Raw genomic sequence first — 194,043 nt, 5'->3', positions numbered from 1 at the left:
GCCCCGGGGGGCGGGGGGGGGGGGGGCGGGGCGGGGGGGCCCCCCCCCCGCCCCCCCGCCCCCCCCCGCCCCGCGTCAGGACGCGGACGACCCGAGCTCGCCGCGTACCGTGCGCGCGGCCGCGACGAGGTTCTCCAGGGACGCGCGCGTCTCGGGCCAGCCGCGGGTCTTCAGACCGCAGTCCGGGTTGACCCACAGGCGCTCGGCCGGGATGGCCTCAAGTCCCTTGCGCAGCAGGGCCGCCGCCTCCTCGGAGCTCGGTACGCGCGGCGAGTGGATGTCGTACACACCGGGTCCGGCCTCGCGCGGGTAGCCGTGGGCGGCGAGCTCGCGGGCCACCTGCATGTGGGAGCGGGCCGCCTCCAGGCTGATGACGTCCGCGTCGAGGTCGTCGATGGCCTGGACGATGTCCCCGAACTCCGCGTAGCACATGTGCGTGTGGATCTGCGTGTCCGGCCGTACGCCGCTGGTGCTGAGGCGGAACGCCTCCGTCGCCCAGGCCAGGTACTCGGGGTGGTCGGCGGCGCGCAGCGGAAGCGTCTCGCGCAGCGCGGGCTCGTCCACCTGGATCACCGAAGTGCCGTTCGCCTCAAGGCCGTCGACCTCGTCGCGCAGGGCGAGCGCCACCTGCCGCGCGGTGTCGGCGAGGGGCTGGTCGTCACGCACGAAGGACCAGGCGAGCATCGTGACAGGACCGGTCAGCATGCCCTTGACGGGACGGTCCGACAGCGACTGGGCGTACGACGTCCAGCGCACCGTCATCGGCTCAGGGCGGGAGATGTCCCCGGCCAGGACCGGCGGCCGGACATAGCGCGTGCCGTACGACTGCACCCAGCCGTGCCGCGTGGCGAGGTAGCCGGAGAGCTGCTCGGCGAAGTACTGGACCATGTCGTTCCGCTCGGCCTCGCCGTGCACGAGGACGTCGATGCCGGTCTTCTCCTGGAAGGAGACGACCTCGCGGATCTCGGACCTGATGCGCTCCTCGTACCCGGCGGTGTCGATCCGCCCGGCCCGCAGGTCCGCGCGTGCCGTGCGCAGTTCGCCGGTCTGCGGGAACGAGCCGATGGTGGTGGTCGGCAGCTGCGGCAGGCCGAGGTGGGCGCGCTGCGCCACGGCCCGCTCGGGGTACGGCTGTGAGCGGCGCGCGTCGCCCTCGGTGACGGCGGCAGCGCGGGCGCGGACCGCCGGGTCGTGGGTCAGCGCCGAATGAGTACGCGACGCCAAGTCGGCCCGGTTGGCGGCGAGTTCGGCGGCGATGGCGCCCGTGCCGAGGGCGAGACCCTTGGCGAGCGTGACGATCTCGCCGGTCTTCTCCTTGGCGAAGGCCAGCCAGCGCAGCACCTGCGGGTCGATGTCCCGCTCCAGGCCGGCGTCGAGCGGCACGTGAAGCAGCGAGCAGGAGGCGGCCACGTCGACCCGGTCGGCGAGGCCGAGCAGGGTGCCGAGGGTCGCGAGGGACTTCTCCAGGTCGTTGATCCAGATGTTGCGCCCGTTGACGACGCCCGCGACCAGGCGCTTCCCGGGCAGCCCGCCGACCGCCGCGAGCCCGTCGAGGTTCAGGGCCCCGGCCCCGGTGAAGTCCAGGGCGAGCCCCTCGACGGGCGCCTTGGCCAGCACCGGCAACGCCTCGCCGAGCCGGTCGAAGTACGAGGCGACCAGGAGCTGCGGCCGGTCGGTGAGAGCGCCCAGGTCGCGGTAGGCGCGCTCGGCGGCGTTCAGCTCGGCCGGGGTGCGGTCCTGCACGAGCGCGGGCTCGTCCAGCTGCACCCACTCGGCGCCCGCCGCGCGCAGGTCGGCCAGGACCTCCGCGTACACCGGCAGGAGCCGGTCGAGCAGCGTGAGCGGGTCGAAGCCGGCGGCGACGCCGGGGGCGGGCTTGGAGAGGAGCAGGTAGGTGACCGGGCCGACCAGGACCGGGCGGGCGGTGAGGCCCAGCGCGAGGGCCTCCTTGAGCTCGGCGACCTGCTTGGTGGCGTCCGCCGTGAAGACGGTGCCGGGGCCCAACTCCGGTACGAGATAGTGGTAGTTGGTGTCGAACCACTTCGTCATCTCCAGCGGCGCCACGTCCTGGGTGCCGCGCGCCATCGCGAAGTAGCCGTCCAGGGCGTCGGCGTCCACGGCGGCGCGGTGCCGCTCGGGGATCGCGCCGACCATGACGCTGGTGTCGAGGACGTGGTCGTAGAACGAGAAGTCGCCGGTGGGGACTTCGGTGAGGCCGGCCGATGCCAGCTCCTGCCAGTTCGAGCGGCGCAGTTCGGCGGAGGTCGCACGCAGCGTGCCGGCGTCGACGCGGCCCTTCCAGTAGCCCTCGACGGCCTTCTTCAGCTCCCGGTTCCGGCCCTGCCGGGGGTAGCCGTACACGGTGGCCCGTGCTGTCGCGGCCGCGGTCCTGCTTGTCTCGGTCCTGCTTGCCTCGGTGCTGCTTGTCTCGTTCCCGCTGGTCACGGAGATCTCCTTCGCGAGATGAATCCCTGAGATCCCGGTGCCGGGACGAGAGCGCGAAGGGGTGACGGACCGGGCGCCGCACACGCGCCCCGAGGCACGGCCGTCCGCCTGGTATGGTCGCCGACCCGCCCTCGAGGTCACCGGGATGTCCGCGCACGCGTCGTACGCACACGGGCAGTTGGCAGGTCTTCGGACTCGCGGGCGCGCCTCGCACCTGTCGTACGAGACTCCTACTGGCCGTCGCTTCCCAGGACCACTTCCTCGGACCCAGTGCTTGTGACGGCGGTCGTTCCCACTCACCGCTGCGGGGCAGTCCCGGATTCCCACCGGGTTCCCTCTTACGACGCCTCCCGCCTGGCGGACGGGGCGAACCAGCTGCGTGGGTCAGCCTACGGGGCGGGTGGGCCGGTCGGGGGGTGAGGTCCGGATCGCGGACGTATCGGGGAGGGCGTCATCGACTTCCTGCCTGCTCTATGTGCGCGACGAACGGACTGGGTTCGCCACTCCATGACACTCGCAGCGCCTCGCGCGCCCGGGTGCAGGCCACGAAGAGCAGGCAGCGCTCGCGGAGCAGATCTGCCTCGTGCTGAAGGGGGTCGACTTCGGCCGGCGTGATCTCGCGTGCGAAGGGGAGGGCGCCTGCTGTGGTGCCGAGGACGGCGACAGCCCGAAATTCAAGGCCCTTCATGGCGTGCATCGTGGACAGCCGCACGCCTGGTTCCGACGCCCGGGCCTGGCCCCTGACCCGCAGCACCGGAATCCCGCTCGACTTGAGCTGCTTCTCCGCTTTGTCGAGCAGCAGATTGAAACGGGCGCAGACACCGATCTCGGAGGCGGACAGACCGCCGTCCACCCAGCTGCGGACCTGTTCCACCAATGCCGCCACCTCGTCCTGCTGGCTTGAATACCCCTGCGCCTCTGGCCGGCCGCCACGCAGCAGCGAACGGTACCCGGCGAGAGTGTCGTGGCCGTCACCGTCCAGGGCATCGACCGTCACTGGAGCCAGCAACTTCGAGGCCCAGGTCAGGATCTCTTCCGTGGAGCGGTAGTTGACCCGCAGGCGGAAGCTGCGGCCCGCGGTGGCGACACCGAGGGAGGTGAGGCTGACCCGGGAGTCGTAGATGCGCTGATGCGGGTCGCCTGTGAGGAAGATGTCGTCGGGGCCGGGAGCGACCACAGCTCGCAGCACGCGCCACTGGGCCGGATGCAGATCCTGTGCCTCGTCCACCACCACGTGCTGATGGGTGGGGCCGTGTTCGGCAAGGAGGTCGGCGGCGCGAGCGCAGATGCCCAGATGTGTGATCTCGCCGCCCTTACGCAATGACTGCTCGAAGAGTTCGACGGCGTCCCAGAGCAGATTGCGGCGGGCCGGTCCCAGCGCGGTGCCGCGCCCCCGCCGTGGGGCGGAGAGGTAGGACACGCGGTCTCGCAGGTTCTGGCCCAGGATCACGTGTCGGTACTCCTGGGCCAGGAACTGTTCCGTGAACGGCAGGTTCAGCCGGCGAACCACGTTCGTCCACAGATGACGCTGCTCGCGGTCGCCGACCGGTTGGGGCGCCCGTGCATCGTGGGCACGGACGACACCAGTCGCGTGGGCGTCGACGGTCGTGATGTCGACGCGTCGGAGCAGCTTCTCGTCGCCGTCGAGCAGCAGGTCCAAGCTGTCGCGCAGTCCGGCCGCGAGGGCGTTGGTGTAGGTGGTGAGGAGGACGCGGGAGCTCTCGTCGCGGCTGAGGAGGTGCTTGACCCGGTGCAGGGCTGCCACCGTCTTGCCCGTACCGGGGCCTCCGGTGACCTGGACCGGGCCGCCGTAGGAGGTGCGGTAGGCGACGCGTCGTTGCGAGGGGTGCAGGAAGACTCGCCAGGCCGCGAAGGGCTGGTCCAGCGCTTCCTGAAGCTCGTCGGGGCCGGCGATCAGACGGATGCGGGCCGGAGTGTTGGCAACCGCCGTGGCCAGGTTGTCCACGTGTTCGGCAGGCGCGTCTGCCGGGCGTCGGTGGGCGACGACGTCCCGGTACACGTCCTCCGGACTGAACTCCTCAGCCAGGTATTGCAGTACTTCGAGCTGGTCCTCGGGGAGCAGTGTGGCGAAGGCCTCCAGTTGAGCCTTGTCAACGATGGAGCGCACGGCGCGCAGCACCTGGTTGTCGACGCCGAGCTCGCGCAGGGCACCGTCCGAGATCTTGGCGAACAGTAGCTGGGGTGCGCTGCGGGCGGCCTGCTCGTAGAGCGGGGTGAGCTGGTCGATGGCGACGGCGTTGCGAACTTCGAGGCCGCGGGTGGCGGAGTTGGTGGAGTAAAGGCGCTTGGCAGCCCAGCCGTACGCATCGTCATGGGGGAGTACGTTGACGAGAAGGAAGATGTCGCTCTCGTCACCGGGGCCAGGGGCAAGCACTACGCCGCGCCAGAAGTCGTTGATGCGGATGGTCCGCATGCGCTGGTCCCGGGCGTTCTCGACCGACTCCAGGTGGAGCCCCTTGTCCGCGTGGAGTTCAGCGACGGTCAGCTGCTGGAACTTGGCCATGGCCTTCTTGACGCCCGCTCGGACGGGCTTCTCGACCTTTTCGTAGCCGTCCCAGAAGCTCTGGGCCAAGGCGAGCTGAGGCAAGGTCTTCCTCCTTGGGTGCTGGGTCAGTTGGGTCGGGTTGTGTGCTGCGGGAAGCCGTGGCTTGCAGTGAGTGTGGCGGCGAGCTGCCGGAACGTGGTGAGTAGTTCGGCGGGTTCGCGGTCCAGGTCGAGGACGTGCCGGTACAGCTGCACACCGGGCAGTCCGGCCGGTGTCGCGACTTCGTGTGCGGTCCTCGTGGTGTCTCCGGCTGCGTAGACGAGGTGCCCCTTGGCGAGGCCGAGCACAGTGCAGTAGGCGAGCATCTGGTACAAGTCCGCATTCGGGTAACCGCCTTGCGCCTTCTGCGTCTTGTACTTCGCGTCGACGACTGCGACGGGGCGTGTGCCGTCGGCGGACCGGACGGTGAGGTCGGGGCGCATGCGGACCAGCTGGGCCGTGTCCAGGTGCAGGGGGTCCTGCAACCGGGCGGTGAAGCCGAGTTCGCGTACCGCCTCCAGCAGTGCGCAGGTCACGAAGTCCTCGAAGAGCACGTTCATGTCCAGCAGGAAGCCGGTGAGCGGTACGTCGCCCGGGTGGTGTTCGGGAGAGGTGCCCCGCAGAACCGCTTCCGCAAGGCGCAGCGCGGGCTGGTAGCGCGCGTTGAGCCGGCTCGGCGTCCACCTCGGCAGGGCCTGTCCTCGGACCAGCGGCGACGCGTCCGCGAGCCGGAGTCGCTGGTGCGCGAGGCGGCGGCGCACGTGACTGGGGATGCCGGGTACGCGCAGCAGGGACTCGACGGCGCCGCGCAGGATTCGGTTCTCGGCCGTGTCCGTGGAGTAGTCGTCGTACGCGATCTCGACGGGCGGTGTGCGGCCGAAGTGGCGCCGGATCTGCTCGGCTTCACGGATGCGGCCGCGGACCACGAGCGCCGACTCCTCGACGCTCCGGTATCCCTGGAGTACGCCTTGACGCAGGGCCAGGTCGATCTGCCGCTCGACCGCATGGGCGAGCGCGGGGACGACGTCGTCATGGGTGCCGGAGTCGATCGGCGGTCCGCCGTCGCGCCAGGCCCGTTCCGGGCTGAGGCTGAAGCCGAGGAGGAAGAAGAGGCGGCGCACTGGAGTCTTCGGCGTGATACGCAGGGTCAGGCCCGGCCCGGGGCGGCCCGGAACAGGTACACGAACCGTCCCCACGGTGCTGCCGGCTCGCAGTGTCCAGTGCCCCGGCCTGAACGGATCTGGGGCGGCGCTCTCCAGGACCCGGGCGGCGGCGATGGCCTTGCCGGTGGCGGTGTCCAGCGGCACCGAGGCGGCCGGGGCGTGTTCGCGCAGGCGGATCTCCTGTACCGGGGCGGCGGCGTCGGGCGACGTGGGCGCCTCGGTCACGACGGAGACTTCCGCAGCGTCGTCAGGCCGTACCGGCGCTCGATGTCCATGCCTTCTCCGTAGTGGTGCTCTTCGAGCAGAGGGAGGATCTTGGTGCGCCAGGTGCGGTCGAGGCCGCCCTCGCGGTGGACGGAGGGCTTCATCAGGTATGAGGGGCCGATGGCGAACTCTTCCCCTCCGATGCGTTCGTTGAGGGTGTCGAGAAGCCGGGCGGGCTCCTGGTCGTGGCCGTGCCGGTGGAGCCAGCGGGACAGCAGGCCACGGGTCGGCTCGGTACGCGGGGAGAGCTCGACGAATGCGAAGCGGCGGCGCATGGCGGTGTCGACGAGGGCGATCGACCGGTCGGCGGTGTTCATGGTGCCGATGATGAACAGGTTGGGCGGGAGCGTGAAGTCGTCGCCGGAGTACGTGAGTCGCACTGACCGCTTGCGGTACTCGAGGAGGAAGTACAGCTCACCGAAGACCTTCGCCAGGTTGGCCCGATTGATCTCGTCGATGATCAGGAAGTGCGGGATGTGCTGGTTCCCCTCGCGCTGGGCGAGGTCGGCGAGCTCCCGCAGAGGCCCGGCCTTGAGCCGGAACGCCACCTCGCCGCTGTCCGGGTCCGCCTCGGGGCGGAAGCCTTCGAAGAAGTCCTCGTAGGCGTAAGAGGGATGGAACTGAACGAGGGTGACCTGCTCGGGGCCGCCGCCGAAGTGCTCGGCGAGCTTCATCGCGAGGTAGGTCTTGCCCGTGCCGGGCGGACCGTAGAACACCAACTGCCGTTCGTCCCAGAGCAGTTCGCGCACGTCGTCCAGCCAGGCCGGATCATGGAGGAGCAGGTCGCCGGCGAGCGCGGCGGTGGTGGGCGGAAGGGTCAGCTCGCGAGGTGCCGTTTCGGTGGGCAGGTCCCCGATGTCGGCCACGGGAGGCGAGGGAGCGAGTTCGGTCAGCGTGTCGGCGACGTTCGTGAGGTCGATGACGTCGTGCTGAAGGGAGAGACGCTGCTGGAGGCCTTCGGGCAGTTCCTCGTAGGCGTGGCCCTTCTGCTGCCAGGTCACGGTGCGTCGCAGGTTGGACAGTGAGCCAGGGGATTCGTTCTGCACAGCCTCGCTGGTGATCTCGCCGATGTAGAGATTGCCGTCGGACAGAGTCGCAACGGTGTCTCCGATACGCATCTGCGTGACGAAGGCGTGCAGTTCATCGACCAGGCCGCGCTTCTGGTGGTATGAAGCGGTGCCTTCGTATCCGCCCTGGACGTAGCGACGCAGCGCGCTTTTCGTGGGATCGGGTTCTTCCAGCTGCGGGAGGTGAGCCCCTGAGAGGGAGACGAACCCTTCGGGAAGCCACAGGCGGCGGACGAGATCCCGCCCCGAGACGTTGGAGCCGCGCACGAGCCAGGACTTGTGCGGTGCGCGCCAGCTGGGCTTCAGGAAGTCGGCAAGCTGGTGGCCGTCCGCGTTGCGCCAGGAGGTCGGCCCGCTGGCGCTGTAGCCGAGGACGATGGAGGCCGCGGCCGATGATGAGTTGCAGTCGACATCGGTGGCGGTCTCCCACTGCCCGGGCCAGCGCGTGGAGTCGACGAGCGTGCCGTCCGCCCGCAGGGCGGCCCGCCGGCGGCGGGCGTACTCCGCAATGCCCTGCCACTCCTTGCCCGACACGGCCGAACCCCGGTTCAGCCGGAACTCGCGCGAGCCGTTGTTCCCGACGGTGTCCAGGACGCGGCCGGTGGCCGTTCCCGTTCCGTCAGGCAGCTGGAGACGGAACTCGGAGCTGTCGGTGAGCGGCATGAGGGTGCCTTCCGTCTGGCGTGTGGGCGACGAGTAAGAGGCAACCCTACATGTTGACAGTGTCAATGGGTCGACATGGTGGATATTCGGCCATGGCCGGATCGAGCCGACTCGATGGTCTGACGTTGCGGGCGGCTGTACGGCGAAACTTGCCGGCAGTCCCGGGTCTTGAGTGTTCAAAAGCGGCATGAGGCGAAAGCGGCTAGCCTGTTGACGATGTAAACAGGCTGGCTCTAGAGTCTCTGACGTCGCCACGGCCCTCAAGGGCTGTCGAGACACCTGGTACGGGAAGGGGGCGGCGTGGACGAGGAGCTTGGCGCTGGAGCGGCGCGGTCGGAGATCGTGACTCAACTCCCCGCTGTCATCAAGCGCTTGAAGCGCAACGCTGCGCGTGGAGGCGCCGTCAGCGAGGTCGCCTTCGCCGCGGAGGCGGACCGCTTGGGGCTCACGACCGACGGGCAGCGCCAGGGCTTGCGCCGTGGTCTCGCTGCCATGGGCATTCGTGTCCAGCTGCCGAGTCAGGGGGTGCCCGGGCAGGCGGCTTCCGGTCTTCGCTCCGCCGTTGCTGCCGACCTCCCCAGCGTCGCCGCGCAGCGACTCGCTGCTGCGCGGCGCATGCTCGCTCGTTACAAGGGTTCCGATGGAGCCGTGAGCAAGCTTGCCCATGCCGGCGTCGTGCGGCTGCATGGACTGGGGGATGCCGACGCGCGGCAGTTGAGCGCTGAGTTCCCGATCACCAAGCCGCTCCCGGCAGCACCCTCGAAGCGCATGGGGTCTGGACGTCCGGCCTCCCAGCCTTCCTCGCAGCGAGGCCGGGGCACGGGAAGGGGCGGGGCGGCCGCGTTCTCCGCCCTGGATCCGTCCCTCGCCCGTGCGGTCGACGCCGCGAGGGCGGTGCTTGAGGAGGACCGGTGGCGGGCCGAGTCCGGACGGTTCCTGCTCAAGGCCGAGGAGGAAGTCGGGCTCGCCGTTCTTCTCCGCGGCGCCACAGGGGACTTGAGCCGCGACGTCCCGGCGGATGAGCTGGCTGCCCTGGCGCGCGACAGCGAGCGGCGGCGGGCCTACGAGTGCCTCGTCCTGCACAACCGGCGCCTCGTGTGGAAGCTTGTCCAGGCCTACCAGGGGCATGGCCTCGATCTGGAAGACATGGAGCAGCACGGGATGCTCGGGCTGATGCGTGCGGCCCGCAAGTTCGATGCGACGAAGGGCTTCAAGTTCTCCACGTACGCCTCCAGTTGGATCAGGCAGAGCATCACGCGTGCCCTTGCCGACGAGGGCACGGTGATCCGGCTGCCTGTGCACATGCATGAGAAGGTGCAGAAGGTCGCGGTGATCGAACGTCGGCTCGCTGTCCAGGGGCGCGCGCGGACTGTCGAGAACGTGGCCTTCCTCGCTGATCTGACCTTCGAGGAGGTCGAGCTGGTGCGGAAGGTCAGCCGTACCACCGACTCGCTGGACCGGATCATCGGCGACGACCTGGCCCTCGGGGATCTGGTGATCGGCCCGAGCCGGCTGCCCGGACCGTATGCCGTGCTGGTCCGCAAAGAGTTCCAGGAGCGGCTCCGTGCAGTCCTGGAGACGTTCGGCGAGCGCGATCGCCACGTCCTCGTACGGCGGTTGGGTCTCGACGGTGACGAGCCGAGCAGACTCGAGGAGATCGGCCGGGTCTTCGGCGTCACGCGTGAGCGCATCCGGCAGGTCGAAGGGAAGGCGAAGATCGTCTTCCGGATCCGCCTTGAACAGGCCCGGCTCATTCCGCCGCCCAGCTCCACCACGTAACGCGGGTGCCGCTCAATCCCAGCGCCCCGCTCTCACCAGACCACCGAAGGACCTGCCGCCCATGGACCCCCGCCAGGAACTCGTCGACTACCTGTACCGTCGCCTCGTCGGCCCGGCCGAAGGGACCGACGAGGTGCTCGACGCGCCACCCGACCGCCAGTACCTGATGGGTACGCTCTACCCGCAACAGGCTGACATACAGGGACACTTGAACCGCGCCGGGGAGGATCCGGAGGCGGACGGCGCGGAACGTGACGCCCCCGACGTGGCACCCGCGGGCAATCCCGTGCCGGAGGCCAACAGCTGGCTGCCCGCCTCACTCGGGCTCAGCTTCTACACCGACGCCACCCGCATCGAGGTGCACTGCGGCGCAGCCCGCTACGAGACCAGGAAGGGCACCCCCGGACGCGGACGGCACTGGCAACGCATCCCTCTGCCGCCGGAGCCGCACACCGCCGAACCCGGCCAGGACACCATCCACGCACTGGACAAGCGCGCCGAGATCACCGTCCACCGCCGTTCCTACGGTGACGGCACCCTGGTCACCGTCGGCCTGGTCAATTCTGCCCGCCACGACAGCACTACGGGCAAGGCGCCGAACTGGGACGACATGCTTTTCCAGTGCGAGCTGACCGTGCGTCCCCTCGACGGCACCGTGCTGCCCTACCCCAGTGTCCGGCTGGCCAGCCGCGACCCCGAGGAGCGCGAGCTGCGCCTCCAGTACCGTCACGTAGTCACGCACGCCGTCGGCCACGGCTGCGCCGTCCGCGAAGACCACGCCGAGGACGGCTCGGTCACCGGGCTCGCCGTCGAGTCCCTGCCCCGCGCCGAAGTACCCGCGATCCGCGCAGGCGGCCCCCTGGACACGCCCGCGCTCGTCCTCTCCCACCTCGCCGACCCGAACGTCCACCGTGACCAACTGCGCGAAGAGCTTGCCGAGTTCGCCGCCGCCTACCACGCCTGGTACGTGGGACAGCGCTCCGTCGAGCTCCCCGCCTGGGGGCAGGAGGCGGCGGACCGCATCCTCGACCGCATCGGCCAGGCCGTTGCCCGCGTCGAGTCCGGCGTACGCACCCTCTGCGACCCTGAGCGTCCCGAACTCCTCGCCGCCTTCCAGGTCGCCCAGCGCGCCATGCTGCTGCAGATGCGCCACTCCGCACCCGACCAGGCCGGAGAGCGGCGCCATCGCTCAGAACCCGCCGCCATCGACCCGCCCGTCGACGCCGACGCCACCTGGCGCCCTTTCCAGCTCGCCTTCTTCCTCCTCGCCCTCGACGGTGTCTGCGACCCCGACCATGCCGACCGCGAGATCACCGACCTGATCTGGTTCCCCACCGGCGGCGGCAAGACGGAGGCGTACCTGCTCCTCGCGGCCTTCACGATCGCACTGCGCCGCATACGTATGGACGGTGGCGGAACGGCCGTCCTGAGCCGCTACACCCTCAGCCTGCTCACCACCCAGCAGTTCCAGCGCGCCGCCACGACCATCTGCGCTCTGGAGAAGCTGCGCCGCACCGAGCCCGCACTCGGCCTCGGCACGGAACCGATCACCATCGGCCTGTGGGTGGGCGACCGGACCACCCCCAACAAGTACGAAGCGGCCAAGACCGCATTCGACGAACAGCGCATCGCCACCCACCCCGGCGACGTCTTCATCCTGGACCGCTGTCCCTGGTGCGGCACCCGCATCATGCCGGAGCGGCGTTCCAGCGTCCGCGCGGACTACGGAGTCCGGGCCGAGGCCGACCGGTTCGCCTTCAACTGCCCCCGCGACGCCTGCGCGTTCCACCGCGAGCTGCCTGTCGCGGTCGTCGATCAGCACCTGTTCGAGAAGCCGCCGACGTTCGTCCTCGGCACGGTCGACAAGTTCGCCCGCCTCGCCTGGGAACCCGACTCCGGCGCTCTCTTCGGCGCAGGCACCGGCAACCCGCCCCCGTCGCTGGTCATCCAGGACGAGCTGCACCTGTTGACCGGACCGCTCGGCAGCACCGTGGGCCTCTACGAGGCCGCCGTTCTGGAACTCTGCACGGACCGCGCAGGCCGCCCGCCGAAGATCGTCGCGGCCACCGCCACCATCCGCCGCTCCGCGGAACAGGTCCGTGCCTTGCACCACCAGAGCGTCCAGCTCTTCCCGCCGTCCGGACTCGACGCCCGCGACAGCTTCTTCGCAGTCCCCGACCACGACCGCCCCGGCCGCCTCTACCTCGGCGTCATGGCCCAGGGCCACACCGCGGGCCGCGGCTCCGTCGCCACCACGGCCGCCATGCTCCAGGGAGCCCACCAGCTGCCCGAAGAACATCGCGACGCCTACTGGACCCTGGTCGCCTACCACCACAGCCTCCGCGAACTCGGTCGCACGGTCACCGCCGCAGGCGACGACATCCCCGCCCAACTGCGGGGCCTCGACGAGGGCCAGGGCATTCGCGCCCTCACCGCGGACGACGTACAGCAGCTGAGCAGCGACCACCCCTCGCGCGCCGAGCAGCCGATCCTCCTCGACCGTCTGGAGAAGCCCTGGACGGACCCGCAGTCCGTCTCCTTCCTGCCCTGTACGAACATGCTCAGCGTCGGCGTCGACGTGCGGCGGCTCGCCTACCTGCTCATGCAGGGCCAGCCCAAGACGACCGCCGAGTACATCCAGGCCACCAGCCGCGTCGGCCGCCACCGCGTTCCCGGCCTGGTCGTCACGTACTTCAACGCGACCCGCCCGCGGGACCGTTCGCACTACGAGACCTTCGGCGAGTACCACCGATCCCTCTACCGCTCCGTGGAACCCGCCAGTGTCACCCCGTGGTCCCTGCCCGCCCGCCGCCGCGCCCTGCACGCGGCGCTCGTGATCCTCGTACGCCACAGGCTCGGCCTTGCCGCCGAGAACCAAGCCGGGCACATCACCGCCCACCGGGCCGAGGCCGAACACCTCGCTGACGCTCTGGCCGCCCGTGCCGCGATCGCCGAGGGCGACACCGTACGGGCTGACGTCCGCAGGGAGCTGGGCGACCTCCTGCACCACTGGTGCTGCCAGTCCGAGGAGGCGCAATCCCGCGGCCAGGACCTCTACTACCGAAGCCAGGGCAAGGGCCGGCACAACCTGCTCAAGGGCTTCGAGCAGCGCTACGGCCTGTGGGAGACCCTCAACTCCATGCGCAGCGTCGACCGCGAATGCCAGATCACCGTGACGGGGGCAGGACAGTGAAGCGAAAGATCCGCGTACGCCAGGCACAGACGGTGCTGCCGTTCGGTGTGGGCGCCGTACTCGACGTCCAGGGAGAGTCGTTCGTCGCAGCGGGCATCGAGGCGTGGCCGCAGAACGGCAAGACACCCATCGCCTCCGACCGGCTAGCCGCCCGCCTCGGCGCCACCGGCTTCTACGCCGCCCCGCACACCCTCAACGACCGCTATGACGACCCCGACCGCCCCGGCGCCCCGTACGTCCGCTTCCCGGGCTGGCTGTTCTGTGGCGCCTGCCGGTCCATGGTCCGTTTCCTGTACGAGCACGAGCGGCCGGGAGAGCCGCCCGTCTGCGTCTCCTGCGCCGCAGCGCCCCGACTCACACCGATGCGGTTCGTGCGGATCTGCCCGGACGGGCACCTTGACGACATCGACTGGTGGTACTGGGCGCACTCCCAACTCGATCCGGAAGAAAGGGACTCGTGCCCGGACGCGGGGAGCGGCTGGAAGGCCAGGCGGCTGCGGTTCCTCGTCGCCGACCGCGCGTCCGGCCTCGAAGCGCTCTCCGTACGCTGCGACGCCACCCACGCCAACGGCGCATCCTGCGGAGCCCAGCGGGACCTGCTCGACGTCCTCGGCCCGCAGAGCGGCCGTTGCGCAGGACGCAACCCCTGGCAGCGTTGGAGCGCGCGCGCCTCCTGCAACCAGCAGGTCCACCATGTGCAGCGCACCGCGGGCAACGTGTACTACCCAGTCGTCCACTCGGCCCTCGACATCCCCGAGACCACCGCGCCTCAGCGCACGGAGGACGACACCGCCGCGGCCGTACGGGCGCACGACTGCTGGGACCTGCTGCTCACCGCCCAGGGCACCCCGCGCGCGGACACCTTCCGCGCGCTCATCCAGGAGGACACGGAAGCGCCCGACGACCTGATCGACTTGCTCGTCGCCGAGGCCACTGGCACCCCGGCGCCGCCCCACGGAGCCACGCCGACGGGGCCGTCTGCTGTCCCACTCGACCTCAGCCGCGACGAATGGGATTCCTTCGCGGCACCCCAATTCCCGTCGGCGTCCGCAGAGTTCGCCGTACGCCGCGGCAGCCTCGGCCTCGACGGTGACTCGGAGCCGCTCTGGGCCACGCTCAACGCCCATTTCGACGGCGTAGTCCTGGTCGACCGGCTGCGCGAGGTCCGTGCGCTGACCGGATTCCGCCGCCACACCCAGGCCGGCACCCTCGTCCCCGCGGACACCAGCGGCCGCCGCCGCTGGCTCCCGGCCACCGAGGTGTACGGCGAGGGCCTGGTCCTCAGCCTCGACGAGCAGCGTCTCAACACCTGGGAGCAGGATCCGCGCGTACGGCGGCACGTTCAGCAGATCGGCGGTGACCTGGCGGGATCATTCCGCCGCGAGCAGCTCGCCGAGACCACCGGCAGCGAGCTCTCGCCCCGCTTCCTTCTGCTGCATACCCTCGCGCACCTGCTGATCCGCCAGCTCTCCTTCGACTCCGGGTACACCACGGCCAGCCTGCGCGAACGCGTCTACGGGCGGCCGGAGTTCGGGCAGCGCGGCCTGCTCGTCTACACCGCCGCAGGGGACGCCGAGGGCACGCTCGGCGGTCTCGTCCGCCTCGGCGAGGCGCCGCATCTGGCAGAGACGCTGGTCCGCATGCTGGAGGCCGCGGCCTGGTGCTCCGCTGACCCGCTGTGCGCCGAGCACACAGGCCAGGGCTTCGGCAACCTCAACCGGGCTGCCTGCCACGCCTGTTGCCTGCTGCCGGAGACGAGCTGCGAGACCAACAACACGCTGCTCGACCGCGCCCTTGTCGTCGGCTCGGCCCGCGTCCCCGGCTTCTTCGCGGACGTCCTCGACGCGGGCCGGGAGTCGGCCGCCGCCATCGCGGCAGAGCTGGGGCGACGCCCATGACCACCGTGCACGCTCCGGTCCTCCACCACGACCTCACACCGGTTCAGCGCGACTGCCTGGAAGCACTCCCACTGTCAGGCCACCATGTGGTCGACGGCCCGCCGGGCAGCGGCAAGAGCCTCCTGGCCGCACACCGCGCCGTCCATCTCGCGCTCACCGGGCACCCCACCGTCCTCCTCACCCGCTCCAACCTGCTCCGCCAGCTCCTGCACCACACTCTGCAAGGCCTCGCGATCCCGGCCGCCCCCGTCGCCGCCTCCACCGCCCACGCCTGGATCCACCGGCGCTTCGGCCGCGCCGCGACGGGCACGGAGGACGGCTGGTTCGACTGGCACGCGCTCGCGCTCCACGGGGTGGAAGCGCCGGGGGCCCCGCCCGTACCCGAGGACCGTCCGCATCTGGTGATCGACGAGGGCCAGGACCTGCCGCCCGGCCTCTATCGCCTTGCCCGGCTGACGGCCGCGTCCGTCACGGTCTTCGCCGACGCATGCCAGCGCCTGACGGAGACGAACTCCACGCTCGACGAGATCGCCAAGGCCCTCGGCCGCCACACCGGACGGGCCGCGATCGGCGGCAACCATCGCAACACCCGCGAGATCGCGGCCCTCGCCGAACGGTTCCGCGTAGACGGCGCACGCCCCGCACTTCCGTCCCTGCGAGGCGAGGCGCCCATACTGCGGGGCTTCACTGGCCTTACACAGATCGCCGATGAGGTAGCCGAGTTGAGCCGATGCTATCCCGGCGACCGCATAGGCGTCATCGTCAACTCCCTGCGCACCGCAGCGGATCTGCTGCGCATCCTGGAGAAGGCCGGTCTCGCCCACGCGCCCCAGCTCTACAGCTCAGCGGCAGCCGCCGGCCGCTACCGCGACCTCGACCTGACCCGACCCGGAATCGTCCTCGTCCACCGCGCGAGCGCCAAGGGCCTGGACTTCGAGACGGTCGTCATCCCCGACACCGAGACGGACGCCGCCACTGACCCCACGGCGGCGGAACTCCGCATGACCTACTACGTCATGGTCACGCGAGCCCGCCGGCGCCTGGTCCTCGGCTGGCAGGGCGAGCGGATGCCGCGCCACCTGGAAGGACTCCGCTCGCACTAACAGCTTCGGCGGTCAGCTGCGCCACGACGGTCTTCCCGCTGGGCGGGTACGGCACGGTCTCCCAGTGATCGCACAGTGCGGCCACGAGAAGCAGTCCGTGCCCGCTGGTACGGGGTGCGGTACCGATGGGCTGCACATCAGGGAGGCGGTCCCCGCGGGCGTCGGTGACCTCGATACGGAGGCGGACGGACGCCGGGTCATAGGCGAGCGCGAGCCGGAAGTCGCGGCCCGGCACCCGCCCGTGCACGACGGCGTTGGCGGCGAGTTCGGCGACGACGAGTTCGGCACGCTCCGTGAGATCGGGAGGCGCACCCCAGGCAGTCAGCTCGGTGCCGGCGAGCCGCCTGGCGAGCCGGGCGCCGCGTGGGGTGGCGGACAGCAGTTGCGAGAACTGCCTTGATACGGAGGTGAGTTGAGGGGTGACCCGGTGGTTCATGGGTTCAGCGTGGCTGCTGATTCCGGGTACGCGCGAGGGGCGCACCCCGTACGCTGAGTCAGCGTACGGGCACTTGGGGTGGACGGTACGACGGGTACGTGGTCACGCTGGGTGGATCGATCGCGGGGAACCGTACGGCGCGCGCGGGCACGACGAGAGGGGCGGCTGATGGGCATCACCGAAGAGGTGGAGGGCGGCGGTGTACCGGACCCGTGCGGCGACCTGTCGGGGGACCGGGAACCCCATCCGTCCGACAGTCTCCGCACGTTCGGCGCGGTAGTCCAGGCCCTGCGCGAGTACGCGGGGCTGAGCCGCGCCGACCTCGCCGACCGGGTCAGGTACTCCAAACACACCGTGGAATCGGTGGAGTTGGGCCGCAGAATGCCCGATGGGACGTTCGTGGAGCGTGCGGAGGGAGCACTCGGCAACACGGGCGCGTTACGGAAGGCCGCCCGCCACCTCACGCGTGGCGAGGTCGGACTGGCCGTGTGGTTCCGCCGGTGGGCGAGGCTGGAGCGGGAGGCGGTGAGCCTGTGCACGTACGAGTGCAGGCTGGTGCCGGGTCTGTTGCAGTCGGCTGCATACGCGCGGGCGGTGTTCGAGGGCACGATCCCGCTCCGCACGGATGCGGAGCTGGAGGCGCAGTTGGCTGCCCGGATGGAGCGCCAGAAGCTCATGCGCGAACGGCCGACGGTGCCGTTCAGCTTCATCGTTGAGGAGCATGTGTTCCGGCGGCGGTTCGGGGGTGTTGAGGTGATGCGGGGGCTGTTTGATCATGTGTTGGAGTTGAGTGCGCCTCGGAATGTGACGTTGCAAGTGGTGCCGTTGGAGGGTTCGTTGCATGCGTGCATGGATGGCCCGGTGCAGGTGCTGGAGACAGCAGATGGCCGACGGCTCGCGTACTCCGAAGGGCAGAAGAACGGCCGTCTGATCTCCGCCCCTAGCGAGGTGAGTGCACTGTGTCAGCGCTATGACACACTGCGGTCGCAGGCCCTCAGTCCCACGGAATCCCGGGCCTTGCTGGAACGACTGCGAGGAGAGCTATGAGCAGCGGTGGCGGTGGCGGTACGGCGGAACTCGCCTGGTTCAAGTCGAGCTACAGCGGCAGTGAGGGCGACAGCTGCGTGGAGATCGCGATCGCTGAACAGGCCGTCCACGTAAGGGATTCGAAGGACGTGAGTCGTCCGGCTTTCGCTGTGGGCCGGGGCGAGTGGGAGCGGTTCGTGCGCTCCGTCGCTTGTAGCTGAGGTGTGTCTTCTGTGTCCCGGGTGGCCGATGTTCCGTCCACCCGGGACATGCTGTTTTTCAGCTGTGGCGGGGGCCCTGGCCGGGGGGCGGGTTGAGGGTCGAGCGGTACGTGCCGTTGGCGGACTCGTCGAGCGGGGTGTCCAGGGTCAGGCCGGCCGCTGCCATGCGGTCGTACTCGGCGAGGATCAGGTCCTTGGTGCGGTACGTGCCGTGGGCCGCCTCGTCCTTGCGCTTCACGATGGGGAAGGTGTCGAGGATGTACGCGGCGTCCTCGCGGGAGATGCCGTAGAGGTGGAAGAACAGGGCGTCGAGTTCGGCTCGGATGATGGCGCGGCGGTCTTCGTCCCAACGGAAGGGGGCGCCTTCGTCACCTAGGTCGCGGGCGAAGGGGGCCATGTCGTGGGCGGTGTAGGTGAGTTCGAGAAGGCGAGGAGTAGTGAATGGGGTGTGTGGACCAAGTTGAGCTGGTGAGACGACCGGGAGCTGGCGCCAAGTAAAGAACTTCATGCTGGTTCCGCCGAGCTTCTGGCGGCTAGCGAAGTCAAAAGCCATTGATGACCGACAAGTCATCAATGCGGCCACGTCCTCTGCCGAGCCCGTCGGGAGCTCAAGGAGGAACTTGTCACCTACCCCCGATCGCGGGACTACGACGGTGATGGCAGTGCGTGAGTCGGTAGATCGGCAGACGTCTCGCCATCCGGGAAGCCATTGGTGGGCCCAACCGCGCTCGGCAAGGCGTGAGGCAACCCCAGGGTCGTGCTGCTCCTTGCCGTGCTTGTCGAACTTACCGTTGGGTACGTCCTGTTCAGGCACCCAGTAGCGGGGCATGACAGTGACTTCTGGATCCTGCTTCTCGGCGGGTACGAAGTCGCGGGTCTCGCTATCGCTGGTGTAAGTCGCCCAGCGATGGTCGTAGTGGTGCAACATCTTCGCCTCGTACAGCGGCAGCAGTCGCTCCTCCCCGCGCACCAGTACATTCCTGTCTAGACGCCAGCCGTCCTCGAGCATTGACTCCAAGGTTTCCCCGTTGGAGGCCGAGGGCCGGAAGAGGTGAGAGTCGTGCGACATGTGGAACATGGCCATGAACGACACGCCCCACGGATTGCCGGTCTCCCTGTCGGACTCCTTGAGGAGGACCGGCACGCGGCGGTAAATGCCGAGCGTGATCTCCGCGTCGCGGCGTGAGCGGAAGACCGGGCAGGTGCCAGTGTTGGGGTTGAGGAGGGTGATCTCCTCCGGGGTGAGGGTGAAGACCTTGTCGGGTGCCTCGACTTCGGCCGGGTCACGGAGGAAGAAGGCGAAGCGGGCGGCCGGTTCACGCAGGCTGCGACCGGCGAGGGACAGGACGCAGAACTTGAACGAGCGATGCACGTCGGGGAACAGTGGCTGTGCGTTCTCGAAGTCGAACAGCGCAGCCAGCGACCCCGCCGATACCAAGTCCTTGAAGAAGTACTGCGTCCGCGCATCCGTTGCGATACCCGTCGGGATGATGACGCCGGTGCGGCCGCGACCGGCCGTCAGGATGCGGTCGGCTTCGGCGAACAGCGCGTACAGGTTGAGGTTGCCCTGGCCGGTGAGGGGATAGCGGCCGGAGATGCGCAGGAAGTGGCTCTCGCCGTACACCCTGCGCTTGGCGGCTTCGTAGTCCTTGTACAGCTGGACGGTGTCCGGGTCGTCCTTGAGCGCGCGGATCTTCTTCTTCCGCGCCGCCGTGTTGTTGGTCGCCGCGATCTCCGGCGCACGTACCCCGAAAAACTCCGTTTCAGGGAAGTTCACACTGTCCCACGGCGGATTCCCCAACACCGCGTCGAATCCCCCGGCCCACCCCGTCGCCGTGTCGACGCCTGCGCCCGATTCCGGGACAGCGAACACCTCCGGGAACTCCAAGTGCCAGTGGAAGAATTGGTATTGCCCGCTCAGGGTGAGGACTTCCGACAGCGTGGCGTCACTGACCGCCGACGTGTCACCCGCGAGCAGGCTCCGCACGACATCCTGCGTCGGAGCTTCAGGCGCCCCCTCCTCCTTCGGCCAGACGAACGCGGCACACCACGCGTCCGCCATCTCACGGTCGCGCGTGTAGGCGGCGGAGTTCACGTAGGCCTCGTACGCGGCCTGCTGGGCGTTGACCTGGCTCAGCTTGTTGGCCGGGGCGTTGGTGATGCGGGCGAGTTCGGTGGCGTAGCGGCTGTTGCTGGGGACGGTGACCTCGACCTCGGCGAACAGGTCGCCCTGGCCGCCGCGTTGTGCCTTGTTGCGCTTCTTCAGCGCGGCCGCGTACTTCTTGTCGTCGCCCTCGATCGCGTCGAACGCCTCGTCGGGCACGCCTTCCGCGAGCAACGCGGGCGTCGTGCCGAGCAGTGCGTTGCCCTGCTTGACGTGCGCGTCGAGGAATCCCAGCGGCTTGCCCGGCTCCAGGGCTTCGAGCCACAGCGACACCTTGGCCAGGTCGACGGCCATCGGGTTGAGGTCGACGCCGTAGATGCAGCGCGCGACCACCTCGTGCAGCGCGTGGCGGACAGCGTCGACGGTGGGCTCGGGGTTGTGTTCGCGTACCGCGGCGACGCGCTTGGCGATGCGGCGGGCCGCTGCGACCAGGAAATGGCCGGAGCCGCATGCCGGGTCGCAGACCGTGAGAGAGAGAAGTTCCGTGACGATGTCGTCGGCCGGGTCCGGGCGGCCTGCTTCGGTGGCGCGCTGTTCGCCGCGCTTGACGGCATCGTCGAGCACGGGGTCGAGCGTCGTGTCGAGGAGACACTCGATCAGTGAGGACGGGGTGTAGTAACTGCCCGTCGTCTTGCGGGTGTTGCCCGCCACCCCGACCAGTTCGAAGCTGCGGTCGGTCGCGGAGTGCTTCGGCTCCAGTTCCAGGAGGGACTCGTAGACCGAGCCGAGTTCCTCGGCGTCCAGGTGGCGGTAGTCGACGGTGCGCCAGCGGCGGGCACCCGGGTCGCGGACCTGGGCCAGGTGACGTACGGCCTTCAGGAGCGACTCGTTGGACAGCTTGAGGCCGTCCAGCGGGGCGTCCGTCTCCGTGCGTGAGAACAGGCCGCCGAGGCCAGGCAGGGCCAGCTCTGGGCGGCCGCCCTCCGCGCCGAGAGCGTCGAGGACGATGCACAGAGCCTCGTACTGGTCGCCGTGCGCCGTGCCCTGGCGGCGGCGGGCCCGTTCACGCAAGCGGGCCGAGGAGAAGTAGCGTTCGTACGCCTGCCGTTGGCGGTCATCGGCCTTCGGCTCCAGGAGAGCGTCGCGGTCCTCGGCCACGAAAATGAACAGCAGGCGGTAGACGAGCCGCAGCAGGGCCTTGCGGAGGGCCTCGGGGTCGACGTTCTCGCGCAGGCGCGTGTTCTCCGGGTGGCGCAGGAAGCCGGTGCCGAGGACCGTCAGGGCGTGCTCCACACCCAGGCGCAGCTGGTCCAGGGCGCGGGCACCGGACGTGACGGCCTCGGCCCGCCACTTCTCCAGCCAGCACCCCGAAGCCGCCGCCCCCTCAGGAACCGCGAACCGCGAAGCGTGCAGTACGTGGTACAGCAGCACGAACTCGCTGAACAGCTCGCCGTCGAAGATCGCTTCGAGGTCGAACTCGACATACGCGGCCGTCGCGAAGGACGAGGAGTCGCGCAACAGGCGCAGCCGGCGGCCGTTGGTGAGGACCGCCCACAGGTGGGCCTCGGTGCGGTTGAGGCAGTCCTGGAGCATCGACTGCGGCGGTACCTGGCCGGGTGCCGGGCGCTTGTCCAACTCCTGGTTCCAGGGCAGGAGATGAAGGAGTGCCGGGCCGTGCCGGTGGCTGACCGGGAAACGCGAGTTCGGGTCGGTGTCGGCGCGCAGACCGTCCGGGCCCACCTCGGTGAGCGTGCCGTAGTCCAGCTTGCGGAAAAGCTGCGCGAGCCAGTCGGTGCTGGCGCGGCCCGTCGGGTCGGCGGCGACCGCGCCCGTCACGGGGTCGGCGGGCAGGGCCGTGCGCAACTCGCGCCAGAGCGGCTTGAGGTACTCCCAGGCCCGCTCGGCCTCGTCGCGTACCGGAACGGACGCGGGCAGGCCGTAGTCGGCAGGCCTGGTGCCCGGCAGGGTCTTCGCCTCGGCGATACGGAGCAGCATGTCGGCGGGAAGCAGCCCGCCGACGGTGGTGACTGCGGTGAAGGCCTGGGTGGTACGGGTGGTCGCGGCGGACATCAGGCTTCGGCTCCAGCGGTCGAGGCGGCGGACACGGCGGCCGGGTTGGCGGGCAGGTAGACGTAGGCACCGAGGATGTCGGCGGGCTGCTGCGGGACGACCTTGAGGCCGCGGACGATCTCGTCACCGGCCTTGCGGACCCGCCGGTGCGAGGCGGCCAGTTCGTCGGCGAGCTGCTGCCCGTACTCCTCCACATGGCCGGTCAGGACGTCCAGTCCGGTGAGGGTGCGGGTGATGTGGTTCCGGGCCAGCTGAGCATTGGTGTTGGCGCTCGCGGAGGCGCCGAGCAGGGCGGCCGCCTCCTCGCCGGCGAGCCAGTGCGCGCGCTGCGGCAGGCCCTCGAAGGCCAGCAACCGGGCGTCCTCGGCCACCAGTTGACGCTGTCCGTGCCGGGACGGCAGCGTCAGATGGAAGCGGTAACGGACCAGGAGCAGCGTGGTGCGCGTCGAGACCGCATCCGTGGTGACGACGCCGCAGCGCCGGGCGGGGCGGGGGCCATGCGCGTTCACGTCGAGCGCCGCGTCCAGGACGTACGCGGCGAGAGCGCCGATCGCCGGATCGGTGCGTACGAGGGCCGCTTCGCCGCGGGCCACGGCCGGATCGCCACGGAAGGGGATCTGCCGGTCCTCCTCGACGACGGCAGAGCCGAGCTCCGCGGCCAGACCGTCGCGCAGCCCCGCCGGTGCGCCGCCGACCTGCGCCGTGAAGTCGCCCGTGCCGTCGCGCGGGTCACGCACCAGAGCGTCCAGGCCGCGCAGGGCGTCGAGAGTGAAGTCCCGTACCTCGTCCGCACCGCCGAGTGCGGCCCGTACGGCGGCGACCTCGCGGGCGACTTCCTCGGGGTGGACAGAGCGCTGGGCGTACTTCGACCGGGACGTCTTCTCACGCTCCGCCGCCGAGTTCCAGTCCCGTTCGATCCGGTCGAATGACTCCTGCACGCCCGGCATGTCGAACAGCGTCTGCTGGGCGCCCTGACGGCCGTGCAGCAGCAGCCATTCGACGAGGGCGTCGGTCACGCCGGAGGCCGTCTCGTCGGGGACGGAGACGGAGATCCCGAGGTCCTTCTGGATCTGCCGGTGCTTCTTGAACAGCACGTCCAGGACCTTGCCGTCGATGCCGTTGTCCTCACCGAACATGGTGATGACGCGCACCTGGTCCCGCTTCTGGCCGTAGCGGTCGACGCGGCCCTCGCGCTGGTCGTGCCGAGTCGGATTCCACGCCAGGTCGTAGTGGACCACCGCGTCGAAGTGATGCTGGAGATTCACACCCTCGGAGAGGCAGTCGGTGGCGACCAGGACCCGGCGGGCCGCCGGATCGTCGGCTCCGGTCGCGCCCAGCTTCTCGATGCGCTCCAGACGCTGCTGCGGCGACAGCGTTCCCGTGACGGCGGCGACATGCACCTTCTTGCCGAGCGCTCCCTTCCGGAGCGGCTTGCCGTCCTCGTCCGTCGTACCGCCCAGCTCGTCGGCGAGGTACTCAGCGGTCGGGATGTAGCGGCAGAACACGATCGGGTTGAAGCCATCGGCGAGCAGCGCCTTGAGGTGCTTGACCAGGGCCTTGAGCTTCGCGTCGGAGTCCCGGCCCGCCAACTCGGCGGCCCGCTGGGAGAGTTCGGCCAAGCGGCCTTCCGCCGCCTCGCTCTCGCTCGCGCCGGGCGCTACGTCGAAGCCCTCAAGCGCGTCGCTGTCCGCCGCGTCGCTGTTGAGCGGGGCGCCGAGCGTGTCCGCTTCCTGGGCGGTACGGGCGGCCGCCGACGCCGACCGCGTCTTCAGCGTCTGCGCCGCGGCACGGGGTGACGACACCATCGACCGGAGCAGGGCGATCACCGACCACCATGCGATGCGTGCCTCGCGCCTGCCCTCCGCCCCTGCGGTCCGGACCCGCTCGGCGGCGTAGGCGATCGCGTCGTCGAGCAGCGCGCGGTACTCCGGCGCCAGCTTGTAGGGCTCGTCCTTGGTCCAGCGGTCCGACGGGAAGGCGGTCCGCTCGGCGAGCGAGTCGTCCGCCAGGCCGTCCTCCTTGGTGAGGTAGTGGCGTACGTCGGCGCGCTTGCGGGCCACGAAGTGCTCGGCGAGCCGCGCCCGCCCGGCCGGGTTCTCCAGGTCGACGTGCGCGAGGTCCGGCACGACCAGGCCGAGCAGGTTGCGGAACGCGGACTCCTTGCCGGAGTGCGGCGTCGCGGTGAGCAGCAGGAGGTGGCGGTCCTGGTCGGCGGAGACGCGCTGCAGCAGCTCGTAACGGAGCTGGTTCGTCCCGGACTTGGAGCCGGAGAGCGCGTCGTCGGCAGAGACGCACGTGTGTGCCTCGTCGACGATCACCAGGTCCGGACAGTGCCGGACGAAGTCCTCGCGGTGCCGGGTCGACTTGATGAAGTCCGTCGAGATGATGGTGTACCGGTACTTGTCGAACAGCGACTGGCCCAGTTCCAGGCCGCGTTCAAGCCGTGACACGGTGGACGAGAGCACCAGCTCCGCGTCGATGTTGAACTTTCCGCGCAGCTCTGCCTGCCACTGTTCCGCGAGCGCCGGGGAGCACAGCACCGTCATCCGGCTCGCCTCACCCTGCGCGAGCAGCTCCGAGGCGATGAGGCCGGCCTCGACGGTCTTGCCGATGCCCACGTCGTCCGAGATCAGCAGCCGCACTGTCCGCTGCCGCAACGCCATCAGAAGCGGCACCAGCTGGTAGGCGCGCGGCTCCACGGCGATCGACGCCAGCGAACGGAACGGGCCCGCGCCGGACCGGAAACCGATCCGCAGGGCCGTACGCAGCAGACCTGCCGCGCGCTGGTCGCCCAGGTCGTCGGCGCTGGGCGCGGCGAACTCGGCGGGCCGCACGTCCTCGAACGTGGGGAAGACGGCCGCGATATCGTCGTCGCTGCCGCCGAGAGGCCGCAGGACGAGCATGTCGGCGGCGCTTTCCGGCAGCACCACCCATTCCCGGCCGCGCGCGGCCACCAGGGAGCCGGCGGAGTACGTGAGGCTCATTCGGTTCGTCAGGTCCTTTGCAGCGTGGTGGACGTTGGTCGGGGTGGTCAACGGAGCTGGAAGTAGCCGGAGTTCGCTGCGACGACGGCGTCCCAGTCCTCTCCGGCGGCGAAGCGTACGACGTCCCATCCAGCGGTGAAGAGCCGGTCTTCAGCCCCTTCGTCCCGCGAGGCATCGGCCGCGACACCGTTCACGTCGACGAACAGAGCTACGTTTGCGTCCGGCAGGCGCAGCACGAAGTCCGGCCTCGCGGCGGCGTCACCGACGAGTGGTTCCTTCTCGTCCGGGAGCCTCAGGCCCTTGGCCCGCAGCCAGGCCAGCAGATCCCCTTCGGCGACCAGAGCAGCGAGGTCCGCCTCCAGGGCCGTAGGCGCGGCGTCATCCGACAGGTGCGCGGAAAGCCGCCTGAACTGCTCCGAGCGGGATTCGCCCCGCTCCTCCTTCACCGTCGTCGCCGACGCCAGGCGCAACAGCAGCGGGCCAGCAGCCTGGCGGCTCAGTTCTTTGTGGTGGCCCTGATTGCCGTAGGTGAGCAGGCACTCGTAGCAACCGCGGGCACACGGCCCACCACCCTCGGGTCCGCCGTGGTCTGCGCCGTCGTCAGGATCGAGGTGGCAGATGGCGAGGGCAGCACGCGCGGCCTTGGCCAGCGCGTCCTTGTCGTGCTGGATCCGGCGGAGCACGCCGGCCCCGCCCTCGGCGGCCTCGGTGAACAGGAAGTAGCGGTGCGGGCCGTCGTCCGGCGGCAGCAGTTCCGCGGTGAGCTCGGAGTCCTCCAGCTCGAACGCCGTCTCGATGCCACGCTCCAGCGCGTACATGAACGACAGTGCCACAGAACGAGGTTGGGGCTCGTCGAGCGTCGCAACCAGGATGTTGCGACGGTCCTCGACGTACGGCAGGACCCGCTTCTTGCGGCGCTTCTCGTTGCCCTGCTCGTCTACCACCGGCAGACCGCTGCCCTCGATGGCCTCGGCCGCCGCCTTGTCATTGAGCCACCGGCCATCTCCGAGATCCAGCCAGTAGCCGTCCGGCTCACCCGCCTTGTCGCGGACCCGGCCCAGGTTGGTGATGCGTACGGTCGCCGAGTCTCCGTAGTCGAGTGTGAGCACTGGCGCCCCGCCGGCGTCCCCGACCTGTGAGGTGAGGCGGCCCTTGCGGTCGCCATGGTCCTGGAAGGCGTACGACGTCTCCAGGCGGAAACCGGCACGGCGCCGCTCCTCCTCGTCGGAGGAGATCCGCTCACGCGGTGTGGTGTACACGGTGTGCAGATGCAGCAGGCCCTTCCGGGACGCGCTCAGCTGCTCGTTGCACATCCGGCACAGGTCAGCGGGGTCCTGGGCATCGTGGTGGTAGCCGCAGGAATCGCAGCGCTTGGCCTCGGCTGTCGCAGGATCGCCGGAGGCGTCCGGCGGCAGCTGGACACGGGTCACCTGGTAGCGGGCGCCCTCGTGGTAGATCAGCGCTCCCGGGCCGAACTCGCGGATTGCCAGGAACCGGGGTCGCTGCAGGTAGTCGCCGTCGGCGTTGCGGCGGTTGCCGGAGCGCGGGATATACGCGGCCAGCGGCAGCCTCGGGAAGCTGTAACCCGGCAGGAAGCCTTCGGACGCCAGATAGCGGTACGGGTTGAAGTCGCTCATCACCGACTTGGCGTCGGTGGACCGGTTGAGGAGCAGCGCGGTCTGCGTCTCCGCCTCACGCCTGCGGGACCGGGCCCGGGCATGCTCGCCCGGGCTCAGCGAGTGATCGACCACACGGCGGTTCTGCTCGTACTGGTCGATGACCGCGGCACGGAACAGCTGCCGCCAGCGGTCGAACGCCGCGTCGAAGTCGGCGGGAGCCGCCTTGACCTGGTCCTCGATCCACTCGTCGTACCACCACGTGGTGTCGCTGAACGCAGGGACCAGCGGGGCGAGTACGGCGTGCGCTGCGGCGACGGCACGCCGCTGCGCCTGCTCGTCCAGGGAGTCGTCCCGCACATCGGCAAGCAGCGGCAGCGGCATGTCCGGATCGGGGCGCTCCTCGTCGTCCGGGTCGTAGGCGACGTCCACGATGTCGGGGATGGCACGGCCGAGTTCCAAGCCCGCCTCCGCGAGCCAGATGCCCCGCAGGTGTGAGCGGACCAGGTCCTCATTGGCGAGATCCAGGCGAGGCGGGGCGACCTGACCGGCCACCATGTCGCGGGAGCGACGGAAGTAGTACTGGTCGTGGCTGTTGCCGGTGGCACAGTACGTGGTGACGAGCGCGGGCTGCCCGGACCGTCCCGCACGGCCGGAACGCTGCGCGTAATTGGCGGGCGTAGGCGGCACGTTGCGCATCATCACCGCGTTCAGCGAGGAGATGTCCACGCCGAGCTCCATCGTCGGCGAGCAGTACAGCAACGGGAGTTTGCCCTTACGGAACTGGGCCTCACGCTGCTGCCGGTCCTCCGGCGGCACCTGCGCGGTGTGTTCACGTGCGTACAGACCGGCCAGCTCCGCGGCGGCCTGCTTGTACAGATCGCGGAAGAACGGGTTGACGCGTGGCCCTTCACCGCTGCTGTATGTGCGCGACAGCGGGTCGAGTGCCCCTGTCTGGCCGTCCCCGGCCCGCCAGATCAGTGCCGCAGCGGAGACCCGGAAGCCAGTGCGGGTCTCGGCCTTCCGGCGCCGGAACGCAGGTCCTGATGGCTCCGGCCCTACCTGCACCTCCTGCACCAGGCCGGCTGTGGTCAGCACGCCGAGCAACTCTTCGATGACAGCCTGGACATCGTCCTGATGAGCCTGACGCAGTGCCGGAATCACCCGCTTCAGATACCGGCCGAACTTGCCCCGCGGTGACAGAAACAGTGCCGAACGCTCCATGCCAGGCTTCGAACCGTACGGATATGCCGTGCCCACGCTCGGCCGGTCGCTGTCGGACAGCACCCACGGGTCGATCAGCCGCTCCTCGCTCGCCCCCTTGAGCGTGTCGAAGTCCTCACGGAAGAACTGCACGTCGATGGCGAGGGACCGGCGCATGTAGTCGAGGAGGTCCCGGCACACCTCGGCCCGCAGGGACGGCTCCGCGTCCCGCAGTGCCTGATGCGTACTGGCCCAGCGGTCCTGACGGCCCGCCAGCCAGTCCAGGTCCTCGTAGTCGATGCGCAGCAGACCGCATTGCTCCAGGTTCGGCATCGTGATCCGCCAGCCGCGCTCCAGATCGCGGTACAGGCGGTAGCCGATGACCTCGCGAAACGTCCGGGTGGCCCGCTTCTCCAGACCTGGCGCCATGTCACCCACGCCTGTGTATTCGTGCGGTGCGAGCCCCATCACTTCCGATACGGCCTCGGTCAGGTCGTCGTGCGAAAGACCCTCCTCCGGAGCTCGCGCCGCGGCCAGGTAGAGCGCGCTGCGCAACTGTGTCACCTGGGCGAAGTCGTTGAAGTGACCGGCCTGCAGGGACGCGTCCTGCCGGTTGTCGACGAACGTGAGGAGCTTGCGCGCCTCCTTGGCGAGCACATCCTCCGGCACCGACCGCAGCGATTTCACGATGGACGCCGAGATGACGGAGGTGGCCGACGACCGGCCCTCCTGGTCGAGCGTTGCCAGCTTCGCGAAGTCCTTGCCGCGGGTCTGCTCGTACGAGATCTGGCAGTGCAGGCAGAACAGAAACGGCGCCGGGATGAAGGCCGCCACCAGGCCCCCGCCGGACTCCACTCCGAGCGGGTCGACGACGACGCGCTTCGGCAGCCGCTCCCGGAACGACTTCTTGACGACGTTCACACCCTGCGCGTCGGGCTCGAGCCACGACTCGGGAAGGCGGCGGTCGTCGACCGCCTTCTGCGGGTCGGCGGGCCATTCGTAATCCTCGCCTGGCGTGCCTACGTACAGATAACCCTCTCCGGAACGGCCACCGGAGGCAGAGGTGTCACGGCGCGGTTCGTAGCGGAACGTCCCGCTGTCGTCGATGCGCCACACCGTCATGTACTCCTGGCCGCACTCACGGCAGAACGCCAGCGGGAACAGCGGCTTGCCGCCACTGCCCGGCTGTTCCAGTTGGTAGGTGCGAGTCAGCGGGCGGCTGAGCGGGTCTTCCAGGGTGGTGTAGACCGTGTCGCCCTTGGAGAGGAACTGGTGCAGCCGGAACGCGAACAGCGGGCGCTCGGTCACCGGGTGGTTCGCCTGCGAACCAGCCTCGAGCGTGGCCTTGATCGCCTCGGCCACGAGCTCTTCGTCCACCCCACTCGCCGCAGCGAGTTCGGCAGCCGCGTCCTCGATGGTGCCGGGGGAGCAACGGCGCAGCCGACCCGAGCCCTCTTCCTCCTCAAGCCCGAACCGGGCCTCCAGCCAGCGTGCAAGGGGGTCCTTGGTGAGCGCGTCGTACGCCCGGGGGGCCGCTGCGGTGCGGAGCCGATCGGCGCTGACGTCGGCCGGTGCCGGGTGCTGTGTCGCGCGCACCAGGGTCTCGCCGATCACGCGGTGCGGATAGACCGTCGTGCCGAAGAGACGGCCCGCGACCTTTGCCACCTCCCGCCGCTGGTCCTCCCAGCTGCCCTCGGTGGACATCGTCGCGGACGTGCCGATGCACTGCAGGCCCGCCGCCGCCCGGCAGGCCTCGCGGACGCGGCGGATCAGGAGCGCGACATCGGCTCCCTGCCGGCCGCGGTAGGTGTGCAGCTCGTCGAAGACCAGGAATTCGAGGCCGCTCGCCATCTTGATCAGGCTCGCCCTGTCCTTGGGGCGGGTGAGCATCAGCTCCAGCATCACGTAGTTGGTGAGCAGGATGTCCGGCGGGTTCTTGCGCAGTTCCTGACGGTCTTCGTCGCTCTCCTGGCCGGTGTAGCGGGCGAACGTCACGGGCTCGCCACCCGCACCGAAGCCGTGCCGCAGGTACTTCTTCAGCTCCTCCAGCTGCGAGTTCGCCAGCGCGTTCATCGGGTAGACGACGATGGCCCGCACACGCGCGGGAGCCCCCGGCCCCTCCTGCTCACGCTGCTTCAGAACCCGGTCGACGATCGGGACGATGTAGGAGAGCGACTTGCCGGAGCCCGTGCCAGTCGTCAGGACATATGAGTCACCGGCCTGGGCGGCCTCGACCGCCTCGTACTGGTGGCGGTGGAACGTGAGCGGCCGCCCGGACGGGCGCGGCGCATCCTCCTTTTTGCCTGCCTGGAAGATCTCCGCGCACTTGGGGTGCAGTACGCCGTCCCGCACGAGGTCGGTGACTTCGCCGCCGGGCTCGAAGAACGGATTCAGCGACAGCCACGGGTCGGGCCACTGTGACTTGTGCGCCAGGTCGTCCTCGAGGAAGCCCGCGATCCTGCCGTCCCGGATCGTCGCCGAACTGCGGGTGAAGTTCTCGTACTCGTGGACCAGGTCCCGGTGGATACCGAAGACGTCCATGGCGTCCGGCACCTGCCGGGCTCTCCGGGGAACGGGCGGCGGCACCGGTGCGGAAGGCGTGGGGATGTCGGCGCGCAGCCGCGCCACCGGGTCCATGGCAGCCCAGTGCGGTGCGAGCAGTTCGACCGCCGGGTCCGGATGCAGCGCGAGCGGCACCAGCGCTTCGCGAACCTGCCCTGCGTTCTCCGGCCGGTTCGCCGCGTCCTTCTCCAGTAGCCGGGCAATGAGGAGCACCAGCGCCTCAGGCAGGTCGGGACGGATCACCGTCAGTGAGGGTGGCGGGTCCTCCAGGTGCTGGCGGGAGAGGTCGAAAGCGGTGTTCCGCGTGAACGGGGGTTTGCCGACGAGCAGTTCGTACAGCACGCAGCCCAGCGCGTACAGGTCGGCGGCTGCAGTCACCTGCTCGGCACGGAACTGCTCCGGCGCCATGTACCGCGCGGTGCCGACCGCGACACCGGTGCTGGTGAGCCGCGCGCTGTCCGGGTCGTCGACGATCCGGCCCATGCCGAAATCGAGGATCTTGACCGTCCCGTCCCGCGTGAGCATCAGGTTGGCGGGCTTCAGGTCGCGGTGCACGATGCCTGCGGCGTGCGCGGAGGCGAGGCCGGCAGCGAGCTGAGCGCCGATGGCCGCGGCCCAGGACACGGGCAACTGGGGCTCCTCACCGATCAAGTCCTTGATCGTGTCCCCGTCCAGGAGCTCCATCGCGAGATAGGGCAGACCGCTCCCACCGTGCTCCGGCGCCCTGTCGACGCCGCCCGCCACCAGATGCGTGAGGTGGGGGTGGTGGGGGGAGAGCCGCCGCATGATGTCGACCTCGCGGCGGAACCGTTCAACTGCCTTGTTGTCCTCGGCCGTGTCGACGGCCACACCGGTGCGGCTGCGCAGGATCGTCTTGAGGGCGACCCGGCGGGAGGTGGAGTGCTCCGGCTCATCAAGGTCGATGGCCTCGTGGACCTCCCCCATGTTGCCGCGTCCGATAGCTCGTGTAATGCGGAACCGTTCGGCAACAGTCTGCAGAGCCACGGGCACTCCTTCGTAAAGCGGTCTGCTGGTGAAGGCACGCCTGTACCCCCTGCGGCATAAGGTACACCTCGACGCGCCACCGGCGGAACAAGTATTGCGTTGACGTTGTCAACGGATGCAGTGATGGAGGTCGTATGCGAGCTAGGGCCTCCCGTACCAGTCGCCGCCATGCGCGCACTGACGACGGGATCCGTCCCCCGTCAGTGCGCCCTGTATTGCCTCCTGGATGTCATCTGGCCCGTGTACGGTGTCAACCATGTCGGACCCTGTTGCTTCCGTCCCGGGCCAGCCCGACGGTCTATCCGCCGCGCTCGTCACCGGTGCTGAGATCGCCCGCCTAGCAGGAGTGACCCGGGCAGCCGTCTCCAACTGGCGCCGTCGGTACGGTGACTTCCCCCCTGCGCAGGGCGGTAGTGCGTCCAGCCCGCTCTTCGCCTGGCCGGAAGTGCGTGACTGGCTGGAACGCCGCAACAAGAGCCAGGAAGTCTCCTTGGAGGTGCAGACCTGGCAGGCGCTTCGAGCCGCCTACGGCGACTCCGCCGCGGCTGGCGTCGCAGCTGTGGCCGCCCACCTGCTGAAGCAGGCAGGCGGAGGAGACGCTGAGGCAGTGGCGCTCACCTATGGCCCACAGGGCGCCGAGGTCGCCGCGGCCTCGCTGCCAGAAGCTGCTGCCTCCGCCGTAGACCGCCTCGCTGCCGAGAGCACGGCCGCTGAGGCGTTGGAAGCTCTCGTCGAAAGATTGACGGACTCGGCCCGTCGGTCCGGATCCGATCAGTTCACAGCCCCGCGAATTCTGCGGGCCGTGGCTCATTTCGCCCCCGACTCGGAACCGGGGCAGTCCGTCCTCGACCCGGCCTGCGGAATCGGCTCGCTCCTCCATGCTGTTCAGTCCGAACGGGACCTGATCCGCGCCGGCCAGGACGTCGACGCGGACTCCATCCGTATCGCCCGTGTCCGCTCCATGCTCTCGGGCGGCTCCGGCGCCACCTTCGTCGAGGGCGACTCCCTGCGTGCTGACGGCTTCCCATCCCTGCAAGCCGACCTAGTGGTCTGCGATCCGCCTGTGGCCGTCACCGACTGGGGGCGCGAGGCACTCCTCATTGATCCCCGCTGGGAGTTCGGTACACCTTCGCGCGCGGAAGGCGAACTCGCCTGGCTTCAGCACGCGTACGCACACACCGCACCGGGCGGTCATGTCCTCATGGTGATGCCTGCCTCCGTCGCCTACCGCAAGGCCGGTCGTCGTATCCGGGCCGAGCTGGTCCGGCGCGGCGCCGTACGCAAGGTCGTCGCCCTGCCCGGCGGGGTCGCCTCCGCGCACTCGTTGCCCGTGCACCTGTGGTTGCTGCACCGGCCGGTCGACGCGACCGAGCGCCCCGCCACCGTCACCTTCGTCGACCTCAGCGGCAATGCCCCCGACGGCAGTCTCGAACCGACCGAGCGGCAGCGCGCTGAAATCCCGCTCATCGATCTGCTCGACGACGACGTCGACCTCACCCCGGCCGCGCGGATGCCCGTCGGGCGTGGCGAGCTAGCCGCTGAGTTCGAGCAGGCCCGAGCTGAACTGGTTTCTTCCCTGCAGGAGTTGGATGTGACCGCCCCGCGGCTGCGCCCCACCGAAGGTGCCGACCTCTGGGGCGGGGCTACGGTGAGCGTCGCGGACTTGGTCCGTGCCGGTCTGGTCGAGCTGGGACCGGAGGGGCCTGCCGTCACCGGTGACCAGATCGATGCCGACTACCTCGAAGGGTTCCTCCAGTCCGGGCCCAACCTTCGTCGAACCACGTCACAGAGCGGCACCTACCGAGCCGATCACAGAGGCTCCCGCATTCCTCAGTTGGACCCCGCCGAACAGCGGCGCTACGGCGAGGCGTTCCGCGCTCTGCGTGAGGCTGAGGCGCAGGCGGAGAGGTTGGCGCTGGCGGCACGGCGCATGGTGGAGATCGCCCGTGAGGGATTGGGGAGCGGGACGCTGGAGCCGTGGGACGACTCCGCGCCCGATCGCCGGACCTGACGTCATGCATCCTGCGGATACCAGCGGAGTTCCACCGTATTGCCCTCCGGGTCCCGCACATAGATCGACTGGGCGTCGCCACGGGCGCCGAAACGGGGGACCGGGCCTTCGAGGACCGTCAACTCGCCCGTGTCGATGACCTCTTGCCAGTCGAGCGGCTCGACGACAAGGCAGATGTGGTCCACGTTGGACTCGCCGCGCGGGCGGGCGAGGAGGTCGATGATCGTGGTCGGGCTGACCCGCACGGAGGGGAACGGCACCTTGCCCGCCCGCCACTCCTCGACCCGCACCGGTTCGAGGCCGAGCGGCCCGCAGTAGAACTCCAGGGCGCGCTCGACGTCCTCGACGTTCAGGACCAGGTGGTCGAAGTCCTTGACTCGCACTCGCATGACACATGCCTCTCGTCTCGAACTCCGTCTGCAGTGGTAAAACTGTAGTACTGCATTCGTAGTTGTGTATTCGTCTTGCGACCTTGTGGGGGAGACCCATGCGACAGAATCCCGCCCGCCGGACCGCGCTGCTCGACGCGGCGATCGAGGTTCTGGCCCAGGAGGGGTCGCGTGGGCTCACCCTGCGCGCCGTCGACAAGGCCGCCGGAGTGCCCACCGGCACCACCACCAACTACTTCGCCAATCGTGCCGAGTTGCTCCGCCAGATCATGGGCCGTACGAAGGAGCGTCTCACCCCGGACCCGGCCGCGATGGCGGAGACCATGAAGGCCGATCCCAGCCGTGAGCTGACGGCGACCCTGCTGCGGCAGCTGGTCGAGCGGATGCGGACCGACCACAGCAGCCACCGGGCCATGCTGGAGCTGCGTCTGGAGTCCACGCGCCGCCCGGAGCTGCAGGAGGACCTGACCCGTACGTTCACGGAGCTGCTCGACGACAACATCAACTGGCACCTCGACGCGGGGCTGCCCGGCGACCGGGACACCGTGCTTCTGCTCTACCTCGCCATGCTCGGCGTGATCGTGGACGACCTGACCGTGCCGGGCCTGCTGGAGCCGCACGGTATCGACCACATCATCGACGTACTCGTGGAGCGGAGCGCGCCGGGGGAGTGAGGGCGGAGGGCCCAACTCCCCCTTCTGAGGGCGGGATTGTCAGTGCCGGGTCGTACGGTCGCTCGTATGACCGACCACGCGTATGCGCCCGTGCCCGAGCTGAACCTGCTGCACGCCTTCAGCGACCCCCTCGCCGACTCTTTCTCGCAGGGCTTCGAACTGGACGAGTTCGGGGCCGTCGGCGGTATCGACACCTGGTCGAGCGATCCGGAGTTCCTCGACCGCTTCCGCTCCTTCGGCCTGGCCAACGGCTCCGGGTCGCTGTACGCGTTGTGGCGCGTGGACGACCGCGCGGATCTGGCCGAGCTGCCGGTCGTCGCGTTCGGTGACGAGGGTGGTGTGCACCTCGTCGCGTCCACGCTGCGCGACCTGCTGCGACTGCTCGCCTGCGACCGGTATGTGTACGTCTTCCCGGACGGGATCTCCTTCTCCGACCCGGAGGAGGACGCGGCGGAGGGCGCCGGCTCCGGTGAGGTGCACGAACTGTATGTGGCCTGGCTGAAGCGGGAGTTCGGCCTGGACCCCGCGGTCGATCCGGACAGAGTCGTGCTCGCGGCGGAGGAGCGGTACGGCCGACGGTTCGTGAGCTGGATGGACCGGTACGTGAAGGGCTTCGCCGAGGAGCACGCCGAGCGCTCCGGCTACGGAGGGTAGGGGGGCGCCAGGTCCCGGGAGTGGCCGGAACCTGCCGTGACGGTGAGCGTGACGATGCTCACGTAAGCCCAGCTATGTCCGCATTTGTGAGGTGCGCCCTACACGGTCAATGCCCGACTATGGGTTACTTGCTCGGTTGTCCCGAGCGCCGCCCGCGCACTGCCGGGACCCTGCCCGACGCCGTCTCCGAGGGAGCTCCATGCAGCAGCGAATACGCCCCGCGTACCTGCACCCCGCCGCGATAGCGGGAGGTGTGCTCGCGGTCGGTGCCGGCGGTCTCTACCTGGCGGGCTCGCTGGTCAACGGTGACGGGATCGACCCCGGCACCCGCATACGCGGCGTGGACGTCGGCGGACTCAGCCGGGCCGAGGCGCAGCAGAAGCTGGAGCGCGAGCTCGTCGCGGGCGAGGGCTCGAAACCCCTGGCCGTGCGCATCGGGGACCGGGAGGACACCGTCGTCCCCGCATCCGCCGGGCTCGGCGTCGACACCGAGGCCACCGTCGACAAGGCGGCCCGCAGCGGCGCCGACCCGTTCACCGTGATCGGCGGACTCTTCCGCTCCGGCGGTGACGTCGAACCCGTCGTGGACGTGGACGAGTCCAAGGCGCGCGCCGCCGTGCAGGACCTGGCCGACCGGCACGAGCAGAAGGTCCGCGACGGCGCCGTCACCTTCAAGAACGGCAAGGCCGAGGCCCGCGAGGCCCGCACCGGCCACACCCTCGACGTCGACGGGGCCGTCACCGCCCTGCGCGCCGCGTACCTCCCCGAGAAGCCCGCCGCCCGGACGGAGCTGCCGACCCACAGGACCGAGCCGAAGGTCTCCGCGAAGGAGACCGACCGCGCCCTGCGCGAGTTCGCCGAGCCCGCCATGTCCGGGCCCGTCACCCTCGACGTCGCCGGCAGCAAGCTCACCATCGGGCAGCACACGCTCGGCAAGTACCTGGACCTCAAGGCCGACGACAAGGGCCAGCTGAAGCCGAGCCTGGACAGCAAGGGCCTGATCAAGGACCCGCAGGTCGCGGAGCGCATCGACGGACTCAACAGCGGCGCCGAGAACGCCGACCTTGCCCTCGAAGGCGACCGCGTGGTGGTCGCGAGCGACGGCAGGGCCGGGCAGGAAATCACCGACAAGGCACTCGGCAAGGCCGTCATGCCGCTGCTCACCAAAACCGGCGCCGCCGCCCGTACGGGCGAGGTCGCCACGAAGACGACGCAGCCGCAGATCAGCCGCGAGAACATCGACGAGCTCGGCCTGACCGAGAAGATGTCGTCGTTCACGGTCGACTTCGAGGCCGCCCCGTACCGCAGCACCAACATCGGCCGCGCCGCCGAGCTGATCAACGGCTCCCTCGTCCTGCCCGGCGAGGAGTGGAGCTTCAACCGGACCGTCGGCGAGCGCACCAAGGCCAACGGCTTCGTGGACGGCACGATCATCCTGAACGACCAGTACGCGAAGGCCGCGGGCGGCGGCGTCTCCGCCGTGGCCACCACGATGTACAACGCCCTGTTCTTCGCCGGTGTGAAGCCCGTCGAACACGGCGCGCACTCCTTCTACATCGAGCGCTACCCCGAGGGCCGCGAGGCCACCGTCGCCTGGGGCAGCCTCGACCTGCGCTTCCTCAACGACTCCGGCAACGCGATCTACATCAAGGCCGAGTCCACCGACACCTCCGTGACCGTCACGTTCCTCGGCACGAAGAAGTACGACGAGGTCCTCGCCACCCAGGGCCCGCGCGAGAACATCAAGCCGCCCGAGGAGCGCACCAGCACCGCCGAGCAGTGCCAGCCGCAGACCCCGCTCGAAGGCTTCGACATCACCGTGGAGCGGATCCTCAAGAATGGCGGCGAGGAAGTGCGGCGCGAGCCGTTCCGCACGCATTACACGCCCCGCGACAAGGTGACGTGCGAGCCGGAGGAATCCTCCAGCCCCTCCGACGAGTGAGGCCCGGGCGGGCCCGGAGCGTGTTCGGCTTGCCCGCCGTCGTGGCTGAGGCTGTGCGCAGTTCCCCGCGCCCCTATCAATAGCCCCTCCGGCGTTTGAGGAGCGGGGTCCCGGGGGTGGAGCCCCCGCAGCGCCGCAGCCACGCGGCGCCAGCCGCAAATCGGACACAGCCGGGAAGGGGCGGGTAGGGGAGAATATCCAGCTCGTCAGGCGATGCCTTAGCGTGTGGGCCGTGACATGGGCGGGGACGAGGGTGGGACGAGAAGCCGGGCCGCGGTGCCTGGGCCTCCGCCTTGCCGTGGGCGCTCTCACCGCCGTCCTCGCAGGCAGCGTCGGCGCCTGGTCGTACGCGCGCACCGGGGCCGACAGCGCCGACATCGTCCGGGACCTCGCGGTCGGCTGGGCGTACGCGGGCGCCGGGCTCGTCGCCTGGTGGCGCAGGCCCGCCAACCGCACCGGCCTGCTGATGCTCGCCGAGGGCATCACCTGGTTCATCGGCAACCTCCAAGGCACCTCCGTACCGGCCCTGTTCGCCCTCGGCGCCTGGTGGGAGGGGCTGAACCTGGCCGTCCTCGTCCACCTCGTCCTGACTTTCCCCGACGGCCGTATCACCGGCGCCCGCACCCGCCGCCTGATCCTCGCCACGTACGCGATCGTCGCCGTCGGAGGCCTCCTTCGCGCGCTCACCTACGATCCGGCCCGCGCCCACCACGCCACCTATCTGGACTGCAGCGGCTGCGGGCCCAACGCGCTGCTCGTGAACGGTGCCACCGGCCTGTTCGAGCCGGTCGACCTGGTCTTTCGCGGGCTCGCCGTGCTGATCTCCGTACTCACCGCCACGGCCGTGGTGCACCGCTGGCGGCGCGCCTCGCACGCCCGCCGACGCGCCCTGCTGCCCGCCTGGGCCGCCATCGGCGCCGCGATGGTCTTCATCCTGTGGGACATCGTGCGGCTCACGGTCCCCGGACTCGACGGCCTCGGCGCGGACCTCGTGCTCCTCCTGTCCGACCTCGCGCAGTGCGCCGTACCGATCGCCTTCCTCGCCGGGCTGCTGCGGATGCGCCTGAAGCAGGCCGAGGTCGGCGGACTGGTCATCGAGGTCGGCGCGGACGCCACCCCGGCCCGGATGCGCGAGGTCCTCGCCCGCGTCCTCGACGACAGCTCGCTGCGGCTCGGCCTGTGGCAGCAGGGGCAGGGCATCCGCGGTGGCTACGCCGACGAGGACGGCACGCCCGTACGCGCCGACGGACCCCGCGCGACGCGCGTCGACTCCGCGCGCGGCACCCCGCTCGCCGTCCTCGACCACGACCCGGCGCTCGCCGAGGACCCCGAACTGCTCGCCGCCGTCGGCGCCGCGCTCCGCCTCGCCCTGGAGAACGCCTGGCTGCGCACCGAGGCCAGACAGGCCGGTACGCGCATGGTGCGCGCCGCCGACGACGAGCGCCGCCGCCTCGAACGCGACCTGCACGACGGCGCGCAGGCCCGCATCGTCTTCGCCCTGATGGCGCTGCGCCGGGTCGGCAAAGGCGTCGCCGACCACCCCGACGCGAAGGTGCGCGACTCCGTCGCCGAGGTCGAGCAGAGCCTGCGCCTCGCCCTGGAGGAGCTGCGCGGACTCGCCCAGGGCATCCACCCCGCCGTACTGACCCGCGAGGGCCTCGCCTCTGCGCTCGCCGAACTCGCGCGGCAGGCCGAACTCCCCGTCGTGGTCGCCGCCGAGCCCGGCCGCTACGACCCGGTCGTGGAGACCACCGCGTACTTCACCGTCTGCGAGACCCTCGCCAACGCCGCCAAGCACGCCCGGGCACGCGCCGTCAGCGTCTCCGCCCGGCGGCAGGGCACCACCCTCGTCGTGGAGACCGTCGACGACGGCATCGGCGGCGCCGACACCGCCCGCGGCTCGGGCCTCGCCGGACTCGCCGACCGGATAGCGGCCGTCGACGGAGTGCTGCGGGTGCACAGCCCCGCGGGCGGCGGCACCCGCGTACGAGTGGAGCTTCCATGCGTGTGATCGTCGCCGAGGACTCGGCGATCCTGCGGCAGGGGCTCGTACGCCTCCTGGCCGACGAGGGCTTCGAGGTGCCCGCGCACTGCGGCGAGCCAGGGCCGCTCCTCGGCCTGGTCGACCGGTACCGGCCCGATGCCGTCCTCGTCGACATCCGGATGCCGCCCACCCACACCGACGAGGGCCTGCGCGCCGCCACCGCGATCCGCGCCCGGCATCCGCACACCGGCATCCTGCTGCTCTCGCAGTACGTGGAGACCACCGCGACGGTGCGCGCGCTCGCCGACGACGGGCGGGGCTTCGGCTACCTCCTCAAGGAGCGCGTCGCCGACGCCGACGAGCTGGCCCGCTCCCTGAAGCAGGTGGCGGCCGGAGAGACCGTCGTCGACCCCGACGTCGTCGCCCACCTCATGGGCGGGGCGCGCGGCGCGAGTGCCCTCGCCGAACTCACCGCCCGCGAGCGGGACGTCCTCGCGCTGATGGCGCAGGGGCGCTCCAATCACGCCATCGCCCAAGCACTGGTCATCGGAGCGAAAACGGTGGAGTCGCACGTACGCAGCATCTTCACGAAGCTGGGCATCGACGCCGACGCACAGGACAACCGACGTGTCCTGGCCGTCCTCACGTACCTCCGCGAGGCCTGACGCCGCACGCCGCACGCCCCCGCACCCGGCTTGCCGCCCCGCGACCGGACGACACGGCTCCGAGCCCCCCGTGACTCGTGACCGTGCCCCCGTTTCCCCGTACCCCGAATGTCCGGTGCGGAGCGGTGCCGGATGACCAAAACTAGGCGGCCCGGCCGGACGGAACATCAGGGAAAGCCCTGAATACCCATGGGTATGCGGGCCTGCTGACCAGGTACGTAGGTATGTGCGTACGTACCTACGCGGGCGGGGGCGAGGAGGATCGGGGCGAGACGCGTTGCCGTGCGGCGGGTCAGGTCGAGACGCGTTGCCGGGCACCCGGCATGCCCGTGGCGAGGTCCTCGGCGAGCAGACGCTTGGCGATCGCGTCCGTGGCGGCCCGCAGCTCGGGTCCGGCCGGGCGGCCGCGGTCCTCCTCCAGGCGGTCGCCGAGCCACTCGCTCCACGCCCGGCTGATCACGTCGGCCTCGCGCGCGCCCGCCCCGGTGTGCGCGAAGAACGCGCCCTCGCGGCTCAGATACCCCTCGTCGACCATCCGGTCGAAGACCGGCACGAGCACCTCCGGCGGCACCTCGCGGCGCGCGGCGATCAGCCCGAGGCTGGCATGCCCGACGAGCCGCGTGAGCAGTTCGACCTGCATCACCGCCCACGCCCCCGCCACATCGAGCCGGGACTGGGAGGCGGCGAGCACCCCGCGCGCCTCGGCCGGACCGGCGGCGCGGACGATCTTGGCGACGGCGAGTTCGAGCAGGTTGGCCGAGTCCCCGGTCGCGGCCGGAGAGGAGAACCCCTCACCCATGTCGGACGAGGTCATGCGCGCGCTGTCCCGCAGCTCGACCTGCTTCAGGAACAGCGCGAAGACGAACCCGAGCACCGCCACCGGCACCGTGAGCAGGAACACCGTCTGCAGGCTGTCCGCGTACGCCGCCACCAGCGGCGCCGCCTGGTCGCCCGGCAGCGCGTGCAGCCCCTGCGGACTCTGCGCCGCCCGCGCGAGCACCGCCGGATCGCCGCCCGCCTGCGCCGCCGCGCCCACGGCCTCCCGCAGGTTGGGCTCCAGTGAGTTGGCGTAGATCGTCCCGAACACCGCGGTGCCGAAGGCGCTGCCGAGCGTACGGAAGAACGTGACCCCGGACGTGGCGGTGCCCAGGTCCGCGTACTCGACGGTGTTCTGCACGGCGATCGTCAGGACCTGCATGCACAGGCCGATCCCGACGCCGAGCACGAACATGTACAACGACTCCAGCCACGCGCCCGTACCGGTGCCCATCAGCGAGAGCAGATACAGACCGAGCGCCATCACGAGCGAGCCGACGATGGGGAAGATCCGGTACGTGCCGGTCTTGCTGACCACGTTGCCGCTGAAGATCGACGCGATCAGGAGTCCCGCCACCATCGGCAGCGTCCGCACCCCGGAGACCGTCGCCGAATCCCCGTCCACGTACTGCAGATACGTCGGCAGGAACGTCATCGCGCCCAGCATCGCGAAGCCCACGACGAAGCTGAGGATCGAGCAGACCGTGAACACCGGGTTGGCGAACAGCCGCATCGGCAGCATCGGCTCGGCCGCCCGCCGCTCCACCAGGCAGAACAACGCGAGCGCCACCGCACCACCGGCGAAGAGCCCGATGATGACGCCCGAGCCCCAGGCGTACTCGTTGCCGCCCCAACTCGTCGCCAGAATCAGGGCACTCGACCCCGCGGCGACCAGCGCGATGCCCAGGTAGTCGATCACCGGGCGGACCACGGACTTCACGCTGGGGATGGTCCGGGCGGCCGCGATCACCACGAGGATCGCGATCGGGACGTTGACGTAGAACGCCCAGCGCCAGGAGAGGTGGTCCGTGAACAGGCCGCCGAGCAGCGGCCCCACCACCGTCGAGACGCCGAAGACCGCACCGATCGCACCCTGGTACTTGCCGCGCTCCCGCAGCGGGATGACGTCCGCGATCAACGCCATCGCCGTCACCATCAGGCCGCCCGCGCCGATCCCCTGCAGCCCGCGCCAGACGATGAGCAGCGTCATGTTGGTGGCGAGCCCGCACAGGAACGAGCCGGTGATGAAGACGACCGCCGAGATCTGGAAGATCACCTTGCGGCCGAAGAGGTCGCCGAACTTGCCGACCAGGACCGTCGCCACGGTCTCGGCGAGCAGATAGGCCGTCACGACCCACGACATATGGGCCCCGCCGCCCAGGTCCGCGACGATGGTGGGCAGCGCGGTGCCGACGATGGTCTGGTCGAGCGCGGCGAGCAGCACGCCCAGCATGATCGTCACGAACACGACCTTGCGGGTACGGGTGTCAAGGACGGGCGGCGCGGGAGCAGGCGCGGGAGGGGGCGCGGCGGCCTCGGCACTGGTGGTCACACGACAACTCTTGTGCGCCGCATCTGCCGCCGCCCGCCGCGCAGGTCCGTACCGGTGACACTGCGGCTCGGTCCGTCACGAGTGGCCGCTCAGAACTTGCGCGCGGCGCCACCCAGCAACTGGGGAGACGCCTCCTCGGCAAGGTCCGAAGGAGACGCCCTACGCCCGGCGCAGGCGGGGCGCGCACTCTGCCGCGTCCACCGTCTCCTCGCCCCGCTCCACCCGCGCCGCCAACTCCTCGGCCCAGGCGCCCAGGCCGGGCGCGTCGATCCCGTACGGCGCGGGCTCGGCCGCGATCACGTCGGCGCCGCGGCGCAGCAGCCGCGCCCCGCCCGTGGTGTTGCCGCGCGCCGCGTGGGTGAGGCCCACCGCCAACTGCGCGAGCCCCCGCCACAGCGCCCGCTCCTCCTCGGGCCCCGACTTCCAGGCGTCCTCGAAGACTTCGTGCGCGTGGAACGGCCTGCCCTGGTCGAGCAGCGCCTGCGCCTCGGCGAGGGTCTCGTCCGGGGTGCGTACGACACCTTCCGGCTGCCGGTCGACGCCCTCCGCTCCGTACGGCAGCGGTCGGCCGAGGCCATCGCGGGGGCGGGCGTTGCGGGCGCGGCCCTCGGCGTCGCGGTCGCGACCCTGGGCGTCTGGGGAGGGGGTGCCCTTCGGGTTGATGTTCACCCTCCGATTGTGGCGGGGCGGGGGTGATCGGCGCAGGTCCGGGGTGAGGTAAGGTACTTACTGCACGGCGCGGGCCACACCCGCGAGCGAGCACCGGGACGTGGCGCAGCTTGGTAGCGCACTTGACTGGGGGTCAAGGGGTCGCAGGTTCAAATCCTGTCGTCCCGACTTTTCGAAGTCGCAGTCCGAGGGGCCGTTTCAGAGACATCTGAAACGGCCCCTCGGTCGTTCCCGGGACCGGTCCGGAACCCATGGGCTTCGACGAGGCGCGGCCCGTCGGGGAGCAACTCACCTGCGGCCGGGACCAGTCGTGCGACGGACGGGTCGGTCCCTCCTCAGCGCGTCATACTCACGGTGCCGTTCGCACGGAGGTGGGCGAGCAGCGCGCTGGTCACGGCTCGGGGCTGCTCCACGGCGAGGTGCCCGGTGGAGACCGTCGTCAAGGTGCCCTCCGGGATTCCGGCGGCGAGTTCCGACGCGTGTTCGAGAGGCGTGGCCACGTCGTAGCAGCCGCCGATGACGAGGGTGGGTGCAGTGATGCGGGCCAGCCCGTGCCTCAGGTCGTAGTCGGCGAGGGCGTCGCAGCAGGCCGCGTAACCGCTGGGATCGGCCTCGGCGAGATTCCGCAGCAGCGCACGCCCGAGAGAGGTTTCGGCGGTGAGCGGGTCGGCGAACCACCGGCTCGGACTGGTCGAGAGCAAGGGTTCCGTTCCCTTGAGCCGGACCAGTTCCGCGCGCTCCCGCCAGGGGCCGGCCGCGCCGAAGTGGGCGGAGGAGCAGACGAGGGCGAGCCTCGCGACCCGGTCGGCGTGGTGGACGGCGAGCCAGGTGCCGACGGCGCCGCCGAGCGAGATCCCCGCGTACGCGAACCGCTCGATACCGAAGGCGTCGGCCAGGTCGAGTACCAGCCCGCCGAGGTCGCCCACCGTGCTCGCGCCGGGCGAGCTGTCCGGCAGCAGGCGGGTGGGCGAGCCGCCGTGACCGGGCAGGTCCCACCGCACGACCCGGTGATGCCGGGCGAGGGCGGGCACCTGCGCGTTCCAGACGGCCATCGAGGTACCCAGGGAGGGCCCCATGAGGAGCGGGGGCGCGGAGTCCGGGCCGTCGACGCGGTGATGGAGCAGACGCGGAGCTGCCGCGGTGTCCTGGGTCATGCACTCTCCTCGTGCTGGGCGTACCGCGGGGGCGCGGCGTCGTACGGTCTCCGTCTGGTCGAAGCGTCCGTCAGCGTTCGAGGACCAGGGCGAGGCCCTGGCCGACGCCGATGCAGAGGGTGGCGACCCCGGTGCCGGATCCGCCCGCCCTGAGCTGGTGGGCGACGGCGCCGACGAGGCGTGCGCCGGAGGCGCCGAGAGGGTGGCCGATGGCGATGGCGCCGCCGCGAGGGTTGAGGATCGACGGGTCGAGCTCGGGCCACTCGGCGACACACCCCAACACCTGGGCGGCGAAGGCCTCGTTCAGCTCCAGCACCGACAGGTCCGCGAAGGTGCGGCCTGCCTTCGCCAGTGCTCGGTTCACCGCTTCCACGGGGCCGAGACCGAAGTAGTGCGGCTCGATGGCGGTGGCGGCGGAGGCGCTGATCCGGGCCAGCGGCTCACGGCCTGTGGCCTTCAACCCCTCCTCGTCCACGAGCAGGAGCGCGGCGGCGCCGTCGTTGAGCGGCGAGGCGTTGCCCGCGGTGACCGAGCCCCCTTCCGTGCGGAAGGACGGCCGGAGCCCGGCCAGCGCCTCCAGGGACGCGTTCTCGCGGACGCACTCGTCCCGGTCGAAGAGGACCGGGTCGCCCTTGCGCTGCGGGACCGGCACCGGCACGACCTCCGCGTCGTACAGCCCGTCCTTCCACGCCGCTGCGGCCTTCTCGTGACTGGCGAGCGCGTAGGCGTCCTGCTGCCGGCGGGTGATGTCGTGCTTCTCGGCGATCAGCTCCGCGCTCTCACCGAGCGGGACGGTCCACCGCGGCTCCAGCCTCGGGTTGACCATGCGCCAGCCGAGGGTGGTGGAGTACAGCTCGGCGTGCCCGGCGGGGAAGGCCCGTTCGGGCTTGGGAAGCACCCAGGGTGCGCGGGACATCGACTCGACGCCGCCGGCCAGGGCGATGGAGACGTCGCCGAGTGCGATGGCCCGCGCGGCTTGGATCACGGCCTCGAGGCCGGACGCGCAGAGGCGGTTGACCGTGACGCCGGGAACAGTGACCGGAAGGCCGGCAAGCAGCACGGCCATGCGGGCCACGTCGCGGTTCTCCTCGCCCGCGCCGTTGGCGTTGCCGAAGAAGACGTCACCGATCCGCGCCGGGTCCAACTGCGGTGTACGCGCGAGGAGTTCGCGTACGACATGGGTGGCGAGGTCGTCCGGGCGCACCGCGGCGAGCCCGCCGGAGTACTTGCCGACCGGTGTGCGGACGGCATCGACGACGTAGACGTCACGCGGTCGGGACATCAGGAGACCCCCTCGGAGATACGGACGTCCGCCGCGGTCCTGTCGGCGATCTCCTCGGCGTCGACACCCGGCGCGGTCTCGATCAGGACCAGACCGTCCTCGGTGACGTCGAGGACGCCGAGGTCGGTGATGATCCGGTTCACGCACCTCCTGCCGGTGAGCGGCAGGGAGCACTCCGCGACGACCTTGGGGCTGCCGTCCTTGGCGGTGTGCGTCATCACGACGACCACCCTGCGGGCGCCGTGCACGAGGTCCATCGCACCGCCGATGCCGGTGATCACCTTGCCGGGTACGGCCCAGTTGGCGAGGTCACCGCGGGCGGAGACCTGCATGGCCCCCAGTACGGCCGCGTCGATGTGACCGCCCCGGATCATCCCGAAGGACAGCGCCGAGTCGAAGAAGGAGGCGCCGGGCAGGACCGTGACGGTCTCCTTGCCTGCGTTGATCAGGTCGGCGTCCACCGCGTCCTCGGTCGGGTACGGGCCGACGCCGAGGAGACCGTTCTCCGACTCCAGGACGACCTCGACGCCCTCGGGGAGGAAGTTGGGGATCAGTGTCGGCAGGCCGATGCCGAGGTTGACGTACTGCCCGTCCTCGAGCTCCTGCGCCGCACGGGCGGCCATCTCATCGCGGGTCCAGGTCATGGCTGCTGCACCGTCCCTCGCGCCGAAGGCGCGGAAATCGTTCGCTTCTCTATCTTCTTGTCGGCGGCCTGCTCCGCGGTGAGCGGGACGACGCGCTGCACGAAGATCCCGGGCAGGTGGACCTGGTCGGGATCTATCTCGCCCGGCTCGACGAGCTCTTCGACCTCGGCGACGGTGATCCGGCCCGCCATGGCCGCCAGCGGATTGAAGTTCCTGGAGGACTTGCTGAACACCAGGTTGCCGTCGCTGTCGCCCCTGGCTGCGCGGACGAGGGCGAAGTCGGTGGTGATGCCGCGCTCCAGGACGTGGTCGGCACCGTCGAACGCCCGCACCTCCTTGGGCGGCGACGCGACGGAGACCGAGCCGTCGCCGTCGTAGCGCCACGGCAGGCCGCCGTCGGCGACCTGGGTGCCGACCCCCGCCGGGGTGTAGAAGGCGGGGATGCCGCAGCCGCCCGCACGCAGCCGCTCGGCCAGCGTGCCCTGCGGGATCAGCTCGACCTCCAGCTCACCGGCGAGGTACTGGCGGGCGAACTCCTTGTTCGCGCCGATGTAGGAGCCGGTCACCCGGGCGATGCGGCCGGCCGAGAGGAGGACGGCGAGTCCGGACTCCATCGCGCCGCAGTTGTTCGAGACGACGGCCAAGTCCGTGACGGCGGTGTCGTACACCGCCTGGATCAGGGTGTTCGGCACCCCGCTCAGACCGAATCCGCCGACCGCGAGGGTCGCGCCGTCGTGGATGTCCGCCACGGACTGAGCGGCCGAAGCGGCCACCTTGCTGCCCATCGGAGTTCCTGCCTTTCGTCCGGGCCGGTCAGGACGCCGCGGCAGCGGCGTCGAGTGCGGACGGGTGTGTCGCCAAGGGAGTGACGGAGACCTTCATGTAGGGGAAGAGCGGGAGGTTCCACAGCAGGGTGTGCAGTTCGTCGTTGTCCGCGACATCGAACACGCTGAGGTTGGCGTACTGCCCGGCGCAGCGCCAGATGTGCACCCATCGGCCTGCCTTCTGCAGGTCCTGGCAGTAGTTCTTCTCACGGCTGAGGAGGTCCTCGCGGACCGCGGCGTCGAGGTCCTGCGGGATCTCGACGTCCATCTTCACTGCGAACAGCATGGTGCTTCCCTGTGGTTGGAGAGTGGGTCGTCCGGTGCGTCCGGCACGTCGGCCGTCCCCGGGGCCACCGCCATCGGCAGCTCCGGGAGGCGAACCGTCACGCCTTGTCGAGTACGAAGTCGTAGGTGACCTCGTTGCCGACGCCGCTCGCCGCGGGAGCCGGGCTCAGGATCAGCTCCGGCTTGACGGCCGAGGCGATGTCGTCCTCGACGTGGCTGCCGCCCCGGAAGTACAGCTGGGTGGTGACGAGTTGGTGGCCGGGGGCGGAGACCTTCAGATGGAGGTGGGCGGGGCGCCAGGCGTGCCAGCCGGCCGCGGCGATCAGCCTGCCGCAGGACCCGTCGGTGGGGATCTGGTACGGGGCCGGCTCCCTCGTGTGGATCCTGAAGTGGCCCTGGGCGTCGGTCGCGACGGTGCCGCGCAGGTTCCACTGGGGCAGTCCGGGGGCGAACTGCGAGTAGAGGCCGTCCGCGTCGGCGTGCCACATCTCGACCTTCGCCTCGGCCAGCGGGGTGCCGTCCACGCCCGTCACCCGCCCCTGGAACAGCAGCGGCGTACCGGGCTCGTCCTCGCGCATCGGCAGCGTCGCCTGGACCGGGAAGGCCGGTGAGTCCGGTACGTAGTACGGGCCCTCGATCGTGCCCTTGCTGCCCTGGCGCTCCTCGTTGGCGACCTCCTCGACGACGTGCTCCACCCACACGTCGAGGAAGAGGGGCCACTCGCCGTCCGCGCCGACCTGGATGAGCCACGCCTTGAGGGCTTCGTACTCGGCGTAGGTGACCTGGTGGCGGCGGATGACGTCGTGCACGGCGGCGAGGACTTCGGAGGCCAGGGTGTCGACGCGCTCACTGGCGGCGGCGACGGTGTCCGCGCGCCGCAGGGTACGGAACTTCTCGGTGGCGGCGGCGCCGGACGCGGCCGCGGTTGCCTGTGCGGCGGGCTGCCGCGTGGTGGTGTCGGTCATGTCCTGTTCCTGTTCCTCGTGCGGTGCGGTGCGGTGCGGTGCGGTGCGGAGTGGATACGTCGGATGGCGGGCACCCCGGGGCCTCAGGCGTCCTGGCGGTACCGGGCGAGCTTGTCGGGGTCGATGTCGATGCCGAGCCCCGCGCCTTCGCGGATGCGCAGGGTGCCGTCCTCGATGGAGAGCGGTTCGGTGAGGAGGTCGTCGGTCATGTCGAGGAAGTTCGACAGTTCGCCGGCCCGCCGCGCGGTCGACCGGTGCGCCCCGCCGAAGGCGACGGCGCACAACGTGCCGATCTGACCGTCGATCTGATTGCCCATCACCATCTCGACGCCCAGTCCCTCGCACTGGTGCAGCACGCGCTGGGAGGCGGTGAAACCGGTCCGGGCGGTCTTGATGCTGATGGCGGTGGCAGACCCGCCGAGGAGCTCGCGGGTGACCTCGGCGGCCTGGGTGGCGCTCTCGTCGGCGATGAAGGGGACGGGGCTCTGCCGGACCAGCCAGCGCCGCCCCAGCACGTCGTCGGCCGGGCAGAGTTCCTCCGCGAAGGTCAGACCGAGGTCGGCCATCTCGCGCAGGGCGCGCGCCGACTCGGACGCGGTCCAGCCGCGGTTGCCGTCGATGTACAGCTCCACCTGCGGGCCGAGGGCCTCGCGCAGCGCGCGGCAGGCGTCGACGTCGTTGGTGTACGGCCGTCGGCCGACCTTGACCTTGAAGGTGCTGATGCCGTGGACGTCCCGGATCCGCTCGGCTTCGGCGACCATCTGTCCGGCGGGCGCGAAGCCCACCATGTGGCTCACCCGCATCCGGTCCGTGTATCCGCCGAGCAGACCGGAGACCGGTACGCCGGCCGCCTGGCCCAGGATGTCCCACAGCGCCATGTCGAGGGCGGCCTTGGCGGTGGGATTGCCGACGGTGCGGTCGAGCCTCGCGTGGACGACTTCCCGCTCCAGCGGCGACAGGCCCAGAATCTGCGGCGCGAAGATCTTGTCGATCACCGCCACGATCGACTCCTGCGTCTCGCCGTAGGTGTAGGGCCGGGGCGGGGCCTCCGCCATGCCGGTCAGCCCGTCGTCGGTGTGCACGCGTACGAGCACATGCTCGGCGGTGTGCACCTCGCCGCTGGCGAACTTCAGTGGCTTCCGATACGGGATCGCAAAAGGGATGGCCTCGATCTTGGCGATATTCATGGCGATTCCCCGGGAATTTCGTGGCCGTCAGGCGGCGCAGGTGCGACGAACATTTCGTTTCTTTCCAAGATTTCCAGCAGATTCTTCAGGAGCGGAGATTCGTCGTCCGCGCGCCAGGCGAGGGCCAGACGGACGGGAAACGCACCCTCAAGGGATGTGCACAGCACTCCCTCCCGGGGTGCCGAGCGGATGGAGTCCGGCAGTACGGCGACGCCGAGTCCCGCGGCGACAAGGGCGAGCGCCGCGGAGGTCTCGGTGACCTCGTAGGCGCAGCGCGGATGGAAGCCGGCGGCGACGCAGCTGCGCACGACCGCTTCGTTGACGACGGAGCTCAGCGGGGCCGCGTACATGATGAAGTTCTCGTCCCGCAGCCGTTCCACGTGCACGGTGTCCGCCTCGCTCAGCCAGTGCTCCTCGGGGAGGGCGAGCACCAGCGGCTCGTCGTCGAGGGCCCGGTGGGTGATTCCTTCCCGGCGGATCGGCGGGCGCAGGACGCCGACGTCGAGGCGCCGCTCGGTCAGCCCCAGCTCCTGGGCGGGCGTCAGCATCTCGGTGTGCACCTCCAGCATCACGTCGGGCAGTTCGCGTTTCACCAGCCGCGCCAGGGCGGGCAGTTGGCGGTACGAGGCGGAGCCCGTGAGGCCGACCCGGAGCACTCCCTCCACCCCTGACGCGAAGCGCCCGACCCGTGCCACCGCCTCTTCGACGGCCTTGAGGATGAACTCCACGTCCGTACGGAACACCTCGCCGGCGCTGGTCAGGGAGACCTGCCGGGTGGTGCGGGTGAACAGCGCCACCCCCAGTTCCGTCTCCAGGCGGCGGATCGCCTGGGAGAGCGGGGGCTGCGCCATGTGCAGGCGCTCCGCGGCCTTGCCGAAATGACGTGTTTCGGCGACGGCGGCGAAATACCTCAAATACCTGAGTTCCATCGGGGCTGCCCTTTCTCTGCAGGGCCCTCGATTACCGCTCAGCCTAGGGAGCGGAGCCCATACCAACAAATATCAAGACGCCAGACTATTGAGACGGCGGCGATATCAATACCCCCCTTGGTCAACCCTGGACAAATGTCCGGGGCCGACTTTTCATCGCGATGTCATGGTGCTGAAAAGCAATCGAAACGAATGGGGCGCCGGCCGGGCGGCTCGAACGATGCGGAGGGACGGACCATGGTCCAAGCACACAGTCGCGTGGGGGCCACCCTGGAGAACGCCCTGGTGGAGGACCCGTCGAACGGCGTGTACCGCGTCCGTCGGAGCGTCTTCACCGATGAGGAACTCTTCGACCTGGAGATGACGCACATCTTCGAGGGCAACTGGGTCTACCTCGCCCACGAGAGCCAGATCCCGAACGTCGGGGACTACTTCACCACGCACATCGGCCGGCAGCCCGTCGTCATCTCCCGTGACAAACAAGGTGAGTTGCACGCCCTCATCAACGCGTGCAGCCACCGCGGTGCGATGCTCTGCCGTCGCAAGACCGACAACCGCACCACGTTCACCTGCCCGTTCCACGGGTGGACCTTCAACAACACGGGCAAGCTGCTCAAGGTCAAGGACCCGCGCGGCGCCGGATACCCCGAGCAGTTCAACACCGACGGCTCGCACGACCTGACCAAGGTCGCCCGATTCGAGAACTACAGGGGCTTCCTCTTCGGCAGCCTCAACGGCGACGTCAAGCCGCTCAACGAGCACTTGGGCGAAGCCGCCAAGGTCATCGACATGATCGTCGACCAGTCCCCGGAAGGCCTTGAGGTGCTGCGGGGCTCGTCCACGTACAGCTACGACGGCAACTGGAAGCTGCAGACCGAGAACGGCGCCGACGGCTACCACGTCTCGGCCACCCACTGGAACTACGCGGCGACCCAGGCGCGCCGCACCGCGGGCGAGTCGACGAACGACACCAGGACGATGGACGCCGGCGGCTGGTCCAAGCAGCAGGGCGGCTTCTACTCCTTCGAGCACGGCCACCTGCTGCTGTGGACGAAATGGCTCGATCCCGCGAACCGGCCGCTGGCGGAACGGCGCGACGAGCTGGTGGCGGAGTTCGGCGAGGACAAGGCCGACTGGATGATCGGCGTCTCCCGCAATCTGTGCCTCTACCCGAACGTCTACCTGATGGACCAGTTCAGCTCCCAGATCCGGCACTTCCGGCCCGTCTCCGTCGACAAGACCGAGGTGACGATCTACTGCATCGCGCCGAAGGGCGAGTCGGCCGAGGCGCGTGCCGCGCGCATCCGGCAGTACGAGGACTTCTTCAACGCCACCGGCATGGCGACCCCGGACGACCTGGAGGAGTTCCGCTCCTGCCAGAAGACGTACCTGGCCGACGCGGCCCCGTGGAACGACCTCAGCCGCGGTGCCGTGCACCAGATCGAAGGGCCGGACGAGGACGCCGAGAAGGTCGGCATCAAGCCGATCGCCAGCGGGGTCCGCACCGAGGACGAGGGGCTCTTCCCCATCCAGCACGCCTACTGGCTGCGGAGCATGCGGCGCGCGCTGGCAGCGGAAGCCGAGACCACGCAGCCCGCGTGACGACGACGCGCATCGAAAGGCAGCGGCAGCACATGACGCGCATCGAAAGGCAGCAGCACATGACGACAGCGACAGCGACAGCGCCGGGCACCGTCACGCTGGAGGCCGTCCGCCGGTTCCTCCACCGGGAGGCACGCCTTCTCGACGACCGCGAGTTCGAGGAGTGGCTGGAGTGCTACCACCCGGACGCCGAGTTCTGGATGCCGGCGTGGGCCGACGACGACGAACTCACCAGGGACCCGCAGAGCGAGATCTCGCTGATCTACTACCCCAACCGCGGCGGACTGCAGGACCGGGTCTTCCGGATCCGCACCGACCGCTCCAGCGCCACGAGCCTGCCCGAGCCGCGCACCGGCCACAACATCACCAACGTGGAGATCACGGGTGAGTCCGGCGGCTCCGTGGACGTGCGGTTCAACTGGTTCACGCTCTACTACCGCTACCAGAGCGTCGACACGTACTTCGGTACGTCGTTCTACCGCGTCGACTTCCAAGGCCCAAGCCCGCTGATCACCGCGAAGAAGGTCGTCCTGAAGAACGACTACGTCCATCACGTGGTCGACATCTACCACGTCTGATCCGGACCGCCCTCCGAGACCCGAGTACCCGAAATGAGCAGCACCATGGCATTCCAGATCGCCCTGAGCTTCGAGGACGGCATCACCCGGTTCATCGACTGCGGACCGGACGAGACCGTCGCCGACGCCTCGTACAAGGCCCGGATCAACATCCCCCTCGACTGCCGCGACGGCGCCTGCGGCACCTGCAAGTCGGTCTGTGAGTCCGGGAGTTACGACGGCGGCGACTACATCGACGAGGCGCTGACCGAGGACGAGGCGGCACGAGGCCTCTGCCTGCCGTGCCAGATGACGCCGCAGAGCGACCTCGTGCTGAGCATCCCCTCGACGTCGGCCGCCGCCAAGACCGCCGCGGGCACCTTCACCGCCACGGTCACGGCGATCGAACGGCACTCGCCGAGCACCGTCGGCCTCACCCTCGAAGTCGAGCGCCGCGAGGCCCTGGACTTCCTTCCCGGCCAGTACGTCAACGTCACCGTCCCCGGCACCGACCAGGCCCGCTCGTACTCCTTCAGCTCGGGTCCGCACCAGCAGCAGGCGTCGTTCCTGGTCCGCATCACCGACGGCGGAGTCATGTCGGGCTACCTGGCGGACCGCGCCCAGGTCGGCGACCTCGTGGAGTTCACGGGCCCGATGGGCACCTTCTACCTCCGCGAACTCGCCCGCCCCGCCCTGCTCCTCGCGGGCGGCACCGGCCTGGCGCCGCTCCTTTCGATGCTGGAACGGCTGGCCCAGACGCCGGTCGCGCACCCGGTCCACCTGATCTACGGCGTGACCACCGACCAGGACCTCGTCCACCTGGACACCCTGGAGGACTACACCGAGGTCATCCCCGGGTTCACCTTCGACCACTGCGTGGCCGACGAGTCCAGCCAGGCGCGGAACAAGGGCTACGTCACCGGCCTGATCGACGAGAAGACCCTGCACGACGGCGACGCGGACGTCTATCTGTGCGGACCTCCCGCCATGGTCGAGGCGGTACGCGGCCACATCGACTCCCTCGGCATCATCCCGGCCGGCTTCCACTACGAGAAGTTCGCCGTGGCGGCCGGAGCGGGCCGGTGACGGGCGCGGCGAACGCGGCGTACGCGACGGGCGCGACGGACGCGACGGCCCTGAAAACGGCACACGTGGGCCGCTTCGCCGGGAAGAAGGCCGTGGTCACCGGTGCGGCCCAGGGCATCGGTCTCGCGGTCGCCCGCCGCCTGGTGGCGGAGTCGGCCGACGTCGTCCTGGTCGACCGCTCCGAGCTCGTCCGCGAGGTCGCCGCCGAACTGGCCAGGGAAGGCGGCGACACTCACGCGATCATCGCCGACCTGGAGCAGTACGACGGAGCCGAGAAGGCGGTCGCCGAGGCGCAGGAGCGGCAGGGCCGGATCGACTGCCTGGTCAACAACGTGGGCGGCACCATCTGGGCCAAGCCCTACGAGCACTACACGCCCGACCAGATCCAGGCGGAGGTCCAGCGCTCCCTGTTCCCGACGCTGTGGACGTGCCGCGCCGTCCTGCCGCACCTCATCGAGCAGCGCTCCGGCACCATCGTCAACGTCTCGTCCGTGGCCACCCGCGGCGTCAACCGCGTCCCCTACGCTGCGGCCAAGGGCGGCGTCAACGCCATCACCGCCTCGCTCGCCCTGGAGGCGGCACCGTACGGCATCCGCGTCGTGGCGACCGCCCCGGGCGGCACCGACGCCCCCGCACGACGCGTAGCGCGGGGGCCCGCGGCCCAAGGCGGCCAGGAGGAGTCCTGGTACCAGCAGATCGTCGACCAGACCGTCGCCTCGTCCCTGATGAAGCGGTACGGCTCCCTGGACGAACAAGCCGCGGCGATCGCCTTCCTCGCCTCCGACGAGGCGTCCTACATCACCGGCACCGTGCTCCCCGTCGCCGGCGGAGACCTCGGGTAGCGCCTCGGTCCCCACCCCCGCACGGCCGCACCCGGCCGAACCCTTCACCGCCCCATGGTCCGCTCACGATCACGAGGTACCGCAGTGAACGCTCACGCGCACAGAAACGTCGACCCACGCCATCGCGACAGCCTGCGCTGGATCGTCGGCATCGCCACCGTGGCCCTCGTCTTCGACGGCTACGACCTGGTGGTCTACGGCACGGTCGTGCCCACCCTCCTCCGAGACCCCGGCCAGCTCGGCGCCCTCACCCCCGGCCAGGCCGGAGCACTCGGCTCCTACGCCCTCATGGGCGTCCTGGTGGGCGCCCTGGTCGCCGGTGCCATCGGCGACCGCGTCGGCCGCCGCCGCATCATGCTGGTCAACATCGCCTGGTTCTCCATCGGCATGGGACTGACCGCGACGACCACCAGCTACACCGCCTTCGGTGTCCTGCGCTTCCTCACCGGCATCGGCGTGGGTGCGCTGGTGGCGACCGTCGGCGCGCTGGTCGCCGAGTTCGCCCCGCCGGACCGGCGCTATTTCTACAACGCGATCGTCTACAGCGGTGTCCCCGCCGGTGGTGTGCTCGCGGCCCTGCTTGCGCTGCTCACCTCCGACAGCATCGGCTGGCGCGGACTGTTCCTCATCGGTGCCCTGCCGATTGTCCTCCTGCTGCCCGCGGCTCTGCTGCGGCTGCCGGAGTCTCCCCAGTGGCTGCTCGCCCGTGGGCACGGGGAGCGGGCACGCCGGGTCGCCGAGCGCACCGGCGTCCCCCTGCCCGAAGCGCTGCCCGCCCAGCCCGGCCGAGCGGCGAAGGAGAAGGTCGGCTTCGCCGCGCTCGCCACCCGGCGCTACGCGCTCGCCACCTTCCTCCTCGGCCTGATGAGCTTTTCCGGCCTGCTGCTCACGTACGGCCTGAACACCTGGCTGCCGGAGATCATGGGCCGCAACGGTTACGGACCGTCGTACTCGCTCAGCTTCCTGCTGACGCTCAACGGCGGCGCCATCGTCGGCGGACTCCTCGCCTCGCGGGGTGCCGACCGGCTCGGCGCGCAGCGCGTGATCGCCGCCACCTTCGGGCTTGCCGCCGTGTCCCTGGGCCTTCTGACCTTCCAGCTCCCGCTCGCCGTGCTCCTTGCTCTCGTCGCCGTCGCCGGGGTGGGGACGCTGGGCACCCAGGTGCTGATCTACGGCTTCGTGTCCCACTACTACGACACCGTGTCCCGCGCCGCCGGCGTCGCCTGGTGCGCCGGGTTCGGCAGGCTCGGCGGCATCGTCGGCCCGGTCGTCGGCGGAGCCCTCGTGGGGGCGGGGGTGCCGCCGACGTACACCTTCTACGTCTTCGCCGGCGTCGGCATCGCCGGACTGCTCGTGACCGGATTCGTCCCGCGCGGGACCCCCGTTCCGGCCGTCGCAGCGCCCGGCACCCGGGCGGACCGCGGTGCTAGCGTGCTGGAACATGAGCGTGCGTCCTGATCTGCGACGGAGCTTGATCGGGCGGGCCGACGAGAGCGCCGCGCTGACCCGTCTGATCAGCGACGCCGGTGCGGGCCACCCCTCGATGGCGCTCGTGGAGGGACCGACGGGCATCGGCAAGACCACCCTCGTCGACCACGTCCTGCGAGCCTGCGCGGGCCGACAGCCTCTGCGCGTAGTGCGCGGTGAAGGGGTGGCCTGGGAGGCGGGCGTGGCACTCTGCGTCGCGGCGCAGCTGGCCCGGGCGTGCGGAGCGGATCTCGACCTTCCGGAGCCCGTGCGGGCCGAAGGGGCGGCGCCGGTCCTGGACGCGGCACAACGGCTGCACCGGATCTGGGCCGGGGCGCAGCAGCGGGAGCCCCTCGTCGTGGTCGTCGACGACGCCCACTGGGCGGATGTGGAGAGCCTGCGTGCGATGCGCTCCGCGGTGCGCACGATGTCGACGGAGCGGGTGCTCGTCCTGCTGATCGCGCGGGACGACCCCTTCGGCCTCGACGCGAGCACGCCGCCCCGGACGCTGGAGTTCCTGGACGGCTCCTGCCGGGACACCCTGCGTCTCGGCCCGCTCGGACCGGAGGACGTCCGGGCACTCGCGTGGGAAGCCGGCGGCGTCGCCCTGACCCTTCCCGCGGCGAGGCATCTGTGCCGGCACACCCGGGGCAATCCCCGCCACGCCACCGACCTGCTGTACGAACTGCCACGCGAGACCTGGCAGGAGTGGCACCCGGTCCTGCCGGCCCCCGCCCGCTTCGCAGCGGCGGTCGGGCACCGGCTCACGCGTTGCGGCGAAGCCACCCGGGCCCTGGTGGAAGCCTGCTCCGTCCTCGACGACGACACCCCCGTGGCGAAGGCCGCAAGCCTGGCCCTGATCGACGACCCGCTCCCCGCGGCGGACGAGGCGCGTGCGGCAGGACTCCTCGCGGCGGCCGTGGACACCGGACGCACGGCGCTGTCCTTCCCCCACCCGCTGATCCGGGCCGCCGTCCTCACCGGCATCGGGCTGACCCGACGCAGCGCGCTGCACCGCCGGGCGGCAGAGATCGCCGAGGACACCGGCCGGCGGCTGACGCACCGCGTCGCCGCCACCATCACGGCGGACGCGGAGCTGGCCGACGAACTCGACCGGTACGCGGCCGAGCGCGCGTCCGCGGGTGAGTGGGCGGCGGTGGCCGACACCCTGGTCAAGGCCAGCCGCCTGAGCCTGGCCCGCAGCACGCGCCAGGACCGGTTGCTGCGTGCCGTCGACGCCATGATCGGCGCCGGAGACGTCCCGCAGGCCGCGCTGTTCGCCGCGGAGCTGGAGAGCTTTCCGGTCGGCACGCTGCGCGACGTGGTCCTCGGCCACCTGGCCATCATGCGCGGCCGCGCCGCGGAGGCCGAGACGTTCCTGACGCGGGCGTGGGAGCGCTGCGACCCGGAGCAGCGGCCCGACCTGATGGCCAGGATCTGCCAGCGGCGGGTGCTGCACGCTCTCGGACGCTGTGACGCGCCCGATCTGGTCGCCTGGGCCCGGCGGGCCGTGGAACTGGCGGACCCGAGCGACCCCTCGGCCATCGAGTCCGAGGCCGTCCTGGGGCTCGGCCTGGCTGCCATGGGACGGGTGACCGAGTCGCAAGCGGCGTACGAGGGCGCCGCCGCGAAACTGTCCGGCGGCGCTCAGTCCCAGCGATTCCAGCTCGGCCGAGGCTGGGTGGACCTCGCCCTGGACGCCCCCGAAGCCGCCCGCCGCGAACTCGAAGCCGCCGTACCGACCGGCTTCCGGTCGGGGTCCACCCGGATCTCCCTGTGGGCGCAAGGATGGCTGGCCCGCACCCAGTTCGCGCTGGGTGCGTGGCAGGAGGCCATCGAAACCGTGGACCTCGCGGTGGCCCGCCTCGCCGACGTCCGGATCGAACTGGTCCGCCCGCTCGTGCACTGGACCGGAGCCCAGATCCACGCGCTGCGCGGTGCCTGGGAGGCGGCGGACCACCATGTCAGGGAGGCCGCCGTCGGCATGCACCACTACGAGGTCATGCTGGTGCCCGCGTGCCTGGCGCGCGCCCAGGTCGCCGAAGCACGCGGGGAGTACGAAAGAGTCCTCGAAGCGCTCGCTCCGGTGGTCCGGCTGCCGTCACGGACCAGCGTCGACGAGCCGGGTTTCTGGCCCTGGCAGGACGTCTACGCCAACGCCCTCGTGATGACCAACCGCGTCGACGAGGCCGACACCTTCCTCACCCCGTACGAGAAGCTCGCCGCTCTCCGGGAGCACCGCTCCACCATGGCCCGGCTCGGCCTGGCACGCGGGCGGGTGACCGGTGCACGAGGGGACATCGACGGCGCCCGCCGGGAATTCGAGCAGGCCCTGGCCCACGTCGAACACCTTCCCCTTCCGTACGACCGCGCCCGCGTGAACTTCGCCTACGGCCAGACCCTGCGGCGGGCGGGGAAGCGGCGGGAAGCCGACACGGTCCTGCGGAACGCCCGGGACACCTACATCAACCTGGGCGCCCGCACCTACGTCGAGCGGTGCGAGCGGGAACTTCAGGCGGGCGGGCTGAAGACCAGCCGCGGCGCATCCGGTCTGTCCCGCCTCACCGCGCAGGAACAGGCCGTCGCCCGACTCGTCGCCGGCGGCGCGAGCAACAAGCAGGCAGCCCTGGAGCTGTTCATCGCCGCGAAGACCGTGCAGTACCACCTCACCCACATCTACTCGAAGCTCGGCATCCGCTCCCGCAGTGAACTGGCCGCACGATTCCGGGAAGCCGCGGAGACCGAAGAGCCCAGGTGACCGCCGGCTTCACAGTGAAGCGCCGGATGACGGCCGGACGCCGAGGAGCGGAAGCGCCTCCAGTACGAGCACCGCGAGGTCGTCGTCGATCGGTTCCGGGCTGAAGTTGTGGGCCGCCTGGCGTACGCGCTCCGCGACCGCCTTGGCGCCCAGGCCCACGCAGCCGCGGAGGAGTTCGGCGAGGCCGTCGTTGTCGTCCAACTGCCGGTTGCCGCGGCGGCGTTCGGTCACGCCGTCGGTCACGCAGAGCAGGGTCTCGCCCGGGGCGAGGTGGAACGAGTCGGCGCGGAACTCGGCGTGCTCGTCGATGCCGAGCAGCATCTGCGGCTGGGCGGCCGGCGTCACCGTGCCGTCCGCGGAGAGCCGCAGCGGGAGCGGGTGCCCCGCGCTGGCCACCGTGACGCGGGCGCCGCCGGCGTCCGGGTCCGGCTCCAGCTCGCCGTAGAGCAGGCTCAGGAAGCGGGAGCCCGCCTGCTCGCCGCCGACCGCGACCGCCTCCGCGCCCTCCTCGGCCATCGCGAGGTTCAGCCGGTGCAGCAGGGCCTCGACGCCGTGGCCCTCGCGGGCGAGCAGCCGTACGAGATGGCGGGCCAGGCCGGTGACGGACATGGCCTCCAGATCGTGGCCGCAGACGTCGCCGAGCAGGAAGCACCAGCGGCTCTCACCCATCGGGAACAGGTCGTAGAAGTCGCCGCCGACGGTCTGCCCCTCGCCGGAGGGCTCGTACACGATCGCCGTGTCGACGCCCGGGATCGCCGCGAGGGAGGTGGGGAGCTGGCGGCGTTGCAGCGAGTGGCTGATGTCCGCCTGCCGCGTGTAGTGGCGGGCCGTGACCACCGCCTGCGCGGCCCTGCGTGCCACGTCCTGAGTGACCCGTACGACGGCGTCGGTCATCCGGGGCAGGCCCGCGCGGCCGATCAGCAGGGCGCCGTGGCAGCGGCCGCTCGCGACCAGCGGGAACATCAGCGCGGAGCCGCCCGGTTCGGCGGCGTCCGCGCCCTGTGGCCAGGGCCAGCTCAGGGCGGTGGTGCCGAGCGTGGAGGGCGGCGGGCGCTCCTGCTCCACGGCTCGGCGCAGGGACCGGATCTGCTGCTCGTCCCGGTGCCAGACCCGGGAGAGCCGCATCCTGCCGTTGGTGGTGGTCAGCCAGACGACGCACCAGTCGGCGAGCCTGGGCACGAGCAGCTGGCCGGTGAGCGCGGTGACCATGTCCTCGTCCAGCTGTCCCGCGAGCAGTTCGCTGACCTCGGCGAGGAAGGACGCCCCCGCCCGCTCGGACCGCTCGGGGGCGGCGGTGGGGAGGAGGCCGGGCGTCGGGGCGTGGTGGACGGTCGCGGGGGCGGGACCGGCCTGGTCGTCCGTGCCCGGCCGGGCCTCCAGGAGGCTGTCGAGGCGGAACCAGACGGCTTCCTGGGTCTGTCGGCAGGTCACGCCCCAGGAGTCGGCGAGGGCGCCGAGAAGTTGCAGGCCGTGGGCGCGCAGGCTGCCCCGCAGGTCGGGGCCCTCGGGTTCGCTGCCGGTCAGGTGGCGGTCGAGCACTTCTACGACGAGGCCCACGTGCCGGGGGCCGTCCAGGGGCGGTGAGGCGGGGATGCCGGGCCACGCGTCGAGCCCGGTCTCAAGGCGGCAGCCGATGTCGACCTCAAAGCCGCCGCGCGCGACGGCCGCCGTGGTCAGCTCGCTGACCAGGAGCACCGCGTCGTCGACGAGCCGCTCGCTGACGGCCGCGGGCACCCCGGGAGCGGGCGAGGCGGCCAGGTCGCCGAGGGTGATGCGGAGGAATCGCCGGGCGGCGGAGGGCGCCAGCTCGTCCGCGGGCAGGCGGAGGCGCGATACGGATTCGCGCGGGTCGGCGGAGGTCCCCACGGGCGCCTCCTGGCTCGGTTCCGGCGCTCAGCACGATGAATGTAGTCTAAATCGCACCGGAAGGACTAACAGAACTAACAGCACTAATCCTGGCGTACCGCACAAACAGGGATATTGCGGAATGAAACGTGAGCGGGATCGGCTCGACACTCCTCGCGCGGCACCGCACGGGGGGCCCTCCGGGGACGGCCGGGACGGCGCGGGAACGGAGCCGGACCGCCCGAGCGGGGCGGGTACCGAGCCGGACCGCCCGAGCGCGGCGGGCACCGAGCCGGACCGCCCGAGCGCGGCGGGCACCGAGCCGGACCGCCCGAGCGCGGCGGGCACGGAGCCGGGCCGCCCGAGCGCGGCGGGAACCGAGCCGGACCGCCCGAGCACCACCGAGCTGCGCGCCCTGCTCGCGACGATGACCGCCTTTCGCGACGGCGACTTCTCCGTACGCGCGGACAGCCCCCACGACGGCGTGACCGCTCAGCTGGCGGAGGTCTTCAACCAGATCGTCACGCGCAACGCGCACATGGCGGCGGAGCTGCAGCGCGTACGGCAGGAAGTCATCCGGCGCGGCCGCCTGGACGAGCGGCTCGCGGCGAGCCCCGGCCAGGGCGCCTGGACGACCGGCGTGGACGCGGCCAACTCGCTGCTCGAAGCCCTGGTCGTACCGGTCGGGGACGCCACGCGTGTCCTGGACGCGGTCGCGGACGGCGATCTGACCCAGCGGGTCGAACTGCACGACGGGAAGCGTCAGCTCCGTGGCGATGTGGCCCGGCTCGGGCGCGGCGTGAACCGCATGGTGGACGAGCTCTCGCTGTTCACCGGCGAGGTGACCCGGGTCGCCCGTGAGGTCGGCACCGAGGGCCGCCTCGGCGAGCGGGCGAAGGTGCAGGGGCTCTCGGGCGACTGGCGCTATGTGACCGAGGCCGTGAACGCCATGGCCTCGCGGCTCACGGCCCAGGTCCGCGACATCGCGGTGGTCACGACGGCGGTCGCCCAGGGCGATCTGACCCAGCACGTCACGGTCGAGGCGACCGGTGAGCTCCTTGAACTGAAGCTCACCGTGAACACGATGGTCGACCAGCTGCGCGCCTTCGCCGACGAGGTCACGCGGGTGGCCCGCGAGGTCGGCACCGAGGGGCAGTTGGGCGGCCGGGCGCATGTGCCGGGCGTGTCCGGCGTCTGGAAGGACCTGACCGACAACGTCAACTTCATGGCGTCGAACCTGACTTCGCAGGTGCGGAACATCGCGCAGGTCACCACGGCGGTCGCCAACGGTGATCTCAGCCAGAAGATCACCGTGGCCGCGCGGGGCGAGATCCTGGAGCTGAAGTCGACGATCAACACGATGGTCGGCCAGCTCTCCGCGTTCGCCGACGAGGTCACGCGGGTGGCCCGCGAGGTCGGCACCGAGGGCGACCTCGGCGGCCGGGCGCAGGTCCGCGGGGTGTCGGGGGTGTGGAAGGAGCTGACGGACAACGTCAACTTCATGGCGTCGAACCTGACTTCACAGGTACGCAACATCGCCCAGGTGGCCACCGCCGTCGCCCAGGGCGACCTCGGCAAGACGATCACGGTCGAGGCGAAGGGGGAGATCCTGGAGCTGAAGTCGACGATCAACACCATGGTCTACCAGCTCTCGGCCTTCGCCGACGAGGTCACGCGGGTGGCCCGCGAGGTCGGCACGGAGGGCAACCTCGGCGGCCAGGCGCAGGTCCGCGGCGTGTCCGGCGTCTGGAAGGAGCTGACGGACAACGTCAACTTCATGGCGTCGAACCTCACTTCACAGGTGCGCAACATCGCCCAGGTCACCACGGCCGTCGCCGACGGAGACCTGTCGAAGAAGATCACCGTGGACGCGCGCGGCGAGATCCAGCAGCTCAAGGACACCGTGAACACCATGGTCGACCAGCTGCGCGCCTTCGCCGACGAGGTCACGCGCGTGGCCCGCGAGGTCGGCACGGAGGGCAACCTCGGCGGCCGGGCCCAGGTCCACGGGGTGTCCGGGGTGTGGGAGGACCTGACCGAGAACGTCAACTTCATGGCGGAAAACCTGACGTCGCAGGTGCGCAACATCGCCCAGGTCGCCACCGCCGTCGCCCAGGGAGACCTGTCGAAGAAGATCGACGTGGACGCGCGCGGCGAGATCCTGGAGCTGAAGACGACCATCAACACGATGGTCGACACGCTCTCCTCGTTCTCCTCCGAGGTCACCCGAGTCGCCCGAGAGGTGGGCAGCGAGGGCCAGTTGGGCGGCCAGGCCCGCGTCGAGGGCGTCTACGGCACGTGGAAGCGGCTCACCACCGGAGTCAACGAACTGGCCTCCAACCTCACCACGCAGGTACGCGCCATCGCCGAGGTGGCCGGCGCCGTCACCCAGGGCGACATGTCCCGCTCCATCACGGTCGAGGCACGCGGCGAGGTCGCCGAGCTCAAGGACAACATCAACCTGATGGTGGCCAACCTCCGCGAGACCACCCGCGCCAAGGACTGGCTGGAGTCCAACCTGACCCGCATGGCCGCCCTCATGCAGGGCAAGCGCGACCTGGTGGAGGTCGCCGGGCTGATCCTCGGCGAGCTGACCCCGCTGGTGAACTCCCAGTTCGGCGCGTTCTACCTGCTCGACCCGGACGGCAGGAGCCCCGGCGAGGACCTGCAGTTCATCGCCGGGTACGGAACCGACCAGGCCGGCCGCGGCACCCTGCTGCCCGGCACCGGCACCCCGGGCCGCGGACTGATCGCCCAGGCGGCCAGGCAGAAGCAGCGCATCCTCGTCCTCGACGCCCCGCACGACTACATCACCATAAGCTCCGGGCTCGGCTCGGCCCTGCCGGCCAATATCGTCATCGTGCCGATCCTCTTCGAGGGCAAACTGCTCGGCGTGATCGAGCTGGCCTCGCTCAGCAGGTTCAGCGATGTGCACCTGGCCTTCATCGACCAGTTCGCCAGGACCATCGGCGTCTCCTTCAACACCATCATCGCCAACTCCCGTACGGAAGCGCTGCTTTCGGAGTCCCAGCGGCTCACCGCCGAACTGCGGGAGCGCTCCGACGAACTGCAGCGCTCCAACGCCGCCCTGGAGGAGAAGGCGGCGCTGCTCGCGACGGCCTCGCAGTACAAGTCGGAGTTCCTGGCGAACATGTCGCACGAGCTGCGCACCCCGCTCAACTCGCTGCTCATCCTCGCCCGGCTGCTCGCCGACAACCCCGACGGCCATCTCTCCGAGCAGGACGTGCAGTTCGCCTCCACGATCCACCGCTCCGGCTCCGATCTGCTCCAGCTGATCAGCGACATCCTCGACCTGTCGAAGATCGAGGCGGGCCGGATGGACGTCCACCCGGTGGAGCTGTCCCTGGACAAGCTGCTTCGGTACGTCGACGCCACCTTCCGGCCGCTGACCGTGGACCGCGGCCTGGGCTTCCGCATCACCGTGGACGACGACGTGCCGCGCGAGCTGTACTCCGACGAGCAGCGGCTCCAGCAGGTGCTGCGCAACCTGCTGTCCAACGCGGTGAAGTTCACGCACTCCGGTTCCGTGCAGCTGCGCGTCGAGGGGGTGCCGTCGGAGCAGTTCGAGGGGGAGTCGCTGCGGAACGCGGAGGCGGTCGTCGCGTTCCGGGTCAAGGACACCGGGATCGGTATCCCGCCCGGCAAACTCCCGGTGGTCTTCGAGGCGTTCAAGCAGGCCGACGGCACCACCAACCGCAAGTACGGCGGCACGGGCCTCGGGCTCTCCATCAGCCGGGAGATCGCCAGGATGCTCGGCGGCCGGATCGTCGCCGAGAGCGAGCTGGGCGTCGGCTCCCAGTTCACCTTCTACTTCCCGGCCCGCCACCCCGGAGTCGCCGTACCGGCCGCCGAGCCGCCGACCCCCGCACACGTGAAGCCGACTCCCGTGCAGGAGACGGAGGTCGACGGAGCGGCGGCCTTCGCGCACGCCTTCGCGCCCGCCGACGCACGCCCTGGCGAGAGCGCCGTGGAGGCCACGGTCGTCGGCCCGGACATCGGGATCTCCCTGGAGGACGAGCTGCACACCGACCCGGCCGCGGGGCCGGGACCGCGCGCCACCCTCAGCACCACCCGCGAGGACACCTGGCCGCAGACGACCCGGCTCAAGGAGTGGCTGAGCGGGCGGCCCGGACAACTCCTCGCCGGACGGCGGATCCTCATCGTCGACGACGACATCCGCAATGTGTTCGCCCTGACCCATGTGCTCGGCCGCGTCGGCATCTCCGTGAAGTACGCGGAGAACGGGCGCGAGGGCCTTGAGGTGCTGCAGCGCACCCCCGATGTGTCCGTGGTGCTGATGGACATCATGATGCCCGAGATGGACGGCTACGAGACGATCCGCGCCATCCGCAGCACGCCCCGGCTCGCGCATCTGCCGGTCATCGCGCTCACCGCCAAGGCCATGCCCGGCGACCGCGACAAGGCGATCGAGAGCGGCGCCTCCGACTACGTGCCCAAGCCCGTGGACGTGGACCGGCTGCTCTCGGTCATCGTGGGCCTGCTCGACCCGCACGGCGAGGACGAGTCGGCGCAGGACGAGCCGACGGGGGACGAGCCGTGAACGCCGCGCCGTCCGACCAGTGCAGCATCCTCGTCGTCGACGACATGGAGGAGAACCTGCTGGCCCTGGAGGCGGTCCTCGGCCCGCTCCATCAGCGGATCGTCCGGGCGAGTTCGGGGGAGGAGGCGCTCAAGGCCATGCTGCGCGAGGAGTTCGCGCTCGTCCTCATCGACGTCGTCATGCCCGGCATGGACGGCTTCGAGACCGCCGGCACCATCAAGCGGCTCGACCAGACCAAGGACGTGCCGATCATCCTCGTGACGGGGGTCAATCCCGAGCCGGACTACACGTATCGGGGGTACGCGGTGGGGGCGGCGGACTTCCTGACCAAGCCGATCGATCCGTGGGTGCTGCGGACGAAGGCGAACGTATTTCTCGAACTCCACCGGCAGAAGCGGGAGTTGGCGGCCGCCGGGCCGGAGAACGGGGAGCGGCTCGCTGCGGCGGCGGAGGAGCTGGCCCGCATCGAGTTGCTTCTGCGGGAGAGCCCGGCCCCCGACACCGATGCGATCGCGGACCGCGTCGCGAGGGTGAGCCGCTCCCTGCGTGGGCCAGAGGCGTGAGATTTTCCCCTACCCGCCCCTTCCCGAAAGTCCTGCCGGACGGGCCTCCTCAATCGCCGGAGGGGCTCAATTTTGAGCCCCTCCGGCGATTGAGGAGCGGGGTCCGGGGCGGAGCCCCGAAGCGCCGCAGGCTTTCGGGAAGGGGCGGGTAGGGGATCAGATACGCCTGTCCTGCCTCAGCAGATCCGAGCACTTCTCGCCGATCATCATCGTCGTGATGCACGGGTTGACGGTGACGAGATCCGGCATCACCGAGCCGTCGGCGACCCGCAGGCCCTCGACTCCCTTGACCCGCAGACGGGAGTCGAGCGGGGCCAGGGCGTCGTCGTCGGCGCCCATCTTCACCGTGCACGCCGGGTGGTAGACGGTGTTGTGGGTCTTGTGGATGTAGTCGAGCAGCTCGTCGTCCGTGCGGACGTCCGGGCCCGGGGCCAGCTCCGCGCCCGCCCAGCCGCTCAGCGCCGGCTGCTCGGCGATGCGCCGGGCCAGCTTCAGGCCGTACGTCATCACGCGGGCGTCGTGCTCGTGAGTGAAGTAGCGCGGGTCGACCATCGGCTTGTCCCGGAAGTCGCGGGTGCGTAGCCGGACCGTGCCGCGGGAGCGGGCTCGGGTGACGTTCGGGGTGAGGCAGAACGCGTTGTCCGTCGTCGGGTAGCCGTGGCGGGCCGTGTTCATGTCGAAGGGGACGGAGCCGTAGTGGAACATCAGGTCGGGCCGGTCGAGGCCGGGCTCGGTGTCGTAGAAGATGCCCGCCTCCCACCACTGGCTGGACCGGGTGGGCATCGGCTGCCTGGCCTCCCACATGATGACGCCCTCGGGGTGGTCCTGGAGGTTCTCGCCGACGCCCGCAGAGTCGACCAGGACGTCGATCCCGAACTCACGCAGGTGCGCGGCCGGTCCGATGCCGGAGAGCATCAGCAGCTTCGGGGTGTCGATCGAGCCGCAGGAGACGACCACCTCGCGGCGGGCGCGGACCGTACGGGTGTGGACCTGGTCCGGGTCCAGGAACTCCGCACCGACACAGCGGCGCCCCTCGAAGACCAGGCGCTTCGCGCGCACCCCGGTACGCACGGACAGGTTGGGGCGCTTGCCCATGATCGGGTGGAGGTACGCGACCGAGGAGGACTGGCGGACGTTGTTCTCGTCCGAGTTGATCTGGAACCAGTTGGCTCCCCGGACGACGGTGCTTCCGGTGTTGAAGGGTGTCGTAGGGATGCCCGCCTGCGCGCAGGCCTCCAACAGGGCGTTGCCGCACGGGTCGTCCGCGCCCTTGAGGGTGCGCAGCTTCACCGGGCCGGAGCGGCCGTGGTGGTCGCCGGGGGCGTCGTTGTTCTCCAGGCGCCGGTAGAGCGGGAACAGTTCGGCCGCGCTCCAGCCCGTGCAGCCCGCGGCCGCCCAGTCGTCCAGGTCCTCGGCCGGGGCCCAGAACGCGATGCAGGAGTTGTGCGAGGAGCAGCCGCCGAGCACCTTGGCGCGGGCGTGCCGCATGAAGCTGTTGCCCCTTGACTGCGGCTCGACCGGGTAGTCCCAGTCGTAGCCCGACTCCAACAGCCCCATCCAGCGGTCGAGTTGGAGGACGTTGTCGTCGCCCACGTCGCTCGGTCCGGCCTCCAGGACGCAGACGGTGACGGTCGGGTCCTCGGTGAGGCGGGCCGCGACGACATTGCCTGCGGTGCCGCCGCCGACGACTACGTAGTCGAAGACCTCGGCGGATGCGGTGGCGTCGGAACTCATGAGGTGGTGACCTCCTCCAGGTCGGCGGCGGGGGCGGGCGGTGCGGGGGAATCGGCGGCGTGCTCGGCGAGTACGCCGGTGCGGTGGCGCTGGACGAACCAGTAGTAGGCGAAGCCGCCGCCGGCGATCAGGCCGACGAACAGGACGGCGCCCCAGCGCAGATACCAGTGGTACGGGGCGGCGGCGTTGTAGACGGCCGCCCGCGGCCAGAGCAGGTTCACGGTCATGCCCGCGCCCCACAGCACGCCGAGGATGTTGACGGGCAGGCCCCAGCGGCCGAGCGAGAACTTGCCCTCGGCGGGCTTCCACGTACCGCGCAGCCTGGCGATCAGCATCGGGACGGTGACCAGCAGATACGCGGCGTAGATCATGATGATGCCGATGCTGGTGACGACGGTGAAGATCTGCGGCTGGCGGATGTTCACCACGAGGATCGCGAGCGAGAGGACTCCGATGATGACGGCGGGGGCCACCGGGGTCTGGAAGCGCGGGCTGACCCTCGCGAGCAGTGAGGCCGCGGGCAGGTTGTTGTCGCGGGACATCGCGAACGCGAGCCGGATCGCCGCCGTGTGCACGGCGAGCGCGCACACCGTCACCGCGATCAGGACGCACCACAGCATGGCCTTGCCGGCCGTCGGGCCGAGCACGTCGAGCACCACGTACTGCAGTCCGTCCGAGGAGAGCCGCTCGCCGCGCAGCGAGGAGACGCTCATCAGGGCGAGGAGCAGGATCAGCCCGCCGAGGACGAACGAGGCGACGATCGAGCGGATGATGGCGCGCGGCGCGTTCCGCGACGGGTCGAGGGACTCCTCGCCGAGCGAGGCCGCGGTGTCGAAGCCGTACATCACGTACGCGGAGGCGAGCGAGGCGACGAGGAAGGCGCCGAGATAGCCGAAGGACTGGCCGTCCCCCGTGTGGGCCGTCTCGGTGACCACCTGCGGGCCACGCACGACATGCACCGCGAACAGCACGATCAGGACGACGGTGGCGACGAGTTCGATGAACACGCCGGCGGTGTTGATCCTGGCCATCAGCTTCACGCCGAAGGCGTTGACGAGCGTGGTGAACAGGATCAGCACGGCGGCCAGGAGCACCGCGTTGGTGGCCACGTCGTACCGGCCCGTGCCGTCGCCGACGAACTGGAAGAACGACGAGATCTGCGGCAGCGTCAGCTGGTAGGCGAGGGCGACGGCCGCGATCGACACGACCGAGGCGAGCAGCATCATCCAGCCCGCGAGCCAGCCGACGTGCGGATTGCCCACCTTCTTCGCCCAGTTGTAGACCGAACCGGCGACCGGGTAGCGGGCGGCCAGCTCCGCGAAGCAGAGGGCCACCATGAACTGGCCGACGAACACCATGGGCCAGGACCACCAGTAGGCGGGGCCGCCGTTCGCGTAGCCGAAGTAGAAGAGCTGGAAGGTGCCGGTGAGGATGGAGATGTAGCTGATGCCTGCGGCGAACGTATGGAAGTTGCCGAGGGTGCGCTTGAGCTCGGGACGGTAGCCGAACTCCTGGAGCTCGGCGTCGTCCCTGTCGTTGGGGGTCGGGTGCATGTGTCTCCTGGGAGTCACGTCAGGTTCGGCCACGGCCGGCCGAGCGGGGAGAGAGCGGGCTCGGGCTGTGAAAGTGGCTCAACCGGCCGTGGAACAGGGGCAGTTGTGCGGAGTGGCGCGGAGTTACGCGAACCAGCCCTGAGGGGCGGGCCGCGTGTTGCGCCAGATGTGCTTCGTCTCGCGGTACTCGGCGAGCCCGGCCGGGCCCAGCTCACGGCCGGTGCCGGACTGCTTGTAGCCGCCCCACTCGGCCTGCGGCACGTACGGGTGGAAGTCGTTGATCCACACCGTGCCCATCCGGAGCCCGGACGCCACACGGCGGGCCTTCGCCTCATCCCGGGTGAACACGCCGCCCGCGAGCCCGTACACCGTGTCGTTGGCGAGCCGCACGGCCTGCTCCTCGCCGGTGAACCGCTCCACCGTGAGGACGGGGCCGAACGACTCGTCCTGGACCACCGACATGCCGGCCGAGCAGTCGTCGAGGACCGTCGGCAGGTAGTAGAACCCGCCTTCGTACTCCGCGCCGGAGGGCCGGGACCCGCCGCAACGGAGCACCGCGCCCTCCTGGAGGCCGCGTTCGACGTACGCCTCGACCTTCGCGAGGTGGGCCGCCGAGATCAGCGGGCCAGTCTGGGCGCGCTCGTCGAAGGGGCCGCCGAGGCGGATCTCCCCGGCCCTGCGCACCACCTCGTCCACGAACCGCTCATGCAGGGAGTCCTCCACGAGGAGGCGCGCCCCGGCCGAGCAGACCTGGCCGGAGTGCAGGAACACCGCGGTGAGCGCCATGTCGACGGCCGTCTCGAAGTCGGCGTCCGCGAACACGATGTTGGGGTTCTTGCCGCCCAGTTCGAGCGCGACCTTCTTGACCGTGCCCGCCGCGGCCGCCATCAGATGCCGGCCGGTGCTGAGCCCGCCCGTGAACGACACCAGGTCCACGTCCGGGTGCTCGGCGAGCGGACCGCCCACCTCCGGGCCCGCGCCCAGGACCAGGTTCGCCACCCCGTCCGGCAGGCCCGCCTCCGCGAGCAGCCGCACCAGGTGGATCGCGGTGTGCGGGGTCAGCTCGCTGGGCTTCAGGACGAAGGTGTTGCCCGCCGCGAGCGCGGGCGCCACCTTCCACGCGGTCTGCAGGAGCGGGTAGTTCCACGGGGTGATCAGCGCGCACACGCCGACCGGCTCATACACCACCCTGCTCTCCGCGTCCTCCACGCCCGTCTCGACGACCCGCCCCGCGTCCGCGGCCGCGAGCCGGCCGAAGTAGCGGAAGCAGTTCTCGATGTCGGCCATGTCGTACGCGCTCTCCACCAGGCGCTTGCCGGTGTCGAGGGATTCCGCGCGGGCCAGGGCGTCCTTGTCGCGGGCCAGCAGATCCGCGACCCGCAGGAGCAGATCGCCGCGCTCGGCGCCCGTGGTGTGCGGCCAGGGCCCCTCGTCGAACGCGCGCCGTGCGGCCGCGATCGCCTCCAGGGTGTCCTTGGCGCCCGCCTCGTCCACGACCGCGACGAGCGATCCGTCGGCCGGGCAGCGGATCTCCCGGGTCCGCTCCTCGCGCGGGCTCGTCCACGTACCGTCGATGAACAGCTCAGGCACCTTCGGCCCCCAGCTGCTTGAGAAGCCACTCGTGGAAGATCCCGATGTGGTGCTCGGTCGGTACGAGGACGCCGCCGCCCCGGTAGGCCCGCGACGACATCGCCGGCTGGGTCCGCTCGCACGCTGCAAAGTCCTGGGCGTTGACCCGGTGGAACAGCTCCACCGACTTCGACAGATCGGCGCCCGACTCGACCACCTCAGGGGCGTACAGCCAGTCGCACTCGACGATCGTGCGGTCCTCGGCCATCGGGAACATCCGGTGCAGGATCACGTGGTCCGGCACCAGGTTCACGAACACGGTCGGCTTGACCGTCATCGCGTAGTACCGCCGGTCCTGGTCCTCGGCGACCTCGGGCAGCTTGCCGAAGCCCTCGCTGCCGTCGACCGTGAAGCCCTTGACCTCGTCACCGAACTCGGCGCCGTGGCCGACGTAGTACTGCGCCGCGAAGCCGTCCGCGAACTCCGGGAGCACTTCGGTGAGTTCGGGGTGGATCGTCGCGCAGTGGTAGCACTCCATGAAGTTCTCGACGATCAGTTTCCAGTTGGACTTCACGTCGTACGTGATGCGCTTGCCGAGCGCGAGGCCTTCTGTGCGGTAGCGGTCGATGGCGGCCGCGTTCCCGAGGCGCTCCACGGCCGCGCCGATCACGGTCTCCTCGAAGGACGGCGGCTCGTCCGCCAGGCATACCCAGGCGTAGCCGAGCCACTCGCGCAGGGCGACCTTGATCAGGCCGTACTCGGCCCGGTCCACGTCCGGCATCTTCGTCAGGTTGGGCGCGGCGACCAGCTTGCCGTCGAGGTCGTACGTCCATGCGTGGTACGGGCACTGCAGGTTGCGGCGCACCTCGCCGGACTCCTGGGTGCAGAGCTGGGCACCGCGGTGCCGGCAGACGTTCAGGAAGGCCCGCAGCTCACCGGTACGGGACCGGGTGACCAGGACGCTCTCCCGGCCGACCTGAACGGTGCGGAAGGCGCCCGGCTTGTCGAGGTCGGCGCCGCGCACGGCGCAGAACCACATGGATTCGAACACCCGCTCCTGCTCCAGTCGGAACAGTTCGGGATCGGTGTAGTAGTGCCCGGGCAGCGTGGCCACGAGGCTGGGGGCGATGGGGGTGGTAGTCACGTTCGTGCTCCTCGCGGGGCGTCAGAGGGAGGTGAGCTAGCGCCGGATCCGGCTCATCTCGGGGTCGAACAGAGGCTCATCCATCACCGTCGCCGGAACCTTCTCGCCGAAGTACTCGACGTGCACCCCGGTCCCGGCGGGCAGCACCGGCAGCCAGGCGTAGGCGACACAACGGCCGAGGGTGTAGCCGTACGAGGCGGACGTGACGTACCCCGCGGGCACGCCGTCGACATGCACCGGCTCGTGGCCGAGGACCACGGCGGCCGGGTCGTCGAGCAGCAGGGCCGTCAACTTCCGCTCGGGCTCGCCGAGTCGGGCAAGCGCGTCCCGGCCCACGAAGTCGCCGCCGCGGTCCATGCGGACGGCGAAGCCCACGCCCGCCTCGTACGGGTTGTGCTCGGTGGTCATGTCGTGGCCCCAGGAGCGGTAGCCCTTCTCCAGGCGCAGGCTGTTGAACGCCGACCGGCCGGCCGCGATCACCCCGTGCTCCTGCCCGGCCGCCCACAGCGTGTCCCAGAGCCTGAGCCCCAGGTCGGCGGTGGTGTAGAGCTCCCAGCCCAGCTCGCCCACGTAACTCAGACGCATCGCGGTCACCGGGACATGGCCGAGGTACGTCTGCTTGGCGCGGAAGTAGCCGAAGCCCTCGTGCGAGAAGTCGTCGCGGGTGAGCGGCTGGACCAGGTCGCGGGCGAGCGGGCCCCACACGCCGATGCAGCAGGTGCCGGAGGTGATGTCGCGGACGTGCACGTCGGCGGGCGCGTGCCGCAGCAACCAGTCCAGGTCGGCGGGGGAGTTGGCGCCGAGCTGGAAGTGGTCCGGGGCGAGCCGGGCCACGGTCAGGTCGGAGCGGATCCCGCCGTCCTCGTTCAGGAGCAGCGTGTACGTGACCGCGCCCGGCTTCTTCGCCAGGTTGTTGGACGTCATGCGCTGCAGGAACGCGAGCGCGCCGGGACCGGTGACCTCCAGGCGGCGCAGCGGCGTCATGTCGTAGAGCGCGACCTTCTCGCGCGTCGCCTTCGCCTCGGCCGCGGCGATCGGCGACCAGTAGCGGGCCGACCACTCGTCCCGCTCGGGGACCGAAATCCCTTCGGCGAGCGCGGAGTTGGCCTCGTACCAGTGCGGGCGCTCCCAGCCGCCGCCCTCCAGGAACACCGCGCCCAGCTCCTGCTGCCGGGCGTGGAAGGGGCTGACCCGCAGCGGACGCGGCTGGTCGGCGGGTTGCAGCGGGTGGATCACGTCGTACACCTCGACGAACTGCTGCGCCCCGCGGTCGTGCACGTACCCGGGGGAGCGCTGGGCGTCCTCGAAGCGGGTGAGGTCGCACTCGTGCACGTCGAGCGAGGGTTTGCCGTCGACCATCCACTCGGCGACGGCCTTGGCGACGCCCGCCGAGTGCGTGACCCACACGGCCTCCGCGAGCCAGAAGCCGCGCAGCTGCCGGGCCTCGCCGAGTACGGGCATGCCGTCGGGCGTGAACGAGAAGACCCCGTTGAAGCCCTCCTCGACCTCCGCGTCACGCAGGAAGGGCAGCAGCCACTTGCAGTCCTCCCAGCTCGGCGCCCAGTCCTCCTCGGTGAACGGGTACGAGGACGGCATGTCCATGTTGTTCGCGCGGGCCGTGTCGTAGTCGAGGAGCGCGAACGGGTCGACGGGCAGCGGCTTGTGGGCGTACGACCCGATGCCTATGCGGTCGGTGTGCTCGCGGAAGTACAGGTCGCGGTCCTGGAACCGCAGGATCGGCCGGGACGCCTCCGTGCGCGGGTCGTTGGCGCCTTCCAGCTCCGGCAGCGGCTTCGTCTTCGCGTACTGGTGCGCGAGCGGGAGCAGCGGTACGTCGACGCCTGCCATGCGGCCGATGACCGGGCCCCAGAATCCGGCGGCGGACACCACGTGGTCGGCCGGGAAGGTGCCCCGGTCGGTGACGACGGCGGTGACGCGGCCGTCCTCCTTCTCGATGCCGGTCACGGTGTGCCGGTCGAGGAACGTGGCGCCGCGCTCCTGGGCGCGCTCCATCTGGGCGCGGGAGGCGAGCAGCGCGCGGGCGAGCCCGTCCTCGGGCGTGTGGAAGCCGCCGAGCACCTTGGACTCGTCGATGAAGGGCCACAGCTCCTTGCAGCGCTCGGCGGAGATCAGCTCCCCGCGTACGCCCCAGGCGGCGGCCCAGCCGGCCTTGCGGTGCAGGTCGGCCCAGCGCTCGGGGGTGGTGGCGAGTTCGAGGCCGCCGACCGGGTTGAAGCAGGGAAGCCCGTCCACCTCCAGGGAGTTGAACTTCTCCACGGTGTACTGGGCGAAGGCAGTGAGGGTCTTCGACGGGCCCGTACGGAAGACCAGGCCCGGCGCGTGCGAGGTGGAGCCGCCGGGCGCGGGCAGCGGGCCCTGCTCGAGGACGGTGACGTCGGTCCAGCCGCGGGCGGTGAGTTCGTCGGCGAGCGAGCAGCCGACGATGCCGGCGCCGACGATGACGACGCGGGGGCCTGCGGAGGCCGGGCGGGGGTGGGGTGTGCTGGACATGCCCCTCCTTGGGTGGCGGGGACGGCAGGGGGACGGGGTGAACTGCCTTGTGCGGGCAGTTGTTCGGACCGTTCTGCGGACGGTTCTCGAATGACGGTCAGAGCACGACCACGGAGCGCAGGACCTCGCCCCGGTGCATCTTGGCGAAGGCCTCCTCGACCTGGTCGAGGGCGATCTTCTCGGTGACGAAGCCGTTCAGGTCGAGCAGTCCGTAGAGGTGCTGGTCGATCAGTACGGGGAAGTCGCGGGTGGGCAGGCAGTCCCCGTACCAGGACGACTTGAGGGCGCCGCCGCGGCCGAAGAGGTCGATCAGCGGGATCTCGACCGTCATGTCCGGGTCGGGCACGCCGACCTGGACGAGGACGCCCGCGTGGTCCCGCATGTAGAAGGCCTGCTTGTACGTCTCCGGGCGGCCCACCGCGTCGATGGCGAGGTCGACGCCGAAGCCGTCGGTGAGGGCGCGGACCGCCTCGATCGGGTCCGTGCCACGGGAGTTGATGGTGTGGGTGGCGCCGAACTTCTCGGCGCGGTCGAGCTTCTTGTCGTCGATGTCGACGGCGATGACCTTGCGGGCGCCGCCCAGGCAGGCCCCGGCGATGGCCGCGTTGCCGACGCCGCCGCAGCCGATGACGGCCACGGTGTCGCCGCGCTGGACGTTGCCGGTGTTGACGGCCGCTCCGTACCCGGCCATCACGCCGCAGCCGATCAGGCCCGCGGCCTCCGGGCGGGCGGCCGGGTCGACCTTCACGGCCTGCCCGGCCGCGACCAGGGTCTTCTCGGCGAAGGCGCCGATGCCGAGGGCGGGGCTCAGGGGCGTGCCGTCCAGGAGGGTCATGGGCTGGGCGGCGTTGCGGGAGTCGAAGCAGTACCAGGGGCGGCCACGGCGGCAGGAGCGGCAGCTTCCGCAGGGGGCGCGCCAGGCGAGCACCACGTAGTCGCCGGGGGAGAGGTCCGTGACGCCCTCGCCGACGGACTCGACGACCCCGGCCGCCTCGTGGCCGAGCAGGAACGGGAAGTCGTCGTTGATCGCGCCCTCCCGGTAGTGCAGATCCGTATGGCAGACCCCGCAGGCCTGCACCTTGACCAGGGCCTCTCCCGGACCGGGATCGGGAACGACGATCGTCTGCACCTCGACGGGTGCGCCCTTCTTGAGAGCGACGACGGCGCGGACCTCGTGTGGCACGACCAACTCCCCTTGGATGTTGCGCTGTGCGCGATGCGTTGCGCGATAAGCGACGTTGAACACATCTTGGGAACGCCGTCAGGACGCCGTCAAGGGGTACGGATCAAGCATTGGAAAAACGATGCTGACCCTGGGTCATCCCCCGGACACGCTCCTCCGGCCGGGCCGGGACGGCCGGAAGCCGCCCAAGGACGCCGGGTTCAAGGGCTCTGACCTGGCGTTCTTGTGCGGCTTCCGGGATGTTCGGAGGTGCCTCGCGGCGGTGCGTACGGGTCAGGTCACAGGCCGTGACCCATCCGCCGCGACAGTTCGCCCGCCGCCGCGACCGTGCGCCGGGCCAGTTCCGGGATGCGTTCCTCGGTCAGCCGATACACCGGACCGGAGACGCTGACCGCGCCGAGCACCTTGCCGTCGTGCGACCGGGCCGGTGCCGCCACCGAGGCGAGCCCGATCTCCAACTCCTCGACGGCGACGGCGAAGTCCTGCCCGCCGACCTCCGTCAGCTGGGCCCGCAGTGCGGCCGCGCTGACCACGGTGTGCGCGGTGAACCGCGGCAGGCTGCGGGCGAGCAGGCCCTCGCGCAGCGTCGGCGGCAGATGGGCGAGGAGCACCTTGCCGCTGGAGGTGGCGTGCAGGGGTGTGCGTCTGCCGAGCCAGTTCTGCGCCGTCACGGAGGCCGAGCCGCGGGCCTGCATGATGTTGACCGCCGCGTCGTCGTCGAGGATGGCGATGTTGACCGTCTCGCCCAGCTCGTCCGCGAGCTCACGGCAGACCGGGGCGCCCTCCTGCGAGATGTCCATCCGCGCTGCCGCCGCCCCCGCCAGGCGCAGCACACCGGCCCCGAGGTAGTACTTGCCCCGGTCCGCGGACTGGTTGACCAGGCCGCGCTGCTCCAGGACGCCGAGCAGCCGGAACGCGGTCGACTTGTGCACCCCCAGCTCCTCGGCGATCTCCGACACCCCGGCCTCGCCCTGCCGCGCGAGGCTCTCCATGGCGCTGATCGCGCGGTCCACGGACTGCACCGAACCGGCCGGCCCCTTCGGCGGCTTCTCGGGGGGCTCCGATCCGGACATTTCCCGAGGCGGTCCCACCGTCGTCGCCCTGACCGTCGTACCCGCTCTCACCTGCACTTGTTTCCGGCGCATAGTTCGTCTCTCACCACCTCGCGGTCGCCTCTCGGACCGCATCTGCGAGAACCCCCTTGACGTACGGGGCTTCTCGACCGGATTCTGTTGCGCACGACGCACCACGGTGCGTGATGCGAAACAGTAGGTTACCGAACGGTCCAGAACCAAGAGGGGTGCCTGTGATTCCCGTCTGCCGCCTCGAAGAGCTCCCCGAGGGCGAATCCGTCCGCGTAGACGTCGAGCCGCCCATCGCCGTGTTCCACACGGACGGCGAGCTGTACGCCATCGACGACACCTGCACGCACCAGGACGCCTCGCTCTCCGAGGGCTTTCTGGAGGGCTGCCTGGTCGAATGCCCGCTCCACGAGGCGTCGTTCGACCTGCGTACGGGCGTCCCCACCTGCCTCCCCGCCCGCCGCCCGGTCCGCACCCACCGGGTGACGGTCGACGACGGCATGATCCACGTCCACCGCAGCGAGAAGGAGAACGCCGCGGCCTGACCGCCGCGCCGCCTCCACACCCCCCGGAGCCGCTCCGGTCACGCCACGCACGCGCGGGCCGGATCCACGAGAAAGGCACAGCCTCATGAGGACCGTGACCGTGGTGGGCGCCTCGCTCGCCGGACTGTACGCCGCCCGGGAACTGCGGGCGCAGGGCTTCGACGGCCGGCTCGTCATCGTCGGCGAGGAGCAGCACCGCCCCTACGACCGCCCCCCGCTGTCCAAGGACTTCCTCTCCGGCAAGGCGTCCGAGAGCGACCTCGCCCTGTCCGACGACGAGGAGACCCTCGAACTCGGCGCCGAGTGGATGTTCGGCGTACGTGCCCGCGGCCTCGACGCCCGCGGCCGCACCGTACTCCTCGACAACGGCCGCACCGTCTCCACCGACGGCCTCGTCATCGCCACCGGAGCCCGCGCCCGCCGCCTGCCCGGACCCCAGCTCCCCGGCGTGCACACCCTGCGCACCCTCGACGAGGCCCGCGCGCTCCGCGCCGACCTGCACCGCGGCACGCGACGCGTCGTGGTCATCGGCGGCGGCTTCATCGGCGCCGAGACCGCCTCGTCCTGCGCCGCGATGGGCCACGATGTCACCGTCGTCGAGGCCGCGCCCCTGCCGCTCCTCGGGCAGCTCGGGCCGGAGATGGCCGCCGTCTGCGCGCGGCTGCACGAACGCGGTGGCGTACGGCTCGTCACGGGTACGGGCGTCGCCGCGATCGAGGGCGGGACCCGGGTGACCGGCGTACGCCTCACCGACGGCCGCCTGTTCCCCGCCGACGTCGTCGTGGTCGGCATCGGCGCGACCCCCACCACCGAGTGGCTGGCCGGTTCGACGCTCGCCGTCCACGACGGGGTGCTCTGCGACGACGGCTGCGTCACGTCCCTGCCCCAGGTCGTCGCGGTCGGCGACGTGGCCCGGGTCGGCGGCGTCCGCGCCGAGCACTGGACCAGCGCCACGGCCCAGCCCCGCGTCGCCGTCCGCAACCTCCTCGCCGGCCACACCGTCGAACACGTCCGCCCGCTGCCCTACTTCTGGTCCGACCAGTACGGCTCCCGGCTCCAGTTCGCCGGGCGGCGCGAGCAGGGCGACGTACCGAGGATCGTCGAGGGCTCCACGGAGGAGGGCGGCTTCCTCGCCGTCTACGAACGCGACGCCCGTACGACCGCGGTCCTCGCCCTCGACCGCCCCCGACCGTTCACCCGCCTCCGCCGCGAACTGGCGCGCGCGGACGCCCAGTCGACCACGATGCCGTCGGCCCCGGCCTCAGCTGCCACGCCCGAGCCGACGCCCGCCCCGGCCCCCGCACCCGCGTCCGCCGCACCGGCCGCGGTGGCGGTCTGAGCCGAGGCGCGTGGTGAGAGGGAGGGCCGCTCCGGGGAGATCCGGGGCGGCCCTCCGGCGGTTTCCCGACCGCCTGGGCTCTCGGCGACTCCGCACCCCGGTCAGGTCTGGGTACCGGAAGCGGTACGTCGTCGGCCGAACTGCCGCCACCAGGTGGGGCGCGGTGGGTGGACGGCGCGGCCGAGGCGTCGGCCGAGGAAGAGATAGCCGAGGAGGGCGCCGGTGGTGTTCAGGACGACGTCGTCGACGTCGAAGGCCCGGCCGGTGACGAGCGCGCCCTGCACCAGCTCGACCAGGAGCATCACCCCGGCCGTGGTGAGCGCCACCCGCAGGCGGCCTCGGGTACGCGGGAACAGCAGCGGCAGCAGCACCCCGAACGGCACACCGAGCGCCACGTTGCCGCCCAACTGCTTGACCGCGTCGAGGACTTCGGGCTGCGCCAGGTACTGCCGGATGGACGATCCGGGCTGCAGATTGCTGTGCGTCAGCGCCTCCGAGGCGGGCTGCGGGCTGACGGTCAGGCGCGCCAGTACGACGGCGAAGGCGGCCATGGCCGCGAAGGCCACGGCCATCAGCAGCAGCCGGGCGAGCAGCGGCAGTCGCGGCCCGGGAGTGCTCTTGTCCGGCTGCGCGCGCGGGCCCGCGAAGGACCGCCGCCGACGCGACCGGCGTGAACCGGTCGCGCCCGTGGTGCTGTCGCCCGCCTTTGTTCGTGCCATGGTGACCCCTTTCGACGCCCGGAGTCCTCGGTCACGTACGGAGGACCGTCTTCCAGAGGTGCGTCTTCCAAGGGGAGGGCGTGTTCAATCCTCGAAGTGCGCGTCGAGCACCTCGTCAAGATCCGTGGCCCACCGCTTCAGGGTCGCCTTGTCCGGGGCCTGGACCTCGGCCGGGTAGGCGCGGCGCGCGAGGGTGTGGGCGGTGACCGTGAAGCGGCGGCCGAAGCGGGACGTGGAGTGCTCCACGGCGCCGATCTCGTCCCAGTCGAACTCGGCCTCCTGGTCGTCGAGGCGGAAGCGGAGGCCGGCGCCGTCGACGGTGATGGAGCCGCGGTGGTCGGCGGCCTCGAAGGCGGGGCCTTCGGGCGTGTCGCCGTCCCCGTCCCCTTCGCCGTCCCCTTCGCCGTCGTCGTCCCCTTCGCCGTCGTCGTCCCCGGCCTCCGCTTCCCCGTGAGCCTTGGGCTCGTCGGCCTCCGCGTCGGCGGCTTCGGTCTCGTTCGCTGCGGCCTGTTCCTCGTCCTGCTCGGGCTCGGTCGCGGACGCGGGCTCGACGGGGGCGTCGGCGTCGTCCTCGGGCGCCACGGGCTTCGACGGGGTGATGCCGGGGATGAAGCCCGGGTCCGTCGACGCGGCGTGCACGTGCAGGGGAGCGGCGTTCTCGTCCATGCGCTTTTCCACGGTGCGCAGTATGGCCGATGGACCTGTGCCCGTGACCACCCGGACCCGACACAGTGCGACCGGAGTCAGGGAACCGGCGCGCCGTTCCCCCGCTGGAGCGGGATCGCGGCGGCGTCGAGCGGCGCGGAGCCCTCCTGCTGGAGTGCGACGGTGCGCGTCGGGGCGGGGACGCGGATGCCCTCGGCGCGGTAGCGCTGGTGCAGGCGCTTGATGAACTCGTGCTTGATCCTGTACTGGTCGCTGAACTCGCCGACGCCCAGGATCACCGTGAAGCCGATCCGCGAGTCGCCGAACGTGTGGAAGCGGACGGCCGGTTCGTGCTCCGGGTCGGCGCCCTCGACCTCCGCCATCACCTCGGCCACGACCTCGACCGTGACCCTCTCGACGTGCTCCAGGTCGCTGTCGTACCCGACGCCGGCCTGGACGAGGATCGTCAGCTCCTGTTCCGGCCGGGTGTAGTTGGTCATGTTGGTGCCGGACAGCTGGGCGTTGGGGATGATCACGAGGTTGTTGGAGAGGTTGCGCACCACGGTGTTGCGCCAGTTGATGTCGACGACATAGCCCTCCTCGCCGCTGCTCAGCCGGATGTAGTCGCCCGGCTGCACGGTCTTCGACGCGAGGATGTGCACGCCCGCGAACAGGTTGGCGAGCGTGTCCTGGAGGGCGAGCGCGACGGCCAGACCACCCACGCCGAGCGCGGTGACCAGCGGCGCGATGGAGACGCCGAGGGTCTCGAGGACCACCAGGAAGCCGATGGCGATGACCACGACCCGCGTGATGTTCACGAAGATCGTGGCCGAACCCGCGACCCCCGTCCGGGACTGCGTGACCGACTGCACCGCGCCCGTGATCACCCGCGCCACGATCAGCGTGGCGACCAGGATGAGCAGCGCGCTCAGCGACCGGTTCACGACCGTCCGCACCGATGAGGTCAGCGGCAGCGCCCCCGCACCCGCGGCCGCCCCCGCTATCGCCGCCGCCCACGGCGCGAGCGTGCGCAGCGCCGCCACAAGGACGTCGTCCCCGCGCCACCGGGTGCGCACCACGTGCCGGCCGAGCCAGCGCAGCACGAGCCGCAGCAGCAGCCCGGCGGCGATGCCCGCGGCGAGCGCGACGGCGGCGAGGAGCGCGTCGTGCGCGGTGAGGTCCCGGCTCATCGGGCACCGCCCGGGTCGGTCACGAGGCCCACGTGCTTGTTCAACTGGTCACCTGCTCGTCTCTCGGCTGCGCCTGCGTGTCTCCGGTACGGACAGGCCGTACGACCGGGTCGCACGCATGTGCCGGAAACGTGTGCATCAGGTGCCGGACGTACGGACGAGCCGGGGAGGCAAGGCGTCATCCTGCCGTATCCGTACGGGGGTTGAGACGCGGGGGCCGGGGTCCGGCTCGGTCGCCGGACCCCGGTCGGGGGAGCCGCAGGGTTCAGGCCGTACGGATCGCCGGGTCGCTCACGCCCAGCTTGCCCGTCTCGACGTGTCCGGCGAACCGGCGCAGGAACGTCGCGTCCGACTCGGACGTCACGGACACGTCGTACCAGCGCTTGCCCACCGAGAGGTCGACGGTGTGCTTCACCGTCTTGCCCGCCGCCACCGTGAAGGACTTGCCGGGGCCGCCGTACGCGTCGGTCAGGAGCAGGCGTGCCTCGGTGGAGCCCGTGTTGGTGAGGGCCAGGGCGAGGGTGCCGTCGGCGGTGACATGGCGGGCGGTGACCTCGGGTCCGGCGGTCCTGCCCGGGCCCCTGAAGGTGCGCAGGAAGCCGTTCGGGCCGTGCACCGTCAGGTTGTACGCGTCGTCGGAGTACTCCGAGTTCCAGGTGTCCGAGAGCGTCTTGCCCGCTTCGGTGGTGTACGTCCAGGGGCCGTCGGTGCGGTTGCCGGAGCGGACGTGGAAGGTGCCGCCGGCCTTCGCGCCCGCGCTGAACGTCAGCGTGTAGCGCCCGGAGGCCGGGGTGGCGGCGCCGTCCACGTGCGGGGCGTACGGCAGCGGGCGCGTGGGCCGCGAACCGGCTTCCTGGACGGGGAGTCGCGGCTGGGCCGGGGGCTTCGGTACGTAGCTGTCGTGGCGCTCGTTGTCCGGCGGGCGGTAGCCGTCCGTGCCGGGCAGCTCGGCCGGGTCCGTGTCCTTCAGGCCGAAGTCGAAGGCCGAGGTCAGATCGCCGCAGATGGCCTTGCGCCAGGGCGAGACGTTCGGCTCGGCCACGCCGAAGCGGCGCTCCATGAACCGCACGATCGAGGTGTGGTCGAAGGTCTCGGAGCAGACGTAACCGCCCGTCGACCACGGCGAGACGACCAGCATCGGCACGCGCTGCCCGAGCCCGTAGGGACCGGCTCCGTAGCCCATCCCGCCCTTGAAGAAGTCCAGGCTCGTGTCGACCGTCGACAGGCCCTGATCGGCGTCGGCCGGCGGGTACGGCGGCACCACGTGGTCGAAGTAGCCGTCGTTCTCGTCGTACGTGATGAACAGCGCCGTACGCGCCCACACCTCCGGGTCGGCGGTGAGCGCGTCCAGGACCTGGGAGATGTACCAGGCGCCGTAGTTCGCGGGCCAGTTGGGGTGCTCCGTGAACGCCTCGGGGGCGGCGATCCAGGAGATCTTCGGCAGCTTCCCGGCCTTCACGTCGGCCTTGAGCTGGTCGAAGAGACCGTCGCCCGCCTTGACGTTCGTCCCGGTGCGGGCCTTGTCGTACAGCGGGTTGCCGGGCTCGGCGTTCCGGTACTTGTTGAAGTAGAGCAGCGAGTTGTCGCCGTAGTTGCCCCGGTAGGCGTCGTCGATCCAGCCCCAGCCGCCGTCCGCGTCCAGGCCGTCGCCGATGTCCTGGTACACCTTCCAGGAGACCCCGGCCTTCTCCAGACGCTCCGGGTACGTCGTCCAGTCGTACCCTGCCTCCTGGTTGCCGAGCACAGGTCCGCCGCCCTGGCCGTCGTTGCCGGTGTGGCCGGAGAACATGTAGTAGCGGTTGGGGTCGGTGGCCCCGATGAACGAGCAGTGGTACGCGTCGCAGACGGTGAACGCGTCGGCGAGCGCGTAGTGGAACGGGATGTCCTCGCGCGTCAGATGGGCCATCGTGCCCGCCGACTTGGCCGGGATCCACTGGTCGTACCGCCCGTTGTTCCAGGCCTTGTGGCCGCCCGCCCAGTCGTGGTCGAGGCCCGCGATGAACTGCATGCCGAGGTCCTCCGCGTCCGGGTGGTACGGGAGCACCTCCTTGCCGCCGTCCGGCTGGTGGAACACGGACTTGCCGCTCGGCAGCGTCACCGGGCGCGGGTCGCCGAAGCCGCGGACACCCTTGAGCGCGCCGAAGTAGTGGTCGAAGGACCGGTTCTCCTGCATCAGGACCACGATGTGCTCGACGTCCTCGACGGTTCCGGTGCGGCGGGCGGCGGGAATGGCCGCGGCCCGCGCGATGCTGCCGGAGAGGGCGGCCGCGCCCGCGGTGGCGCCCGCGAACTGCAGGAAACGGCGGCGGTTGAGTTCGGGCTTGGGTGGGGTCATGAGTGGGGGGACCTCTGCCGGGGTCGGGAACTTGTTCGGACAAGTCAAGTGGAGTGGCAGAAGAGGGTCCAGGTCAAGAGGCTGGAGGATGGCGGTTGTGTGACCAGTTGGTTCGCGTCCTTCGGTACGGGTGCGGGTGCGCCGCCGTCAACCGGCCAGGTGCAGCGCCCTGTCCGCGACCCCGATCCGCACTGTCTGACCCCAGGTCAGGTCGAGCGCGTCGCCCTCCATGCCGTCCCCGAAGGCCACCAGCCGCTCCGACTCCACGGTCAGCCGCAGCACCTCGCCGGACCCGAGCAGCCCCTCGACCCGCGCCGTCCCGGTCGCCGGGGACGGCCACGCCTCGCGCACGAACCACGCCAACCGCCGTTCCGTGGGCGCGGGCAGGGCGAGCCCGCCGCCGCGCTGCAGCCACAGGGAACGCAGCCAGCCGGTGGCGCCGGTGCCGGTGCCGACGAGCACTCCGGAGGAGGCCTGCGGCTCCGCGGGCTCGCCCTCCGCGTGGGGCTTGTCCTCTGTGTCGGGCTTGTCCTCCGTGTCAGGAGCTAGGCGGTAGCGGGCGGTCTGGTGGCCGGGCGGGCCCAGGTAGATCTCGTTGAGCGCGAGCAGCCGCTGTGTGTCGTCGGCGACGGCCGCGACCATCGTCAACGCCTCCCGCGCGGCCCGCCCGGAGGCCGCGGCGGGCAGCAACTTCCGTGCGTCGGCGGCCCGATGGCGCACGAGCACACCCGGGTTGCGGCCCGGGTCGGTGTCGATCCCGACGACCGGCTGCCCGTCGAGGTACTTCGCCGCGTTGGCCACCAGACCGTCCTGGCCGACCACGACCACGACGTCCTCGGGCCCGAACAGGAACCGGTCCAGATCGGCCCGCTCGACCCGCGCCTGCCGCCAGCTCGACGGGACGGCGGCGGCCACCTCGGCGAGCGCCCGCAGGGTCCGGTGGTGCCGCTCGGCGACCTCGGCGATGTCCCGGCCGCGCGAGCCGAGGAAGTACGCGGCCTGCCCGTGCGTGCCGTGCCGGGCGAGCAACTCCTCGTACTCGGTGGTGCGGTGGACCAGGACGGCGCGGGGAGCGAGGCTCATCGCTCGCTCGCCGCGCTTCCGGTGGATCCGAGCCGCTCCAGGAACCCGGTCAGGACGTCCGGCGAGATCGTCAGGCTGTCGATGCGCGGCAGGTTCTCGGCGAGCCGGCCCGCGTTGAGGGCGGTCAGCGTGGCCGCGTCCACCTCGGCGTGCGCCCGCAGCCACGCGGTCTGCGCGTGCGCCCGCGCCTCGCCGACGGTACGGGCGGCGGCCGCCTCCGCCTCGGCGAGCCGTACCTTCCGGGCGGCCTCGGCGGTGCTCCGCACCTCGTCCGCGGAGGCGTTCTCCTCGGCCTCGCGCCGCGCGTTGGTGCCGCGCTGCTCCACCAACCGCTCCTCCCTGCGGGCGAGTTCGATCCGGCTCGCCAACTCGTTCTCGGCGATGGCCCGTTCCCGCTCCACCGCCACGGCCCGCCGCTCGTACGTGGCCCGGTCCGCCTCCTGCTGGATCTCCTCCCGCGCCGGGGTGCGCAGCGCCCGCTCCACTTCGGCCTCCGGCCGGATCGCGACGACCCGCACCGCGACCAGCTCGATCCCGGTGGCGGGCAGCCGCGGCTCCCGGCCGAGTCCGGTGGTGATCCGCTCCCGTGCCGCGTTGACGCCGTCGACGAGCGCGGCCGACAGGGCGGTACGGGCGAGTACGTCCAGGGCGTGCTGCTGCGCGGTCTCGGTGAGCAGCGTCGCCAACTGCTCCAGCGGGGCGCCTCGCCACTGCCCGGTGTCAGGGTCCACGGAGAAGTCGAGCCGTCCGGCGGCCGCGGCGGGATCGCTGATCCGGTACGTGACGGTGGCCTGCACGGTGACGTCCTGGAAGTCGGAGGTGCGGGCGTGGAACGCCATCTCCAACTCCCGGTCGTTCACGGGCACTTCGGAGAGCGCGGCGCTCAGTGAGCGGTACCAGAAGCTCAGTCCCGGCCCGTCGTGCACCAGCTTGCCGCCCCGGTGGTGCCGGATGTGGGCGGTCGGCGCGGAGCGCAGGTGGCGCAAGCCGAGGCGCCGGGTGATGTCGGCCATGGGTCCCCCTGGGGTCGGGCGAGGCTCTCCGGCCCGCTCTCTGTATTGGTCAGTACGACCATAAAGAAGGAGCCAGTTTTCGTCAAGGAGACGAAATCGAGGGGTGTGGAGAGAAGGGGGCGCCCGTCCGGCAGGCCGCCGCCGGACGGGCGCGCGGTCGGCCCTCCCCGCAGGCGGAGGGGAGCGACGAGGGCCGCGCTCCGGAAACGCATCGGTCGGCTGGCTCACCGACAAGCCAGCCGACCGGCACGTTCCGTACCCGCCCATCCTGCCCGCGCCGTGCGGCTCCCGGCGCCCGTGACCCTGTCCTCCGTATACCGAATTCCGGCGGAGGTGTGCGGCCTCCGTATACCGAGGTCGTGTGGGCGGGGCAGGTGGGACAGGTGGGAGGGGAGTCGGCGGCCGCCGAGATGGGTGCGCATACCATCGGTCTCCCTATGGACACCCTCACCCTGTGGGAGCTGGCCGCTCTCGCCTTCGCCTCAGCCCTCGTCGGCTTCTCCAAGACCGCCGTCAGCGGCGCCAATACGGTCAGCCTCGCGATCTTCGCGGCCGTACTGCCCGCTCGCGAGTCGACCGGTGTGCTGCTGCCCATCCTCATCGCGGGCGATGTGCTCGCCGTCCTCACCTACCGACGGCACGCGCACTGGCCCACGCTGTGGCGGCTCTTCCCGGCCGTGGCGCTCGGCGTGCTCGTCGGCGTGGTCTTCATGATGTGGGCGGACGACGCGGCCGTACGGACGTCGATCGGGGCGATCCTGCTGCTGATGGCGAGCGTCACGATGGCCCGGCGGCGCGGGGCGGGCAAGGCCGCCGAGGAAGTGCGGGACGAGGATGCGCCGGACGAGGATGCGCGGGGGGCGTCCGCGGTGGGCTCGCGGGCCGGGCGGATCAAGGCCCGCTCGTACGGTGTGCTCGGCGGTTTCACGACGATGGTCGCCAACGCGGGCGGCCCGGTGATGTCCCTCTACCTGCTCTCCGCGGGCTTCCGGAAACTCGGCTTCCTGGGTACGTCGGCCTGGTTCTTCCTCATCGTCAACACCTTCAAGGTCCCCTTCAGCGTGGGGCTCGGCCTGATCGACACCCGCTCCCTGCTGCTCGACGCCGCCATGCTGCTCTTCGTCGTGCCCGGCGCGTACCTCGGCAAGCGGTGCGTGGACCGGATCGACCAGCGGCTCTTCGAACGCCTGGTGATCGGCGCGACGATTCTGGGCGGACTGCAGCTGCTGCTGCGCTGAGGAGGCTGCCGGGCGGGCGGGTCGGCGCTCGCGGAGCAGCGGCTACGATCCAGGCCATGAGCGCATCTGATCAAGAGCGGGACGAGCAGCGGGAGTCCGAGCAGACGAAGGTTCCCGCTGGTGGGAGCGGGGAGGGCGGGGAGAGCGGCCCGAGCGGGGATGCCGCGCCCGAGTCCCGGGGGACGGCCGCCGCGCCCAGACTCGACGAGGAGGAGCAGGTCGACGGCGAAGCGGAGTCCGAGGAACCGGACGCGGACGCCGAGCCCCGGTCCGGGCTCGCCCCGCGCCAGGCCCGCCGCCTCCGCATAGCCGCCGCCTCCCTCCTCATGGCCGCCGCCGCGGCCGTGCTCGCCGTCCGTCTCGCGAGCCGCTCATCGGTCCTGGTCGTCGGCGTGTACGGCCTGCTGCTCATCCTCTGCGGCATCGTCATCGAGCTCAGCCGCCGCGGCCGTACCCGGCTGGGCAGTTGGGTGCTCGGCACGGGCCTGATCGCCGCGCTGCTCGCGGACTGGCGCCTGCTGCCCTGAGGCCCAGGCGCTCGCGGGTCACCCTTCCTCGAACGACCCGTGCCGCCCCACCCCCGAGGCGAAGCGTGCCGCGCCCTCCAAGGACTCCGCCAACACCCCGGCCCCGTACCGCAGTTCACGTCTCATCGCCTCCTCCTCCGGCAGCCCCTCCTGGTCGAGCACCGAGGCCCGGTCGCTGCGCAGGCAGGCCTGGGGGAAGCGGGCGATGGTCGCGGCGAGCTCCTCAGCCACCGCGCGCCCGGCCCGGCGGTACGAGGCAGTTGGCGAGCCCATCTCGTACGCCTCGCGCGCGGGCACCGCTCGGCCGGTCAGGATCAGGTCGAGGGCGCGGCTCGTGCCGATGAGGCGGGGGAGGCGGACGGTGCCGCCGTCGATCAGCGGAACGCCCCACCGCGTATGGCCCCCAGGGGGCGTCTCGCCGATCTTCGCGGGCCCGCGACGCCTGGCACGCGCAGGCCGTCGCGGCCTGCATGGAGATCGGCATGCACAACACCTCCCTCTCATGTACTTCACGGCGAGCGCGGCGGGGGTCCTGCTGCTACGGCGGTTCGAGCCGGCCGCTGCCGCCGCGACCTGACAGGTTTCGCGCTCACCGCTTGACCTAAACAATGCTTGAGGTTCTACCGTGCTGGACATGAGCATGGAAACCACAGCCTGGGTCCAGCTGCACAACGTCGTCACCGCGCAGCAGGACCGCCGCCCCTTCGCCCGCGCCACCCTGCGCCGCATCGGCGCCTTCGCCCGCCCGCACCGCCGCCGCATCATCCAGTTCGTGCTGCTCAGCGTGGTGACCGCGCTGCTCGCCGTGGCCACGCCGATGCTCGCCGGAGCCGTCGTGGACGCCATCGTGGGCGGGAAGGACCCCGGCCTCGTCGTCCGCCTCGCGCTGCTCATCGCCGTGATCGCGCTCGCCGAGGCCGGGTTCGGGCTCCTGAACCGGTGGCTCTCCGCGAGCCTCGGCGAGGACCTGATCCTCAACCTGCGGACCGCGGTCTTCGACCACGTACAGCGCATGCCCGTTGCGTTCTTCACGCGCACCCGCACCGGAGCCCTCGTCAGCCGACTCAACAACGACGTCATCGGCGCGCAGCGGGCCTTCTCCAACACCCTCTCCGGAGTGGTGTCCAACTTCGCGACGCTGCTGCTCACCCTCGCCGTGATGCTCAGCCTGTCCTGGCAGATCACCCTGCTCGCCCTGCTGCTCCTGCCCGTCTTCGTCGTGCCCGCCCGCCGCATGGGCAGCCGGATGGCCCGGCTCCAGCGCGAGGCCGCCGCCCACAACGCGGCCATGGGCACCCGGATGACGGAGCGGTTCTCGGCGCCCGGCGCGACCCTCGTCAAGCTGTTCGGGCGGCCCGGCGACGAGTCCGCCGAGTTCGCCGCCCGCGCGCGCAGGGTCCGCGACATCGGCGTCCGCACCGCCATGGCGCAGTCCGCGTTCATCACCGCACTCACCCTGGTCTCCGCCCTCGCGCTCGCCCTGGTCTACGGGCTCGGCGGCTGGTTCGCGCTCGCGGGCACCCTCGAACCCGGCGCGGTCGTCGCCCTCGCCCTGCTCCTGACCCGGCTCTACGCCCCGCTGACCGCGCTCGCCGGGGCCCGCGTCGAGGTGATGAGCGCCCTCGTCAGCTTCGAGCGGGTCTTCGAGGTGCTCGACCTCAAGCCCCTGATCGAGGAGAAGCCCGACGCCCGCGCCGTGCCCGAAGGCCCGGTCGCCGTCGAGTTCGAGGACGTCCGCTTCGCCTACCCGTCCGCCGACAAGGTCTCCCTGGCCTCACTCGAAGAGGTCGCCGCACTCGACACCCGCGGCGGCGACGAAGTCCTGCGCGGCGTCTCCTTCCGCGCGGAGCCCGGCCAGACCGTCGCGCTCGTCGGCTCCTCCGGCGCCGGCAAGTCCACGATCGCCCAGCTCGTGCCCCGCCTCTACGACGCCGACTCCGGAGCCGTACGCCTCGGGGGCGTGGACGTACGGGAGTTGAGCGCCGCATCCGTGCGGGCCACCCTCGGGATGGTCACGCAGGACGGGCACCTCTTCCACGAGTCCGTCCGCGCCAACCTGCTGCTCGCCCGACCGGCCGCCGACGAGGACGCGCTCTGGGACGCGCTGCGCCGGGCCCGCCTCGACGAGCTGATCGCGTCCCTGCCGGACGGCCTCGACACCGTCGTCGGCGAGCGCGGCTACCGGCTCTCCGGCGGCGAGCGCCAGCGCCTCACCATCGCCCGGCTGCTGCTCGCCCGGCAGCGCGTGGTGATCCTCGACGAGGCGACCGCCCACCTCGACAACACCTCCGAGGCCGCCGTCCAGCAGGCCCTCACCGAGGCACTCGCCGACCGCACCGCCGTCGTCATCGCCCACCGCCTGTCCACGGTCCGCGCAGCCGACCTGATCCTCGTCGTCGAGGACGGCCGCATCGTGGAGCGCGGCCGCCACGAGGACCTCCTGGCGGCCGACGGACGGTACGCGGAGCTGTACCGGACCCAGTTCGCGTCCCAGTCGGACCCGGGCGAGCCGATCCCGGCCGTCCAACTCCCGTACAAGAAGGGCCTGTCGGCGGGGGACGAGGTCGAGCCGGTCACGGTGTCCGGCGGGTGAGCGGCGGCCCAGGGGCGGCGCCCGGTCAGAGCGGGGCGCCGCCGAAGCCGATCTCGTTCCCGTCCGGGTCGCGGTACGTGGCCTTGCGCACCCCGTTCTCGTACGTCTCCCGCAGTACGGGTTCGAGGCCGCGCTCGGCCATCGCCACGACGCGCTCGTCGAAATCGCTGACGAACAGGGTGTGAAAGGCGTGACCTGCGCGTTCCGGCAACAGCTCGATGTAGACGGACCGGTTCTCCGCGAGTTCCCAGACGGCCTCGACGTCATTGGGGAAGAACGTCGCGGGAACGCCGAACAGTCGCTCGTACCAGGCGAGGGCCGCCGCGTAGTCGGTCACGGGGATTCCGGCGAAGAGGGCGAGTTCCATGCCGTCAATCGTAGGGAGCCCGCCCTGTCCCGTCCCCTTGAACGCCGCACCGGGGCGCGGGCGACACCGGCGCGCCTGTGGTGACGAGGCGGCGGCCGGACCCGGGAACAGGCGGGTGGGGCAGGGGCGTTGACGTACGCGACCCACGTACCCGTGACCGGTATGGCCCAGGACGGCGTGGTGATCAGCCCCACCGGCTGGGTCGCCGAGCAGGCCAGGCTCTACGCGGAGTCCGGCGGCACCCAGGGCACCACGATCCGGGGCGTGCCCTGCCTGCTGCTCGACTACGGGGGCGGCGCACCGGCCAGTGGCGGCGCACCGTACTGATCTACGTCACGCACCGTGACGACCACCTGATCGTCGCCTCCACGAGCTGTTCGCGCCGTACGCCACGTACTAACAGAAGACCTCGCGGGACATCCCGTGCTGCGGCTGCGGCTGCGGCGCGTGACGGGCTGACCGGCCGCTCCCCGCCGGTGCGGCGGGCCGACCGGCCGCTGACTTCGGTGCGCGTCCGCTGCTGTTGCGCGGTGGGCGCCGGGCGCACAGGGTTGCTTGTGGCGCAGCCCGCCCGCCCCACGCCCGCCGCGCGCCGCCCGCACACCGGCCGCCCGCCGCCCGCACCCGGGGATCCGCAGGCGTGGACCCGCCGTACGAGGGAACGCGTGGCCTAGGAGGAGTTCCCCATGACACATCCCAACCCCGACCCCGTACCTCCCGCTCCGACACCGGGACCCGTGCCGCCAGGCCCAGGACCAGGCCCGGACCGGCCCGATCCCTTCCCGTCCCCGGTCCCGGACCCGCAGCCCCAGCCGGGGCCGCCCGAGCCGTCGCCGTCCCCGGTCCCGAAGCCGCCGGGGCCCGACCCGGTCCCGGAACCGGAACCGCAGCCGGGGCCGATCCGCTAGCGGATCGGGAGGGTGCCGACGGACCGGTTCCCGTAGCGGATGATCCGGGTCGACGGACCGATCCGGTGTCGGATGATCCGGGACGACGGAGCGATCCGGCGTCGGATGATCCGGGACGACGGACCCGGCCTCGATCCTCGCGTAGTCGCGCCTGGTGGAAGCCCCAGCGACGGGCCCACCGGGCGCGCTTGGTAGCGTGCCGGGGCCAGTCGAGCCACATCCGAGGCCAGGGAATCCGGTGCGAATCCGGAACTGACGCGCAGCGGTGAGGGGGACGGGCGGGGCACTTGACGCCACTGGGCTGCACGGGCCGGTCGCTGGCAGGTCTTCGGACTCGGGTTCGCCCGGACGGAGCGCCTTCCCGGAGGTCCGTTCCGGTCGCGGGCGGTGACGCGGCCTCCACGGGGAAGGCGACCGCCAAGGGCTACCCACGCACCCTCGACAACTGCGGCCACCAGGTGACCCTGAAGAGCGCGCCCCGGCACGCCGTCTCCCTCAACCAGGGAACCACCGAGATCCTGCTCTCCCTCGGCCTCGCGGACCCCCTCGCGGCCACCGCCACCTGGACCGACCCGGTGATGAAGGGCCTGGAGGCGGGGCTCTGGCCACGCGCCCCGTAATCGGACATGCTGCGACGCGTCAGGGACGAAGCCGAGTCTGAGAAGCCGAGTCAGAGGGGACTGCCGCTCATGGCGTTGTTCGATCTGCCGCTCGACCAGCTGCGCACGTACCACCCGGAGCACCCCGCGCCGGACGACTTCGACGAGTTCTGGCTGAAGACGCTGGCCGAGGCGCGCGAGCACGATCTGGCGGCACGGTTCGAGCCGGTCGAGGTGCCGCTCGCCGGGGTGCGGGTCCTCGACGTCACGTACGCGGGCTTCGGCGGCCACCCCGTGAAGGGCTGGCTGATCCTGCCCGCCGACGCCGAGGGACCGCTGCCCGCGGTGGTCGAGTACATCGGGTACGGGGGCGGGCGCGGCCTGCCGCACATGCATCTGCTGTGGGCCACCGCCGGGTTCGCGCACTTCGTGATGGACACGCGCGGGCAGGGCAGCGGCGGCTGGGCGCAGGGCGACACCCCTGATCCGGTGGGCAGTTCACCCGCCTACCCCGGCTTCATGACGCGCGGCGTCGAGGACCCGCACACCTACTACTACCGGCGGGTGTTCACCGACGCCGTGCGCGCCGTGGAGGCCGCCCGCTCGCACCCGCTGGTGGACGCCGCGCGCGTCGCCGTCGCCGGGGGCAGCCAGGGCGGCGGCATCTCGATCGCGGTGAGCGGGCTCGTCCCCGACCTCGCGGCGGTCCTGCCGGACGTGCCGTTCCTCTGCGACTTCCCGCGCGCCGCGAGCCTCACCGACAACCCGCCGTACAGCGAGATCGCCCTCTACCTCAAGTCCCGCAGGCTCGGCGGGGACGCGGTCTTCCGTACGCTGTCCTACTTCGACGGCGTGCACTTCGCGGCCCGCGCGCAGGCCCCCGCGCTGTTCTCGGTCGCGCTGCGGGATATGACCTGCCCGCCGTCAACGGTGTTCGGCGCGTTCAACGCGTACGCGGGCGAGGACAAGTCGATCGAGGTGTACGAGTTCAACGAGCACGAGGGCGGCGGACCCTACCAGCAGGCCGCACAACTGCGTTGGCTCCCAAGGTACTTGACTGCTCCGTGAGCCGACCTCTTGTCAGGCGCCGTCGGCGGCGCCTACGTTGGCGGCGCTCGACACTTCCGGGGGAACACGGACATGTCCCCCTACGAGAACGTGGCTTGAGGGGAACCCATGGGCTTACGCGGCCGGCACCGCCGGTACAAGGCGAGCAGGATCAACCGGGCCTCGCTCACCGTCACGGCCGGCGGGGCCGGAATGGCGCTCCCGCTCGTCGGCGGCACCGCGCACGCGGCCGGCGCGGACACCTGGGACAAGGTGGCCGCCTGCGAATCCACCAGCAACTGGTCGATCAACACGGGCAACGGCTACTTCGGCGGGCTGCAGTTCGCCCAGTCCACGTGGGAGGCGTACGGCGGCACCGCGTACGCCCCGCGCGCCGACCTCGCCACCCGTGAGCAGCAGATCGCGGTCGCCGAGAAGGTCCTCGACGCGCAGGGGCCGGGCGCGTGGCCCCACTGTTCGACCCGAGCGGGCCTGGCGAAGGGCGCCGAGGGTGCCGAGGGCGCCGAGGGTGCCGAGGGTGCTCAGGACGCCCTGGTGAGCCGGATCAAGGGCCGCGCCGCGCCCCGCCAGGCCGTACGCCCCGAGACCACTCCGCAGTCCAACGCGGGCAAGGCCGAGCTCTACACCGTCGTACGCGGCGACAGCCTCTCCACGATCGCGGACGCCGAGGACGTCGAGGGCGGCTGGAAGGGCCTGTACGCGGCGAACCGCAAGGTCGTCGGCGCGGACCCGGACCTGATCGTGCCGGGCCAGCGGCTCGCGCTCCGCGGCGGCAGCGGCGGCACGACGGTCGAGCGCACGCCGGAACGAGCGGAGCCCAAGTCCAAGCCCGAGTCCAAGCCACAACCGAAGCCGAAGCCGAAGCCGGAACCGAAGCCGAAGCCGGAACCGAAGCCCGAGAAGCAGACCGAGCGGGCGGCGTCCACGCCGAAGGGCGGCGGCCTCAGCGCACCGGTCGCCGCGAGCCCCAGCACGCCCTACCGCGCCTCCGGCGGATCTTGGGCCAGCGGCTACCACACGGGCGTCGACTTCGCCGTACCGACCGGCACGTCGGTGCGGGCCGTCGCCGGGGGCCGGGTCGTCTCGGCGGGCTGGGGCGGTGCGTACGGCTACGAGGTGGTGATCCGGCACGCCGACGGCCGCTACAGCCAGTACGCTCACCTCTCCGCACTCACCGTACGGACCGGCCAGGACGTCGGCCCTGGCCAGCGCATCGCCCGCTCCGGCTCCACCGGCAACTCCACGGGCCCCCACCTCCACTTCGAGATCCGCACGGGCCCCGGCTACGGCTCGGACGTGGACCCGCTGGCGTATCTGCGGGCGGGCGGGGTGCGGATCTGAGACCCTCTCCTCGCTTCACGACCGCACGCGGTGCCAGAAGTGCCGGTCGCCCGCGCCGGGCGGCTGGTCCGGGATCTCTTCGAGGCGCCGCAGCTCCGCCGGGTCCAGGTCGCCCAGGCCGTCGAGGGCCGCCGGGTCGTTCGGCACCAGGGGCAGAGGCGGCGCGGGGGCGTGCGCGGTGCCCGTGCGGTGGATGCGCTCCGTCGTCAGCATGACCAGGCCGCCCGCCGCCACGGCGCCGAAGAGCAGCGCGCCGACCGCCCCCGCCGTGCCGTACCGGAACGACTCGCCGAACAGTGTCAGGCCGACGGTCGCGGCGACCACCGGGTTCACCACCGTCACGACCGCGAGCGGGACCGCGAGGCCCGCGCCCCGGTACGCGGCCTGCGAGAGCAGCAGTCCGCCGGTCGCGAGGACCGCGATCACGAGCAGGCTCGACGCGCCTGTCAGGCCCGCGCCCGAGGTCAGGTCCACGGTGACCGTCTTCGTGAACACGGAGGCGATGCCGAACGAGATGCCCGAGGCCGTCGCGAGCAGCAGGCTGCGCATCACCGGGATGCGCGTCGCCGCCCGCGCGGCAGCCATCAGGGCGGCGACCGACCCGAACGTCACCAGGGCGAGCGACAGCCGCTCCGGCCCGGCCAGGGAGTCCGACCCGGCGTTCCCGGCGAGCGAGAGGAGCCCGGCGAGGCCCACGGTGGCGAGGACCGCACCGCGCCAGGCGGTCGGCCCGGCCCCGCGGCCGACGAAGAGGGCCGCCATCGGCAGCGCGAACACGATGGTCAGGGCGCCCAGCGGCTGCACCAGGCTGAGCGGACCGAACGCGAGCGCCGCCACGTGCAGGGCGGCGCCCAGACCGTTCAGGCCGACGGCGATCCACCAGCCGGGCCGGCGCACCGGGGCGTACGTGTGGGTGTCGGTGACCGCCACGCGCTCCTGGACGATCGCCCCGCCCGCGTAGGCGACGGCGGACACGAGCGAGAGCAGCACTGCCAGTACGAGGGCGCTCATCGGCGCCTCCTTGCCAGATCCTGCGGCTCGTGCGGTGAACGGTCGCCTTCCATAACGTCCACGATGACGCGGACATTCCGCTACGTCGTCGTCCCTGAGCAGGCATTCCCTCGTACTGCCGATGGAGTACACCCCTCGCCCGCGTCCAACCGGGGGTGGTGATCCTTGGCCAGACCCATGGCCGTGCCTGTGCCGGAGCCCGTCATCATGGGGCGGTGGATCTTCGACTGCTCAGCTCCGTCGGCGGCTTCTTCGCCTTGCGTACGGGACGGCCGGCGGCTGCCGTTCCGCTGGCACGGGTGTACGGGGAGGAGGCAGGCGCCCCGGACCCGCTCGCACTCCGTGTCGACAAAGTGACCGCGCGGCTCGGGGCGCCGGAGGCGCGGATCGGCGTGTCCGTGGCCCAGTTGGGGCTCGCCGCGCGCCTCTGGTCCGTGAGCCTCGGGGCCGCCGCGCTGTACGGCCGGGCCCTGGACCTCGACCCGGCGCGGCTGTGCTGGGACCCGGACGGTACGAGCCCGGACGACCTGTGGCTGGACGAGGTGCGCACGCTGCCGCTCGACGCGCTCGCCGGGAGCGTCGTCGACGGGCACCTTGCCCCGCTGGGCGCTGCGCTGCGCCGCCGGCACCGGATCGCGGGGCCACTGTTGTGGGGCAACGCGGGCTCTGCGCTTGCGGGGGCGGTGCGGGAGCTGCACATCTGGGCGCTGCGTGAGGGCCGTCCCGAGGTCGCGGGCCGCGCCCTCGACTTGGGCCTGGTTCTGTTCCGCCGCCCGGAGCTTTCCGGCACGGGCACCCTCGACACCGGCTCTGAGCCCCCGAGCTTCCGGCGCCGCAGCTGCTGCCTCTACTACCGCTGCCCGGGTGGGGGAGTGTGCGGCGACTGCTGCTTCGACCGCCCGCCGAGCTGATTTCTCCCCTCCCCGCCCCTTCCCGAAATCCTGCGGAGCTTCGGGGCTCCGCCCCGGACCCCGCTCCTCAATCGCCGGAGGGGCTGAATTCACGTGCCCCGACAGGGGCGCGGGGAACTGCGCGACCAGCCACGATGGCGCCGCAGACGAACGACGAAGCCCGGGGTCCGGGGGCGCAGCCCCCGAAGCTGCTGCAAGCTTTCGGGAAGGGGCGGGGAGGGGATAGATCGGCCCGCCGAACCCCTACACCATCCTCCGCCTCCGCCCCAACCACGTCTGCGCGACCACCACCAGCGCCAGGAACCCCCCGCTCACCACCTGCTGGTAAGCAGAATCCAGCGAACCGATCTGGTTGATGACGTTCTGGATCACCTTCAGGAGCAGCACCCCGACCAGCGAGCCGCTGATGAAGCCGAAGCCGCCAGAGAGCAGCGTCCCGCCGATCACCACGGCCGCGATCGCCTCCAGCTCCATGCCGCTGCCGAGGATCGTCACGCCCGACACCAGCCAGGCCGCGTTCAGCGCTCCGGCGAAGCCCGCGCACAGCCCCGACAGCGTGTAGACGGCGACCTTCGTACGGGCCACGGGCGCGCCCATCAGTGCCGCCGCGTCCTCGTTGCCGCCCACCGCGTACACGTACTGCCCGAAGCGCGTGCGGCGCAGCACAACGGCGCCCGCGACGAACAGCAGGGCCGTGATCCACACCGGCAGGCCGACGCCGAGCAGCTTCTCCTGGCCGAGGCGGGCGAAGAACGCGGACTCGTCGACGAGATACGTGGTGGAGCCCTCGTCGGTGACCGCGAGCAGGACGCCGCGCGCGAGCAGCATCGCCGCGAGCGTGACGATGAACGGGGCGAGCCGGGCCCGCGCGATCAGCAGCCCGTTGACCAGGCCGATGAGCCCGCACACCGCGAGCGGCAGGGCGAGCGCGACGAGCGTGCCGTACTGCGAACCCCAGGCCGCGAGTACCCCGCCGAGCGCGAACAGGGAGCCCACCGACAGGTCGATGCCGCCGGTGACGATGACGAAGGTCATGCCGAGCGCGACCACGGCGAGGAACGCCGAGGACACCGCCATGTTCTCCAGGTTGTCGCCGGTCAGGAACGAGTCGAAGCCGACGCTCGCGACCGCGGAGAGCGCCAACAGGGCGACGAGCGCGCCGTGTTGCTGGGCGAGGGCGGTGAGCCGTTCGCCGCGGCTCGCGCCCAGCGGTTCGTCGTCGGCGAGGGGACCGGCCACGGTGGTCTCCGTGCGGGTGGCGGTCATCGCTTCCCCCGATTCATGGCGTCCCCCGAATCATCGGGCGTCCCCCGCTTCATCGCTTCCCCCGTTCCCGCGCCGCGTACACGGCGGCGACGATCACGACGGCCTGGGCGATCTGGGTCCAGGACGGCGGCAGGTCGTGCTTGATGAGCGTGGCGGTGAGCAGCTGGATCAGGACGGCGCCCGCGACGGTGCCGCCGATGCGCACCCGGCCACCGCTGAGCGGGGTCCCGCCGACCACCACCGCGGTGATCGCCGACAGTTCCATCAGCGTGCCGAGCGAGGTCGGATCGCTCGCGGTCAGCCGGGCCGTGGCCAGAACGCCGGCCAGTGCGGCGAGGGCGCCCGAGAGCACGTACGCCCCGATCAGCACCCGGCGCACCGGAAGGCCCGCGAGCTGCGCGGCGGGCCGGCTGTCGCCGATGGCGAGGAGGCGCCGCCCGAACGTGGTGCGGCGCACTACGAACGCCACGGCCACCGCGAGCGCCGCCGCGATCAGCGCGAGATACGGGATGCCGAGCACACCGCCCGAGCCGAGTGCGGCCATGCCCGGGTCGCGTATGTCCTTGAGCTGTGGCAGCAGGACGAGCGCGAGCCCGCGCCCCGCGACCATCAACGCCAGGGTGGCGACGATGGGTTGGACCCCGACGAACGCGATCAGCGAGCCGTTCGCGAGGCCCACGAGCATGCCGCCGAGCACCGCGACGAGGATCGCGATCCACGGCCCGTATCCGAGATACAGCGAGATCAGCGAGGTGGACAGGGCCATCACCGAGCCCACCGACAGGTCGACGCCCTCGCTGCCGATCGCGAGTGCCATGCCGAGCGCCACGATCAGGACGGGCGCGACCTGCACGGCCTGGGTGCGGAAGTTCTCCGCGGAGACGAAGTTCGGGGTCACCACCACATTGACCAGGAACAGCACGACGACGCCTGCGTACACCCCGTAGTCCTGCAGCAGGCGCACCATCCGCGTCTTGTCCAACTCGGCGCCGCGCAACGAGAGTTCGGTCATGCGGCGGCCTCCCCGGTGGCGGCGATGGCGTGCAGCAGGGCGTCCTCGGTGACGTCGGCGCCGGTCAGCTCCGCGACGACCGCGCCGTCCTTGAGGACGACGACCCGGTCCGAGCCCTCGACCAGCTCCTCCATGTCGGACGAGATGAGCAGCACCCCGAGACCGTCCGCGGCCAACTCGTCGACCAGGCCCTGCACTTCGGCCTTCGCGCCCACGTCGATGCCGCGCGTCGGCTCGTCGAGTAGCAGCACCTTCGGCTGCATCGCCAGCCAGCGCGCGAGCAGCACCTTCTGCTGGTTCCCGCCGGACAGCTCACCGACCCGCTGCCGCGGACTGGACGCCTTGATGCGAAGGCGCCGTACGAAGGTGTCCACGACGGCGTCGATCCGCGCCTCGTCCACCAGGCCGAACCGGGACAGCGCGGGCAGCGCGGCCAGCGCGATGTTCTCCCGTACGGACAGGCCCGGCACGATGCCCTCCGCCTTGCGGTCCTCCGGGAGCAGGCTGATGCCCGCCCGGATCGCGGCCGGAGTGGACCCCGTACGGACGGGCGCGCCCGCCACGACGACCCGTCCTGAGTCCGGCGCGAGGGCGCCCGCGATGGCCTTGGCCGTCTCGCTGCGCCCCGAGCCGAGCAGCCCGCCGAGGCCGACGACCTCACCCGGCCGCACCCGCACGCTCACCCCGTGCAAGGTGTGCCGCAGGCTCAACTCCTCGGCGGACAGCACGGGTTGAGTACCCGGGTCGTGGTCACCGGAGAACTTCGTGGCGCCCTCGCTGCGCACCTCGCCCATGTCCCGGCCCAGCATCAGGGAGACGAGCCGCAGCCGGTCCAGGCCCGCGAGCGGTCCGGTGTGCACCACGCGGCCGTCGCGCAGCACGGTCACCGCGTCGCAGACCTCGTACAGCTCGTCCAGGCGGTGGCTCACGTACACCACCGCGATCCCGCGCTCGCGCAGCATCCGGATCACGCCGAACAGGGTGCGCACCTCGCGCGGTTCGAGCGACGATGTGGGCTCGTCCATGATGACGACCCGCGCGTCCACGGCCACCGCGCGGGCCAGCGCCACCATCTGCTGCGCGCCCACGCCCAGCGAGCGCAGCGGGCGGGTCACGTCCACGCGTACGCCGAGTTCCCGCAGGGCCGCGTCCGTCTCGCGGTGCATCCGGCGGAAGTCGATCAGGCCGAGCCGGGTACGCGGCTCGCGGCCGAGGAAGAGGTTGCGGGCGACGCTGAGCAGCGGGACGAGGTTGACCTCCTGGTAGATCGTGGAGATCCCCGCGTGCTGCGCGTCCAGCGGTGTCCCGAAGCGCACCGGCTCGCCGCCGTACGTGAGCGTGCCGGCGTCCGGCGCGTACACCCCGGTCAGCACCTTGATCAGCGTGGACTTCCCGGCGCCGTTCTCCCCGATCAGCGCGTGCACCTCACCGGCCCGCGCCGCGAAGCTCACCCGGTCGAGGGCGAGGGCACCGGGAAACGCCTTGGTGACCTCGTCCGCGACCAGAACGGCCCCTGTGCGTACGGGAGTTGTGTGGTCCTGAGACATCGTCAGTACGCCTTGCCGAGGTCGGCCTCGGCGTTCTTCTCGGTGTACGCGCTGTCCTTGATGACGATGTCCTGCGCGACCTTCTCGCCCTTGGTGAACGCGTCCAGGGTCTGGAAGGCGAGCGGCCCGAAGCGCGGGTTGGACTCGATCACCCCGTCGATCCAGCCGTCCACGATGCCCTGCACGGCGTTGCGCGTACCGTCGATCGTCACGATCTTCACGGCACCCGGCTTCTTGCCCGCGCCCTTGAGGGCGTTCACCGCGCCGAGGCCCATCTCGTCGTTCTCGGCGTAGATCCCGGTGATGCCCGGCTTGGACTGGATCAGCTGCTCGGTGACCGACTGGCCCTTCTCGCGGGCGAACTCACCGGTCTGCTCGAAGACCACCTTCAGCTTCGGGGCCTTCTCGGCGATGCGGTCCTTGAACCCCTTGGTGCGCTCGGTGGTGACGTTGTTGCCGGGCGTGCCGAGCAGGATCGCGATCTCGCCCTTGCCGCCGGTCGCCTCGATCATCCGGTCGGCGGCGCGCTTGCCCTGCTCCACGAAGTCGGAGCCGATGAACGAGACATAGTCCTCGCAGGCCTTGGCGTTGATCTTGCGGTCGATGGTGACGATGGGGATCTTCCGCGCCTTGGCGGTACGAAGGACCGGGCCCCAGCCGTCCGAGTTGAGCGGCGCGATCACCAGGACGTCGGCGCCCTTGGCGATCAGGGCCTGCACGTCGCTGATCTGCTTGGAGAACTGCGACTGGGCGTTGGCGGTGAGCAGCTTCAGTCCGCGCTTGTCGGCCTCGTCCTTGATGGACGCGGTCTCGGCGATCCGGAAGGGGTTGGCCTCCTTCTCGGACTGCGAGAACCCGACCGTGGCCCCCTTCAGGTCCAGCTTCTCACCCCCGAACTCCTCGACGGAGCAGGTCTGTTGACCCCCGGCGCCGGGCGAGGCGACGACCTGTCCGGAGTCCCCGCCCTTGCCGGAACTCTTCCTCCCGCCCCCGTCGTCCTCGGACTTCGCGCAGCCCGCGGCCAGGGCGAGACTCGCGCAGAGCGCGGAGGCGACAAGGGTCTTGACGGTCGTACGGCGTGGCTGAGCGCTCGGCTTCATGACGTCCCCAGAGGTGCGCGGCCCCCGCGGCGCGACGCCACGCGGGGGGATGACGGCTCTTGCGGCGGTACGGACGTGCGGTACAGGCGTGCGGTACAGGCGTGCGTACAGGCGTGCGGCGGTACGGGCCTTGCGGCCACACATTTACATCGTTGGAAGGGGCCTGTAAACCCTCCGCGCAACGCTTCCCCGGAACCGCTCTCAGCGCCGGCCAAGGGTGCTCTCCCGCTCCACCAGCCGGAATTCCGCGGTGAGTTCACGCCCGACGGTGTCTTCCGACCGGTCCAGGGAGCGCAGCAGCGACTGCATCGCCAGCCGCGCGATCGCCTCCTTGTCCGGCGCGATCGTGGTCAGCGTGACCGCCCCGAACCGGCCCTCCTTGACGTCGTCGAAGCCGACCACCGCAACGTCCCACGGAACCCGGAGCCCGCGCTCGTGCAGCACCCGCATCGCGCCGATCGCCACCAGGTCGTTGTACGCGAACACCGCGTCCGGGCGCACCCCGGCGTCCAGCATGCGCGCCATCGCCTCGGCCCCGTCCTCCCGGTCCCAGCCGCCGGTCGGCCCGACCAGCTCGTCGGGCGCGGGCAGACCGGCCGCCGTCAGCGCCTCCCGCCAGCCCCGAAGACGCAGGTGGGCGGGCCGGTTCGCGGAGTCGGTGCGCGCGCCCAGGTAGGCGATACGGGTACGGCCCCGGCCGATGAGGTGACGTACGGCGGTGTGCGCGGCGGCCACGTTGTCGATCGCTATGTGGTCGTGGGGGAGGTCGTACTGCCGCTCGCCGAGGAGCACCAGCGGTACGTCGTCGTCGCGCCCTGCGAGGTCCTCCGCCTCCAGCTCAAGGGGGCTGAGGATCAGGCCGTCGATCACCCGGGCCCGGAACCCCTGGCTGACCAGGATCTCCTGCTCGCGCTCGCCGCGGGTGTGGTCGAGCAGGACCGTGTAGTCGTGGCGCGCGGCCTCGTCGATGACGGCGCCTGCGAGCTCCGCGAAGTACGGGTTGCCCAGCTCGGGCACGGCGAGCGCGATGATTCCGGTGCGGCCCTTGCGCAGATGACGGGCCGTCAAGTTCGGGCGGTAGCCGAGCTCGTCGATGGCCGCCTGGACGCGGGACCGCATCGCCGGGGTGACGTGCTGATAGTTGTTCACGACGTTCGAGACGGTCTTGATGGAGACGCCCGCGCGCTCCGCGACATCCTTCAGGCTCACCCGCACCGCATCTCCTTCAGCCTCTGCCGCGTCCGACCACCGGTCGGTGCCGCGGCCCCTGGACAGCGGCCGGAACCCGTGCTCTCATGCCAACTGCCGTTGCTTCCAACGTTGTACAGACTCGGATCACGCGCCGCCACCCTTCGGCGCAAAGCCCTCGTACAGCACGCTCCCGCACCGCACACCCCCCCCCGGCACCGCACACTCCCGCACCGCGCACCCCCCCGCACCGCACACCCCCCGCACCGCACACTCCCGCACTGCTCGCGTCCGCATCGCTGGTCACGTAGGAGGAGAACCGTGCGTCCCAGACCACCCGCATCCGCACCCCGCCGCGCCCCGGCGCGCGTCAGGCGCCGCCTGGCGCTGCTGCTCGCGGCCCTGCTCGCCCTGGCCGGACTGACCGCCGTCGGCCCCGCGTCCGCCGCCGACGACCCCGAGGAGCCCCACGGCCTGAAGGGCGACTACTACACCCAGTCCGCGCCCGGCGCCTTCGACTTCGCCGAGCTGAAGGCCACCGGCTTCGACCGGAACATCGACTTCGACAACCTCGAACCGCGCCTCGCGACCGCCACCGGCAAGAGCGACGACGCCACGGTGCGCTGGACCGGCAGGCTCGTCCCGGAACGCACCGGCGCCCACACCTTCACCATGATCGGCGACAACGGCTTCCGCCTCTGGATCGACGGCAAGCCCGTCATCGACCACTGGGTGGACGACTGGGACAAGGAACAGACCTCGCAGCCGGTCGAGTTGACCGCGGGCACGGCGTACGACTTCAAGGTCGAGTACTTCGAGCACGAGGGCGGCTCCAACCTGCACCTCAACTGGATCCAGCCCGGCCAGGACAAGGAGCCCGTCCCGCAGTCCGCGTTCCGGCTGCCCGAGGACTGGGCGTACGACGGCGCCCTCGACGCCACCGTCCTGAAGGACGGCCGCACCCTCCGCCTCGACTTCGCCCAGGAACTCGCCGCACCGCCCGCCGGTCTCACCGGCCACCTGAAGGCCGTCATCGGCGGCGCCGACTGGCCCCTCGGCAAGGTCGCCCACGACCCGGCCGACCGCAGCCGTCTCCTCGTCCGCCTCAAGGAACCCGTCGTCGGCCAGGGCGGCCAGGCGGACCTCCGGTACGACGGCGAGGGCGGCCTGCGCGCAGCCGACGGCAAGGAGATCGGCGCGTTCTGGAGCAGCGGCGCCAACGACTCCACGTACCAGCTGCGCACCCGGTGGGCCGACGACGTCACCCCCGGCAACGTGCACCGCGAGTACCCGCGCCCCCAGCTCACCCGCGACAAGTGGAAGAACCTGAACGGGAGTTGGCAGTTCGCGGCGGCCGAGGAGGGCGAGGCGCCGCCGGTCGGGAAGAAGCTCGCCGAGAAGATCCTCGTGCCGTTCCCGGTCGAGTCGCAGCTGTCCGGCGTCGAACGCCACGAGGACCGCATGTGGTACCGGCGCACCTTCACCGTCCCCGAGAACTGGCGCATCGGCTCGGACCAGCGCCTCAAGCTGAACTTCGACGCGGTGGACTGGCAGTCGGAGATCTACGTCAACGGCAAGAAGGTCACCGAACACAAGGGCGGCTACGACCGGTTCAGCGCCGACATCACGGATGCGCTCAAGCCGGGCCGCACCCAGGAGCTCATCGTCGGCGTGTACGACCCGACCGACGCCAAGGACGGCGAGAACCCGCCGCTCGGCAAGCAGCGCCTCGACCCGAGCGGCATCTGGTACACCGCCAACTCCGGTATCTGGCAGACCGTCTGGATGGAGCCGGTAGCCACGGACCACGCCGACTCCCTGAAGCTCACCCCGGACGTCACCGCCGAACAACTCGCGGTCGACGTACGCGGCGTACGCGACGGAGTGCCCGTCACGGCAGTGGCGTACGACGACGGCCGCGAGGTCGGACGCACCACCGGCACGACCGGCAAGCAGCTTCAACTCCCCGTCCCCGACCCGCACTTGTGGTCACCGGACGACCCGCATCTGTACGACCTGAAGGTCACCGTCGGCGACGACGAGATGGGCAGCTACTTCGGGATGCGCTCCATCGAGGTCAAGGAGGTCGACGGCGCCCCGCGCACCCTGCTCAACGGCGAGCCGGTCTTCTCCATGGCCACCCTCGACCAGGGCTACTGGCCGGACGGCCTGCACACCGCGCCCACCGACGAGGCCCTCGCGTACGACCTGAAGCAGCACAAGGCGCTCGGCTTCAACTCCGTACGCAAACACATCAAGGTCGAACCGGACCGCTGGTTCCACCACGCGGACAAGCTGGGCCTGCTCGTCTGGCAGGACATGCCCGCCATGACGGCCGGTGTGAACCCCGATGAGGAGTCGCGGGCACAGTACGAGCGCGAGATGAAGAGGATGATCGACCAGCACTCGTCCAGCCCCTCGGTCGTCCAGTGGGTCACGTTCAACGAGGGCTGGGGCCAGTACGACCAGGCCCGCGTCGCCGACCAGGCCAAGGCCTGGGACCCGAGCCGCCTGGTCAACAACATGAGCGGACTCAACTGCTGCGGCGCCGTCGACGGCGGCAACGGCGACATCGCCGACGCACACGGCTACCCGAGCCCGCAACTCCCCGAGCCCGACGGCAAACGTGCCCTGGTCAGCGGCGAGTACGGCGGCCTCGGCCTTGCGGTGCCCGGCCACGCATGGCCCGTACGCCACACGTATGTGGGCGTGGAACGCGACAAGTACACCGACGAATACCTGGAGCTCCTCTCCCAGGTCCGCGACCTCGCCTGCAAGGGCAGCAACGGCGCGGTCTACACCCAGATCACGGACGTGGAAGGGGAGTTGAACGGACTCCTCACCTACGACAGGAAGGTGATGAAACCGGACGTGGCGGCGCTCAAGGCGGCCCACGAGAAGCTGATCGCGGAGGCGGCGGACCCGGCGTCGATGCGCTGCTGACGCCCTGGGAAGGAACCGCGCATGGTTCGGGCCCGCACCCCCTCGCCCAGGGGTGCGGGCCCGAAGTTCCTTGCGGACCTCAGCAGTTGTCGAGGTACGCGGTGTGGATCCAGACACCGGTGTGCCCGCCGTGCAGGTTGCCGTGCACCCAGACGCCCTGGACACCGAGCCCGTCCATCTTCTGGCCCCGGTTCACCTGGCCGAGCACCGGGTACTCAGGACCGGGCCCGCCACGGAAGTTCACGCCGTTGTCGTTGACGACGCAGACCGGCGCCTTGGCCTGCTGCGCAGCCGCGGGCACGGCCTTCGCAGCCCCCGGAGCGGACGCCTGCGCGGACCCGGTGGTGGCGGCCACGGCCCCGACGGTGGCGGCGGCGACGGCAAACCCGGCAAGAGCCCTCTTGACCCCGTTGATACGCATGGTGATGTTCCTTCCACGTACTGGTCTTTCCCCGTACGACGAGTCCCCGTCCCCCCGTACTGCCTGGCGGCTGTCTGCCGGGGCTCGTCGTCCTTACGTGCTCCACGATGGGGTCTGGGGGTGGGGGAGGGGTACCTGACGGATGTCAGGGGGGCGAGGGCGGCCGCTCGCGGACGACCGGGCCGTGCCTCACTCGGCGTACGCCGCCAGGTACGTCCGCACCCGCCCCACATGCTCCCGAGTCCGCTCCGGCACCCCGCCCTCCGCCCGGACGACCTTGCCGCTCGTGCGGTACGCGGCTGCCATCAAGGACTGGATGTCCGCCGTCATCCCGTGCTCGCGGAACGTGCGGGCGAGGTAGCAGAGGTACGAGCCCATCGTCGAGATCGCGTCCGGCGGGTTCATGTAGTCGGTGCGGCCGTCCCCGTCGCCGTCCTTCGCCCAGTCGCGGAACACCTCGGGCGTCCACATCGCCACTCCGTGCTCGGGGACCTCGATACCGTCCTTGCCGCGCCGTACGCGGTGTGCGTCGACGTCGAAGCCGCTCTCCGCCTTGAGGATCGCCGCGATCAGGGCGGGCGTGACCGCCTCGTCGGCGCAGCGCATCGCCGTGTTCGTGATGTGGGGCCGCAGGGTGCGCGGCACGTCCGCGCGGTCGGCGAGGTTCTGCGCCGAGACCGGCGGGGCCTGCGAACGCCCGTCCGTGGGCGGGGAGTTGCCGGTGTCGCCGGTCAGCGGGAGGAGGCCGGAGCCGGTGGCCGCGGCCAGTACCGTCGCGGCCGCGGCGAGCAGCACAGCCGTCTGCCGACTCCGTCGACCCCGCCGACCTCGGGCGCGGCGCCGCGGATGACCTCCCGTATCCGCTAACTCCCTTACGCGTAAAGCCAGTTGCCCGCTGTCCATCCGTGACCGCGAGCCATGGTCCGGTCGCAGGCACGCGGCGATCAGCTCCCGCCACGCCTGCGGCACCGACTCGTCGAGCCGGAGCGGGGCGCCGCCGCGCGCGTACGCCTGCGCGGCCAGCGCGCGGGCGCGGGCCGTCGAGCCCGGGAAGGGGTGCAGCCCACCGCTCAGCACCTGGTGCGCCACCACTCCGAACGCCCAGACGTCCGCCGAGGGCCGCACCTTCGTGCCCTGCGCACCGGTCCGCTCCGACCACCACTCGGGCGGTACGTGATCGAGTGTGCCGAGCGGCGGTACGTACGCGTGCGTGCCGTCCAGCTCCGCGGTCAGCCCGAAGTCGGCGAGCCACACCGAACCGTCGTACGCGAGCAGCACGTTGGCCGGTTTCAGGTCGCCGTGCACCCAGCCGCGCCCGTGCAGATGCGCGAGCCCGGCCGCCACGCCCTCCAGGATGCGCTCGGCCGACAGCAGCGGCCCACCGGGCTCGGCGGTCAGGAGTTCGTGGAGGTTGTGCTCGGCGCGGTCCATGACCAGGGCGGTCAGGCCGTCAAGCTTCGGCCTGTCCGGATCGCGTACGGTGTGCGCCGCGTGCGTGCGGACCAGGTTCGGGTGGTCCGCCTCCAGGCTGAACCGCACCTCGCGCGCGACCAGTTCCTCCATGCCGCCGCGCTGACCCGGCGTCAGCAGATCGGTGCGGAGGAACTTCACGGCCGCGCGCGTACCGTCCGCACGGTGCTCGGCCGCGTACACACTGCCCCAACTCCCCGACCCGATCGGCCCGGTGACGCGCCAGGGCCCCACGCGGTAGCCGTCCGGAACGTCGATCGGGGGAGTGCTGCCGAGTCCCATGCGCCGCGCGGCCCTACGCCGGGCCCTGGGCGGGCACCGCGGGGCGGGGGCGGTGGGACAGCAACGGCAGATGCTCCTCGCGCACCAGGTCGAACCGGAGCGCGAACGCCACCAACTCCTCGCGCTTGCCGCCGAGTTGATGACCGGATCCGCCGGTCTCGTCCGGACCGTCCTCGCGCTGCTCGCGGAGCCGGAGTTTGACCGAAGTCAGATAGTCGATGTGGTAGTTGACCGCCGAACGGGTCAGCTCCGCACACCCGTCCACCCCGCGCAGCCGCTCCACCACCTCGCCCACCCCTGGCACCGCGGCGCTCGACGGCTGCCGCAGCCGGGGCTCGCACAGGGCGAGCAGCACCAGGAAGTACTTCGACGTCGGATCGAGCGCGAACGGGCTGGTCGTCGGCTCCCCTATCAGCGGAGACGCCACCTCCCCCGGTGCGGCGCCGTCCACGTACGCGTGCTCCGGCGCGAACACCTTGAACGCCGCCTCGCCGTCCGTGCCCGGCAGCAGCACCCGCGAGAACTCGAACGGCACCGGCGCGCCCACCCGCCCGGGCGCGACCTTCACGTGCTCGCCGGCGCCCTCCAGGTTCTCCACGACGTACGTCGACGTACGGCTGAAGTTGGACAGCCGCCAGTAGTCCTCCGCCGCCACGATCTGGCCCGCTCTGCGGGACACCGCCGGGTCGTCGAGGGCCACCGGAACCGGTACGTCCGGGGCCCCGCGACCGAAGTCCGCGGTGTCGCCGGGGCCGAGGCGGAGCAGCCGGGGCCTCTCCGGGCGGCCGCTGCTTCCGGGCCTTGCCGACGGCTCCTCGGGCAGCTGCACGATGACCGTGTCCATGCCTTTCCTCCCCCTGGCCTTTCCTCCCCCTGCTCAGGCACCGCCCGAGTCTAGGACCCAAGAGATGCCAAACAGTTGCGAAAGCCCTGCAAGGGTGCGGATCCGGCCGAGGTGCGAGAGGGCCGACGAGCCGCCTTGCATGTGCCGGGGTGAACGCGATCGCCGCGTTGACGCGTGCGGCGGGCGGGGGCCCGGCCCGCTGACGGGTTTCTCCGTCGAGCCGTGTGCCGACCCGCGTACCAAGCCTTAATCTGCTCGTAACGCTACGTGTCCTGAACATGCTTGACCGTAGTCGAGAGCCCGGGATTGACTCGGGCCTCCCGTTGCCGACGCGAGAGCAAGCGATGACCTCTGACCTGCTCGCCCCCCTCGACCTGGCCTTCTGGAGCATCGAGTCCGACCGCCACCCCATGCACCTCGGCGCGCTCGGCGTCTTCGCCGCCGACTCCCCGGGGGCCGCCCGGCACGCGGCCGAACTCCTCGCCACCCGTTCCGTGGCCGTACCGGGCCTGCGGATGCGCATCCGCGACGCCTGGCCGCCGTTCGGCGGCGCCGTCCGCGCCCCGGACGTCCACTTCGACCCCGCCCGCCACGTCCATCTCGCGGGCGTGGCCCGGGACTTCCACGTGGCGGCGGGCGAGCTGATGGAACGGCCCCTGAACCGGGCGCGGCCGCCGTGGGAGGTACACGTCCTGCCCGACGAGGACGGCACCTCCTTCGCGGTCCTCTTCAAGTTCCACCACGCCCTCGCGGACGGGCTGCGCGCGCTCACGCTCGCCGCGGGCGTCATGGACCCGCTGCCGGAGACGGCACCCCGCCGGCCGAAGCCGGCCCCCGCGCCCGCCAACGGAACCGGTCCCGGCCCGCGCGTCCCCGACCTCGCCGGCACCCTGGACCTGGTCCGCCGCCGGGTCGGCGAGGTCGGCCAGGCCCTGGACATCGGGGCGTCCGTCGCCCGCGCCACCCTGGGCTTCCTCGACACGGCCCCGGCCCTCACCGCGCACGCGACGGGTACGCGCCGCACGGCCGGCGTCGTCGTCGACATCGACGACATCCACCGCATCCGCAAGGGCACCGGCGGCACCGTCAACGACGTCCTGATCGCCGCGGTCGCGGGCGCCCTGCGGCGCTGGCTGACCGGGCGCGGCGAGAGCGGCGACGGCGTCCGCCCCCGCGCCCTGATCCCCGTGTCCCGCCGCCGCCCGCGCGACGCCCAGCCGGGCGGCAACCGTCTCTCCGGCTATCTGATCCGGCTTCCCGTCGCCGAGCCCGACCCGCTGGAGCGGCTGCGCCTGGTCCGTACCGCCATGGACCGCAACAAGGACGCGGGCCCGAACCGCGGCGCGGGCGCCGTCGCCCTGCTCGCCGACCACGTGCCGCCCTTCGGCCACCGGCTCGGCGGCCCCGTCGTCGCCCAGGCCGCCCGACTCCTCTTCGACATCCTCGTCACGAGCGTTCCGCTCCCCGGCCTTGGCCTGCGCCTCGGCGGCTGCCCGCTGACCGCCGTCTACCCCTTCGCCCCCCTCGCCCAGGGCCAGTCCCTCGCGGTCGCGGTCTCCACGTACCGCGGCAACGTCCACTACGGCCTCATCGCCGACGCGGAGGCGGTCCCGGACCTGGACCACCTGGCGGAGGCCCTGCGGGTGGAGATCGCGGAGCTGGGGGAGGCGGCGGAAGGGGCGGGGTAGCGGAGGTAGCGGACGGGATCCTCGGGGCGGGATCGGCACGCACAGCAACGGCACGGGTACGGGGAGCTCACCCCCGTACCCCCGCCCCCGCAAGGGTTTGGCCAACCGTCCCACCCCTACGTAAAGTTCCCTCTTTGGAACTTCCTGCGACCCCGCCGCCCCCGCGCGCGGGGCCCGAGTGAGCACGAGGAAACGGCCATGACGGTTGCCCCCGAGGCGGCGGACGAGAGCCAGACGTACGGTCCGGGGATCGACCCCGACCGGCTGGCCATCTGCCTCAGCGTGCTCGACGAACTCGACAAGCTGGACGTCGACCACCCCGACGCCGTCACCGTGCGCCGGGCCACCGCGGGCGTCTACCGCACCGTGAAGCAGCGCCGCCGCCAGGAGCGCCGGGCCGCCAAGACCGCCCACGACAAGGCCGTCACCGAGGCCACCGCCACCGGTTCCGCCGAGCGCATCGACGACGAGACGCAGGGACTGCTGCCCTCCTCCACGACCGTCGGCGAGATCGCCGGGATACTCCAGCGCCCCCGCTCCTGCTACACCTGCAAGACGCGGTACGTCGAGGTCGACGCGTTCTACCACCAGCTCTGCCAGAAGTGCGCCGCCGAGAACCGCGCCAGGCGCGACGCCCGCGCCGACCTCAGCGGCAAGCGCGCCCTGCTCACCGGCGGCCGCGCCAAGATCGGCATGTACATCGCGCTGCGCCTGCTGCGCGACGGGGCGCACACCACGATCACCACGCGTTTCCCCAAGGACGCCATCCGCCGCTTCAAGGCCATGGACGACTCGGCGGACTGGATGCACCGCCTTGAGGTCGTCGGCATCGACCTGCGCGACCCGGCGCAGGCGGTCGCCCTCGCCGACCAGGTCGCCGAGCAGGGCCCCCTCGACATCCTGATCAACAACGCCACGCAGACCGTACGCCGCCTGCCCTCCGCGTACGCCGCCCTCGTCGACGGCGAGAGCGCGCCGCTGCCCGCCGGGGAGCTGCCCGCCCACCACGTCATCGGCGCCTTCGGCTCCGGCGCGGTCGGTGCTCTCGGCGGACCGGCCGCGCTGCCCGCCGGGATCAGCGGCATGGACGCGCAAGCGGTCGCCGACCTCGCCCTGGTCGCGGGCAACGCGAGCCTGGAGCGGCACGTCGCCGGTACCGCCATCGACGCGGGCGGCCTCGTCCCCGACGTCGTCGACACCAACACCTGGGTGCAGACCATCGAGCAGATCTCCCCGGTGGAGCTCCTGGAGACCCAACTCTGCAACTACACCGCGCCGTTCATCCTCATCTCCAAGCTGCGCCCCGTGATGGCCGAGGCCGCGAAGAAGGCGGAGAGCGGCCGCGCGTACGTCGTGAACGTCTCCGCGATGGAGGGCGTCTTCAGCCGCGGCTACAAGGGCGCGGGGCATCCCAACACCAACGCCGCGAAGGCCGCGATGAACATGGTGACGCGCACCAGCGGCCAGGAGATGTTCCAGGCCGACCAGATCCTGATGACCTCGGTCGACACCGGCTGGATCACCGACGAGCGCCCGCACTACGACAAGCTCCGCCTCGCCGAGGAGGGCTTCCACGCCCCCCTCGACCTGATCGACGGCGCGGCCCGCGTGTACGACCCGGTGGTGCGCGGTGAGGCCGGCGAGGACCTGTACGGGGTGTTCCTGAAGGACTACGCGATCTCCAAGTGGTAGGCGTGGGGGGCGGGTTGAGGGGGCTTATCCCCTCCCGCCCGTCAGTGATGGACAACCCCCGGCGGCAACAGCGCGTGCCCCGCCGCCAGGAGTTCGAGGACGGGCCGCCAGTCCTCCAGGACCCCCGCGTCGAGCTCGACCACCTGCGCCGCCTCCGCTGCCTGCCGCAGCGCCACCGCGTCCTCGGCGAGCGGATCCCGTACGAACGCGTCCGCCTCCGGCGCCGACATGGGCCCGCCCCGCTCGGCGACCCGGCGCGCGCTCGACGGGGGCAGCGCCCGGCCCGGCTCGACCGCGGCGAGATACCGCTCGGCGTGCACATGGAGGCGTACGAGACGGGCGACCCGGCCGCCGAGCAGGCTGTGCATGGCGTCGGCTGCGGAGTCGGCGGAGTCCGCGAGGCCCGCGCCGCCGGGGTGCAGCAGCAGCTCGATGTCCTGGAGCAGGCCCGCGACCTGCAACTCCTTGTCGCTGGGGCGGGAACGGCGCAGCAGGGCCGCGGTCCGCAGGGCGTGGTGGAGCAGGTCTGCCGGTGTGTCGCAGCGGTCGGGCGTGCCGTACGCGCCCCGGCCGGAGTACAGGAGTTGCATCAGCTCGTCGACGGTCCGCGGCGCTCTCTGCGGCGCCCTCCATGGCTCCATGCGCGGCTCCCTCCGGGCTCGGTGCCGGTGCCGCAGCACACCATGCCCGCCTGACGGTTCGACCAACGCGGCGTTAACCCCGTACACCCGACCCGGATCGCGCGGGCGAGCGCAGCTCCTCCATGTGGGGTACGCGACACGCCGTGCGGCACCCCTTCTGGCCCTCCCCGCCGCGCGACGCGCCCGGGCCGCGCCTAGCGTTTCCCGGCGTCGGACAAGTTTCTGGTGGGACGTCAGAAACGGTCATCTGTGCGGAGGAAAAGGGGAGTTGTTGATGCAAGCGATAGCACGAGCCTCGGCGCGTGCGGCGGCGGCGCTCATGCCGGTCGCCTGGGTGACGGGAGCCGTGACTGCCGCGGTTCCTCGGGTACGCCGCCGAGGCGTCCATGAGAGCTGAAGACGGAAAACGAACGCGCGAGGGCCGGTGCCGCACCGCTGATGCGGCACCGGCCCTCGCGCGTTCCCCCACCTCGGCTCCCCATCCCCGCTCCCCACCACGCCCGACGCCCCGCAGGACTCCCATCCGGACCGTCAGTGAACGCAGGACGGCAACAGCGGTTGCCGACAGGGGAATCCTGGATTCTTGGGGTGGATTGTGGCTGAATCAATGCGACGAAGGGTGATAAAACGGACGACTTTTGGCCCCATCGAGCAGCGGCCCGCTCATTTGGTTACGCTGTACGGAACGGACAGCCAAAAGGGGTCCCACCAACACCCATGGCCCGTCCTGGGGCAAGCCGGTCACCCGGTGAGCCTCGTACGAGAACCGGCGCCACCGCGTCCGAACTGCCCAGATCGAGCCCTACGGTCAGCGGCGCCCGGAATCGGGACGCGCCGGAGCCACCGGGGGTTACCCGACACATAAGGAGTGCGCGGTGACACCAGACAAGACGAAGAGCGATCAACGCCCGAAGGAACGCAGCGAGCGCAAGAGCCGGCCCGATGAGCTGGGCAGTCTCGACGTGTGGGCCAGGTCTGCGCCGATCAGGCTCGCGGGATACGAGGACGATCTCGCCGAGCCGCACATCCTTCAGGGCATCGACTGACCTCAGGGCACCGACCGACCCTCAGGCGTCGACAGGCCCTCCCGGGCCGGACCCGATCGCACCGGGCCCCGCGGACCCCCTCCGCCGGGGCCCGACGCATGCCCGGGACTCCCGCGTCACCCGTATGGCCCAGGCCGCATCCGGCAAGTCGCGCCTGCCCCGCGGGCGGACGACGCGACTCACCGGACACGGCCCGCCCGTACATCCGCCGTACGCAGCCACGGCCGCGACGCCTCCAATGCCGCCGCCACCCGCAGCAGTTGCCGCTCGCGGCCCGGCGCCCCGACCAGCTGCACCGCACACGGCACCCCCGACGACAGGCACCCGAACGGCAGCGTCAGCGCAGGCCAACCCGTCAGATTCCAGGTCGGCGTCAGCGGCGAGCAGCGCGTGTTCGTCAGCACGTTGTGCAGCCAGCCCCGCTTGTGCCAGGCGTCCGCGCGCGGCCCCCGGCGCGCGAGCGCGGGCGTGACCAGCACGTCGTACCGCCCGAAGAGCGGGCCGAGCCGCTCCCGCAGCTGCTTCCGGCGCCCCCCGCGCTCCACCCCCGCCACGCAGCGCGCCCCGAGTGCCGCGTGCACCCGCGTACGCCGCGCGAGCCGGTCCCGGTCGAGGCCCTCCGTATCGAGGTACGTACCGGCCGACCAGTGCGCGAGGGCCGTCGTCCCCAGCCACAGCGGGTACGGGGGGTCCTCCGGGTCCACCGAATGGCCCAATCCCGCGAGGACTTTGCCCGCCTCACGGGCGGCCGTCGCGTACGCGTGTGTGACCGGCGCTCCGAGCAGCGGGCTGCGCGTGGACACCGCGACCCGCAGGGGCTGCCCGTCCGGCGCGGCGGGCGGCGTGGGCTCGACGTCCTGGCCGGCGAGGACGTCGAGCATCAGGCGGGCGTCCTCGACCGTCGTCGCGAGGGGGCCGTTCTCGGACATTCCGAACCAGCCGCCGCCCAGCTCCCTCGGCACCGTGCCGCTGCCCGGCTTCAGGCCGACGACCCCGCAGTGCGCGGCCGGGATGCGGATCGAGCCCATGCCGTCGTTGCCGAGGGCGAGCGGCGCCATGCCCGCCGCGACCGCGGCTGCGCCGCCCCCGGAGGAACCGCCCGCGTTCCGCGTCAGGTCCCACGGGTTGCGGGCGGTGCCGTGCACCCCGTCCGTCGTGCCGAAGACGCACAACTCGGGCACGTTCGTCAGGCCGATCACCACCGCGCCCGCGGCCCGCAGCCGGGCCACGGTCGGATGGTCGTGCGCGGCGGGCTCGGCCGAGGTGGCCGCCGAGCCGTTGCGGCAGGCCTCGCCGCGTACCGGCAGGTTGTCCTTGACCGCCACGGGCACGCCCGCCAGGGGGAGTCGGGCCAGATCCGCGCGGGCTCCCACCGCGTCCGCCTCGTCGAGCGCGGCCGCCCGGCGCACCGTGCGGAACGCGCCGACGCGGGCGTCCACCAGGTCGATCCGCGCGAGATGGTCGGCCACCACCTCGCGCGGCGACACCTTCCCCTCGCGTACGGCTCCGGCGATCTCGGCGGCGGTACGGCCGGCCCAGCTGGTCACGGCGACTCCCTGCGGCTGATGTGCGGTCGGTCTTGCGGAGGGGAACGGTACGCGTGCCCTCCCGGGCGCGGACAGGGGACGGACGCACTCCCGCCCTGCGCACCCGTGACATCCGATGACTCTCTGAACTCGCCCTTCTGCACGGCCCATTGACACCGCAACGTGCCGCCTCAATCATCAGACCTCCGATGAATCGCGGATCGTTCGCGCCGTCCGGCTCCGCCTGGAGAACTCACCCCGACCCCCGGAGGCCCGCCCCATGGCCGTCAGCCGACGCCTCTTCCTCACCGCGACCACCGCGACCACGGCGACCGCGCTCGCCGCGTCCGGCACCTCCCTCGCCCCGGCCCACGCCGCACCCTCCGCCGGAGGGCCCGCGTACCGCATCCCGATCAGCCCCGGCGACAGCGCGGAGGAACTCGTCCGGAAAGCCTCCCTCGTACGCCCGACGCAGCGTCAACTCGCCTGGCAGGCACTGGAGAAGACCGCCTTCCTGCACTTCGGCGTGAACACGTTCACCGGGCTCGAATGGGGGTCGGGCGAGGAGGACCCCGAGCTGTTCCAGCCGGTCGGGCTCGACACCGACCAGTGGGCGCGGGCGCTGCGCGACGGCGGGTTCAAGCTCGCCATCCTCACCGTCAAGCACCACGACGGCTTCGTGCTCTACCCGACGCGCTACACCGACCACAGTGTGGCGTCGAGCAGTTGGGCCGGAGGGCGCGGCGACGTGCTGCGGAGCTTCGCCGACTCGATGCGACGGCACGGCATCAAGGTCGGTGTGTACGTCTCGCCCGCCGACGAGAACCAGTTCCTGCACGGCGTCTACGCCAACGGCAGCCCGCGCGCCGAGCACACCGTCCCCGCCCTGGTCGACGGCGACGGCCGGACCGGCCGTGACCTGCCCGCGTTCACGCTGCCCGCGACGGACTACGGCGCCCACATGCTCAACCAGCTGTACGAGGTGCTCACCGAGTACGGACCCGTCGACGAGGTGTGGTTCGACGGTGCGCAGGGGCACATCCCGCCGGACAAGGTGGAGAAGTACGACTGGGACAGCTGGTACGCGCTGATCCGCGCACTCGCCCCGGACGCCACGATCGCCGTGTCCGGGCCCGATGTGCGCTGGGTCGGCAACGAGGGCGGACTGGCCCGCGAGGACGAGTGGAGCGTCGTACCGGTCAAGGAGAAGGAGTACGGCCGCACCGACTACGCCCTCGCCTACGACGCCCCCGACCAGGGCAGCCGCGACGCCCTCCTGAAGGCCCGGGAGACCGCCACGCATCTGCAGTGGTGGCCCGCCGAGTGCGACGTGTCGATCCGGCCCGGCTGGTTCTACCACGAGGACCAACAGCCCAAATCCGTCGAGCAGTTGACGGACATCTGGTTCCGCTCCGTGGGCCGCAACTCCGTGCTCCTGCTGAACATCCCGCCGGACCAGCGGGGCCTGCTGCCCGACGCGGACGTGGCCCGGCTGCGGGAGTTCCGCGAGCGCGTCGAGGCCGAGCTGCCCGAGGACCTGGCCGAAGGCGCCCGCGTCACCCACGGGCCCGGCGTGCGCACCCTCGACCTCGGCCGCCCCGTCGAGGTGGACCGCGTCCGGCTCGCCGAGGACGTACGGCGCGGCCAGCAGATCGAGGCGTACGTGGTGGAGGCCGAGGTCGACGGCGGCTGGACCGCCGTCGCCGGGCAGGGGGTGATGGGCGCGAGCCGCATCCTGCCGCTGCCCGCGCCGGTCACCGCCCGGCGGTGGCGGGTCCGGATCACCGCGTCCCGGGCCCGCGCCCGCGTCGCCGCCTTCCGGCTGTACCGCTCGCGGATCTAGGGACCGTCTCCCCGATCGTCGCGGGCCCGCACAGATCGGGGAGACGGTCCCCAGGGTCTCAGCCCGCCGCGTACACCCGCCGCCCGCCCACGAACGTCTGCTCCACGCGGGTCGCGCCGATCTCCTCGGCCGGGCCCGCGAACGGATCCCGGTCGAGGACCGCGAAGTCCGCGAGGAAGCCGGGCGCGAGGGTGCCGGTCACCTCGTCCAAGTGGTTCACGTACGCGCTGCCCGCCGTGTACGCGGCGAGCGCCGAGCCCAGGTCGACCCGCTGCTCGGGCAGGAACACCGGGGTGCCGGGCGGGGCTTCGGGCAGGACGCGGTTGACCGCGACATGCAGGGCCTGCAGCGGGTCGGGGCTGGACACCGGCCAGTCGCTGCCCGCCGCCAGGGTCGCCCCGGACCGCAGCAGCGCCCCGAACGGGTACTGCTGTCCGCTGCGCTCAGGCCCGAGGAACGGGATCGTCAGGTCGTCCATCTGCGGCTCGTGCGCCGCCCACAGCGCCTGCATATTGGCGCTCGCGCCGAGCTCACGGAACCGGCCGATGTCGTCGGGGTGCACGACCTGCAGATGCGCCAGGTGCGGACGGGTGTCCGTGAAGCCGTTGGCCGCCCGCGCCGCCTCTACCGCGTCGAGCGCCTCCCGCACGGCACGGTCGCCGAGCGCGTGGAAGTGCACCTGGAAGCCCCGGGCGTCCAACTCCGTCACGTACGACTGGAGTTCCTTCGGCGGTACGAAGCTGATGCCGCTGTTGTCCGAGGCGCAGCCGCAGCCGTCGAGGTACGGGCCGAGCAGGGCGGCCGTGCCGTTCTCCGCCACGCCGTCCTGCATGATCTTCACGGTCGAGCAGCGGAGCCGGCCACGGGTGCCCGCCTCGCGCCGCGCCACCAGCTCCGCGATCTGCTCGGTGCCGCGCGCCCGGTCCCACCACAGCGCGCCCACCACACGCGCAGTGAGCCGGCCGTCCTCGGCGGTCGCGAGGTAGGCGTCCGTGGGGTCCGTGAGGTTGGCGTGCGTGCCGAGGAGCGCGTCCTGCCAGGCCGTGACGCCGAGCGAGTGCAGCAACTCCTGGGCGCGGAGCAGCCCGGCGATCCTCTCGTCCAGGGTGAGCGGCGGGAGCAGCCGGCCGATCAGGTTGGCGGCGCCCTCCTGGAGCATGCCGGTCGGCGTGCCGTCCGCGTACCGCTCGATGCGTCCGTCGGACGGGTCGGGGGTGCGGGCGTCGAGTCCGGCGCGTTCCAGGGCACGGGAGTTGACCCAGGCGCCGTGGTGGTCGCGGTTGACCAGATACACCGGCCGGTCCGGTACGAGGGCGTCCAGCTCGGCGGCCGTGGGCAGACCGCCGGGGAAGGCCTCCATCGCCCAGCCGCCCCCGGTGATCCACTCGACGTCCGGGTGGGCGTGGGCGTACGCGGCGATCCGCTCCCGGTACTCGCCGAGCGTCGTCGCCCCGCTCAGGTCGCACTGTCCCAGCTCGATGCCGCCGCCGACCGGGTGGATGTGCGCGTCCTGGAAGCCCGGGATCAGCAACTTGCCGCGCAGGTCCACGACTTCGGTGCGCGGCCCGATGAATTCGCGCACCTCGTCGTGGCCCACGGCGACGATGCGCTCCCCGCGCACGGCGAGCGAGGTGGCGCGGGCGCGGGCGGGGGAGAGGGTGTGCACGGGGCCGCCGGTCAGGACGAGGTCGGCGGGGGTGGTGTCGGACATGTGTCTCGGTCTCCTTGCGGTCGGAAGGCGCGGGCAGCGGCGTACGGGTGGTGCGGGGTCACCCGGTGGGTGCGGACGGTTCGAGGGTCTCCTGTGCGGCGGCGGCCGTGCCCCGGCCATGGGTGAAGTAGGCGGAACGGCGTCGGTACTTGGCCCAAGCCGCCATCACCAGTCCGGACACGACCACCGCGCCGGGCACGCTCAGCAGGAACCAGCCGTTGTCCGGGCTGAGTGCGAAGTGGTCGCTCCGGGTCACGTACGAGTGGCCGAGGTAGCCGCCGATGCCGAGCAGCGCCAGGCCGGACACCCCGGGAGCGATCACCGCGCGCAGCGCCTGGGCCGGGTCGGTGCGCAGCAGTGACCGGAAGCGCACGGCGCAGGCAAGCGCCGTCAGGCCGTAGTACAGGGCCACGGTCAGGCCGATGGAGTTGACCGCGGCCAGGATCATCTCGTTGAGCTGCGGAATCGCGAGGGCGAGCAGCGCGACCAGGGCCGAGATCGCCACGATGAGGACCGTGCCGGCGGCCGGTGAGCCGAAGCGCGGGCTGATCCGCGTCCACACGGGGCCCATCGTGCGGTCCCGCCCCATGGCGAGCAGGCCGCGCGCCGTGGGGATGACCGTGGACTGCAAGGACGCCACCGCCGAGAACATCAGGGCGAGCAGCGGCAGGCTCGCCCACGGCTCCGCCGCCAGTCTCTCGCCCAGATACGTCAGCCCCTGCGGGCCCTTCGCGATCAGCTCGGGCACGCTCAACTCCCGTAGGAACGCCACGGATCCGAACAGGAACAGCGCGAGCATCGCGAACAGCGCGATGAAGCCGCCGCGGCCCACGTCCCGTACGTCCTTGGTCTCCTCGGTGACGCTGAACGCGGCGTCCCAGCCCCAGAAGAAGAACACGGCGAGCACCAGACCCTGCGCGAAGGATGTGCCGTCGGAGATCGCGAAGGGGTTCAGCCAGGACCACTGGAAGCCGTGCGCCCCGGTGGCCAGGGCGAGACCGCAGAACACCAGGAGCACCGCGTACTCGAAGACGAGCAGCCAGGTCTGGAAGCGGGTCGCCTTGCGCACCCCCGTCACCGCCGTGACCGTCACGGCGGCCAGGACGCACAGCCCGACGGCGGTGCTCAGGGCCGTCGAATTGGGATCCACGCGCAGCCCCGCCTTGGTGGCGAACTGGAGGACCACCGAGCCGGTCACCGCGCTGGTGTACGCCATGAAGATCACGGTGCCGACCAGGGTGACCCAGCCGGTGAGGAAGCCGAGCCACGGGCCGAGGGACTTGCCGACCCACACATAGCCGGACCCCATGTTGGGCTCGTCCCGGCTCAGCCGGGTGTACGCGGCGGCGATGCCGAAGATGGGCAGGAAGGCCACGATGAGAACGGCGGGCGCCTGGGCACCCACGACCGCGGCGAGCGCGCCCATGCCGATGCCGACACTGGTCGTCGCGGCCGTACTGGAGGCGGCGAGCGCCACACCGTCGACGACGCCGAGGGTACGGCGCAGACCTGGCGGGTGGCTGTTCGTGGGCACGCTCATGCGGTGCTCCTCTGGCCGGGGGAGGGGAGAGGGCACGAGCCAACAGTCTTGCCAGGGTTGCGTCAATGCTGTTGTCATAAGGGTGGAGGAAGGGGCCGATGTGGCTGAGGGGCGGATTCCGGTGGAGCGGCGGCGGCGCAGGCCGACCAGGTCGGGGGTGGTGCTCTCGGAGGAGCTGATCGTCGACCGCGCGCTCCGTCTGGTCGAGCAGCACGGCCCGGACGCGTTGAGCGTGCGGCGTCTCGGTACCGCGCTCGGCTGCGACCCGAGCGCGGTGTACCGCTACTTCCACAACACCGACGACCTGCTCCTGGCCCTCGCCGACCGGCTCATCGGCGAGGCCATGGCCGGTTTCGAGCCCGGCGAGGACTGGGTGGCGGGCCTGCGCGAGATGGCCCACCGCATCCACCGCTGCTACCGCGCCCACCCGCGCATCGCCGCCCTCGCCGCGTCCCGCGTGACGCGCCGCCCGCACGAGTTCCGGGCCGTGGACACCGGTATCGGCCTGCTGCGCCGCGCGGGCTTCGACGACGCCACGGCCGTACGTCACTACGCGGCGTTCGTCGACACGGTCCTCGGCCATGCGGCTCTGGACGCGGCGCATCTGGCGTTGGCGCCGGAGCGGAGGGCGGGGGACGAGGTGGCGTGGGCGGAGGTGTACCAGTCGCTGCCGGGCGAGGAGTATCCGCAACTCGCCGCTGTACGGCGGGAGTTGCCGCTGATGGCGGGTGGGTCGTTCGAGGGGGCGGTGGAGTTGCTGCTGTCGGGGTTGGTCGGGCGGGCGGGGGTTGCTGGGGGATCGAACACCGGAGGGGCTGAAAAACAGACCCGGTAGGGGCGCGGGGAAGACTCACCGCTCACCTACCGGCCGCGGGGAAGGCTCACCGCTCACCCACCTGCCCCCGCAACCACTGCTCCACCTCCCCCACATGCGCCGCCGCAGCGGCCCGTGCCGCCTCCGGGTCCCGGGAGGCCAGCGCCCCGTAGATGCGCGCATGCTCGCGGCGCGTGCGGGGGAACGCGTCCTCCTGTTCGTAGCCGCGCCAGACCCGCGCCCGGAACGTGCGCGAGGACAGGCCCTCCAGGATCGCCGCCATCGTCTCGTTGCCCGCGGCCGCCGCGATCTCGCGGTGGAAGGCCAGGTCGTGGGCGAGGATCTCCTCCGGGTCGTCCGTCGCCTCCATCGCCGCCAAGTGGCCCTCGACCACGGCGAGTTGGTCATCCGTGATGCGCGCCGCCGCCAGCGCGGTGGCCGTGGACTCCAGCACCCGCCGGACTTCCAGGAGTTCGACGAGCCGCGGACCGCGCGACAGGTCCGCGACCACCCCGAAGGTCTCCAGGAGGTCGCCCGCCTCCAGCCGCGTCACGTAGATCCCGGAGCCGTGCCGGGCCTCCAGGACGCCGAGGACCGTCAGCGCGCGGATCGCCTCCCGCATGGAGCTGCGCGAGATGCCGAGCTGGGCGGCCAGATCGCGCTCCGTGGGCAGCCGTTGGCCCGGCTCCAGGAGCCCCTCGCCGATCATCGCCTTGATCTGCTCGATGGCGCGCTGCGTCACCGTGCCCTTCTGTGCGGATACCTGCTGCTCCACGGCCCACCCCTCCCGTTCGCCCGTTCACCCCGACTGCCCGCCCCTCGCCGGAACCGGGTGCGCCGCAGTCTAATCACCCAGGTGGTCCGACCACTACGGCCGGAACGCCTCTCAATTCCCGGAAAAGTTGCGGCACAAGGGTGTCGACGAGTGGAAGTGGTCTGATAAATATTCGCCGACCTCGCAGTCACGCTTCCCCCTTGAGGAGCCGTCGGATGAGCCCTCGGACCGATCGCACGAAGCGCACCAAGACCGCCCTGGCCGTACGCGCGAGGTGGCGCGCGTCGGCCGCCGCGAGCTGCGCCGCACTCCTGCTCGCGGCCTGCGGCAGTACGAAGGACACCGCGGGCGGCGCCGCCGGGGGCGAGGACGCCAGGGTCGGCGTGATCGTGCCGCTGCTGACCTCGCCGTTCTGGCAGTCGTACAACGACTACGTGCCGAAGATGGCGGAGGCCGAGGGGGTGGACGCGCTCAAGACCGTCAACTCCAACAGCGATCCGGCGCAGCAGATCACCGACATCAACAACCAGCTCAACCAGGGAGTCGGCGGTCTCGTCGTCGCTCCGCTCGACAGCGCCGCCGTCTCGGCGGGACTCGACCAGGCCGAACGCAAGGGCGTCCCTGTCGTCGCCGTCGACGTGGCCCCTACGAGCGGCAAGGTCGCGATGGTGGTGCGCGCGAACAACGTCGCGTACGGGCAGAAGGCCTGCGAGTACCTCGGGAAGCAGGTCGACAGCGGCAAGGTCGTGCAGATCATGGGCGATCTCGCGTCGGTGAACGGGCGGGAGCGGTCCGAGGCGTTCCGCAGCTGCGTGAAGAAGAAGTTCCCGAAGCTGAAGGTCCTGGAGATCCCCGCGAAGTGGGAGTCGGACGCCGCGGCCTCCAAGCTCGACACGCTGCTCAACGCCAACCCCGATGTGCGGGGCATCTACCTCCAGGCGGGCGGCGTCTATCTCGCGCCGACCCTGCAGACCCTCAAGTCCAAGGGGATGCTGAAGAAGGCGGGCGAGAAGGGCCACATCTCGATCGTGTCGAACGACGGCATCCCGCAGGAGTTCGACGCGATCCGCAAGGGCCAGATCGACGCGACGGTCTCGCAGCCGGCCGACGCGTACGCCAAGTACGGCATGTACTACATCAAGGCCGCGATGGCCGGGAAGACGTTCGAGCCGGGGCCCACAGACCACGGCTCGACGATCGTGAAGCTGCCCAGCGGCAACCTGGAGGACCAGCTTCCCGCGCCCCTGGTCACCAAGGAGAACGTGGACGACCCCGAGCTGTGGGGCAACACGGTCGGATGAGCACCCCAGGCATCCCCATGACGGAACGTCAGCCCACGCCCCCGCTCGTCGAGGCCGTCGGCATCACCAAGCGCTACGGCCCCACGACCGCCCTGCTGAACGGTCAACTCACCGTCCGCCAGGGCGAGTCGCACGCCCTCGTCGGCCGCAACGGTGCCGGCAAGTCCACCCTCGTCCAGATCCTCACCGGACTGCAGGCCCCCGACTCGGGCACCGTCCGCTTCGACGGCGCGCCCGCGCCCGCGCTCACCGACCGGGACGCCTGGCGCGCCAAGGTCGCCTGCGTCTACCAGAAGCCGACCGTGGTCCCTCAACTCACGGTCGCGGAGAACCTGTTCGTGAACCGGCAGCCCACCGGCCGGGCCGGGCTCATCGACTGGCGGCGGCTGCGCCGGGAGGCCGCCGAGCTGCTCGACCACTGGGACGTGCGCGTCGACCCGGACGCCCGCACGGCCGAGCTCAAGGTCGAGGACCGCCAAATGGTCGAGATCGCACGGGCGTTGAGCTTCGGGACGCGTCTGATCGTCCTCGACGAACCCACCGCGCAGCTCGACAACCGCGAGATCGAACGCCTCTTCACGCGCATGCGCGCGCTGCAGGAATCCGGCGTCACCTTCCTGTTCATCTCGCACCACCTCCAGGAGGTGTACGAGGTCTGCCAGATCGTGACCGTACTGCGCGACGCCCGCTGGATCACCACCGCACCGGTCGCCACTCTGCCGCGCGAAGCGCTCGTCGAGGCCATGGCGGGCGAGTCGGCCGCCCATCGCGAGGACACCGCGCGTACGCCCGTGCCCGCCGACGCCCCCGTCCTGCTCGACGTACGAGCCCTGACCGGCGAGGCGTACGAGGACGTGGATCTCGGCGTCCGCGAGGGCGAGGTCGTCGGCCTCGCCGGGTCCAGCGGCAGCGGCAAGATCCAGCTCGCCGAGACCCTCGCCGGACTGCACCGCCCACGGTCCGGAACCGCTCGACTGGCAGGCACCGCACTGCCGTTCGGCGATGTCACCGCGACCCTCCGGGCCGGGGTCGGCTGGGTGCCGCGCGACCGGCACGACCAGGGGTTCGTGCCCGCGATGACCATCGGGGACAACGCGACCCTCAGCGTCCTCGACCGGCTGGCCGGCACACCCCTCGCGCGGCGCCTCGGCTTCCTCTCCACCGAACGGCGCCGCGCGCTGGCCGCCGACCTCGTGGACCGGCTCGACATCCACGCCGAGGGCACCCACCAGCCGGTCTCCGACCTGTCGGGCGGCAACGCCCAGAAGGTCGTCATGGCCCGCGCGCTCGCCTCGGACCCGCGGCTGCTCGTCCTCGTCAACCCCACCGCAGGCGTCGACGTGAAGTCCAAGGAGTCCCTGCTCGCCCGGGTCGACACCGCCCGCGACGACGGCACGGCGGTGCTCGTGGTCTCCGACGAGCTGGACGACCTGCGGCGCTGCGACCGCGTCCTGGTCCTCTTCCACGGCCGGGTCGTCGCCGAGCATCCGGCGGGCTGGCACGACCACGAGCTGATCGCCGCCATCGAAGGAGTGGCCCGTGACCGACACGCCCCTGACCGACACGTCCCTGACCGACACGTCTCTGACCAAGACCGCTGACATCGCCAAGACACCGCCCCACGCCTCCGCACGACCGGCGGCGGGCGCCCGCTCACCGCGCGGTGTGCTGTGGCGACGCGCGCGCGAACTCGCCCTCGTACCGGCCCTGTTGCTGCTTCTGCTGCTCGGCGCGCTCGTCAACGACGCGTTCCTCACCGAGCGCAACCTGATCTCCGTGCTCGGCGCGTCCGCCGCGCTCGCCATGGTGGTCCTCGCCGAGTCCCTCGTCCTGATCACCGGGAAGTTCGACCTCTCCCTGGAGTCGGTCGTCGGGATCGCGCCCGCGTTCGGCGCGCTGCTCGTCCTGCCCGTCGCGCAGGCCGGGTTCGGCACCGAGTGGCCCGCCGCGCTCGCGCTGCTCGCCATCCTCGCGACGGGCGCGGCGCTCGGCGCGTTCAACGGCGTCCTCGTCGTGAAGTTCAAGCTGAACGCGTTCATCGTGACCCTGGCCATGCTGATCGTGCTGCGCGGACTGCTCGTCGGCGCCACCGAGGGCAAGACCCTCTTCGGCCTTCCGGAGTCCTTCTACACACTCGCCACCAGCACGTTCATCGGCATACCGATGTCGGTGTGGGTGGCCGCGGGGGCGTTCGGGGCGGCCGGGCTGACGCTGAAGTACCACCGCTGGGGCCGTGCCCTGTACGCGATCGGCGGCAATGCGGAGGCGGCCAGGGCGGCCGGTATCCGCGTCGAACGCGTCATGCTCGGCGTGTTCGTGGTGGCCGGTGTACTGGCCGCGCTCGGCGGACTGATGCAGACCGGGTACGTGGGCGCCATCAACGCCAACCAGGGCCAGAACATGATCTTCACGGTGTTCGCGGCGGCGGTGATCGGCGGCATCAGCCTCGACGGCGGCAAGGGCACGATGTTCGGCGCGCTCACCGGCGTCCTGCTGCTCGGCGTCGTACAGAACCTGCTCACCCTGGCCCAGGTGCCGTCCTTCTGGATCCAGGCGATCTACGGCGGCATCATCCTCGTCGCCCTGATGATCGCCCGCGTCACCACCGGCCGCGCACAGGACTGACCCGTGCGCCACTCCGAGAGGCTCCCTGTGGCCCCCACCGCACCGCGCATCACGGCGGTCGACACGTACGACATCCGCTTCCCCACCTCCCGCGAGCTCGACGGCTCCGACGCCATGAACCCCGACCCGGACTACTCGGCCGCGTACGTGGTGCTCTGCACCGACGCCGGCGACGGGCACGAGGGGCACGGCTTCACCTTCACCATCGGGCGCGGCAACGACGTCCAGGTCGCCGCGATCGACGCCCTGCGGGCGCATGTGATCGGACGCCCCGTGGACGCGCTCTGCGCCGACCCCGGCACCCTCAACCGCGACCTGATCGGGGACAGCCAGCTCCGCTGGCTCGGGCCCGAGAAGGGCGTGATGCACATGGCGATCGGCGCCGTCGTCAACGCCGCCTGGGACCTGGCCGCCAAACGCGCCCGCAAACCCCTCTGGCAGCTCCTCGCCGAGGCCGACCCCCAGTGGCTCGTCTCCCAGGTCGACTTCCGCTACATCGCCGACGCCCTCACCCCCGAACGCGCCCTCGCCCTGCTCCGGGAGCGCCGCGAGGGTGCCGGGCAGCGGACCGCGCACCTCCGCGTCCGGGGCTACCCCGCGTACACCACCTCACCCGGCTGGCTCGGCTACGACGACGACAAGCTGACCCGGCTCGCCCGGCAGGCCGTCGCCGAAGGATTCACCCAGATCAAGCTGAAGGTCGGCGCCGACCTCGACGACGACCTGCGCCGCCTTCGCGCCGCCCGCGCCGCTGTCGGCCCCGGCATCCGGATCGCCGTCGACGCCAACCAGCGCTGGAACGTCGACGAGGCCATCGCCTGGACCCGCGCCCTCGCGCCCTTCGACCCGTACTGGATCGAGGAGCCCACCAGCCCCGACGACGTCCTCGGGCACGCCGCGATCCGCGAGCGCGTCGCGCCCGTACGCGTCGCGACCGGTGAGCACGTCCAGAACCGCATCGTGTTCAAGCAGCTCCTTCAGGCCGGTGCGATCGACGTGCTGCAGATCGACGCCGCGCGCGTCGGCGGCGTCAACGAGAACCTGGCGATCCTGCTGCTCGCCGCCCACTTCGACGTGCCGGTCTGCCCGCACGCGGGCGGCGTCGGCCTCTGCGAACTCGTCCAGCACCTCTCGATGTTCGACTACGTCGCGCTCACCGGCACCACCGAGAACCGCGTCATCGAGTACGTCGACCACCTCCACGAACACTTCCTCGCCCCGGTCGCCGTCCGCGACGGCCACTACACGGCCCCCACCGCACCGGGCTTCTCGGCGGCCATCCGGCCCGAGTCGATCGCCGAGTACCGCTTCCCGGACGGCAGTTACTGGGCCGACCACCCGCACGAGAAGGGAGCAGCCGCATGACCTACGCCGACTTCGCCGGGCGCACGGCCCTCGTGACCGGCGGCGCCTCCGGCATCGGCCGGGCCACCGCCGAACTCCTCGCCGCCCGCGGCGCCCGCGTCACCGTCCTCGACCTCGACCCGTCCACCGTCACCGGCCCGCTGCACGCCCGCCGCGCCGACGTCACCGACGACGGTGAAGTCCGTACGGCCGTGACCGCCGCCGCCGAGGAGATGGGCGGCCTCGACATCCTGGTCAACAACGCGGGCATCGGCGCCCAGGGCACCGTCGAGGACAACGACGACGCCCAGTGGCAGCGCGTCCTCGACGTCAACGTCCTCGGCATCGTCCGCACCAGCCGCGCCGCCCTGCCCTATCTGCGGGCCTCGACGGGCGGCGTGATCGTCAACACCTGCTCCATCGCCGCCACCGCCGGACTGCCGCAGCGCGCCCTCTACAGCGCGTCCAAGGGCGCGGTGCTCTCCCTGACGCTCGCGATGGCCGCCGATCACGTACGGGAAGGGGTGCGCGTCAACTGCGTCAACCCCGGGACCGTGGACACCCCGTGGGTCGGCCGGCTCCTCGACGCCGCGCCCGACCCGGCCGCCGAACGCGCCGCCCTGGAGGCCCGCCAGCCCACAGGCCGTCTGGTCACCGCCGCCGAAGTCGCCACCGCCATCTGCTACTTGGCGAGTTCCACGGCGGGCGCCACCACCGGTACTGCCCTGGCGGTGGACGGCGGTATGCAGGGCCTCCGGCTGCGCCCGAGGGCTGAGCCGTGACGGCCCTCGGGTCGGGGGGCGCGGAGCTCGCGCTGGGCGGCGCGGCGCTCGGCAACCTCTTTCGTACGGTCACGGACGCGGAGGCCCGGGCGACCGTGGACGCCGCCTGGAACCTCGGCATCCGCACCTTCGACACCGCCCCCCACTACGGCCTCGGGCTCTCCGAACGCCGTCTCGGCGCCGCCCTGCGCGACCGGCCCCGTACCGCGTTCACCCTGTCCACGAAGGCCGGACGCATCCTCGAACCCGACCCACGGTCCGACGGCGACGACCTGCACAACGGCTTCGCCGTACCCGCCACCCACCGCCGCGTCTGGGACTTCAGCGCCGACGGCGTCCGCCGCTCCCTGGAGGAGAGCCTCGCCCGGCTCGGCCTCGACCGCGTCGACACCATCTACCTACACGACCCCGACGACCACGCCGAGCAGGCCTTCCGCGAGGGCTACCCGGCGCTCGAACGACTGCGCGCCGAAGGCACGGTGACCCGGATCGGCGCGGGCATGAACCAGTCCGCGATGCTGACCAGGTTCGTACGGGACACGGACGTCGACGAGGTGCTGTGCGCGGGCCGCTACACCCTCCTCGACCAGAGCGCCGGAGCCGACCTGCTGCCCGCCGCCCTCGACCACGGCACGGCCGTCGTCGTCGGCGGCGTCTTCAACTCGGGCCTGCTCGCCGACCCGAGCCCCGAGGCCACGTACGACTACACCCGGGCACCGCGTGAACTCCTGGACCGGGCACGGAAGTTGAGCGGCCTGGCCCGGAGGTACGGGATCTCGCTGCGGGCCGCCGCCCTGGCGTTCCCGCTCGCCCACCCGGCCGTGACGACCGTCCTCGTGGGGGCACGCACCCCCGACGAGATCCGCGACGCGGTGGCCCAGGCGCGCATGCGCGTGCCGGACGCCTACTGGCAGGAGGCGCGCGCCGAGGGACTGCTCCCGGCCGACGCGCTCGTACCGCCCGTACCGCCCGTACCGCCCGTATCCACAGGAGAGTTGCCATGAGAGTCGCCCTGCACACCAAGGTCCGCGCCGACCGCGTCGAGGAGTACGACGCCGCGCACCGGGACGTCCCGGCCGAGCTCAGCCGGGCGATCCGTGCGGCGGGTGCGAAGGAGTGGACGATCTGGCGGTCGGGCACCGACCTCTTCCACCTCATCGACTGCGAGGACTACGCCCGTCTGATCGCCGAACTCGAACACCTCCCCGTCAACGTCACCTGGCAGGCCCGCATGACCGAACTCCTGGACGTCACGCACGACTACTCCGCCGGGGGCGCCGACGCGGGCCTCCCCGCCGTATGGAACCTGCCATGACCGGCGTGATCGACGCCCACCACCACGTCTGGGACCTCTCCGTCCGCGACCAGGACTGGATCAGCGGCCCCCAACTCGCCCCGATACGGCGGAACTTCGACCTGGACGACCTCGCGCCGGAGGCCCGCGCGGCCGGTGTCACGGCGACCGTGCTCGTGCAGACCGTCACCGTCCCCGAGGAGACCCCGGAGCTGCTCGCGCTCGCCGCCCGCTCCGAACTGGTCGCGGGCGTCGTCGGCTGGACCGACCTGACCGCGCCCGACGTCCCCGACGAGCTGGCCCGACTGCGTCAACTGCCAGGCGGGGAAAGGCTCGTGGGCATCCGGCACCAGGTGCAGGGCGAGCCCGACCCGGAGTGGCTGCTGCGCGCCGACGTCCACCGCGGCCTGTCGGCGGTGGCCGCCGCGGGCCTCGCGTACGACCTCGTGGTCCTGCCGCACCAGCTGGAGGCCTGCGCCCGGGCGGCCGCCGCGCACCCCCGACTCACCTTTGTCCTGGACCACTTGGGCAAACCCCCGATCGCATCCGGAGAGCGCGCACCCTGGGCCGCACGCCTCCGTGCGCTCGCCGCGCTGCCCAACACCGTGGCGAAGCTCTCCGGCCTGGTCACCGAGGCCGACTGGACCCGCTGGACCCCGGACACGCTGCGGCCGTACGTCGACACCGCGCTCGACGCCTTCGGCCCGGACCGGCTGCTGTTCGGCTCGGACTGGCCGGTCTGCACACTGGCCGCGACATACGGTCAAGTCATCAACATCACGCGGGAGTTGACGGCCGGTCTGTCCGACTCCGAACGCGCCGGGCTGTTCTCGGGCACCGCGGCGCGCGTCTACCGGCTGTGATCCGCGGGCGTGTCGAGCCGGGTCGGCGGCCAGAACTCGCGCACGTACGTGCGGTGCCACCACGCGCCGGTCTCCCGCAGCTCGCGCCAGGTGGTGTAGCGGTAGCGGTAGAGGCGGGCGCGGACGTACGTCGGGGGCTCGTCCGGGAACGGGTTGTGGCGCAGCAGCCGCAGTGTGTCCCGGTCGTTGGTCAGCAGCCGCTCCATGAACGGGCCGAACCACGGACGGGCGTAGGCGGGGGAGAGCCCCGCGAACCACATCAGCCAGTCGAGCCGCAGATGGTACGGGGCGAACTGGCGCGGCAGCCGCCGCACGTCGCCCGGCTTGCCCCTGAAGCCGTACTCCCGCCACGCCGAACCGTTCACCGACGGCACCCGCTCGTTCGTCCCCTCGACGACCACCTCGGTGCGCACCCGGCCGATGCTGCCGAAGGCGCCGTACGTATTGACCAGGTGCAGCGGGTCGAAGGAGGTGTTCATGATCTGCCCGCGGGACAGCAGGTTGCGCACCGGGTGGTAGCTGAGTGCCGCGACCCCGCAGGTGAGAGCGGCGACGACGACCGCGTACCAGAGAGGCGTCTCAGGGAGCGCGGGCGGCGGTCCGGACAGCGGGGACCAGTCGATCGCCGACAGGGCGAGCACCACGGTAATCCAGTTCAGCCAGGAGAAGTTGCCCGAGAGGATCAGCCACAGCTGCGTCAGGACCATCAGCCCGGCCGCGTACGAAGCGATCGGCTGCGGCGTGAACAGCAGGAACGGGACGACGAGTTGGGTGAAGTGGTTGGCGGCCACCTCCACGCGGTGCAGCGGGCGCGGCAGATGGTGGAAGAACCAGCTCAGCGGGCCCGGCATCGGCTGCGTCTCGTGGTGGTAGTAGAGGCAGGTCAGATCGCGCCAGCAGCGGTCGCCGCGCATCTTGATGAGCCCGGCCCCGAACTCCACCCGGAACAGCACCCAGCGCAGCAGGAAGAGCACCAGGACCGGCGGGCCCACCTCGTCGTTGCCGAGGAACACTGCGAGGAAGCCGACCTCCAGGAGCAGCGACTCCCAGCCGAAGCCGTACCAGGTCTGCCCCACGTTCACGATCGACAGATACAGCGCCCACGGCACCAGCCACAGCAGCATCGCCGCCCACAGCGGAACGAGCCCGTCGACCCCCGCGAGCAGTGCCGCCGACCAGAGCACGCCGGCCCACGCCGTCACCGCGAACAGCCGGTCGGAATACCGCAGTTGGAACAGGCTCGGCGCCCGCCGCCACGGTACGCGCGCCACGAACCGCGGCACCGGAAGCATCCCGCGCTCCCCGATCAGCGCCCGGAACTGCAGTGCCGCCGTCAGGAACGCCACCAGATACAGGGCGGCCAGGGCCCGCTGGAAGACCAGTCGGGCGAGGCAGTAGCCGGGTTCCGTGAACCACTCCACGTCACCCATTGTGACGCGCCCCCCGCCGCCCCGCCCCGGTGACGTCCCCGAGGTTCCGCGCGCCCACTCGGCTTGCGGTGCCTCGCCGCCACCCGCAGACAATGAAGGACGAAATGTCCGAAAACAGGCGGGAGTAACTGGCGTGTACCGAACGACCAGGCGCTATGCAACGGCCTTCGCGATAACCGCGGCCCTCCTGGTCGCAGGCTGTTCCAGTAGCGACCAGATGGCCCCGACCGCTGCCGATCCCGAGCAGGAGGTCTTCCTCGAACCCGTGGCCTCGGAGGGGCCCGACCCCTTCACCGAATCCACCTCGGAGGCGACCGGGACTCCGCCGCCCGTCACCCGAACGCCGGAACCCGTCGTCACGGGTCCCACCGAATCGCAGCACGGCGCACGCGTCATCTCCGGCGGCACCCCCGGCCTCTACGGGGGTACGCGGGACAAGGCCAGCTGTGACGTGGAGGCGCAGATCCGCTTCCTCGGCGCGAACCGTGACAAGCAGCAGGCGTTCGCGGACACCATCGGCGCCGCCCCGGACCGCGTGCCGGGCTACCTGCGCGGGCTGACCGCGGTCCAACTGCGCGCCGACACCCGGGTGACCAACCACGGCTACGTCGACGGCCGCGCCGACGCGCGCCAGTCGGTGCTCCAGGCCGGTACGGCCGTCCTCGTCGACAACCGGGGCGTGCCGCGGGTGCGTTGCTCCTGCGGCAACCCGCTCTCACCGCCCGGGGCGGTGCAGAGCAACCCCACGTACCGGGGCAAGAAGTGGAGCGGCTACGAGCCGTCCAAGGTCGTCGTGGTCACCCCGGCGCCCACCGTGATCACCAACATCGTGATCATCAACATCACCAACAACACCTGGATCGAGCGGCCGACCGGCCACAAGGGCAAGGACAAGGTCGTCCCGCGACCGAAGCCGAGCCCCACGTCGCCGTCGCCGACGTCACCCTCTCCGACGTCGCCGTCCCCGACGTCACCCTCCCCGACGTCGCCGAGCCCGACGTCTCCGAGCCCGACCCCCACGGAGACCGAGACGGAGACGGACGATCCGACCGACGGTCCGACGGGCGAACCGACCGATGGGCCGACGGATGCTCCCACCGACGAGCTGACCGACGTGCCGACGGACGCCCCGACCGACGAGGGGGTCCCGGACGGGGCCACCGAGGAGGTCGTCCCGGACCAGCCGGCGGAACCGGGCACGTTCAACAGCTGATTTGTCCCCTACCCGCCCCTTCCCGAGTCCTGCCGGACGGGCCTCCTCAAGCGCCGGAGGGGCTGATTCTTCAGCCCCTCCGGCGTTTGAGGAGCGGGGGTCCGGGGGCGGAGCCCCCGAAGCTCCGCAGGATTTCGGGAAGGGGCGGGGAGGGGATGAAAAAAGCCTTAACTGATGACAAAGTGACCCCATGGTCGATCAGGACGCGGGGGACTGGCCGGCACGGCCCGACCCGATCCTCGCCCTCAACCAGCTCGGCACCTTCGACTGGGACCTCGACTCCGGCCTGATGCACATGGACGCGATGGCCTTCGAGGTCTTCGACCTCCTCCCCGAGGAGTACGACGGCCGCCCCGAGGCCCTCGCGAGTCGCGTACCGACCGGTGAGGGCCAGCGGCTCGACGCGATCGTCGCGCAGGCCCTGAAGAACGGCAGCGAGAACTACGGCACGTACTTCCGCATCCGCCGCCGCGACGGCACCGTCAACTGGACCCACACCCAGGGCTACATCCGCCGTGACGCGTCCGGCCGCCCACGCCGCATCATCGGCGTCGTCCGGGACGCCACCCAGGAGCTCAGCGACACCCGGGTGCGGATGCTGCGGGACGCCGAGACGCGACGGCTGACCAGCGTGGTCGAGGGCGCCACGGCGGCCCTGTCGTACGCCCGTACCGTCGACGACGTCATCGAGGTGCTGGGGCACAACGAGGGCCTCGCACAGCTCGGCGCCGCCAGCCTCGTCATGGGCCTGGTCGAGGGCGGCCGGATCCACCTGGTCGCGGAGGGCCAGCAGGGCGCGTTCGTGCCGGGCACCCGCTTCACGCGCATCGACGAGCCGTACCCGATGAGCGAGGTGGTCCGCACCCTCAGCCCGCTCTTCATCGAGAGCCGCGAGGACTTCGCCGCGGGGTATCCGATCCTGTGGCCGCACATATCGCATCTGCAGGTCACGTCGGCGGTCTATCTGCCGCTGATCGCCCAGGCCCGCCCCATCGGCGCGCTCGGACTGCTCTTCCGCGACAGGATCGGCTTCACCCCCGAGGACCGCAACCTGCTCGTCGCCCTCGGCAGCGGCATCGCCCAGAACCTGGCCCGCGCGATGCTGTACGAGCAGGACAAGGACCTCGCCCAGGGCCTCCAGCAGGCGATGCTGCCCCGCTCCATCCCCGCCGTGCCCGGCGTCGACATCGCGGTGCGCTACCGGTCCGCGAAGCTCGGCCGGGACATCGGCGGCGACTGGTACGACCTGATCCCGCTGCCCGGAGGGCTGATCGGCGCCGTCATCGGCGACGTCCAGGGCCACGACACGCACGCCGCGTCCGTCATGGGCCAGCTGCGGATCGTGCTGCGCGCGTACGCCTCCGAAGGGCACACGCCGTCCACGGTGATGGCCCGCGCCTCGGTGTTCCTGCACGAGCTGGACACCGACCGGTTCGCCACCTGCCTGTACGCACAGGTCGACCTGACCACCGGCGTCGTGCAGTTCGTCCGGGCCGGGCACATCGATCCGCTGGTCCGCCGCATCGACGCGACCTGCTACCGCGTACCCGTCGAGGGCGGTCTCCCGCTCGGCCTGTCCGCCGAGTTCGGCCGGATCGAGTACCCGGTCACGACCATCGAACTCGACCCCGGATACACGCTGTTGCTGTGCACCGACGGCCTGGTGGAGGAGCCCGGCGCCGACCTCGACGACGGCATGCAGCGCCTCACCCGGCAGGTCTGGGCGGGCCCCCTCGACCTGGACGACCTGGCCGACCGGCTCTGCGAGGCGGTGGAGGACCGGGACGGCGCCGACGACGTGGCGCTGCTGCTGCTCCGTCGCCGCCTCAGCGACGCGCCCCGGTCCGGCGGCCGCCTCAAGGAGCACGTCGCCCCGAACGACCCCGAGGCCCTCGTCGGCGCCCGCCACATGATCCGCGCCGCGGTCCGGGCCTGGGGCGCGGGGGAGCGGGCCGACGAGATCGAACTGGTCGCCGACGAGATGATCACCAACGCCCTGATGCACACCGACGGTGCCGCCGTCGTCACGCTCCGGGTGCTCTCCGGGGCGGACCGGCGGCTGCGCGTCGAGGTCGAGGACACGTCGAGCGCCCTGCCGCACCGCCGGGAGGCCGGGGACGACGGGGTGTCCGGGCGCGGACTGCTGCTGGTGGACCGGCTCGCCGACGTGTGGGGCGTGGAGCCGCGGGGGCGCGGCAAGTGCGTCTGGTGCGAGTTCATCGTGCCGGGGCGAGACTGACGGCGGAGGTCGAGACTGGCGGCGGAGGTGGAGGGACCATGCCGGAACTGCCCGAGGTGGAGGCCCTGCGGGACTTCCTCGACGAGCATCTCGTGGGTCGCGTGATCGTGCGTGTCCTGCCCGTCGCGATCAGCGTCCTCAAGACGTACGACCCGCCGCTGACCGCCCTGGAGGGCAAGGAGGTCACCGCGGTCGCCCGGCACGGCAAGTTCCTCGACCTCGGCACCGCCGACGGGCCGCACCTGGTGACCCATCTCGCCCGCGCGGGCTGGCTGCAGTGGAAGGACCGGCTGCCCGACGGCCCCCCGCGCCCCGGCAAGGGCCCGCTCGCGCTGCGCGTCGCCCTGGAGGACGGCTCCGGCTTCGACCTCACCGAGGCGGGCACCCAGAAACGCCTCGCGGTGTACGTGGTCGCCGACCCGGCCGAGGTCCCCGGCGTCGCCCGCCTCGGCCCCGACCCGCTCGCCCCCGGCTTCGACAAGGCGGCCCTCGCGGCGCTCCTCGCGGGTGAACGGCGCCGGATCAAGGGCGCGTTGCGCGACCAGAGCCTGATCGCCGGCATCGGCAACGCGTACAGCGACGAGATCCTGCACGCCGCCCGGATGTCCCCGTACAAACCGGCCGGGAGCCTCAGCGAAGAGGAGCTCACCGGCCTCTACGAGGCGCTGCACGCCACCCTCACCGAGGCCGTGGAGCGCTCGCACGGGGTGGCGGCGGGTCGCCTGAAGGCGGAGAAGAAGAGCGGCCTTCGCGTGCACGGCCGCACGGGTGAGCCCTGCCCGGTGTGCGGGGACACGATCCGCGAGGTGTCGTTCAGCGACTCGTCCCTGCAGTACTGCCCGACCTGCCAGACGGGCGGCAAGCCGCTCGCGGACCGACGGATGTCCCGTCTGCTGAAGTGACCGGCGGGGGCAGGCACCCGGTTGGTGGCGGTTTGGCGGCCGGTTGGTGGCCGGTTGGTGGCCGGTTCTCAGAACAGATGGATCGCCAAGTGACCCAGCGGAAGGCCGAGTTGCCACGCCGGGGTCCACACCTGAGGGCCGTCCTCCTCGTCCCGCCCGTCGCCCTCCAGGACCGCCGCGTCCAGGTCAGGGGCGAGGAGTTCCGTCTCCTCCAGCCAGCGCCAGGCCGCCCGGGCCAGGTCGAGGTCGGCGTCCGTGCCGCCGGACTCGCGGGCCTCGGCCTCGAGGGTGGCCATGCGGTCGCCGACCCACTCCTCCCAGGCCCGTTCGTACGCGGTCAGCGAGAGCCAGGTCTCCAGCTGGGAGACGACGCGGATACCGGAGAGCTCGCGGTCCACGTCGGAGAGGAAGATCGTCAGCGCGAGGGCGTCCCGGCCCGCCCGGTACTCGAAGGACGTGGGCGGCATCAGGTCGCCGGTGCGCAGCAGTTCGTCGGCGATGTACTCGGCGTAGAGCCAGGCCATCGGCACGGTCAACTCGCCACGCCCGTCGGCGCCGTTGGTGCTTCTGTGCGGCATCCTGATCGCCTTCCTCAGATCTCCTCCGGTGCCTGAAGGGCCGTGCGCGGGCGAGCCGCTGCCCTCGCATCGCGGTACGGCTGGGATCAGCCGATTACTCAACGGGGCGGCGAGCAAGGTGTTTTACGGATCCTTGACCCGGCCCCCGGTTTCGCCGCTGGTCGTGAGTCCCCCTGTGGTGTCACACGGTGGTCGCCGCGCTGCCGTGCGCGACGAAAGAGCCTCGCGCACGGCACCACACGGTACCCGGCCCGTGAGGCGGTGGCGTACCCGGACCGCTTCGTCTACGACAGGCGGGTGGGCCGGGGTGGACGGCGGCGGCCGGAGCCCCGGGGACCGCTGACGCGCCGCCAGATGCCGCGCAGGTGAGGGGGCTTGGAGGTCCGTCGGGGCGTATGCCGGTATTGCGGCTTGATTAGTCATATGTAACGACTGTGGATTCGGAGGGTCACGCCCCCGAACCACGGAGCACACCTGATGTCCCGTCCGATCTCCCGTCCGACCTGCCTCACCCATCTCACCCATCTCACCTGTCTCACCTACCTCACCCGTCCCGCCCGTCCCCGTCGTCCTGCTCGTCCCGCCCGGCGCGCCCGCCACGGAGCGGCCGCCCTCACCGCCCTCCTCCTCGGAGCCACGGCCTGCGCCACCGAGCAGCACACCCCGCCCACCGGCCCCGGCACCCCGAACGCGGAATCGTCCCCGAAGCCGGGCGGCCCGAAGCCCGGCGCCTCCGCGAACGGCGCCGGGCAGCCCCGTGCGTTCACGCTCGCCGCGAGCGGCGACGTACTCCCGCACGACTCGATCATCCGGCAGGCCGCCGCCGACGCGGACGGCGACGGCTACGACTTCCGCAAGATCTTCGCCGGCGCCAAACCCGTGATCTCCAAGGCCGACCTGGCCCTCTGCCACATGGAGACCGTCTACGGCGCGGACGGCGACTACAGCGGCTACCCCGCCTTCAAGTCCCCGCCCCAGATCGCCCGCGCCCTGGCCGACACCGGCTACGACGGCTGCTCCACGGCCTCCAACCACACCCTCGACGACGGCGCCGACGGCATCGACCGCACCCTCGGCGCCCTGGACGAGGCCGGTGTGAAGCACGCGGGTTCCGCGCGTACGGAGAAGGAGGCGCGGACCACGACCATGCTGAGCGCGGGCGGCGCCAAGGTCGCCCACATCGCCGCCACCTACGGCACCAACGGCTACCCGCTCCCCGAGGGCAGGCCCTGGGCCGTCGACCCGCTCGACAAGGACAAGGTGATCGCCAAGGCGCGCGCGGCCCGCGAGGCCGGCGCCGACATCGTCGTGTTCTCCCCGCACTGGGGCACCGAGTGGCAGGACGAGCCGGACGCCGAACAGCTGCGCCTGGCCGAGGAGTTGACCGCCTCCCGGACCGCGGGCCGCCCCGACATCGACCTGATCATCGGCACCCACGCGCACGTCCCGCAGGCGTACGAGAAGGTCAACGGGACCTGGGTGGTGTACGGCATGGGCGACCAGGTCGCAGGCGAGATGATCAACCACGACGGCGCCCAGGACGACCGCGGCAACCAGAGCACGATCGGCCGCTTCACCTTCACACCGCCGAAGAGCCCCGGCGGCCGCTGGAAGGTGACCCGAGCCGAGTTCGTCCCGTTCTTCTTCGACACGGAAGCGGGCCGGGCCCTGAATCTGGACGAGGCGGCGCAGCGGGGAGAGTACGAGGAGACGCGGGACCAGGTTCGCGGGGTGGTCCTCAGCAGGGGTGCGGGTAAGCAGGGCTTGACGTCGGCCAGGTGATTGCTCCCCGCCCCGCCCCTTCCCGAAAGACTGCCGTCGGCACGGGGGCTCCGCCCCCGGACCCCCGCTCCTCAAACGCCGGAGGGGCTGAAAAATCAGCCCCTCCGGCGCTTGAGGAGGCCCGTCCGGCAGGACTTTCGGGAAGGGGCGGGTAGGGGAAAATCAGCCCCCGTCCACCCGCTGATCCGCACGCGCCAAGTTCGACTTCCGGTACGAGTACGCGAAGTACACGATCAGCCCGAGGGCGAACCACACCGCGAACCGCGCCCACGTCTGCCACTGCAGGAACGTGATCAGCCAGAGCGAGAACACCACGCCGATCGCGGGCACCACCGGCATGCCGGGGCACTTGAAGGAGCGCGGCAGGTCCGGCTGCCGGTACCGCAGCACGATCACCGCGACGCACACCACCACGAACGCCAACAGGATGCCGATATTGGTGAGTTCGGCCGCCTCGCCGATCGGCATGAACCCGGCGATCCCCGCCGACAGCACACCCACGATCCACGTCACCCGCGTCGGCACGTGCCGCGTCGGGTGGGTCTTGGCGAACCAGTGCGGCAGCAGCCCGTCCCGGCTCATCGAGAACCACACGCGGGTGACGCCCAGCATGAACGTGAACATCACGGTGAGGATGCCGATGATCGCGCCGATCGCGATCACGTTCGCGAGCCCGCCGAGGCCCACCGACTCGAAGGCAGTGGAGAAGCCGCTCTCCTTGTCGACCTCCTTGTAGTTCTGCATGCCCGTCAGGACCAGGCAGGCCAGGACGTACAGGACCATCGAGATCGCGAGCGAGTAGACGATCGCCTTCGGCATGTGGCGCTGCGAGTCCTTGGACTCCTCGGCCGCCGTGGACATCGCGTCGTACCCGAACACCGCGAAGAACACCGTCGCCGCACCCGTGAACGCGCCGCCGATCCCGTACGGGAAGAACGGGTTGTAGTTGGCGGTGTCGATGTGGAAGAAGCCCACCGCGATCACCAGGAGGACCACGAGCACCTTCAGGACCACGACGACGGTCTCGAAGCGCGCCGCGTTCTTGATGCCGAGGGTCAGCAGATAGGCGATGAACAGGCAGAGGACCACCGCGAACAGGTCGATCTTGTGCCCCTCGCCCGTCCCCGGCGCGCCCAGCATCCACACGGGCAGCTCGGCGCCCAACGCCTCGACGAGGAAGCCGAAGTAGCCCGAGATGCCGATCGCGACCACCGCCACGATCGCCGTGTACTCCAGGAGCAGGTCCCAGCCGATGAACCAGCCGGCCAGCTCACCGAGGACCGCGTACCCGTACGTGTAGGCGGAGCCCGCCTTCGGGATCATGCCGGCGAACTCGGCGTACGAGAACGCCGCGGCGGCGCTCGCGATGCCCGCGATGAGGAAGGACACCAGGACCGCGGGGCCCGCGGTGCCGTTGGCGACCGCGCCGGCGAGGCTGAAGATGCCCGCGCCGATGATGCCGCCGACGCCGATCGCGGTGAGCTGCCACAGACCGAGCGTCCTGGTCAGTTGTTCGCTCGGCGCGCCCTCCTCGATCAGCTCGATCGGCTTGCGGCGCAGAATGCCCTGTCCCGTGCGTAGCCCGGCCATGAGCCTCACCTCGTCGTGGACGGCCAGTGGGTGACGGCGATCATGATGGCCGAGAAGCTTGCACGACGGAAGACGGGGGACGCCTCAGGGGTGCGTTGGGGTCACGGCACCACTGTGACGGGCCAGCGGCCCGCCTTCACGAGCCGGACCGCCACCGAACCGACGAGGCGGTGTCCGGCCTGCTCGGACGCGCCGACCACGACGGCGTCGGCGGTCAGCTGGTCTGCCGCCTCGACCAGGCCGTTGTACGGGTCGCCGCGGAAGGTGTGGAACTCCCAGCGCACGTCGTATATGTGCCGCACCCGCTCGGCGGCCGCCCGGATCTCGCGGATCAGGGACTCGGCGACCTCGTCCGTTGTGCCCGCGACCGGCGCTCCGAGTGCCGCGCCCGCCACCATCACCGGCTGCACGTAGACCATCGCGAGCAGCGCCCGCTGCCGCCGGGCGAGACCCGCCGCGTACGCGGCCGCGCGCAGCGACGACTCCGAGCCGTCGACGCCGACGACGATCACCTTGGGGCCGTCCGTGCCCCGCTCGAACTCCGTCACGCCGAAGAGGCTAGCCGCCGCAGCCGCGGACCCGTCCGGCACCCTATGGGGCCCGCTCGACGGGCGGGCCGGGCGCCGCGTTCCTAGAGTCGGGTCCATGAGTGCCAGCGGAGGCGGGTCCATGAGTGCCGGCGCGCAGGAGTCCGGGCCCGCGATAGCCGACGCACCCGCCCGGGAGACGGGCCCGCGCCGCACGGGGTTCCTGAGCCGGGTGCCCGGCGGATTCGCGACGTTCTTCGCCCTGCTCGGCGTGTACTGCGTACTGATCGCCGTGATCGCCCCGCTGCGGCGGCTGCTCCGCCCCGTGTCCCGGGCCCTGGACCTCGCGACCGTGCCGGTCAGCGCCAACCTCGCCTACGCGGTGTTCCTGTTCCTGCTGGCCGCGGCCTGCGCGTCCCGCAAGACCATCGCGTGGCGCCTGGTGGTCGCGTACCTCTCGATCCTGATCATCTTCGACGGGCTGCAGATCGCCCTCGGCGACGTCATGGAGGCGCTGCCCTCGGCGCTCGTCTGCGGACTCGCGCTCGTCCTCCTCGTCCTCGCCCACCGGGAGTTCTACGCGGACGCCCGGCGCGGCGCGCTCCCGCGGGCGCTCGGCGCGCTCGTCGTGGGCCTCGCGCTCTCGTCCCTGGTGGGCTGGGGTCTGGTCGAGCTGTTCCCCGGCACCCTGGAGAGGGGACAGCGGCTGCTGTGGGCGGTGACCCGGGTCTGCGGCGGCGTCGTCGCGCCCGGCACCTTCGACGGCACCCCGCCGCGCCCCGTGCACTTCTTCCTCGGCCTGTTCGGCGCCCTGTCGCTGCTGTACGCGGTGTACGTGCTGTTCCGCTCGCAGCGCATGGACGCGGCCCTGCACGGCGACGAGGAACCCCGCATCCGCGCCCTGCTCGGCGCGTACGGGGAGCAGGACTCGCTCGGCTACTTCGCGACCCGGCGCGACAAGGCCGTCGTCTTCGCGCCGAGCGGCAAGGCCGCCGTCACGTACCGCGTCGAGGCCGGCGTCTGCCTGGCCAGCGGCGACCCGGTGGGGGACGCGGGCGCCTGGGACCAGGCCATCGAGCAGTGGCTGGGCGCCGCGCGCCGGTACGCGTGGGCCCCGGCCGTGATGGGCGCCTCCGAGGAGGGCGCCAAGGCGTTCGCGCGGCACGGGCTCGGCGCCCTGCAACTCGGCGACGAGGCGATCCTGCACGTGGCGAGGTTCGACCTCGACGGCCGCGACATGCGCGTCACCCGGCAGGCCGTCAACCGGGTCAGGCGCACCGGCGCGACCTGCCGGGTCCGCCGCCACTCCACCCTCTCCGACACGGAGATGGAGGAGGTCATCGACAAGGCCGACGCCTGGCGCGACACGGAGACCGAGCGCGGCTTCTCCATGGCGCTCGACCGCCTCGGCGACCCGCAGGACGGCGACTGCCTGCTCGTCGAGTGCCACGACGCGAACGGCCGGCTCCTCGCCCTGCTCTCCTTCGTGCCCTGGGGCCGGGACGGCATCTCGCTCGACCTGATGCGCCGCGACCGGACCGCGCCCAACGGCGTCATGGAGTTCATGGTCGCCGAACTGTGCGCCGCCGTGGGCAAGTTGGGCGTACGACGGGTCTCGCTGAACTTCGCCGTGTTCCGCTCGGTCTTCGAGGAGGGCGCCCGCATCGGCGCCGGTCCTGTGCTGCGGCTATGGCGCCGACTGCTGCTGTTCTTCTCCAAGTGGTGGCAGCTGGAGGCCCTGTACCGCTCCAACGCCAAGTACGACCCCGAGTGGTACCCGCGGTTCATCTGCTACGGCGACGCCGGCTCCCTCGCGCGTATCTCGCTCGCCTCCGGCATCGCCGAGGGCTTCGTCTCCGTACCGAGCATGCGCAAACTGTGGGGCAAGGGCCACCGCTCGGCGGCCCTTGTGCAGCCGTCCACCACCGAGGGCCTGCCGCCCATCGACCAACTCGGCCTGCACGCGGGGGAGTCGGGCACCGCCGACCCCATGGCGGGAATGCCGGAGCAGGTCCGCGTCCGCCACCGCAAGCTGCGCGGCCTCCGGGACGACGGCATCGACCCGTACCCCGTCGGCATCGCGCGGCGCAGCCACACCCTCGCCGAGATCCGCGCCGCCCACCCCGCGCTTCCCCCGGGCACCCGCACCGGCGAGCAGGCCACGGTCGCGGGGCGGGTCATGCTCGTACGCGACCTCGGCGGCGTCGCCTTCGCGGTCCTGCGGGACTGGTCGGGCGATCTGCAACTGGCGTTCACCCGCGAGCACGGCGCGGCCCTCGACACATTCACCGCGCGCACCGACATCGGCGACCACATCACCGCCACCGGCGAGATCGGCACCTCCGACAAGGGTGAGCTGTCGGTCTTCGTCACCGGCTGGCAGCTCACCGGCAAGTGCCTGCGCCCGCTGCCCGACAAGCGCCGCGGCCTCGCCGACCCGGAGGCGAAGGTGCGCCGCAGGTACGTCGACCTGGTCGCCGACCCGGGCGCCCGCGACGTCGTACGGCACCGCTCGACCGCCGTACAGGCCCTGCGCCAGGGGCTGTTGGAGCGCGGCTACCTGGAGGTCGAGACGCCGATGCTGCAGCAGATCCACGGCGGCGCCAACGCCCGCCCGTTCACCACCCACATCAACGCGTACGACCTCGACCTCTACCTCCGGATCGCGCCCGAGCTGTACCTGAAACGGCTCTGCGTGGGCGGCCTGGAGAAGGTCTTCGAGATGGGCCGCACCTTCCGCAACGAGGGCGTCTCGTACAAGCACAACCCCGAGTTCACGATGCTGGAGGCCTACCAGGCGTTCGCCGACTACGACGTGATGCTCGACCTGACCCGCGAGCTCATCCAGGGCGCCGCGACCGCCGCGTTCGGCCGTCCCGTCGCCCACAAGCCGGACGCGGAGGGGAAGTTGGCCGAGCACGACATCTCCGGGGCGTGGCCGGTCAAGACGGTCTACGGCGCGATCTCCGAGGTCCTCGGCGAAGAGGTCACCGTCGACACGGAACTCCCCGCGCTGCACCGGCTCTGCGACCTCGCGGACGTCCCGTACACCCCGGAGGACGGGCGGGGCGACGTGGTCCTGGAGATGTACGAGCGGCTGGTCGAGGAGCGCACCCAACTCCCCACGTTCTACAAGGACTTCCCGACCGACGTCTCCCCGCTGACCCGCCAGCACCGCACCGACCCGCGCCTCGCGGAACGCTGGGACCTGGTCGCGTTCGGCACCGAACTGGGCACTGCCTACTCGGAGTTGACCGACCCCGTCGAACAGCGCCGCCGCCTCTCCGCGCAGTCCCTGCTCGCGGCGGGCGGCGACCCGGAGGCGATGGAGCTGGACGAGGACTTCCTCGACGCCCTGGAGTACGCGATGCCCCCGACGGGCGGCCTCGGTGTCGGTGTCGACCGCCTCGTCATGTTCCTCACGGGCCTGACGATCCGCGAGACGCTGCCGTTCCCGCTGGTACGGCGGCGCTGAGCGACGCTACTCGGGCGCGCCGGAGGTCCCCACTGCTCGGGTGCGCCGAAGGTCTCACCTACTTGGGCGCGCCGAAGGGCTCCACGCCCACGATCCGCCGGACTCGCTCCAGCTCGACGACGACGGTGATGCGCCGCTCCTCGGGAAGCAGCCACTCGTACGGCGTGCCCAGGTACTTGTGCGCGAGCCGGTCCATGTCCCGCTCGGCCTGCTCGCCCTCGACGAACCGGGTGACGCGGCCGTGCAGTTGCACCCGGTCGAAGGGGTCGACGGTGTCCGCGTGCGAGAGGCAGATCCGCGGATCGTTGCGGAGGTTGCGCTCCTTGACCCGCCCCACCGAGGTGTTGAACCAGAGGTGGTCACCGTCCAGGTCGACCCACATCGGACTCACGTGCGGCGATCCGTCGGGATTGGTGGACGCCACGAACCAGATCCCGGTCCCGGCGATCCGGTCCCGTACGTCCTGTGTGAGCTGGGGCATTGCTCTCCTCTTCGGTGTGCGGACGTGCGCGATGATCACGGTACGTGGAGGCTGCGGCGGGCCGGTGAACGGGGTGCGTCCCTCACTAACTGCTGCCCCGACAGCCGCAATTGACCCGAACGTCACCCCCATCCTCTAACCCGAGAAGGCCCGTTCCGCACCCCGAGCCGGTCCCATCAGGTGCTTTCCGGCGGGGTGCCGTGTTGATGGAGGGCAACGAGCCACGAGCGTGCGACGCATAAGTCATGAAAAAGGACGAAATGCTTCCGGGGCGCCGCGTACTCCTGCGCGGCGCCGCCCTCTTCGCCCTCGCGGCCACCGCCGGCTGTGCCGGCACCGAACGGTCCGGCACCACCGCCCGACCGTCCACCTCGCCGGGCCCCGCCGGGGGAGCCCAGGCGGCCCGTCCCCAGAAGCCTTCCGCGTACCGGCTGCGGCCCATCACGGGCTACGGTCCGCAGCGGGCCGCCGTGGCGCGAACTCCCGTACGCAGCAAGCCCATTCTGCGGATGGACGACCGTGGCCGGGGCATGGTCCTCACCTTCGACGACGGCCCCGACCCCCGCTACACCCCGGACGTCCTCACCACCCTGCGCAAGCACGACGTGCGCGCGATGTTCTTCGTCTGCGGCGAGATGGCCGAGTCCAACCCGGACCTGCTGCGGCGGATGATCGACGAGGGTCACACCATCGGCAACCACACCTTCACGCACCCCCAACTGACCCTGATGCGGCGCCCCGGGATCCGCGACGAGATCGAGCGCACCAGCGACGCCGTCCTGGACGTCGTGGGTCGGCCACCGCTCTGGTTCCGCGCACCGTACGGGGCCTGGAACCGCTCGGCGTTCGAGATCGGTGCCGAGCTCGGCATGGAACCCCTGGCCTGGACGGTCGACACCCTCGACTGGCAGGAGCCGGGCACCGGCACCATCGTCAGACGCGTCCTGGAGGGCGCGGGGCCCGGCGTCGTGGTGCTCTCGCACGACGCGGGCGGCAATCGCTCCCAGACCGTGAAGGCCCTGCGGACCTATCTGCCGAAGCTGCTCGACGAGGGATATCGGATCGGGGTGCCGAGCCGCGCGCTGATGTAGGGAATCCACCGAAGGGATCCGTCGACGGAATCCACCGACGGATTCCATAGACCCACGAAACTGCCGGGCGGGCTCATTTCATCGAGCCCGCCCGGCAGTTGTCCGGCCGCTGTGCGGTTCCGCTCAGGTCGTCTTCACCATCCGGGCGAACGCCACGACATTTCCGTCGTAGCCGTTCTCCTTCGTGAATCCGCCGCCGCAGGTGATGACCCGGAGTTCGGCCTCGCCGGTGTCGCCGTACACCTTGGAGCCCGGGACGTTCTCCTTGTCGTACACCTCGATCCCGTAGACCTCGAAAACGACCGTGCGGCCGTCCTTGCGGGTGATCTCGACGTGGTTTCCCTTGGTCAGCGCACCGAGGCCGTAGAAGACCGCGGGCCCCGTGTTGTTGTCGACATGGCCGACGACCACGGATGTGCCCTTCTCGCCCGGCGAGACGGAGCCGTTGAACCAGCCCGCCAGGTTCGGGTCCTGCGGAGGCGGCGCGTCCACCCAGCCCTGCGCGTCCAGGCCCACGGGCATGATCGGGGCGTCCACCTGGATCGCCGGGATCCTGACCCGCTCGGCGAGCGAGAACGACAGCGGCGCGGGGCCGCCGGTATGGGTCTGGCCGTGCACGCGGTTGTCGGTCGCGGCGGCCGAAGCGGGCTGCGGCGGTCCCACGGTGAATTCGCCGGAACCATTCCTTATCAAGGCGAGCCCGGTGAGCAGAACAAGCGCTATCACTCCCCATGGGGCGCGCCTCTTCTGCGGCTCCTCCTCGGTGGCGGACTGGGACGAAGGCATTCTCTATCCCCTCTCAACGCGACAGTCCTGCCGCGTCCATTGCGCATGGCAGAACGCTAAGGGTCGTTCGGAAAAGCGGCGACAGGGAGGAGGCGAACGGGTGGCGGCCGAACGGTCCGTGCGCCATCCGAGTTTCCTGCCTCAGACAATTTCTGACGGCCCGTGACCTGCCCTTACTCGCCTCCGCGGGACTTCGCTCCGGCGTGTCGCCTCACCAGGACGGACCAGCCCCGAAATGCGGGCAGGTGCACGGCACCTGAGGGTCGGTCTGGGAGGGCGATCTCGCCAATCCTGCCCGGGGACGGTTCCTCGGGGCGCTCTCCCGCGGAGGTTCTCATGCGTACTTCTCGTACCCTGGCGGTCACGGCCGCCGCCGGCGCCATCATCGGGCTCGCAGCACCGTCCGCGAGCGCTTGGGACGGAAGCGCCATCACCGTCTCGCCGACCACCACCTTCCGCGGCGGTTCCGTGTCGGTGATGGTCAACGCCCATGAGTGCCGGTCGGGCGGCCATGTCTCCTCGTCGGCCTTCCCGAACACCCGGCTGCGCTGGAACGGTGGTGTCGCCACCGCCAACGTCCGGATCAAGCGCAACGCCCACATCGGCTCGCACAGCGTGACCGCCACCTGCGGCGGCAGCAGCGTGACGCGGGAGGGCGCCCTCACCGTGATCCACGGCGGCTCCCAAGGCGGTGTCGGCGGCAGCAGCAGCACCGGTGCCACGTCGACCGACGTCGCCATCGGCGGTTCCCTCGTGGGTGCCGCGCTCATCGGCGGCGGTGTGTTCTGGCTGCGCCGCCGCGGCGAGACCAGGACCGGCCGCGCCTGACCCATCGGCGCGCCCACCGGCGCGCACGGCGGCACTTCGTCCCGGGACCGGTGCGGATCCCGGGGCGAAGTGCCGTTCTGTGTACGGGAGGTGGGGCATCCCGTACGCGAGGCGAGGGTTCATGGGGTTCATGGCGGCGGCCCGGCGTCCGTGCCCCGCGCTCAGGCGCCGTCCTCGGTCGGGCGGCGCCTGGCCCAGTAGTACGCGGAGCCAAGCGCGCCCGTGATCAGGGCGGCGCCCAGGGCGAGGTCGTGGAAGTCGAGGTCGCCGAAGGTCCCGCCGATACCGGCCCGTACGCCGCGGTGGATGTTGTGCTGCTGGCCACCGGTGTCCTGGCCACCCGTGTCCTGGCCACCCGTGTGATGACCGCCGCCGGTGGCGATAGTCAGATCCGTGGTGCCCGTCTCGCCCTTGCACTCGAAGGTGACGGTGTACATCGCGCCCGGCTTGGCGTCCCAGTCGACAGTGGCGGTGGCCGTCCGGCCCCGGGGGATCCTCACCTTGTCGAAGACGCCGGAGGTGGCGTGTGCCGTCGCGTCGCAGCCGTCCACCTTCAAGGTGACCTGGCCTCCCGCGGCGACCGTCGACGGCGTCACGCTGAAGCCGAACGACGTGATGTCGTTGTCGTTGTCCCCCGCGACCGTGGCATGGGCGGCCGGGGTGGTGAGGGCCAGGGCGCCCGCCGTGACGACGGCCGCCGATGCGAGGGATATCGCGCGCATAGCAATCCTTAGGGTCCCCGAGGAGCGGCGCGGACCTGTTCCGCTGCAACCGGTGATGCACCTCGATGCCCGAAACGCTAGGTATGCCCTTCGGTGGTCGCGATCCGTGTCGGGCGAATGGGGCATGGGCATGGGCCACACAGGGGAACGTGGGTACGAAAGGTTTCGGTTCAGGCGCTGCGGTCCGCGTGCGGCGGGAGCCACGCGTGCGCGGGCGCGCCTCGCCACTCCACCAGATGCGGGTCGTCGAGCGCGGCGTCCGCCTCGTCCAGGCCCGCGGCGCGCAGCAGTTCCACCAGCTCGCGGTCGCTGTGCGCGGTCCCGAGCGGGCGTCCGCGCACGCTGACCGGGCGTCCGTCCCCCGAGGTGAACGGATGCACGACGATCGGTGCTTGCCAGGGCATGCCCTCAGAGTGCGGCAGGGGTGCGACTGCCGCAGCTCGAAGCGGTACGGGCGGGAGAGGTCCCCTGTCCCCGCGGACGCCCCGGCCCGGTCCGTACGGACGTCCCGGCCCGGTCCGTACGGCGACCGCGACCGTGCCCGTACGCAAGCCCCGGCCTCTGGCCCGTACGCAAGCCCCCCTGGCCGGTACGCAAGCCCCGGCCCCTGGGCCCGTACGGAAAAGAATTTCGGCGGTGATTGAGTGCCGGCCGTGGGCTGCTCCGTATCCAGGGGTGCGTGCGATGTGCCGCATGCGTAGCAACTGCCTCTACGAGCACAGGAGTTGACCGGCATGAACACCTGGCGGAGCGCGTCGATCGCGGTGGCGGCCGCGGCCCTGTTGACGCTGACGGCGGCGTGCGGACAGGAGCGGTCCGGCGAGGACGCGAACGGGCAGTCCGTGGGCAACGCCGCCCCGGCGAACGGGAGTTACGGCGACGGATACGGCTCGGCGGCGGGCGGCAGCGGCGAGGCGGAGGCCAAGGCGGCCGGGCAGCTCGCCGTGTGGAAGAGCAAGAAGTTCGGCGACGTCCTCACCGACAGCGCCGGGTTCACGCTCTACCGCTTCGACCAGGACACCGCGAAGCCGCCGAAGTCCACCTGCGCGGGGGAGTGCGCCGAGACCTGGCCCGTGGTCGCCGCCGACGGCGCCAAGGCCGCGCCCGGCGTCGACCCCGCCCTCATCGGCTCGGTCGCCCGCGAGGACGGCACCGAGCAACTGACCGTCGCCGGCTGGCCGATGTACCGCTACGCCGCCGACAAGAAGCCCGGCGACGCCAAGGGGCAGGGCGTCGGCGGCACCTGGCACGCGGCGGCGCCCGACGGCGAGAAGGCGAAGGCGGCAGCCGGGGGCGGTTCCGCGGGCGAGCAGGCGACGGACCTGCCCGGTATGTCCACCCGCGAGGACCCCGAACTCGGCGAGATCGTCGTGGACAGGCGCGGCATGACCGTCTACCGCTTCCAGAAGGACTCCGCCTGGCCCATGAAGTCCGCATGCACTGGTGCCTGTCTGGACAACTGGCCCGTCGTGGAGCCTGTGGACAAGAACGACGCGAAAGGTGTCCTGAAGAAGGGGTTCACGGTGTTCGACCGGCCAGACGGGAAGAAGCAGCAGACCATCGACTGCTGGCCGCTCTACACCTTCTCCGGCGACAGTAAGCCCGGCGACGTCAACGGCCAGGGCGTGGGCGGCACTTGGTACGCGGTCTCGCCCGAGGGGAAGCTGGTCGGGGCGCCGAAGTAGCCCTCCGCCCGCGCGGTTCAGGCCGCAGCCCCCGCTCCGTATGCCACGGAGCGGGGCTGCGGCGTGTGCGGCGTGTGCGTCGTGTGCATCTGCAATCGGTCAAGTGCACGTGCAGCTGCAGGTGCACTCGTCGCAGGTCGTGACCGAGAACGGATGAGCAATTTCCGGTTCTGCTCGACCCGTTGGCGAGCGATCAGTAGCCTCGGCTCGAACACCGGCTCGCCTACGCCTTGGAGACACGATGGATCGACCCGCCTGGGCCCCGCCGGGCATCGACATCTCGAAGCCCAGCGTGTCCCGTATGTACGACTTCTACCTGGGCGGATCGCATAATTTCGAGGTGGACCGCGAAGCGGCCCGCAAGGCCATGGAGTTCATGCCGGGACTTCCCAAGATCATGCAGGCCAATCGGGCCTTCATGCGGCGAGCCGTACGCTTCGCGGTCGAATCGGGAATCACGCAGTTCCTCGATATCGGCTCCGGCATTCCCACCTTCGGAAACGTCCACGAAGTGGTACAGAAGGCAAATCCCCGGGCAAAGGTCGTGTACGTCGACCACGACCCGGTCGCGGTCGAGCACAGCAAGGTCGTCCTCGACGGCAACGACGGGGCGGCGGCCCTGGCGGCCGACCTGCGCAACCCGCAGGAGATCCTCAACAGCCCCGAGGTCAAGGGCCTGTTGGACCTGGAGCAGCCGGTGGCGCTGCTCCTCGTCGCGATCCTGCACTTCGTCGAGGACACGGACGACCCGTACACCGCCGTCGCCGAACTGCGGGACGCGCTCGCGCCCGGCAGCCTCCTCGTCCTCACGCACGCCTCGTACGACGGCGTCCCGGCGCGCGAGGAGGCCGCCGGCACCGTCGGTGTCTACGAGAAGACCCGCAATCCGCTGGTCATGCGCACGCGCGACGAGATCGCGCGCTTCTTCGAGGGGTACGACATGGTCGAGCCAGGGCTCGTGCAGATGCCGCACTGGCGGCCCGAGACGCCCCCGGAGCAGGAGGACCCCTTCACGTTCTCCGGGTACGCGGGTGTGGGGCGCAGCGCGTGACCGAGAAGAGCGCCGCGCCGGACGGGCCCGAGGGAAGACTGCGCCGGTTCGCCACGATCTGGAGCCGTGCGGTCTTCCCCGCCACGGCCACCTCGCTCAGCCGGGCCGAGCTGGAGCAGCAACTGGTGCCGCTGGCCCGCCGGTTGCGGGACGCGCTCGCCGCGCGGGCCCTCGACGCGGCCGAGGGCCAGGCGGTCGGCGCCGCCCTGGTCGGCACGCACTGCACCGACCCGGAGGCGCTCAGCCGCACCCTCGACGTGGTGGACGCCTACCTCGTCCTGTACTGCGCTCAGGAGGACGACCGGCGGAGCAAGGACGAGCTCAGGTCGCGCTGCTCGCGGCTCCAGCACGCCGTCGCCGCCGGCTTCGCGCAGGCCCTCAAGGAGCGCACGCTCGCCGAGCAGGAGGCCATCTCGCGGGCCGCGCTCGACGCCCGGCACGCGGTCGCCGAGGCACTGCACGCCAGCGAGGCCCGCTTCCGCGCCGTGTTCGAGGGCGCCGCGATCGGCATCGGCATCGCCGACCTCGACGGCACCGTCCTCCAGGTCAACGACACCCTCACCCGGATGTTCGGCGGCGGCTTCGGACAGCAGATCCGCGGCCGCAACATCAGCGAATGGACCCACCCCGACGACGCCCCGCAGGTCTGGCGGCTCTACGAGGAGCTGGTCCGCGGCGAGCGCGAGGAGTACCGGGTCGAGAAGCCGTACTACCGGCACGACGGCACCGTCCTGTGGACCAACCTCACCGTCTCGCTGCTGCGCGACGCCGAGGGCCGACCGCAGTACCAGCTCGCGCTGATGGAGGACACCACCGAGCGGCGCCTGCTCAACCTGCGCCTCCGGTACGAGGCGACGCACGACGCGCTCACCGGACTGCCCAACCGCACGCTGTTCTTCGAACGCCTGGAGAAGGCGCTCGCCGCGGGCGACGGCAGGCGCTTCGGGCTCTGCTACCTCGACCTCGACGGCTTCAAGGCCATCAACGACAGCCTCGGCCACGCGGCCGGCGACCGGCTGCTCGTCGAGGTCGCCGACCGGCTGCAGTCCTGCGCGACCGCGCCCGGCGAGATGGTGGCGCGGCTCGGCGGCGACGAGTTCGTGGCGCTCACCACGGGCACGGACACCGAGCGCGAGGTCGACGAACTGGCCGGGCGCATCCTGTCGATGCTGGCCATACCGATCAGGATCGAGGGCCGCGAGATCACCGTGCGCGGCTCCATCGGCATCGTCGAGGGCCCGGCGGGCGAGCGCAGCCCCGCCGAGGTCCTGCGCAGCGCCGACATCACGATGTACCGGGCCAAGTCCGCGGGCGGCAACCGCTTCGAGCTCGCCGACCCGGAGGTGGACGCCCGTACGATCACCCGCCACGGACTCACCACGGCCCTCCCGGCGGCCCTGGCGCGTGGCGAGTTCTTCATCGAGTACCAGCCGCTCGTACACCTGGCGGACGGGTCGGTGAGCGGGGCCGAGGCGCTGGTGCGCTGGACGCATCCGCAGCACGGAGTGCTCGGCCCGGACCGGTTCATTCCGCTCGCCGAGCACACGGGGCTCATCGTGCCGCTCGGCCGCTGGGTCCTGGAGGAGGCGGTACGCCAGGCCCGCGACTGGCAGCAGCGGCACGCGGACGCCGGTCCGCTGCGGATCAACGTCAATCTGTCCCCGGTGCAGCTGCACCACCCGCATCTGGTCGCCGACACGGTCGAGATCCTGGAGCGGGTGGGGCTCGAACCGGGCGCGCTCTGCCTGGAGGTCACCGAGTCCGCGCTGATCGGCGCCGACGACGATCTGCTGAAGCCGCTGCGCAGGCTGGCCGACATGGGGGTGGACATCGCCCTCGACGACTTCGGTACGGGCTACTCGAACCTGGCGAATCTGCGGCGGCTGCCGGTGAGTGTGCTGAAGCTGGACCGGTCGTTCACGCAGGGCATGCAGCGGTATCCGGTGGACCCGGTGGACCTGAAGATCGTCGAGGGGGTCGTCTCCCTCGCCCACAGCCTGGACCTGTCGGTCACGGTGGAGGGGGTGGAGACGGGGGCACAGGCGGAGCAGTTGCGGGAGCTGGGGTGCGATACGGCTCAGGGGTGGTATTACGCCCGCCCCGGGCCGCCGGATCGTCTCCATACCTTGGCGCTGGTCGACGCGACGGGTTGACCGACAGGGGGCAAAGCCCCCTGCCTCCCCTTCGCCTTCCGGCCGCGGTCAACCTCCCCTCGGGTGGGCGGGTCCCCCTCCCACTCCCTGGGCCCGCCCCGGCCAGCTGCAGCTGTTCCGCGGGGCGGTGCCCTCCCTCTCCCCTCCCGCTGTGTGCAGCTGGTCGGCGGGGCGGTGCCCTCCCTCGCTCTCCCTCCCCGCTGTGGCCAGCTGGTCCGCCGGGCGGTGCCTTTCCTCTCCCTTCCCGCTGTGTGCAGCTGGTCGGCAGGGCGGTGCCCTCCCTCTCCCCCCCCGCTGTGGGCAGCTGGTCCGCCAGGGGCGATGGGGGTCCCCCCTGCTCGAACGAAGTTGAGAGCTTGGGGGAGGGTGGGCACAGCCCCCGGTGCCGGGTGCGTTTCCGTTGTGCGTCCAGGTGCACGCCGAACGTGGCTGGTCGCGCAGTTCCCCGCGCCCCCTATCGGGGCACGTCCTGCCGGGGTCGGTGCGCAGCCGCGTGCACGCCGGTGGGGGCTGGTCGCGCAGTTCCCCGCGCCCCTGGCGGGGCACTCCGGCCGCACCCGGAGTCAGCCGGTGCGGGAAGCCTCCGTCAGCATTCGCTGGAGTTCGCGGGCCGCCCGAGGCGGAGCCACGTCGCTGCGGTGGGCCAGGGCGATCGTCCGGTGGAGGCCGGGGCGGGTCAGCGGGGTGACCCGGAGACCCCGGCCCGCCCGCGCAGCGACCATGCGCGGGACCACCGCCACCCCCAGCCCCGCCCGCACGAACCCGAGAACCGCGTCCATCTCACCGCCCTCCACCGCGAAGTCCGGCTCGAACCCCGCGGCGCGGCACGCGGCGACTGTGAGTTCCCGCAGGTCGTAGCCGTGCCGGAACATCACGAGGTGTTCGCGCTGCAGGTCTGAGACACGCACGGAACGGCCCCGCGTACCCGGCGCGGGCGCCTCCGGTGAGGAGACCACCACCAGGTCCTCGCGCAGCAGCTCCAGCGTCGTCAGGGCGGGGGAGGGCGACGGCAGCGGCAGGACCACCAGGGCCAGGTCGAGCGCGCCGCGGGCCAGCTCGCGTACGAGATCGTGGGAGCCGCCCTCCTCGATGAGCAGGCGGATGCCCGGATAGCGGTCGTGGAAGTCGCGCAGCACGTCCGGGAGCAGGCCCGTGCAGAGCGAGGGCGTCGCGCCGAGCCGGACCCGGCCGCGCTCCAGGCGGCCGAGTTCCTGCACCTCCTGCCGGGCGGTGTCCGCGTCAGCGAGGATCCGCCGGGCGAGCGGGAGGAGGGTCTCGCCCGCGTCCGTCAGGGCGATGTTGCCCCGTGCCCGGCTGAACAGCGCCGCGCCCAACTCCCGCTCCAGCGCCCGGATCTGCTGGGAGAGCGAGGGCTGCGCCACGTGGACCTGCTCGGCGGCCCGGGTGAAGTGCCGGGTCTCGGCCACGGCGACGAAGTATTGGAGCTGCTGCAGCTGCATAAGGACCAGCGTACGCGGTTGATAGGCATCAGCTATCGAGATGAGCCGTACAAGATCTTGGACCTCTGGGGCCTTCGGCCTCTAGCGTCTTGAACCATGGCTCTGGCAACGCGGGCAACGCGGACGGACCGACGGCCGTCGAAGACACCCACCTTCTGGGACTCGACCGTCGGCAAGAAGACGGTGATGGCCGTGAGCGGCCTCGTCATGCTCCTGTATCTGGTCGTCCACATGCTGGGCAACCTCAAGATCTTCTTCGGGACCGACGAGTTCAACGGCTACGCGCACTGGCTGCGCACCGTCGGCGAGCCCTTCATGCACTACGAGTGGACGCTCTGGCTGGTCCGCATCGTCCTCGTCCTGGCCGTCGTGGCACACGCCGTCTCCGCGTACCAGCTGAGCCGGCGGGACATCAAGGCGCGGCCGACCCCGTACGTGCACAAGCGGAAGCGCGCGAGCTACGCGACGCGCACGATGCGCTGGGGCGGCGTCATCCTCGGCCTGTTCATCGTCTGGCACCTGCTCGACCTGACCACCCTCACCGTCAACGAGCACGCGGTGCACGGCGAGGCCTACCAGAACGTCGTCGCGACCTTCTCCACCTGGTACGGCAACGTCATCTACCTCGTCGCCATGGTCGCCCTCGGCTTCCACGTCCGGCACGGCTTCTGGAGCGCGGCCCAGACCCTCGGCGTCGGCAGTGCCGCCCGGGACCGTGCCCTGAAGACCGCCGCCAACGGGCTCGCACTGCTCCTGACCGTGGGCTTCGTCTCCGTACCCGTCGCCGTCATGACCGGAGTGGTGAGCTGAATGAAGACCCCTGATTCCTACGGTTCCTACGGTTCCTACGGTTCCTACGGTTCCTACGGCTCCTACGCCGACTACGCCACCGGCGAGCCGATCGCCGACGCCAAGGCGCCCACCGGGCCGATAGCGGAGCGCTGGGACACCCGCCGCTTCGAGGCCAAGCTGGTCAACCCCGCCAACCGCCGCAAGCACACCGTGATCGTCGTCGGCACCGGCCTCGCGGGCGGCTCCGCGGGCGCGACGCTCGCCGAACAGGGCTACCACGTCGTCCAGTTCTGCTACCAGGACTCCCCGCGCCGCGCCCACTCCATCGCCGCGCAGGGCGGCATCAACGCCGCGAAGAACTACCGCAACGACGGCGACTCGGTTCACCGGCTGTTCTACGACACCGTCAAGGGCGGCGACTTCCGCGCCCGCGAGTCCAATGTGCACCGGCTCGCGCAGATCTCCGTCGAGATCATCGACCAGTGCGTCGCGCAGGGCGTGCCGTTCGCCCGCGAGTACGGCGGTCTGCTCGACACCCGCTCCTTCGGCGGCGTGCAGGTCTCCCGTACGTTCTACGCCCGCGGCCAGACGGGCCAGCAGCTGCTGCTCGGCGCGTACCAGGCGCTGTCCCGGCAGATCGCCGCGGGGAATGTCGAGCTGCATCCCCGTACCGAGATGCTGGACGTGATCGTGGTGGACGGGAGGGCCCGCGGCATCGTCGCCCGTGACCTGATCACCGGCAAGATCGAGACGTACTTCGCGGACGCGGTGGTGCTCGCCTCCGGCGGCTACGGCAACGTCTTCTACCTCTCGACCAACGCCATGAACTCCAACGCCACGGCGGTCTGGCGGGCCCATCGCCGGGGCGCGTACTTCGCCAACCCCTGCTTCACGCAGATCCACCCCACCTGCATCCCGCGCACCGGCGACCACCAGTCGAAGCTGACGCTGATGTCGGAGTCGCTGCGCAACGACGGCCGCATCTGGGTGCCCAAGGCCAAGGGCGACGACCGGCCGCCGAACAAGATCCCCGAGGACGAGCGCGACTACTACCTGGAGCGCGTCTACCCGTCCTTCGGCAACCTCGTGCCCCGCGACATCGCGTCCCGCGCCGCGAAGAACGTCTGCGACGAAGGGAGGGGAGTGGGCCCCGGCGGCCAGGGCGTGTACCTGGACTTCGCCGACGCCATCCAGCGCATGGGCCGCAAGGCGGTCGAGGCCAAGTACGGCAACCTCTTCGACATGTACGCACGGATCACCGACGAGGACCCGTACTCGGTCCCGATGCGGATCTACCCCGCCGTGCACTACACGATGGGCGGCCTGTGGGTCGACTACGACCTCCAGACCACCGTCCCCGGCCTCTTCGCCGTCGGTGAGGCCAACTTCTCCGACCACGGCGCGAACCGCCTGGGCGCGAGCGCGTTGATGCAGGGGCTGGCCGACGGCTACTTCGTCCTCCCCTCCACCATCAACGACTACCTCGCGCGCAACCCGCTGGGGGACGAGGTCGACGCCGGACACCCCGTCGTACGCGAGGTCCTTGACGAGACCGAGGGCCGCATCGCGCGTCTGCTCGCGGTCGACGGCGACCGCACCCCGGACTCCTTCCACCGCGAACTCGGCGAGGTCATGTGGGAGTTCTGCGGCATGGCCCGCACCGAGGAGGGCCTGCGCAAGGCACTCGACCGGATCCCGCAGATCCGCGAGGAGTTCTGGCGCCGCATCAAGGTCCCCGGGGTCGGCGAGGAGTTCAACCAGTCCCTGGAGAAGGCCAACCGGATCGTCGACTACCTGGAGCTCGCCGAGCTCATGTGCCTCGACGCCCTGCACCGCGCCGAGTCCTGCGGCGGCCACTTCCGCGAGGAGTCCCAGACCCCGGACGGCGAGGCCGAGCGACGCGACGAGCAGTTCTCGTACGCGGCGGCCTGGGAGTTCACGGGTACGGGCGAGGCCCCGACCCTCCACAAGGAAGACCTGGTCTTCGAGTACGTCCACCCCACACAGCGGAGCTACGCCTGATGAAGCTGACCCTGCGCGTCTGGCGGCAGCGCAACGCCGACGCCGACGGCTCCATGTCCACGTACGAGGTCGACGGCATCTCGTCCGACATGTCCTTCCTGGAGATGCTGGACACGCTGAACGAGGAACTGATCCTCAAGGGCGAGGACCCGGTCGCCTTCGACCACGACTGCCGCGAAGGCATCTGCGGCGCCTGCTCGTTGGTGATCAACGGCGACGCCCACGGCCCCGAGCGCACCACCACCTGCCAGCTGCACATGCGCTCGTTCCGGGACGGCGACACGATCGACATCGAGCCGTGGCGCGCCTCCGCGTTCCCGGTCGTCAAGGACCTGGTCGTGGACCGCTCCTCCTTCGACCGGATCATCCAGGCGGGCGGCTACGTCTCGGCACCGACGGGCTCGGCTCCCGAGGCGCACGCCACCCCCGTCCCGAAGCCGGACGCCGACTACGCCTTCGAGCACGCCGAGTGCATCGGCTGCGGCGCGTGCGTCGCGGCCTGCCCGAACGGTTCGGCGATGCTGTTCACCTCGGCCAAGGTGAACCATCTGAACGTCCTTCCCCAGGGCGCCCCCGAGCGCGAGACCCGCGTGCTCGACATGGTCGGCCAGATGGACGCGGAGGGCTTCGGCGGCTGCACGCTCACCGGCGCATGCGCGACGGCGTGCCCGAAGGGGATTCCGTTGCCGTCGATCGCGGCGATGAACAAGGAGTTTCTGCGGGCTACTCGGAAGGTGTCGCGGGGCTGAGGCTTCTTTTTTCCCCTACCCGCCCCTTCCCGAAGTCCTGCCGGATGGGCCTCCTCAATCGCCGGAGGGGCTCAATTTGAGCCCCAGACCGGCAAATTCAGCCCCTCCGGCGTTTGAGGAGCGGGGGTCCGGGGGCGGAGCCCCCGAAGCTCCGCAGGATTTCGGGAAGGGGCGGGGAGGGGAGGAAATCCAGCCTGGTCAGTCGCCCACCGCCCGCAACCCGCCCGGCCGCAAACCCTGCAACCGGTCAAGCGCCCGCCCCGTCGCCGCGTCCGCGGGCAAGTGGATCAGTACGTGTTGGCCGTCCGTCTCCGGGAGGGCCAACGTCTCGTAGGCCAGGCGGAGTTCGCCGACCTCCGGGTGGATGAAGCGGGTCACTCCCGTCGGGGCAGGGAGGTGGGGCGGGGCGGCGATACGGTCGGCGAAGGGGGCGCCCGCGGTGATCGTCAACTCCTTGACCAGCTCCGCGACATACGGGTCCTTGCGGCTCAAGTCGTAGTGCAGCGCGGCCACTTGTTCGTCCGCGACATGCTCCCAGTCCGGGTAGGCCTCCCGGGCGCGCGGGTCCGTGAAGAGGTAGCGAAGGTGGCTCGGCGGGTCCTCGTCCAGGGCACCGACGGGGCCGACCAGGCGCGCGTAGGCCTCCGTGTAGGCGACTGACTCGCCGAGGAGGTTCTGGACGACGGCCGGTGTCGGTTCGAGGCGGTCGAGGAGTGCGCGCACCGTGGGCCGCACCTCGCGGGCCGGCATCGGCGCGGCCCCGCACATGTAGTGCCCCTCCTCGGCCTTCAGGAGGTGCCGCAGCTGGGCGCGGGCCTCCAGCGGCAGCCGCATCGCGTCGCAGAGCGCGGCGAGAACCTGCGCCGAGGGGTGGCGGTCGCGGCCCTGCTCCAGGCGGGCCAGGTACTCGACGCTGATCCCGGCCAGCATCGCCAGCTCCGCGCGGCGCAGGCCCGGCGTGCGGCGGCGCGGCCCGGCGGGCAGGCCCACGTCGGCGGGCGTCACGGACTCACGGCAGCCGCGCAGGTACGCGCCGAGTTTGTTGTCGCTCACCCGTCGATCGTACGGTCGCGCCCCGCGCTCAGGGTGGCCCTGCCACTACCAGCCTGGCCACTACCAGACTGCGCGCTACTAGCCTGCCCGCTACCGGCCCAGCCGCTGCCCGCCTCGGCCCGGCCTTCCTCCGGGCCCGCCCGCCGCGCAGGGTGGCCGTATGACTTCGTACAGCGCCGCCAAGGCCACCCCCGTACTGCCGCTGCCCGCCGGGACCTGGGAGTTCGACCCGTTGCACTCCGCCGTCGGGTTCACCATCCGCCACCTCGGCATCGCCAAGGTCCGGGGCCGGTTCAACCAGCTCGACGCCTCGCTCGTCGTCGGCGAGGACCTGGGGTCCAGCTCCGTCTCCGCGACCGTCGCCCTCGACTCCGTCGACACCGGCAACGCCGACCGGGACGCGCACGTCCGCGCCTCCGACCTGCTTGACGTCGCCAAGCGGCCCACCATGACGTTCCGGTCGACCCGTATCGAGGGCGGGGGCGAGGACTGGACCCTCGCCGGCGACCTGACCATCGGCGACGTGACGCGGCCGATCAGCTTCGCCGTCGAGTTCGGAGGCCTGGTCGAGTCGCCCATCGACGGCGGTACGCACGCCGGGTTCGAGGCCACCGGGGAGCTGCGCCGCAGCGAGTACGGCCTTGACTTCGCGCCCGGCCTGCTCGGCGAGGTCGTGAAGATCAACCTCGATGTGCAGTTCGTGGCCCCGCAGACTCAGGCCCCCGTCGAGGCTCAGGCCTCCTGAGCAAGGGCCAGGGCCGCCGCCAGATAGGGCGCCGTCCTGCTCCCCGCCGCCCGCGCGACCCGCGCGGGCGGCCCCGCCGCGACGATCCGGCCGCCCTCGTCGCCACCGCCGGGCCCGAGGTCGATCACCCAGTCCGCGTCCGCCACCACGGCCATGTCGTGCTCGACGACCACGACCGTGTTGCCCGCGTCCACCAGGCCGTGCAGCTGCCGCATCAGGACCTCCGCGTCGGCCGGGTGCAGACCGGTCGTCGGCTCGTCGAGCACGTACAGGGTGTGGCCGCGCCGGGCCCGCTGGAGTTCACTGGCCAGCTTGATGCGCTGCGCCTCGCCGCCCGACAGCTCCGTCGCGGGCTGGCCGAGCCGCAGATAGCCGAGGCCCACGTCGAGCAGAGCGGCCAGGCTGCGCGCCACCGCCGGTACGTCCGCGAAGAACGCGGCGGCCGCCTCCACGGTCAGGCCGAGCACCTCGGCGATGGTCCGCCCCCGGTACGTGACCTCCAGGGTCTCGGGGTTGTAGCGGGCGCCGCCGCAGTCCGGGCACGGCGCGTACGTACTGGGCAGGAACAGCAGCTCCACCGAGACGAAGCCCTCGCCCTGGCAGGTCTCGCAGCGGCCGCCGGTCACGTTGAAGGAGAACCGGCCGACGCGGTAGCCGCGCGCCCGCGCCTCGTCCGTCTCGGCGAACACCTTGCGGACCACGTCGAAGAGGCCCGTGTACGTCGCGAGGTTGGAGCGCGGCGTACGGCCGATCGGCCGCTGGTCGACCTGGACCACACGGCTCACGGAGTCCAACTCCTCGGCGACCAGGGGGAGTTCCTGTCCGGCCAGGGTCGACTTGCCCGAGCCCGAGACGCCCGTGACCGCGGTGAACGTGCCGAGCGGGAACTCCGCGTCGACACCCCGCAGGTTGTGCCGCGTCACCCCGGCCAGCTCCAGCCAGCCGTCCGGCTCGCGCACCGCACGCGTACCGGCCCGCGGCGGCCCGAACAGGAAGCGCCGGGTCGCCGACTCCTCGACCTCCGCGAGCGACGCCACCGGCCCGCTGTGCAGCACCTGTCCGCCGTGCTCGCCCGCGCGCGGGCCCACGTCGACCAGCCAGTCGGCGCGGCGTACGACATCGAGGTGGTGCTCGACCACGAACACCGAGTTGCCCGCCGCCTTCAGCCGGTCCAGAACCATGAGAAGCGCCTCCGTGTCCGCCGGGTGCAGGCCCGCCGACGGCTCGTCCAGGACGTACACCACACCGAAGAGGCCCGAGCGCAACTGCGTGGCCAGGCGCAGGCGTTGGAGTTCACCCGCGGAGAGCGTGGGCGTCGAGCGGTCCAACCCCAGGTACCCCAGGCCGAGTTCGGTGATGACCTCGATCCGGGCGAGCAGGTCGGCGGTGAGTACGCGGGCCGTCTCGTCGCCGTCGGCCGCACGCAGCAGGGACGCCAGGGCGGTCAGCGGCAGGGCCGCCAACTCCGCGATCGTGCGGCCCGCGAACGTCACCGCGAGCGCCTCGGGCCGCAGCCGCCGCCCCTCGCACGCCGGACACGGAGCACTCTCCAGGAACCGCTCGGCCTTGGCGCGCAGGGTCTGGCTCTTCGAGTCGGCGAACGTCTTCATCACGTACCGCCGGGCACTCATGTACGTGCCCTGGTACGGGCGGTGGATACGGCCCGCGTCCCGCACCGGGTGCACCGTGACGACCGGCTGCTCGTCCGTGAACAGGATCCAGTCCCGCTCCCGCCGCGGCAGTTCGCGCCAGGGCCGGTCCACGTCGTACCCGAGCGCGTCCAGAACGTCCCGCAGGTTCTTGCCCTGCCACGCGCCCGGCCACGCCGCGATCGCGCCCTCCCGGATCGAGAGCGCCGGGTCGGGGACGAGCAGCGCCTCCGTCGTACGGTGCACCAGGCCCAGGCCGTGGCAGTCCGGGCAGGCGCCCGCGGCCGTGTTCGGCGAGAACGCGTCGGAGTCGAGGCGGTCGGCGCCCGCCGGGTAGTCGCCCGCGCGGGAGAACAGCATCCGCAGCGAGTTGGAGAGCGTCGTTACCGTGCCCACCGAGGAGCGCGAGCTGGGCGCGGAGCGCCGCTGCTCCAGGGAGACCGCCGGCGGAAGCCCGCTGATCTCGCCCACCTTCGGCGCCCCCACCTGGTGGATCAGACGGCGCGCGTACGGCGCCACGGACTCGAAGTACCGCCGCTGCGCCTCCGCGTAGATCGTCCCGAACGCGAGCGAGGACTTCCCCGAGCCGGACACCCCGGTGAACGCCACGAGCATGTCCCGCGGCACGTCCACGTCCACACCCCGCAGATTGTGCTCACGGGCACCGCGGACGCGGACGTACGGGTCGTGCTCATGGGGGCTGATCGACACGGGGCGCTCCGCGGGGACTGGAGGGGGCAAACCCCACGATTCTAGGTCGTCCGCGCGCGCCCCGTGTCGTCACTGTGCCGTCACTCAGTCCTCGGCGCCGTGCTCCTCGTCCTGCCCCAGGAGCCGGGTGTCGAGCGCGGGCAGGGCGGTCGGCGTCGACGTGAGGCGCGGCAGCAGCTGGGCCGCGAGCAGCGTCGACAGGGCCGAGGTGTCACCGGCACCGTCCGTGCGGACCACCACCGGCTGCGGCGCCCGCGACGCCAGCTCGGCGCCCACTTCGAGGCGGCGGCGGGCCAGTTCGTACTGCAGCACCGCGCGGTTGTCGCGGTAGGCCTTGGCGAGGGCCCGCTGCGCACGGGACTCGTTCTCCGCGGAGATCAGGCCGCTGCGGCCGCGCGTCTCGATCTCGAACCGCACCCGCTGGGCGTTGGTCTCCTGCTCCTCCAGGAGCTGCGCGACCTCCTCACGGGCCTTGTTCAGCGCCGCCTTCACCTCGACGATACGGGCGTCGCGCACCTTCTTGGCCCGCTCGATGTCCATACCGAGCTGGTCGATACGGCGCTTGCGGGTCAGGCCCCACTCCTGCTCGTAGGCCGTGCGCTCCTTGGCGACCTGCTCGCGGGTCGCCAGGTGCTGCTGGTACTGGGCGGGCAGCTGCACGTCCGGGATGTTGGAGCCGGTGATCCGCACGCCGTAGCGGGAGAGCTGGTTGTTCAGCAGCTCCTGCATGTCCGCCACGTCCGAGCCGCGCAGGTCGTACGCCCGCTCGGTCTGGATGAGGCGGGCCCGCTGCCGGATCGCGTCCTGGACGGCGCTGGAAAGCACCAGGTCGAAGTTGCCCGCGCCGATCGTACGGACGAAGTGCACCGCGTCCGTGATCCGGAACTTCAGGAAGAACTCGATCGACCGCAGCGGCACGTTCTCCCGCGTCGGACAGGCCATCACCGGCGCGGAGTACGGGATCTCGGTGGCGACGTCGACCACGAAGTCCACCCGCGACCACGGGTGCCACAGGTAGTGCCGGCCCGCGTCCAGGGTGCGGGTGACCGCGCCGTAGCGGGTCAGCACGCCGTGGGTGCCCTGCTCGATCTCGACGATGGAGGACCGCCACCACCAGAGCCCGCCGATGAGGAGCAGCACCGCCCCGGCGACGTACGCGAGCGTGGACAGCGTGCCGTACGCGACGTCCGAGACGCTGCCCTCACCGCCCGCGCGCAGGCCCAGCATCACACCGCTGACCAGGGCGAAGAGCCCGGCCCAGAGCGGCAGCATCCACCACAGCTTGCGCTGGTGCCGGGGGATGATCACGGGGATCAGGGTGCCCGCCTCGCCGCCGCGAAGGAGTTGGGCGATATTGCTCCAGGAGGCCACGGTCTCGGAGATGACCGACCTCTCCTTGGTACGCGCGCCGCTCATTCGCCGGCCTCCTCGATCACGCCGTCCGCCTCGATGTCCAGATCCGTGCCGGTGGTGGCCACGACCTCGGTGCGTGCCGCGGGCACGGTGGGACGCTCCGTCTCGACGGCCTGCAGCAGCGCGTCGATCTCCGTCTGGCGTCCGGCGATCCGCTCGGCGACCTCGCCGAGCCGGGTCCGTACGGCCGCCATGTCCGCCTCCGAGAACAGCTCCGTGCCGCGCTCGCCCACCAGCTCACGGGCCAGTTGCAGGAAGTCGACGCCGGCCGCGCCGTCGCCGTCCGCCGAGCCGCCGATGCGGACGAGGCGCGGCAGATGGTCGGCGACCTGTTCGAGGGTGTCGAAGACCTGCTGCTGGTAGCGGTATTCGAGGATCTCCGGCGCCTCCGCCGCGGTCACCGCGCGGATGTCGAGCGCCTGCGCCTCCAGGAGCGCGGCGTTCGCCTTGGCCTCGGACTCGGCCTGGACGTAGCGCTGGCGCGCCAGGGCCTGGGCGCGGTTGGTCTCGCGCTCCACGGCGGTGTCCATCTGCGCCTGGTACTGCGCGATGTCCGCCTGGATCGCGGAGAGCGTCTCCTGGCTGGTCGCCAGCTCCTTGGTCAGATCGCCCTCGTCCTGCTCCTTGCGCAGCTGCAGCGCGTACTCGTGGGTGTACGCCTCCTTGGCGACCCGCACCATCTCCGGGGCCGCCAGGTCCATGCGGTAGTTGCGGTCGGAGGGTTCGGCGTGCGTGATGTTCGCGTTGGTCAGCTCGACGGCCGGACGGAACTGCTGGTTCAGCTGCTCCAGGAGCCGTCCGGTGTCCTCGCCGACCATGTCGTAGATCCCGGCCGCCTCCTGCTCGTAGATGAGCGAGCGGATGGTCTCGCTGACCGCGTTGTTGAGCTTCTCCTCGAAGCCGCGCACCGCGCCGAGGGTGTACACGAACTCGGTCGGGTCGCTGATCCGGAACTGGATGAACAGATCGATCGACGCCTTGACGCCGCCCTTGGTCGGGGCCTCGCGCACGGGGGCGTTGAAGGGGTACTCACGCGTCGTGTTGACGATGTACGACACCCGCTTCCACGGGCTGAGCAGCACCACCCGGCCGGGGCCGACCACCTTCTCCAGCTTGCCGAAGCGGGTGATCAGGGCGTGGCAGCCGTCCGGCACCATCACCATGCCCTGGCGCCACCACACGAAGGCCACGGCGAGCACCGAGATGATCCAGTAGTGGATGCCGAACAGCGGGTTGGTGAGGGGCGATGCGTCCGTCGCCGAGACGATGACGGTCCCGACGACACCGGCCACGAGCAGCATCAGGACCGGCAGCATGCTCAGCAGCGAACGCCCCTTGGGCAGCACCATCGGGCAGATGGCGTGCACCTTCTCCAGGCCGTCCCGCTGCTGCTCGCTGCGGTTGAGGGCCTCCCCGGCGTCGTCGAGCGACACCGTCTTCTGCACCATGACGGTGTCGATGGAGCCGCCCTGCTCGCGGGCGGCGGGGAAGTCCGCCGGGTCCATGCCGTCCTGCTCGGCCTCGTGCCGCCGGTCCGCGCCGTCCTGCCCGCCGCCGGACACCCCGGTCCGCCGCCGCAGTTCGTTCTCGGCGAGCTGCCGAGGATCGCTGCCTGACGCCAGGGCCTGAGCCACGCCGCGCACTCTCTGTGCCCGTGCTCGTGCCACGATTCCCCCATTTCTGTTGTTCACGTCTCCGCAGACGTCGATGCGCGCGTCTGCCGCCGCCCATCCCACACCATCGGGGGCTACGTCCGCGCGGGCGGGCCCGAACCGGGCCGCTGCTTGCCACCGAGGACGAGTGGGGGAGCGGGCCGGTTCCAGCACGTGGATGCCCAGGTCCGGCGGGGCGGACTGGACGCGTGCCGGATGTCGTCGGCGATCTGCCTCAGCAGCACGAGGTTGCCGAAGGGGATGAACCAGCCTGATACGGCAGTGCGCCGGTCGTAGCGCAGGCGGCTCGTACGAAGCCCCGCACCCCGGCGCGACGCGGAGCCCACGAACCGCCGCGGGCCAGGCCGCACGGCCCGGGGGTCAGGCCGCACGCTCCCGGGGGTCAGCCGGCGGCCGCTCCCAGGCCGGCGACGCGGGCGAGCCCGCGGTACGAGTCGAGCAGCGCTTCGCGGTCGTACGTCGACGTCGTCACCAGGACCTCGTCCGCACCGCTCGCCACGACAAGGTCCGCCAGGGCGGCGGCCACCTCGTCCTCCGTGCCGTGCACGTGTCCGGCGAGGCCCTGCTCGTAGAACTCCCGCTCCCTGGGCGTCATTTCGCGCGCCTCGATCTCCTCGGCCGGGGCGAGCGGCGGGAAGACGCCGTGGGTGCGGGAGTACGCCATCGACCAGGCCTCGGGGATCAGGAGCCGCCGCGCCGCCGCCTTGTCGGGGGCCACGGCCACGGTGCCGGAGATGATCACGTACGGCTCGTCGGCCCAGACGGACGGCTTGAAGCCTTCGCGGTAGCGGTCGATGGCCGTCAGCATGCGGCCGCGGCCGCGCAGATCGCCGATCACCAGCGGCAGCCCGGCCGCCGCCGCGATATCGGCGCCCTCACCCATCGCCAGGACGTACGGCGGGACGCGCAGTCCTTCCGCCGGGTGCGCGTGCACCTGCGGGTGGTCGGTCTGGCCGCCGGTGAGGAAGCCGAGCAGGGAGTTCAGCTGGGTGCCGAAGTCGCGGGCGTCGTCCTTGTCCCGGCCGAGGGCCTTGCGCACCCCGCCCGTGAAGCCCACGGAACGGCCGAGGCCCATGTCGATCCGGCCGGGAAACAGCGATTCGAGCACGCCGAACTGCTCGGCCACGACCAGGGGTTGATGGTTCGGCAGCATCACCCCGCCGGTGCCGACCCGGATCGTGCGCGTCGCCCCGGCCACCGCCGCCGCGAGCACGGTCGGCGCGGAACCCGCGACGCCGGGCACGCTGTGGTGCTCGGAGACCCAGAACCGGTGATAGCCGAGCGCCTCCACCTGCTGAGCGAACGCCACGGTGGCGCGGAGCGCCGAGGGCGCGTCCTGGCCCTCCAGGGTGCGGGAGCGGTCGAGCACGGAGAACCGGGTCTTGGCGGGTGCCGGGAGTGCCGCGGTCGGTGCGGCCGGCGAGGTCGGCGAGGTCGGCGAGGTCGGCGAGGTCGGTGCGGGTGGCGCGGGCGGTGCGGTCGGTGAGGTCGGTGCGGGTGGCGCGGGCGGTGCGGTCGGTGAGGTCACGGTCCGTACAACGCGGGACGCCTGCGCCTGCTTCCCGGGCTCTCGTTACGCTGGCCGGATGGACCACGCACCCCGCCCGGTCGCCGTGTTCGACCTGGACAACACCCTCGCCGACACCGCGCACCGGCAGCACTTCCTGGAGGTCAGGCCGCGCGACTGGAACGGCTTCTTCGCCGCCGCGCCCGACGACCCGCCGCTCGCCGAGGGGCTCGCCCTGGTCCGGACGCACGCCGAGGAGTGCGAGATCCAGTACCTCACCGGCCGGCCCGAGCGCTGCCGCGCCGACACGGAGGACTGGCTGGAGCGGTACGGGCTGCCCGACGGGCGGATCTGGATGCGGCGCGACAGCGACCGCAGGCCCGCCCGGCACACCAAGCTGGACGTACTGCGGCGACTGGCCCGCGCCCGCGAGGTCCGCGTCCTCGTGGACGACGACGAACTGGTCTGCGAGGCCGCACGGCACGCGGGATTCACGGTCGTACGGGCGGCTTGGGCGGACTCGTCGGCCGAGCTGAGGGATGCGCAGGAGCGGGAGGGGCGGACGTGAGGCGGTCGGACGGCGTCCGGCACGGTTGACTCGGGCGCCGTCGATCGCCCTCCGGGCTCGTCCTCAAGCGCCGGACGGGCTGTGCTCGACCCGTCGTTCGGCTGCCGCGCCGTCGTGGCTGGTCGCGCCCCGCGGCGGAGCCGCAGATGTCACAGCCCCGCGCCCCTATTGGGTGCCCCCTTCGGCCCTCGTCCTGCAAATTCAGCCCGTCCGGCGTTTGAGGACGAGCGCGGAGCGCGATACGGGGTCCGGGGCGGAGCCCCGAAGCGGGGGCCCGGGGGCGCGGCCCCCGGAGGCCGTCCGCTGAGGACTTTCGGGAAGGGGCGGGGAGGGGAAGTGCACGCCGAACCCGCCGCGCCTCAGCCCTCCGCGTCCTCCATGCGGAAGCCGACCTTGAGGCCGACCTGGTAGTGCTCGATCTGCCCGTCGACGATGTGGCCGCGGACCTGGGTCACCTCGAACCAGTCGAGGCCGCGCACCGTCTGGGCGGCGCGGGCGATGCCGTTGCGGATGGCCTGATCGACTCCCTCGTGCGAGGTGCCGACGATCTCGGAGACCCGGTAGGTGTGGTCGGACATGGCGGCCGCACTCCTTTCGCGTGGTGACTCCACCACCGTGCCCCAGGGCGCGGGCGGGCGCGAGGCGACCGACGGTCGTCGAGATGCCCAGGGCCGGAACCTTGACCCTTCCGTTGGTCCATACCAAAATCCCCAGCCACACCCGTGCAAGCGGCCGGGCGGCCGTCCCCCGTACCGTCCCTCCCGCTTACCCCCCACGTCGGGCGATCCTCCCGTGTCCGCACACCGAAGGTGACCCACGTGAAGCAACGCCTCGTCGCGACCTGTCTGGCCCTGGCCGCCGTCCTGCCGCTGGGCGGCTGCGGACTCCTCCCCGGCGGGGAGGAACGCGACACCGTGACGGTGTGGCTGATGAAGGGCAGCGCCTCCGACGCGTTCGTCCGCCGCTTCACGGCGGAGTTCGAGCGTGAGCACACCGGGCTCCGACTCGACGTACAGGTACAGGACTGGACCGGTGTCGGCGCGAAGGTGACCGCCGCGCTGCGCAGCGGCTCCGCCGCCGCTCCGGACGTGATCGAGGTCGGCAACACGCAGGTCGCGCAGTACGTGGACGAGGCCGAACTGCTCGATCTGTCCCTGGAGTCCATGCGCGACTGGGGCATGGACGACTGGCTGCCCGGCCTCGCCGAACCCGGCAACCACCGGGGCGCGCAGTACGGCATCCCCTGGTACGCCGCCAACCGTGTCGTCGTCTACCGCAAGGACCTGTTCCGCGACGCGGGCCTCGGCCGCCCGCCGGCCACGCGGGACGAGTGGCTGACGTACACGAAGCGTCTCAACTCCGCCGGAAACCAAGGGATCTACCTGGCCGGGCAGGACTGGTACACGCTCGCCGGGTTCGTCTGGGAGGAGGGCGGCGAGCTCGCCGAGGAGAAGGCGGGGCGCTGGCGCGGCACGCTGCACAGCCCGGCCGCGCTGCGCGGTATGGACTTCTACCGCCGGCTCCAGGAGCTGGGCCGGGGCCCCAAGGACGCCGACGAGGAGACGCCGCCGCAGGCCGAGGTGTTCGCGCGCGGGGACGTCGCGCAGATCGTGTCCGTACCCGGTGCGGCCGAGGCGATCGAGGAGAAGAACCCCGAACTGAAGGGAAAACTGGGGTTCTTCCCCATTCCGGGGCGCCGGTCCGGGCAGCCCGCGGCCGTCTTCACCGGCGGCTCGGACCTGATCGTGCCCGAGCGCAGCGATGTCCAGCGGGGCGCCGTCGCCGTCATCGACGCGCTGGTCGGGCGCAAGTGGCAGACGGAGCTGGCCCGCACCATGCACCACGTCCCCAACAAGGCGAAGCTCGCGGACGCGGTACGGGACGTGCCGGGTGTCGCCGCGATGGCCGAGGGCGCGGCCCGCGGACGCGCGACCCCGGCGTCGCCGCGCGCCGCTTCCGCGGAGATCACGAAGGCCTTGCGAGGGTAGGGGCGCGCCTTCGTTTCCCCCTCCCCGCCCCTTCCCGAAAGTCCTCGCCGGACGGGCCTCCTCAATCGCCGGAGGGGCTGAAAATCAGCCCCTCCGGCGATTGAGGAGCGGGGGTCCGGGGGCTGGCCCCCGTGGCGGCGCCGCTCAGCCTAACGGCCGCACCCCCGTGCTCCCCTCGCTCGCATAGATCCCCATCGCGCCGAGCGCCGCGCCCAGGCCGTCGCACAGCACCAACAGGCGCCCCGCGTACAGGCGTTCCGTGCCGTCCGCGCACAGGACCGGCAGGTCCGCCGCGAGGTCCTTGATCTGCGGGTGGGCCATCGCGCGCCCGAACCCCGCCCAGTGCGCCTCGCGCAGCCGCTCGGGGACAAGCAGGTCCAGCTTCCGGCCCACGGCCTCCGGCGCGGAGTGGCCGAACAGCCGCTCCGCGCCGTCGTTCCACTGCGTGATCGTCCCGTGGACGTCGGCGACGACGATCGCGTGATACGTCATACGTCCAGTGCAGCACGCGCCCGCCGGCGCCGCGCCCTCACGCCACCCGCGACAGGGACAGCGCGAACCGCCCCTCCGCGTCCGTCCACCAGTGCGCCGGCGTCAGACCCGCCGCGGTGAGCTCGGCGCGTACGCCCTCCTCGCGGAACTTCGCCGAGATCTCCGTCCGCAGCTCCTCGCCCGCCGCGAAGTCCACCGCCAGTTCGAGTTCGGCGATTTTCACCGACATGTCCGTGCGGGCCCGCAGCCGCATCTCGATCCACTCCCGCTCCCGGTCCCAGCGGGCCACGTGCGTGAAGGCGTCCGGGTCGAAGTCGGCGCCCAGCTCGCGGTTGATGACGTTCAGGACGTTCTTGTTGAACTCGGCCGTCACCCCGGCCGCGTCGTCGTACGCCGCCACCAGGGTCCCCTCGTCCTTGACCAGGTCGGTGCCGAGCAGCAGCGCGTCGCCCGGCGAGAGCAGCGCGCGCACCGACGCGAGGAACGCGGCGCGCTCCGCGGGCAGCAGGTTGCCGAGCGTGCCGCCGAGGAACGCCACCAGGCGCGGGCCGGGTGTGGCGGGCAGCGTGAGCGGGGCGGTGAAGTCGGCGATCAGGGCGTGCACGTCGAGCGCGGGGTGCTCCGCGCGCAACGCCTCACCGGCCTGCCGCAGCGCGCTCTCGCTGACGTCGACCGGGACGTACATCGCCAACTCGCCGAAGGCGTCGAGGAGATGGCGGGTCTTGTCCGACGAGCCCGAGCCCAGCTCGATCAGCGTACGGGCCCCGGTCGCCGCCGCGATCTCCCCGGCGCGGGCCAGCAGGATCTCCCGCTCGGCCCGGGTCGGGTAGTACTCGGGCAGCGTGGTGATCTCGTCGAAGAGTTCGCTGCCGCGCGCGTCGTAGAACCACTTCGGCGGCAGCGTCTTGGGCGAGGCGGTCAGGCCGCTGCGGACGTCGGCGCGCAGGGCGGCGCCGGTCGCGTCCTCGGGCAGGGTGCGGGTGAACTGCAACGTGCTCACGCCATCGGCTCCTTCGGCTCAGGGTCCTTCAACGGGGTCGGCAGCACGTCCGTGCGGCTCGCGGTCAGCAGCGTCCGGTCGGGCACCTCGCGCCACTCGGGGTCGTCGTCGTACGGCTCGGAGGCCACGACCGCGCGCCCGCCCCCCGCCAGGTACCAGAGGCTGTCGCCCCAGGCCGTCGCCGCGATCTGCGTGCCGTCCGTGACGAGGAGGTTGAGGCGCGAGCCGGGCGCGGCGGCCGCGACGTCCGTGACCGTGTCGGCGAGCGCCTGCGGCAGCTCGTCCCCGGACCGCAGCCGGTGCAGGAGCAGCGCCCATACGAGCGCCGAGTCGCAGCGCGCCTCCAGGGAGAGGAGTTCCTCAACCGGCAGTGAACGGGCAAGCTCCGCAACCGAGTTGGGCCAACCCGCCACCATCCCGTTGTGGCTGAACAGCCACGGCCCGTACGTGAACGGGGCCGCCGCGGCCTCCCCGTCCGCGCCCGCGCGCGTCGCGTCCCGCACCGCGCCGAGGAACGCGCCGCTGCGCACCACCCGTGCCAGATCGGCGAAGGACAGGTCGCTCCAGACAGGCCCGGCGCGCCGGTAGCGGGCGGGCGCCGGGTCGCCGTCCGCGTACCAACCCACGCCGAAACCATCGGCGTTGACCGTCCCGTGCCGCTGCCGGCGCGGCGCCCAGGACTGGACGAACAGGCTGTGCGGCGGGCGGACGAGGAGGTCGCCGAGGGGTGCGGGCGGGCCGAGGAAGGCCAGATGGCGGCACATCAGCGCACCTCCGCCTGCCCGTGGGCCTCCTCCGGCCGCGCGTCCCGCGCCGTACGGAATCCGGAGAAGATCTGCCGCCGCACCGGATAGTCCCAGTTGCGGAACGTGCCCCGGCAGGCCACCTGGTCCACGGCGAACGAACCGCCGCGCAGCACTTTGTGGTCGCCGCCGAAGAACACCTCCGAGTACTCGCGGTACGGGAACGCCACGAACCCCGGATAGGGCAGGAAGTCGCTCGCCGTCCACTCCCATACGTCACCGATCAACTGCCGTACGCCCAAGGGTGATTGGCCCGCCTCGTACGCTCCCGCGGCGGCCGGGCGGAGGTGGCGCTGACCGAGGTTGGCGCGGTCTGGGGTGGGGTCGGCGTCGCCCCACGGGTAGCGGCGTGAGCGGTCGGCGGCCGGGTCGTGCCGGGCGGCCTTCTCCCACTCGGCCTCGGTCGGCAGACGGCGCCCGGCCCAGCGGGCGTAGGCGTCCGCCTCGTACCAACTCACGTGCAGGACCGGCTCGTCGGGCGGGATCGGCTCCGTCACCCCGAAGCGGCGGCGCAGCCACTGTCCGCCCTCACGGCGCCAGAACAGCGGCGCCACGAGACCGTGCTCGCGCATGTGCGGCAAGGCCGCCGGGTCCCACCAGCGCGGCTCTTCGTAGCCGCCGTCGGCCATGAACTCCAGATACGCGCCGCACGTCACCGGGGTCGTGTCGATCCAGTACGCCGCCACGTCGCGGCGGTGCGCCGGGCGCTCGTTGTCCAGGGCCCAGGGCTCGGTCGACGTGCCCATGGTGAACGGGCCGCCGGGGACGAGGACTTCGCGGGCCTTCGGCGGGCTTGTCACCGCGGCTGGTTCGGGGGCCGTGAGCGCGGCCGGGCCCTTGCGGAGCTGGTGGGTGATCAGCATCGTCTCGTCGTGCTGCTGCTCGTGCTGCGCGATCATGCCGAACGCGAACGCCGCGTCCACCAGGGCCGAGCCGCGCAGCACACTCGTGTCCAGGACGTCCAGGGCCCGGCCCCGCACCTCCGCCGCGTACCGGTGCGCCTCGTCCGGCGGCAGCAGCGGCAGCGCGGGGCGCTCCGCGCGCGGGTGCTCGAACGCGTCGTACACCGAGTCGATCTCGGGCCGCATCGGTTCGCGCCCGGCCACGGCGCGTAGCAGCCACTGCTCCTCCTGGTTGCCGATGTGCGCGAGGTCCCACACCAGCGGGGACATCAACGGCGAGTGCTGCGCGGTCAGTTCGGCCTCGTCCACGCAGGTCGTGAGCAGCCGGGTGCGGTCCCGCGCGGCGGTCAGGGCGGCGCGCGCGGCGGTGCGCAGCGCGTCCTCGTCCCGGGCGTCGATGGGGGTGCCGTTCACGTGGTCGTCCTCCCGTTCACTTCGTCGAGCAGGTCGTCGGCGGGGCAGCGGCCGCGCGCGACATGGCGCTCCGCGAACGCGCCGACGGCGTCCACGACCGCCGCAGGCGCGCCACGCCGCGGCAGCGCCTCCAGGGCGGCGGTGAAACAGTCCGCGGCGGCCTCGCGCAGCTCCGGGTCGGCCAGGCCGTGGCGCGCCGCGTCCAGCCAGAGCGGGTTGCGGGGCGCGGGCCTGACCCGGCCGTCCTCGCCCGCCGCCCGCTCGGCCAGCGGCTTCACGGTGCGGTACGCCCGCTCCGCGGCCTGCGGGTCCTCGAACAGCGCCTCGGTCACGGCGAGCGGCACGAGCCAGCCGTCCCGGCCCGGCTGCGCGTCGATCATGCGCAGCTCCAGATGGCCGCGCGGCCGCACCGGCGGGAACAGCGTGGTCAGGTGGTAGTCCACGTCCGCGCGGGTCGGCGGCCGGGGCAGCGCACCGCCGCGCAGCCAGTCCCGGAAGCTGACCCGCTCCGGCACCAGCCACGGCCCCTCGGGTGTACGGACACACATCACCGGAGCGTCCAGGACGTGCCGCGCCCACGCGTCCCGGGGCTCGGCGGACTCCGGGGGAGCGGCACTGCGGCCCGGCTCGATGGCCGCCCACACCGCCTGCCGGGTGGAGCGCCAGCCCGTCGGACGGCCCCGGTCGAGCGGGGAGTTGGCGAACGCGGCGACCAGGACGGCGCCGAGCAGATGGGCCAGGCGCCAGCGCCGCCCGTGCCCGAGCGGGCCCGGCTCCTCGTACCCGGCGTCGAGGCAGATCTGCACCGACGCGGTGGAGCACATCATGGCGCGCCCGGCGGGCCCGGTGCGGTCGAAGTACCGCTCCATGGCGACGTACCGCGCATCGTCGAGCAGGCGGCGCGGCGGGTGCCAGGGGTCCTGGCCGAGGCCGGAGAGACCGAGCCCCAGAGCGCCCAGGGTGCGGCGGGCGAGCCGGAGGTCGGCGGAGACGGAGGTGACGCACTCCGTCAGGGACGCGGCGGGCAGCGAGCTCAGCTCCAGCTGGCCGCCGGGTTCGACCGTCAGGGCCGAACTCAGGGGCAGGGCACGCAGTGCGGCGGTCGCCGCCGCGCGCCGTTCGGGGGTGACGGGCAGGCGGGGGGCGCGCAACTCGTGGACGAGCCATTCGAGTTCCACGCCCACGGCGGCGGGCGGACCGGTCTTGAAGCAGATGCCGTGGACGAGCGCCTCCACCTCGTCCTCGGTGACCGGAGCGTCGTGCTCCGTACAGTCGGCCTCACTCATAGGTCGATCCTTCTGTCGAAGGGCGTCACCCGCGAAGCGTGGGCGGCGCGTGCACAGCCATCAACCCAAGACCGTCGCCGCCGTCCGCACAAGACCGCCCCACCGGCCGCGGATGAACGATGAACGTCGGGAACGTCGGGCTCGGGAACGTCGGGCTCGGCAACGTCGGCTCAGGAGCGTCGGGCTCCGGAAGGTCGGGCGGTCGCGGGAGCGGCTCTTCATCAACTCCCTGTCACTTTCTCCTTTTTGAGGACAAAGGCATGGACGGGCCTCGCAGGCGTCCCTACGCTGAGCGTCGCTCTGCCGCGGAAATCTGCGCAACCCCAGCAGAACTCTGCTTCGCCCCAGCGGAATCACGCAGGAGGAAGAGTGAAGCCACGCCCCGCGCTGCCCTTACGCCACAGACGCCGTACGTCATTACAAGCTACCGGACTGCTGCTCACCGCGCTTTTCGGCGCCTGCCTGGCCGGACCGGCGGCCGCCGACGATCCCCCGCGCCCCTTCGCCGACCTGCCGCCGCAGGAACCCGGCCTCACCCTTCGCGTGTTCGACATCCAGACCCCGCTCACCGAACTCTGCGCGCTCAAGCCCGCGCAGACCCCGAACGTCGACAAGCTCGTCCCCGCGGCCGACTGGAACTCCACCGAGGGCTTCGGGTTCAGCGACCACTTCGTCTCCCAGCTCAGCGGCAACCTGAACGTGCCCGAGGCGGGCACCTACGGATTCCGGCTGACCAGCGACGACGGCTCCCGACTGCTGCTCGGCGGACAGCAGGTGATCGACCACGACGGGCTGCACGGGGCCGAGCCCAAGGACGGCGAGATCACGCTCGACGCCGGCTACCGGTCGCTGCGCATCGACCACTTCGACGCGGGCGGCGACCAGCGGGTCACCCTGGAGTGGAAGCCGCCGGGCGCCACCGCCTTCACGGCCGTACCGGAGTCCGTGCTCAGCACCGACGCCGACGTCGTACGCGTCACCGCACCCGGCCGCAAGGAGTGCGAGGGCGGCACCGACACCCCCGGCGACGGGCTGCCGCTGACCGAGGTCAACCCCGGCTACACCCTCACCGATCTGCGCCCCGAGGGCTTCGAACCGCAGGTCTCCGCGATGGACTGGCTCCCCGACGACCGGCTCGCGATCACCACCTGGGGCGGCAGCGAGCAGACCGGGGGCGAGGTGTACCTCCTCGACCACGTCACCGGCGACACCGGCCCCGAGAAGGTCACGTACAAGAAGATCGCCGACGGGCTCAAGGAGCCCATGGGCATCGTGCACGTGGACGGCAAGCTCTACGTCTCCGAGAAGCACCAGCTCACCGAGCTCGACGACACCGACGGCGACGACGTCGTCGACGAGAAGCGCAAGGTCGCCGACTGGCCTTACGGCGGGAACTTCCACGAGTTCGCCTTCGGCCTGCTCTACGACAAGGGCTCCTTCTACCTGAACCTCTCCGTGGCCATCGACTACGGCGGCGCGACAACCGATCCGCAGCCCGCGAAGAACCGCGGCACCACCATCAAGGTCGACAAGGACACCGGCAAGGTCAGCTACCTCGCCGGCGGCCTGCGCACCCCGAACGGCATCGGGCGCGGCCCCGACGACGAACTGTTCGTCACCGACAACCAGGGCGGCTGGCTGCCCGCGTCCAAGCTGATGCACGTCAAGCAGGACCGCTTCTTCAACCACCGCACCAACCCGCCGGGCCCCTTCGACGACAAGCCCGTCACCAAGCCGGTGCTGTGGCTGCCGCAGAACGAGATCGCCAACTCGCCCAGTACACCGATGCGGTTGAAGGACGGCCCGTTCGCCGGGCAGATGGTCTTCGGCGACGTCACCTACGGCGGACTGCAACGCGCCGACCTGGAGAAGGTCGACGGCGCGTACCAGGGCGCGGTGTTCCGGCACACCCAGGGCCTGGAGGCGGGCGTCAGCCGGATCAGCACCGGGCCCGACGGCGCGCTCTACACCGGCGGCCTCGGCGCCGACGGCAACTGGGGCCAGGCGGGCAAACTCCGCTTCGGCCTGCAGAAACTCACCCCCAACGGCAAGACCGCGTTCGACATCAAGACCATGCGCGCCACGCGGGACGGCTTCGAACTCACCTACACCAAGCCCCTGTCGGACGAGACCGCCGCCGAGCTGACCGAGGGCGCCTACTCCGTCGCCCAATGGAGGTACGCGCCGACCCCCGCCTACGGCGGCCCCAAGGTCGACGAGGAGGCGCTGCCCGTCACCTCGGCGAAGCTCTCCGACGACCGCCGCAAGGTCACACTGACCATCCCCGGCCTGAAGAGCGACCGTGTCGTGCACGTCCGTTCGCCGCGCCCCTTCTCCGCCGAGGGCGGGGAGCAGCTCTGGTCCACCGAGGCCTGGTACACGCTCAACGCCAAGCCGGGCCCGGACGAACCCGTCACCACGTACGACGCCGAGTCGGCGGCGCTTTCCGGCGGCGCGTCCATCGACACCGAGCACGCCGGGTACACCGGCGGCGGATTCGTCGACGGCCTCGGCGAGCAGGGCGCCACGGTGCGCTTCGACGTCCACGTGGACAAGGCGGGCAGCTACGACGTGGGCCTCCGCTACGCCAACGGCCCCTATCCCGAGGCAGGCACCAAGACGCTCGGCGTCAGCGTCAACGGCGGCGAGCCGCGCCGGACCCGCCTGCCCGACACCGGCGAGTGGAACCGCTGGTCGACGTCGACCGAACGCCTCGACCTGCGCAAGGGCCGCAACACGATCACGTACGCGGTCGGCGCGGGCGACACCGGGCACGTGAACCTCGACGCCCTTGAGGTGCGGCGCCCGGGCGAGCGGATCGACCTGTTCTCCGGCGGCAGCATCGCCACGGCATGGCAGCACACCGACGGCCGCGCCCCCGAGTGGCCGCACACCGCCGAGCGGTCCATGGAGGTCTGCTGCGGCGACCTGCGCACGAAACAGCACTTCCGGGACTTCAGACTGCACGTAGAGTTCCGGGTGCCGAAGCTCCCCGACGACGTCACCGGCCAGGACCGAGGCAACAGCGGCGTCTACTTGCAAGAGCGCTACGAGGTGCAGATCCTCGACTCGTACGGGGTGAAGGAGCTCGCGAACAACGAAGCAGCGGCGATCTACCTGAAGAAGGCCGCCGACCGGAACATGGCGAAGCCGCCGGAGACCTGGCAGACGTACGACATCACGTTCCGGGCGGCGCGCTTCGGCGACGACGGGAAGAAGACCGAGGACGCCCGGATCACCGTCGTCTGGAACGGCGAGAAGGTGCACGACGACGTGGCCGTGGACGGCCCCACCGGCGCGGGCGCCCCGGAGTCCGCCGCCGCGGGGGCGATCCGGCTCCAGGACCACGGCAACAAGGTGCGGTTCCGGGATGTGTGGGTGGAGCCGCTGACCTGATCTGTCCTGATCTGTCCTGTCCTGACCTGACCTGACCTGACCTGACCTGACCGTGACGGTCCCTGCCGGGGCCGTCGGGTGCCCTGCCCGCGCGGGCAGGGCACCCGGCTCAGCCGCGTGTGTCCGGTTCAGCCGCGTGTGTAGCGGTAGCCGTCGCCGTGCGAGGGGCCCGGCACGTACCGGACCCCGCCCCCGCTGATCGTGAGGTACGAGGGGTCCTTCGTCGCGTGGCACGGCCCGGGCGTGCCCCCGGAGAGGGTCTGGGTGCCCAGGTCGATCCGGCTGCCCTCGTTCGCCGTCGAGGTGACCTTGGCCGAGTACGTGCAGTCGATGCCGTTCCCCTTGACGACCAGGCGGACCGTGCCGCCGCCGGAGACGGTGATGGTCCCGGGCTGGCCGATGTTGTACTGGTCGGCGTACGCCCAGCTGTCGACGAAGTACGACGGGACCGCCCCCGCGCTCCCTCCGCCCGTGGAGCCCGAGCCGCCTTCGGACGAGCCGCTCCCGCTCCCGCTTCCGCTTCCGCCTCCGTCGCCCGAGCCGCCGCCGGACGCGTCGGTGCCGCCGCCCTTGTCGGCCGCCGAGCCGCCCCCGTCGGCGCTGTCGCCGTCCTCGCCGTCGCCGGTACCGGCCCCGCCCTTGCCGTCGTCCTTCTTGCCGCCCACGTCCTTCCCCTTCCCGTCCGGCGTCTTCTCGCCCTTCCCGGAGGGCGAACCGCTGGGGGACGCGGGCGAGCCGGGCCCGGCCGTCGCGGTGGAGCCGCCGTCCGCGGGCGGCGCCCCCTCGTCCTCGCCGTTCCCGCCGAACGGCCCCAGCAGGGCGATCGTGCCGCCGCCCAGGGCGAGCACCGCGACGACCGGCAGCGCGTACGACCACCAGCGGCGGCGCCGGGCGGAATCCCGCTCCCGCGTGGCGGCCCCGCCCGGAGGGACGGTGGCTGCCGCCGCGGCCGGGCGGAGCTTCGCCGTGTCCCGGTCGGCGGGCGTCCCGGCGGCGGGGCCGGACCCCTCCCGTACGGCCGACGGTTCCTCCTCCCGTACGGCCGACGGTTCCTCCTCCCGTACGGCCGACGGTTCCTCCTCCCGTACGGGGGTGGCCGCCTCGGCGTCCAGGAGCCGGGCCGCCTGCTGCGCCAGGTGCGTCACGACGGGGCCGGGCAGGTGCGCCGAGTCCGCCGACGGGAGGGCGGCGGTCCGCCGCGGGTCCGCGAGGAGCTCGTCCACGCCCGGGCGCGCGCCGACGTCCTTGGTGAGGCAGCGGGCGGCGAGGGCCCGCAGCTCCTCGTCCCGCAGCCCGTCGAGTTCGGGCTCGCCCTCGACGATGCGGTACATCACCGCGTGCTGGTTGCCCGCCGCGTGGCCGAACGGCAGCTGTCCCGTAGCCGCGTACACGATCAGGCAACCGAGCGCGAACACGTCGCACTTGGGGCCGCTGGCCTCGCCGAGTATCTGCTCGGGCGCCATGAACCCCGGCGAGCCGACGACCATGCCGGTGCTGGTCAGCATCGACTCGACGGAGGTCTGCACGGCACGGGCGATACCGAAGTCGATGATGCGCGGCCCGTCGACCGTGAGCATCACGTTGGACGGCTTGAGGTCGCGGTGGACGATCCCGGCGCCGTGGATGTCGTGCAGGGCACGCAACAGGCCCTCGGTGAGCGCGTGCACGGCCTCGGCGGGCAGCGGTCCGTGGCCGCGTACGACCTGCTCCAGGGAGAGCCCGGGCACGTACCCGGTGGCGACCCAGGGGAACTCGGCGTCCGGGTCGGCGTCCAGGACGGGCGCCGTGTACCGCTGGTCGACCTTGCGCGCGGCGCCGATCTCCCGCCGGAACCGGGCCCGGAACCGGCTGTCCGAGACATGCTCCTCGTGCACCACCTTCACCGCGGCGGTGCGCCCGCTCTCGGACCGGGCGAGGTAGACCCGCCCCATCCCGCCCGCGCCGAGCCGGCCGAGCAGCAGATAGGGGCCGATCAGCGTGGGGTCGGACGCGGTGAGCCGCTTGATCCCGCCCTCCACGTAGTCCTCGCCGCCGCCCCCGGTCACACTCGTCATCGTGGTCTGGTCCCCCGGTTTCCGTCCGGCTCGTCCGGCTCATCCGGTTCGTCCGGCCGGAGAGTCACGCCCTGCGCACCGCCGCGCGAGCCGCGCGCCGGTCGAAGGTCATGACGCACCGCGGCTGGCCGGTTTCTGCCCAACTCACCTGCGGTGAGCGGTGGTTACGATAGTCCACCGGGGATCACCGGGGGCGGCGGGTACGGCCTGGCAGGCCGCCCGGCACGGGGGGTGCGATGAGGAACCGGACCACATTGCGCACGAAGAGCCGCCCCCGCACGAGCCCGGCGCCGCCGCAGGACGCCCCCGAGCCGACGCGGCGGAAGGCCGGTTCGTCCGGAAGCGGAAGGTCGGGCGCCGGCGCGAGAACATCCGGCTCCAGACGCACCGCGAGACGATCGGCGTGACCTCGACGACCAGCTCCTGGCCTACTCGGCGTCGGGCCGGGAGCTCCTGCGGCGCACGACGGAACGGGGCTTCGAACTGTTCCTCTCGGGAGAGCACCGGGGCGTCCTGTACCTCTCCGAGCGGCGCATCAGCGACGGGACGTCCACCCTGCACGCCGTACGAGCGGACACCGGGAAGACCCTGTGGACCCGTTCCGAGGGGTCCTACGGCGGTTTCCGGGACGTGAGCGGTGACCCGTCGCCCACGCGACCGTCGTCTCCGGCCGCCATGTCTTCGGCCGCCTTGTCTTCGGCGTCAGCTCAGGCACCGACACCAAGCGGGCGAGGGAGCTGATACGGCGCGTGGCGCTGCACCTGTCCCATTACACCGAGGCCACTCCACCCTCCTAGTCCGGGTCCAGGTCCACCCACGAGTCCCGCCCCGACGGGTCAGGAATGGAGAAGCACCGGCCGAGCGCCGCCTCTAATGTGGCTGGCACGAGCAGCCGGGCCGCGCAGGCGGCGCCGCAGATGGACGGAGACATGAGAACCATGGCCAAGAGCGAGCCGCACGCGGCCGACAGCCACGACCTGATCCGGGTGCACGGCGCGCGCGAGAACAACCTCAAGGACGTCAGCATCGAGATCCCCAAGCGCCGCCTCACGGTGTTCACGGGTGTCTCCGGCTCGGGCAAGAGCTCCCTCGTCTTCGACACCATCGCCGCCGAGTCCCAGCGGCTGATCAACGAGACGTACAGCAGCTTCGTGCAGGGCTTCATGCCGACGCTCGCGCGGCCCGAAGTGGACGTCCTCGACGGCCTGACCACCGCGATCATCGTCGACCAGCAGCGCATGGGCTCCGACCCGCGTTCCACCGTCGGCACCGCCACCGACGCCAACGCGATGCTCCGCATCCTCTTCAGCCGCCTCGCCAAGCCGCATGTCGGCCCGCCCGGCGCGTACTCCTTCAACACCGCGTCGATCCAGGCCAGCGGCGGCTTCCGGGTGGACAAGGGCGCGGCCAAGACCAGGACGGAGAAGGTCACCTTCAGCCGTACCGGCGGCATGTGCACGCACTGCGAGGGCCGCGGCTCGGTCTCCGACATCGACCTGACCCAGCTCTACGACGACTCCAAGTCGATCGCGGAGGGCGCGTTCACGATCCCCGGCTGGAAGTCGGACAACGTGTGGACGGTCGGCATCTACGCGGAGTCCGGCTTCCTCGACCCGAACAAGCCGATCGCGAGGTTCACGAAGAAGGAGATGCAGGACTTCCTCTACCGCGAACCGACCAAGGTGAAGGTCAACGGCGTCAACCTCACCTACGAGGGCCTGATCCCCAAGATCCAGAAGTCGTTCCTGTCCAAGGACAAGGAGTCGATGCAGCCGCACATCCGGGCCTTCGTGGAGCGCGCGGTCACCTTCACCACCTGCCCCGAGTGCGACGGCACCCGGCTCAGCGAGGCCGTCCGCGCCTCCAAGTACAAGCGGAAGAGCATCGCCGACGCCTGCCGGATGGAGATCCGCGACCTCGCCGAGTGGGTCCGCTCCATCAAGGAGCCCTCGGTCGCTCCGCTGCTCACCGCGCTGCGGCAGAACCTCGACTCGTTCGTGGAGATCGGCCTCGGCTATCTCTCCCTCGACCGGCCCTCCGGCACCCTGTCCGGCGGTGAGGCGCAGCGCGTCAAGATGATCCGCCACCTCGGCTCCTCGCTGACCGACGTCACGTACGTCTTCGACGAGCCCACCACCGGACTGCACCCGCACGACATCCGGCGCATGAACGACCTGCTGCTCCGGCTGCGCGACAAGGGCAACACGGTCCTCGTCGTCGAGCACAAGCCGCAGACCATCGGCATCGCCGACCACGTGGTCGACCTCGGCCCCGGCGCCGGTACGGAGGGCGGCACCGTCTGCTTCGAGGGCACCGTGGACGGCCTGCGCGGCAGCGACACCGTCACCGGGCGCCACCTCGACGACCGTGCGGCGGTCAAGGACACGGTGCGCAAGGGCGACGGCGCCCTGGAGATCCGCGGGGCCACCGAGCACAACCTGCGCAAGGTCGACGTGGACGTGCCGCTCGGCGTGCTCTGCGTCGTCACCGGAGTCGCCGGTTCCGGCAAGAGCTCGCTGATCCACGGCTCCGTACCGGCCTCCGCGAACGTGGTGTCCGTCGACCAGACGCCGATCCGGGGTTCGCGGCGCAGCAATCCGGCGACGTACACGGGACTCCTGGAGCCCATCCGCAAGGCCTTCGCCAAGGCCAACGGCGTGAAGCCGGCGTTGTTCAGCGCCAACTCCGAGGGTGCCTGCCCCACGTGCAACGGCGCGGGCGTGATCTACACCGACCTGGCGATGATGGCGGGCGTGTCGACGCCCTGCGAGGAGTGCGAGGGGAAGCGGTTCCAGGCCTCGGTCCTCGAGTACCGCTTCGGCGGGCGCGACATCAGCGAGGTGCTCGCGATGTCGGTGGCCCAGGCCGAGGAGTTCTTCGCCTCCGGCGAGGCCCGCATCCCCGCCGCGCACAAGATCCTGGAGCGGCTCGCCGACGTCGGTCTCGGCTATCTCACCCTCGGCCAGCCGCTCACCACACTCTCCGGCGGCGAACGCCAGCGCCTCAAGCTGGCCACGCACATGGGCGACAAGGGCGGCGTGTACGTCCTGGACGAGCCGACGACCGGCCTCCACCTGGCCGACGTCGAGCAACTCCTCGCGCTGCTCGACCGGTTGGTCGACGCGGGCAAGTCCGTCATCGTCATCGAGCACCACCCGGCGGTCATGGCCCACGCCGACTGGATCATCGACCTCGGCCCCGGCGCGGGCCACGACGGCGGCAAGGTGGTCTTCGAGGGCACACCGGCGGACCTGGTCGCCGACGGTTCGACGCTTACGGGGGAGGCGTTGGCGGAGTACGTCGGGGGCTGACCGACGGCCACCTGTTGCGTGGGATCCGGCGGCCGGGGTGCGTACGGCCGGCTCGAAGCGTGGCGCTCCCTGGCCGCGCTGGCCGGCGCCCCGGAGAGCGCCGGGTTCCCGGGCGTGGAGGCGCGCGCCCGCGCCTGCACCTGGTACGCATTCGAGTCGGACGCCCGCTGGTTCGAGCAGGTGGCGTGGGACTTCGGCCTGCTCGCCCACACCGACGACGGCCACCGCCTGGCCCTCCTCGCGGCCACGGACACGGACTAGGCGTGTCCGCATAGTCCGGCCGGGAGGTGCCCCCAGCCCCGCGACGCCATGCACGCTCCCCAGCCTCCGGCCGGGGGACCCCCCCATTCGCCGTACCGGGCGAAGGCCCAAGTACATCCAGTCCGAGGGCGCCCTTCGGCCCACGACGGGACTTACGGACACGCCCTGAGTCACCCCGCCCGTCACGCCCTCACACGGTGGGCCACTGCTCGAACCACTTCTGGTCGTCCTCAAGTTGGGAGGCGAGGGAGACCAGGAGGGGCTCGCTGTGGGCCGGGCCGAGGAGTTGCGCGCCGAGGGGGAGGCGGTCCGGGGTGAAGCCCGCGGGGATGTTGATGCCGGGCCAGCCGAGGACGTTCCAGGGCCAGGCGTACGGGCACGCCGCGATCATCGCCCGGTCGGTGGCCACGCCGTTCATCTTCGCGAGGGTGCCGATGCGGGGCGGGGGAGTGGCCGTGGTCGGGGCGAGCACCACGTCGTAGCGGCGGAAGACCGCGCCCACCCGCCGGTGCAGCGCCACCTCCGCGCGGCGCGCCCAGCGCAGCGGCGCACCGCCGAGCGCGCGGCCGAGCCGGGCCGCGTCCCGGGTGCGCGGGTCGAGCAGCGCCCGGTCCGGCACGCGGTCGGCCCAGGCGGCGATCCCGGCCGTCGCGCGCGGCACGAAGGTGAGCCCGACCGTGCCGTACGCGGGGTCCGCCTCCTCGACCTCGTGGCCGAGGGCGGCGAGGCGGTCCGCCAGCGCGTACAACGCCGCCTTCACCACCGGCTCCAGCTTCTTCGGGGTGCCCGTGAACGGCATCCGGGTCGACAGGGCGATCCGCAGCCGGCCGGGGTCGCGGCCGACCGCGTCACCGAGGCGGAACGCGGGTGGCCGGTGCAGATCGCCGGGGTGGCTGCCGCTCGCGCAGTCGAGCAGCAGCGCCGCGTCCGCGACGGTCCTGGCCAGCGGGCCGTTGACGGTGATCCCCTGGAACGCCTCCGGGTCCGGCCAGGTGGAGATCCTGCCGCGCTGTGGCTTGATGCCGACCAGATGCGTCCAGGCCGCGGGGATCCGCACCGAGCCCGCGCCGTCCGAGCCGAGCGCCGCCGGAACGAGCCCCGCGGCGACCGCGGCAGCCGAGCCGCCGGACGAACCGCCTGGGGTGTGCCGGGTGTTCCACGGGTTGCGGGTGTCGCCGAAGGCCGGCCCCTCGACGAACGGCCACTGCCCCAGTTCGCAGGTGTTGGTCTTGCCGACGACGACCGCACCGGCCGCGCGCAACCGCCGCACCGCCTCCGCGTCCGCCGTCTTCACCGGGAAGTCGCCGCCGCAGCCGAAGGCCGTCGGCGTGCCCGCCACGTCCATGTCGTCCTTGACGGCGACCGGCACGCCGAGCAGCGGCAGCCGTTCGCCCGCGGCGAGCCGGGCGTCGGCGGCCTCGGCCTCTTCGAGCGCGGCCTCGGGGCGCAGCAGCCGGAACGCGTTGAGCGTCGGCTGCGCGGCCTCGATCCGGGCCAGTGCGCGCGCGACGAGCTCCCGCGACGACACGTCGCCGTCGGCGAGCGCCCGCGCCGTGCGCGCGAGACCTGCGGAGCGGTCGGGGGTCATGGGGGCACCTCTCGACGGGACTCGGTCATGCCTGGGGGTTACTCGCGGCTGCTTCATGGGGGTGTTACTTGGCGGTGTTACTTCGGGTGTTACTTCGGGGTGTTACTTCGGTTGTTACTGGTTCGTATGCGCGAACGTTAGCTGCGCGCGACCGAAATGGATATGCGCGTACGGGAGTTGGCGCAGGTCGTGGCGGGGTGGTCCACGGTACGGGTACCGGCTCGTGCCGTCCCTGCGGGCGTCTGCAAGGATGCGGACGTCATGGGGCACATACCGGAGCAGCAGTCAGCCCAGCGGGACGCGCGGCGCAGGCCGGAGGGCGCGCACGCCGGGGCGGGGCAGCGGTCCGCCGCGCCCGTTCCGACCAGCGCGGACGTGGCCCGCCTCGCCGGCGTCTCGCGAGCCACCGTCTCGTACGTCCTGAACAACGCCACCGCCGTACGGATCAGCGAACCGACCCGGCAGCGCGTGCAGGAGGCGGCCGACGAGCTGGGGTACGTGCCGCACGCCGCCGCCCGCAGTCTGCGTGCCGGGCACAGCCGGATGGTCCTGATGCCCGCGCCGGCCGTGCCCGTGGGCCTGCTCTACAGCCACCTGTTCAACGAACTCCAGTGGGCGCTGCGCCGACTCGACTACACCGTCGTGCAGTTCGGCAGCCTCGGCATGAGCGGTGACGACGCGGCCCGCGCCTGGGCCGAGCTGCGCCCCGTCGCCGTCCTCGCGCCCGGCGACGGCACCCTGACCCCGCGCGGCGTGCACGTGCTCAAGCGCTCCGGCGCGAAGGCCGTCGTGACCCTCGGCCCGCAGCGCGTGCAGGGGGCGCACGCGCTGCTCATGGACCAGCGCGCCGTCGGCCACTGCGCGGGCGCGCACCTCATCGGCCGGGGCCGCACCCGCATCGGCGTGGTCGTGCCGCGCGAGCCGGGCTACGAGACCTTCTCCGCGCCCCGGCTCGCGGGCGTCCGTGCCGCCGCCGAGGCCTGCGCGGACGCCCGCGTCGTCCCGCTCGGACTCGGCTACGACGAGCGGTCAGCGAACCAACTCGCCGTGCGCTGGGGCGAGTTGGGCCTCGACGCGGCCTTCGCCTACAACGACGAGTACGCGATGCTGCTGCTGCGCGCCCTGCAGGACGCGGGCGTCGACGTGCCCGGCGAGACGGCCGTCATGGGCGCCGACGACCTGCTGCTCGGCCGCCTGCTGCGCCCCCGCCTGAGCACCGTCCGGATGGAACTGCCCACGGGGCAGCGGCTCGCGGAACTGGTGGACCGGGTGGTCCGCGACCCCGCGGGCACCTCGGAGGTGCACCCGCTCCTCGGCGTCGAGGCCGTCGCGAGAGACTCCACGTGAGCCGCGCCCCGGCGGCGCACGCGAAGTACGAACGGAACGTACGAACGGAACGTACGAACGGAACGTAAGGAGCAGGGATGAGCAGGCCCGCAGTACGCGACGTCTATGTCGTCGACGCCGTCCGCACCCCCATCGGTAAGTTCGGCGGCGCCCTCGCGTCCGTACGCCCGGACGACCTGGCCGCGCACGTGGTGCGCTCCCTCGTCGAGCGCACCCCGGACCTGGACCCCGCGCGCATCGACGACGTGGTGTTCGGCGACGCCAACGGCGCGGGCGAGGACAACCGGGACGTGGCCCGCATGGCGGTGCTGCTCGCCGGGCTTCCGGTGAGCGTGCCGGGCGTGACCGTCAACCGGCTGTGCGGCTCCGGCCTCGAAGCCGTCGTGCAGGCGGCCCGCGCGATCGCGCTGGGCGACGCGTCCGTGGCGATCGCGGGCGGCGTCGAGTCGATGTCCCGCGCCCCGTGGGTCCTGCAGAAGCCCGAACGCGCCTTTCCCGCGGGCCATCAGCAGCTGCACTCCACCACTCTCGGCTGGCGGATGACCAACCCGGAGATGCCCGCCGAGTGGACCGTCGGACTCGGCGAGGGCGCCGAACTCGTCGCGGACAAGCACAAGATCGACCGCGAACAGCAGGACGCCTTCGCCCTCGCCAGTCACCAGAAGGCCGCCAAGGCCTGGGCCGAGGGGCACTACGACGGCGAGGTGGTCCCGTACGCGGGCGTCGACCTGGCCCGCGACGAGTGCATCCGCGACGCCACCTCCATGGACGCCCTCGCCAAGCTGAAGCCCTCCTTCCGCAAGGACGGGGGCACGGTCACTCCGGGCAACGCCTCCCCGCTCAACGACGGTGCGGCGGCGCTGCTCCTGGTCGACGAGGAGGGGCTGCGCGCCACCGGCCGTGAACCCCTCGCCCGGATCGGCGCGTCGGCCGTCACCGGGATCGAGCCGCAGCTCTTCGGGCTCGGCCCGGTCGAGGCGGTGCGGCGGGCCCTGGACAAGGCCGGGCGCGGCTTCGCCGACCTCACCACCTTCGAGCTGAACGAGGCGTTCGCCGCGCAGGCCCTCGGCTGCCTCGCCGAGTGGCCGGAGCTCGACCCGCGGAAGGTCAACCCGCGCGGCGGCGCCATCGCCATCGGCCACCCGCTCGGCGCGTCCGGCGCGCGGCTCGCCGGCTCGGTGGCCCACCAGCTCGCCGCGGCGGGCTCGGGCACCGGCCTCGCCGCCCTGTGCATCGGCGTGGGACAGGGGATCGCGCTGGTGCTTGAGCGGTAACTCCCCTTGTACGTACGGGAGTTGAGTGCTCCTCGGGCGGCGTGCCGCAGGGCTTGACTCCCGTACCCCAGGGTTAGGATGTTGCATCCTGAACTAACTCGTTGAACGCGGAACGCGCAACGCTCAACGCGCAACGCTCAACGCTCAACGCGGAACGTCGACGTCGATCGGAGACCCGGCATGCCCCTGCTCGACCCGAAGACCTGGCAGCCCCACACGCTGCTCGGCGGTGCGCACACCGTCACCGAACCGGCGACGGGCGAGGAACTCGGGACGCTCGGCCTCGCCGACGGCGACGACGTCACGGCGGCGGCCGAGGCCGCGCAGGCGGCACAGCGGGCCTGGGCGGCCACGCCGCACTTCGAGCGGGCCGCCGTACTGCGCCGGGCCGGTGACCTGTTCACCGCACACGCCGACGAGCTGCGCGCATGGCTGGTCCGCGAGTCCGGATCCGTCCCCGGCAAGGCCGACTTCGAGCTGCACGTCGCCGCCCAGGAGTGCTACGAGGCCGCCGCCCTCGCCTCCCGCCCCACCGGCCAGGTGCTGCCCAGCGAGGCGCCCCGGCTCTCGTACACGCGGCGCGTACCGGTCGGCGTGACCGGGGTGATCGCCCCGTTCAACGCCCCGCTGATCCTCTCCATCCGCTCCGTCGCCCCAGCCTTGGCCCTCGGCAACGCCGTACTCCTGAAGCCCGACCCGCGCACCGCGGTGTGCGGCGGCCTCGCGCTCGGTGCCGTGTTCGCCGAGGCGGGCCTGCCGGAGGGGCTCCTGCACGTCCTGCCCGGCGGCGCCGCGACCGGCCAGGCGCTGGTCGCCGACCCGCGCGTGCCCGTCATCTCCTTCACCGGTTCGACCGCGGCGGGCCGCGCCGTCGGGGAGGCCGCGGGGCGCCATCTCAAGCGCGCCCACCTGGAGTTGGGCGGCAACTCGGCCCTGCTCGTCCTCCAGGACGCCGACCTCGACGCGGTCATCTCCACAGCCGCCTGGGGCTCCTTCTTCCACCAGGGCCAGATCTGCATGACGACCGGCCGCCACCTGGTGCACGCCTCGCTCTACGACGCGTACGTGGAGCGCCTCGCCGCCAAGGCCGACTCGCTCGCCGTCGGCGACCCGCACCGCGAGCCCGTGCACCTCGGCCCGCTCATCGACTCCGGCCAACTCGCCAAGGTGCACGGCCTGGTGGAGGCCTCCACGGCCGCAGGCGCCCGCCTCGCCGCGGGCGGCAGCCACGTGGGCCTCTGCTACCGGCCGACGGTGCTCGCGGACGTCGACGACGACACCCCCGCGTACCGCGAGGAGGTGTTCGGCCCCGTCGCGCCCGTACGCGCCTTCCGCACCGAGGACGAGGCCGCCGCCCTCGCCGCCGCGAGCCCGTACGGACTCTCCCTCGGCATCGTCACCCGCGACACCGCGCGCGGCCTCGCCCTCGCCGAGCGCATCCCCACCGGTATCGCGCACATCAACGACCAGACGGTCAACGACGAGGCCGTCGCGCCCTTCGGCGGCATCGCGGCGTCCGGGACCGGCGCGCGGTTCGGCGGCGAGTCCAACCTGGAGGCGTTCACCGAGCTGCGCTGGACGACGGTGCGCGGGGACGCGGCGACGTACCCGTTCTGAGCCGCTCCTTCGACGGGCGCCTCTACGCACGAGTGCCGGGCCCGGAGACTTCCTCCGCACCCGGCACTCGTACGACGGCTCACCCCTCGGGCTGCTGCGCCTGCTGCGCCTGCTGGCCCTGCTGCGCCTGCTCCTGGGCGATCTGCTTGTGCACCTCGCCCATGTCGACGTTCCTGGCCTGGCCGATCACGTCCTCCAGGGCGTCCTCGGGCAGCGCGCCGGGCTGCGCGAAGATCGCGACCTTGTCGCGGATGATCGCCAGCGTCGGGATCGACTGGATACCGAAGGCCTGCGCGAGCTCCGGCTGCGCCTCTGTGTCGATCTTGCCGAAGACGAGGTCGGGGTGACGCTCGGACGCACCCTCGTAGACCGGGCCGAACTGGCGGCAAGGGCCGCACCAGGACGCCCAGAAGTCGATGAGGACGAAATCGTTCGCACTCACGATCTCGTCGAAGTTCTCCTTGGTGAGTTCCTGGGTGCTCAAAGTTGACCTACCTCTTCGCGGTCGGATGCGTCGTACTGCCCCGCACAACGGCGCGGATCAGCTCCCTATTCCGGTGCCTCCAGGCCCCCCGGAACTTCAGGACACCGATGCCCCTGCCCCTGTGGCCCGCGCGCACACATACGGGAAGACTGGCGAGTATGGGACAGCCACACGCAACAGCAGCGACCGACTACGACGTCGTCGTCCTGGGCGCGGGCCCGGTCGGCGAGAACGTCGCCGAACGCACCCGCGCGGCGGGCCTCAGCACCGCGATCGTGGAGAGCGAACTCGTCGGCGGCGAATGCTCCTACTGGGCGTGCATGCCGAGCAAGGCACTGCTGCGCCCCGTCATCGCGCGCGCGGACTCCCGCCGCGTGCCGGGCCTGCGCCAGGCGGTGCAGGGCCCCCTCGACGCGTCCGCGGTCCTGGCCCACCGGGACGCGTACACCAGCGACTGGAAGGACGACGGCCAGGTGGACTGGCTCGACTCCATCGGCGTGCGCCTCTACCGCGGCCAGGGCCGCCTCGACGGGCCGAAGCAGCTCAAGGTCACCTCCCCCGAGGGCGAGCACCACACCCTGAAGGCCCGGCACGCGGTCGTCGTCTGCACCGGCAGCCGCGCCGTCCTGCCCGAGCTGCCGGGCCTTCCCGGCGCCCATGCCTGGACCAGCCGGGAGGCGACCAGTGCGCACGCCGTGCCGGGCCGCCTCGCGGTGGTCGGCGGCGGCGTCGTCGGCACCGAGATGGCGACGGCCTGGCAGGGCCTCGGCGCCCAGGTCACGATGCTTGTACGCGGCGAGGGGCTGCTGCCCCGCATGGAGCCGTTCGCGGGCGAGCTGGTCGCCGACGCGCTGCGCGAGGCGGGCGCCGAGGTCCGTACCGGCGTCTCCGTCACCTCGGTCGTCCGCGACGGCGCCACCGTCACGCTCACCCTCCAGGACGGCGCGATGGTCGAGGCCGACGAGGTGCTCTTCGCCACCGGCCGCGCCCCGCGCACCGACGGCATCGGCCTCACGACTGTGGGCCTGGCGGACGGCTCGTGGCTGAGCGTCGACGACAGCTGCCGGGTGCAGGGCAGCAGCTGGCTGTACGGGGTCGGCGACGTCAACCACCGTGCGCTCCTCACCCACCAGGGCAAGTACCAGGCCCGTATCGCGGGCGCCGCGATCGCCGCCCGCGCGGCCGGCACGCCGATCCTGGAGACGGACCGCTGGGGCGCCCACGCGGCCACCGCCGACCACGCCGCCGTACCGCAGGTCGTCTTCACCGACCCGGAGGTGGCCGCCGTCGGCCTCTCCGCCGCCGAGGCCGAGGCGATGGGCCACCGGGTCCGCGCGGTCGACCAGGACATGTCCGCGGTCGCGGGCGCGGGCCTCTACGCCGACGGCTACACGGGCCGCGCCCGCATGGTCGTCGACCTGGACCGCGAGACCCTCCTCGGGGCGACCTTCGTGGGCCCGGGCGCGGGCGAGCTGCTGCAGGCGGCGACGATCGCGGTGGCCGGGGAGGTCCCGATCGAGCGGCTGTGGCACGCGGTGCCGGCATACCCGACGATCAGTGAGGTGTGGTTGCGGTTGTTGGAGGGTTATCGGGGCTAGGTACGAACCGGCGGTCTCCAGGCGGCACAAGGCGTTCCGCCCCGCTCTCGGCGTGCGGCTTCCTATTGGAAGACGGACTATGAAAGCAATGAGCGGAGTAGCCGTGACCAAGGAAATTCCAGCCCCGGCCACGGGCGATCTGGTCGTGCTGAGCAACGTCAACAAGCACTTCGGCGAGCTCCATGTCCTCCAGAACATCGACCTGAGAATTGCGCGGGGTGAGGTCGTCGTCGTCATCGGGCCGTCCGGCGGCGGGAAATCCACGCTGTGCCGCGCCATCAACCGCCTGGAGACCATCGACTCCGGTGAGATCGTCATCGACGGAAAGCCCCTGCCCGCCGAAGGCCGCGAGCTGGCAGCTTTGCGGGCCGATGTGGGCATGGTTTTCCAGTCGTTCAACCTCTTCGCACACAAAACCGTTCTGCACAACGTGACGCTCGGCCAGGTCAAGGTACGCAAGAAGGAAAAGAAGGCCGCGGACGACCGGGCGCGCCGGCTTCTCGACCGGGTGGGTGTCGCCTCCCAGGCGGAGAAATACCCCGCCCAGCTCTCCGGTGGCCAGCAGCAACGCGTCGCGATCGCCCGAGCACTGGCCATGGACCCGAAGATCATGCTCTTCGACGAGCCGACCTCCGCACTCGATCCCGAGATGATCAACGAGGTCCTTGAAGTGATGCGGCAGCTCGCCCTTGACGGGATGACCATGGTCGTCGTCACCCACGAGATGGGATTCGCCCGTTCGGCCGCGAACCGCGTGGTGTTCATGGCGGACGGCCGGATCGTGGAGGAGACAACGCCCGCTCAATTCTTCAGCGACCCGAGCAGCGAGCGCGCCAAAGACTTCCTCTCGAAAATCCTGCACCACTGATCCGGGGGCCTTGAGCACTAGGAAATGGTCACCATGAAGCCTCATAAGGTCACAGCGGCGGCGGCCGCCGCCGCGTTCGTGCTGTCCCTGGCCGCCGCCGGCTGTGGCTCGGAAGACGCCGCCGACACGAGCTCGGGCGACGAGAAGATCACCATCGGAATCAAGTACGACCAGCCGGGCGTCGGCCTGAAGACCCCCGACGGCAAATACACCGGCTTCGACGTCGACGTGGCCACGTACGTCGCCAAGGAGCTCGGGCATGAGCCCGGCGACATCGAGTGGAAGGAAGCCAAGAGCGCCGACCGCGAGACGCTGCTCCAGCGCGGCGATGTCGACTTCATCGCCGCCTCGTACTCGATCACCCCCGAGCGCGAGCAGAAGGTCGACTTCGCCGGCCCCTACCTCCTGGCACACCAGGACGTCCTGATCCGGGCGGACGACGACACCATCAAGAAGCCCGCGGACCTCAACGACAAGAAACTCTGCTCGGTCACCGGCTCCACCTCGGCGCAGAACGTCAAGGACGAGATCGCGCCCAAGGCTCAACTGCAGGAGTACGGCGGGTACTCGGAGTGCCTGACCGGTCTTGAGAACAAGGTCATCGACGCCCTGACCACCGATGACTCGATTCTCGCCGGTTATGCGGCGCAGTCCGAGTTCAAGGGCAAGTTCAAGCTCGGCGGATTCAAGCTGAGCAATGAGAACTACGGAATCGGAGTCCAGCAGGGCAGCGATCTCAAGGCGCAGATCAACACCGCCCTGGAGAAGATGGTCGAGGACGGCTCCTGGGACGCGGCCGTGGAGAAGAACTTCGGCCCGGCCAATTACAAGAACGAGCCCGCACCGAAGATCGGCGTCATCGTCGACTGAAGCGGATGCCCCACGGCGCGCCGCCCTGGAAAGCGGCGCGCCTCGCTCTTCACCCACGCGGAAGGCGGGCCGTGTTCGACTTTCTCAAGGGTTACGACCTCCTTGCTGCCTTCTGGGTGACGGTGCAGCTCACGTTCTATTCCGCTGTCGGCTCCCTGATCTGGGGAACGGTCCTTGCCGCCATGCGCGTCAGCCCCGTGCCCCTGATGCGCGGCTTCGGCACCGCCTACGTCAACGTGGTCCGGAACATCCCGCTCACCGTGGTCATCGTCTTCACCTCGCTCGGCCTGTTCCAGACGCTCGGCGTCACGCTCGGCGCCGCCGACTTCACGACGATCAACTTCCGGCTCGCCGTGCTCGGTCTGACCGCCTACACCTCGTCGTTCGTCTGTGAGGCGCTGCGGTCCGGCATCAACACGGTGCCCGTCGGCCAGACCGAGGCGGCGCGTGCCATCGGCCTGAACTTCCCCCAGGTGCTGAGGCTCATCGTCCTTCCCCAGGCGTTCCGTTCCGTGGTGGGGCCGCTGGCGAGCGTGCTGATCGCCCTGACCAAGAACACCACGGTGGCCGCCGCGATCGGTGTCGCCGAGGCCGCGGCGCTGATGCGGGTCATGATCGAGAACGAGGCTCAACTCATCCTCATCTCCGCCATCTTCGCGTTCGGATTCATCTGCCTCACCCTGCCGACCGGACTGTTCCTCGGCTGGGTGAGCAAGAAGGTTTCGGTGCGGCGATGAGCTCGCGGTCCGTCCTGTACGACGTCCCGGGACCGCGTGCCAAGAAGCGCAATGTGCTGCTCACGGTGCTGTTCCTGATCGCACTCGCCGCTCTGGTCTGGTGGGTGGTGCAGAGCCTCGCCGACAAGAACCAACTGGAGTGGGTCAAGTGGCGGCCCTTCTTCACGGATTCCCGCGCCTGGTCCACGTACCTCCTGCCAGGTCTGGAGAACACGCTCATCGCCGCTTCACTGGCCATGGTCATCGCGCTGCCGCTGGGAGCTCTGTTCGGCATCGCCCGGCTCTCCGAGCACTGGTGGGTGCGGAGTACGGCCGGGATCGTCGTGGAGTTCTTCCGCGCCATCCCGGTGCTGATCCTGATGCTCTTCGCGAACGCCGCGTACTCCGAGTTCACCGACATCAGCCCCGACAGCCGGCCGCTGTACGCCGTGGTCACCGGACTCGTCCTCTACAACGCCTCCGTACTCGCGGAGATCGTACGAGCCGGAATCCTGTCCCTGCCCAGCGGCCAGAGCGACGCGGCCAAGGCGATCGGCATGCGCAAGAGCCAAGTCATGCGGCACGTGCTACTGCCGCAGTCGGTCACCGCGATGCTCCCGGCGATCGTCAGCCAGCTCGTGGTCATCGTGAAGGACACCGCCCTGGGCGGCGCACTGCTCGGCTTCTCCGAACTCCTCGCGTCGGTACGCCCGATGAGCGCGAACTACGGTGCGAACACCATCGCCAGCTTCACCGTGGTCGCGGTCGTCTTCGTCGTACTGAACTTCGCGCTCACGTCGTTCGCGAGCTGGTTGGAAAGCAGGCTGCGGCGCGGCAAGAGGTCCACCGGCGCGGTGGTCGGCGCGGACGCGGTCGACCAACTGGCGACACCGGGCGAGCGCGTGAGTCATGACGATCTCGGCGGAGCGGGCGGCACCTCCAGCACATGACGACCGGCCGCGACCGATGAGTTGAGGGGAGCGTCAGGTCTCGCCGGGCCCGATGAGGCCCCCTGACCGAAGGGGAGCGCCGGGGGTCACCCGGCGGATTCCCGCGTACAGCGACCGTAGGATCGGCCGCTCGCCCGCACCATGGACAGATGCAAGAGTCCTGAGTCGCCGTTTCATACACATGCTCAAAGCTTGTGACCTCATTCATGGCCTACGGTCATGGACCTGAAGGGGCGCCCGGGCACCGCATCGGCGTCGGTCCGCTGAACGGACGTCCCCTCAGCCGCCGGAATCGGCGCCCACTGGAAACAGTGCGGAATCTGCCGTACGCAAGGCCCACCCGGCCACACGGTGCACCTCGCCCGCACCCTCGCGTACAGCACTCCCGAAACCGGACCTGAGCTCGCCGCGGCGTGCCCGGGCCCGCCCATGCCGCGGCACTGCCTCAACTCCCCTCAACTCCCCCCTCAATTCCTTGCTGAAGCACGGCCCGCACTCCTTCGAACTCCGAGGAACCCATGAGCGAGCAGTCGACGACCACCAAGGTGGCCGCACCGTCCGGCCCCGCCGAGCAGAGCTCTTCGCCCGTCCCGTCCGGTGACGGCCTGAAGGCGGGGCTCAAGAACCGCCACCTTTCCATGATCGCTATCGGTGGTGTGATCGGAGCCGGCCTCTTCGTCGGCTCCAGTGCCGGTATCGCGGCGGCCGGTCCCGCCATCCTCATCTCGTACGCGCTCGTCGGCGTGATGGTCGTGCTCGTGATGCGGATGCTGGGGGAGATGGCCGCGGCGAATCCGACGTCGGGCTCGTTCTCCGAGTACGCCGACCGCGCGCTGGGCCGGTGGGCCGGGTTCTCCATCGGCTGGCTGTACTGGTTCTTCTGGGTCGTCGTCCTCGCCGTCGAGGCC

145 protein-coding genes, 1 tRNA gene, 2 pseudogenes and 1 riboswitch are annotated in these 194,043 nt (G+C 71.3%); of the genes and pseudogenes, 74 read left to right on the top strand and 74 right to left on the bottom strand.

Annotated features, from left to right (window positions below; translation table 11 throughout):
* Positions 1 to 75 precede the first annotated feature (75 nt).
* The 4 genes from metE to QIT00_RS16450 all read right to left on the bottom strand — a co-directional run bounded on the left by metE (position 76) and on the right by QIT00_RS16450 (position 8,147).
* Positions 76 to 2,445: a 5-methyltetrahydropteroyltriglutamate--homocysteine S-methyltransferase gene (metE, locus tag QIT00_RS16465; protein WP_282536019.1), complete on the bottom strand. Its 2,370-nt coding sequence runs from the start codon at positions 2,443 to 2,445 to the stop codon at positions 76 to 78.
* Between the two features lie 163 nt (positions 2,446 to 2,608).
* A riboswitch (cobalamin riboswitch) is annotated at positions 2,609 to 2,836 on the bottom strand.
* 60 nt (positions 2,837 to 2,896) lie between these two features.
* Positions 2,897 to 5,053, bottom strand: coding sequence for a UvrD-helicase domain-containing protein (locus QIT00_RS16460; RefSeq protein ID WP_282536018.1), 2,157 nt, complete (start codon positions 5,051 to 5,053; stop codon positions 2,897 to 2,899).
* 23 nt (positions 5,054 to 5,076) lie between these two features.
* On the bottom strand, positions 5,077 to 6,378 hold the full coding sequence (locus QIT00_RS16455) for an McrC family protein (RefSeq protein ID WP_282536017.1): 1,302 nt from the start codon (positions 6,376 to 6,378) through the stop codon (positions 5,077 to 5,079).
* Positions 6,375 to 8,147, bottom strand: coding sequence for a DUF4357 domain-containing protein (locus QIT00_RS16450; RefSeq protein ID WP_282536016.1), 1,773 nt, complete (start codon positions 8,145 to 8,147; stop codon positions 6,375 to 6,377). The genes QIT00_RS16455 and QIT00_RS16450 overlap by 4 nt, the downstream gene beginning before the upstream one ends.
* A 648-nt stretch (positions 8,148 to 8,795) precedes the next feature.
* Between QIT00_RS16450 and QIT00_RS16445 the strand changes: the two genes are divergently transcribed.
* The 4 genes from QIT00_RS16445 to QIT00_RS16430 all read left to right on the top strand — a co-directional run bounded on the left by QIT00_RS16445 (position 8,796) and on the right by QIT00_RS16430 (position 16,120).
* Positions 8,796 to 9,926, top strand: a complete 1,131-nt coding sequence (locus tag QIT00_RS16445; protein ID WP_282536015.1) for a sigma-70 family RNA polymerase sigma factor — start codon at positions 8,796 to 8,798, stop codon at positions 9,924 to 9,926.
* Positions 9,927 to 9,987: 61 nt separating this feature from the next.
* Entirely contained in the window at positions 9,988 to 13,119 is a 3,132-nt protein-coding gene (locus tag QIT00_RS16440) for a helicase (RefSeq protein WP_282536014.1), read from the top strand.
* Complete coding sequence (gene drmB / locus QIT00_RS16435) at positions 13,116 to 15,017, top strand: DUF1998 domain-containing protein (RefSeq protein WP_282536013.1); 1,902 nt, start codon at positions 13,116 to 13,118, stop codon at positions 15,015 to 15,017. Before QIT00_RS16440 ends, drmB begins: the two co-directional genes overlap by 4 nt.
* Entirely contained in the window at positions 15,014 to 16,120 is a 1,107-nt protein-coding gene (locus QIT00_RS16430) for a DEAD/DEAH box helicase (RefSeq protein ID WP_282536012.1), read from the top strand. The genes drmB and QIT00_RS16430 overlap by 4 nt, the downstream gene beginning before the upstream one ends.
* On the opposite strand, the gene QIT00_RS16425 is transcribed toward QIT00_RS16430, so the two are convergent.
* On the bottom strand, positions 16,038 to 16,556 hold the full coding sequence (locus QIT00_RS16425; protein WP_282536011.1) for an ATP-binding protein: 519 nt from the start codon (positions 16,554 to 16,556) through the stop codon (positions 16,038 to 16,040). The genes QIT00_RS16430 and QIT00_RS16425 overlap by 83 nt on opposite strands.
* A gap of 168 nt (positions 16,557 to 16,724) precedes the next feature.
* Here QIT00_RS16425 and QIT00_RS16420 point away from each other — a divergent pair, with 168 nt between their 5' ends.
* Positions 16,725 to 17,603, top strand: coding sequence for a helix-turn-helix domain-containing protein (locus QIT00_RS16420; RefSeq protein WP_282536010.1), 879 nt, complete (start codon positions 16,725 to 16,727; stop codon positions 17,601 to 17,603).
* Positions 17,600 to 17,803: a DUF397 domain-containing protein gene (locus tag QIT00_RS16415; RefSeq protein WP_282536009.1), complete on the top strand. Its 204-nt coding sequence runs from the start codon at positions 17,600 to 17,602 to the stop codon at positions 17,801 to 17,803. The genes QIT00_RS16420 and QIT00_RS16415 overlap by 4 nt, the downstream gene beginning before the upstream one ends.
* 58 nt (positions 17,804 to 17,861) lie before the next feature.
* Here the strand turns inward: QIT00_RS16415 and QIT00_RS16410 are convergent, their stop codons facing one another.
* The 3 genes from QIT00_RS16410 to QIT00_RS16400 are packed head-to-tail and all read right to left on the bottom strand — an operon-like array spanning position 17,862 to position 31,347.
* A complete protein-coding gene (locus tag QIT00_RS16410; RefSeq protein ID WP_282536008.1) occupies positions 17,862 to 21,977 on the bottom strand; it encodes an Eco57I restriction-modification methylase domain-containing protein in 4,116 nt (1,371 codons plus the stop codon).
* Positions 21,977 to 24,961, bottom strand: a complete 2,985-nt coding sequence (locus QIT00_RS16405; protein ID WP_282536007.1) for a DEAD/DEAH box helicase — start codon at positions 24,959 to 24,961, stop codon at positions 21,977 to 21,979. Before QIT00_RS16405 ends, QIT00_RS16410 begins: the two co-directional genes overlap by 1 nt.
* A 47-nt stretch (positions 24,962 to 25,008) precedes the next feature.
* Positions 25,009 to 31,347, bottom strand: a complete 6,339-nt coding sequence (locus QIT00_RS16400) for a protein kinase domain-containing protein (protein WP_282536006.1) — start codon at positions 31,345 to 31,347, stop codon at positions 25,009 to 25,011.
* A gap of 256 nt (positions 31,348 to 31,603) precedes the next feature.
* On the opposite strand from QIT00_RS16400, the gene QIT00_RS16395 reads away from it, so the two are divergent.
* The gene (locus tag QIT00_RS16395) at positions 31,604 to 33,358 is read left to right on the top strand and encodes an N-6 DNA methylase (RefSeq protein ID WP_282536005.1); all 1,755 of its coding nucleotides are present in this window, start codon (positions 31,604 to 31,606) and stop codon (positions 33,356 to 33,358) included.
* A 2-nt stretch (positions 33,359 to 33,360) separates the two neighbouring features.
* Here the strand turns inward: QIT00_RS16395 and QIT00_RS16390 are convergent, their stop codons facing one another.
* A complete protein-coding gene (locus QIT00_RS16390; RefSeq protein ID WP_282536004.1) occupies positions 33,361 to 33,747 on the bottom strand; it encodes a VOC family protein in 387 nt (128 codons plus the stop codon).
* Between the two features lie 98 nt (positions 33,748 to 33,845).
* Between QIT00_RS16390 and QIT00_RS16385 the strand changes: the two genes are divergently transcribed.
* The 5 genes from QIT00_RS16385 to QIT00_RS16365 all read left to right on the top strand — a co-directional run bounded on the left by QIT00_RS16385 (position 33,846) and on the right by QIT00_RS16365 (position 39,666).
* The gene (locus QIT00_RS16385; protein ID WP_282536003.1) at positions 33,846 to 34,421 is read left to right on the top strand and encodes a TetR/AcrR family transcriptional regulator; all 576 of its coding nucleotides are present in this window, start codon (positions 33,846 to 33,848) and stop codon (positions 34,419 to 34,421) included.
* A gap of 66 nt (positions 34,422 to 34,487) precedes the next feature.
* A complete protein-coding gene (locus QIT00_RS16380; protein ID WP_282536002.1) occupies positions 34,488 to 35,075 on the top strand; it encodes a hypothetical protein in 588 nt (195 codons plus the stop codon).
* A gap of 199 nt (positions 35,076 to 35,274) precedes the next feature.
* Positions 35,275 to 37,017, top strand: a complete 1,743-nt coding sequence (locus tag QIT00_RS16375; RefSeq protein ID WP_282536001.1) for a VanW family protein — start codon at positions 35,275 to 35,277, stop codon at positions 37,015 to 37,017.
* Positions 37,018 to 37,315: 298 nt separating this feature from the next.
* Positions 37,316 to 39,028: a sensor histidine kinase gene (locus QIT00_RS16370; RefSeq protein WP_282536000.1), complete on the top strand. Its 1,713-nt coding sequence runs from the start codon at positions 37,316 to 37,318 to the stop codon at positions 39,026 to 39,028.
* Entirely contained in the window at positions 39,019 to 39,666 is a 648-nt protein-coding gene (locus QIT00_RS16365; RefSeq protein WP_282535999.1) for a response regulator transcription factor, read from the top strand. Before QIT00_RS16370 ends, QIT00_RS16365 begins: the two co-directional genes overlap by 10 nt.
* A gap of 292 nt (positions 39,667 to 39,958) precedes the next feature.
* Here QIT00_RS16365 and QIT00_RS16360 read toward each other — a convergent pair whose 3' ends face one another.
* Together QIT00_RS16360 and QIT00_RS16355 are read right to left on the bottom strand one after the other, a co-directional pair.
* A complete protein-coding gene (locus QIT00_RS16360) occupies positions 39,959 to 42,034 on the bottom strand; it encodes an MDR family MFS transporter (RefSeq protein WP_282535998.1) in 2,076 nt (691 codons plus the stop codon).
* Positions 42,035 to 42,193: 159 nt separating this feature from the next.
* Complete coding sequence (locus QIT00_RS16355) at positions 42,194 to 42,703, bottom strand: DUF309 domain-containing protein (protein WP_282535997.1); 510 nt, start codon at positions 42,701 to 42,703, stop codon at positions 42,194 to 42,196.
* A 94-nt stretch (positions 42,704 to 42,797) separates the two neighbouring features.
* Between QIT00_RS16355 and QIT00_RS16350 the strand changes: the two genes are divergently transcribed.
* Positions 42,798 to 42,871: transfer RNA gene (locus QIT00_RS16350), tRNA-Pro, on the top strand.
* Between the two features lie 167 nt (positions 42,872 to 43,038).
* On the opposite strand, the gene QIT00_RS16345 is transcribed toward QIT00_RS16350, so the two are convergent.
* The 8 genes from QIT00_RS16345 to QIT00_RS16310 all read right to left on the bottom strand — a co-directional run bounded on the left by QIT00_RS16345 (position 43,039) and on the right by QIT00_RS16310 (position 49,973).
* Positions 43,039 to 43,857, bottom strand: coding sequence for an alpha/beta fold hydrolase (locus tag QIT00_RS16345; protein WP_282535996.1), 819 nt, complete (start codon positions 43,855 to 43,857; stop codon positions 43,039 to 43,041).
* A gap of 70 nt (positions 43,858 to 43,927) precedes the next feature.
* The gene (locus tag QIT00_RS16340; RefSeq protein ID WP_282535995.1) at positions 43,928 to 45,139 is read right to left on the bottom strand and encodes a thiolase family protein; all 1,212 of its coding nucleotides are present in this window, start codon (positions 45,137 to 45,139) and stop codon (positions 43,928 to 43,930) included.
* Positions 45,139 to 45,783: a CoA transferase subunit B gene (locus QIT00_RS16335; RefSeq protein WP_282535994.1), complete on the bottom strand. Its 645-nt coding sequence runs from the start codon at positions 45,781 to 45,783 to the stop codon at positions 45,139 to 45,141. The genes QIT00_RS16340 and QIT00_RS16335 overlap by 1 nt, the downstream gene beginning before the upstream one ends.
* Positions 45,780 to 46,568 (bottom strand): CoA transferase subunit A, encoded by a 789-nt coding sequence (locus tag QIT00_RS16330; protein ID WP_282535993.1) that lies wholly within the window; start codon positions 46,566 to 46,568, stop codon positions 45,780 to 45,782. The genes QIT00_RS16335 and QIT00_RS16330 overlap by 4 nt, the downstream gene beginning before the upstream one ends.
* A 28-nt stretch (positions 46,569 to 46,596) precedes the next feature.
* The gene (catC, locus tag QIT00_RS16325) at positions 46,597 to 46,893 is read right to left on the bottom strand and encodes a muconolactone Delta-isomerase (protein WP_282535992.1); all 297 of its coding nucleotides are present in this window, start codon (positions 46,891 to 46,893) and stop codon (positions 46,597 to 46,599) included.
* Positions 46,894 to 46,990: 97 nt separating this feature from the next.
* On the bottom strand, positions 46,991 to 47,857 hold the full coding sequence (gene catA, locus QIT00_RS16320; RefSeq protein WP_282535991.1) for a catechol 1,2-dioxygenase: 867 nt from the start codon (positions 47,855 to 47,857) through the stop codon (positions 46,991 to 46,993).
* Between the two features lie 83 nt (positions 47,858 to 47,940).
* The gene (locus tag QIT00_RS16315; protein WP_282535990.1) at positions 47,941 to 49,044 is read right to left on the bottom strand and encodes a mandelate racemase/muconate lactonizing enzyme family protein; all 1,104 of its coding nucleotides are present in this window, start codon (positions 49,042 to 49,044) and stop codon (positions 47,941 to 47,943) included.
* A complete protein-coding gene (locus QIT00_RS16310; protein ID WP_282535989.1) occupies positions 49,041 to 49,973 on the bottom strand; it encodes a LysR substrate-binding domain-containing protein in 933 nt (310 codons plus the stop codon). Before QIT00_RS16310 ends, QIT00_RS16315 begins: the two co-directional genes overlap by 4 nt.
* A 237-nt stretch (positions 49,974 to 50,210) precedes the next feature.
* On the opposite strand from QIT00_RS16310, the gene benA reads away from it, so the two are divergent.
* From benA to QIT00_RS16280, 6 genes are all read left to right on the top strand, one after another.
* Positions 50,211 to 51,575, top strand: a complete 1,365-nt coding sequence (gene benA, locus QIT00_RS16305; RefSeq protein WP_282535988.1) for a benzoate 1,2-dioxygenase large subunit — start codon at positions 50,211 to 50,213, stop codon at positions 51,573 to 51,575.
* Positions 51,576 to 51,634: 59 nt separating this feature from the next.
* Positions 51,635 to 52,153 carry a benzoate 1,2-dioxygenase small subunit gene (benB, locus tag QIT00_RS16300; protein WP_282535987.1) on the top strand — a complete coding sequence of 173 codons (519 nt, stop codon included), beginning with the start codon at positions 51,635 to 51,637 and terminating at the stop codon, positions 52,151 to 52,153.
* Positions 52,154 to 52,198: 45 nt separating this feature from the next.
* Positions 52,199 to 53,218, top strand: coding sequence for a benzoate 1,2-dioxygenase electron transfer component BenC (gene benC / locus QIT00_RS16295; RefSeq protein ID WP_282535986.1), 1,020 nt, complete (start codon positions 52,199 to 52,201; stop codon positions 53,216 to 53,218).
* The gene (locus QIT00_RS16290; RefSeq protein ID WP_282535985.1) at positions 53,215 to 54,060 is read left to right on the top strand and encodes a 1,6-dihydroxycyclohexa-2,4-diene-1-carboxylate dehydrogenase; all 846 of its coding nucleotides are present in this window, start codon (positions 53,215 to 53,217) and stop codon (positions 54,058 to 54,060) included. The genes benC and QIT00_RS16290 overlap by 4 nt, the downstream gene beginning before the upstream one ends.
* Positions 54,061 to 54,144: 84 nt before the next feature.
* A complete protein-coding gene (locus QIT00_RS16285; RefSeq protein ID WP_282535984.1) occupies positions 54,145 to 55,518 on the top strand; it encodes an MFS transporter in 1,374 nt (457 codons plus the stop codon).
* On the top strand, positions 55,502 to 58,285 hold the full coding sequence (locus QIT00_RS16280; protein ID WP_282535983.1) for an AAA family ATPase: 2,784 nt from the start codon (positions 55,502 to 55,504) through the stop codon (positions 58,283 to 58,285). Before QIT00_RS16285 ends, QIT00_RS16280 begins: the two co-directional genes overlap by 17 nt.
* Positions 58,286 to 58,294: 9 nt before the next feature.
* Here QIT00_RS16280 and QIT00_RS16275 read toward each other — a convergent pair whose 3' ends face one another.
* Positions 58,295 to 60,151 carry an ATP-binding SpoIIE family protein phosphatase gene (locus tag QIT00_RS16275; RefSeq protein ID WP_282535982.1) on the bottom strand — a complete coding sequence of 619 codons (1,857 nt, stop codon included), beginning with the start codon at positions 60,149 to 60,151 and terminating at the stop codon, positions 58,295 to 58,297.
* A 406-nt stretch (positions 60,152 to 60,557) separates the two neighbouring features.
* On the opposite strand from QIT00_RS16275, the gene QIT00_RS16270 reads away from it, so the two are divergent.
* Both QIT00_RS16270 and QIT00_RS16265 read left to right on the top strand, forming a co-directional pair.
* On the top strand, positions 60,558 to 64,712 hold the full coding sequence (locus QIT00_RS16270; protein ID WP_282536025.1) for a HAMP domain-containing protein: 4,155 nt from the start codon (positions 60,558 to 60,560) through the stop codon (positions 64,710 to 64,712).
* A 44-nt stretch (positions 64,713 to 64,756) separates the two neighbouring features.
* Positions 64,757 to 65,275, top strand: coding sequence for a response regulator (locus tag QIT00_RS16265; protein ID WP_408909786.1), 519 nt, complete (start codon positions 64,757 to 64,759; stop codon positions 65,273 to 65,275).
* A 156-nt stretch (positions 65,276 to 65,431) separates the two neighbouring features.
* Here the strand turns inward: QIT00_RS16265 and QIT00_RS16260 are convergent, their stop codons facing one another.
* From QIT00_RS16260 to QIT00_RS16230, 7 genes are all read right to left on the bottom strand, one after another.
* Entirely contained in the window at positions 65,432 to 67,009 is a 1,578-nt protein-coding gene (locus QIT00_RS16260; protein ID WP_282535980.1) for a GMC family oxidoreductase, read from the bottom strand.
* Complete coding sequence (locus QIT00_RS16255) at positions 67,006 to 68,562, bottom strand: APC family permease (protein ID WP_282535979.1); 1,557 nt, start codon at positions 68,560 to 68,562, stop codon at positions 67,006 to 67,008. Before QIT00_RS16255 ends, QIT00_RS16260 begins: the two co-directional genes overlap by 4 nt.
* Positions 68,563 to 68,685: 123 nt before the next feature.
* Positions 68,686 to 70,152 carry an aldehyde dehydrogenase family protein gene (locus QIT00_RS16250; RefSeq protein WP_282535978.1) on the bottom strand — a complete coding sequence of 489 codons (1,467 nt, stop codon included), beginning with the start codon at positions 70,150 to 70,152 and terminating at the stop codon, positions 68,686 to 68,688.
* A complete protein-coding gene (locus tag QIT00_RS16245; RefSeq protein WP_282535977.1) occupies positions 70,145 to 71,275 on the bottom strand; it encodes an aromatic ring-hydroxylating oxygenase subunit alpha in 1,131 nt (376 codons plus the stop codon). The genes QIT00_RS16250 and QIT00_RS16245 overlap by 8 nt, the downstream gene beginning before the upstream one ends.
* A gap of 36 nt (positions 71,276 to 71,311) precedes the next feature.
* A complete protein-coding gene (locus QIT00_RS16240) occupies positions 71,312 to 73,786 on the bottom strand; it encodes a GcvT family protein (protein WP_282535976.1) in 2,475 nt (824 codons plus the stop codon).
* 97 nt (positions 73,787 to 73,883) lie between these two features.
* Positions 73,884 to 74,969 carry an S-(hydroxymethyl)mycothiol dehydrogenase gene (locus QIT00_RS16235; protein WP_282535975.1) on the bottom strand — a complete coding sequence of 362 codons (1,086 nt, stop codon included), beginning with the start codon at positions 74,967 to 74,969 and terminating at the stop codon, positions 73,884 to 73,886.
* Between the two features lie 278 nt (positions 74,970 to 75,247).
* The gene (locus QIT00_RS16230) at positions 75,248 to 76,042 is read right to left on the bottom strand and encodes an IclR family transcriptional regulator (RefSeq protein WP_282535974.1); all 795 of its coding nucleotides are present in this window, start codon (positions 76,040 to 76,042) and stop codon (positions 75,248 to 75,250) included.
* Positions 76,043 to 76,275: 233 nt separating this feature from the next.
* Here QIT00_RS16230 and QIT00_RS16225 point away from each other — a divergent pair, with 233 nt between their 5' ends.
* Both QIT00_RS16225 and QIT00_RS16220 read left to right on the top strand, forming a co-directional pair.
* A complete protein-coding gene (locus QIT00_RS16225) occupies positions 76,276 to 76,596 on the top strand; it encodes a bifunctional 3-phenylpropionate/cinnamic acid dioxygenase ferredoxin subunit (protein ID WP_282536024.1) in 321 nt (106 codons plus the stop codon).
* 85 nt (positions 76,597 to 76,681) lie between these two features.
* The gene (locus tag QIT00_RS16220) at positions 76,682 to 77,935 is read left to right on the top strand and encodes an NAD(P)/FAD-dependent oxidoreductase (protein ID WP_282535973.1); all 1,254 of its coding nucleotides are present in this window, start codon (positions 76,682 to 76,684) and stop codon (positions 77,933 to 77,935) included.
* A 101-nt stretch (positions 77,936 to 78,036) separates the two neighbouring features.
* On the opposite strand, the gene QIT00_RS16215 is transcribed toward QIT00_RS16220, so the two are convergent.
* From QIT00_RS16215 to QIT00_RS16190, 6 genes are all read right to left on the bottom strand, one after another.
* Positions 78,037 to 78,654 (bottom strand): VanZ family protein, encoded by a 618-nt coding sequence (locus QIT00_RS16215; protein WP_282535972.1) that lies wholly within the window; start codon positions 78,652 to 78,654, stop codon positions 78,037 to 78,039.
* A gap of 84 nt (positions 78,655 to 78,738) precedes the next feature.
* A complete protein-coding gene (locus tag QIT00_RS16210) occupies positions 78,739 to 79,332 on the bottom strand; it encodes a hypothetical protein (protein WP_282535971.1) in 594 nt (197 codons plus the stop codon).
* A gap of 65 nt (positions 79,333 to 79,397) precedes the next feature.
* Entirely contained in the window at positions 79,398 to 80,489 is a 1,092-nt protein-coding gene (locus QIT00_RS16205) for a mechanosensitive ion channel family protein (protein WP_282535970.1), read from the bottom strand.
* A 265-nt stretch (positions 80,490 to 80,754) separates the two neighbouring features.
* On the bottom strand, positions 80,755 to 82,824 hold the full coding sequence (locus QIT00_RS16200) for a phosphocholine-specific phospholipase C (protein ID WP_282535969.1): 2,070 nt from the start codon (positions 82,822 to 82,824) through the stop codon (positions 80,755 to 80,757).
* Positions 82,825 to 82,971: 147 nt separating this feature from the next.
* A complete protein-coding gene (locus QIT00_RS16195) occupies positions 82,972 to 83,907 on the bottom strand; it encodes a diacylglycerol kinase catalytic domain-containing protein (protein ID WP_282535968.1) in 936 nt (311 codons plus the stop codon).
* Positions 83,904 to 84,920 carry an SPFH domain-containing protein gene (locus tag QIT00_RS16190; protein WP_282535967.1) on the bottom strand — a complete coding sequence of 339 codons (1,017 nt, stop codon included), beginning with the start codon at positions 84,918 to 84,920 and terminating at the stop codon, positions 83,904 to 83,906. The genes QIT00_RS16195 and QIT00_RS16190 overlap by 4 nt, the downstream gene beginning before the upstream one ends.
* Positions 84,921 to 85,357: 437 nt before the next feature.
* On the opposite strand from QIT00_RS16190, the gene QIT00_RS16185 reads away from it, so the two are divergent.
* Positions 85,358 to 86,158, top strand: a complete 801-nt coding sequence (locus QIT00_RS16185; RefSeq protein ID WP_282535966.1) for a sulfite exporter TauE/SafE family protein — start codon at positions 85,358 to 85,360, stop codon at positions 86,156 to 86,158.
* Positions 86,159 to 86,214: 56 nt separating this feature from the next.
* Positions 86,215 to 86,685: a hypothetical protein gene (locus QIT00_RS16180; RefSeq protein ID WP_282535965.1), complete on the top strand. Its 471-nt coding sequence runs from the start codon at positions 86,215 to 86,217 to the stop codon at positions 86,683 to 86,685.
* Between the two features lie 18 nt (positions 86,686 to 86,703).
* Here QIT00_RS16180 and QIT00_RS16175 read toward each other — a convergent pair.
* Positions 86,704 to 87,078: pseudogene (locus tag QIT00_RS16175) on the bottom strand (crotonase/enoyl-CoA hydratase family protein); the annotation flags it as partial.
* Between the two features lie 241 nt (positions 87,079 to 87,319).
* Here QIT00_RS16175 and QIT00_RS16170 point away from each other — a divergent pair.
* Positions 87,320 to 89,278 (top strand): ABC transporter ATP-binding protein, encoded by a 1,959-nt coding sequence (locus QIT00_RS16170; RefSeq protein ID WP_282535964.1) that lies wholly within the window; start codon positions 87,320 to 87,322, stop codon positions 89,276 to 89,278.
* A 25-nt stretch (positions 89,279 to 89,303) separates the two neighbouring features.
* Here the strand turns inward: QIT00_RS16170 and QIT00_RS16165 are convergent, their stop codons facing one another.
* A complete protein-coding gene (locus QIT00_RS16165) occupies positions 89,304 to 89,645 on the bottom strand; it encodes a VOC family protein (protein WP_282535963.1) in 342 nt (113 codons plus the stop codon).
* A 129-nt stretch (positions 89,646 to 89,774) separates the two neighbouring features.
* Here QIT00_RS16165 and QIT00_RS16160 point away from each other — a divergent pair, with 129 nt between their 5' ends.
* From QIT00_RS16160 to QIT00_RS16145, 5 genes and pseudogenes are all read left to right on the top strand, one after another.
* Positions 89,775 to 89,972, top strand: coding sequence for a hypothetical protein (locus QIT00_RS16160; RefSeq protein ID WP_408909787.1), 198 nt, complete (start codon positions 89,775 to 89,777; stop codon positions 89,970 to 89,972).
* A complete protein-coding gene (locus tag QIT00_RS38945; RefSeq protein WP_408909785.1) occupies positions 89,915 to 90,319 on the top strand; it encodes a nitroreductase/quinone reductase family protein in 405 nt (134 codons plus the stop codon). The genes QIT00_RS16160 and QIT00_RS38945 overlap by 58 nt, the downstream gene beginning before the upstream one ends.
* Positions 90,320 to 90,870: 551 nt before the next feature.
* Positions 90,871 to 91,146: pseudogene (locus tag QIT00_RS38940) on the top strand (ABC transporter substrate-binding protein); the annotation flags it as partial.
* Between the two features lie 96 nt (positions 91,147 to 91,242).
* Positions 91,243 to 92,220, top strand: coding sequence for an acetylxylan esterase (locus QIT00_RS16150; protein WP_282535962.1), 978 nt, complete (start codon positions 91,243 to 91,245; stop codon positions 92,218 to 92,220).
* Between the two features lie 108 nt (positions 92,221 to 92,328).
* Entirely contained in the window at positions 92,329 to 93,561 is a 1,233-nt protein-coding gene (locus QIT00_RS16145) for a transglycosylase family protein (RefSeq protein ID WP_282535961.1), read from the top strand.
* Between the two features lie 15 nt (positions 93,562 to 93,576).
* Here the strand turns inward: QIT00_RS16145 and QIT00_RS16140 are convergent, their stop codons facing one another.
* Positions 93,577 to 94,572: a DMT family transporter gene (locus QIT00_RS16140; protein WP_282535960.1), complete on the bottom strand. Its 996-nt coding sequence runs from the start codon at positions 94,570 to 94,572 to the stop codon at positions 93,577 to 93,579.
* Positions 94,573 to 94,787: 215 nt separating this feature from the next.
* Here QIT00_RS16140 and QIT00_RS16135 point away from each other — a divergent pair, with 215 nt between their 5' ends.
* Positions 94,788 to 95,483 carry a (2Fe-2S)-binding protein gene (locus QIT00_RS16135; protein ID WP_282535959.1) on the top strand — a complete coding sequence of 232 codons (696 nt, stop codon included), beginning with the start codon at positions 94,788 to 94,790 and terminating at the stop codon, positions 95,481 to 95,483.
* Between the two features lie 243 nt (positions 95,484 to 95,726).
* Here QIT00_RS16135 and QIT00_RS16130 read toward each other — a convergent pair whose 3' ends face one another.
* From QIT00_RS16130 to QIT00_RS16110, 5 genes are all read right to left on the bottom strand, one after another.
* On the bottom strand, positions 95,727 to 96,749 hold the full coding sequence (locus QIT00_RS16130; protein WP_282535958.1) for an ABC transporter permease: 1,023 nt from the start codon (positions 96,747 to 96,749) through the stop codon (positions 95,727 to 95,729).
* A 49-nt stretch (positions 96,750 to 96,798) separates the two neighbouring features.
* Entirely contained in the window at positions 96,799 to 97,761 is a 963-nt protein-coding gene (locus tag QIT00_RS16125) for an ABC transporter permease (RefSeq protein WP_282535957.1), read from the bottom strand.
* Positions 97,758 to 99,308 carry a sugar ABC transporter ATP-binding protein gene (locus tag QIT00_RS16120; protein WP_282535956.1) on the bottom strand — a complete coding sequence of 517 codons (1,551 nt, stop codon included), beginning with the start codon at positions 99,306 to 99,308 and terminating at the stop codon, positions 97,758 to 97,760. Before QIT00_RS16120 ends, QIT00_RS16125 begins: the two co-directional genes overlap by 4 nt.
* Before the next feature lie 2 nt (positions 99,309 to 99,310).
* Positions 99,311 to 100,408, bottom strand: coding sequence for an ABC transporter substrate-binding protein (locus QIT00_RS16115; protein WP_282535955.1), 1,098 nt, complete (start codon positions 100,406 to 100,408; stop codon positions 99,311 to 99,313).
* A 201-nt stretch (positions 100,409 to 100,609) separates the two neighbouring features.
* Complete coding sequence (locus QIT00_RS16110; protein WP_282535954.1) at positions 100,610 to 101,623, bottom strand: LacI family DNA-binding transcriptional regulator; 1,014 nt, start codon at positions 101,621 to 101,623, stop codon at positions 100,610 to 100,612.
* Between the two features lie 294 nt (positions 101,624 to 101,917).
* On the opposite strand from QIT00_RS16110, the gene QIT00_RS16105 reads away from it, so the two are divergent.
* Positions 101,918 to 104,539, top strand: a complete 2,622-nt coding sequence (locus QIT00_RS16105; protein ID WP_282535953.1) for a PA14 domain-containing protein — start codon at positions 101,918 to 101,920, stop codon at positions 104,537 to 104,539.
* 79 nt (positions 104,540 to 104,618) lie between these two features.
* Here QIT00_RS16105 and QIT00_RS16100 read toward each other — a convergent pair whose 3' ends face one another.
* From QIT00_RS16100 to QIT00_RS16090, 3 genes are all read right to left on the bottom strand, one after another.
* On the bottom strand, positions 104,619 to 104,960 hold the full coding sequence (locus tag QIT00_RS16100) for an SH3 domain-containing protein (RefSeq protein WP_282535952.1): 342 nt from the start codon (positions 104,958 to 104,960) through the stop codon (positions 104,619 to 104,621).
* Between the two features lie 189 nt (positions 104,961 to 105,149).
* The gene (locus QIT00_RS16095; protein ID WP_282535951.1) at positions 105,150 to 106,712 is read right to left on the bottom strand and encodes a serine/threonine-protein kinase; all 1,563 of its coding nucleotides are present in this window, start codon (positions 106,710 to 106,712) and stop codon (positions 105,150 to 105,152) included.
* A 13-nt stretch (positions 106,713 to 106,725) separates the two neighbouring features.
* Complete coding sequence (locus QIT00_RS16090) at positions 106,726 to 107,556, bottom strand: serine/threonine protein kinase (protein ID WP_282535950.1); 831 nt, start codon at positions 107,554 to 107,556, stop codon at positions 106,726 to 106,728.
* Between the two features lie 344 nt (positions 107,557 to 107,900).
* Between QIT00_RS16090 and QIT00_RS16085 the strand changes: the two genes are divergently transcribed.
* Both QIT00_RS16085 and QIT00_RS16080 read left to right on the top strand, forming a co-directional pair.
* Positions 107,901 to 109,244, top strand: a complete 1,344-nt coding sequence (locus tag QIT00_RS16085) for a wax ester/triacylglycerol synthase family O-acyltransferase (RefSeq protein ID WP_282535949.1) — start codon at positions 107,901 to 107,903, stop codon at positions 109,242 to 109,244.
* A 198-nt stretch (positions 109,245 to 109,442) separates the two neighbouring features.
* Complete coding sequence (locus QIT00_RS16080; RefSeq protein WP_282535948.1) at positions 109,443 to 110,936, top strand: SDR family NAD(P)-dependent oxidoreductase; 1,494 nt, start codon at positions 109,443 to 109,445, stop codon at positions 110,934 to 110,936.
* A gap of 41 nt (positions 110,937 to 110,977) precedes the next feature.
* Here the strand turns inward: QIT00_RS16080 and QIT00_RS16075 are convergent, their stop codons facing one another.
* The gene (locus QIT00_RS16075) at positions 110,978 to 111,577 is read right to left on the bottom strand and encodes an HD domain-containing protein (protein ID WP_282535947.1); all 600 of its coding nucleotides are present in this window, start codon (positions 111,575 to 111,577) and stop codon (positions 110,978 to 110,980) included.
* 875 nt (positions 111,578 to 112,452) lie between these two features.
* Here QIT00_RS16075 and QIT00_RS16070 point away from each other — a divergent pair.
* On the top strand, positions 112,453 to 112,623 hold the full coding sequence (locus tag QIT00_RS16070; RefSeq protein WP_282535946.1) for a hypothetical protein: 171 nt from the start codon (positions 112,453 to 112,455) through the stop codon (positions 112,621 to 112,623).
* 179 nt (positions 112,624 to 112,802) lie between these two features.
* On the opposite strand, the gene QIT00_RS16065 is transcribed toward QIT00_RS16070, so the two are convergent.
* The gene (locus QIT00_RS16065) at positions 112,803 to 114,170 is read right to left on the bottom strand and encodes an amidase (protein WP_282535945.1); all 1,368 of its coding nucleotides are present in this window, start codon (positions 114,168 to 114,170) and stop codon (positions 112,803 to 112,805) included.
* A gap of 259 nt (positions 114,171 to 114,429) precedes the next feature.
* Here QIT00_RS16065 and QIT00_RS16060 point away from each other — a divergent pair, with 259 nt between their 5' ends.
* Complete coding sequence (locus tag QIT00_RS16060) at positions 114,430 to 115,992, top strand: alpha-L-fucosidase (protein ID WP_282535944.1); 1,563 nt, start codon at positions 114,430 to 114,432, stop codon at positions 115,990 to 115,992.
* A 58-nt stretch (positions 115,993 to 116,050) separates the two neighbouring features.
* Here QIT00_RS16060 and QIT00_RS16055 read toward each other — a convergent pair whose 3' ends face one another.
* Complete coding sequence (locus tag QIT00_RS16055; protein WP_282535943.1) at positions 116,051 to 117,703, bottom strand: amidohydrolase; 1,653 nt, start codon at positions 117,701 to 117,703, stop codon at positions 116,051 to 116,053.
* A 58-nt stretch (positions 117,704 to 117,761) separates the two neighbouring features.
* Positions 117,762 to 119,243: an APC family permease gene (locus tag QIT00_RS16050; RefSeq protein ID WP_282535942.1), complete on the bottom strand. Its 1,482-nt coding sequence runs from the start codon at positions 119,241 to 119,243 to the stop codon at positions 117,762 to 117,764.
* A 100-nt stretch (positions 119,244 to 119,343) separates the two neighbouring features.
* Between QIT00_RS16050 and QIT00_RS16045 the strand changes: the two genes are divergently transcribed.
* Complete coding sequence (locus tag QIT00_RS16045; protein ID WP_282535941.1) at positions 119,344 to 120,078, top strand: TetR/AcrR family transcriptional regulator; 735 nt, start codon at positions 119,344 to 119,346, stop codon at positions 120,076 to 120,078.
* A gap of 46 nt (positions 120,079 to 120,124) precedes the next feature.
* On the opposite strand, the gene QIT00_RS16040 is transcribed toward QIT00_RS16045, so the two are convergent.
* Complete coding sequence (locus QIT00_RS16040; RefSeq protein WP_282535940.1) at positions 120,125 to 120,832, bottom strand: FadR/GntR family transcriptional regulator; 708 nt, start codon at positions 120,830 to 120,832, stop codon at positions 120,125 to 120,127.
* Positions 120,833 to 121,047: 215 nt separating this feature from the next.
* Between QIT00_RS16040 and QIT00_RS16035 the strand changes: the two genes are divergently transcribed.
* The 8 genes from QIT00_RS16035 to QIT00_RS16000 are packed head-to-tail and all read left to right on the top strand — an operon-like array spanning position 121,048 to position 129,041.
* Entirely contained in the window at positions 121,048 to 122,133 is a 1,086-nt protein-coding gene (locus QIT00_RS16035) for a sugar ABC transporter substrate-binding protein (protein WP_282535939.1), read from the top strand.
* Positions 122,134 to 122,150: 17 nt separating this feature from the next.
* Positions 122,151 to 123,734, top strand: a complete 1,584-nt coding sequence (locus QIT00_RS16030) for a sugar ABC transporter ATP-binding protein (RefSeq protein ID WP_282535938.1) — start codon at positions 122,151 to 122,153, stop codon at positions 123,732 to 123,734.
* Position 123,735: 1 nt separating this feature from the next.
* The gene (locus QIT00_RS16025; RefSeq protein ID WP_408909784.1) at positions 123,736 to 124,758 is read left to right on the top strand and encodes an ABC transporter permease; all 1,023 of its coding nucleotides are present in this window, start codon (positions 123,736 to 123,738) and stop codon (positions 124,756 to 124,758) included.
* Positions 124,759 to 124,785: 27 nt separating this feature from the next.
* Positions 124,786 to 126,123 (top strand): enolase C-terminal domain-like protein, encoded by a 1,338-nt coding sequence (locus tag QIT00_RS16020; protein WP_282535937.1) that lies wholly within the window; start codon positions 124,786 to 124,788, stop codon positions 126,121 to 126,123.
* Positions 126,120 to 126,884, top strand: coding sequence for an SDR family NAD(P)-dependent oxidoreductase (locus QIT00_RS16015; RefSeq protein WP_282535936.1), 765 nt, complete (start codon positions 126,120 to 126,122; stop codon positions 126,882 to 126,884). Before QIT00_RS16020 ends, QIT00_RS16015 begins: the two co-directional genes overlap by 4 nt.
* Complete coding sequence (locus QIT00_RS16010; RefSeq protein WP_282535935.1) at positions 126,881 to 127,888, top strand: aldo/keto reductase; 1,008 nt, start codon at positions 126,881 to 126,883, stop codon at positions 127,886 to 127,888. Before QIT00_RS16015 ends, QIT00_RS16010 begins: the two co-directional genes overlap by 4 nt.
* Positions 127,885 to 128,199, top strand: coding sequence for an L-rhamnose mutarotase (locus QIT00_RS16005; protein ID WP_282535934.1), 315 nt, complete (start codon positions 127,885 to 127,887; stop codon positions 128,197 to 128,199). The genes QIT00_RS16010 and QIT00_RS16005 overlap by 4 nt, the downstream gene beginning before the upstream one ends.
* The gene (locus tag QIT00_RS16000; RefSeq protein ID WP_282535933.1) at positions 128,196 to 129,041 is read left to right on the top strand and encodes an amidohydrolase family protein; all 846 of its coding nucleotides are present in this window, start codon (positions 128,196 to 128,198) and stop codon (positions 129,039 to 129,041) included. The genes QIT00_RS16005 and QIT00_RS16000 overlap by 4 nt, the downstream gene beginning before the upstream one ends.
* On the opposite strand, the gene QIT00_RS15995 is transcribed toward QIT00_RS16000, so the two are convergent.
* Entirely contained in the window at positions 129,029 to 130,462 is a 1,434-nt protein-coding gene (locus tag QIT00_RS15995; protein ID WP_282535932.1) for a lipase maturation factor family protein, read from the bottom strand. The genes QIT00_RS16000 and QIT00_RS15995 overlap by 13 nt on opposite strands.
* Before the next feature lie 226 nt (positions 130,463 to 130,688).
* Here QIT00_RS15995 and QIT00_RS15990 point away from each other — a divergent pair, with 226 nt between their 5' ends.
* From QIT00_RS15990 to QIT00_RS15980, 3 genes are all read left to right on the top strand, one after another.
* Positions 130,689 to 131,684 carry a DUF6777 domain-containing protein gene (locus QIT00_RS15990; RefSeq protein ID WP_282535931.1) on the top strand — a complete coding sequence of 332 codons (996 nt, stop codon included), beginning with the start codon at positions 130,689 to 130,691 and terminating at the stop codon, positions 131,682 to 131,684.
* Positions 131,685 to 131,874: 190 nt separating this feature from the next.
* Positions 131,875 to 133,923: a SpoIIE family protein phosphatase gene (locus QIT00_RS15985; protein WP_282535930.1), complete on the top strand. Its 2,049-nt coding sequence runs from the start codon at positions 131,875 to 131,877 to the stop codon at positions 133,921 to 133,923.
* A gap of 38 nt (positions 133,924 to 133,961) precedes the next feature.
* Positions 133,962 to 134,825, top strand: coding sequence for an Fpg/Nei family DNA glycosylase (locus QIT00_RS15980; protein ID WP_282535929.1), 864 nt, complete (start codon positions 133,962 to 133,964; stop codon positions 134,823 to 134,825).
* A 68-nt stretch (positions 134,826 to 134,893) separates the two neighbouring features.
* Here QIT00_RS15980 and QIT00_RS15975 read toward each other — a convergent pair whose 3' ends face one another.
* Positions 134,894 to 135,403: a hypothetical protein gene (locus QIT00_RS15975; protein ID WP_282535928.1), complete on the bottom strand. Its 510-nt coding sequence runs from the start codon at positions 135,401 to 135,403 to the stop codon at positions 134,894 to 134,896.
* Between the two features lie 477 nt (positions 135,404 to 135,880).
* Between QIT00_RS15975 and QIT00_RS15970 the strand changes: the two genes are divergently transcribed.
* Positions 135,881 to 137,185, top strand: coding sequence for a CapA family protein (locus tag QIT00_RS15970; protein ID WP_282535927.1), 1,305 nt, complete (start codon positions 135,881 to 135,883; stop codon positions 137,183 to 137,185).
* Positions 137,186 to 137,347: 162 nt separating this feature from the next.
* Here the strand turns inward: QIT00_RS15970 and QIT00_RS15965 are convergent, their stop codons facing one another.
* A complete protein-coding gene (locus QIT00_RS15965) occupies positions 137,348 to 138,775 on the bottom strand; it encodes an amino acid permease (RefSeq protein ID WP_282535926.1) in 1,428 nt (475 codons plus the stop codon).
* Positions 138,776 to 138,876: 101 nt separating this feature from the next.
* Positions 138,877 to 139,446 carry a universal stress protein gene (locus QIT00_RS15960; RefSeq protein ID WP_408909782.1) on the bottom strand — a complete coding sequence of 190 codons (570 nt, stop codon included), beginning with the start codon at positions 139,444 to 139,446 and terminating at the stop codon, positions 138,877 to 138,879.
* Between QIT00_RS15960 and lysX the strand changes: the two genes are divergently transcribed.
* A complete protein-coding gene (gene lysX, locus QIT00_RS15955; protein ID WP_282536022.1) occupies positions 139,445 to 142,777 on the top strand; it encodes a bifunctional lysylphosphatidylglycerol synthetase/lysine--tRNA ligase LysX in 3,333 nt (1,110 codons plus the stop codon). The genes QIT00_RS15960 and lysX overlap by 2 nt on opposite strands.
* A gap of 58 nt (positions 142,778 to 142,835) precedes the next feature.
* Here lysX and QIT00_RS15950 read toward each other — a convergent pair whose 3' ends face one another.
* On the bottom strand, positions 142,836 to 143,258 hold the full coding sequence (locus tag QIT00_RS15950; protein WP_282535924.1) for a PPOX class F420-dependent oxidoreductase: 423 nt from the start codon (positions 143,256 to 143,258) through the stop codon (positions 142,836 to 142,838).
* Between the two features lie 245 nt (positions 143,259 to 143,503).
* Between QIT00_RS15950 and QIT00_RS15945 the strand changes: the two genes are divergently transcribed.
* Entirely contained in the window at positions 143,504 to 144,349 is an 846-nt protein-coding gene (locus QIT00_RS15945; RefSeq protein WP_282535923.1) for a polysaccharide deacetylase family protein, read from the top strand.
* A gap of 123 nt (positions 144,350 to 144,472) precedes the next feature.
* Here the strand turns inward: QIT00_RS15945 and QIT00_RS15940 are convergent, their stop codons facing one another.
* A complete protein-coding gene (locus QIT00_RS15940; protein ID WP_282535922.1) occupies positions 144,473 to 145,135 on the bottom strand; it encodes a class F sortase in 663 nt (220 codons plus the stop codon).
* Positions 145,136 to 145,471: 336 nt separating this feature from the next.
* Between QIT00_RS15940 and QIT00_RS15935 the strand changes: the two genes are divergently transcribed.
* Positions 145,472 to 145,963 carry a hypothetical protein gene (locus tag QIT00_RS15935; RefSeq protein ID WP_282535921.1) on the top strand — a complete coding sequence of 164 codons (492 nt, stop codon included), beginning with the start codon at positions 145,472 to 145,474 and terminating at the stop codon, positions 145,961 to 145,963.
* A gap of 161 nt (positions 145,964 to 146,124) precedes the next feature.
* On the opposite strand, the gene QIT00_RS15930 is transcribed toward QIT00_RS15935, so the two are convergent.
* The gene (locus QIT00_RS15930) at positions 146,125 to 146,685 is read right to left on the bottom strand and encodes a hypothetical protein (RefSeq protein ID WP_282535920.1); all 561 of its coding nucleotides are present in this window, start codon (positions 146,683 to 146,685) and stop codon (positions 146,125 to 146,127) included.
* 170 nt (positions 146,686 to 146,855) lie between these two features.
* Positions 146,856 to 147,089, bottom strand: a complete 234-nt coding sequence (locus QIT00_RS15925) for a hypothetical protein (RefSeq protein WP_282535919.1) — start codon at positions 147,087 to 147,089, stop codon at positions 146,856 to 146,858.
* Positions 147,090 to 147,419: 330 nt separating this feature from the next.
* Here QIT00_RS15925 and QIT00_RS15920 point away from each other — a divergent pair, with 330 nt between their 5' ends.
* The 3 genes from QIT00_RS15920 to QIT00_RS15910 all read left to right on the top strand — a co-directional run bounded on the left by QIT00_RS15920 (position 147,420) and on the right by QIT00_RS15910 (position 151,574).
* Positions 147,420 to 148,370, top strand: a complete 951-nt coding sequence (locus QIT00_RS15920) for an SCO0930 family lipoprotein (RefSeq protein ID WP_282535918.1) — start codon at positions 147,420 to 147,422, stop codon at positions 148,368 to 148,370.
* Positions 148,371 to 148,611: 241 nt separating this feature from the next.
* Entirely contained in the window at positions 148,612 to 149,421 is an 810-nt protein-coding gene (locus QIT00_RS15915; protein ID WP_282535917.1) for an SAM-dependent methyltransferase, read from the top strand.
* Positions 149,418 to 151,574, top strand: coding sequence for a putative bifunctional diguanylate cyclase/phosphodiesterase (locus tag QIT00_RS15910; RefSeq protein ID WP_282535916.1), 2,157 nt, complete (start codon positions 149,418 to 149,420; stop codon positions 151,572 to 151,574). The genes QIT00_RS15915 and QIT00_RS15910 overlap by 4 nt, the downstream gene beginning before the upstream one ends.
* A 563-nt stretch (positions 151,575 to 152,137) precedes the next feature.
* Here QIT00_RS15910 and QIT00_RS15905 read toward each other — a convergent pair.
* Positions 152,138 to 153,034, bottom strand: a complete 897-nt coding sequence (locus QIT00_RS15905) for a LysR family transcriptional regulator (RefSeq protein WP_282535915.1) — start codon at positions 153,032 to 153,034, stop codon at positions 152,138 to 152,140.
* 96 nt (positions 153,035 to 153,130) lie between these two features.
* Between QIT00_RS15905 and QIT00_RS15900 the strand changes: the two genes are divergently transcribed.
* The 3 genes from QIT00_RS15900 to QIT00_RS15890 are packed head-to-tail and all read left to right on the top strand — an operon-like array spanning position 153,131 to position 156,597.
* Positions 153,131 to 153,844 carry a succinate dehydrogenase gene (locus QIT00_RS15900; protein ID WP_282535914.1) on the top strand — a complete coding sequence of 238 codons (714 nt, stop codon included), beginning with the start codon at positions 153,131 to 153,133 and terminating at the stop codon, positions 153,842 to 153,844.
* Positions 153,845 to 155,848, top strand: a complete 2,004-nt coding sequence (locus tag QIT00_RS15895) for a fumarate reductase/succinate dehydrogenase flavoprotein subunit (protein WP_282535913.1) — start codon at positions 153,845 to 153,847, stop codon at positions 155,846 to 155,848.
* On the top strand, positions 155,848 to 156,597 hold the full coding sequence (locus tag QIT00_RS15890) for a succinate dehydrogenase/fumarate reductase iron-sulfur subunit (protein ID WP_282535912.1): 750 nt from the start codon (positions 155,848 to 155,850) through the stop codon (positions 156,595 to 156,597). The genes QIT00_RS15895 and QIT00_RS15890 overlap by 1 nt, the downstream gene beginning before the upstream one ends.
* A gap of 198 nt (positions 156,598 to 156,795) precedes the next feature.
* On the opposite strand, the gene QIT00_RS15885 is transcribed toward QIT00_RS15890, so the two are convergent.
* The gene (locus QIT00_RS15885) at positions 156,796 to 157,650 is read right to left on the bottom strand and encodes a helix-turn-helix domain-containing protein (protein ID WP_282535911.1); all 855 of its coding nucleotides are present in this window, start codon (positions 157,648 to 157,650) and stop codon (positions 156,796 to 156,798) included.
* 160 nt (positions 157,651 to 157,810) lie between these two features.
* On the opposite strand from QIT00_RS15885, the gene QIT00_RS15880 reads away from it, so the two are divergent.
* Positions 157,811 to 158,395 (top strand): YceI family protein, encoded by a 585-nt coding sequence (locus QIT00_RS15880; protein ID WP_282535910.1) that lies wholly within the window; start codon positions 157,811 to 157,813, stop codon positions 158,393 to 158,395.
* Here QIT00_RS15880 and QIT00_RS15875 read toward each other — a convergent pair.
* From QIT00_RS15875 to QIT00_RS15860, 5 genes are all read right to left on the bottom strand, one after another.
* On the bottom strand, positions 158,383 to 160,755 hold the full coding sequence (locus QIT00_RS15875) for an excinuclease ABC subunit UvrA (RefSeq protein WP_282535909.1): 2,373 nt from the start codon (positions 160,753 to 160,755) through the stop codon (positions 158,383 to 158,385). The genes QIT00_RS15880 and QIT00_RS15875 overlap by 13 nt on opposite strands.
* Positions 160,756 to 160,839: 84 nt before the next feature.
* Complete coding sequence (locus QIT00_RS15870) at positions 160,840 to 162,171, bottom strand: SPFH domain-containing protein (RefSeq protein ID WP_282535908.1); 1,332 nt, start codon at positions 162,169 to 162,171, stop codon at positions 160,840 to 160,842.
* Entirely contained in the window at positions 162,168 to 163,835 is a 1,668-nt protein-coding gene (locus QIT00_RS15865) for an SPFH domain-containing protein (protein ID WP_282535907.1), read from the bottom strand. The genes QIT00_RS15870 and QIT00_RS15865 overlap by 4 nt, the downstream gene beginning before the upstream one ends.
* 80 nt (positions 163,836 to 163,915) lie before the next feature.
* Positions 163,916 to 164,167, bottom strand: a complete 252-nt coding sequence (locus QIT00_RS38935; protein WP_408909783.1) for a DUF4328 domain-containing protein — start codon at positions 164,165 to 164,167, stop codon at positions 163,916 to 163,918.
* A 56-nt stretch (positions 164,168 to 164,223) separates the two neighbouring features.
* Complete coding sequence (locus QIT00_RS15860; protein ID WP_282536021.1) at positions 164,224 to 165,210, bottom strand: LLM class flavin-dependent oxidoreductase; 987 nt, start codon at positions 165,208 to 165,210, stop codon at positions 164,224 to 164,226.
* 217 nt (positions 165,211 to 165,427) lie between these two features.
* Between QIT00_RS15860 and QIT00_RS15855 the strand changes: the two genes are divergently transcribed.
* A complete protein-coding gene (locus tag QIT00_RS15855; RefSeq protein ID WP_282535906.1) occupies positions 165,428 to 165,916 on the top strand; it encodes a phosphatase domain-containing protein in 489 nt (162 codons plus the stop codon).
* A gap of 359 nt (positions 165,917 to 166,275) precedes the next feature.
* Here QIT00_RS15855 and QIT00_RS15850 read toward each other — a convergent pair whose 3' ends face one another.
* Positions 166,276 to 166,494 (bottom strand): dodecin, encoded by a 219-nt coding sequence (locus tag QIT00_RS15850; RefSeq protein ID WP_282535905.1) that lies wholly within the window; start codon positions 166,492 to 166,494, stop codon positions 166,276 to 166,278.
* 240 nt (positions 166,495 to 166,734) lie between these two features.
* Here QIT00_RS15850 and QIT00_RS15845 point away from each other — a divergent pair, with 240 nt between their 5' ends.
* Positions 166,735 to 167,904, top strand: coding sequence for an extracellular solute-binding protein (locus tag QIT00_RS15845; RefSeq protein ID WP_408909781.1), 1,170 nt, complete (start codon positions 166,735 to 166,737; stop codon positions 167,902 to 167,904).
* Positions 167,905 to 168,048: 144 nt separating this feature from the next.
* On the opposite strand, the gene QIT00_RS15840 is transcribed toward QIT00_RS15845, so the two are convergent.
* Genes QIT00_RS15840 through egtA form a run of 5 tightly spaced genes read right to left on the bottom strand, consistent with a single transcriptional unit; the run spans position 168,049 to position 172,801 of the window.
* Positions 168,049 to 168,396 (bottom strand): PAS domain S-box protein, encoded by a 348-nt coding sequence (locus QIT00_RS15840; protein WP_282535904.1) that lies wholly within the window; start codon positions 168,394 to 168,396, stop codon positions 168,049 to 168,051.
* 37 nt (positions 168,397 to 168,433) lie between these two features.
* The gene (gene egtD, locus QIT00_RS15835; RefSeq protein WP_282535903.1) at positions 168,434 to 169,396 is read right to left on the bottom strand and encodes an L-histidine N(alpha)-methyltransferase; all 963 of its coding nucleotides are present in this window, start codon (positions 169,394 to 169,396) and stop codon (positions 168,434 to 168,436) included.
* A complete protein-coding gene (gene egtC / locus QIT00_RS15830) occupies positions 169,393 to 170,160 on the bottom strand; it encodes an ergothioneine biosynthesis protein EgtC (RefSeq protein ID WP_282535902.1) in 768 nt (255 codons plus the stop codon). The genes egtD and egtC overlap by 4 nt, the downstream gene beginning before the upstream one ends.
* Positions 170,160 to 171,515: an ergothioneine biosynthesis protein EgtB gene (gene egtB, locus QIT00_RS15825; RefSeq protein WP_282535901.1), complete on the bottom strand. Its 1,356-nt coding sequence runs from the start codon at positions 171,513 to 171,515 to the stop codon at positions 170,160 to 170,162. Before egtB ends, egtC begins: the two co-directional genes overlap by 1 nt.
* Positions 171,512 to 172,801 (bottom strand): ergothioneine biosynthesis glutamate--cysteine ligase EgtA, encoded by a 1,290-nt coding sequence (gene egtA / locus QIT00_RS15820; RefSeq protein WP_282535900.1) that lies wholly within the window; start codon positions 172,799 to 172,801, stop codon positions 171,512 to 171,514. Before egtA ends, egtB begins: the two co-directional genes overlap by 4 nt.
* A 369-nt stretch (positions 172,802 to 173,170) precedes the next feature.
* Between egtA and QIT00_RS15815 the strand changes: the two genes are divergently transcribed.
* Positions 173,171 to 176,197, top strand: coding sequence for a family 16 glycoside hydrolase (locus tag QIT00_RS15815; protein ID WP_282535899.1), 3,027 nt, complete (start codon positions 173,171 to 173,173; stop codon positions 176,195 to 176,197).
* Between the two features lie 128 nt (positions 176,198 to 176,325).
* Here the strand turns inward: QIT00_RS15815 and QIT00_RS15810 are convergent, their stop codons facing one another.
* Together QIT00_RS15810 and QIT00_RS15805 are read right to left on the bottom strand one after the other, a co-directional pair.
* The gene (locus QIT00_RS15810; protein ID WP_282535898.1) at positions 176,326 to 178,251 is read right to left on the bottom strand and encodes a serine/threonine-protein kinase; all 1,926 of its coding nucleotides are present in this window, start codon (positions 178,249 to 178,251) and stop codon (positions 176,326 to 176,328) included.
* 793 nt (positions 178,252 to 179,044) lie between these two features.
* Positions 179,045 to 179,182, bottom strand: a complete 138-nt coding sequence (locus tag QIT00_RS15805; RefSeq protein WP_282535897.1) for a hypothetical protein — start codon at positions 179,180 to 179,182, stop codon at positions 179,045 to 179,047.
* Here QIT00_RS15805 and QIT00_RS15800 point away from each other — a divergent pair.
* A complete protein-coding gene (locus QIT00_RS15800) occupies positions 179,181 to 181,562 on the top strand; it encodes an excinuclease ABC subunit UvrA (protein ID WP_282535896.1) in 2,382 nt (793 codons plus the stop codon). The genes QIT00_RS15805 and QIT00_RS15800 overlap by 2 nt on opposite strands.
* 18 nt (positions 181,563 to 181,580) lie before the next feature.
* Positions 181,581 to 181,823 (top strand): DUF6183 family protein, encoded by a 243-nt coding sequence (locus tag QIT00_RS15795; RefSeq protein WP_282535895.1) that lies wholly within the window; start codon positions 181,581 to 181,583, stop codon positions 181,821 to 181,823.
* Between the two features lie 190 nt (positions 181,824 to 182,013).
* On the opposite strand, the gene QIT00_RS15790 is transcribed toward QIT00_RS15795, so the two are convergent.
* Entirely contained in the window at positions 182,014 to 183,411 is a 1,398-nt protein-coding gene (locus tag QIT00_RS15790) for an amidase (protein WP_282535894.1), read from the bottom strand.
* A gap of 261 nt (positions 183,412 to 183,672) precedes the next feature.
* On the opposite strand from QIT00_RS15790, the gene QIT00_RS15785 reads away from it, so the two are divergent.
* The 3 genes from QIT00_RS15785 (at position 183,673) to QIT00_RS15775 (ending at position 187,649) form a co-directional block, all read left to right on the top strand.
* The gene (locus QIT00_RS15785) at positions 183,673 to 184,758 is read left to right on the top strand and encodes a LacI family DNA-binding transcriptional regulator (protein ID WP_282535893.1); all 1,086 of its coding nucleotides are present in this window, start codon (positions 183,673 to 183,675) and stop codon (positions 184,756 to 184,758) included.
* A 77-nt stretch (positions 184,759 to 184,835) separates the two neighbouring features.
* A complete protein-coding gene (locus QIT00_RS15780) occupies positions 184,836 to 186,032 on the top strand; it encodes a thiolase family protein (RefSeq protein ID WP_282535892.1) in 1,197 nt (398 codons plus the stop codon).
* Between the two features lie 180 nt (positions 186,033 to 186,212).
* The gene (locus QIT00_RS15775) at positions 186,213 to 187,649 is read left to right on the top strand and encodes a benzaldehyde dehydrogenase (protein ID WP_282535891.1); all 1,437 of its coding nucleotides are present in this window, start codon (positions 186,213 to 186,215) and stop codon (positions 187,647 to 187,649) included.
* A 79-nt stretch (positions 187,650 to 187,728) separates the two neighbouring features.
* Here QIT00_RS15775 and QIT00_RS15770 read toward each other — a convergent pair whose 3' ends face one another.
* Complete coding sequence (locus tag QIT00_RS15770; RefSeq protein WP_282535890.1) at positions 187,729 to 188,133, bottom strand: thioredoxin family protein; 405 nt, start codon at positions 188,131 to 188,133, stop codon at positions 187,729 to 187,731.
* Positions 188,134 to 188,291: 158 nt separating this feature from the next.
* Here QIT00_RS15770 and QIT00_RS15765 point away from each other — a divergent pair, with 158 nt between their 5' ends.
* The 6 genes from QIT00_RS15765 to QIT00_RS15740 form a co-directional block, all read left to right on the top strand.
* Positions 188,292 to 189,731 (top strand): dihydrolipoyl dehydrogenase family protein, encoded by a 1,440-nt coding sequence (locus QIT00_RS15765; protein ID WP_282535889.1) that lies wholly within the window; start codon positions 188,292 to 188,294, stop codon positions 189,729 to 189,731.
* Positions 189,732 to 189,819: 88 nt separating this feature from the next.
* Positions 189,820 to 190,599 (top strand): amino acid ABC transporter ATP-binding protein, encoded by a 780-nt coding sequence (locus QIT00_RS15760; protein ID WP_282535888.1) that lies wholly within the window; start codon positions 189,820 to 189,822, stop codon positions 190,597 to 190,599.
* A 33-nt stretch (positions 190,600 to 190,632) separates the two neighbouring features.
* Positions 190,633 to 191,469: a glutamate ABC transporter substrate-binding protein gene (locus QIT00_RS15755; RefSeq protein WP_282535887.1), complete on the top strand. Its 837-nt coding sequence runs from the start codon at positions 190,633 to 190,635 to the stop codon at positions 191,467 to 191,469.
* Between the two features lie 71 nt (positions 191,470 to 191,540).
* Positions 191,541 to 192,206, top strand: a complete 666-nt coding sequence (locus QIT00_RS15750) for an amino acid ABC transporter permease (protein ID WP_282535886.1) — start codon at positions 191,541 to 191,543, stop codon at positions 192,204 to 192,206.
* Positions 192,203 to 193,135: an amino acid ABC transporter permease gene (locus QIT00_RS15745; protein ID WP_282535885.1), complete on the top strand. Its 933-nt coding sequence runs from the start codon at positions 192,203 to 192,205 to the stop codon at positions 193,133 to 193,135. Before QIT00_RS15750 ends, QIT00_RS15745 begins: the two co-directional genes overlap by 4 nt.
* A gap of 518 nt (positions 193,136 to 193,653) precedes the next feature.
* The coding region (locus QIT00_RS15740) for an amino acid permease (protein ID WP_282535884.1) at positions 193,654 to 194,043 on the top strand (390 nt) is incomplete at its 3' end.

Origin of the sequence: Streptomyces luteolus, from assembly GCF_029968015.1 — a bacterium.
Lineage (GTDB): Bacteria > Actinomycetota > Actinomycetes > Streptomycetales > Streptomycetaceae > Streptomyces > Streptomyces luteolus.
Note: the sequence above shows the minus strand (reverse complement) of the source record. Positions and strands in the feature narration are given on the sequence as shown.

Coding starts and splice junctions, on each gene's coding strand:
- QIT00_RS16030 (WP_282535938.1), top strand. CDS start 122,151: ATGACGGAACGTCAGCCCACGCCCCCGCTCGTCGAGGCCGTCGGCATC.
- QIT00_RS16430 (WP_282536012.1), top strand. CDS start 15,014: ATGACCACCGTGCACGCTCCGGTCCTCCACCACGACCTCACACCGGTT.
- QIT00_RS16375 (WP_282536001.1), top strand. CDS start 35,275: ATGCAGCAGCGAATACGCCCCGCGTACCTGCACCCCGCCGCGATAGCG.
- QIT00_RS16205 (WP_282535970.1), bottom strand. CDS start 80,489: ATGAGCCGGGACCTCACCGCGCACGACGCGCTCCTCGCCGCCGTCGCG.
- QIT00_RS16310 (WP_282535989.1), bottom strand. CDS start 49,973: ATGGAACTCAGGTATTTGAGGTATTTCGCCGCCGTCGCCGAAACACGT.
- QIT00_RS16000 (WP_282535933.1), top strand. CDS start 128,196: ATGACCGGCGTGATCGACGCCCACCACCACGTCTGGGACCTCTCCGTC.
- QIT00_RS15745 (WP_282535885.1), top strand. CDS start 192,203: ATGAGCTCGCGGTCCGTCCTGTACGACGTCCCGGGACCGCGTGCCAAG.
- QIT00_RS16240 (WP_282535976.1), bottom strand. CDS start 73,786: ATGTCCAGCACACCCCACCCCCGCCCGGCCTCCGCAGGCCCCCGCGTC.
- lysX (WP_282536022.1), top strand. CDS start 139,445: ATGAGTGCCGGCGCGCAGGAGTCCGGGCCCGCGATAGCCGACGCACCC.
- benC (WP_282535986.1), top strand. CDS start 52,199: ATGGCATTCCAGATCGCCCTGAGCTTCGAGGACGGCATCACCCGGTTC.
- QIT00_RS16060 (WP_282535944.1), top strand. CDS start 114,430: ATGGCCGTCAGCCGACGCCTCTTCCTCACCGCGACCACCGCGACCACG.
- QIT00_RS16080 (WP_282535948.1), top strand. CDS start 109,443: ATGACGGTTGCCCCCGAGGCGGCGGACGAGAGCCAGACGTACGGTCCG.
- QIT00_RS16075 (WP_282535947.1), bottom strand. CDS start 111,577: ATGGAGCCATGGAGGGCGCCGCAGAGAGCGCCGCGGACCGTCGACGAG.
- QIT00_RS16415 (WP_282536009.1), top strand. CDS start 17,600: ATGAGCAGCGGTGGCGGTGGCGGTACGGCGGAACTCGCCTGGTTCAAG.
- QIT00_RS16215 (WP_282535972.1), bottom strand. CDS start 78,654: ATGGCACGAACAAAGGCGGGCGACAGCACCACGGGCGCGACCGGTTCA.
- benB (WP_282535987.1), top strand. CDS start 51,635: ATGACGACAGCGACAGCGACAGCGCCGGGCACCGTCACGCTGGAGGCC.
- QIT00_RS15945 (WP_282535923.1), top strand. CDS start 143,504: ATGAAAAAGGACGAAATGCTTCCGGGGCGCCGCGTACTCCTGCGCGGC.
- QIT00_RS16270 (WP_282536025.1), top strand. CDS start 60,558: ATGACCGCCTTTCGCGACGGCGACTTCTCCGTACGCGCGGACAGCCCC.
- QIT00_RS16130 (WP_282535958.1), bottom strand. CDS start 96,749: ATGACCGCCACCCGCACGGAGACCACCGTGGCCGGTCCCCTCGCCGAC.
- QIT00_RS15975 (WP_282535928.1), bottom strand. CDS start 135,403: ATGCCGCACAGAAGCACCAACGGCGCCGACGGGCGTGGCGAGTTGACC.
- QIT00_RS16115 (WP_282535955.1), bottom strand. CDS start 100,408: ATGAAGCCGAGCGCTCAGCCACGCCGTACGACCGTCAAGACCCTTGTC.
- QIT00_RS15920 (WP_282535918.1), top strand. CDS start 147,420: ATGAACACCTGGCGGAGCGCGTCGATCGCGGTGGCGGCCGCGGCCCTG.
- QIT00_RS16425 (WP_282536011.1), bottom strand. CDS start 16,556: ATGAACCACCGGGTCACCCCTCAACTCACCTCCGTATCAAGGCAGTTC.
- QIT00_RS16005 (WP_282535934.1), top strand. CDS start 127,885: ATGAGAGTCGCCCTGCACACCAAGGTCCGCGCCGACCGCGTCGAGGAG.
- QIT00_RS15950 (WP_282535924.1), bottom strand. CDS start 143,258: ATGCCCCAGCTCACACAGGACGTACGGGACCGGATCGCCGGGACCGGG.
- QIT00_RS16140 (WP_282535960.1), bottom strand. CDS start 94,572: ATGAGCGCCCTCGTACTGGCAGTGCTGCTCTCGCTCGTGTCCGCCGTC.
- QIT00_RS16265 (WP_408909786.1), top strand. CDS start 64,757: ATGGAGGAGAACCTGCTGGCCCTGGAGGCGGTCCTCGGCCCGCTCCAT.
- QIT00_RS15855 (WP_282535906.1), top strand. CDS start 165,428: ATGGACCACGCACCCCGCCCGGTCGCCGTGTTCGACCTGGACAACACC.
- catA (WP_282535991.1), bottom strand. CDS start 47,857: ATGACCGACACCACCACGCGGCAGCCCGCCGCACAGGCAACCGCGGCC.
- QIT00_RS16280 (WP_282535983.1), top strand. CDS start 55,502: ATGAGCGTGCGTCCTGATCTGCGACGGAGCTTGATCGGGCGGGCCGAC.
- QIT00_RS15765 (WP_282535889.1), top strand. CDS start 188,292: ATGGGACAGCCACACGCAACAGCAGCGACCGACTACGACGTCGTCGTC.
- QIT00_RS15880 (WP_282535910.1), top strand. CDS start 157,811: ATGACTTCGTACAGCGCCGCCAAGGCCACCCCCGTACTGCCGCTGCCC.
- QIT00_RS16095 (WP_282535951.1), bottom strand. CDS start 106,712: ATGGGACTCGGCAGCACTCCCCCGATCGACGTTCCGGACGGCTACCGC.
- QIT00_RS15890 (WP_282535912.1), top strand. CDS start 155,848: ATGAAGCTGACCCTGCGCGTCTGGCGGCAGCGCAACGCCGACGCCGAC.
- QIT00_RS16395 (WP_282536005.1), top strand. CDS start 31,604: ATGTCGGACCCTGTTGCTTCCGTCCCGGGCCAGCCCGACGGTCTATCC.
- QIT00_RS15985 (WP_282535930.1), top strand. CDS start 131,875: ATGGTCGATCAGGACGCGGGGGACTGGCCGGCACGGCCCGACCCGATC.
- QIT00_RS16035 (WP_282535939.1), top strand. CDS start 121,048: ATGAGCCCTCGGACCGATCGCACGAAGCGCACCAAGACCGCCCTGGCC.
- QIT00_RS16420 (WP_282536010.1), top strand. CDS start 16,725: ATGGGCATCACCGAAGAGGTGGAGGGCGGCGGTGTACCGGACCCGTGC.
- QIT00_RS16120 (WP_282535956.1), bottom strand. CDS start 99,308: ATGTCTCAGGACCACACAACTCCCGTACGCACAGGGGCCGTTCTGGTC.
- QIT00_RS15805 (WP_282535897.1), bottom strand. CDS start 179,182: ATGTCTCCGTCCATCTGCGGCGCCGCCTGCGCGGCCCGGCTGCTCGTG.
- QIT00_RS15990 (WP_282535931.1), top strand. CDS start 130,689: ATGGCCCCGACCGCTGCCGATCCCGAGCAGGAGGTCTTCCTCGAACCC.
- QIT00_RS16365 (WP_282535999.1), top strand. CDS start 39,019: ATGCGTGTGATCGTCGCCGAGGACTCGGCGATCCTGCGGCAGGGGCTC.
- QIT00_RS16340 (WP_282535995.1), bottom strand. CDS start 45,139: ATGTCCCGACCGCGTGACGTCTACGTCGTCGATGCCGTCCGCACACCG.
- QIT00_RS15905 (WP_282535915.1), bottom strand. CDS start 153,034: ATGCAGCTGCAGCAGCTCCAATACTTCGTCGCCGTGGCCGAGACCCGG.
- QIT00_RS16410 (WP_282536008.1), bottom strand. CDS start 21,977: ATGTCCGCCGCGACCACCCGTACCACCCAGGCCTTCACCGCAGTCACC.
- QIT00_RS16015 (WP_282535936.1), top strand. CDS start 126,120: ATGACCTACGCCGACTTCGCCGGGCGCACGGCCCTCGTGACCGGCGGC.
- QIT00_RS16185 (WP_282535966.1), top strand. CDS start 85,358: ATGGACACCCTCACCCTGTGGGAGCTGGCCGCTCTCGCCTTCGCCTCA.
- QIT00_RS16380 (WP_282536002.1), top strand. CDS start 34,488: ATGACCGACCACGCGTATGCGCCCGTGCCCGAGCTGAACCTGCTGCAC.
- QIT00_RS15870 (WP_282535908.1), bottom strand. CDS start 162,171: ATGAGCGGCGCGCGTACCAAGGAGAGGTCGGTCATCTCCGAGACCGTG.
- QIT00_RS15895 (WP_282535913.1), top strand. CDS start 153,845: ATGAAGACCCCTGATTCCTACGGTTCCTACGGTTCCTACGGTTCCTAC.
- QIT00_RS16390 (WP_282536004.1), bottom strand. CDS start 33,747: ATGCGAGTGCGAGTCAAGGACTTCGACCACCTGGTCCTGAACGTCGAG.
- QIT00_RS15790 (WP_282535894.1), bottom strand. CDS start 183,411: ATGACCCCCGACCGCTCCGCAGGTCTCGCGCGCACGGCGCGGGCGCTC.
- QIT00_RS16335 (WP_282535994.1), bottom strand. CDS start 45,783: ATGACCTGGACCCGCGATGAGATGGCCGCCCGTGCGGCGCAGGAGCTC.
- QIT00_RS15780 (WP_282535892.1), top strand. CDS start 184,836: ATGAGCAGGCCCGCAGTACGCGACGTCTATGTCGTCGACGCCGTCCGC.
- QIT00_RS16220 (WP_282535973.1), top strand. CDS start 76,682: ATGAGGACCGTGACCGTGGTGGGCGCCTCGCTCGCCGGACTGTACGCC.
- QIT00_RS15940 (WP_282535922.1), bottom strand. CDS start 145,135: ATGCCTTCGTCCCAGTCCGCCACCGAGGAGGAGCCGCAGAAGAGGCGC.
- QIT00_RS15970 (WP_282535927.1), top strand. CDS start 135,881: ATGTCCCGTCCGATCTCCCGTCCGACCTGCCTCACCCATCTCACCCAT.
- QIT00_RS16315 (WP_282535990.1), bottom strand. CDS start 49,044: ATGAATATCGCCAAGATCGAGGCCATCCCTTTTGCGATCCCGTATCGG.
- egtA (WP_282535900.1), bottom strand. CDS start 172,801: ATGAGTGAGGCCGACTGTACGGAGCACGACGCTCCGGTCACCGAGGAC.
- QIT00_RS15925 (WP_282535919.1), bottom strand. CDS start 147,089: ATGCCCTGGCAAGCACCGATCGTCGTGCATCCGTTCACCTCGGGGGAC.
- QIT00_RS16145 (WP_282535961.1), top strand. CDS start 92,329: ATGGGCTTACGCGGCCGGCACCGCCGGTACAAGGCGAGCAGGATCAAC.
- QIT00_RS15810 (WP_282535898.1), bottom strand. CDS start 178,251: ATGACGAGTGTGACCGGGGGCGGCGGCGAGGACTACGTGGAGGGCGGG.
- QIT00_RS16440 (WP_282536014.1), top strand. CDS start 9,988: ATGGACCCCCGCCAGGAACTCGTCGACTACCTGTACCGTCGCCTCGTC.
- QIT00_RS16190 (WP_282535967.1), bottom strand. CDS start 84,920: ATGGCCGACATCACCCGGCGCCTCGGCTTGCGCCACCTGCGCTCCGCG.
- QIT00_RS15775 (WP_282535891.1), top strand. CDS start 186,213: ATGCCCCTGCTCGACCCGAAGACCTGGCAGCCCCACACGCTGCTCGGC.
- QIT00_RS16195 (WP_282535968.1), bottom strand. CDS start 83,907: ATGAGCCTCGCTCCCCGCGCCGTCCTGGTCCACCGCACCACCGAGTAC.
- QIT00_RS15960 (WP_408909782.1), bottom strand. CDS start 139,446: ATGGACCCGCCTCCGCTGGCACTCATGGACCCGACTCTAGGAACGCGG.
- QIT00_RS16450 (WP_282536016.1), bottom strand. CDS start 8,147: ATGCCGCTCACCGACAGCTCCGAGTTCCGTCTCCAGCTGCCTGACGGA.
- QIT00_RS16330 (WP_282535993.1), bottom strand. CDS start 46,568: ATGGGCAGCAAGGTGGCCGCTTCGGCCGCTCAGTCCGTGGCGGACATC.
- QIT00_RS16125 (WP_282535957.1), bottom strand. CDS start 97,761: ATGACCGAACTCTCGTTGCGCGGCGCCGAGTTGGACAAGACGCGGATG.
- QIT00_RS15900 (WP_282535914.1), top strand. CDS start 153,131: ATGGCTCTGGCAACGCGGGCAACGCGGACGGACCGACGGCCGTCGAAG.
- QIT00_RS15850 (WP_282535905.1), bottom strand. CDS start 166,494: ATGTCCGACCACACCTACCGGGTCTCCGAGATCGTCGGCACCTCGCAC.
- QIT00_RS16345 (WP_282535996.1), bottom strand. CDS start 43,857: ATGACCCAGGACACCGCGGCAGCTCCGCGTCTGCTCCATCACCGCGTC.
- QIT00_RS16170 (WP_282535964.1), top strand. CDS start 87,320: ATGAGCATGGAAACCACAGCCTGGGTCCAGCTGCACAACGTCGTCACC.
- QIT00_RS15980 (WP_282535929.1), top strand. CDS start 133,962: ATGCCGGAACTGCCCGAGGTGGAGGCCCTGCGGGACTTCCTCGACGAG.
- QIT00_RS15755 (WP_282535887.1), top strand. CDS start 190,633: ATGAAGCCTCATAAGGTCACAGCGGCGGCGGCCGCCGCCGCGTTCGTG.
- QIT00_RS15915 (WP_282535917.1), top strand. CDS start 148,612: ATGGATCGACCCGCCTGGGCCCCGCCGGGCATCGACATCTCGAAGCCC.
- QIT00_RS16385 (WP_282536003.1), top strand. CDS start 33,846: ATGCGACAGAATCCCGCCCGCCGGACCGCGCTGCTCGACGCGGCGATC.
- QIT00_RS16405 (WP_282536007.1), bottom strand. CDS start 24,961: ATGAGCCTCACGTACTCCGCCGGCTCCCTGGTGGCCGCGCGCGGCCGG.
- QIT00_RS15785 (WP_282535893.1), top strand. CDS start 183,673: ATGGGGCACATACCGGAGCAGCAGTCAGCCCAGCGGGACGCGCGGCGC.
- QIT00_RS15840 (WP_282535904.1), bottom strand. CDS start 168,396: ATGACGTATCACGCGATCGTCGTCGCCGACGTCCACGGGACGATCACG.
- catC (WP_282535992.1), bottom strand. CDS start 46,893: ATGCTGTTCGCAGTGAAGATGGACGTCGAGATCCCGCAGGACCTCGAC.
- QIT00_RS15800 (WP_282535896.1), top strand. CDS start 179,181: ATGAGAACCATGGCCAAGAGCGAGCCGCACGCGGCCGACAGCCACGAC.
- QIT00_RS16200 (WP_282535969.1), bottom strand. CDS start 82,824: ATGACCCCACCCAAGCCCGAACTCAACCGCCGCCGTTTCCTGCAGTTC.
- QIT00_RS16090 (WP_282535950.1), bottom strand. CDS start 107,556: ATGGACACGGTCATCGTGCAGCTGCCCGAGGAGCCGTCGGCAAGGCCC.
- QIT00_RS16100 (WP_282535952.1), bottom strand. CDS start 104,960: ATGCGTATCAACGGGGTCAAGAGGGCTCTTGCCGGGTTTGCCGTCGCC.
- QIT00_RS16260 (WP_282535980.1), bottom strand. CDS start 67,009: ATGAGTTCCGACGCCACCGCATCCGCCGAGGTCTTCGACTACGTAGTC.
- QIT00_RS16055 (WP_282535943.1), bottom strand. CDS start 117,703: ATGTCCGACACCACCCCCGCCGACCTCGTCCTGACCGGCGGCCCCGTG.
- QIT00_RS16165 (WP_282535963.1), bottom strand. CDS start 89,645: ATGGAACTCGCCCTCTTCGCCGGAATCCCCGTGACCGACTACGCGGCG.
- QIT00_RS16085 (WP_282535949.1), top strand. CDS start 107,901: ATGACCTCTGACCTGCTCGCCCCCCTCGACCTGGCCTTCTGGAGCATC.
- QIT00_RS15965 (WP_282535926.1), bottom strand. CDS start 138,775: ATGGCCGGGCTACGCACGGGACAGGGCATTCTGCGCCGCAAGCCGATC.
- QIT00_RS15760 (WP_282535888.1), top strand. CDS start 189,820: ATGAGCGGAGTAGCCGTGACCAAGGAAATTCCAGCCCCGGCCACGGGC.
- QIT00_RS16230 (WP_282535974.1), bottom strand. CDS start 76,042: ATGTCCGGATCGGAGCCCCCCGAGAAGCCGCCGAAGGGGCCGGCCGGT.
- QIT00_RS16255 (WP_282535979.1), bottom strand. CDS start 68,562: ATGCACCCGACCCCCAACGACAGGGACGACGCCGAGCTCCAGGAGTTC.
- QIT00_RS16150 (WP_282535962.1), top strand. CDS start 91,243: ATGGCGTTGTTCGATCTGCCGCTCGACCAGCTGCGCACGTACCACCCG.
- QIT00_RS15930 (WP_282535920.1), bottom strand. CDS start 146,685: ATGCGCGCGATATCCCTCGCATCGGCGGCCGTCGTCACGGCGGGCGCC.
- QIT00_RS16050 (WP_282535942.1), bottom strand. CDS start 119,243: ATGAGCGTGCCCACGAACAGCCACCCGCCAGGTCTGCGCCGTACCCTC.
- QIT00_RS15935 (WP_282535921.1), top strand. CDS start 145,472: ATGCGTACTTCTCGTACCCTGGCGGTCACGGCCGCCGCCGGCGCCATC.
- QIT00_RS16180 (WP_282535965.1), top strand. CDS start 86,215: ATGAGCGCATCTGATCAAGAGCGGGACGAGCAGCGGGAGTCCGAGCAG.
- egtC (WP_282535902.1), bottom strand. CDS start 170,160: ATGTGCCGCCATCTGGCCTTCCTCGGCCCGCCCGCACCCCTCGGCGAC.
- benA (WP_282535988.1), top strand. CDS start 50,211: ATGGTCCAAGCACACAGTCGCGTGGGGGCCACCCTGGAGAACGCCCTG.